We start from the raw sequence: 219061 nt of genomic DNA on the forward strand, positions 1-219061 counted from the left end.
TCGCCGGCGAAGACCGGCTTCGACCATTTCAGATTCCTGAAGCCGGGTGAGGGGCCGAGACGCGGTGCGCGTCCCGGCCCGAAGGCCACGAGCTGGCGCCGGCGATGCGTCACCATGGTCGCCATCCAGACGGCGGCGGTATGCCAGCCGGAGGCTGCGAGCCGGCCGAAGGAACTCGCCCGCGCCGCGTCCTCGTCCATGTGGAATGGCTGCGGATCGAAGGCGCGGGCGAAGGCGACGATCTCGTCGGCGGTGAAGACGCTGCTGCCGAGCTCGAAGCTCTGGCCGATCTCAATGTCTTCGAAGAAGCGGGCGGCCTCGGTCGGTTTCAGGGGCGGCTCGATCGGCGAGGCGAAGACAGGCGCGACATAGCGGGGCGGATGGCTGAGCCAGTCGCCCGCCGGCTGTGCGGCATCGGAGCCGCGCCGGCCGAACATGATCCAGTTCGCTTGTTCGAGGACCGGCTCGTCGCGCTGGTTGACGAGTTCGAGCCGGAAGCGGACCAGGCCCATGTCCAGGCGCGAGCGCGAGGGCCTGATCTCTGTCACGGTGCGGCGGCCATGCAGCAGGTCGCCGGGCTGGACCGGGCGCAGCCATTTGACCTCCTCGATACCGGGCGCGCCCATGCCGGAGGAGTTCAGGAGGAAGCTCTCCGCCATCAGGCGCATCAGCAGCGAGCAGCTATGCCAGCCCGAGGCGATCAGCGTGCCGGCGAAGCTCGCCTTTGCCGCTTCCGGATCGACATGGAAGTCCTGCGCGTCGAAGCGCGAGGCGAAGGCGACGATGTCGTCCTGCGAAACCGCGATGCTGCCGGTCGATACCGTCTCGCCGACGATGAAGTCCTCGAAATACTGCATCGCGCCGGTGGCCTCAGCTCAGTTGGCGAAGCGGAAATGCAGCACGTCGCCATCGGCGACGACGTATTCCTTACCCTCGAGGCGGAACTTGCCGGCTTCGCGCGCGCCCGACTCACCCTTGTTGGCGATGTAGTCGTCATAGGCGATGGTCTCGGCGCGGATATAGCCCTTCTCGAAATCGCTATGGATGACGCCGGCGGCGGCGGGGCCCTTGGTGCCCTTCTCGATCGTCCAGGCGCGGGCCTCCTTCGGGCCGACGGTGAAGTAGGTCACGAGATGGAGCAGCGCGTAGCCGGCGCGGATGACGCGGTTCAGGCCAGGCTCTTCCAAGCCGACAGCCTCGAGGAAGTCCTTCTGGTCCTCCAGGGGCATCACCGCGATCTCGCTCTCGATCTTGGCGGAGACGACGACGGCGACCGCGTTCTCTTCCGCCGCACGGGCTTTCACAGCCTCGGAAAAGGCATTGCCCTTGTCGGCGCTAGCTTCCTCGACATTGCAGACATAGAGCACGGGCTTGGAGGAGAGCAGGCCGAGCATGTCGAAGGCCTTGCGCTCCTCGGGCGCGACCTGGACGACGCGAGCGGGCTTGCCGTCGCGCAGCAGGACGAGGCAGCGGTTCATCAGCTCGGCCAGTTCCTTGGCGTCCTTGTCGCCGGTCTTGGCCTTCTTCTCCAGCGGCAGCACGCGCTTCTCGAGGCTTTCGAGATCGGCCAGCATCAGCTCGGTCTCGATGATCTCGATGTCGTTGATCGGGGCGACCTTGCCCTCGACATGGGTGATGTCACCATCCTCGAAGCAGCGCACGACATGGGCGATGGCGTCGCATTCACGGATATTGGCGAGGAACTGGTTGCCGAGGCCCTCACCCTTGGAAGCGCCGCGCACGAGGCCGGCGATGTCGACGAAGGTCAGCCGCGTCGGGATGATCTCCTTGGATCCGGCGATCGCCGCGAGCTTCTCCAGCCGGTCATCCGGCACGGCGACGTCGCCGACATTCGGCTCGATCGTGCAGAAGGGATAGTTCGCCGCCTGGGCGGCCGCCGTCTGCGTCAGCGCGTTGAAGAGGGTCGACTTGCCGACATTCGGCAGGCCGACGATACCGCATTTGAAGCCCATGATCGCCTGTTCCGTTGTTAGGCCGCGCTGCGCGCGCCGGCGCGGCAGCCCAAGAAATCGTTCGAGCCTTATTGGCGGCCAGCGCTGTTAAAGACAAGATCGCTGCCGACAGGGCAGCGTTGCTCACTCGCCGATCTTCTCGCCGAGCCGCTTCACCGCGCCATGACCGCGCGCGTCCATGAAGAGGTGCACCTTGTTCTGGAAGCCGGCATCGTCGTGCCTGGCGAGCAACTCGGCATTGTCGGCGCAGGCCGTGCAGAGATCCTCGACCCAGGGCAGCTCGGCCTTGCCGAAATCGTTCAGCACATAGGCGTGGACGAGTTCCTTCAGGCCTGGATGGCCGATGCCCATGCGGACGCGGCGATAGTCGTTGCCGATCGCCGCCGTGGTCGAGCGCAGGCCGTTATGGCCGGCATTGCCGCCGCCGAGTTTGATCCTGAGCTTGGCCGGGGCGAGGTCGAGTTCGTCATGGAAGACGATCACGTCGGCGGGCTCGACCTTGAAGAAGCGCGCGGCCTCGCCGATCGAGCGGCCGGATTCGTTCATGTAAGTCTGGGGCTTGAGCAGGACGACCTTCTCGGTGCCGATCGTCGCCTCGCTGGCCTGCGCCTGGAAGCGCGCGCGCCAGGGCGAGGCCCGGTGCCTGCGCGCGATCTCGTCGAGCGCCATGAAGCCGATATTGTGGCGGTTCCCGGCATAGCGGGAGCCCGGATTGCCCAGGCCTGCGAAGATCAGCATGACGAGCGCTTGTGAATCGGGACGTTGCTGCAGATAGCAAAACGGCCGGGATGACCCGGCCGTCTGTGGTTCGATGCGGGCCGAGGCCGATCAGGCCTTGGCCTCGGCCTCCGGAGCGGCAGCCGCATCGCCGGCCTCTTCCGCCATCGGCGGAACGATGGTCACGATGGTGGCGTCCGAGCCCACCGTCAGCTTGGCGCCCTTCGGCAGCTTGATCACGCTGGCTTCGAGCGAGCCACCGATCTGGAGACCGGCGACGGAAACCTCGAAGAACTCCGGGATCAGTTCCGGCTCGACGACGATCTCGAGCGAATGCTCGACGAGCTGGACCGCGCCACCGTTCTTGATGCCGGGGCTGGCGTCCTGGCCGATGACGTGGATCGGAACCTCGACCGTCACCGTCTGGCCCGCGGCGACGCGCAGGAAGTCGACATGGATCGGGAAGTCCTTGACCGGGTCGAGCTGGTAGTCGCGCGGGATGACCCGCTGCTTCTTGCCGGCGACGCTGATCTCGAAGATCGTGGTCAGGAAGTGGCCGCCATAGATCATCAGGCGGGTCTTGTTGGCGTCGAGCGCGATCGCTTCGGGAGCGGCGCCCCCACCATAGATCACGGCGGGTGTCAGGCCTTGACGACGAACTGCACGGGCGGCCCCCTTGCCGACCTGTGCGCGCGCCGAAGCCTCGATTTGCTTCACGGCGGTCATGGTATGTCCTTGCTTCAAATGAGAAGGCCGCCTGGCGGCGGCCGTTTCGTTTCGCGCCCGTGCCTCCAAGGGTGTCAGTCGGGCGCTGGCAGCCTCATAAGCGAAAAGCGTTGCGATCTCAAGCCCGCCGGCATTTGGTAGGGAGCTAGCTTGATTCCACGTCCGACCCTTAGCGGAACTCGCTCCATCCGCTATCGTGGTTCTGGCTGGCATGAAGGAACCACTGTGACAAAGATCGCAAAAGACGCCGCCGTTGAGTTCGACAAGAGGGTCAATCTCGCTCTCAGGTACCTCTTCGCGGCCGCTACGGAACTGAAAGACTGCATCGATCCAGAGCATTTTCAAATCTACGCCAGAGCGCTCGCCCACGCTTCCCGCGAGCTCGATATGGGCGTTCTCGAACCGATCTACCGCGCTCACCCCGACTTGAGGCCGGATCATTTACCCCGCACTCGCACGATGCAAGAGTTCGAGCATGGCGATTAACCGGTGGCCTGCGACACATTGCCGAAGCTGCTGGACAAGGTCATCGTCTGTGAATGAACCTCGTTTTTGTGCTCCACCATGGCGAGGCAGAAGACGCGAAGCTGATAGGCGTGTATCGGTCGCGCGAGCGGGCGGAGCCGGCCGTAGCCCGACTTCGGGAGCAGCCCGGCTTTCGCGATGATCCGGCCGCCTTCGTGATCGACGAATATCCTTTAGACAGGGATCACTGGACCGAAGGGTTCTTGTCCGGGCCGAGATGATGTGTTGTGCGTTTCCGACCCTAATACTTCATCGACTTCACGCGCGGGCCTCGTTCACCTCGCCGCCTTCCTTTCGAGCCATTTGGTTGCGAGCGTGCGATAGGTCATGCCGTACTGCACACGCACTCATCGCCTGGCGCAGATCAGCCTCCTGCTGGTGAGCTTTGCGCTTGCCAGCACCTCTTACGGCCAGACGCGGAGCACGCAGGCCAACGCAGTCTATGCCCTTATTCCGCGCTACGACGAGTTCGGCCGGGACCAGATCTCGATGTTCCTCGCCTGGAACCCTGACCCGGTCGGCAACCATCAAGCCAACCTGCGGTCTCTCGCCCCGGTTCTCGCCAGGATCGTCCTCGACGCTCAGGCCGCGATGCCGGACCTGCGCTTTGTCATCGGATCGGGTCGGCGCGACCGAAACCAGCAACGCCAGGCCGTAGCCTGGGGGTGGTCGCGGACGCGAGGCACCGCGCATAGCTCGGGGCGAGCTGTCGACCTATGGCCGCTCGACCCGGACGGCCGTGTCGTCTTCGATCCCACCCTGCAGAGCCGGATTGCCGCAGCGATGAAGACGGCCGCCTCCCGCGCTGGTGTCCGGATCCGATGGGGCGGGAACTTTCGCGGCTACAAGCACCGGGATCGCTCGCATTTCGAACTGGCATCGTGGCGCCGGGAACGAGGCCGTCCACTCCATCTCGGCGACACAGCCGCGGACGTTGCTCCCAAGTTCACGCGATAGCCTGGCCGCGAACCCAATATCGGCAAACAACACCGAGCAAAAACCCGGACCGACGCACGACTGGAAGCTCGTTGCTCAGGCGGCGGTAGCGGTGATGCCGGAGCGGATTCGGACGTCCCCGTCGGGTTTCTGGCCGAAACGCTGCAGCAACTCGGTGACGATCCCCGCCGGCGTGGCCTGCGCATAGAGGAAGCCCTGCCCGAGATGGCAGCCGATCGCTTGCAGCCACTCGGCCTGCGACTGCGTCTCGATGCCCTCGGCGATGACCTTCATGCCGAGTCGCTTGGCGAGGCCGACCATGGCCTCGACGATGACGCTGCTCCTCGAGCCCTTCTGGGCGGCTGCGATGAAGGAGCGATCGATCTTGATGATGTCGACGGGGAAGTCGAGCAGATGGGTCAGCGAGGCGAAGCCGGTGCCGAAATCATCCAGGGCGACGGAGATGCCGATCTCGCGCATCTGTTCGATGGTGCGGGCGACGCCGTCTTTGCGGCTCCCCATGAAGACCTGCTCCGTGATCTCGACGACGAGATGTTCGGGCGAGACCCGAGCCCGTTCGAGCGTCCTCAGAATGCGCTGGACGAGGTCGCCCTTGCGGAAATCGGCCGAGGTCACGTTCAGGCCGACATGCTGGAAATTGACGCCGGCGCGTTGCCAGGCCGCCATGTCGGCGGCAATCGCACCGAGCATCTGTCCGGTGATGCGGTGCGCGACCTTGGGATCGAGCATGGCTTCCTGGAACTCGCCGGCCGAGGCGACCCGTCCATCCGGCATGAGCATGCGGGCCAGCGCCTCGACGCCGACGATCTCGTCGGTGTCGAGGCGGATGACCGGCTGGTAATAGGTGGCGATGCGCCCGTCCGTGAGCGCCCCGTCGACGCTGCGCCGGTTCTGCAGGCGCTGCATCATCGAGGTGCGCAGCCCGTCCCTGAAGCGGACATAGCCGCCGCGCCTGGTTTCCTTGGCATGATACAGGGCGAAATCGGCATTCTGCCGTAAGGTTACGCTGTCCTCGCCGTCCTCGCCCGCCAGGGCCGCCCCGATCGTGACGCTCGGGATGATGCCGTGTCCGTCGTGATCGAGCGGAGGCGCCATCGCCGCGAGGATCGTGCTGGCCAGAGTGCGCATCTGGATCGCCTGCGTGCAGCCAGGCAACAGCACGGCGAATTCGTCGCCGCCGATACGGCAGGCCGTGGCGTCGCCGACCGCGCTCTGCAGTCGAGCGCCGACGGCTGCGATCAGCGCGTCGCCCGCGGCGTGTCCCAGAGTGTCGTTGACCGCCTTGAGATGATCGATGTCGATCAACATGAGCCCGAAGTCGAGGGGTTGGCCTTGCGTAAGCCGCGTGATCGCGTCGTTGAACGTCGCGCGGTTGGGCAGGCCGGTCAGTGTGTCGAAATAGGCGAGCCGGTGGTTGCGGGAGCGCACCTCCTCATGCTCGATCGCGATAGCGCAGAGATGGACGCAGGTGACGACGATCCGGCGTTCGAGGTCGTCGGGGCCGCGGGAACGATCGTAGTAGAAGGCGAAGCTGCCGACCACGCGCCCGTCGCCGGCCTTGATCGGGCTCGACCAGCAGGCCCGCAGGCCGAGCGGCAGGACGAGATCCTCGAAACCCCGCCAGAGCGGATCGGTCGCGATGTCGGTGACGCAGACGGGTTCGCCGCGATAGATCGCCGTGCCGCAAGAGCCGACGCGCGGTCCGACCGGTATGCCGCTGATCGCCGCCGAGTACTCCGCGGGCAGGCTGGGCGCAGCGAGCGCAAAGAGCCGGTTCTCCTCGTCGACGGTCACGACCGAACAGATCGAACCCGGAGAGATCGCCTCGGCCCGTCGGCAGAGGCGGTCCATGATCGAGCTCAGGATTTCCCCCCGCGCGACCGCCTCCAGTATCTCGTTCTGTAGGGCTTGCAGCCGTGCGGACGAACCGCTTCCGTGCATCTCAGGGCTCATGCTGACCATGCGGAACGCTATGCCAGCAGGGCGTGAAATCGTGGTTTCAGCGATGGCTCAAATTGTCCGAAACGCGTTTCGAGGGCGATGGAAGGGGATCCTGCCGGTGTGTCAGGCCGCTGCCAGTCCGAGTTTCTCGTCGCGGCGGCGCAGCAGATGCATCAGCGGTAGGGCCAGCAGCACCATCCAGGCCTTGCCGATGATCTGGCCGCTCAGGAAGTCGAGGCTGCCGAAGGCAAGCTGCAGGAACACGATGCTGTCGACGACGAGCCCGACGAGGCTGGAGGCGATGACGGCGGTGACGAAGCGGCGCTTCTGCAGCGGAGTATAGACCGCGAAATCGGCGAGTTCCGAGAGCAGGAACGCGGCGACCGAGGCGACGACGATCGCCGGCGGCGCCAGGAAGGCGGAGATCAGCGCGCCGATACCAATGGCGCCGAGCGCGGCAAGGGCGCCCAGACGGCGCTGGACGATGTCGCGCAGCACGAGCGCGAGGCCGATCATCAGCACACCGCTCGGCGCCTTGATGCCGGGCCAGACCGGCACGAGGCATGGTCCGTTCGGCACGCAGACCGTGCCGGCATTGCCGATCAGCCAGTTCGCGACGGGAATGGTCAGGGCGAAGAGGACGAGGGCGACCAGCCCTTCGGTCCGGCGCTGACGGTCAAGTGTCATGGGAAGGTCCGCTGTCTTCGGGGGAGATCAGATAGGCGGCGTAGCCGTTCGCGCGCAGTTCGCAGGCGGGGCAGCGGCCGCAGCCATAGCCCCAAGCGTGATGCGTGGAGCGGTCGCCGAGATAGCAGCTATGGCTGTCCTCGACCACCAGTTCGAGCAAGGGCTCGCCGCCCAGCGCCCTGGCGAGCGCAAAGGTCTGCGCCTTGTCGCGCCACATCAGCGGGGTGTGCAGCACCAAGCGCCGGTCGAGACCGAGGCCGAGCGCCACCTGCATCGCCTTGATCGTGTCGTCGCGGCAGTCCGGATAGCCGGAATAGTCGGTCTCGCAGACGCCCAGGACGAGGTGCTTGATGCCGCGGCGATAGGCCAGGGCGGCGGCGAAAGTCAGGAAGATCAGGTTGCGGCCCGGGACGAAGGTGGTCGGCAGCCCGGTTTCCGCGAAGGCAATCTCGGTGTCGCGGGTCAGCGCGGTCTCCGAGATCGCACCCAGTGCCGCGAGATCGACGAGGTGGTCGGCGCCCAGCCGCTGTGCATAGGCGGGTGAGAGGCCCGGCAGCCTGTCGCGGATCGCCTGGCGGCATTCCAGTTCGACGCGATGGCGCTGGCCATAGTCGAAGCCGACGGTCTCGACCGCGTCGAAGCGATCCAGCGCCCAGGCGAGCGCGACGGTCGAATCCTGGCCGCCCGAGAACAGGACGAGGGCGCGGGAGGTCATGACGCGCGCATCCCCGCCGCTCAGTCGAACAGGCTGGATACGCTGGTTTCCTGCGCCGTGCGCTCGATCGCCTCGCCCATCAGCCCGGCGATCGAGATGACGCGGATGTTGCGCGCCACCTTCACCGCCTCAGTCGGCATGATCGAATCGGTGATCACCAGTTCCTTGAGCTTGGAGTTGGCGATGCGCGCCACGGCGCCGCCCGAGAGCACGCCATGGGTGATGTAGGCGTAGACCTCGCGCGCGCCCTGTTCGAGCAGGGCCTCGGCCGCGTTGACGAGCGTACCGCCGGAATCGACGATGTCGTCGAGCAGGATGCAGGAGCGGCCCTCGACCGAGCCGATGATGTTCATCACCTCGGACTCGCCCGGCCGGTCGCGGCGCTTGTCGACGATGGCGAGCGGGGCGTCGATGCGCTTGGCGAGCGCGCGGGCGCGGACCACGCCGCCGACGTCGGGCGAGACGACCATGGCGTTCTTCCAGTCGAGCCGCTCCTTGATGTCGCGCGACATCAGCGGGGCGCCGAACAGGTTGTCGGTGGGGATGTCGAAGAAGCCCTGGATCTGGCCGGCATGGAGATCGAGCGTCAGGACACGATCGACGCCGGCATGGGTGATCACGTTGGCGACGAGCTTGGCCGAGATAGGGGTGCGGCCCGAGGCGCGCCGATCCTGCCTCGCATAGCCGAAATAGGGGATCACCGCCGTGATGCGGCGCGCCGAGGAGCGGCGCAGCGCATCGGTGATGATCAGCAGTTCCATCAGGTGGTCGTTGGTCGGGAACGAGGTCGACTGGATGATGAAGACATCCTGGCCGCGCACATTCTCCTGGATCTCGACGAAGACCTCCATGTCGGCGAAGCGCCGGACCGAGGCCTTGGCGAGGGGGATACCGAGATGGGCGCAGATCGCTTCGGCGAGCGGCCGATTGGAGTTGCCGGCGACGACTTTGAAGGATGAAGGCATGCCGGCGAGCACCGTTTGATCTGGCTGGGCAAGAACCGCTCTAAGCTGGCTCAGTTCGCAGGGCTCTTAACAGCGGTGTGACGGCGAGTCGACTGTTGCACTGCAAAAGCGGACTGCAAAACCTCGCGAGTGACGCAGTGCCCGTTTGCGTGCAGCGCGGGCCGGCCGACTCCGGAGGCCAGCCACCCTTGTTCAGGACGCGTTGTGGCGGGCTCGCCCGGCTTGAAGTCAGAGCTTCTTGCCGCTTGACGCAGCTGCCGTCTTGGCCGCGGTCCTGGCGTCCTTGGCGCTGTCGGCCGTCTGTTTGCCAGAGGCCTTTGCCTTGTCGCCGGGCAGGACGCTGTCCACGGCAGGGGTCGTCACCAGGAAGCTCGCGATCGCATCCATCGAATCGGCTGCGGCCTTGGCGACGATCGTCTGGTCGACGCCCGACCACGGGTCCGAAGTGCCACCGCGTCGGCCGAGGCTCTCGCCCTGAACGCGCTGGGCGCGCTTCTTGGTCTCGTCATAGACGTCCCAGACGAAAGCGAGCGAGGTCTGGCCGTCTTCGGTCGGCTGGGCCGTGAGGTAGCCGCGAACCCGGAAGCGGGCCGGCTTGTCGCCCGGCACGATCTCCATGCGCCGCTCGGCGGCAGCCTCGCCCAGCAGCCCCGCAAAACGGGTCGTCACGGCATCGGGCGCGCCGGAAATGCTCTGAACCGAGACCGGTACGCCCGGCGCATCGACGCGCGGACGCGCGGCCGTCGTGGTCTCCTGGCAACCGGCGAGCGCAAGCGCGACGGCCGGCCCCAGGACGAGGCCGCTGAAACGATCGATCATGACGCCTCCCGCTTGTCTTTTAGCGTACGGGTTGGAGTTCTCTGGTAGTCCCTGCTTCGGTCTTTCTAGGCGTAACGGATCGTCAGGTCCAGATCGTGCGGGTTGCGCGCCGTCGAGGCGGGATCTAGCGCCGCGATTGCGGGTTCTGCCATCCTCGCCCATATATCCTGGCATGCGGGCCTAGAGAGGCCTGCTCCGGAGAGCCCCATGGTCACGACCAGCAGCCGCATCCTCGACGATATCGCCCGCCTCGCCACCGATGCCGCAGGTGCGGCGCAGGGCGTTCGCCGCGAGGTCGAGACCGTCGTGAAGACCCAGATCGAGCGCCTGCTGCGCGATCTCGACGTGGTCACGCGCGAGGAATTCGAGGCCGTGCGCGAGATGGCGCTGCTGGCGCGCGAGGAGAACGACAAGCTCGCGGCGCGCCTGGCGGCGCTCGAAGCGGGGCAGAACAAGCCCTGATCGGGTAGCGCTGCCCTGCGGGCGGGGGCTCTCAATTTGCGCCGGCAAGGCTGGGGCAAGCATCCACAGGCCTATGCTGTGGACAGGGTGTTGCGGGGATTGAGCCACGGCCCCGAATCCGTCGAGCGTCACATCGTGTTGGGAGTGTCATACGCCCTGCGCTAACGTCGATGGAGAAATTGATTCGTCGGCCCAACCTCTTAGGGGTGGGCCGCCGGAGTGCGGGGCCCACTATTCCGCCGGGCGCCGCGCCTGTGGAGTTGCGTGTCCCCAGTCTTCCCGTCGCCGTGTTCCCGTTCTCGAACGCGCCGGGCCGCGCTTTTGCGGCTACCGGCAGTTGGACCCAAGGGCATGATGGATCTCGAACTGGATGCCGAACTCGAACGGCCTTCAAACCCTCTCGACCTGATCGAACGACTGGCCGCCCTCAACAACTGGACCTTCGACCGCGACAGCGACGATGAACTCTCGGTCGCCGTCACCGGCGGCTGGTCGGATTATCACGTCGCCATCACCTGGCTGGCCGAGGTGGAGGCGATCCATATCGCCTGCGCCTTCGACCTGAAGGTGCCGGAACGCCGCCGCGGCGAGGTCCTGCAACTCGTCAGCCTCGTCAACGAACAGCTCTGGCTCGGCCATTTCGACCTGTGGAGCTCGGAAAGCGTGGTGATGTATCGCCATGCGCTCCTGCTGTCGGGCGGTGCTGAGCCGACCGACGAACAGTGTGCCGCCCTGATCAAGGCCGCGATCGAGGCCTGCGAGCGCTATTTCCAGGCTTTCCAGTTCGTCGTCTGGGCCGGCAAGACCGCCAAGGAAGGTCTCGAAGGCGCTATGCTGGAGACGGTCGGCGAGGCGTGAGGCCGGCCGATTTCGTCATGCCCGGGCTTGACCCGGGCATGGTAGCGCGCGTCATGGTCGGGCTTGACCCGACCATCTCTACCCGGAGATTCTCTGGTCATGAGATTCTCGGGGGAGCCCGAGAATGACGCCTTGTCCAGAGAGCCGCGAGAGTTCTGCCCATGTCCAGCCCCCTGCCGCAAACGCTCGTCCTTCTCGGCGCGGGCAAGATGGGCGGAGCCATGCTGGAAGGCTGGCTGCGCATCGGCATGAACCCCAAGGGCATCAGCCTGATCGATCCCAAGCCGTCCGACGAGATGGCAGCGCTGGCAAGCGAGAAGGGCATGACGATCAACCCCGACCCGCAATCGCTCGGTTCCGTCGACGTCCTGGTGCTGGCGACCAAGCCGCAGACGCTCGATACCGCAGCGCCGGCCGTGCAGGCCCTGATCCGTCCGCAGACGTTGCTGATCTCGATCCTGGCCGGCAAGACGCTGGGCGATCTGTCGGCGCGCCTGCCCAACGCCACCGCTATGATCCGGGCGATGCCGAACCTGCCGGCTTCGGTGCAGCGTGGCGCCACGGCGGCTGCGGCCGGGCCTGGCGTCACCTCTGCGCAGCGCGCGATGGCGGATGCGCTGCTTGGCAGCATCGGTACGGTCGAGTGGCTGGAGAGCGAGAAGCTGATCGACGCGGTCACAGCTGTTTCGGGCTCTGGGCCGGCCTATGTCTTTCATCTCGTCGAATGCCTGGCTGCGGCTGGCAAGGCGGCGGGGCTGCCCGAGGACATCGCCGAGCGGCTGGCGCGGGCGACGATCGAGGGCGCTGGCGAGATGCTTCACCAGTCACCGCTCTCGCCTGCGACGCTGCGCCAGAACGTGACTTCGCCGGCCGGTACGACCGCTGCGGGGCTGGAGGTGCTGATGGCGGAAGACGGGCTGAAGCCGCTGATGATCAAGACGGTGGCTGCCGCCAAACGTCGCGCCGGCGAGCTTTCGGGCTGAACGGCCTTTCATAGGCCGCGATCGAGGCCTAGATTCATGGGACTGCGTCGTGAAGGAGACGTCCCATGGCCCGCAAACCTGTTTCTCCTGAAGCCAATCCCGCTCCCGGCCCGGCAGCGCCGGCTGCCAATCCGCGCAAGCAGGTCATCGAGGCGCTGATGCGTCTTGCGGCGACGCGTCCCTGGGACGAGATCGAACTCCCCGACATCGCCAGCGAGGCCGGGCTGCCGCTGGCGAAGCTGCGTGATCTGTTCCCATCGAAGCTTGCCATGCTGGGCGGGCTGACCCGCCTCGTGGATGAGGCGGTGATGGCTGAGACCTCCGACGATCTCGCCGGCGAGCCGGTGCGCGAGCGCATGTTCGACCTGGTGATGCGCCGCCTCGATGCGCTTGCGCCCTATAAGGACGCGCTACGCAGGATCGCGCCGGTAGTCCGCCGCGATCCGCTGACGATGGCGCAGCTGAACCGCGGCGCGGTCAATTCCTGGCGTTACATGCTGGCATCGGCCGGAATTCCCACCGAAGATGCGCTCGGCTCCGTGCGGGTGCAGGGCGCCGTCCTGCTGATGGCACGCGTCTCCGAGACCTGGCTTGACGATGACGAACCCGAACTCTCGAAGACGATGGCCCGTCTCGACCGTGAACTGAAGACGGCCGGATGGGTCATGTCGCGGGTGGAGGACATGCATCGGCTGACGGCGCCGCTGCGCTGCCTGGCACGGGCGCTCTGCTCCGGCCGGCGTCCGCATGTGCGTCGGCGCGAGCGGGGCGAAGCGGCGAGGGGGAGGCGCGGAGGCGAGAACGAGGACTTCGCGCCTGCAATTTGAGCAAGCCGTGCCCAATAATGGCCGAAATGCGACATCGTTAAGCGACTCTTAGCCATTTCGCGCGACTCTGAGGAATCTCCATCTCTCAGGGGCTCCGCATGTCGTTGACGAAGAAGCTCGCCACCCTGTCGATCAGCCGCTCCTTCGCGCTGATTGCAGCTCTCGCGATTGTCATCTCGGTCGGGAGCGTCGGGTTGACGCTCTACACTGCGCGTGGCGACATGATCGAGCTGAAGCGCGCCGAGATGAAGAATGCGGTCGAGGCTGCGTCCTCGACAGTCAACAGCTTCCTGGCGCGCGTGGAGAAGGGCGAACTGAAGGAGGCCGAAGCCAAGAAGATGGCGATCGACGCCATCTCCAATGCGCGCTTCGACAACGGCAACTACTACTTCGTCATCGACTACAACGGCATCAGCGTTTCGCATGCCAACAAGAAGATCGAAACGACGGACATGACGCCGCTGAAGGACGCGACGGGCAAGTTCTTCGTTCAGGACATGATCAAGCTCGCCAAGGGACCTGGAGCGGGCTTCGTCGACTATGGCTGGGTCAAGCCGGGCGACAAGGAGCCTTCGCTGAAGATCTCCTACGTCGCTGCCATTCCGAAGTGGCAATGGACGATCGGCTCCGGCCTGCATGTCCACGACGTCGATGCCGCCTTCCTGCGCATGATCGGCGAAGTCGCAGCGGTTCTGGTGCCGCTCGGACTCGTCATGTTCGGGCTCGTCCTCTTCCTGAGCCGCCGCGCCTCCGGCATGCTGGCCTCGCTCGCAGGCACGATGAACGGGCTCGCGGCCGGCGATCTGAAGGCCGAGATCAAGTATCAGGACCGACCTGACGATATCGGTTCGATGGCGCGCGCGCTGGTCGTGTTCCGCGATGCGGCGCTGGCGAAGGACGCGATGGAGGCCGACAAGGCCCGCATGGAGCAGGAGGCTGCCGGCCATCGCGATGCCGCCGACGGCCAGCGCCGGCGCAGCGAGGCGGAGCGGGCCGAGCAGGCGCGGGTGCAGGAAGGCGTCGTCCTTGCGCTCGGCACCGGGCTCGAGCGTCTGGCCGAGGGCGACCTGACCTACCGCATCACCGACAGCTTCGGCTCCGATTACGCCAAGCTCCGCGACGACTTCAACACCGCGATCGCCAAGCTGCAGGAGACGATGCGGCAGATCGCCACCAACACCGAGAGCATGAAGGCCGGATCGGTCGAGATCAGCCAGGCAGCGGACGATCTCGCCGGTCGCACCGAGCAGCAGGCGGCCTCCGTCGAGGAAACCGCGACCGCGCTCGACGAATTGACCGCGACGGTGCGCCAGACGGCGGAGAGCGCGCGGCTCGCCAGCCAGGCGACGACACAGGTCAAGTCCGAGGCCGAACAATCGACCTCGATCGTGCGCGACGCCGTGCTGGCCATGGGCGGCATCGAGAAATCTGCCGACGAGATCTCGCAGATCGTCGGCGTCATCGACGAGATCGCCTTCCAGACCAATCTGCTCGCGCTCAACGCCAGCGTCGAGGCGGCGCGCGCCGGCGACGCCGGCAAGGGCTTCGCGGTGGTCGCGTCCGAGGTGCGGGCGCTCGCCCAGCGCTCGGCCTCTGCGGCCAAGGAGATCAAGGAACTGATCGCCGCCTCGAACAGCGAGGTCGAGAAGGGCGTCACGCTCGTCGGCCAGACCGGCAGCGCGCTCCAGCGGATGGCGGAGGAGATCACACGAGCGACGTCGCTTGTCGCCGAGATCGCCGGTGCGGCCCAGGAACAGGCCTCGGGCCTTCAGGAGGTCAATACCGCGGTCGGAGAAATGGACCAGTCGACCCAGCAGAACGCCGCCATGGCCGAGCAATCGACGGCGGCCGCGCATTCGCTGTCGCAGGAGGCCGACCGGCTCTCGGCGCTGGTCGCGCGCTTCCAGCTCGGCGGCGACGTCGCCGGGCTGAAGGCGATGGCCAGGACGATGCAGGCCGCCGTCGCGCCGGCGCCCGCGCCGCGTGCGGCCGCTCCGCGCGCCGCGCAGCCTATGGCCTACTCCAGTGGCGCGGCAACGGCCCGCAAGATCGACCCCAGCGCCCATGACAAGGATTGGGAAGAGTTTTGAGCACGTCGCCCACCGCCGCCGAGCCGGCCGCCACGATCGGCTTCGATGATTTCCTGAAGGTCGACATCCGCGTCGGCACCATCGTCGAGGCCGCTCCCTATCCTGAAGCCCGCAAGCCTTCGATCAAGCTGGTGATCGATTTCGGCGGTGCCATCGGCCTGAAGAAGTCCTCGGCGCAGATCACGAAGCACTACAAGCCCGAGGACCTGCCGGGGCGGCAGGTCCTGGCGGTGGTGAATTTCCCGCCGCGCCAGATCGGCAAGTTCATGTCCGAGGTGCTGACGCTCGGCGTGCCCGATGCCGAGGGCGAGGTGGTGCTGATCGGCCCCGGGCACGACGTGCCGAAGGGTGGGCGGCTTTTCTAAGCGAGCTCGCCTTGGTCGATACTTTCCCTTCGATCTCGACCTCTCGCTGCGCGGCGATCATGCCCGCTCGTTGCAAGGCTGATCGGGCCGGCTTGTTGGTTCCCGGATAGGGCAGCGAGGATAAGCGGCCAGGTTTTGGGTCCCACGATCCCGTCGGCGACGAGATCGCCGTTGTTCCTCTGAAAGATACGGACTGCCGATTCGGTTGCCGGCCCGAATTTGCCATCGCCCTCGACCCCGACGACATCCTGGACGATGCGGACATCCTCGCCCCGCGACCCGCGTCGCAGCGTCGGTTTGCCCGAGCTCGGATCCTCGGCCGGAATCAGGGGACGAACGATTCCGACGCCGCGCATGATGTCGCCGACCTCCATCCGGAACCGATCCATGTCGAAGCGTGGGTCGGGCTTCCGGGGGCCGGCATATTCCCTGTGCCCGCAGCACATTTCGGGTCCGGCTCCGATGTGTTTGAGGATCGCCGCGACACCCCGGCGATAGGCGTCCATCTGGACGTCCGGCCAGGCATCCTCCAGTCGGCCGCGATTTTCTCCCTCGATCCCGATGAAGCTCGAATTGCCGGTCGAGATCCCCATGTGGGTTCCGGCGCCAGCATGATTGGCCCGTCCCGCAGCGATGACATAGTAGGTGCCGTCGCGGGCGAGACCCAATTGAGACAACGGTCCCGGCAGATCAGATCGGCCGACCTTGAGTGTGTTCAGCGACGGCATGTTCCCGGCCCCGGACGAGGCGGTGTGATGACACATCACGCCCCGCACGCGCCCCATATCCCCCCGGCCGCGACTGGCCCAGCCATCGGCTTCGGCGACTTTCAGTCCCGCCTGACGAAGCACTTCAGGCAACCAGATCAACGCAAACGCCATCGACGCGCCCTCCAGAGTTCGGCCGGGTCAGGCCGCTTGCTTTTCCACGCCCCCCGACGCCTCCGGAAGTTCCACGTCGTCGGTCAACTCGGCTTCGGTGAGCTCGATGCCGCAGAGGCAGCCATCGACATGTTCATGCACGCCGTCGACCATCTGCCGATACCCGTCGGGCTGTTCGCCAGCCGACTCCGCGACGGCGGAACGGAGGCCACGCGGATTCTGCTCGTTGGCGGCCGATTTCGCTTCGGCGGCAACCGCCACCGGCGCGGCCTCTCCAGGAGTTGCTTTCGTCCCATTCAGGGCGACGCTGCCGAGAAAGTCGCCGACCATCCGTTCGGAGAATCCGGCCAGAATCGCGATCACCAGCACGGCGTCGAAATTGGTCAGATCGACCGGCTGCTTTCCAAGCCCGACCGTCACGAATTCTGCCTTCAGCAGGGAGAGCAGGATGATTGCCGAGATCGCGCCGATTGCGATCCGCAGCGTTGCATCGATGACGTTGTCGCGGCGTTGCAGGTCGGTGCGGATATTCCTGCTGCGAATTCCCAAGGCGATCGAGAACAGAGCGCCCACTGCGCCCACTCCGATGGCAAACCGGAGATCCGGCGGTCCGAAGGCATTGCCGGCGATCAGCGCGAGCAGGCTGACCAGCGTGGCGACGATCATGTATTCGACCCGGCCGATCGAGGTTCTTTCCTTGAGAATGTCGTCCTTGACTGCTGCCAGAAGCAGGGCTGCGTGGGACTGGTCACCCTGCAAGGCAACGGTCAGGGCGTCGGCGGTTCTCCGGTCGAACCAGCGCGCCTTGGCTTGGTTCCTGCCGGTATTGTACCATTTGATACTGCGCCAACCGTCGATGAGCCCATTGATCTCGCCGCGGATCGGGTTCAGGGGCGCCAATGCCAGGCGCTGCTCGCGGCCCAGTTCCGGGTCATCGGCAAACTGGACCATGACGCGCTCCGCGGTGCGGTACACAGCATATGTCCCGCTGACCTTGCTGTAGACCGTCTCGATCTGCGCGCCCGTGAAATCAGGCTGATCAGCGACAATATCCGCGACGGCCGTCCCGTTCATCTCTGCCCCCCCGATTTAGAGGTCAGTGTGGAATATAATCGTATAAGTTGCAATATACCATCTGCGTCTCCTTTGGTTGTAATTCTGTCGGGCCGGAACAATGCCCGGGTTTGTCCTCGCGCTGCCGGGGGCGGGGCGCCCGGCCTCATCGTCCTCTGACGATCAGAGAGCGGCGCGTATCATGGATTGCACCAAATCCGGCTCCGACCAGCGGAGCGGCAAGGCGTTCTCGCGACGCCAGCCGTGCTCGACATGGAAGCGCCAGAGCCGCTCGGCGCCGTCCAGACGGGAGACTTCGTCGCCGCTCCAGACGATCTCGGTGACGCCCTGCAACTGCAGTGTCGTGCCTGCTGCGAAATCGACGAAGAGCAGGGCGGCGCGGGGCTCCAGCAACAGGTTTCCGAAGGTGTTGAAATAGCGGTTGCCGGCGAAGTCCGGGATCGTCAGGGTTTCGCCTTCCAGCCGCAGGAAGCCCGGCCTGCCGCCGCGATGCGACATGTCCAACCCGCCGCCGACATGGCCGGGCGGGGTGGTGCTGGCGACGAAGAAGGTGTCGGCTGCGGCGATCAGGGCGTGGGCCGCGTCGTCTAGCCTGGCCAGCGGCGCGCTCACTCCCGGCGCTACGGGTTGCCTCCGGAGGCGATGACGGATCTGGATGTATTTCGCGCAGTTGCCGAAGCTCTGATCGACCGCGACGTCGAAGCCGCTCGCATCCCGCGCAGCGACGATCCCGTTGGCGCGGTTGCGACGCCTGGTTTCGAACTCGATCCCGAGAAGGCCGATCGGCGATCCGGGCTGAAGGGCCGCACGGGCAGGGTCGTCTTCCATAGGCAAAGCGCGCAGGGAGAGCGTTGTCGCCATCGGGCTGGAGGCGAAACCGGGTTCGCCGGTCAGGACCGTCGCCAGCGGCCAGCCTTCCGCATCGAGCAGCCCCGCGAACAGCCAGGGCAGCCCGGCGAAGAAATTGCGGTGTTGATCCGGCATGAAGAGCCTGATGCCGGCGCCATGCGACGAGACGCCGGCAAAAGCCTGCGCCGCACGCTCGCCGTCGTGGAACGGGTTGTCAGCCATGGGAGGCCTCGGGCGTGGGCAAGGGCGAAGCCGGCATCGCGCTGAAGAACGGCAGGGCCTCGATGCGCCCGATCCAGTCTCTGACCGCCTTGTACGGCTGAAGCGGAATGCCGCCTTCCGGCGCATGGGCCACATAGGAATAGCAGGCGAGGTCGGCGAGCGTCGGATGGGCGGCGGCGAGGAAGGCACGACCGGCGAGATGCTCGTCCATCCAGGCGAGGACGCGCCGCGCGACGCGTTCGGCGCGGCCGATATCGTCGCTGACGCCGAACTGGCGGATGAGGCGGGCCGTGGCGGGGCCGTGCATCACCTCGCCCGCGGCGACCGACAGCCAGCGCTGCACGGCGGCAGCGGTCACGGGATCGTCCGGGAGCCAGTCGCTGTCGGGGGCGTAGCGCTTCACCAGATAGACCATGATCGCGTTGCTGTCGCAGAGCACGGTCGATCCGTCCTCCAGCACGGGAATCTGCTGGAACGGATTGAGCCGGCGGAAGGCATCGCCGCGGCGGATTTCGGCCGGGGCGGGCTCCAGCCTGTAGGGCAGGCCGAGCGCGCGCAGCAGAAGTTCGACGCGATGGGCGTGGCCCGAGAGCGGCGTGCCGTGAAGGGTGAGCGGTGTCCGGGTCATGCGTCTCGATCTCCAAAAGGGCTTACGCAGCATGATCGTTGCGCATTTCGGCCAAAATCCGTTATCTCTGAAACTTAGAATTCCACTTTTTGGAACAGTCATGGATCGGCTCGACGAACTCGCGATCTTTGTCGCCATCGTGGAGGCCGGCAGCCTCGCCGGCGCGGCGCGGCGTCTCAATCGATCACGGCCGGCGGTGACGCGGGCGCTGGCGTCGTTGGAGGAGCGGACCGGGACGCGCTTGATCGCCCGCAGCACGCGCCGCCTGGCGCCGAGCGATGCGGGCCGCGAACTCTCCGTGACGGCGCGGCGCCTGCTCGCGGATTACGAGGCGTCGCTCGGCGATGCGGCAGCCGCGCCGGTGCGTGGCCTGCTGCGGATCACCGCGCCGCTCGCCTTCGGCCGCCGCCATGTCACGCCTGTCGTCACGGAGTTCCTGGACCGTCATCCCGAGGTCCAGATCGAGCTCGTGCTGGCGGATCGCAATCTCGACCTGATCGACGAGGATCTGCACCTTGCCGTTCGCATCGGCCCGCTGGCGAATTCGCGCTTCGTAGCCCGTAAGATCGGCGAGATCCGGCGGTTGCTCGTCGCCTCCCCCGATTATCTGCGACGAAGAGGTGCGCCGGCGACGCCGGCCGATATCGCGGGGCACGACACGATCGCGAGCGCCGCTGTCGGCCCGGGGCTGACCTGGCGCTTCGGCGGTCCGGGCGGCGAGGCGCGCGTCGTGGTGGCGCCGCGCTTCATCGTCAACGAGATCGAGGCCATTTTGATCGCAGCGCGGGCGGGGAGGGGGCTCGCCAGGCCGCTGTCCTATCAGGTTGCGGAAGATCTGGAATCGGGTGCGCTGCTGCGACTGCTTCCGGACTACGAGCCGCCGCCCTTGCCGGTCCAGCTCGTCGTGCCGGGCGGGCGGCATCCCGCCCCGAAGGTTCGAGCCTTCTTCGACTATGCCGCCGAACGCTTGCCGAAGCTCGCGCCCATCGCCGGCGGTGAGGTCAGACCGGCAGCCTGACCGTTGCGCGCAGGCCGCCCAGCGGCGAATCCGAGAGGATGATGTCGCCGCCATGGGCGCGGGCGATGTCGCGGGCGATGGCGAGGCCGAGACCCGTGCCGCCGGAGTCGACATTGCGGGCCTCGTCGAGTCGGAAGAAGGGCCGGAAGACGTCCTCGCGCTGCTCGGGCGCGATGCCGGGGCCATCGTCATCGACCATGACGATCAGATAGCGCGCGTCATGGGTCGCGCGAATGGCGATGCGGTCGCCGAAGCGGGCGGCATTCGAGACGAGATTGGTCATCAGCCTGCGGAAGGCATCCGGCCTGATCACCACCAGCGGATCGCCGACGACCGTCAGTTCGGTCTGGTGGCCCTGCCGCTCGGCATCGGATTTCAGCTCCTCCATCAAAGCGCGGATGTCGGTCTCGACGGCCGCTTCGCCGGCATCGCCGCGGGCGAAGGCGAGATAGTCCTCGAGCATCCGGCTCATCTCGTCGACGTCCTTTTCGAGCGCGTCGATTTCCGATGAGCGCTCCAGCAGGGCAAGCGAGAGCTTGAAGCGCGTCAGGATGGTGCGCAAATCGTGGCTGACGCCGTTCAGCATGGTCGTGCGCTCGCCGACGGCGCGCTCGACGCGGCGCTTCATTTCGATGAAGGCGTTGCCGGCGCGGCGGACCTCGCGGGCGCCGCGCGGCCGGAACTCCGCGTCGCGGCCCTTGCCGAAGGCCTCGGCCGCATCGGCGAGACGGAGGATCGGGCGGATCTGGTTGCGCAGGAACAGCACCGCGATCGTCAGCAGGATCAGCGAGGTGCCGAGCATCCAGACCAGGAAGATGTGGCTGTTGCTGGCATAGGCCGAATTCCGCCGCGTCAGGATGCGCATGACGTTCCTGCCGAGCTTGATCCTGATTTCGATCAAGCTGGAGCGGCCGACCGTATCGAGCCAGAACGGGCGTGCGACCTGCTGGGCCAGTTCGGCCGAGAGCGCGCTGTCGAGCAGCGAGAAGAATGGCCGGGGGCCTGGCGGCGGCAGGTCGGAATCGGGGATGATGTCGAGGTCCATGCCGAGCCTGTCCGCCGCGATCCGCGCGAGCACGCTGGCGTCGGCATCCTGCGGATAGCTTTCATAGACGTCGATCATCGTGGCGATGTCGGCCGATACGGCCGATGACAGGCGCTGCGTCACGGTCTGCCAGTGTCGTTCCATGAAGACATAGGCGATGACCGATTGCAGCAGCACGACCGGCGCGATGACGATCACCAGCGCACGCGGATAGAGGCCCTTGGGCATGAAGCGGGCGATCGAACGAAGTGGCCTGCCTGCGAACCGCAGCCAGGGCTTCAGCCTGTTGTTGAGGCTCGCCTTCCAGGAGGCCCCGGCCGAGGCGATGCGCGACAAGCGGGCGCCGAGCGCCTGCGTCACGCCCCTGCGACGCCTGCCGGGCTGGAGCGGCGTCACGTCCGATCCGTCAGGAGGCGATAGCCGACGCCGCGGACGGTCTGGAGATAGAGCGGATCGGCCGGATCGCGCTCGATCTTGCGGCGCAAGCGGTTCATCTGGACATCGACGGTGCGGTCGTTTGCGGCGCTGCCCTGCGCCGCCAGCTCCTCGCGCGGTACCACTTCGCCGGCGCGCTCGGCCAGGGCGGTCAGGATCTCGCGTTCGCGCTCCGTAAGGCGGATCGGCTCCTCGCCCTTTCGCAATTCACCGCGCGAGAGCCCGTAGAGGAATGGGCCGAAGCGGACGAAATCGGGCCGCGGGCCGGACTGCGCGGTATCGACGACGATGGTCCGCTTCAGGATGTTGCCGAGTCGCAGCAGCAGTTCGCGCGGCTCGAAAGGCTTGGCGAGATAGTCGTCGACGCCGATCTCCAGCCCGTTGATCCGGTCCTTGCCGTCGGCGCGGGCGGTGAGCATCAGGATCGGCACGGCGGAATCGGTGCGCAGGCGGCGGGCGAAGTCGAAGCCGTTCTCGCCGGGCATCATGATGTCGAGCACCATGGCATCGAAGACGAGGCGCGCGAGCCGCAGATCCGCATCTGCCGCATTGGCGGCCGTGGTCACCCGGTACCCATTGTCGCCGAGGAAGCGCGCCAGCAGGTCGCGCAGACGGCGGTCGTCGTCGACCACAAGGATGTGGGGTGCTTCGTCGGGCAGCGGCTTGCGTGCCGGCTGTGCGGCCATGTGTCTTTCGTCCTTGCGGGCCTGCGCCCTCGCGTTCCTGAGCGGTCGTCGTCTTGCGCAGCCTTGGTCCTGCGCTGGCTCCTCATCGCGGCGCGGCGAGGAAGCTCTGCACCTTGTGGCGTTCGGTCGGATCGATCAACCCCGCGAGATAGAGCGCGACCGTCTCGGCCGCCTCCGGCGCGAGGTCGCCGAGCGCGGCGTTGATCCGTTTCGCCTGTAGCTGGACGAGGCGCAAGGCGAGATCCTGCCCTGCCTGAGTGGTGTGCAGATGGCGCTGGCGCTTGTCCTGGATGCCGGTACGCTGCTCAACGAAGCCGGTCTCGACCAGTTCCTTCAGGACGCGGTTCAGGCTCTGCTTGGTGATCTTCAGGATGTCGAGCAATTCTGCGATGGTCAGTCCCGGACGGCGCAGGACGAAATGCAGGACGCGGTGGTGGGCGCGGCCGAAGCCGTATTCGGCGAGGATACGGTCGGGGCCGCCGACGAAGTCGCGGTAGGCAAAGAACAGGAGCTCGATCAGGTCATACGGCACGGCCTCGCCCGGGGAGACGCGTCCGCCGGCGTCGATCGGTCCGGGTTGCGTCTCGGGCATCGCAGGCGTCCTGAAATTTATGTCAGTGATGTTGACATATCTCAGACGGAAGATTACCCGTCAAGCGCGCTGAACGACGGAATATGTCGCAAGACGATGTTGCGGCGCAGTATCATTCCGGCCTTTCGCCTCTGCCGCCATGGTGACGGTGTATGAGGCGCAACGGATAGCAGGGCCGGACGTGCCAAGAGGAGCACCCCCATGTCAGTCATTCCTTTCGACCAGCGCGACGGCGTCATCTGGTTCGACGGCAAGCTCGTGCCGTGGAAGGACGCGAAGATTCACGTACTGACCCATGGGCTCCACTACGGCTCCTGCGTGTTCGAGGGCGAGCGCTCCTATGACGGTGTGATCTACAAGTGCACCGAGCACTCGCAGCGCTTCCAGAAGTCGGCCGAGATCATGGATTTCACGATCCCCTATTCGGTCGCCGAGCTCGACGAGGCGAAGTATCTCTGCCTCAAGGAGAACGGGCTGAAGGACGCCTATGTCCGCCCGGTCGCCTGGCGCGGCTCCGAGATGATGGCGGTTTCCGGCATCAACAACACGATCCACACCGCCATCGCGGTCTGGGAATGGCCGAGCATGTTCGACATGGCGCAGAAGCTGAAGGGCGTGCGCCTCGACGTCGCGAGCTATCGCCGGCCGGACCCGGCCTGCGCGCCGGTCCATGCCAAGGCGGCGGGGCTCTACATGATCTGCTCGCTGTCCAAGCACAAGGCGGAGCGCGCCGGCTATGCCGATGCGATGATGCTCGACTGGGAAGGCAATGTCGCCGAATGCACCGGCGCCAACATCTTCTTCATCAAGGACGGCGTGATCCACACCCCGCTCGCCGATCGCTTCCTGAACGGCATCACCCGCCAGTCGGTGATCGAGCTGTGCAAGCAGCGCGGCTTCGAGGTGATCGAGCGCCGCATCCGCCCGGAGGAGCTGGAAGGCTTCAGCGAGTGCTTCATCACCGGTTCGGCTGCCGAGGTGACGCTGGTCTCCGAGATCGGCCCCTACTCCTTCATCACCGGCAATATGGGCAAGGTGATCATGGAGGACTATTCCGACGCGGTGCGGCCGAAGTCGAAGGCGGCGTGAGGATGCTAGCCTCTCGCTAGAACAACCGTCATGCTCGCCCTTGTGGCGAGCATCCACGTCTTGAACACCGGCTTCGCCGAAGGAAGGCGTGGATGGTCGGGACAAGCCCGACCATGACGGCACTGCGTCAATTTCCCGCCTTCTCCGCGCTCCGGAACAGCGTAATCCAGTCGTCGCCGGGGATCAGGCGGCAGGTGTCCATCGCGCTGATCTGCAGCACTGCGAAACGCATGCTGTTCCAGCCATAGGAGCCCGAGGTGCCGCAATCGCCGATGCCGCGGCCCTTTGCGTAGAACATCACGCGGCCGGATTTCGGATCGAAATCGGCATTCACCAGCTCGTTGCCTGGCTTGTCGCGGTTGCCTTCGAACTCCGCCGGCCTCGCTTTGGCGACATCGCGGCCGGGAACCAGCCAGAACTGGCTGGAGACATTGTAGGCGCCACGAGAGCAGGCGACGACGACCAGCCGGGTCGTATCGTCCAGCGCAAAGGCTCCGTCCGAGCCATCGGATAGATCCTCGCAGGAATCGCGTTCGCGTCGGTTCAACTCAGCGCGCATGGCTTTGACCAGCGCCACCGCCTGATCCTTCGTGAGAGGCTTGCCGCTGGCCGGCTTGCTGATGATGACGGGCAGCGCCGGTGCGGCCGGCACGGTGCCGACCGTTCCCTTGCGGATCAGGGCGGTCGGCGTGTTGAGCCGGCCCTGCCTTTCGTCGATCCAGAGCATGGCCGCGACCGAACCGGCGAGCGAAAGCTTGAAGTTGCGCTGTTCGATCCTAGCCGTCAGCACTGTCGCCTTGCGCGCGGCTGCGATCAGCGCTTCGGCCTCGGCCGGCGCGATTGCGATCTCTGCGGTCTCGCCGTCGATACTCCCGCCTTGGAGGCGACGTCCGGCTGCCGGAAAGGGTGCGCCGTCCAACGCCAGCTCGACCGCAAACTGCCTCGGCAGCTTCGAGGAGCGCAGCTTCAGGGCGAGGGAGGGGCCGCCATTCGGGCCGGCGGGACGGTCGAGGCGCAGGAAGGCGACCTCGTCGTCGGTCTCGTTCGGCAGCGAGAGCGCCGTGCAGGTCTTGGTGTTGTCGCAGCCGGCGATCCAGTCGCGGAAGGTCTTCATCTCGCCGATCTGCGCCAGCGCGGGCGCCGCGAAGGTCAGCGAGAGCAGCAGGGCGCCAAACGCGGCTTCAATTCCAGCGGAGCGCCGCATCGTCGTCCTCCCGCTTCGCCTCGACCCAGCCGCCGACGCTGCCGTCGGCGAGATGCTCGCGCTTCCAGAAGGGCGCGCGGGTCTTGAGGTAGTCCATCATGAAGTCGGCCGCCTCAAAGGCGGCGCTGCGATGGGCGGAAGCCGCGATGACCAGGACGATCTGCTCGCCCGGGCTGACGAGTCCGTAGCGATGGATCGCCGTGAGCCCGAGCAGCGGCCAGCGTGCGATTGCTTGCCCGGCGACACGGGCGATCTCCGCCTCGGCCATGCCGGGATAGTGTTCCAGTTCGAGCGCAGCCAACATGCCGCCCTCGTCGCGGCAGAGCCCGGTGAAGCTGACCACGGCGCCGATGTCGCGCCGCCCGGCCGAGAGCGCGGCGAGTTCGACGGCGAGGTCGAAATCCTCGCGCTGGATGCGGATGGCAGGAGTGATCATTTCTGTTCCCACCGCGCCGTCATCCCGGGCGACCAAAGGGAGACCCGGGATCCATGCCGGAACCTCACCTGTGCGTGCTCCGGCATGGATCCCGGATCTCCGCTTCGCTGCGTCCGGGATGACCCGCGTTTCTCGACGTGGGCCATCGCCCAACTACCCGCCGGTCATGGGCGGGAAGAAGGCGATCTCGCTCGCGCCCTCGAGGCTCGCGCCGGGTTTGACATGCGTCTGGTTGATCGCGGCGCGGACCAGCGTTTCGTCGGCGAAGGCGGCGGCGTAGCCCTCGTCGCGGCCTTTCAGCCAGCGCACGAGGTCGAGCACGGTCTGCATGCCCTGCGGCAGCGCGACCTGCTCCTCGGCCAGCCCGACGCGCTCGCGCACCCAGGCGAAATAGACCAGCTTGACCGTGCGGGTGGCGGAAACCGGCGCAGATGTCGCGAGAGCCTGCGTCATGGTTCGCGCGTGTCCTCCTCGACCAGATGGCGGATGCCGGCGTTGAAATAGTCCCAGCCCGTATAGATGGTCAGGGCGGCCGCGACCCACAACATGACGATGCCGATCTGGGTGTTGTACGGCAGCACCTTGTCGCCGGCGGGGCCCGCGACGAGGAAGCCCAGTGCGAGCAGTTGCGCGGTGGTCTTCCATTTCGCGATCCTGCTGACCGGCACGCTGACCTTCAGCTCCGCCAGGAACTCGCGCAGGCCCGAGACCAGGATCTCGCGGCAGAGAATGACGATGGCCGCCCAGAGCGACCAGCCATGGATCGTGCCGTCGGCGACGAGCATCAGCAGCAGCGCGCAGACCAGCAGCTTGTCGGCGATCGGATCGAGCATGCGGCCGATCGCGGATTGCTGGCTCCAGGCCCGCGCGATGTAGCCGTCGAGATAGTCCGTGATGGCGGCGAGCGCATAGATTCCGAGCGCCAGCCAGCGCATCCAGTCGTCGCGCGGCCAGAACAGAATCGCCACCAGCGCCGGAATCGCCAGGATCCGGCCGTAGGTGAGCAGGTTCGGCAGCGACCACGGGCCGCGCCGCCTGATGGCGTCTGGAAGAATCGTCACGGGAATCACCAAAGCAGCCGGTCGGTGACAGCGTCAACACGCAAAGGCGAGATCACGTCATGCGCGGCGCAAAGCCGCGACGGAATTCGGGCAAGCGCAGCGACGGTTTGGCGGCGTCGGCCATCGCCGCCTTACGCGTCATGGAAATAATCATGCACCGCCTTGGCCGTGGCAGCATTGACGCCAGGCGTCCGCATCAGGTCGTCGAGCTTGGCGCGCTGGATCGCCTTGACCGTGCCGAAATGCAGCAGCAGCGCCCGTTTCCGCGAGGGGCCGATGCCGGGAATCTCGTCGAGCGGGTTCTTCATCGTGTCCTTCTTGCGCCTGGCGCGATGCGTGCCGATCGCGAAGCGGTGCGCCTCGTCGCGCAGGCGCTGGATGAAGTAGAGCGCCGGATCGCGCGGGGGCAGCTTGAAGGGCTCGCGGCCGGCCATGTGGAAGGTTTCGCGCATGGCGTTGCGGTCGGCGCCCTTGGCGATCGCGACGAGCGGGATGTCGCCGGCACCGAGTTCGGCCATGATCCTGCGGGCCGCCTCGAACTGCCCCTTGCCGCCGTCGACGATGACGAGGTCGGGACGCGAGGGGAAAGCGTCGTCGTCTTCCTCCGTGGACGCAGGCCCGCCGATCCCACGTGAGCCCTCATCCTGAGGAGCGCCGTCAGGCGCGTCTCGAAGGATGCCCGCAGAGACTCCGTCACCCTCTGGAGCATCCTTCGAGACGCCGCTACGCGGCTCCTCAGGATGAAGGCTGGAGGGTAGCGTGCCAGCCTCCTTCGCCAGCCTTGCAAACCTGCGTTGCAGCACCTCGCGCATCATGCCGAAATCATCGCCGGCGATGGTGTCGGCCGAGATGTTGAAGGTGCGGTAGTGGCTCTTCATGAAGCCGTCCCGCCCCGCGACGACCATGCCGCCGACGGCGTTCGTGCCCATGATGTGGGAGTTGTCGTAGACCTCGACCCGGCGTGGCGGCCTCTCCATGCCGAAGGCGGCGCCCAGCGCCGCCAGCAGCGAACTCTGGCCGGCATTGTCGGCGAGCTTGCGCGAGAGCGCCTCGCGGGCGTTCTTGCGGGCGTGCTCCACGAGATCGACGCGCTCGCCGCGCTTCGGGTGGGTGACCTCGACCTTGCGGCCGGCGCGCGCCGAGAGCGCCTGCGCGATCAGTTCGATGTCCTCGACCGGATGCGAGAGCAGGACGAGGCGCGGTGGCGGCTTGTCGTCGTAGAATTGCGTAACGACCGAGGCCAGCACCTCGGCCGGGGTCAGGCTGCGGTCCGCACGGGGAAAGAGCGCGCGGTTGCCCCAGTTCTGCTTGTTGCGGAAGAAGAAGAGCTGGACGCAGAACTGCCCGGCCTGCTCGTCGATGGCGAAGACATCGGCCTCCTCGACGCCTTGCGTGTTGATGTCCTGTCCGGCCTGCACGGCCGAGAGCGCGGCCAGCCGGTCGCGGTAGCGCGCCGCCTTCTCGAATTCGAGGTTTTCGGCTGCGTCCTGCATGCGTGCCGAAAGCAATTGCTTCACGCTGGAGGAGCGCCCGGAGAGGAAGTCGCGGGCCTGGCCGGCGAGCGCCTGATAGTCGGGAATCGAGATCTCGCCGGTGCAGGGGCCGGCGCAGCGCTTGATCTGGAAGAGCAGGCAGGGGCGCGTGCGGTTCTCGTAGAAGCTATCAGTGCAGGAGCGCAGCAGGAACGCCTTTTGCAGCGCGTCGATGGTGCGCTCCACGGCCCAGACCGAGGCGAAGGGGCCGAAATAATCGCCCTTGCGATGGCGCGAGCCGCGGTGCTTGGCGATCTGCGGCGCCTCGTGGTCGCCGGTCAGTAGGATATAGGGGAAGCTTTTGTCGTCGCGCAGCAGCACGTTGTAGCGCGGCCGTAGCTGCTTGATCAGGTTGGATTCGAGCAGCAGCGCTTCGGTTTCCGTCCCCGTGGTGACGAATTCCATGTTTGCCGTCTCGGCGATCATCCGCGCGACGGCGTTGGTGTGCGCCATGCCGCGGGCATAGGCCGTCACCCGGTTCTTCAGGCTCTTGGCCTTGCCGACATAGAGCACCTCGCCGGCGCGATCGAACATGCGGTAGACGCCGGGCTTGTTGGGCAGATGCTTCGCGAAGCCGGCGATGACCTCGATGCCGGCCTTGAGCGCGCCGGGTGCGGCTTCCGAGAGGACAAGCGTGGGTTCGGCGGGAAGCGGGGCCTCCTCGGCCTCGATCTCGTTCTCTGGCAGATCGTCCTGGCGTTCGCGATTCATGGCTTGCATGTAGGATGCCGGAACAGCTTCGTCATGTCAGGAATGTAAGAAGCGAGGTGAGGCTCCATTCACTCCAATCCGTTCCCCCAAGGACATTCGCGTGTCTGATATCGCGCAGCCTGTTCCCGGCCGCATCATTCTACTCAACGGCGCGTCGAGCAGCGGCAAGTCCTCACTGGCCCGTGCCATCCAAAGCCGGATCGATACGCCGTTCTGGCATATCTCGATCGATCATCTGCGTGACTCCGGCGTGTTGCCCACGACTCGGATCAGGAGCGGTGAGTTCGACTGGCGGATGATGCGGGAGGCCTTCTTTCTCGGATTCGAACGCTCGCTGCTCGCCTATGTCGAGGCCGGCAACGACCTTATCGTCGAACACATCATGGAGAGCGCGCCCTGGCTACTGCGCCTCGCGGAGACCCTTTCGGGCCATGACGTGTTCTTCGTCGGCGTTCACTGCGACCTCGACGAACTCGAGCGGCGGGAGGGATCGCGGGGCGACCGGCCTCTCGGCGACGCCCGGCGCGACTACCATCGCATCCATTCCTATTGCCTCTACGATGTCGAGGTGGATGGAATGCACCATCCCGACATCAATGCCGATGCCGTGATCGCGGCGTGGAAAGCGCGGTCCGCGCGATCGGCGTTCCGGAAACTCGTCCCCATCTTGAGAACTGCGCTCGCGTCATCTTGACAACGGCGTCGGATGGCGGCGCGTCGTCATTTCACTTGACCTCGCGGCTTTGGCGTCCCCATCACCGTGCGCCCGCCACCGGACGCCTCGCCCATGCCAACCTTCGCCATCGCCTTTCCGATGATCGACCCCGTCGCTGTCCAGATCGGGCCGCTCGCGGTCAAATGGTATGGGCTAGCCTATGTCGTCGGGCTGCTCGGCGGCTGGTGGTATGCGCGCCGGCTGGTTTCGGCCGAGGGTCTCTGGGGCGGGCGCGCCCGGCCCAAGGCGGAAGAACTCGACGACATGCTGCTCTTCGTCGCGCTCGGCGTCGTGCTTGGCGGGCGCCTCGGCTTCGTGCTGTTCTACGATCTGCCGCGTTATCTCGAGCGGCCACAGGACATCATCGCGATCTGGCAGGGCGGCATGTCCTTCCACGGCGGGTTGATCGGCGCGGCGACGGGGCTGTGGCTGTTCGCACGCCGGCGCGGCTATCCGGCGCTGTCGGTGTTCGACCTCGCCGCCGCCGTGGTGCCGATCGGGCTCTTCCTCGGGCGCATCGCCAATTTCATCAATGCCGAATTGTGGGGGCGGCCGGCGCCGGACGTGCCCTGGGCCATGGTCTTCCCGAATGCGGGGCCGCTGCCGCGCCATCCGAGCCAGCTCTACGAGGCGCTGGGCGAAGGCATCCTGCTGTTCATCCTGCTGGCGCTGCTGGTGCGAGCGGGCGGCTTCAAGCGGCCCGGTCTGGTCGCCGGCGTGTTCGGGATGGGCTATGCCGTGGCGCGCATCGTCTGCGAGTTCTTCCGCGAGCCGGATCCACAGCTCGGCTTCCTGTTCGGCCGCTCGGTCGATGCGCTTGGCGGTGGCATCACCATGGGCATGCTGTTGTCGCTGCCGCTCTTCCTGGCAGGGCTGGTGCTGGCGCTGCGCGCAAGGCGTGTGGCCGCGTGAACGCGCTCGCGGCGGAACTCGTCCGCCTGATCGCCGATGAGGGGCCGATGCCGGTCTCGCGCTATATGGCGCTCTGCCTCGGCCATCCGCGCCACGGCTACTACATGACGCGCGATCCCTTTGGGGCGGCGGGTGATTTCACCACCGCGCCCGAGATCAGCCAGATGTTCGGCGAGATGCTCGGGCTCTGGGCCGCGCATCTCTGGCAGGCGATGGGCGCGCCGTCGCGCTTCGCGCTGGTCGAGATCGGCCCCGGGCGCGGCACGTTGATGGCGGACATGCTGCGGGCGACTCGGGTCATGCCCGGCTTCCATGGCGCGGCATCGGTGCATCTGGTCGAGACCAGCCCGGTGCTGCGCGAGATCCAGGCGGCGACGCTCGCCGGCAAGGCCGAGCCGGCCTGGCACGACAGGGTCGAGGCGGCGCTGGACGGGCCCGTCATCGTTGTCGCCAATGAATTGCTGGATGCGCTGCCGCTCGACCAGTTCGTGATGACGCGGCAGGGCTGGCGCGAGCGGCTGGTCGGTCTCGATGGCCAGGGCAAGCTGGCGTTCGGGCTCGGCGGCGAGGCGCTTTCCGGCGAGGCTTTCGCGGCGATGGCGGCGCAAGAGGGCGCTGTGCTCGAACATCCGGCGGCAGCGCTTCGCCTCGTCTCGGAGGTCGCGGGCCATGTCGCGCGCTGCGGCGGCGGGGCTCTGTTCATCGACTACGGCTCCCTGGGTTCGGGGCTCGGCGACACGCTGCAGGCGATGCGGCGGCACCAGTTCGTCGATCCGCTGGCCGAGCCGGGCGAGGCGGATATCACCGTGCATGTCGATTTCGCGCGCATGGCGCAGGCGGCCTTGCGCGGCGGGGCCGCCGTGCATGGGCCAGCTCGCCAGGGCGACTTCCTGCTGGCGCTGGGGCTTGCCGAGCGGGCGCAGGCGCTCTCGCGCAAGGCGACGCCCGAGCAGGCGCAGGCGATCGGGGCCGCCTTGGACCGCCTGACCGAACGCGGCGAGACCGGCATGGGCGATTTGTTCAAGGTTCTCGGGCTATCGCATCCTGCCTTGCCGCCGCTGCCCGGATTTGACCTTCATCGACTGCCAGAGCAGGGCTGATATCGCTCCCGCCGCCCGAATGGACGACATGATGTTCATCACCTCCCCCGACCTCGCCGCCGAGCCCGGCATCCGGCACGCCTTCTTCACGCGCGAGGGCGGGGTGTCGACGGGGATCTATGCCTCGCTCAATGGCGGCCTCGGTTCCGCCGATGCTCCCGAGGCAATCACCGAGAATCGCAAGCGCATGGCGGCGCAGCTCGAGGTCGCGCCGACGCATCTCATCAGTCTCTATCAGGTGCATTCTGCCGATGTGGAGGTCGTCACCGGCCCGTGGCCGGGAGAGCGGCCGAAGGCGGATGCGATGGTCAGCATCGCGCATGGCGTCGCGCTGTGTGCTTCCAGTGCCGATTGCGGGCCGATCCTGTTCGCCGACAATGAGGCGCGCGTCATCGGGGCCGCGCATTGCGGCTGGAAGGGCGCCTTCACCGGCGTCGTCGCCGCGACCGTCACCGCGATGGAGAAGCTCGGCGCGCGGCGCGAGCGCATCCTTGCCGTGCTCGGGCCGACGATCAGCGCCAAGGCCTATGAGGTCGGGCCGGAGTTTGTCGAGCGCTTCAAGTCGGAAAACCGGACCTATGCGCGCTTCTTCACGGCTTCGGAGCGCCCGGCCCATGCGATGTTCGACCTGCCGGCTTTCATCGCACTCAAGGCGCAGGAGGCGGGGATCGGCCGCTTCGTCGATCTTGCGCTGTGCACCTATGGCGACGAGCAGCGCTTCTTCAGCTATCGCCGCGCGACCCACCGTTCCGAGCCGGATTATGGCCGGCTGATTTCGGCGATCGCACTGGCCTGATCTGCGAGGTCTGACCTGCAAGTTGCGAACGCCCGCCGCGTTTCCAGCGGGAGTTGCATCGACTCCACGCCGGAGTCATCGTCCCATGGCCACATCACGTGGCTTTCGGGGGTAGCATGGAACAGATTTTGATGAATCTCGTTGCCGGTGCGATCGGCGGCAATGCGGCGGGCAAGGCCTCTCCAACCTTCGATCTGGGAACCCTGGGCAACACGATCTCCGGCCTCGTCGGCGGTGGCGTGCTCGGCCAGATCATCCCCCTCGTCCTGCCGGCGATCAGCGCGGCAGCTCAGGGCGGCAATCTCAGCATCGGCGGCATCCTGACCCATTTGATCGGCGGTGGCGCCGGGGGCGCCATCCTGACCGCCATCATCGGGGCGCTGAAGAACAAGGCAGCCGCCTGAGCCGATCATCGGCGGCACCGGGGTGGGCGGGCTATGGCTCGCGCTACCCACAGCGCCCGCCGCGAGCTATGAGACAGGGGCGCATCCGCCATGGCTGCGCCCCTGCATGTCGAATTGCGGGATCGTCGTCTCTCCAGCCGCTGCCGAGCCATCCCAGCATGTCCCGTTCCATCGACTATTATTTCTCGCTGCATTCACCCTGGACCTATCTCGGCCATGCGATCTTTCTCGACATCGCCAAGCGGCATGGCTGCGACATCGTCTACCGCCCGGTGCCGCTGCGCGCCGTCTTCGACGAGACCGGGGGCGTGCCGCTGCCCAAGCGCCATCCGGTGCGCCAGCGCTACCGGCTGATGGATCTGCAGCGCTGGCGCGAGCGTCGCAACCAGCCGCTCAACCTCCAGCCCAAATTTTTCCCGTTCGATCCCTCCCTCGCCGATCGTTTCCTGATCGCGATCGTGCAGGCGGGCGGCGATCCCGGCCGCTTCATGGCGGAGGTCATGGCGGGCGTCTGGGCGCGCGACGACGACATGACCCAACCGGAAGCGATCGCCGCCGTGGCGCGGGCGACCGGCTTCGATGCGCCGGCGCTCGCGGCCGCGGCCGAGACCGAGGAGGTGCGGCAGCGCTACGAGGCCACCATCTGCGCAGCGGTCGAGGCCGGGGTGTTCGGTGCGCCGAGCTATGTGCTGGGCGGCGAGGTGTTCTGGGGGCAGGACCGCCTCGAACTGCTCGACAGCGCGCTGGCCAGCGGCCGCGCGCCCTATCGTCCCGATACGGGCGCGTGAAGCCATTTGGGCCTGAGCGCCGCTCAGTCGATGATGTCGGGGGTGCGCCAGCCGAGATGCTGGCCGGCGTCGACGGCGATCATCTGGCCGGTCACCGAGCGTGCCTGGGCCAGATAGAGCACGGCATCCGCGATCTCGCGCGCGTCGATCCTGCGTCCGAGCAGAGTTGCGGCGGCCTCGTACTCCATCGCCTCGGCGCCATCATGCGGATTGGGCAATGTCGGGCCGGGGCCGACCGCGTTGACGCGGATGCGCGGCGCCAGCGCCTGTGCCATGGTCTTGGTTGCCGTCAGCAGGGCGGCCTTGGTCAGGGTGTAGGAGTAGTATTGCGGCGTCAGCTTCCAGACGCGCTGGTCGATGATGTTGACGATGGCGCCGTGACGGCCATCCGGCAGCCGGTTCGCCAGGGCTCCTGCCAGAACCGACGGCGCCCGCAGGTTGATCGAGAACTGCCGGTTCCAGGTCGGCACGTCGATCGCGGTGACGTCGTCGACGAGGAAGCTGGAGGCGTTGTTGACCAGCAGCGTCACTGGGCCGAGCGCGGCCTCGGCCGCCGGGAGCAGCGCGTCGACACCAGCGGGATCCGCGAGATCGGCGTTGACCACCGCAGCGCGGCCGCCCTGGCGTTCGATGTTCGCAGCCAGCGCTTCGGCCTCCGCGCGCGCGCTGCCGCAATGGATCGCAACGGCGTAGCCGGCTTCCGCCAACCGCTCGACGATGGCGCGCCCTATGCGCCGCGCCCCGCCGGAGACGAGCGCGACCTCAGACATCGCGCGGCGTCCGACCAGACGTCGCAGAATCGGGCGAGCGGCGCTGGAGCCGCCTTTCCCAATGCTTGGCGACCCTGAGATAGCGGTAGAAGGCATAATTCATTGCGGTCATGAAGCCATAGACGCCGCGCAGTGCATGCCGCCGGCCGATATAGGCCTTGATGAAATTCGCGGGGAATTCGACCACGAGGCGGAAGACCGAGAGCGTCATGCCCCGCTTGTCGAGATCATCCGCCTGGGCATCGCTGTAGCCGTTGAGTTTGGCCATCTGCTCGCCCAGCGAGCGCACGGAATAATGGTGGACCGTGCCCTTGAGGCGGGCGACGCGGGCATCCGCGGCGAGATCGACGCGGTCGTGCACCGGCGACGGCGAATAGCGACCCTTGCTCTTGCGATAGAGGCGCACGGGCGAGAGTACATAAGCGAAGCGATGGGGCGCGGGCTCGCCGGGGAAGATTTCGGCGATACGCAACTCATAGGCATCCGCCGCGGGCTCGCCATGTGCGAAGAGGCTTCCGATCTCCGCAGCGAGGTCTTCGGGCACGACCTCGTCGGCATCGAGATTCAAGAGCCAGTCATGCCGGCACTGGTCTTCGGCAAAACGCTTCTGCGGCCCGTAACCCGGCCAGGGGTTGAAGATGACGCGGGCTCCGAGCTGCTCGGCGACCGCCTGGGTGCCGTCCGTCGAGCCGGAATCGATCACGACGATGTCATTGCTGAGCGTGCGAACCGCCTGAATCGTCCGGCCGATACGGTCTGCCTCGTCGCGCGCGATAATGAAAATCGAAAGGAGCGGCACCCTCGGGTCTCGTTTTCTGCCTGATCGGTCAAGGCTTAAGCATGCGTCGGAAGGGGCCGCAAGCGGAGCCTGCGAAAATGTGGCGAGAGTGGGAACCTTGGGTGACGTGACGCGTTATTGGTTAGGGCTGATGCGGGCTGGGTTAAGTCTATTAGTATTCGATTTACCATTTACAGTGCTTTAGCAATCATTAATCTGATTTTACGCCTTTGCCCTAGTCATCCCATTCGTGCCGCATTTCTGCCGCGGTTCGCAGGGCAGATGTGCTTCCGACGCAACAGACAAAACCGAGTTCTGGTCTTATAACCGTCTCATCGAATTCACCCGCCGGTCCAACCGGCAAAGCGACGACCTAGGAGTACCACCATGAAGAAGTTTCTGCTTTCGAGCGTCGCCGCGCTCGGCATCGTTGCCGCCGGCGCTGCCTCCGCTGCGGACCTGCCGTCCCGCAAGGGCCCGGTCGTCGCGCCGGTTTACGTTCCCGCCTTCACCTGGACCGGCTTCTACGTCGGTGCCAACGCCGGCTATGCTTGGGGCAATGTGAATGCCGGTACGGTGTTCAACAACCGCACCGTCAACATCGGCGACCTCGACGGCTTCACCGGCGGCGGCCAGATCGGCTACAACTACCAGATCAACCAGTTCGTTCTCGGCGTCGAGACGGACATCCAGGGCGCTGACCTGAACACCGGCAGCAACGCTTTCGGCGACCGCGTCCGCACCGAGTACTTCGGCACCGTGCGTGCTCGCGTCGGCGTCGCCTTCGACCGGTTCCTGCCCTACATCACCGGTGGTTGGGCCTACGGCAACGTGAAGACCTCGATCGGCGGCCTCGGTTCGACCGACAAGTCGCACACCGGCGGCTACGCCATCGGTGGCGGTCTCGAATACGCGTTCACCAACAACTGGACCGCCAAGGTCGAGTATCTCTACGTCGATCTCGGCGAGAAGAGCGTGTTCAATTCCGGCGTCAAGGTCGGCACCGACTTCTCGGTCGTCCGCGCCGGCGTGAACTACAAGTTCTAGTCTGCCTCCCCTCCCGGGGACCTCTTGAACCCGGTGGCTTCGGCCACCGGGTTTTTTGTTGCGCGGGGCTGGTCGAGACTTTGGGGTCCTGGAACCACGCCGTCATTCCGGGGCAGGCCGCAGGCTTGAGCCCGGAACCCAGAGCCGATGCGCGTTGACCAAGAAGCACTGGCGTCCCGGCGCTTTCCTGAATCCCGCATCGGCTCTGGGTTCCGGGCTCTCCGCTTTCGCGAAGCCCCGGAATGACGGCGCGGTTCCGTCGGACGCCGTAGGCGTTAGCCCTTGACGCGCGTCGCCTCGAATGAGGGGACCTTGGCGGCGAAGGCGTCGAGCCAGGCCACGAGACGCGGATGTCCGGCGCGCCAGGTACCGGCGAAGCGCAGGTCGAGATAACCGAGCGCGGCGGCGAGAGCGATTTCCCCGATGCGCGGCTTGTCGCCGAAGGCGGGCGGGGCGGCTTCGAGCGCGGCCAGCGCCCGCTCGACCTTGCCGGCTTGATTGGCGACCCAGGCGGCGTTGCGGCCTTCCTCCGGGCGGAAGCGCGTCTCGTAAACCTGCAACAGGGCGGCGTCGCAGAGCCCGTCCGCCAGCGCCTGTAGCCGCAGTTGGGCGAAGCGTTCGTTCCCCGCCGGGAAGATGCCGCCGCCGGCGAGATCGTCGAGATACTCCACGATGACGCGCGAATCGAACAGGGTCGTTCCGTCCTCCAGCAGGAGCGTCGGAATCTTTCCGAGCGGGTTCTGCCGGCGCAGCGGCTCGGCCGGGTCGTTGGTGTCGGCGGGGACGATCTCGATGCGATCCTGGAGACCGAGGACGGACGCCGCCATCTTGACCTTGCGGCCGAACGGGGAGGCGGGGGAGGAGCGCAGGACAAGCATGGATGAGACCCTAGATGGAAGAGCAGGCGGTTCAGCCGTCCGGGCGGAGCGGCTCGCATAGATAGCGCGGGCGCGGCCCCTGGGCGAGGCGCTCCGTCAGTGCCGGCAGCAGGATTCGCGCCTCGTCGGCCAGCGTCCAGGGTGGGTTGACGACCAGCATGCCGGTGGCGCTGAGCCCGCCTGCGGCTTCGGGGCGGTCGACATCGATTTCGAGCCGCAGCAGGCGCCCGATTCCAGCGAGCGTAACGGCGTCGAGCAAGCGTTCGATCGCGCGCCGATCCTTGAGCGGATACCAGAGCGCATAGATGCCGGTCGGCCATTTGCGATGGGCGGCGATGAATTCCGCCGCCAGCGTCTCGAATTCGTCCTTGTCCTCGAAGGGCGGGTCGATCAGCACCAGGCCGCGCCGTTCCTTGGGCGGGACATTGCCGCGCAGCGCATTCCAGCCGTCGATCCCCAACGCCTTGCAGCGCTCGTCGCGGCCGATGACCTGGACGAGCTTCTTGTGGGTTTGCGGGTGCAATTCCGCCGCGATCAGGCGGTCGTCGGGACGCATCGCCTGCCGGCACAGCCAGGGCGAGCCGGGATAGGCATCCGCGCCATAGAGCGTGCGGGCGCCGGAGACCGCATCGCGCCACGGCTTGAGCAGGGCCTCGACGGCAGGCGCGAGCGGCGAACGGTCGAGCCGCGCGACGCCGTCCTTCCACTCGTGTGTCCGCAGCGCCTCGTCCGAGCCGAGATCGTAGCGGCCTGCACCCGCATGAGTATCGACGATGCGATAGGGCGTGGCCTTGGCGTTGAGATGGGTCAGGATACGCATCAGCACGACGTGCTTGAGGACATCCGCGAAGTTGCCGGCGTGGAAGCCGTGGCGATAATTCATCCCGCGCTCTTACGCGGGTTTGCCGTCGCTGTCAGCGCGGCGCGACGACGGTGATGTCGCGCGTGCGGCAGCCCGAACGATCGACCTCCTGGCACATCCGGAAATCGCGCAGGTCCTTGCTGAAGCAGATGCGGACCTCCTGCAGAACGCCGCGCTTGCAGGCAACCGACATCATGTCGGTGCGCAGGCCGGGATTGGCGGCGACGAAGGCGCGTTCGAGATCGATCGCGGTCCAGCTCTGGTTGCGTTCGGCTTTCGCGAGGGCCGGGGGAATCACGACCTTGTCGCGGGCGCGCCTGACATCGGCGAAGTAGTCGCTCGGGCTCGAACCCGAGCAGGTTCCGTGCTTGCGCCATTCATGGCGCGCCAGGCCTTCGCTCGGGAACAGGCCCTTTGCCTGCTCGAGCGCGATGCGCGAGGGCGTGCGCCCGGCCGGGCCGCATTCGCTCGGATAGCCGCGCTCGTTCTGCGGCCAGAGACCGTGAACGACGAAGCGCAGGCCGGCGCCTTCAGCGCATTGCTCGCGGTTGCGGTCGCGCTCGCCGTCGAGCTCGCAGAAGCCCGGCGACCAGGACAGGGCAAGGACATAGAAGTCGAAATCGCCAGGCTGACCGCTGCGCTGATGGGAACCCTGCGCCTGGGCTGCACTGGCCATAAGGCCGAGCAGCCCCAGTAGGCCGAAGCAGAACCGCGCGAGGGTCACGGGCCGGCGCTATTTCTCGGGGCCGGGCCGGGCCATCTGGCAGTCGGGCGCATAGCTGCGATGGCGGTCAAGACCGCTGACGCACCAGTTGACGTTCCAGGTCCAGCCGAAGAGGCCGAGATTCTCGCGCACGGAATAATCGACGCGATGCCAGGTGCCGTCGTTGAGCGCGATTCGGCCGGTGCAGAAGCGGCGCGGAATGAAATCGTCGCCCCAGGGCCGGAAGCCGATCGGCCTGATCTTGTCATAGCCGACAGCCTGGAGCGGGCCCCAGAACTTGGCCTCGCGCGAATTGAACCAGCTTGTGATCTCGCCCAGCACGGCGGGATCCTCGCAGGCCGGCAGGTTGCCGTACATCGGGATGATGCGGTTCTCGGCCATGTCGGCCGGATGCACCTGGCGGCGCCCGGAGGCCTCGGCCGAAATGGCCGCCGTCAGGACAGCGAGAGAGGCGAGGGCGGTTCGCAGCAATGTGCGGCGCATGGGCAGGGCCTCGTGCAGAGGGGCGTTCGAGATAGCGCACGATGGCGGCGGAGTGGTCGAGGGTCAAGCTGGATGGGCCGGATCGGCGCTCGTCAGCGGGCGTTGTGGCAATTCGACCCGGCGATGTGCCTTTTGCATGACGGTTTGGCTGGCGCGGCGCAGTGGGATCGCAGACACTCGCGGCGATTTTCGAAGAGGGCGCTATGACGACGAAAACGGATGATTCTGCCACGTCGATCGGGGATGCAGCCGATCTGCGTGCCCATGTCGGCGCGGTAAACCCGCTCGCCGAGCGTAAGGTGCTGGACCGGCTCGACGGCTTCTGCCGCGACTTCATCGCGCTCTCGCCCTTCCTGGTGCTGGCGACCGCGGATGCGGATGGGCGGGCCGATGCCAGCCCGCGCGGCGATGCGCCGGGCTTCGTGCAAGTGCTGGACGAGCGCAGGCTGCTGATTCCAGACAGGCGCGGCAACAACCGCGTCGACAGCTACGCCAATGTGCTGGCCGCGCCCGGCGTCGGGCTGATCTTCATGGTGCCGGGCATCGCCGAGACGCTCCGGGTCAATGGGCGGGCGCGCCTGACCCGCGATGCGGCATTGCTCGAACCGGCGACGGTGCAGGAGCGGACCCCGACGCTCGGCCTGCTGGTCGAGGTCGACGAGGCCTTCTTCCACTGCGGCAAGGCGCTGATCCGCTCGAAACTCTGGGATCCCGCCTCGCAGGTCGAGCGCGGCAGCTTCCCGTCGCTCGGCCGGATCGTCGCCGAGCAGACCAAGGCGATCGGCGTTGCCGAGGCCGAGGCGAATATGGAGGAAGGCTACCGGACGCGGCTCTATTGAGCCGGTTGCCGACGCGAGGCGATCTCCGGGCGCGGCTATCGCGACCCGGAGGCCTGTCCAAGTCTGTCAGCGCCGGCTGCGCGAGCGGATCTGATAGGCGTCGTAGTTGAACTCGGCGACCTGCTGCCAGAGCAATTGTTCGTTGCGATAGGCCATCATGTGGTCGTGCAGCTTCTTGAACATCGGGTTCTTGGCGCCGATCTCCTCGTAGAGTTCGTTGGCCGCCTTGGCGCAGGCATCCATGATCTCGGGCGAGAAGGCGCGCAACTGCGTCCCCGAAGCGATCAGGCGCTTGATCGCAGCCGGATTGGCGTCGTCATATCTGGCGATGGTCAGCGAATGGGCCTGATGGGCGGCGCCGACGAAGATCGCCTTGTCGGAGGCGCTGAGTTCGTTCCACTTCGCGCGGTTGATCATTAGCAGGATGGCGGAAGCGCCCTCCCACCAGCCCGGGTAGTAATAATAGGGCGCGACACGGCTGAAGCCGAGCTTCTCGTCGTCATAGGGCCCGACCCATTCGGCCGCATCGATGGTGCCGCGTTCGAGCGCCGGGTAGATGTCGCCTGCGGCGATCTGTTGGGGCACGGCGCCAAGCTTGGCGACGACCTGTCCGGCGAGGCCGCCGATCCGGATCTTGAGGCCCTTGAGATCGTCGACCGTCTTGATTTCCTTGCGAAACCAGCCGGCCATCTGGGCGTTGGTGTTGCCGATCGGCAGGCCGACGACGTTGTATTGCGCGAGCAGTTCGTTGAACAGCGCGAGCCCGCCGCCCTGGAAGAACCAGGCATTCTGCTGGCGGGTGTTGAGGCCGAAGGGCACCGCCGCGCCGAAGGCGAAGGACGGGTCCTTGCCGACATAATAGAAGGAGGCCGTGTCGCAGCACTCGACCGTGCCGTTCTGGACGGCGTCGAGCGCCTGCAGACCGGGCACGAGTTCGCCGGATGCGAAGTGCTGGAGCTGGATGCGGCCGCCCGACATGTCGGACACCGCCTTGATGAAGATGTCGCCGGCGCCGAAGACGGCGTCGAGCGCCTTCGGATAGCTCGACGTCATGCGCCAGGTGATGGCTGCCGCCTGAGAGGTCTGCGCCGAAGCGGCGGTCGTGGCGAGAGCGGCGCCAGCCAGCCCGCCTTTCAGCATGTTACGTCTGTTCGTCATCTGCGTCTCTCCCTGGTTGGCCCGTGATTTTTGCTTGGGTCATTTTTTGAGATGCGCCGCCCGACCGGCCGGCGCGGGTACCCGTGTGTCAGTCGAATGAAGCCTCCAGCATGGCGGCATAGTCGGCGGCGCTCGCGGCGCGCGGGTTGGTCGCGCTCGAATGGTCCTTGGTCGCAGCCTCCGCGATCGACGCGATCACACCGCGCGGCAGGCCCATCGCCGAAAGGCTGCCGGGCATGCCGAGCCGCGCGACCAAGTCAGCGATCCAGGCCGCGAGATCGGTCTCGGGGGCCAGCCCGAGGGCCTTGCGGATTTCGGCATATTTGGCGCCGGCTTCCGGCTCGTTGAAGCGCAGCACGGCGGGCAGCAGCACGGCGTTGAGCGTGCCGTGATGCAGCGAGACCTCCTTGAGGCCGCCGAGCGGGTGCGAGAGCGCATGCACGGCGCCTAGCCCCTTCTGGAAGGTCAGGCCGCCCTGCAGGGCCGCCATCATCATTTCCTTGCGGGCCTCGCGGTCGGAGCCATCCTTGACCGCGCGCTCGATGAAGGCGACCGCGCGCTTCAGGCCGTCGAGCGCGATCGCCTCCGCGGGCGGGTTCTCGCGCGGGCTGAGATAGGTCTCGATGCAATGGGTGACGGCGTCCATGCCGGTCGCAGCGGTCAGCCAGCCGGGCAGGCCCAATGTCAGCTCCGGGTCGCAGATCGCGAGGCGAGGGATCAGATGCGGTGAGATGAAGCCGAGCTTGCGGCCATCCTTCAGCGTGATCAGCGCAGCGCGGCCGACCTCGCTGCCGGTGCCCGAGGTCGTCGGCACGGCGATCACGGGGGCGACGGCGGCGGTCACCTTCGGGATGCCGCCGAGAATGGCGGCGTAGGTTTCGAGGGAGCCGGGATGGGTCGCGAGCAGCGCCACGCCCTTGGCGAGATCGATCGGCGAGCCGCCCCCGATCGCGACGAGGCCATCGCAGCCATGCTGGCGATAGAGGGTCAATGCGGCCTCGACGGCTTCCTCGGTCGGATTCGTCGGCGTGCCGTCGAAGACCGGGGCGGCCGCCAGAACCGGCGACAGCGCCTGCACCTTGGCGACGAGGCCGGCCGCGACGATGCCCTTGTCGGCGATGATCAGCGGCTTGGCGACGCCGAGGCCGGCGAGATCGGCCTCTATGCCGGCAATCTCGCCGAAGCCGAACTTCACGGTGGTCAGATAGGTGATCAGAGCCATGATGTTCCTCGCCTGCTGCCGAGGGGCATGCGGGTCATCCACGCTGCCCTTCTGGATCTTGGTCTTACCGGTATGGCCACGAGTTGACACGAGCGGCCGGAGCCGTCAACGGCTATGATGGAACGGTGAGGGTCTAGGTTCATGCACGTCGAGAAGGACAGGCGGCCGGTCACGACGCAGCTGGTCCAGCAGATCCGGCGCCTGATGACCGAAACCGGGCTGAAACCGGGGGACCGCGTGCCGCCGCAGCGCGAGCTGGCGCAGCGGCTCGGGGCGAGCCGGCCGACCGTGCGCGAGGCCGTGCTGCAACTGGAAGGGATGGGGCTGATCCGGATCGAGCCAGCCCGTGGCGCCTTCGTCGCGGAGGGCTTCGACCGTCCCGAGGCCGACCTGACGGGCTGGACATTCGAGCAGCGCTTTTCCGAGGTGGAGGTCTACCAGCTTCGCTTCGCGCTGGAGGGTTTCACTGTCCAGCTCGCAGCGCGGCACGCCTCGCAGGACGATATCGCCCGCCTGTCCGATTTGAACGAAGCGATGCGGACGGCGATCGAGCAGGCCCGCTTCCGGGACGCCATGGAAGCTGATTTCGCGCTGCACATGGCCATCGCGGAGATCGCGGGGAACCGGGCCATCCGCGACATCATCGGCCTCTATCGGCCGATCATCACCCGCAGCCAGCGGCCGCCGGTGCAGGAGCCCGCCCGGTTGCAGGAGGCGTTCGTCGAACATGGCGCGATCCTGCGCGCCCTGAGCCGGCGCGACGGCGAGACCGCGGCTGTCGCGATGCGGCATCACATCGTCCAGTCCTCGGACCGTATGAAGGTGCCCTTCATCGCCAGCTGAGCTCAGGGCGAGGCGGAGCGAGCGTCGACGCCCCCTGCGACCGGCCGGTCCGTGGCCCGGCGTTCGAGCAGAAGCAGAGCGATGCCGGCCGCGACGATCAGGGCGGCGCCCGCCAGCATCGTCGGCGTCGGCCAGTCGCCGAAGACGAGCCAGCCGAAGACCAGGGCCCAGACGATCAGCGTGTACTGGTAGGGCACGACGACCGAGGCTTCCGCCAGCTTGAGCGAGCGGGTGACGCAGAGATGGGCGACCATCGCGACGATCCCGAGCAGGCCGAGCAGGGCCGTATCGGCCCAGGACGGCGTCACCCAGCCGAAGGGCAGCAGCACGAGCCCCATCACGAGCGCGCCCAGCGTCTGCCAGGCGACGAGCGTCACGTCGGGCGTTCCGCGCAATTGCCGGCCGGCGATCATCATTCCGGCGAAGAGGATGCTGCCGAGCAGGGCGAGAAGCGCCGGCATCGACAGGCTCGCACCCGTCGGATTGAGCGCGATCGCGACGCCGGCGAAGCCCGCGGCGATCGCAAGCCAGCGACCGGCGTCGACGCGCTCCCCCAGCAGCAGCGCGGCCAGAACCGCCGACCAGACCGGCGCCGCGAGCCAGATCGTCATGGTGTCGGCGAGCGGCAGATAGGACACGGCGGCATAGAACAGCGCCACCTCGCCGGAGCCGAGCGCGACGCGCAGCACCTGCAGGCCCGGGCGCTCCGGCCGCAGCGTACGCCTGATCCCCTGCTTGACGACGAAGGGGGCGAGCACCGCCAGCCCCGCCGCGCTGCGCAGCAGCAGCACCTGGCCGACCGTGTAGGTCGCCACCAGCCATTTCCCCATCACGTCGTTGAGGGAGAACATCAGGATGCCGAGCAGCATCATGCCGATGCCGGCCAGTGTCGCGTTTCGGGAGGGCATGCGTCGCGGGAACCGTCGAGGGCGGAACGAGGGCGGGGAGTTGGCAATGGCCGAGACTTAGGCCCCGATCAAGCGCGCAGGATGCGCAGGGGGCAGGCGCAAAGCGCCGCACAATAATTTATGATTGACTTAATTAAGTGAATGACTAATTATTTGCCTATGGACGCCTTCACCGCTCTCGCCGACCCGACCCGCCGCCGCATCGTCGAGATGCTGGCGCAAGGCGCGCTCTCGGCCGGCGAGATCGGGGAGCGGTTCACCGTGTCGGCGCCGGCGATCTCGCAGCATCTGAAGACGTTGCGGGAGGCCGGCCTGGTGCGGGTCACGGTCGCCGGGCAAAGGCGCATCTATGCGCTCGACCCCGACGGCATCGACACCTTCGACCAATGGGTCCGGCGCGTGCGCGCCTTCTGGCCCGATCGTCTGGCGGCTCTCGAGGCCGCGTTATCGAAGCCCGATCCGGGCGAGGAGGCGTGATGCAGACTGACACGAACAAGGATTACGGGACGGTTCTGGAGAGTGGCGCGGTGCGCTTCGAGCGGCTGCTGCCGGGCCCGATCGAGCGGGTCTGGGCGTATCTGACGGAGGGCGACAAGCGCGCGACCTGGTTCTGCGGCGGCGACACCGAGCCGCGCACGGGCGGCAAGATCGACCTGTTCTTCAAGCATTCGCAGATCACCGACGAGCCGCCGCCGGAAAGCGCCCGCAAGATGAACGACGAGGGTGCGCTGATGAGCGGCACCGTCACGGCGTTCGAGCCGCCACATCGGCTGGTCTTCAACTGGGTCGGCATGGGCGACCCGGATTCCGATGTCGAATTCCTGCTGTCGCAGGCCGGCGACAAGGTGAAGCTCGTGCTGATCCATCGCAGGCTGGCGACGAAGCACCGTATGGCGATGGTCTCCAGCGGGTGGCACCTGCATCTCGGCCTGCTCGAGGACCAGTTGCTCGGCCAAAAGCCGCGCGGCTTCTGGTCGGTGCACGAGGAACTGATGGCGGAGTATGCCGAGCGCCAGCGGGACGTGGCGATCTGAGGCGAGCGCTGCGATCAAGAAAGCCCTGGCCAGCGCCGGGGCTTTCGACGTGGCGGCGCTGGCACATCCGGGCTTATCCCCTCGCCATTCGCGATGCTGCCTGCTGTCGCCATCGGGTCGGCGTCATCCCGCTCCAACGGCAGAAGGTTTCGGCGAAGACGCCGGGCGAGGCGAGGGCGACCGCCTGGCTGATGTCGCCGATCCGCAGATCCGTCATTTCCAGCAATTCGCGGGCGATGGTAAAGCGCATCTGGTCACGGATGTCCTCGAAGGTTAGTCCCTCCTCGCTCAGCCGGCGCCGCAGCGTCCGGGGGTGGAGCCCGAGCCGCGAAGCCGCCGTTACCATCGAGATGTCGCCGGCTGACAGCATAGGCCGCAAGGTATGGCGGAGCCGTTGGGCGGTTGCCCCGAGCCGCGGCCGTATCACGCGTTCGATGGCCTCCAGCGTTTGCCGATGCAGATCGGCATCGGCGGAGGCGAGCCTCGTGCCCGTGGATGCGCCATCCAGGATCAGGCAGGTCTGTGGCTGGTTGAAGCGGACCGGAATTTTCAGCAGACGGCTATAGGACGCCGCATTGGCGGGCTGAGACCGGGAGAGATGCGCCTCGACCGGCGCAACGCGGCCGCCGGTCAACTGCTGTACCATCCCGATTCCGACGGCGACCACGGCATCATAGAGCTGGGTGGTTCCCGATGAGACCTGATCGAGCGCGCCGTAGCCGAAGGCCAGATCCTCGTCCACGCGGTTGAGATAGACGATCGCGCCGCTGGAATAGCCGGGCTGCCAGGCGACGAAGTCGAGCAGGGCCTGATGCAGCGTCGGCGCCCGGGTCATCAGCGCCCCGATGATACCGTGATGCTGCAGGGTGAAACGCTGCCCCAGCAGCAGTCCGAGATGGGGGCAGCCCGTAGCAAGAGCCGCCCTGTGCAGGATCGAGACCAGTACGCGGAACGGCAATCGGGTCTCCGGCGTCAGCTTATCGGGTTCGAGGCCGCTGCCTTCGAACACGGCGGCCGTGTCGCCACCCAAATCCCGAACCAGCCCCGGTAGCTCGGCCAGCACCCCGGCCCGCTGCATCAATGGTGGGGACGTGCCGTTCGTCGTCACTTTGTCCTCCAAACCGAAGACCGGGGGCTTTGCCTACCCTAAAGTCACGGTAGTCGTAACATAGGGGGGAGCAATGAATCCGACACGACGCAGTGCAACATTCGGCGGCCTTTCGCTTGCTGCCGGCGCGGGTCTAGCTACCGCAGCCTCCGGCTGGGACGGCTTGATCGTCGATGCCGTCGACAATGTCGAAGCTTTCAAGATCGCGTCGGACGCCTATGTCTTCGGCTATCCTCTCATCACCATGGAGATGACGCGGCGTGTCATCTCCAATGTCGCCGCGCCCCAGGGCACGCGCGCGCCGATGGGGCAGTTGATCAAGCTTCGGCATTATCCGGACTCGTCGTTCCGCGACGTCACGGCGCCCAATGCGGATACGCTCTACACCACCGCCTTCCTCGATGTCGGCGGCGAACCCTGGGTTCTCGAAGCGCCCGACATGCAAGGGCGCTATTTCCTGCTTCCGCTGCTGGATGGCTGGACCGAGGTCTTCGAGGTCCCCGGCAAGCGCACCAGCGGGACCGATGCCCAGACTTATCTGATAACGGGCCCCGGCTGGACGGGCGCCGTTCCGGCCGGAATGAAGCAGCTCAAATCCCAGACCAGCATCGTCTGGCTGCTCGGGCGGATCTATTGCACCGGCACGCCCGAAGACTATGCGGCGGTCCATGCTCTCCAGGACAAGTTCAAGCTTTATCCGCTGAGCGCCCGGGGCAAGTCCTGGACCCCGCCCGGCGGCAAGGTCGATACGGCGATCGACATGAAGAAGCCCGTTCGCGACCAGGTCAACGAGCTGACGGCGACGCAGTATTTCACCCTGCTGGCCGATCTGATGAAGCGCAATCCGCCTACGCAGAAGGACGCACCGGCTCTGGCGAGGTTCGCCAAGATCGGCCTCGTGCCGGGCAAGCCGTTCGATGCCAGCGCCATCGACAGCCGCTGGGAGACGCGGCTGCCGAAGCTGTCCTTCGATCGCATCATGATGCATTTCAAGTTCAGCGGCGGCGACATCCGCGACGTCAATGGCTGGGGCTATACCGTCAAGGCGGGGAATTACGGCACCAACTATATTCAGCGGGCGCTCGTGACGGCCATCGGCCTCGGAGCCAACCGCCCGCAGGACGCGGTCTATCCGACTTCGCTGAAGCCTTCCGCGTTCCACTCCTATGACGGAGCGAACAAATACGTCATCCGCTTCCCGCGGGGGCAGTTGCCGCCGGCGAAGGGGTTCTGGTCGCTGACCATGTATGACGAGAACTACTTCTTCGTCGACAACAAGCTCAACCGCTACTCGATGAGCATGCGGACCAACCCCGTCATAGAGAAGGACGGATCATTGGTCATCTACATCCAGAACGAGTCCCCGGGCGCGGGCAAGGAAGCCAATTGGCTGCCCGCTCCCAAGGGCAAGTTCCTGCTGATGATGCGCCTCTACTGGCCTGACGAAAAGAAACCGTCGATCGTGGACGGATCCTGGGTGATTCCCCCGGTGACCAAGGCGGGTTGACGGATTGCGCCCGGCGGTCAAGCTTGGCTTGTGCCGCCCGCGGCGTTCGCGAGACGAGGTGGAAGATGGCGATCAAGACTTGCCTGCTCGGGTTGTCGGTGGTCGCGTGCTGGCACGGGGCCGCGCATTCGGCAGACATCGTGGCGCCGCCGAGAATGGTACAGGCTTCACCCTCGGACTGGAGCGTCGCCATCACCGGCTATGGCTGGATGGCGGGGCTGAACGGTGACGAGGCGCTGTTCGGGCTGCCTCCGGTCAATGTCGACCTGAAATTCCGCGATGTCCTGCCCGCCCTCGACTTTGCTGCGGCCGGCGTCGTCGAGATCAGGAAGGGGAACTGGGGCTTCGTCGGCGAACTGAACTACGTCAAGCTCTCTGCGCGGCAATCCGGACCGGCTGGATTCCTGACCCTGAAACTCGATGCGTCATCGCTCTTCGGGCTCGCTGCAGCGACTTATCGGCTCGCCGAGGGGGATTGGGGCAGTCTCGACGCGATCGGGGGCGCCAAGTTCTTCAGTATGTCGAACACGGTGACACTAACCGCACCCTCGCCCCTGCCTGGTCGCCGGGGCGACGACAGCGCGACCTGGGTCGATGCGACGGCCGGCCTCAAGATGCGGCTCAATCTGAGCCCGAGCTGGTTCGCCACGGCCTGGCTTATGGGCGGCGCCGGCGGATCCAATTTTCACTGGGATGCGTTGGCGACGATCGGCTACCAGATCGACCCGCGCTGGTCCGTGTCTGCAGGATATCGCGCGATCGGGGTGGACTACCAGAGCGCGCGCTTCAGCTATGACATGATCCAGCATGGGCCGATCGTCGGTGTGACGGCTCGCTTCTGAGGGGGCGCCCGCGCGGTCGCCATCCCCGCGCGCTCGACCCGCGGCATGATCGACTGCCCCGCGCGACCAAGAGGCTTTCGCGCTGCACGACTCGCGCCGGGCGCGCCATCCACTTGCCGCCATGCATGATTGCGTGAGCTCCACCATGTCATTTGACCTTGCGGGCCGGCGCGTGAACGGTCATCGAAGGCTTTCTGCCTTCCGGACCCTTCATGCCGATCTCCCAAGCCTTCTTTCGGCGAACCAATCTGCTGCTGCTGGCGGCGGGCATCGCCGCCCTCATCGCGATCGTCGCGAGTTCGCTCTGGCTGACGCTGGCGACCGAGCGCAACTTCGACGAGGTGGTGGCCGCCCGTGCCGTGCGCAGCGCCTCGGCCGACCTGATGTCGCTCGTGCAGGATGCGGAGACCGGGCAGCGGGGCTATCTGCTGACGCGCGATCCTGCCTATCTCGCACCCTACACCGAAGCGCTGGCCGGCTATGACGAGCGCCTCCAGCGCTTGTCCGCCGCCGTTGCGGGCCTGCCGGATATGGCGCCGTATCTGGATCGTCTCCAGAAGGCGCTGACGGCCAAGCTCGCCGAATTGGAAGCCACGGTGAAGATCGCGCAGTCCGGCGATTTCGACCGGGCGCTGGCGACGGTGCGCGATGGGCGAGGCAAATCCCTGATGGACGAGGCTCGGGCCGGCTTCGCCGCCATCCTCGAGCGCTCGGAGAGGCTGCTGGTCGCCGCCATCGCCGAGCAGGAGGGGACCTCGTTCTGGCTGCGCTGGGTCACGATCATCGGCGCGATGGTCATCCTCGGCCTCGCCGGAGCCGCTGCCTGGACCATCATCGGCTATACCGGCGAGATCATCGCGGCGCGGCGCGAACTGGAAGGGCTGAATGCGGGCCTCGAGGAGCGGGTGCGCGAGCGCACCGATGCGCTGGTCAAGGCGAATGAGGAGATCCAGCGCTTCGCTTACATCGTGACGCATGACCTGCGGGCGCCGCTGGTCAACATCATGGGCTTCACCAGCGAGCTGGAAGCCACCTTCAAGCCGATCGAGGCCTATGTCGATGCGGAGCCTGCGCAGCTATCCGAACTCAAGCCCGAGGCCGAGCAGGCGCTGAAGACCGACGTGCCAGAGGCGCTCGAATTCATCCGTTCCTCGACCCGCAAGATGGACGGGCTGATCAACGCCATCCTGAAGATTTCGCGCGAGGGCAGCCGGACCTTGAAGCCGGAGCGGCTCAAGCTCGGCGCGCAGCTCGAGGCGGCCGCGGCCGCCGTGCATCATCAGGCCAGCGAGACGGGCGGCGGCATCACCGTCGACACCAAGGTCGACAGCATCGTCAGCGACCGGCTCTCGCTCGACCAGATCATCGGCAATCTGCTCGACAACGCGATCAAGTATCGTGCTCCTGACCGCCCGCTCCAGGTCGTTGCGCGCGCGCGCAACGGCCGCACAGGCTGGGTCGCGATCGAGATCGAGGACAATGGCCGCGGCATCGCCGCCGGCGATCATGAACGCATCTTCGAGCTTTTCCGCCGCTCGGGAACGCAAAATACACCGGGAGAGGGCATCGGTCTGGCGCATGTGCGCACGCTGGTGCGCAATCTCGGCGGGGACATCACCGTGAAGTCGGAATTCGGCGTGGGAACGACCTTTACGATCCAGCTGCCGGCCGACCTGAGGACAGTGAAACGGAGCAACCAGTCATGACCAGTGCCAAACCCGTCTCGATCGTGATGATCGAGGACGACGAGGGCCATGCCCGGCTTATCGAGAAGAACATCCGGCGCGCCGGGGTGAACAACGAGATCATTCCCTTCGCCAACGGAACGGATGCGCTGGCCTATCTCTTCGGCGCCGACGGCTCGGGAACCGTCAGCTCGGGCCGCCATCTCCTGATCCTGCTCGACCTCAATCTGCCCGACATGGGCGGCGTCGACATCCTCGAGAAGGTCAAGGCCAATGTGCACACCAAGCGCTCGCCGGTCGTGGTTCTGACGACGACCGACGACAGCCGCGAGATCCAGCGCTGCTACGATCTCGGGGCCAATGTCTACATCACCAAGCCGGTCAACTATGACGGGTTCGCCAATGCGATCCGCCAGCTCGGCCTGTTCTTCTCGGTCATGCAAGTGCCCGAAACACCCTGACGACGGCACGCAACGACCTTCAGATGCCCCATCGCACCATCACCGTTCTCTACATCGACGACGATGCCGCACTCGGCCATCTCGTGCAGAGGATACTCGGCCGCCGCGGCTATGCCGTCGAGCATGTGCTCGATGCGCAGTCGGGCCTTGCCCGCATCGAGCAGGGCGGCGTCGACGTTGTCATCCTCGACCATGATCTCGGGACGAGTTCCGGGCTGGACATGCTGGCGGAGCTTCGCTCCATCGAGGGCGCGCCGCCCGTCGTCTATGTCACGGCGTCCCAGGATCTCTCGATCGCCGTCCAGGCGCTGAAGGCCGGCGCGGTCGACTATGTCGTCAAGACGATCGGGGAGGATTTCGAGATCCTGCTCGTGTCCGGGCTGGAGCATTCGGTCGAGCAGACGCGGCTGAGGCGGGCGAAGGAGGCGGCCGAGCGCGAGGTGCGTGCGGCGCGCGACCGCGCGATGGTGCTGTTGGCCGAGGTCAACCACCGCGTCGCCAACTCTCTCGCACTGGTCAGCTCGCTGGTGCGGATGCAGGCCTCTGCCGTGAAGGATGCCGGCGCGCGGGCGGCGCTGGCCGAAACCCAGGCCCGCATTACCGCCATCGGGAACCTGCATCGCAGCCTCTACACCTCCGACGACGTCAGGACGGTCGATCTCGCGGCCTATCTGGAGTCGCTCGTCGGCGAACTGGGGCAGTCGATGTCGGCGGCGGGGCGGACGCCGACGATCCGCTTCGAGGCGGCGCCGATCCTGACCAAGACCGACAAGGCGGTCTCGATCGGGATGATCGTCACCGAACTCGTGACCAACGCGATCAAATACGCCTATCCCGACGGGGGCGGCGAGATCCGGGTTTCGCTGTCGCAGGAGGAGGATGGCGCGACGGTCCTCGTCGTCGCGGATGACGGCGTGGGCTGGACGGGGCAGGGGCCGATTTCGGGGACGGGCCTCGGAGCCAAGATCATCAGAGCGATGGCGAAGAGCCTCGCGACGACGATCGAATACGCGCAGCAGCCCCGGGGAACGCGCGCCGTCGTCAGGATCGGGCGCGAGAGCGAGCCGAGTGCGGCCTCTGACTGAAACTTGCGCTCTGCCGTGAGTCCCCGCAGCCTCAGAGGCTCGCGGCCGCCCGTGCGGCCTGGTCGTACTGGCCCGAGAGCGAGCGCATCGCAGCGGCGATTTCGGAAAGGCGCTTGGGGTCGAGGCCGGTGGCGAGCACCGATTTGACCAGCAACTGCTCGCGGATCTGGGCATAGCGCCGGCAGGCATCCTCGCCTGCGGGCGTGATGGCGACGGTCTTCTCCTTGCCCTTGCGGCCGGACTTCAGGAGCTTGAGCTTCTCCAGCTTCTTAAGCGCATAGTTCACCAGATGCGTGTCCTCGATGTTGAGGACGAGGCAGATGTCGGCGAGGCGTTTGGGCTTGCCGCGGTGATTGACGTTGTGCAGCACGAGGACGTCGAGCGGCGAGAGATCGGGCACGCCGGATGCGGTCATGCAGCGCAGCATCCAGCGCTGGAAGGCATGCACCGTCATGTTCATCGCGAATTCGAATTCCGACAGGGCGGGCATCGCTCCCGCGGCGAGATGGCCGGAGGAGACGATGGGGCCGAGTTCGTCGGGGAAGGGCTTGGGTTCTGGCATGGTTGTGGCGCCCGTCATTCTCGGGCGGCGCGGCTGCGCCGACCCGAGAATCTCCTGAAAGAGATGGTCGGCTCGAGGCCGACCATGACGCTGCTCCTCACATCTTCTTGTAGGCGTCGACGATCGCCTGGCCGTCGGCGCCGGCCTTCTTCAGCCAGTCGGCGGTCAGCGTGTCGCCGGCCTTCTTGAAGCCGGCCGCGAGTTCGGCGCTCGGGGCCTGGACCTTCATGCCCTTGGCCTTGAGCTGGTCGAGATACCAGCCGGCCTTCTCCTGCCACATCTTCCAGCCGCGCTCCTCGGCCGTCGCGGCCGACTTCAGGATCGCGTCCTGGGTCGCCTTGTCGAGCGCGGCGAAGGCGGCCTTGTTGACGAAGGTCGCATCCTTCGGGATCCAGGCCTGGACGTCGTAGAAGTGCGTCAGCGACTCCCAGACCTTGGAATCATAGCCCGTGCCGCCGGACGACATGAAGGAGTTGACGACGCCGGTCGCCAGAGCCTGCGGCAGCTCCGCCGCCTGGATCGTGACCGACTGCATGCCGAGCAGTTCGCCGAGGCGCGTCGTGCCGACATTGTAGGAGCGCCACTTCAGCCCCTTCATGTCCTCGACGGTGTTGATGTCCTTCTTGGCGTAGACGCCCTGCGGCGCCCAGGGGACCATGAACAGCAGCTTGATGCCCTGGCTGTCGAGCTTCTTCTCCACGGCGGCCTTTGAGGCGGCGTAGAGCTTCTTGGAGTCGGCGAAGGAGGTCGCCAGGAACGGCACGACGTCGATGCCGAAGATCGGGTCCTCGTTCTCGTGGATCGACATCAGCACTTCGCCCATCTGGGCCTGGCCGGTCTGGACGGCGCGCTTGATCTCCGGCGCCTTGAACAGCGACGCGTTGGGATGGACGGTGATCGAGAGCTTGCCGCCAGTCGCCGCCTCGACGTCCTTGGCGAAGAGGACGAGGTTCTCGCTGTGCGGATTGTCGGCCGGGTAGGCGGCGGGCAGATTCCACTTCGTCTGCGCCATAGCGCCGGCCGTTGCCAGCGTCAGCGTGCCGGCGGCGACACCGACGGCGAGCAAGCCCTTGATGAAGTCGTTACGCGTCATGTCGTTTTTCTCCGTTCCCTGTTGTTGATCTCGTTCACTGCGGCGGAAAGGCCATCTGCGGCAGCACCATCACGATCCATGGGAAGATCGTAATGATCGCGACGGCGGCGACCAGTAGAAAAAAGAAGGGCAGGGCCGCGAGCGCGACGGTGTTGGAATCCTTGCCCGACATCGTCTGCAACACGAAGAGGTTGAAACCGACGGGCGGCGAGACTTCCGCCATCTCGACGATCAGCACGAGGAAGATGCCGAACCAGACGAGGTCGAAGCCGGCCGTCTTGATCATCGGGATGACGATCGCCGTCGTCAGCACGATCATCGAAATGCCGTCGAGCGCGGTACCGAGGATGATGTACATCACCGTCAGCGCCGCGATCAGCGCGTAGGGTGAGAGGTGCAGCGAATCCACCCAGGCGGCCAGGGCCAGCGGAATGCCGGTATAGGCCATCGAGGTCGACATGAAGGAGGCGCCGGCGAGGATCAACATGATCATGCCGGTGATCCGCGTCGTGCCCATGACGCTCTGCCAGAAGGCTTCCTTGGTCAGAGAGCCCGACCACCAGGCGATGCCGAACGAGCCGAGAACGCCCCAGGCGGCGCATTCCGTCGCCGTCGCCCAGCCCAGAAGCAGGCAGAGGAAGACGAGTGCGATCAGCAGCATGCAGGGGATGAGCTGGGCCGATTCCCTGATCTTCTCGCGGAGCGGCATCTTGGGTTCCGGAGGCGGGGCCTTGTCCGGGTTCAAGAGGTGCCAGACCGCGATGTAGCCGGAGTAGAGCGCCATCACGAGCAGGCCGGGCAGGAAGCCGGCGAGGAAGATCTGGATGATCGAGACGTTCGCCGCCACCGCATAGACCACCATGGTGATCGAGGGCGGGATCAGGATGCCGAGCGTTCCGGCGCCGGCGAGCGAACCCAGCGCCACCTTCTCGTCATAGCCGCGCTTCTTGAGCTCCGGCAGCGCGATCTTGGCGACGGTGGCGCAGGTCGCCGCCGAGGAGCCGGAGACCGAGCCGAAGATGCCGCAGGCGAGGACGTTGACATGCATCAGCCGGCCGGGAAGCCAGTTGAGCCAGGGGGCGAGGCCGCGGAACATCTCCTCGGAGAGCTTCGTCCGGTAGAGGATCTCGCCCATCCAGATGAAGAGCGGCAGCGCGGCCAGCGTCCAGGAGGCGCTGTTGCCCCAGATCGTGGTCGCGAGCACGGCCCCGGCGGGGATGCCGCCTGCGACGAACTGCATCGCGACCCAGCCGCAGGCCATCAGCGAGATCGCGATCCAGACGCCGCCGGCGAGGAAGACGATCAGCAGCAGGAGCAGAAGCCCCGAGATTTCGATCATTGCCATCGTGTCAGACCCCGCTCGCCATGGCGCGCTCGACGATTTCCTCGTCGGATTGGGCGGGCGGCTTCTCGTAGCGCGGGTCCTGCCGGCGCAGGACCACATGGACGAATTCGTCGACGAAGGCGATGAACAGGATGACAAGGCCGCCCGAGTAGCCGAGCTGAGGGATCCACATCGGCATCGCGACGACGCCGCCGGCGACATCGTTGAACTCGTAGGACTGCCAGGTCATCACCACGGCGTGCCAGGCGAAGAAGCCGACGAATCCGAGGCCGAGCACCAGCGAGAAGACCTCGAAGCACCAGCGCGCCTTGCCCTGGAACCTGTCGATGAGCAGGCCGACGCGGATCATGTCGCCGGATTTGAAGGTGTGGGCGAGGCCGAGGAAGGCCATCGCCGCCATGCACCAGGAGGCGAAGTCATCGCCGGCGGGGATGTTGAGGCCGATCTCGCGCCCCAGCGAGAGGCTCATCATCAGCAGGAAGATGATCACCAGGAAAAGGCCTGCGGCGTAGCCGGCCCAGAGATAAAGGCCATCGAGCGCGCGGCGGATCATCGACGCGGCCCCTTTGAGGCGGCGCGCCAAGCGCCTGTATTTGCCAGGGCTCTACCTGTCATTGCATCCTCCGTCGCGAGACCGCCCGGCCCCTCAGCCATGTTCCGATCACAATTGCGATCGTATCGCCCGAATCCGTCTTGTCAACAACACATCGACAATTTATCGATGAAACGTCAGCGTTGGTTTGGCTGACGCGGAACGAGAGGATGTTGGGGATGTCGTCGTCGCGTTGGGACTTCTGGATCGACCGGGGCGGGACCTTCACCGATGTGATCGGCCGGGACCCTGCAGGCAAACTTCACGCCAGAAAGCTGCTCTCCGAGAATCCGGGCGCCTATCGCGATGCCGCCGTGCAGGGAATCCGTGACCATCTCGGGCTCGCGGCGGGCGAGCCGATCCCGGCCGGGCAGGTCGGCGAGGTCCGCATGGGCACGACCGTTGCGACCAACGCGCTGCTTGAGCGCAAGGGCGACCGCACGCTGCTGGTGACGACGAAGGGGTTCCGGGACGCGCTGCGCATCGGCTACCAGGCGCGGCCCGACATCTTCGCCAAGGAGATCATCAAGCCGGACCAGCTCTATGATGCGGTCGTCGAGGTCGATGAGCGTGTGCTGGCGGACGGCGTGGTCCAACAGGCGCCGGACGAGACTGCGATCCGCACTGCGTTGCAGGCGCAGTTCGACGCCGGTTTCCGGGCCGTCGCCATCGCCTTCATGCATGCCTATCGCTATCCGGCCCATGAGCAGGCGGCGGCCCGCATCGCCCGCGAGATCGGTTTCCCGCAGGTTTCCGTCAGCCATGAGGTCTCGCCGCTGATCAAGCTGGTCGGGCGCGGCGACACCACGGTGGTCGACGCCTATCTTTCGCCGATCCTCGGCCGCTATGTCGCGCAGGTCTCGGAAGAACTCGACATCGCCCGCACCGGCGCGCGGCTGATGTTCATGATGTCCTCGGGCGGGCTGACCGCCGCCGAGCTGTTCCAGGGTAAGGATGCGATCCTGTCCGGCCCGGCCGGCGGCGTCGTCGGATTGGCCGAGACCGGACGCTCGGCCGGCTTCGACCGGGTGATCGGCTTCGACATGGGCGGCACCTCCACCGACGTCGCCCATTTCGACGGCGAATATGAGCGCGCCTTCGAGACCGAGGTCGCCGGCGTGCGGATGCGCGCGCCGATGATGCTGATCCATACGGTCGCGGCTGGCGGCGGCTCGATCCTGCACTACGATGGCTCTCGCTTCCGCGTCGGGCCGGATTCGGCCGGCGCCAATCCGGGCCCGGCCGCCTATCGCCGCGGTGGGCCGCTCGCCGTGACCGACGCCAACGTCATGGTCGGCAAGCTGATCCCGGCCTATTTCCCGTCGATCTTCGGCGAGAAGCGCGACGAGCCCCTCGATGTCGCGGCGGTGAGGGCGAAGTTCGCGACGCTCGCCGCCGAGGTCGGGGACGGGCGCAGCGCAGAAGAAGTCGCCGACGGCTTCATCCAGATCGCCGTCGCCAACATGGCCGAGGCGATCAAGAAGATCTCGGTTCAGCGCGGCTACGACATCACGCGCTATGCGCTGAACTCGTTTGGCGGCGCCGGCGGGCAGCATGCCTGCCTCGTGGCGGATGCGCTCGGCATCAAGACGGTGCTGCTGCATCCGTTCTCAGGGCTGCTCTCGGCCTATGGCATGGGGCTCGCCGAGATCCGCTCGACGCGGACGGCGGCGCTCGATGTTCCGCTCGATGCCGGGGCGCCGGGGGCGGTCGAGGCCGTAGCTGCGGGGCTGGCCGCGGAGACGCTGGCCGAGGTTTCGGGGCAGGGCGTGCCGGAGGCGGATATCGAGATCCTGACCCGCGCCCATGTCCGCTATGCCGGCACGGATACCGCGATAGCGGTTCCGGCCGGCCCGGTCGAGGCGATGAAGGCTGCCTTCCAGACCGCCCACAAGGCGCGCTTCGGCTTCATGGACGAGGCCAAGCCGCTGGTGATCGAGGCCGTCGAGGTCGAGGCGGTGGGCGGCGGCGCCAAGTTCGAGGAGGCCTCCGCGCCAGAGACGGCGGGAGAGCCCATCGCTGCCGAGACGACGCGTGTCTTCTCGAAAGGCCAGTGGCACGAGGCGGCGATCGTGCGCCGCGAGGCGATGAGGCCCGGCCAGGGCGTCGCGGGTCCTGCGATCATCATCGAGCCGAACCAGACCGTGGTGGTCGAGGAGGGCTGGAACGCGAAGCTGACCGCGAAGGATCACCTCGTGCTGGTGCGCTCCAAGGCACTGGTCCAGAACGCGGCGATCGGCACCAAGGCCGATCCGGTGATGCTCGAGATTTTCAACAACCTGTTCATGTCGATCGCCGAGCAGATGGGCGTGACGCTGCAGAACACCGCCTATTCGGTGAACATCAAGGAGCGGCTCGACTTCTCCTGCGCGGTCTTCGACCAGACGGCGGCGCTGGTGGCGAATGCGCCGCATATGCCGGTGCATCTCGGCTCGATGGACAAATCGGTCGAGACGGTCATCAGGAACAATCCGGTGATCAGGCCCGGCGATGTCTACTGCCTGAACGCACCCTATAATGGCGGTACGCACCTGCCCGACATCACCGTCTGCACGCCGGTCTTCGACGAGGCGGAAAGGGAGATCCTGTTCTGGGTCGCGAGCCGCGGCCATCATGCCGATGTCGGCGGCACGGCGCCGGGCTCGATGTCGCCGCTGGCGACCGTGATCGAGGAGGAGGGCGTCTATATCGACAACTTCAAGATCGTCGATCAGGGCCGCTTCTGCGAGGACGAACTGGTCGCGATCCTGACCGGGGCGCGCTATCCCGTCCGCAACGTCGTCCAGAACGTCAACGACCTGAAGGCGCAGATCGCGGCCAACGCCAAGGGCGTCGCCGAACTGAAGAAGATGATCGGCTCCTTCGGTCTCGACGTCGTGCAGGCCTATATGGGCCATGTCCAGGACAATGCGGCCGAAAGTGTTGCAAGGCTTCTCGCCAAACTTCACGACTGCGAGTTCACCTATCCGATGGACCAGGGCTGCGCGATCAAGGTGAAGATCACCATCGACCGCGAGAAGCGCGAGGCGACGGTCGACTTCACCGGAACCTCCGAGCAGCGGCCGGACAATTTCAACGCGCCGGCCCCGGTGACGCGGGCCGCGGTGCTCTATGTCTTCCGGGTGATGGTCGACGACCACATCCCGATGAATGCCGGATGCCTCAGGCCGATCCGGATCATCGTGCCGGAGGGCTCGATGCTGTCTCCGCGCTATCCGGCCGCGGTGGTCGCGGGCAATGTCGAGGTCAGTCAGGCGGTGACGAACACGCTGTTCGGTGCGCTGGAGGCGATGTCGTCCTCGCAGGGGACGATGAACAACCTGACCTTCGGCAACGACCAGTACCAGTATTACGAGACGATCTGCTCCGGCTCGCCGGCGGGGCCGGGCTTCAACGGCACGTCGGGCGTGCATGTCCACATGACCAATTCGCGCCTGACCGATCCGGAGATCCTGGAGACGCGCTTCCCGGTCGTGCTGGAGGATTTCCACATCCGCCCCGGCTCGGGCGGGCGCGGCGAGTGGAATGCCGGGGACGGCACCAGCCGCACCATCCGCTTCCGGACGGGCATGGACTGCGCGATCCTCGCCTCGCACCGCAAGGTGCGCCCCTTCGGCGTCAAGGGCGGCGAGGCCGGGCAGGTCGGCAAGACGCTCGTCCGCAGGCTTTCCGGCGCGGTCGAGGAGCTCAAGCCCTCGGACCAGACCTGGCTCGAAGCCGGCGAAGCGGTGACGGTGATCACGCCGACGGCAGGCGGATACGGCAGGCCGAAGGGATAAGGCCTTCCCGAGTCAGTCATGCGCCGGCGTCGTGCCTTTCACGGCGTTGGCGCGCGCGACGTAGGAAATGCGGCCAGCGCGGGCGGCCTTCATGCGTTCTCTGACCTTCTCCTTGAGGAGCGCGACATCGTCGAGCGCCATGCTGGCGATCGCCGGTCCGATGGTCGCTCCCAACAGGCCTGTTCGCCAGAAGTCGTCGAAATCGGCGAAGTCGCGTCGCACCGCGATTTCCCGCGTCTCGACGTCGCTCAGACCGGCGTCCGTCCAAAGCTGCGCGAGGGCTTCGATCCGCGAGATGTCGGCACTGGGCGGACGCGACGGTTCGATGCCAAAGGCCTTCATTTCCAGCTGGATCGGCTCGAGCGGAAATCCGCCGCCGGGAATGTCCCAGGCATAAGCCGCGACCAGCCCTCCCGCGCGCACGACCCGGACCATTTCGGCCACACCCTTGGTGGGATCGGGAACGAAGAAGATGACCAGGGCCATGAGGGCCACATCGAATTCCGCGGCCGCAAACGGCAGCGCGGTCGCGTTGCCAAGCTCGAATTCCGCGAGCTGGGCTGATGGCCGCTTCCGCGCAAACTCCAGTTGCGCCGGCGACGGATCGATTCCCTTCAGAACGGAGGGGGCACAGCGATCGTAGATCATCTGGGTCGAGGCCCCATTGCCGCAACCGACATCCAACCAGCGCAGGCCTTGTCGTGGAGCGAGCCAATCGAGGAAGATGTCGCCGGCGAGGCGGCTCCATTTGCCCATCATCTGCTCGTAGGCGGCTCCGTCGTTGAAAACGATCGGCTGTTCAGTCATCTCGGCAATCCTCCGAGGACGGGAGCAGCAAACCATCCGGCTGGAAAGACGCAGGCGCAAGGTCTAACTGCAGTACTCACCATGGAGACGACGATGCCGCAGACCTGGATGATCACCGGCGCCAATCGCGGCATCGGCCTTGCCCTGACGATGGAACTGGTGCGGCGGGGCGACCATGTCATCGCCGCCGCGCGCGATCCCTGGGGTGGGGCGCTGGCCGAACTCGCCACCGAGCATGTCGCGGCGCTGACGCTGGTCGAACTCGACGTCACCTCAGACGCGAGCGTCGCCGCCGCCAAGGCCTCGCTCGGAGGCCGGCCGATCGACGTGCTCCTGAACAATGCCGGTGTTTACGGGCCGCGTGACCGGCAGAGCGCTTTCGAGATGGATTTCGACGCCTGGCGCGAGGTCTTCGAGGTCAATGTCTACGCGCCCCTGCGGATCGCGCAGGCATTCCTGCCGAATGTCGAGGCGGGCTCCGGCCGCAAGATCGTGACGATCTCCAGCCGCATGGGCTCGATCGGCGGCAACCCTTCCAACAACATCGTCTATCGCTCATCCAAGGCGGCGGTGAACATGACGATGGTGGCCTTCGGCAATGCGGTGCGCGAGCGCGGCATCACGCAGTTGCTGTTCCATCCCGGCTGGGTGCGCACCGATATGGGCGGCGGCGGCGCCGATATCGCGCCGTCCGAGAGCGCGGCGGGCCTGATCGCGACGATCGATGCGTCCGGCATCGCCCAGACCAACAGCTTCCGCACCTGGCAGGGCGAGACGATCCCCTGGTAAGCGGCCGGTCTCCCGGCGGGAGGCTGCACCCCGGCATGCATGATCCAGGGCTGGACCAAGCGCGCACGCCTGCAGCACTCTGTGCCGGCACGCGCCCGAGCAGTGGCGCGATCGAAGCCGATGGGCTCGGGAGGGAACGGCATGTCGGACGCAGCGGATATTTTCGATCTGGAGACGCTCAGGACCAAGCTCTATTCGGCGGTGCTCTCCGATGTGCTGGACCAACTCGGCTCGCCCCGCCAGGCGCTGAAGCCTTTCGTCAGGCCGCTCGACGAGGCCTCGATCCTGTGCGGCTTCGCCCGGACCGGCCTTTACATGAAGCGCTATCACTTTCCGGAGGGCCATAATCCCTACGCGCTCGAGATGGACCTGATCGACAGTCTTAAGCCGGGCGAGGTCGCGGTGCTCGGCTGCGACGGCCCGACCGACCGGATCGCGCCCTGGGGCGAATTGCTGACCACGGCCTCGATGGTGCGCGGTGCGGCGGGTTGCCTGACGGACGGGCTGGTGCGCGACATTCGCCGCATCAAGGAGCTCAAGTTTCCGCTGTTCCATGGCGGCATCGGCCCGCTCGACACCAAGGGCCGCGCCGAGATGATGGCGATGGACGAGCTGATCGAGGTCGCCGGCGCGCGGGTCGAGCCGGGCGATTTCATCTTCGGCGATGCAGATGGCGTCGTCGTCGTGCCAAAGCGCTTGTTCCGCGAGGCGGTGACGCTGGCGCTGTCCAAGATCGAAGCCGAGGACACGACGCGCGACGAATTGCTGGCAGGCGCGAGCCTGCGATCCGTCTTCGCGCGCCACGGCGTTCTCTAGCGCGCGCCGCTCAGGGATGACGCGGGGAGGGGCGCTCAGCTCGCGCGCGAGGAGGCGAGCCAGAGGCCGCCGCCGATCAGGAAGCCGCCGCTGAACTTCGAGAGCAGACGCACGCGCCGCTGCGACAGGAAGCGGCCAGCCCGGCCGGAGAGCACCGCATAGGCGCTGTCGCTGACCGCGGCGAACGCCATCGCGGTCGCGCCCATGATCGCGATCTGGGTGGCGTGGTCGCGGGTCGGGTCGAGGAATTGCGGGAAGAAGGCTCCGAAGAAGAGCAGCGTTTTGGGATTGCTCAGCGCGACCAGCACCCCTTGCAGGAAGAACCCGCCGCGCGGCGTCCTTTCCGGCGCCGCGCCTTCCCCGCCGGTGCCGGCGGCGCGGAACATCTTCCAGCCGAGCCAGATCAGATAGCCCGCGCCGGCGAGCCGCACCCAGTCGAACCAGTGGCCCAGCGCCGCGATGACCGAGCTCAACCCGATGCCGGCAACAAGGATCATGATCGCCAGCCCGACCTGTGTTCCTGCCACGTTCAGGAAACCGGCGCGGGTACCGTGCTTCAGGCTGTTGGCAATGATCAGGGTCACAGTCGGACCCGGCACGATGACGATCACGAAGCAGGCGACGAGATAGGCAGCGAAGAGTTCGATGGACATGGGAGAGGTCTCCGGCTCGATCCTCAATTAGTCTCCTCTCGCAGGCTGCGAGTCGAGCCCCCCGCAGATCGTTTTCGCGAAAGGAAGGCGGCGATGGCGAAGACCGTTTTCGATGTTGTGCCCCTGACGCCCGAACGCTGGCGCGACCTTGAAAACCTCTTCGGCCCGCAGGGGCCCTGCTATGGCTGCTGGTGCAATCATTTTCGCATGCCGCAGAAACAGCGCATGCCCCTGCTAGGCGAAGGCGCGCGCAGGCTTTTCGAGGCGCGTGTCAAGAAGGGGCCGCCGCCCGGCGTGCTGGCCTATGACCAGGATGCGCCGGTCGGCTGGCTCCAGGTGGGTCCGCGCGCCGATATCCCCGAATGGAACAACCCGCGCCGGGCCTCGACGCCGCTGGCCGATGCGCCTGCCGAGGACGAGCGCAACTGGGCGGCGTCCTGCTTCTTCGTGCGCAAGGCCTATCGCGGCAAGGGAGTGACGGCGGCACTGCTCGATGGAGCGATCAGCTTCGCACGTGAGAGCGGTGCGAGGCTGCTCGAGGCAGCCTCGATGGATCATGAGTTCAAGCGCAGCAGCGAGGGGCTCTATGTCGGGCCCGAACGGGTGTTCCTGCGGGCGGGCTTCGTCGAGGTGGCGCGCCGGAAGCCGGGGCGGCCCTTGATGCGGCTGATGCTGTGATAGTCGTGGCGGAAGCCATTACCGAGCGCGCCGCCGCACGGGTTCGTAACTGGCTAATATACTGAATTGTATCGAAATTCCTGCCTCCGTTAACCTGTCGTTCGTTCGCGTCTGCGAAACAGCCGCAGGTTTTGACGATGGCGGCCGAGGCGATGCGCAGACTGGGACTGACGGGGAAGATCATCCTGCTCTTCGCCCTCCTGAGTCTGGCGGCGGGTGCCGGCCTGGTCAGCGCGGTGCGGGGCCTAGACGACGTTCACCGCATCGACGAGGAGGCCATCGACGCTCTCGATCTGGCCAATCGCGCGGCCGTGCTCACGAGCCGCGTGGCCTATACCTCGCTCCTCAGCCGCTTCGACGACGATGCGAGCGCGCGCGATGTTGCGATCGCTCTCGACCAACTGGATGGTGCGGTGAATCTGGCAGATGCGGCCCGCGCGAACTTGATGTCGTTCCTGCCGCGCGAGATGCTGCAGGCTAACCCGACGCTCGATCCTGCGATCAGGACCTTCATCGATTTCCAGCGTGGCATCGTCGACATCGGCCGGCGTGTCTCACCCAAGGCGGCGCTGCTAGAAGCCGGAGCCGACGAGGCCCGTCAGAACGTCAGCCAGATCATCGTAACGACGACGGCCATCCGCGATCAGCTCGCACGCATGGCAGAGAATGCGAAAACGCGAGGCGCCGACCTCACCGCAAGCGTGCGCCAGCGAACCATCGCGATCGCGCTGCTGCTGCCTCTCGCCGGCGGCGTGCTGGCCTTCATCCTGCTCCGGCTGCACCTGACCCGCCCGCTGCGCGATCTGATGGCGGCGATCGCCCGCGCGACCTCGTCCAATACGCTGATCGAAGTGCCCCATCAGGGGCGGGCGGACGAGATCGGCCAACTTGCGCGGACGGTGCGGGCTCTGAGCGAGGTGCGCGCGACACTGGTGACGCGCGATGCCGAGGCCGATCTCGCGCAGCGGAACCGCCAGGAGCGGACGCAGGAACTGCAGCGGATCGCCGACGAGTTCGAGCAGCGCCTGGGCACGCTTCTCGGCGAGATCGCGGGTTCCAGCGAGGTCTTGCGCGGCGCCTTGCAGGACTCGGCCGTGCGAGTCCATCAGGTTTCGCGGAGCGCCGAGACCGCGGCCTCCTCCGTCGCCGGAGCCGGCGAGGACGCGCAGCGCAGCACCGAGGCGGCGCTGCGGCTGGAGGCCGTGATCGGACAGATCAACGCCGAGGTCCGCAGGGTTTCCGTCATGGCGACGGCTGCGACGCGGGATGCGGCGGGCACCACGGCGCTCGTCCATCGCCTGACCGACAATGCCTCGCAGATCCGCGAGGTCGTCGGCATCATCGAGGCGATCGCACGCCAGACCAACCTGCTCGCCCTCAACGCCACGATCGAGGCGGCGCGCGCCGGCGTTCACGGCCGCGGCTTCGCCGTCGTCGCGAGCGAGGTCAAGGAACTGGCGGGGCAGACGGGCGAGGCGACGGCCCGGATCGTTGCCCGCATCGCGCAGGTGAACGAAGCGCTGTCGCATGCTGCGGAGGCGGTCTCGGCGATCGCCACCAGCGTCGGCGCCGTCGAGCAGACCAGCACCGAGATTTCGACCATGGTCGGCTCGCATGCGGAGCTGCTCGGCTCACTCGGGGAGACCGTTTCGCGCATCTCCGCCGTCACGGGGACAGCCGCCGGCGCCATGTCGGAGATCGCCATCGCCAATGCCCAGACCGTCGCTCAGGCCGACATGGGGGCTGCGAGCGCGCGGGCACTCGACGAACGTATCGGTGCGCTGCAACGCGAGGCCTTCGATTTCGCCAGGCGCCTGCGGGCGGCCTGAGCGGCACCGGAATTCGTTCTTCTTCCGTGCCGCTCTTGCCATCGGCGCGCGACTCGGCCCCATCTGCGGCATGATCCCGCTTCGTTCAAATCCGATATGAGCTGGTCGCCGCAACAGGATGCCGCGCTGAGCGCGGTCGCGCGCTGGCTGCAGGCCGGCGAGCCGCAGCTTTTCCGCATGTTCGGCTATGCCGGCACCGGCAAGACCACGCTGGCGCGCCATATCGCCGAGGCCGTAGATGGCGATGTCGCCTTCGCGGCCTATACCGGGAAGGCTGCGCTCGTGCTGCGCAACAAGGGCTGCGTCGGCGCTCAGACCATCCATTCGCTGATCTATCGCTCGCGCGGCGTGGACGAGGAAAGCCCGACCTTCGTGCTCAACCGCGAAAGCACGGCCGCCAAGGCCAAGCTGATCATCATCGACGAATGCTCGATGGTCGACGAGGAGCTCGGCCGGGACCTGCTCTCCTTCGGCACGCCGGTGCTGGTGCTCGGCGACCCCGCGCAATTGCCGCCGGTCAAGGGCGGCGGCTTCTTCACCGAGCAGGAGCCCGATGTGATGCTGACGGAGGTCCACCGGCAGGCGGCGGACAATCCGATCGTGCGAATGTCGATGACGGTACGCGAGGGCGGGCGGCTCGATGTCGGGGACTACGGCAAGAGCCGCGTCATCCGCCGCAGCGAGGTCGATCCCGAGCTGGTGATGAGCGCCGACCAGGTGCTGGTCGGCATGAACAAGACGCGGCGCAACTACAATGCTCGCATGCGCCAGATCATGGGCCGCACGGACACCGTTCCCGTCGCCGGCGAGAAGCTGGTCTGCCTGCGCAACGACAAGAGCAAGGGCCTGCTCAATGGCGGTTCATGGATTGTGCAGGAGCTGAAGACCTCGAAGAAGGGCCTCGTCACCATGCGGGTGACGCCGGAGGACGACCCAAACGCGAAGCCGGTCAAGGTCTCGGTTCTCCCGAACTTCTTCGACGGCACCGAGGACGAAATTCCCTGGGAGCTGCGCAAGCACACGGACGAATTCACCTTCGGCTACGCCCTGACGGTTCACAAGGCGCAGGGCTCGCAGTGGAACGACATCGTGCTGTTCGACGAGAGCTTCGCCTTCCGCGAGCACCGGGCGCGGTGGCTCTATACGGGGCTGACGCGGGCGGCGGAGACGATCACGGTGGTGGTGTAGGCGACGGTCGCGCGTCGTCGTTCTGGGCGTAGCGAAGCGGCGCCGATCCCGAATGACCGGGTGTTACGCGCCCGAGCCTCACAACGCCTGCGACGTCGTACCCTTCGCCACGATCGGTCCCGTCGGCCGTCCTGTCGGCGAGCCGGTCGCGTTTTCGATCGTGATCTCGAAAAGCTGGTTGGTGCCGAGGGGCATCTGGTCGAGCCTGAGCGGCGTCGTGCGGGCGCGGTCGATCAGGCCGACCGAGCGAGGCCCGACGCCCCGGTCCCAGAGCGTCCAGATTTCCAGCGCCTTGCCTTCGGGCACGGCAATGTTCTGCAGCGGCACCATTTCGACGCGACCATCCGCAAACGTGTTCACCACCGCGGCCGCCACATTGGCATCAGTCAGCAGCACGGCGACCATCAAGGGCTGACGCTTCGCGCGGTCGAGCGCGCCGTTCAGGCCGATGGCAAGCAGCAGGGCGGCGACTGCGCCGGCGAAGGCCGCGCCGCGCCAGACGAAGAGGCTGTTCCACCAGTTCGCCAGCGTGTTGCCGGCCTTCGTCGCCTTGGCGCGCCCGCGTTCGGCGGCGGGCAGGATCGCGGCGATCTCGGCTTCGATCCGGGCCCAGAGGCCGGGTGAGGGTGGAATCTGAGGTGCGGTCGCATCGATCGCGGCGAGATGGCCCCGCCAGCTTTCGACGGAAGCCGCGAGCGCCGGCTCGCGCTCGATGCGCTGCTCCAGCAGCATCCGGTCAGCGCCCTCGACGAGACCGAGCACATATTCGCCCGCCAGCGCGTCACGGTCCTGCGGCGTCTCGTTGGAATCCGCGGCCGGGCTCATCCGAGGCACTCCTTCAGCGAGATCAGCGAGCGTCGGATCCAGGATTTGACGGTGCCGATCGGCATTTTTAGCCGGCCGGCGATCTCGCCATGGGTCAGGCCCTGGACGAAGGCGAGCAGCACGAGGCTGCGCCGCTGCGGCGGCAGCGTCTCCAGGCAGGCGTGCAGCGCCTTGGCGTCCGACAGCTTCGACATCACGGTCTCGGGATCGTCCTCTTCACTCGCCGCCTCCGCCGCGATGGGAGCATCGCTGGTTTCGGTCCGCTTCTCGTCGCGCAGGATCGAGAGCGAGCGGTTGCGCAGGATCGCGTAGATCCAGGTCAGGCCGGCGCCGCGTTGCGGGTCGAACCGCGCGGCATGCCGCCAGATCAGGACGAAGGCATCCTGCACCGCTTCCTCCGCGAGAGCCCGGCGCTTCAGCAGACGCTGCGCCACTCCGATCATACGCGGCGACTCGGCATCGTAGATGCGCCGGAGCGCCGATTTATCTCCCGAGGCGCAGGCCAGCAGCGCCGCCTCGATCTCCCCTGGCTTTTCCGTCAACGCGACGCCCCCCCACCATCCTCGCCCTCCTCCGGCTGTCGCCAGAGAGCGAATGCCAACCGCGGTCTACGCGCCGGGTTCCGCTTCGGATGCGCTTTCCCGGTTTATTTTTCGTCCTGCATCCGGTCTTTCCAGCCGAGCTTATCCGATCCGAGTGCCGCGGCGACAGGCCGCCCGAGCGGCACCGATACGATGCAATCGGAGGACAACGACATGACCAGGACCACACGCCTCGCGCTGATCACCTCGACCATCCTCGGCGCCTCCTTCACCGCCTCGCTGTCCGCCCAGGCCGGGACGCTGGCCGCGCTGACCGGAGACGACACCCTCACCATGATCGACACCGCGACCCAGAAGGCCGGCAAGTCGATGAAGGTCACCGGGATTTCCGGCAAGATCGCCGGCATCGATGTCCGCCCGGCCGACGGCATGCTCTACGCCCTGACCACGGACGGCACGATCTACACGGTCGATTCCGCCGGCAAGGCGACGATGAAGTCCAAGATGGACACGGTGCTCGCCACCAGCGCCATGGCGACGGTCGATTTCAACCCGGCGGCCGACCGCCTGCGCGTGATCGGCTCGGACGGCACCAATCTCCGCGTCAATGTCGAGGACGGCAAGACCACCGTCGACGGCAAGCTGAAATTCGCCGAGACCGACATGCACAAGGGCGAGGTGCCGATGATCGTCGCCGGCGCCTACAGCAATTCGGTGAAGGGCACCAAGGAAACGGCGCTCTACGATATCGACGGCAAGATCGGTGGGCTGCTCAAGCAGGCGCCGCCGAATGACGGCGTGCTCGGCGCCATCGGCAAGCTCGGCGTGTCGCCGAAGGCGATCGCCTTCGACATCGAGACCGCAGGGAATGGAACGAATACCGGCTGGCTTCTCGCGGACGGCGCCCTGCACAAGGTCGACCTCGCCACCGGCAAGGCCTCGATGGTCGGAAAGGTGACTGGGCTCAGCGCGTCGGTGCGTGACGTCGCAGCGCTGCCGGCGATGTGAACGGCTCGAGCCTGAGCGATCATTCGGGAGCCGCCGCCTCGCAGGAGGCGGCGGTTTTCTTTCATTTCGGGGGTGTTTCGGCTGCGGCGCGCATTATAGGTCCAGAAAAGCCTCGCATTCTCGCGTTTTGCTTCTGGTTTTTGCCACAGTTCTGCGGCCACTCTGCGTCATCCGACGAATATGAGCGGAGGCGACCGCATGGCGAGCCCGTCCGATTTGCGCAGCGAGAGCGTGGGGTTGCAGCGTTTCGGCCTCGGCTTCGGGCTGGGGCAGAGCCCGGAGATCCGGGCTGGCGCGCGCGACCGGCTGTTGGCCGAGATCGACCGGCACATGCTGCCGCAGCCTGCGGGCCTGCCATTCTCCGGCGCCGCCGAGATCGGTGCCGCGCTCTACGCCTTCGAGGATCGTGAGCGGATCGAGCGCGAGGCGCGCAGATCGACCCAGAACATGGCGACGCAGAATGCAGGCACGCAGGTCGCCGCCGCCCAGCCTGTTCCGACCACGAACCAGAACCAGATGGCGCAGCCACGGCCGGCGAATGAGCCGGCGCTGCCCTACCGGACCTATCGCGACGAGGTTTCGGCGCGGGTGCGCCTCGCGCTCGAGGCCGAGACGGGCCTCAGTGAGCGGCTTGTGCAGTTCTGGTCGAACCATTTCTGCATCGGGGCGACCAAGAGCAACATGACGCGGATCATGGCCGGGGCCTATGAGCGCGAGGCGATCCGGCCGCATGTCTTCGGCCGCTTCGAGGAGATGCTGGTCGCGGCCGAGAGCCACCCGGCGATGCTCGACTTCCTCGACAACCGGCTTTCGATCGGCCCGGCCTCGCCGGTCGGCAAAAGGCGCGGGCGCGGGCTCAACGAGAACCTCGCCCGCGAAATCCTCGAACTGCACACGCTCGGCGTCTCGGGCGGCTATGCGCAGGTCGACGTCACCAATCTCGCCCGTATCATCACGGGTTGGACGGTGGTCGGCCGCGAGGCGGTGCTCGGCTTTCCGGGCTCGTTCGCCTTCAATGCCGGGCTGCACGAGCCCGGCGAGCCGCCGCTGCTCGGCAAGCCCTATGGCCAACCCGGCAAGGAAAAGGGGCTGGCCGCCTTCGGCGATCTCGCACGCCATCCGGCCACGGCCGATTTCATCGCGATCAAGCTCGTCCGGCATTTCGTCGCGGATGAGCCGCCGTCCGCGCTGGTGCGTGATCTCGCAGCCGTGTTCCGTCGGACCGAGGGCGATCTGGCGGCGGTGTCGCGCACACTAATCGAGTCGAACGCGGCCTGGGCGGCCGAACCGATCAAGATCCGCTCGCCGCAGGAATTCATGCTCGCGGCCTTCCGGGCGCTCGGGCGGAAACCCGATTTCGGCCAGATCATCGGGCCGCTCAACGCGATGGGGCAGCCCTTCTGGCAGCCTTCGGGCCCGAACGGCTATCCCGATACGAACGACGCCTGGGCCTCGCCTGAGGGCATCAAGACGCGCATCGACGTTGCCTCGGGCTGGGGCCGGCAGGCGGCGGGCAATGTGCCCGATCCGCGCGTGCTGGCCGAGGACATCCTCGGGCCGCTGCTCTCGCCCGAGACGCGGCAGGCGGTGGCGCGGGCGGAGAGCAAGCCGCAGGCGCTGGCGCTGATGCTGATGTCGCCCGAATTCCAGCGGAGGTGAGGCCCATGCTCGATGACGACGACGATTGCGAGAAGATGACGCCGTCGCGCCGTGCCATGCTGGGGGCGGCCGGCGCCCTGTTCGCCTGGTCCTTCGTGCCGAAATTCGCCTATGCGGCGGCGGGCAGCCGCGATCCGCGCTTCCTCTTGGTGGTGCTGCGCGGGGCGCTCGACGGGCTGTCGGCCGTGCCGCCGATCGGCGATCCCGATTACGCCGCGCTGCGCGACGACATCGCGCTGACGCGCGACGGGCCGGATGCGGCGCTGCCGCTCGACGGCTTCTTCTATCTCCATCCGGCCATGCCGAACCTGGCGCGCCTTTACGCGGCGGGACAAGCCTCGATCGTCCATGCGACGGCGACCGGCTATCGCGAGCGCTCGCATTTCGATGGGCAGGATGTGCTGGAGAGCGGCCAGCAGGGACCCGGCAAGACCGATAGCGGCTGGCTCAACCGGCTGATTGCCAGCCTGCCGCCGGGGGAGGGCATTTCCCAGCGTGGGGTGCTCGGCGTCGGCGTGGTGCCGCCTCTGGTCGTGCGTGGCGAGGCGCCGATCCTCGGCTGGGCGCCGCCGCGCATGGCGCGAGCGGGCTCGGATCTGATCCAGCGGCTCGGTGATCTCTATGGCCAGCGCGATCCGGCTCTGGCGCGGGCGCTCGCCCAGGCGAACCTGACCGAGGGTATCGCGCGGCGGCGCGGCATGAGCGGCGAGGCCAAGGGCGGCGGCGGGCCCGACAGCGCCGAGGGCATGAAGCGCATTGCCGAGGGCGCAGCGGCTCTGGTGGGTGCCGATGACGGGCCGCGCATCGCCGCGCTCGCCTTCGAGGGCTGGGACACGCATGCGAATGAGGGCGGAGCGAAGGGCCGGCTGGCGCAGTTGCTCGGCGGCCTCGACGGCGCGCTGGCGAGCTTCGAGACGGGGTTGAGCCCGGTCTGGAAGGACACGGTCGTGATGGTGGTGACCGAATTCGGCCGCACCGCGAAGGTCAACGGCACGGTCGGCACAGATCATGGCACCGGCACGGTCGCCTTCCTGGTCGGCGGCGCGGTCAAGGGCGGACGGATGATCGTCGACTGGCCTGGTCTGAAGCCTGAGCAGTTGTATGAGAAGCGCGACCTCAAGCCGACAACGGACATCCGCGGCGTGGCGAAGGGGGTGGTGTCCGAACTGTTCGGGCTCTCGGGGCCGGTGCTGGCGGAGAAGGTCTTTCCGGGCAGCGGCGGCATCGGGCCGATGGCGGGGTTGGTGGGGTAGATCACCTCGTCATGCTCGGGCGAAGACCCGAGCATCTACGTCTTGAACACCGCCCTCGACGAAGGAAGGCGTGGATGGTCGGGACAAGCCCGACCATGACGGTGAAGGCATCACGCCCAGGCGCGCTGCTTCAGCTTTTCTTCGAAGGCCTCGATCTTGGTGGCCTTCTCCATGGTCAGGCCGATGTCGTCGAGGCCGTTCATCAGGCAGTGCTTGCGGAACGGGTCGATGTCGAACTTCACCGTTCCGCCGTCGGGGCCTTTGATCTCCTGCTTGTCGAGATCGACCGTCAGCGTCGCGTTCGAGCCGCGGTCGGCATCGTCGAACAGCTTCTCGAGGTCTTCGGGCGAGACCACGATCGGCAAAATGCCGTTCTTGAAGCAGTTGTTGTAGAAGATGTCGGCGAAGCTCGTGGAGATCACGCATCGGATGCCGAAATCGAGCAGGGCCCAGGGGGCATGCTCGCGCGAGGAGCCGCAGCCGAAATTATCGCCGGCGACCAGAATCTCCGACTTGCGATAGGCCGGCTGGTTCAGCACGAAATCGGGGTTCTCCGAGCCGTCTTCCTTGTAGCGCATCTCCGCGAAGAGCGCCGTGCCGAGCCCTGTGCGCTTGATCGTCTTGAGATACTGCTTGGGGATGATCATGTCGGTGTCGACATTGATCACCTTCAAGGGCGCGGGCGTCGAGGTCAGCGTGGTGAAGGGCTGCATAGCTAGGCTTTCAAACTTCTCGGCCAGGAAGGTCGCATAAGAGGATCGGCCTGGTGCGGAGGGAACCCATCGGGCAAGTTCTTTATCTCGTCCGAACTGAGGCGAGAGGCATGCTCCAGAATTTTGGCTTCAAGCTGACGCTCAATTGGATCGATAACGACTTCCAAGAGGTACTGAAAATGCGTGATGGCGTCCAGTCTCGTCGCCTCCGACATTAACGAGGCAAACACACCGCCGCCGAATATGCCTCTGACTGACGCGCCGCCCGTCTGTTGGTCGATCGCTACGGAAATTGCCGGCGACAGCAACTCGTGTCCACTTGCGAAATGCGCAATTTGCTTGCTTGCTAGGTCGATAAGCCGTTGGTGGAGCCTAGATCGATCAGAGTGAGCGCCTTCGAGGTCCAATTCTATCTTGTATTTTCGTGTTCCGGTATTGAACGCTCTCCGATAGTGAACCAATCCGGCGGTTGCATACGCATAATTCTTGTAGTCATCGGGCCGAAAATCTAATTTAAACAGATTGTTGCAGTTGAAATTTTCAAAGCAAAATTTCGCAAACTTAATATCTGTCTTGATTGTTTGAATGTCATTCAGGTGGAATGCTTCGTCTATTGCTAATATTTTTGGGATTATCGTCACATTCGCCATTATTTTGTTTCCAATATTGCTTAAATATAGGCGATGTAGCGCCCGGCCGCGGCGACGCCGAGCCAGATGATCAGCGAGAGCGCGGCCGGTACCCGCGCGGCGCGGGCGGTCATGCCGGGATAGCCGCGTTTCAGTGCCCGCTCCATCCAGATCACGTTCAAGAGCCCGATCGCGATCAGCGCGAGCTTGATCTGGAAGGAGGGGTTGCGGATGGTCGCGCTCGCCTCGGGCGTGAACAGGATGACGCCGCTGGCGAACAGCACGCAGAAGGCGCCGATCGCGACGGGCCGGAAGCGGCGAATGACAGCCTCCGTTGCGTCCTCGCGCAGTGCGTCGAGAATGCGCAGATCCATGATCGCCACGCTGGCGAAGAAAACCAGCACCGCCAGGACATGGACGACATTGGCGATCGGATAGATCAGCACGGCGTCACGGATGGCGAAGCCGAAGGCCGAGCGCTCGAGCGTCTGCAGAATGGCGATGCCGGCATGCTCCACGCGGGCTCACCTCAGCTCGAAGCGCTTGCCGGCGACCTCGATCCATTCCGCCCGCATCTCGCCCGGCTTGACGCGACTGGGATAGCCATAGGCGGTGATCGTCGTGCCGACCTTGATCAGGTCCTGCACGGCGCCGCGTGCCTGCATGCGCGAAGGCGGGGCGAGGGTCAGTTCCCACTCCTTGCCGTCGGCGGCGATGTCGGCATGGACATGCGGGTTGACGTATTCGAGCGTCTTGATCGGCCCGGTCAGCGTCACCGGGTTCTGGGCGTCATAGGAGCCCCAGCCGTGATGGGCGAGGGCGGCCGCGGGCAGGGCTGCGGCCAGGGCGGCGAAAGCGAGGCGGCGCATGGGCGATCTCCGCGTTCGTATGCGGAGGCAGAGGTTAGAGCCGTTCGAAGCGGCGTCAATGCGACGCCGTTCACAGTTGCGCGGTCAGGAGCTTGAAGCTGGCGAAGGCGAAGAAGGCGGCGAGGACGGCTTCCGCCCGGCGCCGGATCCGGCGATAGCCCGCGATCATCGGGGCGCTGGAGAACAGGACGGCATAGCCCTGGTTGATCGCGAGCGAGATCAGCCCGCAGCCGATGACGATGGCATAGGCGAGCAGCGCCGGTGCATCGGGACGCAGGCCGAGCGCGATGATCGCGGTCCAGCTCAGGATCGCCTTGGGATTGGTGATGTGCATGAGATAGCCGCGGATGAAGGTGCGGCGCCCCGAGACGGCGGCCTTGGGCGCCGGCATGTCCGCCTGCATGGCCGAGCGAGCCGAGCGCCAGGCCAGGAAGAGCAGATAGAGCCCGCCGACGATCTTGATGGTGTAGAGCGCGCCGGGATGGCCGGCGATCAGGGTCGAGACGCCGATTGCGGCGAGGACGCCCCATGTCAGGGAGCCGGCGGTGACGCCGAGCGCCAGCGTCATGCCGGCGCGGCGGCCACGCTCCATCGAGGTCGCCATGACCGCGAGATTGCTCGGGCCGGGACTGGCGACCGCCAGGATGAAGGCGGAATAGACCAGCGTCAGGGCCGGCAGGTGGCGGATCAGTTCGTCGAGCATTGTCTAGCGTTCCGGCTCTGTATCGACACTCGCTTCGATGGCTTCCATGTCCTCGTCCGAGAAGCCGAAATGGTGGCCGATCTCGTGGACCAGAACATGGGTAACGACGCCGCCGAGCGTCTCGTCGTTCTCCGACCAGTAATCGAGGATCGGGCGGCGATAGAGATGGATCGTGTTGGGCATCTGGCCGGTCTGCGGGGCATAGCCCTGCTGCGGCAGACCGATGCCGGTGAACAGGCCGAGGATGTCGAAGGGGCTCTCGGCCCCCAGTTCCTTGCAGACGTCGTCCTCGGGAAATTCGGTGACGTTGAAGATCACGTCGGCGCAGAGCGCGCGGAATTCCTCGGGCAGGCGGTCGAAGGCGGCCTGGGCGAGTTCCTCGAAATCTGCGAGGGAAGGGGCCTTCGTACCGTCCCAGCCGGAGTTGGGAGAGCCTGCTGACACTGCCTTGATGGCCGGAACGCTGCCCATCACCAGACCTTGAGCTGGTGCCCGAGCCACCAGGCCAGCACGATCACGCCGATCAGCGACAGGAAGCGGCCGATGCGCCGGCCCCAGAGTTCGATCCTGTCGCCTTCCGGCGCGTCCCGGCCGCTGAAGTGATCAGCCGCCCGGCCCATCGAGGAGCCGAGCAGGCTTTCGCTGTCGCGCTTGACGCGCTCGAGCGCCGCCTTCGCTTCGGCGGCACGGGCGGCTTCGCGGGGATCGGTGCTCATTGCAAGGCTCCTGAAATCGCTCTGCACCGAACCACACCCTCATCCCGGGCTTGACCCGGGATCCATCATAGGGCGCCGGAGCTGTACAATGGATCCCGGAGCTGCGCGGCTTCGCCGCTTGTCCGGGATGACGTGCGGACCAATATCGAGCCACTCGCCATTGCTCAGCCCAACTGCCTCACATCGACGAAGTGGCCAGCGAGCGCTGCGGCTGCGGCCATCTGCGGCGAGACCAGGTGAGTCCGGCCGCGATAGCCCTGGCGGCCCTCGAAATTGCGGTTCGAGGTCGAGGCGGCGCGCTGGCCAGGCTTGAGCTGGTCGGGATTCATCGCCAGGCACATCGAGCAGCCGGGCTCGCGCCATTCGAAGCCGGCCGCGAGGAAGATCTTGTCCAGCCCCTCGGCCTCGGCCTGCTGCTTCACCAGGCCGGAGCCCGGCACGATCATCGCATAGTCGAGCGAGCCCGCGATCTTCTTGCCCTCGACGATCTTGGCGACGGCGCGCAGATCCTCGATGCGGCCATTGGTGCAGGAGCCGATCCAGATCACGTCGAGCGGGATATCGGTCATCTTCGTGCCGGCGGTCAGGCCCATATAGTCGAGCGCGCGCTGCTTCGAGATGCGCTTGGTCTCGTCCTCGATCAAGGCGGGGTCGGGCACGCTGCCCGCGACCGAGATCACGTCCTCCGGCGACGTGCCCCAGGAGACGATCGGCGGCAGGTTATTGGCGTCGAGCCGGACGATGCGGTCGAAATGGGCGCCTTCGTCGCTGTAGAGCGTCTCCCAATAGCGCAGGGCCTCGTCCCAGGCCGCCCCCTGTGGCGCCTTCGGCCTGCCCTTGAGATAGGCATAGGCCTTCTCGTCGGGCGCGACCATGCCCGCGCGGGCACCGCCCTCGATCGACATGTTGCACAGCGTCATGCGGCCTTCCATCGAGAGAGCGCGGATGGCCTCGCCGGCATATTCGATGACCGAGCCGGTGCCGCCGGCCGTGCCGGTCTCGCCGATGATCGCGAGCGTGATGTCCTTGGCGGTGACGCCCTTGGCGAGCGTGCCGTCCACCTGGACGCGCATGTTTTTCGCCTTCTTCTGGATCAGCGTCTGGGTCGCGAGCACATGCTCGACTTCCGAGGTGCCGATGCCATGCGCCAGCGCGCCGAAAGCACCATGCGTCGAGGTGTGGCTGTCGCCGCAGACGATCGTGGTGCCGGGCAGGGTGAAGCCCTGCTCGGGTCCGACGATGTGGACGATGCCCTGGCGGATATCGAGCTCGTTGAAGTATTCGACGCCGAAGTCTTTCGCGTTCTTCGCGAGAGCCTCGACCTGGATCCGGCTCTCCTCCTCGGTGATGCCCTTGGAGCGGTCGGTCGTCGGGATGTTGTGGTCGACGACGGCGAGCGTCTTCTCAGGCGAGCGGACCTTGCGGCCGGTCATGCGCAGGCCCTCGAAGGCCTGCGGGCTCGTGACCTCATGGACGAGGTGGCGGTCGATATAGAGCAGGCAGGTGCCGTCCTCCTGCCGGTCGACGACATGGTCGTCGAAGATCTTGTCGTAGAGCGTGCGGGGTGCGGAAGTCGCGGTCATGGCGATAAGCCTCGATGTCTTGAAATCGGTCTGAAATTCGGAAGGCCGGCTGCCGGAGCCGGCGCGCGCGTCGCATTCGCCTGTCGCCGGCCCATCGGCCGGTCTCAGGCGGGGCTAAGGCCCGCGGCGATCGAGGCGGTGAAGCGCCCGAAGAAGCGCCAGGGCAGCCGGGCATGGTCATGCAGCGCGGCGAAACCTTGCGTCGTGGGAATGCGTCGCATGTTCGCTTCACGGCGAACAACGCAGAGCCTGCCATCCTCGACTGCACGGAGCGCGATCATGGGCCTGTCTCTATCAGTTCCAGACTGGCCGGGCAATGTATCGCCAGGGCATGGCAGCCTGCCCGCGGCCGCCATCAAAGCTGCCCGCGCAGCTCCCAGAGTTCGGGGAAGAAGCTGCGTTCGAGGGCCGTCCTGAGAAACTGCACGCCGGAGGAGCCGCCGGTGCCGGTCTTGAAACCGATGATGCGTTCGACCGTCTTCATGTGGCGGAAGCGCCATTGCTGGAACTGGTCCTCGATATCGACCAGTTCCTCGGCCAGTTCGTAGAGATCGAAATGGCTGCGGTTGTCGCGATAGATTCCGAGCCAGACATCGCGCAGCGCCGCGTCGAAGACGTGAGGCTCGCGCCAGTCGCGCTCGCGGCATTCCGCCGGCACGGGCAGGCCACGCCGCGCCAGAAGCAGGATCGCCTCGTCATAGAGGCTGGGCTCGCGATAGGCCTTTTCCAGCATGGCATGAGCGGCTTCGTGATGCTTGTGGACCGCGAGCATGCGCGGATCCTTGGCGCCGAGGCGGAATTCGAGTGCGCGGTACTGCCATGACTGGAAGCCGGAGGATTGGCCGAGCGAGGGGCGGAAGGCGAGATAGTCCGCCGGTGTCATGGTCGAGAGCACATCCCATGCCGAGACGAGCTGCGACTGGATGCGCGAGACGCGCGCCAGCGACTTGAAGGCGGGCGGTAACTCGTCGTTGCGGATCGAGGCTATGGCGCCCTCGATCTCGTGGACGCAGAGTTTCAGCCAGAGTTCCTGGACCTGATGGATGGTGATGAAGAGCGGCTCGTCCGGCGCGTCGCTCAGCGGCTTCTGGGCCGACAGCAGCAGGTCGAGCCCGAGATAGTCGCCATAGCTCATCTTCTCGCGGAAATCGGTGGTCATGCCGGCTTCGATCCGGCTCTCGGAACTTCCACCCTGCTGGGTCATGGCACGTTCTCCCCGGTGCAGGCTCGACAATCGATATTTTAAACTTAAAGTATTTGCCGTATCGCACAAGGTGGGAGCTTCGTCACGCATGACCGAACCGGCGTTTCCGCTCGATCTTACGCGCCACTTCTCCCGTTTCCGCGAGGCGGCCCTGGGGCGGCTGCATTTCGCGGCCCACAGCCATCATTTCTGGCCGGACGTGACGCGCGACGCCCAATTGCGGTGCTGGGACGACGCCGCCCGCCTCGTCGACGACAAATGGGAGGAGGTGCTGGGGCCGGTCTGGGGCCGGGTCTCGGCGGGGATCGCCCGGCATCTGAACTTGCCGTCGCCGGACTCGCTGGCGCTGGCGCCGAACACGCATGAATTCGTCAACCGCCTGCTGTCCTGCTGCGAGCCCGGCCGCACTGTGCGCATCCTGACGAGCGACGGCGAGTTCCACTCCTTCCGGCGCCAGACGCAGCGGCTCGCCGAGGAGGGGCTGGTCGAGCTCGTCGTCGTTCCGGCCGAACCGTTCGAAAGCTTCGCCGCGCGGCTGGTCGCCGCTGGGCGAGAGGCCGGCCGGATCGACCTCGTCTTCGTCAGCCAGGTGCTGTTCAACTCGGGCTTTGCCCTGACGGATCTCGCCGGGCTGGTCGATGCGCTCGCCGCGCCGGAGCGGCTCGTCGTGATCGACGGCTATCACGGCTTCATGGCGCGCCCGACCGACCTGTCGGCCATCGCCGATCGCGCCTTCTATCTCGCCGGAGGCTATAAATACGCGATGGGCGGAGAGGGGATCTGCTTCCTGCACAGCCCGCCGGGGATCGCCCCGCGACCGCGCGATACCGGCTGGTATGCGGCGTTCGGCGCGCTGGCGGGGCCGCAGGACGAGGTCGCCTATGCGCAGGGCGGCTGGCGTTTCATGGGCGCGACCTTCGATCCGTCGGGCCTCTATCGCTTGGACGCGGTGCTCGCCTGGATGGTGGAGCACGGGATCGATGCCGGTGTGGCGCAGGCCCATTCCCGAGCGTTGCAGGAGATGTTCGTCGCGGGCCTGCGCGAACTGCGCCATCCCGTGCTCGATCCCGCCAATCTCGTCGTACGGAGCGAGCAGCACGCGCGCGGAAACTTCCTCACCTTCCGGCACGAGCAGGCCGGGGACTGCTATCGCGCCCTGCACCGGGACGGCATCGTCACCGACATCCGCGGCGACCGGCTGCGCGTCGGTTTCGGGCTCTATCACAAGGCGGCCGATATCGCCGAACTTCTGACGCGGTTACGCGGCTGAGCGTCGCAACTCTCCACAACCCGGCCGAATCTCGCCGGAAAACAAAAACGCGGCCCCGAAGGACCGCGTCTGAAAGCTCTCGTGCTGGCGCCAGCCTTACTTGGCGGCGGCCTTGTCGCCCTTGGCCGGACGGGCCTCGACGCGCTCGGCGATGCGGGCCGACTTGCCGCGGCGATCGCGCAGGTAATAGAGCTTGGCGCGGCGCACCTTGCCCTTGCGGACGACCTTGATCGAATCGAGGTTCGGCGAGAACAGCGGGAAGACGCGCTCGACGCCCTCGCCATAGGAAATCTTGCGGACGGTGAAGCTCTGGTTGAGGCCGCCGCCGTTGCGGGCGATGCAGACGCCTTCATAGGCCTGGACGCGGCTGCGCTCGCCTTCCTTGACCTTGACGTTGACCTGGACGGTGTCGCCGGGCTGGAAGTGCGGGATCTCGCGGCCTTCGCTGAGCTTGGCGATCTGCTCTTTGTCGAGCTGTTCGATGATGTTCACGGGTCTCTCCAATTGCCGTTGTCGCGCTTGGCTGCGCGGGCGTTCGGCACGCTGTTTTCAGTTGAGTGCGCGGGCCATACAGGAGATGGCGGCGTTTGTCGAGCGGCTGTCGTGGCTGACGGCCGCCCGCCCGCCGGCTTGGCCGGTGGGCTGCGTCCGTGCATAGGCTTTACCCAACAAGAATGACAGCCACCGGGTCGGAAAACATGCCTCAGGACACCAGCAAAGTCGCCCTCGTCACCGGCGCCGCGCGCGGCATCGGGCTCGCCACAGCCAAGCGCTTCCTCGCGGAGGGCTGGCAGGTCGCGCTGCTCGACATCGACTGGCCGGCGCTGGAGGCCGCCGTTGCGGCACTCGCGCTGCCCGAGGATACGCTGGCGCTGGCCTGCGACGTTGCCGAGCCCGGCCAGGTCGAAACCGCTTTCGCCACGCTCATCGCCCGCTTCGGGCGGCTCGACGCGCTCGTCAACAATGCCGGCACCGCCGTGTTCAAGCCGGTGCTGGAGACGAGCCTTTCCGAATGGAACCGCGTGCTGGCGGTGAACCTCACCGGTCCGTTCCTGATGAGCCAGCTCGCTGCGCCCCTGATGGCCGATACCGGCGGCGGCGCCATCGTCAACATCACCTCGATCTCGGGCCTGCGCGCCTCGACGCTACGGGTCGCCTATGGCACCTCGAAGGCGGCGCTCGGCCATCTCACCAAGCAGCAGGCGGCGGAGTTCGCAGGCTTGGGCATCCGCGTCAATGCGGTCGCGCCGGGGCCGGTCGAGACGGCCATGGCCAAGGCGGTCCACTCACCCGAGATCCGCGCCGACTACCGCGACGCCATACCGCTCGCCCGCTACGGGCTGGAGGAGGAACTGGCGGCGGCGATCTTCTTCCTGTGCAGCGAACAGGCGAGCTACATCACCGGCCAGACGCTGGCCGTCGATGGCGGCTTCGACGCGGTCGGCATCGGGCTTGCGACGCTGCGGGGGGAGCGGCGGAATCTGTGAGGCGAGGGGCGGTTGCGACCCTTTGCAGGCCTTACGTTCCGCTGAACCGGCGATGGTCAGCGATGACCTCCGCTGCGGTCTTGCGAGCTTTTTCGATCGCGACATGGTCGCTAGCGGCATCCGTGAGGGTGATGAGAGCCTTCCAAAGCGCCCATCCGCGAGCGCGTCGCCAAGTATCGTGATCAAACGGAAGTTCGGCGCGAAACACGGCGCGGCTGTCGTCGGAAAACTCTGTCCACGCCATCACCAGATCGCAGGCGGGGTCACCGACTGCCGAACTTCCGAAATCAATGACCGCGTAGAGGTGGCCATTCTTTACCAGCAGATTGCCCGAAGCCACATCGCCGTGAACCCATAACGGCCGGTGGCGCCATTCCGATGAGAGCGCCGCAGCCCACACTTCGGCAGCGGATGTGGTATCCATGCTTGCCGAGAGAGCGGACAGGGCGGCTCGGGTTTCCGCATCATAGACGGCAAGACGCCCGCCACGGTGAAAGTTGTGGTTTCCTGCTGGCGGACCGCCGGTCGCATCGACGCGGTGGAGCGCAGCCAGAAACAAGGCCAGCGAGCGAGCAAAAGCAGGAAGATCAGCAATCAAACCCGTCGTCGCGGGGCGCCCCTCGAGCCATCGATAGATCGACCAAGACCAGGGATATCCTTCGGCCGGTGCACCCATCACCACAGGAACCGGCACCGGAAGAGGCAAGAGCGGGGCTAGCCGAGGCAGCCAGTGATGTTCTTTTTCGACTTGCGCGACGTAGCGTTGTGCGCTCGGCAATCGTACGGATAGTTCCTGGCCGAGCCGAAAGGTTCGATTGTCCCAACCCCCGGGGTGGACGGCTTCTATCGGCATCCCTGCATAGTGGGGGAACTGCGCTTCGATCAGCCGACTGACCAGTTCGACATCGATGATCAAGGCCGGCTATCCGTCTGAGTTGGACATCGCTTCTGCTATCGCCACCGACTTCGGCATCCGCCTCCAGCGGCTCGCGCCGCCATACTTATCACCGCTCCGTTTCGCGCGCCTATCCTTCACGCACCTCATCCCCGAGGGGCAGCCATCCGGAGGCACGCCGTTGGTCGGGATGGGGGCGGCGCCTGCGGCCGGGTTTGCACCCCGGACTCGGGAGGCTTTGGGGCAACCGCCCTGGGGGTACTAAGGCCCCTGTGCGAGGAGCTCGCTGGAACGGTCGATGGCATCAGGCCTTCGCCCCATGCCGGAGTAGACGCGACAAGGCGATGAGCCGAACTGGCGTCGAAACGGCTCGCGGTGGAGGATGGCTTTCGACCGGATAAGCGCGGCCCGAGGTCACAAATCGCCGACGAGCGGAGCGCCACGGGGCGTGCGGATGGTGGCTCAATCCATCCGCGCCGCATCCTGGCTCAATGGATGCGGCCCGATACCCTTGCGCCTCGCGGCGCTCCGCTGCCCCTCACCAACCGACGCGGAGACGCGGGCGGGGATTTGGCGTGCGCGGAGCCGCGACGCGAACCCCTCCCCCTCGTGGGGAGGGGAAGGGGTGGGGGGCGCAAGGCAGGGCTCGTTCCTGAAGGGAGACTCTGCCTCGATGCCGCTCCTTGATCCGGGCACTCCTCACCAAGCGGCACGCCCCCCACCCCTGCCCCTCCCCACAAGGGGGAGGGGTGCCCGCGCCCTGGCGGCCAGGCGAGTGCCTCTCCGGCTCGCTGCATCGCAGCGGAACTTTGTCTTGCCCCCGCCACCAAACGGCGCGAACCTGACGCCACGATCCCTCTTCGACGGCCGCCCGGCCTCGTCGGGCCGGTGCGACCGCCGCCCGTCCGGCGTGGGAGCATCGTCCGTCCCCGCCGGCTTCACGCCGCGCCCGAGCGTCGAGGCCTCGCCTCGCGCCCCTTCGCGGCCAGACCCGAAGGAGGACACCATGCCCGCAGCATCCTCGAACGGAGGCGCCGCCAATGGCGTGAGACGGCCGGGGCCGCGATGCATCGCCATCGTCGGCCCCTTCCAGAGCGGGAAGACCACCCTGCTCGAAAGCATCCTCGAACGCTGCGGCGCGCTTTCGCGGGCCGGTTCCGTCAAGACCGGCAACAGCGTCGGCGACGCCTCGCCCGAGGCGCGCTCCCATCAGATGAGCACGGATCCCAACGTCGCCAGCGTCGAATTCCTCGGCGAGCGCTTCCATTTCATCGATTGCCCCGGCTCGGTCGAGTTCCTGCACGAGATGCGCCATGTGCTGCCGGTGGTCGACGCCGCGATCGTCGTCTGCGAGGCGGATGACCGCAAGGCGCCGGCGCTCGAACTCGTGCTGCGCGAGCTGGAAGAAGCCGACATTCCGCGCTTCCTCTTCCTGAACAAGATCGACGCGGCGACGCGGCGCGTGCGCGAGACGATACCGATCCTGCAGCGCGCGTCGCGGACTCCGCTGCTGCTGCGCCAGATCCCGATCTGGCAGAAGGGCATTGCGATCGGCTTCATCGACCTCGCTCTGGAGCGCGCCTTCATCTACCGCGAGCATGCGCCGAGCGAGATCGTGCCGCTGGCTGCCGAAGAGGCCGGGCGGGAAAAGGAAGCGCGCTTCTCGATGCTGGAGCGGCTGGCCGATCATGACGACGCGCTGATGGAAGAGCTGCTCGGCGACATGGAGCCGCCGCAGGACCGCATCTTCGACGATCTCGCCCGCGACCTGCAGGATCGCCATGTCGTGCCAGTGCTGATCGGTTCGGCCGAGCGCGGCAACGGCGTGACACGGCTGCTCAAGGCGCTGCGGCACGAGGCTCCCAGGCTGGACGAGACGCGCGGGCGGATCGGCGTCGTCGCCGAAGGCGTGCCGCTGGCCCAGATCATGAAGACCTGGCATTCCGCGCATGGCGGCAAGCTTTCGCTCGCCCGTGTCCTGCGGGGGCGGCTGGCGGAAGGCGATGTCGTGACCTCGTCGGGCGGAGTCGAAGCCCGCATCGCCGGCGTCGTCGAGTTGAAGGGGCAGGAGCAGACGCGCCGTCCGGCTGCCGAAGAGGGCGATGTCGCGGCCTTCGCTCGGCTCGAAGGCGTCGCGACCGGCGAGGCGATCGCGCTCGGCAAGCTCAGGGCGCCGCTCGTCAGTACGATCGCCCCGCCCGAGGCCGTGCATGGGCTCGCGGTGGCGGCCAAGGACCGCAAGGACGACGTCAAGCTGACATCGTCACTGGCGCGGATCGCCGACGAAGACACGGCGCTGGCGATCGAGCAGTTGCCGGAACTCGGCGAACTCAGGCTGTCCGGCCAGGGCGAGATGCATCTGCGCGTCACGCTGGAGCGGCTGTCGAACCGCTATGGCGTGGCGGTGGAAAGCCGGCCGCCGCAGATCGGCTATCGCGAGACGATTCGCGGCCGTGGCAGTGCGCGCGGGCGGCATCGCAAGCAGAGCGGCGGCCATGGCCAGTATGGCGACGTGGTTCTGGAGGTCGCTGCCTTGCCGCGAGGGGAGGGCATCCGCTTCGTCGACCGCATCGTCGGCGGCGCAGTGCCGCGGCAATACATCGCCTCCGTCGAGGCGGGCATCCGCGACTTCTGCCGCAGCGGGCCGCTCGGCTTTCCGCTCGTCGATCTCGAGGCAACGCTGACCGACGGCTCCTATCACACCGTCGATTCCTCCGACATGGCGTTCCGCCAGGCGGCGCGAATCGCGATGGCCGAGGCGGTGCCCCAGGCCAAATCCGTGCTGCTGGAGCCGATTCTCGCCGTGGAGGTGGTCATACCCTCCGAGGCGATGTCGCGGGCCTCGGCCATCGTCTCGGCTCGCCGGGGACAGATCCTGGGTTACGACGCGCGGCCGGGCTGGCGCGGCTGGGACCAGATCAACGCGTTGATGCCGGAGGCGGAGATGGCGGGTCTGATCGTCGAACTGCGTTCGGCGACCTCGGGCGTCGGTTCGTTCAGTGCGCGCTTCGATCATCTCGCCGAACTCGCCGGCAAACCGGCGGATGCGATCGTCTCCGCCCATGCCCTGGCGCAGGCGCGCTAGGGCGGGGCGTCAAATCAGTTTACATATAAACCTTTAAACAGGTAAGAATTCGGCGGGCGCTTGCGCCCGCCGAAGCTGTTCCGCAGTGTAGGATCACCAAAAAGCACCGGCACGCCCGTTTGACGGGCGCAATGCGGGGCGACAGGGGAGGATGACGATGAATGCGACCAGTGCCGCACAGGCGAAGCCCGATCCGCGGCCCTGGCTGGCTCATTATCCGGCGGCGGTGCCGCCGCAGATCGGCGATCCCGGCACGCTCGCCGATCTGATCGCCCGCGCCTGCGAGAAATATGCCGAGCGGCCCGGCTTCGAGAGCTTCGGCAAGACGATCTCTTTCGCCGAGACGGGGGCTGCGGCGCGCGCCTTTGCTGGCTGGCTGCAATCCAGGGGCTTCCGAAAGGGCGACCGCATCGCGCTGATGATGCCCAATATCCTGGCCTATCCGGCGACGATCTTCGGCGCCCTGATCGGCGGCTATACCGTCGTCAACGTCAATCCGCTGTACACGGCCCGCGAGCTTGCGCACCAGATCAACGATTCCGGCGCCCGCGTGCTGGTCGTGATCGAAAATTTCGCCCATGTCGTCGAGGAGGCGAAGCCGCTCCTGAAACTCGATACCATCGTCGTCGCCACGGCTGGCGACCTGATGGGCTTCAAGGGGCATATCGTCAATTTCGTCGCCCGCCGGATCAAGAAGGTGGTCAAGCCGTTCAACCTGCCGGATTACGTCCCGCTGAAAACGATCCTGGCCGGAACGGAAGAGATGTCGCCGGTGACGGTGACGCCGGAGGACGTCGCCTTCCTGCAATATACGGGCGGCACGACCGGGGTCGCCAAGGGCGCGACGCTGACGCATCGCAACGTCGCCTCCAATGTCGAGCAATGCGGGCTCTGGCTCGGCTGGGCACTGGAGCCGCCGTTCGGGCGCAGCGACTACCAGCACGTCATGGTCACGGCGCTGCCGCTCTACCACATCTTCGCCCTGACATGCTGCTGCCTGTTCATGCTGCGGATCGGCGCCAAGGGGCTGCTGATTGCGAATCCGCGCGACATTTCCGGCTTCGTCAAGACGTTGAAGGCGAGCCGCTTCACGCTGATTTCCGGCGTCAACACGCTCTACAACGCGCTCTCCAACCATCCCGAATTCGCGAAGGTGAGCTTCGCTGAACTGCGCTTCGCCGTCTCGGGCGGGATGGCGACACAGGCCGCCGTCGCCAAGCACTGGAAGCATGTCACCGGCCGGCCGATCATCGAAGGCTACGGCTTGTCGGAGACCTCGCCGGTCGCCTCGATCAACCGGCCCGACATCTCCGAATTCACCGGGACGGTCGGGTTTCCGCTGCCTTCGACGGACATGGCGATCCGCGACGCCGAGGGCAACGACCTGCCGATCGGCGAGGCCGGGGAAATTTGCATCCGCGGCCCGCAGGTGATGGCCGGCTACTGGAAGCGGCCGGACGAAACCGCGAAAGTGATGACGGCGGACGGCTTTTTCCGCAGCGGCGATATCGGCGTGATGCAGCCGGACGGGCAGATCCGCATCGTCGACCGGATGAAGGATATGGTGCTGGTTTCCGGCTTCAACGTCTATCCGAACGAGGTCGAAGACGTCATCGCGATGCATCCCGGCGTGCTGGAATCGGCGGTGATCGGGCTGCCCGACGAGCATTCCGGCGAGGCGGTGACCGCCTTCGTGGTGCGCAGGGACGACACGCTGACGGCAGACGAACTGCGCGCCTTCTGCAAGGAGAGCCTGACCGGCTACAAGGTGCCCAAGCAGATCTTCTTCCGCGAGAGCCTGCCGAAAACCAATGTCGGCAAGGTGCTGCGGCGGGCGCTGCGCGAGGAGGTCGCGACCAAGGCGTGAGGGAAGTCGAAGATGCGCGTTCGGCGCGCCATCGCCTTCGAGGGAGGGCTGGTCTAAGCTCAGCGGGACGACATCGCGCTCTGGCCTTTCGGGCCTGCTCCACCGCGCCAAACGGAGAGTGGCTGTTTGCCTCGTGCCCTGCTCGAACTGCCGCTCCTGCGCCGCCTCAAGCCAGGCCTCTATGTTCACGACGACGACGCGCTGAATGCGGAACCGGCGCTCGACCTGCTCCGTGATCCGATCACGCCGATCGACGCCTTCTTCATTCGCAACAATGGCGACGTGCCGCAGATCGAGGCGGGCCGCGACTGGACGCTGACGATCGACGGGGAGGTCGAGCGGCCGGCCGTCTGGACGGTCGCGGGTTTGCGCGAGAGCTTCGAGATGGTGACCGTCACCGCCGTGCTCGAATGCGCGGGCAATGGCCGCTCGCAATTCTCGCCGGAGACGGACGGTCTGCCATGGCGGCTCGGAGCCGTCGGCTGCGCGCGCTGGACCGGCGTGCGGCTGAAGGATGTGCTGGAGCATGCCGGTGTCCTGCGATCGGCGGTCTATACCGGACATTATGCGCCCGACCGGCTGATCACGGACCCTTCCCGGCCGGCCTTGTCACGCGGTTTGCCGATCGCCAAGGCGCTGAGCCCGGAAACGCTGATCGCCTTCGCCATGAACGGCGAGCCGCTGCCGCCTCTGCATGGCGGGCCGTTGCGGATCGTGGCGCCGGGCTTTCCCGGCTCGGCCTGGCAGAAATGGCTCGACCGGATCGCGCTGCGCGCCAGCGAGCATGACGGTGCGAAGATGCGCGGCACCGATTACCGCATGCCGATCCGGCCGGTGCGTCCCGGCGAGCCGCTCGACGAAAGCCAGTTCGCGGTCATTACCGACATGCCGGTGAAGTCGCTGGTGACTGCGCCCGTACATGGCTTCACCGTTCCCGTCGGTGGTGAACTGCGCGTCTCCGGTTTCGCCTGGAGCGGCGCGATCGCGCTCGCGGGCGTGCGCGTCTCCTGCGATGGCGGCGCGAACTGGTGCGAGGCCATGCTGGAGGACGGCGAAGGGCCTTTCGCCTGGCGGCGTTTCAGTGCCGAATTCGGGGTTGAACGCGCGGGGCCGCTCGCCGTGCTGGCGCAGGCGCGCGACGTCGCTGGCAATGTCCAGCCGTCGGAAATCGCATGGAATCCGCGCGGCTATTGCAACAATCAGGTCCAGCGCGTCGGCGGCGCGGCGCGGGAGGGCTGAGCGCCTACGCCGCCAGCAAGGCGCGCTCGTCCGCCCGGCCTGCCGAGACGGGCACGATTTCCCCGGCGGTTACGTCACGAGCGAAGCGGACCAGCGTGAAATCCTCGGCGCGGCCGGTGTTGCCGCGCTCGGTCAGGACGCTGAGCTTCCGGCCGAGGCGCGCGTCGAGATGGGCGGCATGGGCGGTGGCGGCGGCAGCGCGCAGGCGGGCGGCCCGCTCGGAGACGACCTCACCCTGGAGCTGCGGCATGCGCGCGGCCGGCGTGCCCGGGCGGGCCGAATAGGGGAAAACGTGGACGAAGCTCAGCCCGCATTCAGCGATCAGGTCGAGCGAGCGGGAAAACATCGCTTCGTCCTCGGTCGGGAAGCCCGCGATCAGATCGGCGCCGAAGGCGATGTCGGGCCGCAATTCGCGCATCTGCGTGCAGAAGCGGATCGCATCGTCGCGGCCATGGCGGCGCTTCATCCGCTTCAGGATGAGGTCGTCGCCCGCCTGGAGCGAGAGATGCAGATGCGGCATCAATCGGCTTTCGGTGGCGATCGCATCGCGCAGGTCGTCATCGACCTCGACGGCGTCGATAGAGGACAGCCGCAGGCGCGGCAGTTCGGGAAGGGCCCGCAGGATCGCGCGGACGAGCCGGCCGAGTGTCGGCGCGGCTCGGTTGTCAGAGCTTGCGAGGTCGCGGCCATAGCTCGTCAGGTCGACCCCGGTCAGGACGAGCTCGCGGGCTCCGGTCTCCACCAGCCTGCGGCATTGCGCGACCACGGCATCGAGCGCGAGCGAGCGCGAATTGCCGCGGCCGAAGGGGATGACGCAGAAGGTGCAGCGGTGGTCGCAGCCATTCTGCACCTGTACGAAACCGCGTGTCTGCCTCGCCGAGCGACCGCCATCGACCGCGCCGAGCATGGTCTGCGCCATGATGTCGCCGACGGCGATCTTGTCGCTTGGATCGCCTTCGGCCGCGGTCGCCAGGCTGTTCGAGCGGGCGAGGCCGGCCCAGGTCGCGGACTGCATCTTCTCGGCATTGCCGATGACGCGCGCGGTCTCCGGCATCTGCGCGAAGCGCTCCGGTTCGATCTGCGCGGCGCAGCCGGTGACGACGACCGGCCGGTCGGGCCTCTCGCGCCTGAGACGGCGGATGGCCTGGCGGGCCTGCCGCGTCGCCTCGGCGGTCACGGCGCAGGAATTGACGATGGCGAGGTCGGCAATGCCGGCAGCCTCGGCCTGGCGCCGGATCGCCTCGCCTTCGACGATGTTGAGGCGGCAGCCGAAGGTGACGACCTCGAGGGTCATCAGGCCGCGGCCTCGAACAGTTCGGGCGCGAGCGTGCCTTCCCATTCGAACTCGACCGGACCGGTCATCAGGACATGGCCGTCGCTCTCGCGCCATTCGATGGTGAGATCGCCGCCCGGCAGGCTGACCACGGCCTTGCGCGCCGAAAGCTCGCGGCGCACCGCTGCGACGAGGGCCGCGCAGGCGCCCGAGCCGCAGGCCTGAGTGATGCCGGCGCCGCGCTCCCAGACGCGCAGGACGATGTGATCGGGCGCCGTCACGGCGGCGAGTTCGATATTGGCGCGATCGGGGAAGATCGGGTGGTTCTCGAGCAGAGGGCCGATCTGCTCCAGATTGAAGCGCCAGGGATCGTCGACGAAGAACACGGCGTGCGGATTGCCCATGTTGACGGCACAGGGCGTGTGCAGGATCGGGTCGTCGATCGGCCCGATCTGGAGCTCGAAATGAGCGGTATCGTGGAACGGCTCGGCCAGCGGGATCTCGTCCCAACTCAGGCGAGGGGTGCCCATGTCGACCGTGAAGACGAGCTCGCTCTCGCGCCGCGCCGGCAGCAGGCCGGCCTTGGTCTGCAAGGTCAGTGTTCTCTTCGAGGCATCGCCCATGGCGGGGTCGGCGAGCATCGCCCAGGCGACGCAGCGCGTGCCGTTGCCGCAGGCGCCGGCCTCCGAACCGTCGGTGTTGTAGATCCGGATGAAAGCGTCGGTGCCTGGCGTCTGCGCGTCGTGCAGGACCATGAGCTGGTCGAAGCGGGCGCGGGGCTCGGATGCGATGGCGCGCGCGTCGCTTTCGCTGACTCGCAGCTTCGTTCCGCGCAGGTCCAGCACGGTGATCTGGTTGCCGAGACCGTTCATCTTGAGGAACCGGCGATGGGCCAGGGCGTTCATCGTGTCACACATCCCATGAAGTGCGGTTCTATGATGGAGGCGACGCGAAAAAGCCACCCTCCAGATCATTTCTTGGCGTAAGTGGACATTCTATGTTGCGCTGCAAGAGCGCGAATCGCTTTCCAGATCGTTTGCAGTGAGCAGGACCATCACGATGCGGCATTCCCGGATTGCTGTTGTGGCGCTGAGCGTTCTGCTGTGCGCGCCAATGGCTGCTTTCGCCCAGACGCGCATCGCGCCGCCGACGGCGGTCGAATCGGCGCCGCTGGCGCCTCCGCCCGGCGCTGCCGTTCCGGCGCAGGCGCAGCCAGTTCCCAATCCCCCTGCCGCCGTGCCGGAACCGGTACCGGGGCCGCAGCCGGTCCAGCCGGCGCCGGCGCCGCAACGTCCGGTGACGCCGGAGCCGGTGCAACCCGCCCCGACTCCCCAGATGCCGCTCGAGCCGCAGCCCGTGCAGCCGCCGCCGACTTTGCCGCCTCCGGGGCCGGTGCAGCCTGTCCAGCCGCCGACCCAGCAGCAGACGGGTGTTCCCGATCCGAACGCCACGCTCGCCGGCAAGCGCGGCGATCCGAGCGATGTCGATCCGGTGCTGCTGGTCGCCAAGCCCGTCCTGATGCTGTCGGGCTCATCGACCTGGGACGAGGGCTTCAAGCGCCTGACCGAGAGCTTCCGCATCCTGCGCCAGGAGGCGGCGCGGGCGCAGCTTCCGATCGCGGGGCGGCCGTTGACGCTGTTCGTCGAAACCGACGACAACGGCTTCCGCTATGAGGCGATGCTGCCTGTCGGCCAGGGGCCGGCCGGCGATCGTTCCTCTGCTTTCGGGAACGGCGTTCGCCCTGGTCTGTCGCCCGCGGGGCCGTCGCTGCGCTTCGTCCATATCGCGCCCTATGACGACATCGACTCGACCTATGAGACGATCACCGCCTATCTCGAGGCCAAGAGCATCACCGTGAAGGATGCCTTCCTCGAGGAATATGTCGGCGAACTCACCGATCCGGCCGACCCCAATCTCGAAATCAACGTCTACGTCCAGCCGCGATAGCGGCTGGTCAGGCCGTCCAGCTCAGGCACTCCAGCTAAGGCCCGGCCGCATCGGCCTGAAGCGCTCCTCGGGCAATCCGGCCTCCACCAGCGCCGCCGCCAGCGCGGCCGGCGGGCGCTCGATGCCCTCGTCGGTGAGCTGGAAGGTGCCCCAGTGATGGCCGAGCGCCTGCTCGGCCCGAAGCGCCAGCATGACCTTCACCGCTTCGTCCGGGTTCATGTGGTTGTCCGACATGAACCAGCGCGGCTCATAGGCGCCGATCGGCAGCACCGCGAGCCGGAACGGGCCGTGCTCGGCGCCCAGGCGCTGATAGAGCGAGCCGTCGTGATAGCCGGTGTCGCCGACATGGAAAATCTTCGTCTCGGCTGCCTCGACGACAAAGGAGCACCACAGCGCCATGCGACGGTCGAAGGCGCCGCGCGCCGACCAATGATAGGTCGGCACCAGCGTCACCGAAACCGTTTCCGACAGCGCGAGACGGGCCGACCAGTCATGCGCCTCGGCGCGGGCATCGGGAATGCGGGCGCGGACGATCGTATCGTTGCCGAGCGGCATGATCATGCGCGGCCGGTCGCGCTCTTGCAGCCGGGCCAGAGTCTCGATGTCGAGATGGTCGTAGTGGTTATGCGTGATCAGGACCACGTCGATGCGCGGCAGGTCCGAAAAGGCGACGCCGGGTTCGTTGACGCGGCGCGGGCCGATGAAGGAGAGCGGGCTCGCCCGCTGCGAATAGACCGGGTCGATCAGCAGGTTCAGCCCCGCGACCTGATAGAGGAACGAGGCATGGCCGAGATGGACGATCCGGACCCCGTCGACGCTGGCCGGGGGCTTGTCCTGCGGCGGGGTGGGATAGCGCTCGGGAAAAACCTCGCGCTCGCGCTTCGAGGTCTGCCATTTCAGCACGTCGGCGAGACCCTTGGTGACCGGCCTGCCGTCGGTGAAGACGACGCCGTCGAAGTTCTCCGTCACCGGCCCCTGGTAATAGGGGTTGCGGGAGCGGGAGATCGCGGCCCAGGCGGCACCGGTCGTGCCGAGGATCGCGGGGATGCCGAGGAGGGAGAGCAGCTTGCGACGGTTCATGGCGAAGAAGGTGGGGCTCCGCGGCATCGGGTCAAGCCCCCACGCTTTCACGCTCGCTTGACGGCGGTCGCGTGCAGCCAGCGCGTCGGCTCGCCATCATAGCCGCCGCCGAGGTTTTCGGCGAGGTCGAGCGTCTGCCAGCGACCTGCGCCATAAGCGCCTTTCAGCCAGTCGGGTGAGGGATAGTTGTAGTAGCGGCCGAAGCGGTCGCGCCCCTCCTCGGTGCCTGCCTTGAAGCTGGCATAGAACACGCCGCCCGGCTTCAGCGCGGCATGGATGCGCTCGATGATGCCGGGCAGGGCGCTGCGTGGCACATGCAGCAGGCAGGCATTGGCCCAGACACCGTCGAAGACCTCCCGCGCGTCGATATCCTCGAAGAGCAGCACCGTGACCGGCCGCCCGAGGCGCTGGCTCGCCTGCTCCGCAAGCTCGGGCGAACCGTCCGTCGCCACCAGGTCAAGCCCGCGCGCCAGCAGTTCGACGCTGTCATGGCCGCCGCCGCAGCCGAGTTCGAGCACGCGGGCGCCGGAGGGGACGGCGGCTGCGAAGGCCGCGATACGGGCATGCTCGGCCTCGCGCGAGCGCCCGGCATAGGCCCGCGCTTCGGCGGCGTAGAAATCCAGGGTGGCGGCGTCGCGGGCGGTCATGCTCATTCGTCCTGTCGTCAGCGCGCGCTGGTTCGCATCGCGACGGTGGCGATGCCGGCTCCGATCAGCAGGGCGCCGCCGGTCCGGTTGATGGCGCGGATCGCGCGTGGGCTCTTCACCACGGCGCGGGCGCGGGAGGCGACCAGGGCGTAGCCGAAGGCGTTGGCGGCGGCGAGCGTCACGAAGGTCGCCTCGAAGACCAGCATCTGCGTCCAGAAATCCGCCTTCGGATCGAGGAACTGCGGCAGGAAGGCGACGAAGAAGGTGATGCTCTTAGGGTTCAACGCCGTCACCAGCCAGGCGTGGCCGAGCATCTTCAGCGACGAGACGGCATCCTCGCGCGGCTTGGCGTCTAGCGTGCCGCCGGCGCGGAACAGCTTGATGCCGAGCCAAATCAGATAGGCGGCACCCACCCATTTCAGCGCGGTGAACACGGTCGCGGAGGTCGCCAGCAGCGCGCCGACGCCGAGCATCGAGAGCGTCATCGCCGTGAAGTCGCCCAGCGCCACGCCGGCCGCCGTCGGCAGCGCCGTGCGCCAGCCTTGGCCGAGCGCATAGGAGACGACGAGCAGGATCGTCGGGCCGGGAATCACCAGCAGGACGGCGGTCGCGGCAGCGAAAGCGGCCCAGGTTTCGAAGGTCATGGCAGGCTCCGGGGTGGTGGCTGTGGCGAGCCATCCTGAGTTCGACCGATTTGTAAAGCGACGGGACTGAGCGCTGGTGGGCTGGGAGCGACCACCGCCTATTCGGGCCAGCGGCCGGAAAAGACGAAGGACCTCGCCGGATTCCGCATGCGCGCGGCCAGTTCGCGGTCCCGAAGCTGCTGGGGCAGGTTCGACGGGTCGCCGAGATGGCCGATCGCGATGGCCGAGACCGGCTCGCATTCCGCTGGAATGCCGAACTCGATACGAGCCCGGCCCTGGTCGAATCCGGCCATCTGGTGAAGATGCAGACCGAGCGCGGTCGCCTGAAAGGTCAGATGGGCGACCGCTTGGCCAAGGTCGTAGCGCGCATAGGCGTTGACGCTGCCGTCCGCCTTGGTGGTGCGTGCGATGCTGATCACGAGCAGGGCTGCATTGCCGGCCCAACTCGCATTGGCTTCATTCAGGCAGCCCAGCAGCCGGTCGAAATCCGCTGTGCCACGCGTCGCATGGATGAAGGCCCAGGGCTGGAGATTGTTCGCCGAAGGGGACCAGCGCGCAGCCTCGAACAGCGAAGCGACGGTGGCATCGTCGATCATGTCGGCTGCGAAGGCCCGGGGGCTCCATCGGCCGGCCAGGGTGGGCTCGATCGGATGGTCCGTGACGGCGGTCTTGTCGGTCATGTGATGCCTCATTGTGATGGCTTCCTCTGCCACGCTTGCGCCGGCGGCCGAACTGAGCAATTTTCGGAAGCATGTGCGGAAAACTCACAGGTTCGTGCGATTGTCCCGGAAACTGCCATCACTCAACGCGGTGAAGACATTCGAGGCGGCGGTCCGGCACGGCACGACAACTGGCGCCGCGGCTGAGTTGGCGGTCACGCATGGTGCGGTGAGCCGTCAAATCCAGCAGCTTGAACAATGGATCGGCCGGCCACTGTTCAAGCGGGAGGGCGGCAGGCTGGCCGTGACGGAGGCCGGCGCCGCTTATGCCGGGATCGCGGGGCGAGCGCTGGACCTCCTCCACGATGGAACGCGGGAACTGCTGGAGGTGAGCGATCATGTCGTGCGCATCAGCACGACCTCCTCCTTCGCCTCCGAATGGCTGATGCCACGCTTGCCGGCCTTTCAATCGCAGCATCCACAGATCGAAATCTGGCTGGAGGAAGCAAAGGACATCGTGACGCCGCGCTCTGGTGGCTGCGACCTTGCCATTCGCATGGGGACCGGCCCATGGCCGGGCGTGACCGCCGAACCTTTCATGAACGACAGGCTGGTTCCCGTCTGCACGCCCGAGATGGCCGCGACGCTGAAATGTCCCGACCATCTCGGCCTGGTGCCGCTGCTGCATGATGGCGATGCGCAGGCGGGATGGGGCCGTTGGCTTCGGGAGACCGGTGTCGAGGTCGGGCAGGCCACGGCAAAGCGCTTCGGGATGGGGCCGCGCTTCGCCAGTTCGTCTTTGCTCTTGCGGGCCGCGGCGGCGGGGCAGGGCGTCGCGCTGGCCCATGAGCGCCTCGCCGAAACATGGCTGGCAAGCGGAAAGCTGGTTCGCCCCTTTGCGGAAGCGGTCGAACTCGGGCCGGCCTACTGGCTTGTCACACGGCAGACAGTCGAACCACGCCGTCCGCTCCGGATATTCCTGGCATGGTTGGAGACGCAGGTAGCTCCAGCGGGGTCGGAGCACGGCAAGCCGGCTTCCGTTGTTCAGCGCGTCCGGTTCGAGCCGAAATAGGCGACAGGGCCGACCGGCATCTCGACGCGGCGTGCGGGGTCGCCGGCGACGACGAGCGCCCACCAGGCGCGGTATTGCGTCTGCGGGTTCTTGGCCAGGGCGATGCCGAAGCGCGTGGCTTCCGCCATGCGCAGATTGACGTCGTGACCGCCGGAGGCGCGCCAGCCGGCGAAGGCATCCGCGGTTGAATAGTAGCCGCCGCCGACGTTTTCGGCGACGCGCGCTCCGCCGAGGCCGGCGGCCTGAACGCGGGTGGTGAAGTTGCCGGCGGCATCATGGGAGAGCGAGTTGGAGGCTGCCATCGCATTGGCCTGGCGCTGGGCCATCGCGGTCAGGGTCGGGTCGAGCCTGACCGGGCCGAGCCCCTGGCTGGCGCGATAGGCATTGAAGATGCGCGTGGCTTCGGCGGGATCGAGCCGGACCGTGGCGAGGCGGTCGGTCGCGCCCTGGCTGAGCGAGGTCGTGCGCTGGGGCTCGCCGGCGCAGCCGGCGGCGATCAGGGCGATGGCAAGCAAGGCGAAGCGCGAAGGCAGCAGTTTCATGGTCAGCTCTCAGGTGAGGGGCGGAAGCATCAGGTCCGGGAGGAACTGGCGCAGCGTGCTGGAATCAGCCACGTCCGCCGGCGATGACGCGGCAGAGCGCGTCGCGCACGTAACCCTCGGGAGCGACCTGCCCGGCCTGCACGACGAAGGCGGCGTCGACGCGGGTGGCCGGGCCGCTCTGGCGGGCGGTGACGCGCAGGTGCTGCGGCCGGCCCGAGCCGGTGGTTTCCTGGATCGCGACGACGGAACTGGTGGCATGGTCGACGCGGATGCCGGCGAAGCCCTCGGCTGAGACGGCCGCGGCGAGGTTCTTAAGGACGGCTGCCGGTGCCTTGCCCTTGATGAGGTCCCAACTGCGATAGGTGATACCGGTGACCATCGGCACGCCATCGGCCTTGAAATTGCCCGGGCAGGCCTGCGCGAGCGCCTGCGAGGCGCCCAGCACCATTGCGGCAACGCCGAACAAGCAGGTCTTGATGGCTCTGGCGGTCATCTTCGGTCTCCACGGGACAGGGGCAACGTGTATAGACGAGCAGCGGGAGCGCTCAAAGCCGGGGCGATGGATCGTCGGTTGATGAGGCTCCCGCGCCCGCAACCTTGACTTTCGCCACATTCTCCGGCTTTAACGCCTCCATCCGTTTCGCCGACATCGTCGAGACCGCATCCGCCGACCGGGCCGCGTCATTGCTTCATGAGCCCGGAGGTCAACGCCCGACAGCGCGTCTGCGCCCTCGGGCGCGAAACCGTTTGGCGGTACGGTCGAGGCTGTGACGGTGAGTTTTTTGAGCATGAAGTGGTCCGAAAACCGGTATCCACTTTTCGGCTTCATGCTCGTGAGGCAGGCAGGTCCGCATGTTCGGCACTCTGAGCGACAAGCTGTCAGGCATCCTCTCGGGCCTCACCCGCAGGGGTTCGCTGACCGAGGAGGACGTCAACGCCGCGCTGCGCGAGGTGCGCAAGGCGTTGCTCGAGGCCGACGTCGCACTCGAGGTCGTGCGCTCCTTCACCGACAAGGTCCGCGAGCGGGCTGTCGGCGCCGAGGTCCTGAAGTCGATCACCCCCGGCCAGCAGGTCATCAAGATCGTCAACGACGCGCTGATCGACATGCTCGGCGGTGAGGGCGAGGGCATCAGCTTCGACGCCGTGCCCCCGGTGCCGATCCTGATGGTGGGTTTGCAGGGGTCGGGTAAAACGACCTCCACGGCCAAAATCGCCAAGCGCCTGACCGACCGCAACAAGAAGCGTGTCCTGATGGCCTCGCTCGACACGCGCCGTCCGGCCGCGATGGAGCAGCTCGCCATCCTCGGCACGCAGGTCGGCGTGGCGACGCTGCCGATCGTCGCCGGCCAGTCGGCGGTGCAGATCGCCCGCCGCGCGATGGAGGCGGGCAGGCTCGGCGGCTACGACGTCGTGATGCTCGACACTGCCGGCCGCGTCACGCTCGACGAGGCGCTGATGGCGGAGGTGGTCGAGGTCAAGGCCGCGACCAACCCGCACGAAGTGCTGCTCGTCGCCGACGCGCTGACCGGCCAGGATGCCGTCAACACGGCACGCGCCTTCGACGGCCGCGTCGGTTTGACCGGCATCGTGCTGACCCGCATGGACGGCGACGGCCGCGGTGGCGCGGCGCTGTCGATGCGTGCCGTCACCGGCAAGCCGATCAAGCTCGTCGGCACGGGCGAGAAGGTCGATGCACTCGACGATTTCCATCCGTCCCGCGTCGCCAATCTCATCCTCGGCATGGGCGACATCGTCGGCCTCGTCGAGAAGGCGGCCCAGACGGTCGATGCCGACAAGGCCCAGGCGCTGGCGCAGCGCCTCGCCAAGGGCAATTTCGACCTCTCCGACATGCGCATGCAGTTCGAGCAGATGGGCAAGATGGGCGGCCTCGGCGGCGTGATGGGCATGCTGCCCGGCATGAAGCAGATGCAAGGCCAGCTCGCCTCGGGCATGGGCGACAAGCTGTTCAAACAATCGATCGCGATCATCGACTCGATGACGCCGGCCGAGCGCAAGAACCCCGACATCCTCAAGAACAGCCGCAAGAAGCGCATCGCCGCTGGCTCCGGCACCTCGCCGGAGGCGATCAACAAGCTGCTCAAGATGCATCGCGGCATGGCCGACATGATGAAGCAGATGCAGAAGCAGAAGGGCGGCATGCTCGGCAAGCTCGGCTCGATGTTTGGCATCGGAGGCGGGATGGGCGGTCTGCCTGCCGGCATGCCCGACCCGTCGAAGATGGACCCGGCGCAACTCGCCGAACTGCAGAAGCAGCTCGGCGCGGGCGGCGGCATGCCGAGCCTGCCTCCGGGAGGCTTTCCCGGATTGCCGAAGGGCGTCACGCCGCCTGCCGGCATGATGCCGAAACTGCCGGGGCTCGGTGGCATGCCGGGCCGGGGATTGCCGGGGCTGGGGGGATCCAACCCCTTCGGAGGCAAGAAGAAGTGACCAAGCCCACCGAAATGCGCGTCGGCATGTTCGACGTGTTCAAGCAGGTCAAGGCGCGTCTCGACGACGCCAACCTGTCCTATGAGACGTCGTCCTATCGCGACGACGCCTTCTCCTTCCTCGTGCATGCGCCGGGTGAATATTGGGAGATCGATGTCCTCGAAGACGGCTCGATCGACCTGGAGATCTTCACCTCGACCGGCATGAAGGACGATCCCTGGGCCGCGATCGACCAGCTGGTCGAAGACAACAAGCCCTGATTTCACCGCAACCAACCAAAACCAAAACCAAGGAAGAACGAGAATGTCTCTCAAGATCCGCCTGACCCGTGGCGGCGCCAAGAAGCGCCCGTACTACCGCATCGTCGTCGCCGACGCCCGCTCGCCGCGCGATGGCCGCTTCATCGAGAAGATCGGTTCCTATGACCCGATGAAGGCCAAGGATTCGGCCGAGCGCGTCGTTCTCGACCTCGAGAAGGCCAAGGACTGGCTCGCCAAGGGCGCCCAGCCGACCGACCGCGTGCTGCGCTTCCTCGACGCCGCCGGCCTGACCAAGCGCCCGGCCCGCAACAACCCGAACAAGGGCACGCCGGGCGAGAAGGCCAAGGAGCGCGCCGAGAAGAAGGCCGCCAAGAGCGCTGCCCCGGCCGAAGCCGAGGCGTGATGCTGCCTCAGGCTCGCGATGCAATTCGTCATGGTCGGGCTTGTCCCGGCCATCCACGTCTTCGCCTGGCGAGACCTGAGTTCAAGACGTGGATGCTCGCCACAAGGGCGAGCATGACGGTGGGCCCGTCTTTGCGCGATGGTGCACGCCATGGCCGCTGACGACACGCTCGTCCTGCTCGGCGTCATCGGCGCCGCGCATGGGATCAAGGGTGAAGTCCGCATCAAGACCTTCACCGGCGATCCCCTTGCGATCGCGGATTACGGCCCCTTGTCCGATGACAAGGGACGCCGCTTCGAGATCGCCGATATCCGCCCCGCCAAGGAGGTGGTGGTCGCCCGGCTGAAGGGTGTTACCAGCCGCGAAGCTGCGGAAGGCCTCAACGGCGTCCAGCTCTTCGTGGCGCGCGACCAGATTCCCGCTCCCGATGACGAGGACGAGTTCCTGCAGGCCGATCTGATCGGCTGTGCCGTTATCGGCCCGGATGGCGCGACGCTGGGCACCGTCACCACGGTCGAGAATTACGGTGCGGGTGACCTGCTCGACATCGCGCTGCCGGACGGCCGTTCGGTGCTGATGCCTTTCACCAAGGCTTTCGCGCCGCGCATCGACATCGCCGCCCGGCAGATCGAGGTCGTTCCGCCCGAGGGGCTGTTCGAGGCCGACAATGACGATTGATACGCCTGTCGGCGCGCTGATCTTCGACATGGACGGCACCATCGTCGACAATATGCGCTTCCATGACGACGCCTGGGAAAGCTGGCATCTCGGCCACGGCCTGCCCTTCGATCGCGCGAGCTTTTTCACCAATACGGCCGGGATGGCGGTCGGCGAGATCGTCGGCCCACATTTTCCCGATGCGGATGCCGAGGAGGTCGCCCGCCTCGGCGAGGCCAAGGAAGCGCTCTATCGCGAGAGCTACCGCCCGCATGTCGCGCCGCTCGCCGGCCTGTTCGCGCTGATGGATCGGGCGGATGCCGCCGGCATCCCGATGGCGGTGGCGTCTGCCGCGCCGCCGGCCAATATCGACGTCGTGCTGGATACACTCGGCCTTCGCCAGCGCTTCGCCACGATCATCGCTCCGAGCCAGGGCTTTCGCGGCAAGCCGCATCCCGATCTCTTCCTCGGCGCTGCCGAGCGCATGAAGGTCGCGCCGGAAACCTGCCTCGTCTTCGAGGACGCGCCGCTCGGCGTCGAGGCGGCGCGCCGCGCTGGCATGCGCGCTGTCGCGATGCTGACCATGCTGGGGGTCGAGGCCTTCGACGCCTATGGCAACGTCATCGCGAGCGTGAAGGATTTCGCGGCGCTGGACGCACTTCCGGCGCTGCGCTTCTCTGCGGCATGAGCTTCCGCGCTTCCGTCCTCACCCTCTATCCGGAGATGTTTCCCGGCCCGCTCGGCGTCTCGCTGGCGGGCGAGGGCCTGCGCAAGGGGCTGTGGTCGCTGGAGACGCACCAGATCCGCGATCATGGCATCGGCCGGCATCGCAATGTCGACGACAACCCAGCCGGGGGCGGTGCCGGCATGGTACTGCGCTGCGACGTTCTGGCGGCGGCCATCGATACGGCCGTTCCGGCCGACGACACGCGCCCGCGTTTGCTGATGTCGCCGCGCGGGCGTCCGCTCAGCCAGCGCCAAGTGCGCGATTGGGTGGCGGGCGAGGGCGTCGTCATCGTCTGCGGCCGCTTCGAGGGCGTCGACGAGCGCGTGATCGAGGGACGCGGGCTGACCGAGGTCTCGATCGGCGACTATATTCTGTCCGGCGGAGAGATGGCGGCGATGGTCGTGCTCGACGCCTGCGTGCGCCTGATCCCTGGCGTGATGGGCAAGGAGCTTTCCGGTCAGGACGAGAGCTTCGAGAACGGCCTGCTCGAGTATCCACACTATACGCGGCCGCGCGAATGGGAGGGCAGGGGCCTGCCGGAAGCGCTGCTCTCCGGCGACCATGCCCGCATCGCGAAGTGGCGGCGGGCCGAGGCCGAGCGGATCACACGGGAGCGAAGGCCGGATCTGCTGAAGCCTCAGGGATAAGGCGTCACGGGCAGTCTCTCGGCGAGCCAACCGCCCGGCCCGAGCATGCCGCCGCGCACGGCGGCGATCTCGCGCCAGCCGCGTCCGGCGAGCTTCTGCACGGTCGCAGCCGCCTGCGCGCCGGTGCGGTCGATCAGGGCGATGCGCTTGCCGGGATTGTCGAGGCGAAGTCCCGCGATCCGAACCTCGAAGGCCGGTCCGTCGACGGAGAGCGGCAGCGCACCTCGTGGCAGGCCGGTGTCGCGCCACTCGTCCACCGTGCGGATATCTATGAGGACGACATGCTTCGCCTGCTCCGCCTCATGCGCCTCGCGGGCGGATAGCGAGGCCGAGCCCTGCCCGTAAACGAAAGAGGCCGGGAGCATGAAGCTCCCGGCCAGAACGAGCCGTCGCGGCAGGCCGCGCGGGGTCATGATCCGATCAGCGCAGTTCGGCGCAGAAGCGCTGGATGCGGCGGCAGGCTTCTTCCAGCTTCTCGTCGGAGGTGGCGTAGGAGATGCGGAAGTTGGGGCCGAGGCCGAAGGACGAGCCGTGGACGGCGGCGACGGCTTCGGTCTCCAGGATGCCCATGACCAGATCCTCGTCGGTCTCGATCTTCTTGCCGTTCGGCATCGTCTTGCCGATCAGGGCCGAGCAGTCGGGATAGACGTAGAAGGCGCCTTCCGGCTTCGGGCAAACGAGGCCGCGGGTCTGGTTGAGCATGGAGACGACGAGGTCGCGGCGGCGCTCGAAGGCCTTCTTGAAGACCGGCAGATGGTCCTGCGAGCCGTCCAGCGCCTCCACGGCCGCCCATTGCGAGATCGCCGAGGTTCCCGAGGTCTGCTGGCCCTGGACGAGGTCCATGGCGTTCATCAGATGCTGCGGACCCGCCGCGTAGCCGATGCGCCAGCCGGTCATGGCGTAGGATTTCGAGACGCCGTTCATGGTCAGCGTGCGGTCATAGAGGCCGGGCTCGACCTGAGCCGGCGTCACGAACTCGAAGTCGCCATAGACCAGGTGCTCGTACATGTCGTCGGTGAGGACCCAGACATGCGGGTGGCGCATCAGCACATCGGTGAGCTTCTTCATCTCGGCGCGGCTATAGGCGGCGCCCGACGGGTTCGACGGCGAGTTCAGGATCACCCACTTGGTCTTGGGCGTGATCGCGCGCTCGAGCTCTTCCGGCTGGAGCTTGAACTCGTTCTCGATCTTCGTCTCGGCGAAGGTCGGGGTGCCGCCGCAGAGCGCCACCATTTCGGGGTAGGAGACCCAGTAGGGCGAGACGCAGATGACCTCGTCGCCGGGGTTCAGCGTGGCGAGGAGCGCGTTGTAGATGACATGCTTGCCGCCGGTCGAGACGATGACCTGGCTCGGCTTGTAGTCGAGGCCGTTCTCGCGCTTGAACTTGCGGGTGATCGCCTCGCGCAGCTGCGGGATGCCGGAGACCGGCGTGTACTTCGTCTCGCCGCGGCGGATGGCGGCGATCGCCGCTTCCTTGATGTTGTCCGGCGTGTCGAAATCGGGCTCGCCGACGGAGAGCGAGATCACGTCCTTGCCCTGCGCTTTCAGGTCGCGCGCCTTCTGCGTGATGGTGATGGTCGCAGACGGCTTCACGCGCTTCAGGGCGTCGGCAAGAAAGGCCATGGGACTGTTCTCCGGGGGGCGGAACGGGGCGCGCCTGGCTGGCGCGCGCGTGGTTTAGGCGTCATGGCGGCCCATCGCAAGCCAGAGTGATTGATCGATCCCAGAAGCGTCACGAATTCGAGCCGGCTCATAGGCCGCTCATATCGGCTCTGGCCGAAAACATGCATAGTGCAGAGCAGGCTGAGGGGCCTTTCTCCAGGGCGCGGTCTTCCGCGCAGAAGGCACCGCGTGAAACTCAGGATCGGCTACGAGCTCGACTACGATTTCCCGCAACCGACGCCGCTGATCCTGGTGCTGAATGTGCATTTCAGCCGGTTCTCGGACCTTGTAACCCCCGACTACATGTGTCTGCGGCCCTCCGTGCCGATGACCGCCTATCGCGACGGCTTCGGCAACTGGTGTACGAGGCTGCTGGCGCCGCAGGGCGCCATGCGGATCACCGCCGATGCCATCATTTCCGACAGCGGCCTGCCGGAGAGCTTCGACCGGAGCGCGGCGCAGGTGCCCGTGGAGAACCTGCCGGAGGAGTGCATCGTCTTCCTGCTGGCGAGCCGGTTCTGCGACTCAGACCGATTGCTCGACCTCGCCTGGCAACTCTTCGGGCATACGCAGCCCGGCGCACCGCGCGTCCAGGCGATCTGCGACTTCGTCAACCAGCGCATCGCCTTCGACTACAACGATGCCAGCGTGACGCGCACCGCGTCCGATGCCTATCGCGAGGGCCGCGGTGTCTGCCGCGACTATGCCCATCTCGCCATCGCCTTCTGCCGGGCGATGAACATCCCGGCGCGCTACTGCACCTGCTATCTCGGCGATGTCGGCACGCCGCCGCCCTGGCCGCCGGGCGATTTCGCTGCGTCCTTCGAAGCCTATCTCAAGGGCGGCTGGCAGATGTTCGATCCGCGCAACAACGTGCCCCGCATCGGCCGCGTGCTGATCGCGCGCGGGCGCGACGCCGCCGACGTCGCGATCGCCACGACCTTCGGGCCGAACACGCTGACGGGGTTCAGGGTCTGGACCGACGAGGTGGCTGAAGCGACCTAGAGAAATTGCGACGCCCTGGAGGGCCTTCTGCTCAGTCGCGGAACGGCCGTGTGGCAGCCGGCTTCTTCGCCCGCAGCGGTGTTTTGCGGGTCAGGCCCTTGCGGGCAGCCGTCGAGGCCTCGTCCTCGGCGGTTTCCGGCGTCGCCGGCTTCACGACAGCCGGCGCGACGGGCTTCTCAGCCTGCTTGCCCTGCTCGGCTGGGTCGATCGTCCTGAAACGGATCATTTCTTCTTTGGTCCCGCCGCCTTGGCGACGACGGCCGCGAAGGTCGCCGGCGCGGCGGCCGTGGCCTTCGGCTTGTCCTTCTTGGGCTTCTTGGCTTCGCGGTTTCCGCGTTGTTCGCCTTTTGCCATCGTCCTGCTCCTTGGCTCGAGCGGCGCGGGGATCGCGTCCTCGGTGATCGTGAAGCGTTCGTCAGGCGCGGCCCGGAACACTGTCGGCAATGTCGCGAGAATCGATCATGGGGCGGCTTTCGCCTGCCGCGGCCGGCCCGGCGGAAGCCGGGCCTCGTCATGTCGAAGCAGGCCTTGAGTCTAGGACAGAGCCAACGTCCACGCACCTGCTTTCTTGCGTGCGGGTGCACTCACCCACATCATCCACACAGGCTCGGCGGCGCAGCACAGCCTTGACGGCGCCGGCGGTCCAGCGGTTGCGGCCGAAACAGGGGAAGCCGCGGCGGTTGAGCCGGCGCGCGATGTCGGCGGGATCGCCGATGCCGACCGAATGGAACTGGTCGATCAGGGCGCCGGCGGCCGAGAGCAGGATGGCGGAGAGGTCCCTGTGCAGCCGCCGCGCGTGCCTCTCAGCCACCCTGTCCCGGGATGCTTCAGCGCGGAGCCTGGCCAAAGCTCGGCTCGACGCCACCCGGCGAAAGCATCACGGCATTGGCATGGCCGCCCTCGAAGAGGGCAAAGCGGATGGCCGCCTTCTTGTCGCGGAAGATGCCTTCCGCCTGGCCCTCGAGGTCGCGCGCGACCCAGAAGCCGGATTGCGAGCGGCCGACAAGGAAGAGATGGCTCGCGCTGTCGAGCCGCGTCCGAAGCGGGCTATGCTGACCCATATCGTGCCGAGTTCTCAGAGCTGCGGCACATGCAGCCAGGCGCGCAACGCGATCACGCCCGCCACGAACGCCAGGAAGACGGCGAGCATCGCCAACTCGCCGAGCAGGGAGCGGGCGCTGTCCCTGCCGCTGCTGCGCGAGGCCGGCAGCGTGTCGTAGATGGCGCGGGCGCGCCGGGCATGGCGGCTGGGGGTGGGGGCGGCAAGCATGGTCATGAGAACCTCCATCTGTCCCGGGGATGTAGGTTCGCTCGCCGTAAGGGCGCGATGCCGAAGACGCGATCCAGGCGTAAAGCGGCCATAAAGGCCGGGCTTGCCTCGACCCGGCGCGCCTGTCATGGCTCCCTGGAAATGGAAACGCCCGGCATCGAGACCCGCAAAGCGATCGCGATCTATGTCGATGCCGATGCCTGCCCGGTGAAGGCTGAGGTCTTCAAGGTCGCCGAGCGTCATCGCCTGCGGGTCTACGTCGTCGCCAACAGCTTCATGCTGCTGCCGCGCGAGCCCTGGATCGAACGCGTGGTCGTCTCCGGCAGCTTCGATGCAGCCGATGACTGGATCGCGGAGCGGGTGGCGCGCGGCGCGATCGTCGTCACCTCGGACGTTCCGCTGGCCGACCGCTGCATCAAGGCCGGCGCCGAGGCCATCGGCCCGACCGGCAAGGCCTTCACCGAGGCCTCGATCGGGATGGCGCTGGCGACACGCGACATGATGGAGGATCTGCGGGCGATGGGGGCTGCGAGCGGCGGGCCGAAACCGTTTTCGCAGAAGGACCGCTCAGCTTTCCTGCAGGCGCTCGACCTGGCGATCCAGCGCTTGAAGCGGGCCGGATTCGTCGCTGCTTGAAGGGAGCGATATGCTTCTGCAAGCGCTTTACGCAGAACGCTTTTCTCCCTAATGCTCCCGCCAAGCCTGTCGCAGATCGGGCCGCCCGGGAGGAATTACATGTCGTTGACCCGCCGCACCACGCTCGGCCTGATGGCCGGCGCCGTTTTCGCGCCCTCGCTCGTTCGGGCTCAGAGCTTTCCGAGCAAGCCGATCACCATCGTCGTGCCCTATCCGGCGGGCGGGCCCACCGACGCGATCGCGCGCTTCGTGGCGCAGGACCTTTCCGGTTCGATCGGCCAGAACGTGCTGGTCGACAACCGGGCCGGGGCCTCGGGCGCCGTCGGCACACGTGCTGTCGCGCATGGCCCGGCCGATGGCCACACGATCATCTTCGGCAACAACCAGACGCATGGGAACAACATGTTCCTGCTGAAGGAGCCGGGCTACGACGCGGTCAAGGATTTCGCACCGCTCGCCGGCGTCGGCGCCTTCGAGCACGCCTTCGTCGTGCGCAAGGACCTGCCGGCCAAGGACATCAAGGAACTGATCACGCTGGCCAAGGCCGATCCCGAGAAGCTCAACTACGGCTCGACCGGCGTCGGCTCCGGCTCGCATCTGGCCATGGAACTGTTCATGCAGCGCACTGGCATCAAGATGACGCATGTGCCATTCCGCGGCGCGGCGCCGCTGGTGCAGGAGATCATCGGCGGGCGCATCGACATCGCCAATTCGACACTGCCGAGCGTGCTCGAACAGATCAATGCCGGTAATCTGCGCGCCTTGGCCATCGCCAGCCCCGAGCGCAATCCGCGCGCCAAGGACATCCCGACGCTGCGCGAGCAGGGCGTCAGCAACGCCGATGCCGATTCCTGGGCGGCCTTCTTTGCGCCCGCCGCCACGCCGGCGCCGGTGCTGGAGGTGCTGTCGAAGGCGATCCTGGGCTCGATTGCCAAGCCTGCGGTCACCGAGCAGATCCTGAAGCTGGGCTTCACGCTGAAGCTGCGCGATCCGGCCGCGTTCCGGCCCTATCACCTCCAGGAAATCGCGGTCTGGGAGAACATCATCAAGGCGGCCGGAGTGAAGCCGGAGTGAGGCGGGCGCCTCCGCTGTAGCGGGGGCGGGCCGGCTTCACTTCGACGTGACCTGCAGGCAACCGATTGGCGGGCGGCGCCGTTGTCTCCTATCAGAAGGCTGAAGCCTCGACAGGGAGCCAATGATGCGCCGGCATGCCTATGCGATCGCCCTCGTGGCCGTAACCACCGTTCCGGCCCTTGTTCCCGGCGTCCAGGCGCAGCAGCGCTTTCCCTCCAGTGCCGGCGATCTTGCCGTCGAGACCGTGGCGAGCGGGCTGGAGAATCCCTGGGGTCTCGCCTTCCTGCCCGATGGGCGCATGCTGGTCACCGAGCGGCCGGGCCGGCTGCGGCTGGTCGGGACGGACGGCAAGCTGTCGACGCCGATCGCGGGCGTACCCAATGTCGCCGCGCGCGGGCAGGGGGGGCTGCTCGACGTGATCATCGATCCGGTATTTGCGCAGAACCGGACGATCTACCTGTCCTTCTCGGAGCCACGCCCCGGCGGCAACGGCACCAGCGTCGCCCGCGCCCGGCTGAACGAGCGCGGCACGGCGCTGGAGGGCACGCAGGTGATCTTCCAGCAGATGCCGACGATCAACAGCACGATGCATTTCGGCTCGCGGCTGGTCTTCGACCGCAAGGGCGCGCTCTTCGTCACGGTCGGGGACCGCTACAGCCAGCGCGACCAGGCGCAGAATCCTGCCAATCATATCGGGAAGGTCATGCGCATCAGCCCCGGGGGCGGCGCGCCGGCTGACAACCCGAAGATCGCGGGCTGGCAGCCGGAGATCTGGTCGATCGGCCACCGCAACGTCCAGGGCGCCGCGCTGCATCCCGAAACGGGCCAGCTCTGGACGGCCGAGCACGGTGCGCGTGGCGGCGACGAGGTCAACACGCCCAAGGCCGGGAAGAACTATGGCTGGCCGGTGATCACCTATGGCATCGACTATTCCGGTGCGAAGATCGGCGAGGGTACCACCAAGGCTGGCATGGAGCAGCCGCTGTTCTACTGGGATCCCTCGATCGCGCCGTCGGGCGCGGCCTTCTATACGGGCCCGGTCTGGCCGGCGTGGAAGAACTCGCTCTTCGTCGGGGCGCTCGCCGGCCAGATGTTGGTCAGGCTCTCGACGCAAGGGGAGAGCGTCACCGGCGAAGAGCGGCTGCTGGAAGGGCTCGGCCTGCGCATCCGCGATGTCCGGCAGGGGCCGGATGGGTTCCTCTATCTGCTGAGCGACGCCAGCGACGGCAAGGTGCTGCGGGTCCGGCCGGGGCGGTAGAGCCTGTCAGACGATCTCCGCCAGCCGCGTGTCCTGCGACAGCACGAGACACCAATGCGGCTCGAAATCGGCGCCGAGGGGCCAGATGAAATCCTTGAAGATTTTCAGCGCCTGTGTCTGGTAGCGATCGAACCAGTTGCGCTGGCAGAGCACGAACTTGGTTGCTCCGACGATGGTCTCGCGGTCGATGACGCAGAGCGGGACGATGTCGGGGTTGGCTTCGAGATAGGCCTGGACCGCGACCATCAGCGTCGGATAGCCGGGGTGAAGCATGTCGTCGAGGACGATCAGGCCACCATCGGCGAGGCAGGCCGTGGCGAGCGCCAGATCCCTGGCGAGGGCGGCGCGCGAATGTTCGCCGTCGATATGGACGAGACGCAGCCTCGCGCCACCGGCATGGGCGAGGAGGTCGGCCGGCGGCATGGCTCCGGCATCGCCCTTGATCGTCCGGCGGCGCTCGGGACCGATGCCGTGCCGGGCGCAATTGGCCTCGAAGCGCTGCTCGACGCCCGGATCAGGCCATTCGAAGATATCGAGCGCCAGCGCGATTTCACCGGGCTCCAGCGCGTGCGCCAAGGCGATGAAGAAGCGGCCCTCGAAGGCGCCGATCTCGGCGATCGGGCCCTTCACCCCCTCTTCTGTCTGCAGGCGTAGCAGCCTCGCGCAAATCGCAGCGGCGAAGCGCGAGGACATCCCGACGACGCGGTCATAGCCATCGGCCAGATAGGCTGCGACCGCCGGATGGTCGGGCGAGGGGATGTGGGTCGTCCTGTCCATGCGTCCGCCTCGATCGCCGCTGTTTGCCCGATCCTCAGGCTTTCGCCTGGAAGATGAAGAAGGCGCCGGCGGCGATCAGCGCGAAGCCGATCGCGTGGTTCCAGGTCAGCGATTCCTTCAGCCAGAAGACCGAGAAGGCTGCGAAGACGGTCAGGGTGATGACCTCCTGCATGGTCTTCAGTTCCGCGGTCGAATAGACGGAAGCGCCGATCCGGTTGCCGGGCACGGCAAGCATGTATTCGGGGAGAGCGATCATCCAGCTCGCGAGAATGGCGAGCAGGATCGCGCTGCCCTTGTAGCTGAGATGCCCATACCAGGCGAAGGTCATGAAGACGTTCGAGCCGATCAGCATGACGACCGGCAGGATATGGGCAGTGGTGATCGAGGGCATGCCGGGGCTTTCCTGGAGTGACGGCGGGGAGGGGCGGCCCGGTGTCTCGTTCGGGCAAGGCATCGTCTCAGCCGAAGCGCAGCTTCATCATGACGATCAGCGATACCAGCAGCAGCGTCAGCGCATTGGCAAGGACGACCGGCCAGGAGCCGATCTGCAGCCCATAGGTTAGCCAGAGCGCGGTGCCGGCGGCGAAGAGAGACTGTGTCCAGAGCGAAATCGCGCGGGTGTCGCGGGTGCGGATCGTGCGCCAGGCCTGCGGCAGCCAGCACAGGCTGGTCAGTGTGGCGGCGACGAAGCCGAGGATCTCGATCGAGGCTGTCGACATGGGCGATTCCAATGTGCGGATAACCCTCATAATCGGATTCGCTGCGTTGCGCCGCAGTTCGCGATGGTTAACCTCCCTTAACGCTCACGCCCTAGTTTCGCGTCATTCCTGCGATTCGGTGGAGACCCATGCGCGTCATCACATTGGCCCTGCCTCTCGTCCTGCTAGCCTCCGCCGCATCGGCGCAGAGCGGCTTCCAGTCCTGCCTGTCTGGTCTTCGCGCCGAGGCCGCTGCGAAAGGCGTGTCGGGCGCAACCTTCGACCGCGCCATGGCCGGCGTCGAGCCGGACATGAAGGTGATCGAGGCGATGAACAACCAGCCGGAGTTCAAGACTCCGATCTGGGACTATCTCGGGACGCTGGTCGACGAGGAGAAGGTCGCGGAAGGCCGGGCCATGCTGCGCCAGCATGGTTCGACGCTGGCGGCGGCCGAGCAGCGCTTCGGCGTCGACCGGCACACGATCCTGGCGGTCTGGGGCGTCGAGAGCGATTTCGGCAAGGCGCGGGGCAAGATGCCGCTGGTGCAGGCGCTCTCGACCGGCGCCTGCCTCGCGCCGCGCCGCAACGCCTTCTTCAAGGGCGAGCTGATCGCGACGCTGCAGATCATCCAGCGCGGCGACGTTCGGCCCGAACGGTTGTTCGGCTCCTGGGCGGGCGCCTTCGGCCACACCCAGTTCATCCCCTCGACCTATCTCAGGCTCGCCGTCGATGGCGACGGCGATGGGCGGCGCGACCTCGTCGACTCGATCCCCGACGCGCTGCATTCGACCGCGAACTTCATGGACAAGGCCGGCTGGGTCACCGGCGCGACCTGGGGTTATGAGGTGCGCGTTCCGAATGGCTATTCCGGCCCGACCGGGCGCAATCCGAAGCAGCCGGTCTCGTCCTGGGCGGCGCGCGGGATCGTCAAGTTCGACGGCTCGGCGCTGACCGGCTCGGGCAATGCGGGCCTGCTGATGCCGGCCGGACGCAACGGGCCGGCCTTCCTCGTCTTCAAGAACTATGACGCCGCCTACAGCTACAACGGCGCCGATTCCTATGCGCTCGCCATCTCGCTCCTGTCCGACCGCCTACGCGGCCGGCCGGGTGTGCAGGGCGACTGGCCAACCGACGATCTGCCGCTATCGCGCGAGCAGCGCCGTGAACTCCAGCGCCTGCTGATCGCGCGTGGCTATAATGTCGGCGAGCCCGACGGCGCCGTCGGCTCGCTGACGCGGACGGCGATCAAGGAGATCGAGGCCAGGATCGGGATGCCGCAGACGGGGCGGCCGGGCGAGAAGGTGCTGCGGGCGCTGAAGAGCGGGCGGGTCTGATGGCGCATTCGGAGCGCCGCCTGATCTCTACCGGCTCACCCTTCGAGACCGCCTTCGGTTATTCGCGGGCGGTGATCGACGGCGACCTCGTCTTCGTTTCGGGCACGACCGGCTACGACTACGTCACCATGATGCTGCCGGAAGACGTCGCCGAGCAGGCGCGCAACATCTTCCGCACGCTCGATGCCGTGCTGACGGAAGCCGGCTCGTCGCTGACGCGGGTGGTCAGGGCGCAGTATTTCGTCACCGACCGGAGCTATTGCGAGCCGGTGCTGGGGGTCTGCGGCGAGGTCTTCCGCGAGATCCGCCCGGCAGCCGGAATCTATGTCGTAGCGGGACTGCTCAAGCCCGAGATGAAGGTCGAGATCGAGGTGACCGCGCGGCTGGCGCGGCCCTGACCTTCCCTCCGAGACGCTTGCGCGTCACCGTCCCGCGCCCTAATCAGCCGCCACGACAGTCCAAGAAACGGCGAGGCGACGACCATGGCGACCCACAAGCTCCTGATGCTTCCCGGCGACGGCATCGGCCCCGAGGTGATGGGCCAGGTCGAGACGATCGTCTCCTGGTTCGGCAAGCAAGGGCTGGCCTCCTTCGAAATCGAGAAGGGGCTCGTCGGCGGCGCCGCCTATGACGCGCACAAGCAGGCGATCTCGGAAGGCGACATGAAGCTCGCCCAGCAGGCGGATGCGGTGCTGTTCGGCGCAGTCGGCGGGCCGAAATGGGCGGATGTGCCCTATCAACATCGTCCGGAAGCCGGACTGCTGCGCCTGCGCAAGGATCTCGGCCTGTTCGCAAACCTACGCCCGGCGATCTGCTATCCGGCGCTGGCCTCGGCCTCGTCGCTGAAGCAGGAGGTCGTCGAGGGGCTCGACATCCTGATCGTGCGCGAATTGACGGGCGGCGTCTATTTCGGCGAGCCGAAGGAGATCGTGACGCTGGAGGACGGCTCCAAGCGTGGCGTCGACACGCAGCTCTACACCACGCCGGAGATCGAGCGGATCTGCCGCGTCGCCTTCGAGCTGGCGCGCACCCGCCGCAACAAGGTTTCCTCGTCCGAGAAGCACAACGTCATGAAGACCGGCGTCCTCTGGAAGCAGACGGTCACGGCGCTGCATGCCAAGGAGTATGCGGATGTCGAGCTCGAGCACGTGCTCGCCGACAACTGCGCCATGCAGCTCGTGCGCTGGCCGAAGCAGTATGACGTCATCGTCACCGACAATCTGTTCGGCGACATCCTGTCCGACATCGCGGCGATGCTGACCGGCTCGCTCGGCATGCTGCCCTCGGCCTCGCTCGGCGCCGAGGACCCGGCCACCGGCAAGCGCAAGGCGCTCTACGAGCCCGTCCACGGCTCGGCTCCCGACATCGCCGGCAAGGGCCTCGCCAACCCGATCGCGATGATCGGCTCGTTTGCGATGGCGCTGCGCTACTCCTTCGGCGCCGGCGAGGCGGCCGACCGGCTGGAGGGCGCGATCGCCGATGTGCTCGGCTCCGGCACGCGCACCAAGGACATCGCGGCTCCCGGCACGAATGCCGTCTCGACCAGCGAGATGGGCCAGGCGATCGTCAAGGCTCTCGAAGCGCGCGGGTGAGGCCGTTGCGTCATGCTCGGGCTTGACCCGAGCAGCTCCCGACGACAGCGCGCAATGAGATGGTCGGCTCAAGGTCGGCCACGATGGTTCGCCACCTCTCCCCCTCGTGACTTGCGAGTGAGGGGTGGCGGGCGCAGTGTCGCGGCATCCGAAACGGAGCCAAGTCCGTCGATGCTGATCAAACGCCGTGCCGGCTGGGAAATGCCCGAGAGCCAGGCCACGCCTGAATCCGCTTTTCTGAACCGCCGCAGCTTTATGGCGGGGGGCGTCGGGCTGATCGCTGGTTCCGCCCTGCCGCAAAGCGCTTTCGCCCAAGGGCCCGATCCGACCCAGGATCTCTACCCTGCGAAGAGGAACGCCGCCTACACGCTCGACCGGCCGCTGACGGCGGAAGACGACGCGGCGAGCTACAACAACTTCTACGAGTTCGGCACCTCCAAGGACATCGTCGCCGCCTCAAAACGGCTGGCGACCCGGCCCTGGACGATCACGATCGATGGCATGGTCGAGAAGCCATTCGAGATCGGCTTCGACGATCTCGTCCGCAAGCTGCCGCTCGAAGAGCGGCTCTATCGCTTTCGCTGCGTCGAAGCCTGGTCGATGGCGGTGCCGTGGACGGGCATCCCGCTGAAGGCCTTCGTCGATTTCGCCAGGCCGCTCGCTTCGGCGAAATACATCCGCTTCGAGACCTTCCTCAATCCTCGGGTGGCGCCCGGCCAGTCGCAGCGCTGGTATCCCTGGCCCTACACCGAGGGTCTGACCATCGCCGAGGCTGCGAACGAGCTGCCGCTGCTGGTGACGGGCATCTACGGCAAGCCGATCCCGACCCAGCACGGCGCGCCGGTCCGGCTGATCGTGCCGTGGAAATACGGCTTCAAATCGGCCAAGTCGATCACCAAGATCAGCTTCGTTGCCGAGCGCCCGAAGACCTTCTGGGAGGGGCTGCAGGGCGGGGAATACGGCTTCTGGGCCAATGTGAATCCGCAAGTGCCGCATCCGCGCTGGAGCCAGGCGAGCGAGCAGGTGCTGGGCACGCGCGACCGCAAGCCGACGCTGCTGTTCAACGGATATGGCGAGCAGGTTGCAGGCCTCTATAAAGGGCTGGAGGGCGAGAAGCTCTATATGTGAGCTGCCGTCAATCGTCAGGCCCGGGCTTGACCCGGGCCTCTCTGGCAAGGGATTCTCCGATCTGCGTTTCGCCTCGCCGGGGAATGGCATGATGTCCCAGCACTTCACTCTCTTCGACACTGCGATCGGCGCCTGCGCGCTGGTCTGGCAGGGCGGGCGCATCATCGGCGCGCAACTTCCCGAGAGCGACGAGGCGGTGGCGCGGCAGCGTCTGGCGCGGCGGTTTCCGCAGGCGAGCGAGGCTATGCCGCCCGATTTTGCGCAGGCCGCCATCTCCGACATCACGGCGCTTCTCGACGGCGAGCCGCGCGATCTTTCGCATCTGCCGATCGACCTCGCCAGCGTGCCGGCGTTCAACCGTAGGGTCTATGAGGTGGCGCTCGCCATTCCGCCCGGCGAGACGCTGACCTATGGCGAGGTCGCGGCGCGGATCGGCGAGCCGGGTGCCGCGCGGGCGGTCGGTGTGGCGCTGGGCCAGAACCCGTTCGCGCCGATCGTGCCCTGCCATCGCGTGCTCGCAGCCGGCGGCAAGACAGGTGGCTTTTCGGCTGATGGCGGCGTCGAGACCAAGCTCAGGATGCTGACGATCGAGAAGGCCAGGACCAGCCCGCTTCCCGGGTTGTTCGGCGCCCTGCCGCTGGCTGCGCGGCCGCGCTGAGCGCCTTCGGCGGACCCATCGGCGATGCCGATGGGTTTCCTCCACCTGTTCCCATTTCACCCCCCTGCAATCGAGGTTCCGGTTTCATGGCTCCGTTCAAACTCGCCATCATTGTCGGCAGCAACCGCAAAGCGTCGATCAACCTCCGCTTGGCGCGGGCGCTGGCCAAGCTCGGCACGGCGTCCTTTGTCGCGCATTTCGTCCAGATCGACGATCTGCCGATGTTCAACCAGGATCTCGAGGCAACCGCCTGGCCCGAGAGCGCCACCCGGTTGAAAGGCGAGATCGAAGGCGCACAGGCACTATTGGTCGTCACGCCCGAGCACAACCGCTCGATTCCAGCCGCGCTGAAGAACGCGATCGATTGGGCATCGCGCCCATCGGGCAAGGGCGTCTGGCGGGGCAAGCCTGTCGCGATCATCGGCGCGAGTCCCGGCAACATCGGCACGGCCTGTGCCCAGCAGCATCTGCGCGTCATTCTCGGCAATCTCGGCGCGCAGATGATGGGTGGCGAGATGTTCATCACCTACAAGGAGGGCCTCGTCGACGACGCCGATGCCGTCACCGTGGAGGCGACACGTGAATTCCTGCAGAAGTTCATGGACAGGTTCGCCGGCTTTACCGGGAAGCTCGCAACGTAAGGGCAGGTCGCTACTTCGACTGAAAAGCCAAAAAAAGGGCCGGCGTCCCGTAAGGGAGCCGGCCTTGAAAGTTTGAAACATCCGGCTCAAACGCCAAACATCTCAGAGGGGAACGGCTGAAACGAACTCGATGCCGGGAGGAGATAGCAGAGCCCGTTCCGAACAACCGTGATTGCTATATCGGGCAGCACCTGCCTTTTTGCAATGCAGCATAGCTTGGGTCCGCCATGCGCAGATTGCATGAACTGCGATCAATTGGCGCGATTTAAGTCTAAATCATTGATAAATATGCGCGCAACGCATCCGCGATCCTCGGACGCGAAGCGATATCGCTAAGGTTTGCCCCGTTCCGGTGCAGTCTCGCACCGAGACTGCCGTCACATCATGCAAGTGGAGGACGCGCCCGGCAGCAAAAGCTGCCAGGCGCCATGATCTGGATCAAAACGAGTCGGGATTTCGGCGCGCCCGGCTGCCGGTCAGTAGGTCCAGCGTTGCGCCTTCTGAATCAGGAAGTCGCGGAAGACCTGCACGCGCGCGACCGACTTCATCTCTTCCGGATAGACCAGATAGCTCTCCAGCTGCGGCATCTCGGTCTCGCGCATCAACTGCACGAGCGGGGAGCCGGTCTCGATGAGGTAGTCGGGCAGGACGGCGATGCCGGCGCCCGAATCGACCGCCCGCTTCATCGCCGTGATGTTGTTCACGGTCAGATGGATCGGCCGGGGGTTGCGCTGGTCGCGGCCGAGCGAGCCGAGCCAGTGCACCGCCGTGAGATAAGAGGGCGAGGTGCCGCCGAAGGACAGGATCCGGTGGTTGTCGAGATCCTCATGGGTCTTGGGCTCGCCGAAGCGCTTCACGTAAGCGGGCGAACCGTAGACGTGGAAATGGACGGTGAAGAGCTTGCGCTGGATCAGGTCCGGCTGCTGCGGCTGGCGCAGACGGATGGCGATGTCGGCCTCGCGCATCGACAGGTCCAGCTCCTCGTCGGTGAGGATCAGGTCGACCTTGATGTCGGGGTAGAGATCGAGGAATTCGGCCAGGCGCGGCGTCAGCCAATGCCCGCCGAGGCCGCGCGTCGCGGTGACCTTGAGCTCGCCGGAGGGATGCTCCCGCGTCTCCGAGAGCTGCGAGCGCGTCCGCTCCAGGCGCTGCGTCATCTCGCGCGCGGCGCGCCACAGCAACTCACCCTGCTCGGTCAGGATCAGACCGCGCGTATGGCGATGAAACAGCGGCGCCCGCAATTCGCGCTCCAGCGCGCCGATCTGGCGGCTGACGGCGGATTGACTGAGGCCGAGAACATCGCCAGCTTTGGTGAAGCTGCCGGACTCGGCGACGGTATAAAAGATCCTGATGCGGTCCCAATCCACCGCGGTTCCCCCGTTATGCGTTTGATGCATGTTGGGGGCTAAAATCCTTGAACGTCAACGCCCGCATCGCATTACGGCGTCGTTTTCACACTGAATCTGGTTACGAAAGCAATCAATTTCTGTGATGAATTGCCGCTTTGTACGTTATTCAGCGGCCTTGAGTTGTTCCAGCTCATTGGCCTGCAACCAGCGCTCTGCATCGAGCGCGGCCATGCAGCCCATCCCGGCCGCGGTGACCGCCTGGCGATAGTGCTCGTCGGTAACGTCGCCGGCGGCGAAGACGCCTGGCACGTTGGTATTGCTCGTACCCGGCACGACATCGAGATAGCCTGAAGCGTTCATGTCGAGCTGGCCGACGAAGAGCTCGGTCGCCGGCTTGTGGCCGATCGCGATGAAAACGCCATCGGTCTTCAATTCGCTCTCGGCGCCGGTCTTGAGGTTGCGCAGGTGCAGATGGGTGACGTTGGGTGGCTGGGTGCCGCCGCAGATTTCGGCTATCTCGCTGTCCCAGACGACCTCGATCTTCGGGTGCTTGAACAGCCGGTCCTGCATCACCTTCTCGGCGCGCAGGCTGTCGCGGCGATGGACCAGCGTCACCTTGGCGGCGAGATTGGCAAGATAGAGCGCCTCCTCGACGGCGGTGTTGCCGCCGCCGACCACCACGACCTCCTTGTTGCGGAAGAAGAAGCCGTCGCAGGTCGCGCAGGCGGAGACGCCGAAGCCCTGGAAAGCCTGCTCGGAGGGCAGGCCCAGCCATTTGGCCTGGGCACCGGTCGCAATGATCAGCGCATCGCAGGAATAGGTCTCGCCGCCATCACCCCAGAGCCGGAAAGGCCGCTGCGAGAGATCGACGCGGGCGATGTGGTCGGAGACCATGCGCGTGCCCATGTGCTCGGCCTGGGCGCGCATCTGCTCCATCAGCCACGGGCCCTGGATGACGTCGGCGAAGCCGGGATAGTTCTCGACATCGGTCGTGATCATGAGCTGGCCGCCGGCCTGCATGCCGGAGATCAGCACCGGCTCCAGCATGGCGCGGGCGGCGTAGATCGCGGCGGTGTAGCCGGCCGGGCCCGAACCGACGATCATCACGCGGGCATGGGTGTGGGCCATGGTCTGGTTCCTGTTCCTGCGGCTTTCGTCACATACGATGCCCTGTCGCCGATGCAAGCTCACAACCGCTCAAGATCGGGCGATGCCGAGCTGCTGCCTGTGCATAAGCCAGCCGCGGCGCACCGCATCGGCGATCGCCTGTGTCGAGTCGACCGGCTCGTAGCGCGCGCCCTCGAGCCGCCCCTCGAAGTGATGGACGGAGCCTTCGCGTTTCAGCGCCTCCAGGAATTTCGCCAGCTTGCCATGGCCGCCATGCGGCTCGAAGACGAGGATCGGCGCACCGGTTGCGGTGGCCTCGCCGATCATGTTGGTCGAATCGGCGGTGGTGACGATGGCGTCGGCATTGGCGAGCAGTGCGACATAGGGGTTCTCGCCCGCGCCATCCCACCACCAGCCGCCATGGCGGGCGAAGACGGCGCCGACGGCCTTGTCGAGATCAGGCGTGGTGCGTCGCGAGCGCGAGCCCATCAGCGCGACGCCGGAACGGGCCAGCGCGTCGAGCCCATCCGTGAAGCGGGCGATATCATCCGGGCGGAAACGGTGATGGCGGCTGTCACCGCCGACCAGCACCGCCGCGCGGGGCGAGGGCAGGGCCGCAATGGCTGCCGGCGGGGCTTGGCGCGCCTGCGCAAGCCGCTCCGGCGCGAGCCGATGCGGGGAGGTGGTGGTGACCAGCACGTTGTCACCGCGCAGGCGGTCATGACCGGAGACCCAGATCAGGTCGGCGCTTCCTGCGCCTGTGCGCGGATCCTTCAGGAACACCGTGAAGGTTGCGCCGTTCGAAGCCTTCCTGACGGCACGCACGTAAGGCACGGCGCGCCGGCCCGACGCGATCAGGATGTCGGGGAAGGGAGGGCGGATCGGGCTGCCGGGGCGGTCCGGGCTCTCGCGCGGGTCGATCGGGCCGCGCGGCATCAGCCAGGCGAAGGGCTTTCGGGGCGCGATGCGCCGGACATCGGGGGTGATGCCCAGCCGCTCGGCGACGCCGAGGCATTGCACTTCGTCGCCGGCCTTGCCGTCGGTCAGGACCCAGATGCTGGGAGAAGGTTCGGCGGACACCTGCAGGCTCCTCGATGGTGACGCCGGCTGGTGGCGTCTCCTGTGGCACGGACAATGCCTTGTATCGCCCCGACGCTGCGTCTACACCAGCGCGACCTTTCTCCGGGGCCCCTTGTGCGATCCAAACTCGACGATATCGACGTGCGCATCCTGCGCGAACTGCAGGCCGATGGGCGCATGACAAATGTCGAGTTGGCGAGCCGCGTCGGCATCTCGCCGCCGCCCTGCCTGCGGCGGGTGCGGGCGCTCGAGGAAGCCGGGCTGATCACCGGTTATCGGGCCCAGCTCGACGAAGGCAAGCTCGGGCTCGACGTGGTCTGCTTCGCCTTCGTGCATCTGGCCAGCCAGGCCGAGGCTGATCTCGAGGCGTTCCAGGCACGCATCCGCGCCTGGGCCGCGGTGCGCGAATGCTGGAAGCTCTCCGGCGACATCGATTTCGTCCTGAAATGCGTCGCGCCGGACCTCAAGGCCTTCCAGGATTTCGTCGGCGAGCTGACGGCCCTGCCCAATGTCCGCAATGTCCGCACCGCACTTGCACTCGACCGGGTGAAGGACGAGCCGATCGTGCCGTTCGGCTGAAGGCATGAGCCCCGTTCGCCAAGCATGTGTCGAGGACTTGCCCGCGATCCTGGCGCTCTATGCCCAGTTGAGCCCCGGCGACCTGCTTCCAGATGCGGCGGCGGCCGACGAAACCTGGCGCCGCATTCTCGCCAGTGAGATGATGAGCGTGCACGTCGTTGAATTCGATGGTGTCGTGGCCGCGACCTGCGTGCTGATCGTCGTGCCCAATCTGACGCGTAGCCAGCGTCCGTTCGCGCTGATCGAGAACGTGGTCAGCGATGCGGCGCTGCGCGGACGCGGTCTCGGCAAGAGCGTCGTCCAGGCGGCGGTTGCGCATGCCTTTGCGCAAGGCTGCTACAAGGTCATGCTGATGACCGGGCGCAGCGACCCGGCCGTGCTCGGCTTCTACGGGGCCTGCGGCTTCGAGCGCGGCAAGACGGCTTTTCAGATCAGGCAGTCGCCTCAGCCACCGAGATAGCGCCTGATCCAGAGGGCGTTGTTCTCGATCAGGGCCGCGACGCGGCGCTGGTCGACATCGGGCCGGTACCAGGCTCCGCCCGAGCCCGAATCGAGCACTGAGAGGATCGGGAAGGTCTGCAGCACCTCGCCGCGCGGGCCGAGCAGGAAGATCTCGCTGTCGAAATTGTCGTTGCTGCCGCCGCCGTCTGTCGGCCTGCCGCCGCCGCTGCCGCCGGCGAAGCTCGCCAGCCAAACGCCCTTGACCGTGACGTGCAAGGTCGGGCCGGCGCCGGGGCGGTAGATCGCCCCCAGCGTCGCGGCGAGCTGGCGCTCCATGGCGATGCGGATGCGCTCGGCGTTCGGGCCCCAGCCCTGGCCAGCGATGCGGGAGGTGTCGACACGGATCTTGCCGATCGTGCGCGCCTGCGCGCTGGCGACGGACAGCGGAGCGAGGGCAAAGGCTGCGCCCATCAATCCGAGCGAGAGGAGGTTTCGACGCGTCGTCATCGGCTTGCTCCAGCGACCATGCCGAAAGATGTAGTCCTCGTCCGGGCTTTGTCCAAGGGAGGGCATCCGTCGCTTTGGCGGCCGTCGCGGCCATGCTTAATGGGGGGCCAGCGGAGGCGAATCATGTTCACCGAGATCGTCAAGCTGTGGGTCGTGATTGATCCGATCGGCACGCTGCCCGTCTTCCTCGCGGTGACGGCCGGGCTGAGCGCCGCGGCGGCCCGCGCGGTGGCGATCCGGGGGACGCTGGTCGCCTTCGGCGTGCTGGTGTTCTTCGTCGTCGGCGGGCAGGTGTTGCTGACCGCGATGGAAATCGCGCTGACCTCCTTCGAGATCGCCGGGAACATCGTGCTCTTCCTGTTCGCGCTGACGATGATCTTCGGCGAATCGAAGCTGGAGGAGGACGAGAAGCTGATGCGGACCTCCGATCTGGAGCGTGCCGTCTATCCTTTGGCGATCCCGAGCATCGCGAGCCCCGGCGCGATGCTAACCGTGATGACGGTGACGGACAATTCGCGCTTCAGCATTCCCGAACAGGCCGAGACGGTGATGCAGATCGCGGGAATCCTCGCGGTGACTCTGGTCCTGATGCTCGGAGCGTCCCGCATCATCGCGCTGATCGGCAATGCTGGCGCCAGTGTCATCAGCCGGGTGATGGGGCTGATCCTGGCGAGCGTCGCGGTCGACGGCATCGTCAAGGCGATGCGGGCGGTGATCGCCGGATGAGGAGGGTGGTTGGCGAGGGGCGTCATTCTCGGGCGGAGCCAAGCTCCGACCCGAGAACCTCGTGACGGGAAGGCACTGGTTTCTGGGATGGTCGGGTCAGGCCCGACCATGACGTTGTGCGATCAGCGGAAGACGACGCTGACGACCTCGTAGGACTTGCCGCCGCCGGGCGTGTTGACCTGCACGGAATCGCCGACCTTCTTGCCGATCAGCGCGCGCGCGATCGGGGAACCGATCGAGACCTTGCCGGACTTCACGTCCGATTCCGGCTCGCCGACGATCTGGTAGGACTTCTCCTCCTCGGTGTCGTCGTCGATCAGCTTGACGGTCGCGCCGAACTTGATCGTGTCGCCGCCGGCCAGCTTGGCGACGTCGATGATGTCGGCACGGCCGATCAGCGATTCCAGCTCCTGGATGCGGCCTTCATTGAGGGCCTGCGCTTCCTTGGCGGCGTGATACTCGGCGTTCTCCGAGAGATCGCCATGGGCGCGGGCCTCCGAGATCGCCAGGATGATGCGCTGGCGCTGCACCTGCTGGCGATCCTTCAGCTCGGCCTCCAGAGCGGCGAAGCCGCCGGCGGTCATCGGAACCTTTTCCATCGTCTCGTCCCATCATCCGAAAGCGGGAGCCCGCCGGCGGCTGCTTTTGCCGCCCGCGCCCCGCTTCCTGTCGTTCATATAAACTTCGCCGGCCTGCCGTTTTCAGGCTGCGCGCACGAAGTAGGATTGCAGCGACCGTACTTCGAGATCGCCGCTGCAATAGGCCTTGATGCCTTCCGCCGCCGCGATCGCTCCGGCCAAGGTGGTATAATAGGGAACCTTGTGCAAGAGGGCCGTCCGGCGCAACGAACGGGAATCTGCGAGCGCCTGCGGGCCGTCGGTGGTATTGAAGACGAGCTGGATTTCGCCGTTCTTGATCGCGTCGACGACGTGCGGGCGGCCTTCCAGCACCTTGTTGATCTTCGTCGCGGCGATGCCTTCGTCCTGGAGCAGGCGCAAGGTTCCGCCCGTCGCAAGCACCCGGAAGCCGAGATCGGCCAGCATCCTGACGGTCGCGACAATGCGCGGCTTGTCCTCGTCGCGGACCGAGACGAAGACCGTGCCCTTGACCGGGACCTTGGATCCCGCTCCGAGCTGGCTCTTGGCGAAGGCGATGTCGAAGGAGCGGTCGAGGCCGATGACTTCGCCGGTCGAGCGCATTTCGGGGCCGAGCAGCACGTCGACGCCAGGGAAGCGCGCGAAGGGGAATACCGCCTCCTTGACGCCGACATGGCCGAGGCTCGGGGGCTTCAGGCCGAAGCTCGCCAGGCTCTCGCCGGCCATGATCCGGGCGGCGATCTTGGCGACCGGGATGCCGATGACCTTGGCGACGAAAGGCACGGTGCGCGAGGCGCGCGGGTTCACCTCCAGGACATAGATCTCACCGTCCTTGATCGCGTACTGGACGTTCATCAGCCCGCCGACATCGAGCGCCAGCGCCATCGCCTTGGTCTGGCGCTCCAGTTCGGCGATGGTCGCGAGCGAGAGCGAGCGCGGCGGCAGCGAGCAGGCCGAGTCGCCGGAATGGATGCCGGCCTCCTCGATATGCTCCATGATGCCGGCGATGAAGGCCTCCTTGCCGTCGGCGAGGCAGTCGACATCGACCTCGATGGCGTCCGACAGGTAGCGGTCGAACAGCAGCGGGTTCTTGCCGAGCACCGTGTTGATCTGGCCGGTCTTGTCGTTCGGGTACTTGGCCTTGACCTCGGAGGGGATCAGCGAGGGCAGGGTGCCGAGCAGATAGTCCTCGAACATCGCCTCGTCGCGGATGATCGCCATGGCGCGTCCGCCGAGCACGTAGGAGGGCCGCACGACGAAGGGCAGGCCGAGCTCGGCCGCGATCATGCGGGCCTGCTCGACCGAATAGGCGATGCCGTTCTTGGGCTGCTTGAGCTGCAGCTTGTCGAGCAGGCGCTTGAAGCGGTCGCGGTCCTCGGCGAGGTCGATCGCATCAGGCGAGGTGCCGAGGATCGGGATGCCGGCCTGCTCCAGCGCATGGGCCAGCTTCAGCGGGGTCTGGCCGCCGAACTGGACAATGACGCCGTGCAGCGTGCCGTTCTGCTTCTCGGTCTCCAGGATCTCGAGCACGTCCTCGGCCGTCAGCGGCTCGAAATAGAGCCGGTCAGAGGTGTCGTAGTCGGTCGAGACGGTCTCGGGGTTGCAGTTGACCATGATGGTCTCGTAGCCCGCATCCCTGAGCGCGTAGCAGGCATGGCAGCAGCAATAGTCGAATTCGATGCCCTGGCCGATGCGGTTCGGACCGCCGCCGAGGATGACCACTTTCTTGCGATCGGACGGGTTGGCTTCATCGGCCGCCTTGCCGGCGAAGGGCATGGCATAGGTCGAGTACATATAGGCCGTCGGCGAGGCGAATTCGGCGGCACAGGTGTCGATGCGCTTGTAGACCGGGCGGACGTCGAGCGAGCGCCGGAGCGCCTTGACCTCGGCCTCGGTCTTGCCCGCGACGGCCGCGAGGCGCTTGTCGGAGAAGCCCATCGCCTTGACCTGCCGGAAGGCGCCCGGCGTCTGTGGCAGGCCGAACTTGCGCACCTTCTCCTCGGTGTCGACGATTCCGCGCATCTGCTCGAGGAACCAGGGGTCGATCTTGCAGCTCTCATGGATCTGCGCGTCGGTGAAGCCTAAGCGCATCGCCTGTGCGACCTGGAGGATGCGGTCGGGCGTCGGCGTCGAGAGCGCGGCCTTGATCGCGTTCTTGTCGTCGCCCTTGCCGAGCCCATCGACCTCGATCTCGTCGAGCCCGTCGAGGCCGGTCTCCAGCGAGCGCAGCGCCTTCTGCAGCGATTCCTGGAAGGTCCGGCCGATCGCCATGGCTTCGCCGACCGACTTCATCGCGGTGGTCAGCGTCGGTTCGGCGCCGGGGAACTTTTCGAAGGCGAAGCGCGGGATCTTGGTGACGACATAGTCGATCGTCGGCTCGAAGGAGGCCGGCGTCGCGCCGCCGGTGATGTCGTTCTCGATTTCGTCGAGCGTGTAGCCGATGGCGAGGCGCGCCGCGACCTTGGCGATCGGGAAGCCCGTGGCTTTCGACGCCAGCGCGGAAGACCTCGATACACGCGGGTTCATCTCGATGACGATCATCCGGCCCGTGGCGGGATCGACCGCGAACTGAACGTTCGAGCCGCCGGTCTCGACGCCGATCTCGCGCAGCACCGCCAGGGAGGCGTCGCGCATGATCTGGTATTCCTTGTCGGTCAGCGTCAGCGCCGGAGCCACCGTGATCGAATCGCCGGTATGGACGCCCATCGGGTCGATGTTCTCGATCGAGCAGACGATGATGCAGTTGTCCTTTTTGTCGCGGACCACCTCCATCTCGTATTCCTTCCAACCCAGCACGCTCTCCTCGATCAGGATCTCGCTGGTGGGGGAGGCATCGAAGCCGCGTTCGCAGATCTCGATGAACTCGCCCTTGTTGTAGGCGATGCCGCCGCCGGTGCCGCCCATGGTGAAGGACGGGCGGATGATCGCCGGCAGGCCGATATCGTCCAGCGCGGTCAGCGCCTGGCCGAGATTCTTGACGTGGTGCGAACGCGGCGTGGAGAGGCCGATCTTGGTCATCGCCTCGCGGAAGAGTTCGCGGTCCTCGGCCTTGTCGATCGCCTCGGCGGTCGCGCCGATCATCTCGACATCGAACTTCTCGAGCACGCTGATCTTGTTGCCGTTCGCGTCGACCAGGTTCTTCTGGTTGAGCGAGAGCGCGCAGTTCAGCGCGGTCTGGCCGCCCATGGTCGGCAGCAGGGCAAAGCCGCCGGGCAGGACGTTGCGCTCCTTCTCGATGATCTTGGCGACGATCTCCGGAGTGATGGGCTCGACATAGGTCGCGTCTGCCAGGTCCGGATCGGTCATGATCGTGGCCGGGTTCGAGTTCACCAGCACGATGCGGTAGCCCTCGGCCTTCAGCGTCTTGCAGGCCTGGGTGCCGGAATAGTCGAACTCGCAGGCCTGGCCGATGATGATGGGGCCCGCGCCGATGATCAGGATGGTCTTGATGTCTGTGCGCTTGGGCATGGGGCTCGGCTTTTGTCTCTGGCAAGGGCGCGCGCCACCTGCCGTCCGATCATGCGAGCGGGCCGGTGCGAGCGCCTGAAATGAATGCTAGGCGCTCGCTATAGAGGGGAGGAGCGGCGGGGGGAAGCTAAAACCGCGTACGACCAATCTCAGCGCACAGGCTGTGCAGCCTGCTCCAGCGGTTCGATCTCCAGCGCGCGGCGGGCCGGCTGCCGCCGTCGCATGGCGATGATCAGCACGGCGAGCGCGATCACCTCGCAGGCCGCGCCGACGAAGCCCAATGGCCAGGTGCCGCCGTTGCGCAAGGTCTGCTGGCCCAGCGCCGCGCCGGCGGCGATGCCGAGATAGAGCGCCGAGGCGTTGAGCGAGAGCGCGACGACCGTCGCGTCGGGGGCCATCGCGGCAAGCCGCGACATCTGCGAGGGGTGGCCGGCCCAGCCCGCCCCGCTCCAGACCAGCATGATGACGGGGATGACGAAGATCGCGGTAGCTGGGGGGAGCGCCACGGCTGTCAGCGAGGCGCCGAACAGGGCGAGCGCCAGCACGCTCAGCACGACGACGAGGGTCCGCTCCGGGCCGAAGCGGTCGCTGGCGATGCCGCCGATCTGGTTGCCGAGCGCCGAGCCGACGCCTGAGACGACGAGCGCAGCCCCAAGCCAGGGGCCGGCGATGCCGGCATGGGCGGCGAGGAAGGGCGCGATATAGGTGTAGAGCGTGAAGGCGCCGGTGGTCCACAGCATGGTCGTGGCGAGCGCCAGCAGGACGTCGCCGCGGCGTGCGACCGCCAGACGCTCGCGCAGCGAATTGGCGCCGCGCGGCAGGCCGGAAGGCAGCTTCGCCATCAGGCCGGCCAGCGACAAGGCGCTGAACAGGGCGACCAGCAGGAAGGCGAGGTGCCAGCCGCCGAAGCCGACCACCGCCGTGCCGAAGGGTACGCCGAGAATGAGTGATACCGTCATGCCGCCGGTGACCAGCGCGATGGCCCGGCCGCGGCGCTCGGGCGGCACCAGCGCGACGGCGACCGCGTTGGCGGCCGGCATGTAGACGCCCGCCGCCAGCGCCATGACGACGCGCGCCGCCATGACCAGCGTGAAGTCGCTCGCCAGCGCCGCGCCGAGATTGGCGAGGCCGAAGACCGCCATCGCGCCGGCCAGCACGGCCTTGCGGTCGATGTTGCCGAAGATGGTCGAGAGCACGGGCGAGCCGATTGCATAGGCCAGCGCGAAGATCGTGATCAGTAGACCCGCCGTGTCGACCGAGACGCGCAGTCCGGCCGAGAGGTCAGGCAGGATGCCGGTGATGATCAGCGTGCCCGTGCCGATGGCGAAGGCGCCGCCGGCAAGCCAGAGGAGACGGGTATCCATGGCAGCGTCCTTGCGTCCCGGAGGCGCGGCATGAAGCGGCTCCTCGGTGAATTTCAATGATCATTGAATTTAGGTCGGGTCGGCTTCGCGTCAAGGCTAATTTCAACGAATGTTGAATATTGTCAGGAGCGCGGCGATCTCCTATCTGGAGACGCATGAAACCGGTCTTCCACCCCGATATGGATGCCGTCGAGCCGGCCGCGGTGTTTGCCGCGCTGGCCGATCCGATCAGGCTCGGCATCCTGGTGGCGCTGGCCGATGGCGCCGAGGTCGAGGCGCGCTGCGGCAGCTTCAACGATCTCGCCTCGCCGTCCCTGCTGACCTACCACTTCACCAAGCTGCGCGAGGCCGGCGTGACCCGGGTGCGGGTGGAGGGAACCCTGCGCCTGATCAGCCTGCGTCGCGACGAGTTCGACCGCCGCTTTCCCGGGTTGCTCGACAGCGTGATCGAAGCGGCGCGACGCGACCCCAACCTCCCGCGGATACCCGAAGGCCAACTCTGCCGCGCCTGAAAAGGCTTCTCGGCCACCGGCCCCGGGTCCGACTTCGCTGCGTTGACTCGCTTCGCGCCGGGTATACCTTTTTGTTTTTCGCGATGGCGCCATGCCGGTTCGCGTCAGGCCCGGCCGCGCCCCGAACCCGAGGAGCAAGGCCATGCGCGCTGCCGACCCTCAGAAACTCGATGCACTGGTCGGGCGTCTCGTCGGAGACGTCGGTGTTTCCATCACGGGCGCCCTGGTCGTCCTGGGAGACCAACTCGGCCTCTACAAGGCGATGGCGGACGGCAAGCCGGTAACGTCGCAGGAACTCGCTGCCAAGACGGGTTTCAAGGAGCGCTATATCCGGGAGTGGCTCTCGGGCCAGGCTGCAGCCGAGTATATCGACTATGACGCCGAGACCGACCGTTTCAGCCTCTCGCCCGAGCAAGCGCTGGCCTTCGCCGAGGAGGACAGCCCGGCGTTCTTCGCCGGCGCCTTCGAGATCATCCAGTCGATGTGGGTCGACGAGCCGAAGGTCGAGACCGCGTTCCGCAGCGGTGAGGGTCTCGGCTGGCACGAACACAGCAAATGCCTGTTCCGCGGCACGGAGCGCTTCTTCCGGCCCGGCTACAACGCCAATCTGACGGAGAGCTGGATTCCGGCTCTCGAGGGGGTGGAAGCCAAGCTCAATCGGGGCGCGACCGTCGCCGATGTCGGCTGCGGGCATGGCGCCTCGACCATCCTGATGGCAAAGGCCTATCCGAATGCCCGCTTCTTCGGCTTCGACTATCACGGCCCCTCGATCGAACGGGCGCGCGCGGAGGCCCAGAAGGCAGGCGTCGGAGACCGCATCGTCTTCGAGCGTGCGTCGGCCAAGGACTTTCCGGCCAAGCAATACGACCTCGTCGCGATGTTCGATTGTCTGCACGACATGGGCGACCCCGTCGGCGCCGGCCGCCATGTGCGGGAGACGCTCGGCAAGGACGGCACCTGGATGATCGTCGAGCCCTTCGCGAATGACAGCCTGAAGGACAATCTCAACCCGGTCGGGCGGATCTTCTACGGAGCGTCGACGATGATCTGCACGCCGGCCTCGCAGTCGCAGGAGGTTGGCCTCTGTCTCGGCGCCCAGGCCGGTGAAATGCGGCTGCGCAAGGTCGTGCTCGATGCCGGCTTCTCGCATTTCCGCCGCGCGACCGAGACGCCGTTCAACATGGTGTTCGAGGCGCGGGCCTGAACGCGGCGGGTAGACAAGGCTTGGGCATTCGGGGTTAGAAGCCCGGATGCCCATCCGCCGCTATCCCCGCCAGGCCCGCCAACTCGTGGCTTACGTCTTCTCCGGCGGGCTGACGGCCGTCGCGCATTACGGCGTTCTGATCGGGCTGGTCGAGCTTGCCAAGGTCGATCCGGTGCCGGCAACGCTCGCCGGCTTCATCGTCGGCGCCATCGTCTCCTACACGCTCAACCGCTGGCTGACCTTCGACGCCACGCACAGCCATGCCCAGGCGACCTGGCGCTTCGCCCTGATCGCCGCCGGCGGCTTCGTGCTGACCGGCATCCTGATGCATCTGTTCGTGGCGCGGCTGGCTCTGCCCTATCTGCCGATGCAGCTTGTCACGACCGGCATCGTGATGGTGTTCTCGTTCCTGGGGCACAAGTTTTTCAGCTTCGCCGACCGGGTGGCCTGAGAGGCCAGTGCCAGCGATGCTATGATGGCACCTTGCCCAGGGATTTGAGACCCGCAGCCAGATCCGCAAGCAGATCGACATGTACATTCAGTGCGTCGATCACCCGGTAGCCCGGGTTCTGGCCGTCGAAGGCGAGATTGAGGTCGGTGCCCGCAAGGACGATCGCGTCGGCCCCCGCCGCGGTCATGCGCCGGCCTGCATCGAGGAAGAGTGCCCGCTGCTGCGGCGAGCAGATTCCGGCGACGGCGATGTCCTGATAGGTTTGGCCGAGAAGCTCGATCTCGTCGTCCAGCGCCATCGCCTTGGTGTGGACGAGTTGGCCGTAAAGGCGCGTGCGCATCACCACACGGGTTCCCAGTAACCCGATCTTGCCGATGCCCTGTTCGACGAAATAGGCGTCGAGAGGTGCGACCGCGGAAACGATCGGCAAGGGCGACAGCGCCACCAGCTCGTCCAGGCAGAAATGCGCGCCGAGCGATGACAGGGCGGCGCAATCGCAACCTGCCGCTTTCAGGCGCTCGACCAGGGGGAGGAAGGCCTGCGCCTGCTCGGTCCTGCGATCGGCGAGATTGTTGCGGATCAGCTCCTGAATCTCGCCATGGACGATGGTGAGTTCGAGCTTGGAGACACCGCGCGCCGCTGCCGCTGCCGTCAGCCTCTGATAGTAGACGACCGTCGCGGCAACGCCGATGCCCCCGATCAAGCCGATATGCATTGGGTCATTTCCTCATGGAAGCCGAGTTGGCGGACGGCGGTCAGGCCGGCCTCGTGCCCGCGAAGGTCATGCGATGCGGGTTGTGCCCGAAATTCGCCGCGCGGGTCACCGCTGCGTAGCCGGCTGCGCTCATCAGTGTCGTGATCTCGTCGGCGCGATAGGTCGAGAGCCCATACTGAGCGCGGAGCTTGCGGTAGTCGGAGAAGGCGGTGCGGACGAGACCGGCCAGCGCCGCGCCGAGGAAGCCGCCGCGCCAGGCGAAGGCGAGCAATTGCGATGCATCCGTCAGCGGGCTGACATCGGGGGGGATGACGTCGGCGACGACGAGCTTGCCGCCGGGCTTGAGCTTGCGAAGCCAGAGCGCGAGCAGCGCCTCCAGCTCGGCCCTGGAGAGATACTGGATCAGCGAGTTGGCGACGACGAGATCAACGCTTGCCTCTGGAAGCGCCTCGACCTCTTCCGGCGAGACGACTGCGACATTGGCCTTGGCCCCGAGCATCGCGCGCAGCTTCTCGCGCACGTTTGGCGCTGCCTCGCAAAGATAGAGCTTGCCGCAGGCTCCTGCGACACGACCGGCATCGAGGGCCTCCCCGCAGCCATGGTCGAGGACGACGGCGTCCGGCGCCGGGATGTGAGCGATCAGGTCGGAGGCGATGCCGCGGTAATGCAGGGCCTTGTGGCGCTGCGAGACATAGATCGCATGCTCGCCGTTCCAGAAATCGCGCCAGGACATCGTCTCGTCGTTCCGCAGGATCGCGCCGGAAACGTCGGCGCAGGGCCGAGCACTATGCCGGCTGCGCGCCCCTTAGCAAGCCGCGAGGCGCCTCAGAGCGGCGACACGATCCGTTCGTCATGGCTGTGGATGAAGGTCAGAGCGGCGCCGCGGAACATCGTCCAGGCTGGCACCGCGTCGTCGGCATACTTGGCCTTTTCGGCGTGTCGTGTGGGCTCCGGATCGAGGTCGCGCGTGGTCAGGATGCTGTCGGGATCGATCCTGGCGGAGCGGCAGAGGGCGCGGGCAATACGGGTGATTCGATCGTCTTCCATTTCAGGCTCCGGCATGGTGCAGCGCCTCAACGCCGAACCCCGGCGACGGTTCCCTGTCGTTCCCGTTTGTCTGCCTGAGGTCTGACGGTGCTGGACGGCCTCCGGGACGGCTTTCATTCCCGTCACGACGTCGCATCCGGCTTCGGCGCGAAGCGAACGCCGATTTCGCCATTGGCGATCCAGACGATCGTGGCCGGTGAAGAGAAATCCATGTCCTCGTCGTGGAAATACAGATCGAGCGGGAGGGGGCGATCGGTCTGCGGCTTCAGCTTCGCCCCGGTCACGGACAGGTCGAGGATGCGGCACTCGACGAGGAAGCGCTTCGAACGGTCGAGCAGCTTCGCCGTCCGCAGATGCGATTTCCACCGCTTCGATGCTCGCTTGTCCATCCCGCCGTGCTCTCGCCATGCCTTCTGACCGGCACCTTAGGCTGCGAAGGTGGTGCGAGGCTGGCGGCGGTTCCCAGCGAGACTAAACATGCTCTAAGGTAAGCCCGGACTCAGAGGGCTGTGATGTTCCTGCTACCGCGTTTGCTCAAGAATTTCGTCAGGCAGGGGCGCCTGACCGTGATCACTCCCGACGACAAGCGCCATGTCTTCGGCCCCGGGCCGGGCGAGTTGCTCTTCGCGGGCGTCCGCAAGACTGCGCCGGCTGTCACCGTGCGTTTTCATGACGACAGGATCGAGCGCGAACTCTTCCTCAATCCGGAGCTGGCGCTGGCCGAAGGCTATATGGATGGGAGGATCGATTTCGAGGAAGGCTCGATCCACGACCTGCTGACCCTGTTCTGGCTGCAGCGCAAGGAGCTGCGCAAGCACCCGCTGCAGAAGGTCATCCGCAATGTCCGCTTCAGGATCAGGCGCTTCCGGATGCACAACCCGCTCGGCATCGCCGGCAAGAAGGTCAAGCACCACTACGACATCCCGACGGAGTTCTACAAACTCTGGCTAGACGAGACGATGACCTATTCATGCGCGTACTGGCATTCTCCGGATGTCGGATTGGAGAACGCGCAGCAGGCGAAGCTCAGGCACATCGCCGCCAAGCTGAAGATCGAGCCGGGGATGACGGTGCTCGACATCGGCTCCGGCTGGGGGCAACTGGCGATCTATCTGGCCAAGGCCTGCGGCGCGAAGGTGACCGGCCTCAACGTCTCGCCGGACCAGATGGCGGCTGCGCAAAGCCGGGCCGAAGCGGCTGGTGTCGGCGATGCCGTCACCTTCATCAACAAGGATTATCGGGAGCTGACCGGGCGGTTCGACCGAGTCGTCTCGGTCGGCATGATGGAGCATGTCGGCGTCGCGCATTACCTCGAATATTTCGAGAAGATCCGCGACCTGCTGACCCCTGATGGCATCGCACTCGTCCACTGCATCGGCCGCGTCGGCCCGCCGGGCTTCACCGGGCCGTTCTTCGACAAGTACATCTTCCCCGGCGGCTATGCCCCGGCGCTGTCGGAGGTGTTCGCGGCTGTCGAGCAGACTGGGCTGTGGTCGTCCGACTGCGAGTTCTGGCGCCGGCACTATCACTGGACGCTGGAGGCCTGGCGCGAGCGCTTCATGGCGCATCGCCCCGAGGTCGTCGCCATGATGGGCGAGCGTTTCGCGCGGATGTGGGAGTTCTATCTCGGCGCCTGCTCGATCTCCTTCGACATCGGCGGCGACATGGTGTTCCAGCTCCTGCTCGGCCCGCACAAGAGCGCCGTGCCGGTGATCCGCGATTATATCAGCGATGCCGAGAAGGAGTTGCAGACGCGGGGCTTCTGAGGTCGTTCAGGCGGTGAAATGCAGCGCCAGAAGCGCCTCGTCGACATAGGCGCCGTCGACCAGCAGCGCCTTCCGCTCCAGCCCGTATTCGCGAAAGCCGAGATCGTCATAAACGCGCCGCGCGCTGGCGTTGTCGAGACCGACTGCGGCTTGAAGCAGGACGACGTGGTTGCGGGCATGGTCGATCACCCTTTGGACGAGGCCACGCCCGATCGCGCGACCGCGGCAGGCTTGGCTGACGTAGACGCCGACGAGCAGGCCTTTGTGCCGCGACTTGGCTGAGACATTGGGGATGACGAAGCCGGCGGTGCCGACAATTTCCGAGCCCATGAACGCGCCGAATACACAGTTGGTCGGGCCGGCTTCGAGACGTCGCGCGATGACCTCCAGGCTTCGCGCCGCCTCGTCCTCGTAGCTCGCGCCAAAAGCGCGCGGGGCTTCGGCCAGCGCGCTCAGGCGTAGCGCGCGATAGGCCGGCGCATCCGCGACGGTGAGCAGCCGGATCGTGGCGGAGGGCTCTTCAGTCACGCGCAGCGATCTCGCCAGCCAGCGATGCGAGCTTCGTCACCGTGTTCCAGTTGCGGGCAGTGCCCTTCACGCCGAGGCGGCGCTCGATCAGCGCATTGGTCAGCTTCGAACGGCCGACGCCTTCGCCATAGTAGACGAACAGGTCCGGGCCGCGCAGCGCGATCGTCTCCGGACCGGCATAGTTCGAGGTGAGGCGTTCGAGCGCGGCGGGCCCGGGCATTCCGGCGAGCGCTACATACTGCAGGAATTTCGGATCCTGTCCGGCCGATAGCGGCAGCGGATTCCCGGCTATGGCTTCGTCGAGTTCGCTGCTGCTGCGCGTGATCACGACCGGTGCGTAAGCGAAGTCCTTCGCCAGTGCAGTCTCCAGCCGGGCGGCAGCCTCAAGAGCGTTGCCGTCATGGGCGGCAACGAGATTGCCGCTCTGCAGCAGCGTCGTGGAATGGCGGAAGCCCAGCGCTCCGGCAATGCCGCGCAGGGCCTCCATCTTGATCGTTGTCGCTCCGCCGACATTGACGGCGCGCAGCAGGAAGATCGTCACCGGCATGGCGGCGACTATCGCAGCCTCTCCTCAGCTTTGGGAAGGCCGCGCCTCAACGTTTCAGGTTGACGATCACGACGCCGCCGAGCGCCATCGCGCCGCCGATGATGCCGAACAGCGTCGGGATTTCGCCGAGCCAGAGGAAGCCCATCAGCGTTGCCATCGGCGGCACGCAATACTGGAAGTTGGCGGCCCGGGCGGCGGGCAGGCGCGAGAGTGTGATCGCCCAGGTGCCATAGGCGATCAGGCTCGGCACCACCGCTAAATAGACCACCGACCAGAAGGAGACGCTCGGCGCGACCTGCGCCTGCGCAATGGCGGCGGGCAGGAACGGCAGCAACACGAAGCCGCCGATCGCCTGGTTCCAGGCTGCGACCGAAAGCGGCTTGTAGCGGGCGAAGAGAGGTTTCTGCACGACCGTGGTGATGGCGTTGCAGAAGGCGGCGCCGAGGATCAGCAGCACGGATAGCCCAATCTCGACATCGAGGCCCTTTCCAAGCGCGATCAGCCCGATGCCTGCGAAGGAGATCGCCGTGCCGAGCCACGCGACCGGGCTGAAGCGTTCACCCAGCAGTATCATGGCGAGCACGGCGGTCATGATCGGGTTGGTGTTGATGATGAAGCTTGCGGGTCCTGCCGGGACGATGCGCTGGCCGAAATTCAGGAGCACGGCATAGGCCGCGATGAAGACGACGCCGCCGACGAGGAAGCGCCAGATATCGGCGCGCTCCGGCAGCTTGGCGCGCGTCGCGACGAGGAAGAGCGCGGCGACGCCTCCCGCCAGGGCAAAACGCAGCGAGGCCATCTCGGCCGGACCGAAGCCGGCGAGCCCGGCGCGGATCGCCGGGAAGGACGAGGCCCAGGCCGTGACCGTGAAGGTGATCGTGAAGAGCAGCGTGCCGTCGAGCCGGGCGGCTGGTGCGGGGGCAGGGCAGGTGGTGGCGGTCGACATGGTGAGGCTCCGTCGAAGCTTGCGACCGTATCGATAGATACCCCGTCGAGCTGATTGACAAACGACCAATTCGCGCATGAGCTGTGAATATGGATCACAGCTCGACATTGCCTCCGCTGGAATCGCTGCGGGCTTTCGAGGCGGCTGCCCGTACCGGCAGCTTCTCGGCCGCCGCCGCCTCGCTGAACCTCACCCATGGTGCGGTCAGCCGGCAGGTGGCGCGGCTGGAGCACTGGCTGGGCCTGCGCGTCTTCCAGCGCCAAGCGCGCGGCGTCGCGCTGACCTCGGAGGGGCAGCATCTGCTCCAGCGCACGCAGGAGGCCTTCGCGCTGATCGCCGACACGTCGGATCGCTGGCGCGAGCAACGCGGCGCGGCGGTGGTGCGCGTCAGCGCGCCGCCCTCGATCTGTTCTCTGTGGCTGATGCCGCGGCTGGCGGCACTGGAAGGGCAGGAGCCGGTGCTGCGCCTGGTGCTGCAGGCGGAGCATCGCAGGGTCGATTTTGAGGAGGAGGGCGTCGATCTCGGCATTCGCTGCGGACGCGGCGGCGCACCGGGCCGGATATCGCTGAAGCTGTTCGAGGAGTGGTGCTTCCCGATCGCCTCACAGAGGCTGGCGGTCGTGATCGGGGAGGGGGAGCCGCAGCGCCTTCTGTCGCATCCGCTGATCCATGATTCCGATGCCGCAGGCTGGCGGGCCTGGTTTGCGGCATGCGGGCTCGACTATCGCCCTCGCCCGCAGGATCGCCGCTTCGACGACTACAACATCGTGCTCGATGCGGCCGCGCATGGGCTCGGTATCGCGCTGGCCCGGCCGCCGCTGGCGCAGGAGCAGGTCGCGAACGGCCGGCTGGTCCGGGTCGATGTGCGCACGGCGCTCAATCCGGTCGCGTATTGGCTCGACCGGCCGCTCGGCGCGCCGCGCCCTGCGGCGGCGACGCTGGCAAAGCGGATTGCGGCGGAAGCGGGCACTGCTCCCGATGCGCTCGCGACCTTCCTCGACCCGCAGGCTCAGGCGAGCTGAAGCTTAGAGCTGATGATCAGCCTTGGCTGTGCCGCGGGCGGGCGATCTCGCCGCGCTGGCTGGCGCGCGCCATCTCGAAGCTGTCGGCGATGCGCCGCGCGCGGACAGTGAAGGCCTGCGCGATGTCGGGCGCGCCGCAGATTTCGGCCGCCGTCTCCTCGAAAAGGCTAAGCTAGCGGTCGAAATGCCGGGGTTCCAGCGGCAGGATCAGATGCGGGCGCATCGGCCGGCCCTGATAGCGCCCAGTGCGCAGCATCACCGAACTCCAGAAATCGGTGATGTTGGCGATGTGCTCGTCCCAGTCATGCACCGCACCCATGAAGATCGGCCCGATCAGGGCATCCTCGCGCGCCCGCTCGTAGAAGCGGCGTACCAGCGTTGCGATCATCGCATCGGTGATCGCGGGGTGGGCGGCGCCGGACTGGGTGAGCGGGTTGTCGGTCATGGGCAGCTGGCTCGCGGTTCGGTCCAGGGTCGGCGTCCTATCGGGGCATAGGGGCCGCGACATTGCGCTATGTCAGATATCCGGCCCAGCTTTGCCAATCGCCGCAGTTCCGGGGCGCCCGCAGGGCGAGCCCGGAACCCATAACCGCAGGTGGTTCAGAAGAAGACGCGGCGCTCGCTCGCTTCATTCTGCCAGATTAGCGGTTATGGGTTCCGGGCTCAGGCCTTCGGCCTGCCCCGGAAAGACGGCGAGGTTCCGCAGACGCTAGCTCCGCAGACCCGGCGCTTCCTGGCCCGTGCGGGCGACATATTCCGTGTAGCCGCCGCCATAGGCATGGACGCCCTCGGGCGTCAGCTCCAGCGTGCGGTTCGACAGAGCCGCCAGGAAATGGCGGTCATGGCTGACGAAGAGCATCGTGCCCTCGTATTGCGCGAGCGCATTGATCAGCATCTCCTTGGTGGCGATGTCGAGATGGTTGGTCGGCTCGTCCAGCACGAGGAAGTTCGGCGGATCATAGAGCATTGTCGCCATGACGAGGCGAGCCTTCTCGCCGCCGGAGAGGACACGGCAGCGCTTCTCTACATCGTCGCCGGAGAAGCCGAAGCAGCCGGCGAGTGCACGCAGCGAGCCCTGGCCGGCTTGCGGGAAGCGGTCTTCCAGCGCCTGGAAGACGGTGCGGTCGCCGTCGAGCACCTCCATGGCGTGCTGGGCAAAGTAGCCGAGCTTGATGCTGCCGCCGAGAGCGACGGTGCCGTCGTCGGGTTCGGTCGTTCCGGTGACGAGCTTGAGCAGCGTCGACTTGCCGGCGCCGTTGATGCCCATGACGCACCAGCGTTCCTTGCGGCGGACCTGGAAATCCAGCCCCTCATAGATCGAGCGGCTGCCATAGCGCTTGTACACGCCCTTGAGCGTGACGACGTCCTCGCCGGAGCGCGGCGCGGGCGGGAAATCGAAGGCGATGGTCTGGCGACGTTTGGGCGGCTCGACCTTCTCGATCTTATCGAGCTTCTTCACCCGGCTCTGCACTTGCGCGGCGTGGGAGGCGCGCGCCTTGAAGCGCTCGATGAAGGCGATCTCCTTGGCGAGCATCGCCTGCTGGCGCTCGAACTGTGCCTGCTGCTGTTTCTCGGAGAGAGCGCGCTGCTGCTGGTAGAACTCGTAATTGCCGGAATAGCTGGTCAGCGCGCCGGCATCGATCTCGACGATCTTGCCGACGATCCGGTTCATGAACTCGCGGTCATGCGAAGTCATCAGCAGGGCGCCGTCATAGCCCTTGAGGAAGGATTCCAGCCAGATCAGGCTCTCGAGGTCGAGATGGTTCGAGGGCTCGTCGAGCAGCATGGCGTCGGGGCGCATCAGCAGGATGCGGGCGAGCGCGACGCGCATCTTCCAGCCGCCGGACAGCGCGCCGACATCGCCGTCCATCATCTCCGCGCTGAAGCCGAGACCGGCCAGGACCTCGCGGGCGCGCCCGTCGAGCGCATAGCCGTCGAGCTCCTCGAAGCGGCCCTGGACCTCGCCGTAACGCGCGATGATCTCGTCCATGTCGTCGGCGCGGTCGGGGTCGCCCATCGCGGCTTCCAGCTCGCGCAGTTCGGCGGCGACGCTGCTGACCGGACCGGCGCCATCCATCACGGCCGAGACCGCGCTGACGCCCGCCATGTCGCCGACATCCTGGCTGAAATAGCCTATGGTGACGCCGCGATCGACCTGGACCTGGCCCTCGTCGGGCTGCTCCTCGCCGGTGATCATGCGGAACAGCGTTGTCTTGCCGGCGCCGTTAGGGCCGACGAGGCCGACCTTCTCGCCGCGCTGGATCGCGGCCGAGGCTTCGATGAAGACAATCTGCTGGCCGTTCTGCTTGCCGATATTTTCGAGACGGATCATGGTTCTGCGCGGGCTTCCTGCGTGATGCTGCGCTGCAATAGGGCAGGAATGCCCGGCGTGGAAGGGCTGGCAGCGCCGGCTGCGGCAGCGGGCCGCGGCCCGTCATGCGCCGAATCCAGTGCAACCGTGATCTCGCGGGCATGGGCGAAGAAGCGCTCGCGTACCGCCCGTGCATGGGGATTGGCGCGCTCGATGGCGTGGAAGACGGACGGTGCGTCGTGGCGGACCATCTCGGTCGCCTGCATCAGCAATTCGAAGCTGCGGGTCGTCATCCGGCGCGGCAGGGGCCCCATGCCGACGAGGATCTTGGCGACGAGATGGGTCAGGCCCTGGACCATCGCCATGTCGCGGTCATGCGCGTCCGGCGTCGTCAGGATGACGTCGAGCTTCAGACGACTGCGCAGGAAGGCCGCGATCCGCCCGGCGCTGCTGCTTCTGATCGGGCAGAGCGCGAGCTTCAGTCCGGCGATGCCGTTGCGGGCGCTCTGCGGCCCGAACAGCGGATGGGTTCCGATGATCTCGACGTGATCGGACAGACCGGCGAGCAGCTGGCGGGCGGGCTCGATCTTCACCGAGCCGACATCGAGTACGATCGTACCGGCGCGCAGATGCGGTGCGAGCCTTGCGATAGCGCCGCTCATCGCGTCGACCGGCACGGCCAGGATGACGATGTCGCAGGCTGCAACCTCGGCGATGCCGCCCGGCACGCGGCCGCGGCCGGCAGGGTCGGGCAATACGGGGTGCTGCGGATCGAACACCACCAGCGGCAGATGCGGCTGGAGATGGCGCGCCATCAGCTTGCCGAAGGCACCGAAGCCTATCAGCCCTATGGAATGGAAGGATTTCCTGGTGGTCGGCATCGTCTGGTTCCCTGAGAGGGCCGCGATGCCGGGTGACTGCCTGAATTCAACCGCCAGCGCGGCGGTTGAAGCATGAGAATGCGACCCGCCTTATGAAGACGGGGCGTAATAGTTCCGGGCGAGGCAGGTAGCCGGGTTCATGGGGTGCTTCAAGCGCAGGTAGGGAGCGCTGTCAATGCGGCAGCGCCAGAACGAGGCTGCTTGGCTCAAGCGGCCTTCGCCGCCTTCTCCTTGTCCATCAACTCGACGAAGCGCTTGAAGAGATAATGGCTGTCCTGCGGGCCGGGCGAGGCCTCGGGGTGGTGCTGCACGCTGAAGGCCGGGCGGTCGGTGAGCGCGATGCCACTGTTGCTGCCATCGAAGAGCGAGACATGGGTCTCGACCGCATGCGCCGGCAGCGATGCCGGATCGACCGCGAAGCCGTGGTTCATCGAGACGATCTCGACCTTGCCGGTGGTCTTGTCCTGGACCGGATGATTGGCGCCGTGATGGCCCTGCTTCATCTTCATGGTCTGGCCGCCGATGGCGAGCGCCATCATCTGATGGCCGAGACAGATGCCGAAGGTCGGGACCTTCCTGTCGAGCAGTTCCTTGATGACCGGCACGGCGTATTCGCCGGTCGCGGCTGGGTCGCCCGGGCCGTTGGACAGAAAGATGCCGTCGGGCTTCAGCGCCATGATGTCGTCGGCGCTGGCGGTCGAGGGCACGACGGTGACGTCGCAGCCGGCCTTGGCAAGCAGGCGCAGGATGTTGCGCTTCACGCCGTAGTCGATGGCGACGACCTTGTGGACGACACTCTCGCGCTTGCCGTAACCGACCGGCCACTGCCAGGGCGTCTCGGCCCAGTCGTAGCGCTGGGCCGAGGTGACCAGCGGCACGAGGTCGAGGCCCGCCATGTCCGGCAGTTCCGCCGCCAGCTTCTTCAGCCGTGCGATGTCGAAGACGCCGTCCGGCGAGTGCGCCAGGATCGCGTTCGGCATGCCGTTGTCGCGGATCAGCGCGGTCAGCGCGCGGGTGTCGACACCGCAGATGCCGACGATGTTGCGCGCCTTCAGCCAGGCGTCGAAATGACGGTTCGCGCGCCAGTTCGAGGGTTCGGTGATGGCGGCGTGGAGGACGACGCCGCGCACGCCGGAGGAGGAGGCGGCGTTGACCGTCTCGGTGTCCTCCTCGTTCACGCCGACATTGCCGACATGGGGGAAGGTGAAGGTGATGATCTGCCCGGCATAGGACGGGTCGGTCAGGATTTCCTGATAGCCCGTCATCGCCGTATTGAAGCAGACCTCGCCGGGCGCCTCGCCGGTCGCGCCCAGGCCGAAGCCCTCCAGCACCGTGCCGTCGGCCAGCACCAGGAGCGCGGTCGCGCGCGGTTCGCTCCAGCCGGCCTCGGCGGGGTTTCCTTCGTGTGCGGTCATGTCTATGTCTCGGTCCAGGCCGCGCTAGCTGCGGCAATGCATGGGCGGCAGCGGATTTCGCTCGCCGTCGTCTGGAGCGCGAGCCTTAAAGACGCGCTTCCATGCCGTCAATCGATGTGGGCGCAGAGTCTTGGGAGGAATCCTTGGGACGATGCCCCGCGACACAAGAAGGGAATGCCCACAATGACCAGCCTGCGCGAGCGCTTCATGCCCGATATGAAGGAGGCGATGAAGGCCGGCCAGAAGGAGAAGGTCGCCGCGATCCGCCTGATCATCGCCGCGCTGAAGGAGAAGGACATCGAGGCGCGCGGCGCCGGCAAGGGCGAGGCTACGACGGAGGAAGTCCTCGCCTTGCTCCAGAAGATGATCAAGCAGCGCCAGGAATCGATCACGATCTACGAGGCCAATGGCCGCCCCGAACTCGCCGCAGGCGAAAAGACCGAGGTCGAGGTGATCTCGTCCTACCTGCCGAAGCAGATGTCCGACGACGAGGTGAAGGCCGCGATCGCTGCCGCCGTCACCGAAAGCGGCGCGGCTTCGGTCAAGGACATGGGCAAGGTCATCGCGATCCTGCGCGCCAACTACGCCGGCCAGATGGATTTCGGGAAGGCGAGCGGGCTGGTGAAGGCTGCGCTGGCGGGGTGATGCGATGGATCGGGCGGGCTTAGGCCCGCTCGATATCCGTCTGTGAGAAGTCCTCGCCCTTGTAGAGCAGCGGCCAGCCGCGGGCTTTCGCCAACGCATAGGCGGCGCAGTCGCCCATATTAAGCTTTGCGGGATGGCGGCCCCTGCCGAAGCGGCCGTAGGCCTCGAAGGCGAGATCGCAGAGGGCTTCGTCGAAGGAGACGATGTCGACTTGCCAACGGGCGATAAGCTCAGCGAGATGCGCAGCCGGCACACCACGGCCGAGTTCGAGCACCACGCGCGCTTCCAAAAGGTTGGTTGCTGACAGGCATCTCTCGGAGGCTGCGGCGATGCGGCCGAGGATGTCTGGCGCGTCCACTTCACCGGTCAAGATCGCGACGAGGGCCGAGCTGTCGAGCACGATCTTCACCACATTCCGTTCTCGTCATAACCGATGATGTCGTCCATTTCCTGCTTGGTCATCGGCTTCTCGGCCGGCTTGATACTGTGCCGCTCGTAGAACTCGGCCAGCCAGCGGTGGCTCTCCGCCACGCGGCGCGCCTTCTCGTCCTCTGACAATTCATCCTTGTCCAACTCGGTCCTGACGGCCTGGCGCACGGCTGCGGTCAAGCTGAGGCCACGGCGACGTGCGAGCAGGCGCACGGCCTCCTCGGTTTCGCGATCCTTGATGTTGAGCGCCATGGCCTTCTTCCTTTTGCGCAATTTTCTTTATCACGCTGCTGTGGATAGCGCCAACAACCCGGCCTCTCGCGATATCCGCGATTGGCTTTGGGCCCGCCCGCGCCCACATAGAAGACAATGAAGTTCCCACCCTCCATCCTTGAGGAGATCAAGGCGCGGTTGCCGGTCTCGGCGGTCGTGGGCAAGCGCGTGCGCCTCGCCAAGGCCGGGCGCGAATGGAAGGGGCTTTCGCCCTTCAACGCCGAGAAGACGCCTTCCTTCTTCGTCAACGACCAGAAGGGCTCGTTCTTCGATTTCTCATCGGGCAAGAACGGCGACATCTTCAAATTCGTGATGGAGACGGAGGGGCTGTCCTTCCCCGAGGCCGTCGAGAAGCTCGCTTCCGAGGCCGGCGTCACGCTGCCGAGGATCACGCATGAGGCGCAGGTCCAGGAGGAGCGGCGCAAGGGGCTGCACGAGGTGGTGGAGCTGGCGGCCCGCTTCTTCGAGGCTGAGCTGATGGGCGAGCGCGGCGGCTCGGCGCGGCGCTATCTCGCCTCGCGCGGGCTCGACGGCGAGGCGCGGACGCGCTTCCGGCTGGGCTATGGCCCGGCCGACCGCTTTGCGTTGCGCGACCATCTCGCGGGCAAGGGCGTCGGGGCCGAACTGATGATGGAGGCGGGGCTGCTGGTGCATGGCGAGGAGATCGCCGTGCCTTACGACCGCTTCCGCGACCGCATCATGTTCCCGATCCATGATTCGCGCGGGCGGCCGATCGCGTTCGGCGGGCGGGCGATGAGCGCCGAGGTCTCGGCCAAATACCTGAACTCGCCGGAGACGCCGCTCTTCCATAAGGGCTCGCTGCTGTTCAACCACCATAATGCCCGCAAGGCCGCGCACGACACCGGGCAGGCGATCGTCGTCGAGGGCTATGTCGACGTCATCGCCATGTCGCTGGCGGGCTTTCCGCAGACGGTGGCGCCGCTCGGCACGGCGCTGACCGAGGACCAGTTGACGCTGCTCTGGCGCATGGCCGACGAGCCGGTGATCTGCCTCGACGGCGACAAGGCCGGTCGCAAGGCGGCGAGCCGCGCGATCGACATCGCCCTCCCGCTGCTGGAGCCCGGCAAGTCGCTCTCCTTCGCGCTGCTGCCGGACGGGCAGGACCCCGACGATCTGGCGCGGTCCGGTGGCAAGGCCGCAATCGCGGAGGTGCTGGGCGCGGCGCGTCCGCTGGTCGACATGCTGTGGACGCGCGAGGTCGAGGCCGGTCCGCTCGATACGCCGGAGCGCCGCGCCGCCTTCGAGCGCCGGCTGAAGGAGCCGCTCGGCCAGATCCGCGACGAGACGACCCGCAGGCATTATCGCCATGAGATCGACCAGCGGCTGGCCCAGCTCTTCACCAGCGCCGCCCCGGCCCGTGCCGAGCGTGGCCGCGACAGCGCTTTCGCACGCGGACATGGGCAGGGCAGTGGCGGTGGCCGCGGCGGCTTCCGGCAGAACATCCCGCCCTGGGCGGTGGGGCCGTTGAAGGCGTCGAGCCAACTCGCCCGCAGCCGGATTCTGGCGCGGGGGCGCGGCGAGGATGTGCGCGAGGCCTTCATTCTGCTGGCGCTCGCCAGCCACCCCGGCCTGATCCTGCGCTGTGCCGACGAGATCGCTGAGCTCTCGCTCGACGGCGCTGCGGCCGAGCGCTTCCGGCAGGCGCTACTCGATGCGGCGGATGAGGGCGTTCTCGACCAGGAAGCGCTGGCAAGCCGGCTGGAACAGCCGCGCGTTCGCGAGGCGCAGGGGCATCTGATGGCGGTCACCGGGCCGGCCGAGCGCCTGAAACTCGCGCAAGCGGCTGATCCTGAATCGGTTTTCGACTCAATTCGGCAGGCTATTGTCTTGCATCATCGCGCGCGGACGCTACATAGCGAGTTGAAGGCAGCCGAGCGCGCATTGGCTGACGAAGCGACCGAAGCCAATTTCGCCTGGATCAAGGACGTCAAGGCTCGCCTCGAGACGATCGAGGGGACAGAGGCAATGTCCGGTGATTGAAGGCAGAGTGCCCGGTGCTCCGCGTCTTGGCATGCGCGCCGGTTTGAGGATGGTTTACGGTTCATCAACGATGAGCGGTGCCATCTGCCGAACGTGAATTGGGTGGGGTGAGCGCGCCGGGCCTGCGGCCGCGCCGCCCTTTTATGCGTCTGCGTATGGCTTCTTTCGAGCCGTGGCAGCGCGAGAGTGCGGAGCGCTGATTGATGGCGACGAAAGTGAGCGAACGGGACAAGACCGATCAGGTCGCGCCGGAAGCCCCCCCGACCTCCGATGGACCGTTGCTCGATCTGACCGATCAGGCCGTAAGGCGCATGATCAAGCTCGCGAAGAAGCGCGGCTACGTCACCTATGACGAACTGAACGAGGTCCTGCCGTCGGAGGAATTCACCTCCGAGCAGATCGAGGACGTGCTCGGCCAGCTCAGCGAGCAGGGCATCAACGTCGTCGACAACGAGGACCCGGAAGCCTCCGGCGAGGAGCGCGCGGCGGCGCGCACCGGCACCAATGGCGCCGACGAGGAAGAGGCCGAGGGCGGCGATCTCGTCGATGCCTCGCGCTCGGCCCTGCCCGTCGAGGTCAAGCGCAATCTCGAGCCGACCGAGCGCACCGACGATCCCGTGCGCATGTATCTGCGGGAGATGGGCTCGGTCGAACTGCTCTCGCGCGAGGGCGAAATCGCGATCGCCAAGCGCATCGAGGCCGGCCGCGAGGCGATGATAGCGGGTCTCTGCGAGAGCCCGCTGACCTTCCAGGCGATCATCATCTGGCGCGACGAGCTCAACGAAGCCAAGGTCCTGCTGCGCGACATCATCGATCTCGAAGCGACCTATGCCGGCCCGGACGGCAAGAACCCGACGCAATTGCCGGGTGAGGGCGGCGAAGGCGGAGAGCCGGCGGAAGGCGCTGCCGAGGGCGAGACGCCCGAAGGCGAGCTGCCGCCCGATCTCGACGACGACGACATCGAGAACAACGTGTCGCTCTCGGCCATGGAGGCCGAACTCAAGCCGCGCGTTCTCGAAACCTTCGACTCGATCGCCTCGAACTACACCAAGCTGCGCCGCCTGCAGGACCAGGACATCGCCAACCGGCTGGAGAACACCAAGCTCTCGCCGTCGCAGGACCGCAAATACAAGAAGCTCAAGGACGACATCATCACCGCGGTGAAGTCGCTCTCGCTGAACAACAATCGCATCGAGGCGCTGGTCGAGCAGCTCTACGACATCAACAAGCGCCTGATCGGGCACGAGACGCGCCTGCTGCGCCTCGCCGAGAGCTATGGCGTCGGCCGCGAGGACTTCCTCAAGCAGCATGTCGGCGGCGAGCTCGATCCGAAATGGGTCCTGCGCGTCTCCAAGCTCGGCTCGCGCGGCTGGAAGGACTTCGTCGCGGCGGAGTTGGAGCGGATCAAGGGCCTGCGTGACGAGATCCATACGCTGGCGACCGAAACCGGCCTGGAAATCCAGGAGTTCCGCAAGATCGTGCTGATGGTCCAGAAGGGCGAGCGCGAGGCGCGGCAGGCGAAGAAGGAGATGATCGAGGCCAACTTACGCCTCGTGATCTCGATCGCCAAGAAGTACACGAACCGCGGCCTGCAGTTCCTCGACCTGATCCAGGAAGGGAACATCGGCCTGATGAAGGCGGTCGACAAGTTCGAGTATCGCCGGGGTTATAAGTTCTCGACCTACGCGACCTGGTGGATCCGGCAGGCTATCACCCGCTCGATCGCCGACCAGGCCCGCACGATCCGCATTCCGGTCCACATGATCGAGACGATCAACAAGATCGTGCGGACCTCGCGCCAGATGCTGCACGAGATCGGCCGCGAGCCGACCCCGGAGGAACTGGCCGAGAAGCTCGCCATGCCGCTGGAGAAGGTGCGCAAGGTCCTGAAGATCGCCAAGGAGCCGATCTCGCTGGAAACGCCGATCGGCGACGAGGAAGACAGCCATCTCGGCGACTTCATCGAGGACAAGAACGCGATCCTGCCGATCGACGCGGCTATTCAGTCGAATCTGCGTGAGACCACCACCAGGGTGCTGGCCTCGCTCACCCCGCGTGAGGAGCGCGTGCTGCGCATGCGCTTCGGCATCGGCATGAACACCGACCACACCCTCGAAGAGGTCGGCCAGCAGTTCAGCGTCACCCGCGAGCGCATCCGCCAGATCGAGGCGAAGGCGCTGAGGAAGCTGAAGCATCCGAGCCGGTCGCGGAAGCTCAGGAGCTTCCTGGATAACTGAGGGGGACACTGTGCTCGATACGCCAGAGGTTTTCGGGCGCAGTATACAGCTCTTTTTGGTCGACGGTTCACCGAATGGATTGATGATTGCTTCAATCCATGGGTGGACGGGCTCAATCCTGTTATCGAACCAATCGACTTTCGGGCGTTTGCTAGCGCGCCCGGAGGTCGATCGCACCGGCATCTACATCCTCTACGGCCCGGATCCGGAAAACCCGTTGAAGATGCGGAGCTATATCGGCGAGGCCGATAGCGTCAGAGAACGCATCGCACAGAGCGCCGGAGCGCGCGCCTTCTGGGAGCACGCGGTTGTTGTTACGACTTCTGACGAGGCGCTGACCAAGGGACATGTTCGCTATCTCGAAGCGAGGCTGATCGAGATGGCCAAGGCGGCAGGCCGCGTCCAACTGGACAATGGTCAGGCACCGGATGCGGAACGGCGACGTCTTCCTGAGGCAGATCGCGCCAACATGGAGGCATTTCTTGCCAACCTTCGGGTCATTTTGCCCACGTTAGGGCTAGATTTGCTGAAGCCGCGGCCTCAAATCAGCAGCAGCGTTGCCGATATCGGTGCTTCAGATGTCCCAAGCCCGACGGTTGTTTTCGAGATCAGCCATAGGAGCGGTGTAAAGGCGTCGGCGATCGAAGTCGATGACGAGTTTATTGTACGTAAGGGCTCGGAAGCCCGAAAAGATACGCAGAATGTGGGTCGCGGTTATCAAGGCTTGAAGGACGAGTTGATCCTCCAAGGCGTCCTTGCAAGCGTCCCCGATGGCAGGAAGTTCGTATTTACTCGCGACTATGGTTTCTCAAGCCCGTCCGCTGCAGCAGCGGTCGTTCTTGACCGCAACGCCAATGGACGCATCGAGTGGAAGACGACCGACGGCCATTGGACTTATCATCAATGGCAAGAGCGTCGCGCCGGAGTGGATGCCGAATGATGTTTCGGTGCCAGCGAGAGTTCACGTTCGCCGGCACCACCTCCAGGTTTCAGCTTGGCACCGAAATGCCCCGTCATCCCGGACAAGCGGCGCAGCCGTGCCGATCCGGGATCCATTCCGGAACGGTTCAGGCATGGATCCCGGATCTCCGCTTCGCTGCGTCCGGGATGACGATGCGGTGGCAATGTTTTTGTTAGGGGGGCTGCCTCAGAGCCCCTTCGCCAACGCCACCAACTGGTCCAGCGCCGTGCTCCAGCCCTGGTGGAAGCCCATCTCCTCGTGCTGCTTTCGGGTGGCGTCATCCTTGTGGAAGGCGCGCGCGATGTAGCGCGTTCCTGTGCCCTGCGGCTGGAACTCGACGGCCGCGGTCATGAAGGCCGAGCCGGTCGGGCGCCAGCCGGCGCCGAGCGCATCCGTGGTGACCAAAAGCCTTTCCGGCACCACGGCGAGGAAGCAGCCCATGTTGTCGTGGCGCTCGCCATTGGGACCTTCCATCACCGTACGGAACTTTCCGCCGGGCCTGAGGTCGATCTCGCACTCCGTTGTCTTCCATGGCAGCGGGCAGAACCACTGCATCAGCAATTTGGGCTCGGTCCAGGCGCGCCAGAGCAGGCGTGGCGAGACATCGACGACGCGGTCGAGTTCGAGGTCGAGTGCTGGGTCGAAGTTGAAGGCCGGCAGGTCGGTCATGAGGCGTCTTCCTGGTTCTTGAGTTGGAGAACGAAGGCGTCGAGCTGGTCGAGGCGCCTGGTCCAGAGCGAGCGCTGCGCCTCCAGCCAATGCTCGGCGGCGGCGAGCGGTTCCGTCCGCAAGGTGCAGGTGCGCACCCGGCCGGTCTTGGCCGTGGTGACGAGCCCCGAATCCTCCAGAACCTTGAGGTGCTGCAGGAAGCTCGGCAGGGCCATCTCGAAGGGCCTGGCCAACTCGCTGACCGAGGCCGGCCCGCGACCGAGTGCCTGCACCACGGCGCGGCGCGTCGGATCGGCCAAAGCGCGGAAGGTCTCGTCGAGGGCGGGCTGGGTTGCGAGCATGGGACCAACAAACAGGAAAAAATTAGTTAGGTCAATACCTAAGTGTTTGATCGCATCCACCACCGGGTTTGATGTGGCCGGGCCTTGATCTCGCCGTTGGCTTGAGCCCTTCTGGGGGCCTGACCGCGCGGAGGCCGACCATGTCCCCGGAATTCCTGCTGACCTCGCTCATCGTTGTGGCCTCGCCCGGCACCGGCGCGCTCTACACTATCGCAGCCGGCCTCACGCGCGGCTCGCGGGCGAGCGTGCTTGCGGCCTTGGCCTGCACGCTCGGGATCGTGCCGCATCTGCTCGCCGCCATGCTGGGGCTCGCGGCGCTGCTGCATGCGAGCGCGCTCGCCTTCGCGATCGTGAAATATGCCGGTGTGGCCTATCTGCTGTTCATGGCCTGGCAGACGCTGCAGGAGCATGGCGCGCTGAAGGTCGAGGCCAAGGCGGATCGGCGTTCGGCCTGGCGCGTGCTGCGCGACGGCGTCGCGATCAATGTGCTCAACCCGAAGCTCTCGATCTTCTTCGTCGCCTTCCTGCCGCAGTTCATCGCGGCGGGAGAGGAGTCGCCGCTGGCCCGGATGCTGGAGCTTTCAGCCGTCTTCATGGCGATGACCTTGATCGTCTTCGCTCTTTACGGACTGTTCGCGGCGGCGATGCGCGACAAGGTGGTGAGCCGTCCGCTGGTGATGGCCTGGCTGCGCCGGGGTTTCGCGGCGGCTTTCGTCGCGCTGGGGGCGAAGCTCGCGGCGACCGAGCGGTAGAGCGCGGGCGGCGTGATCAACCAGGCCGTCCTGTCGATCGAGACGAAGGGTCCCGGGCTCTACGAGTTCACGCGGGAGGTCCAAGGCTTCGTCGCGAGGGCCGGCATCGCGGCCGGGCTGCTGACGCTGTTCGTGCGCCACACCTCCTGCTCGCTGCTGATCCAAGAGAATGCCGATCCGGATGTGCGCCGCGATCTCGACGCCTTTTTCCGCAGGCTCGTGCCGGACGCGGATGATCCGGCGATGGCCTATCTCGTCCACCGCGACGAGGGACCCGACGATATGCCGGCCCATATCAAGGCGGCACTGACGCCGGTGTCGCTATCGGTGCCGGTGATGGAGAGGCGCCTCGTGCTCGGCACCTGGCAGGGCATCTACCTCTTCGAGCACCGGGCGAGGCCGCATCGGCGCGAGGTCGTGCTGCATCTGGCCGGTTGAGCCGCGCCATCGTCCGGATTCAACGCCCCGCGAAGATGTCGGGCGCCGGCATCGGCTCCCAGGCCTGGCCCGAAGCGACGAAGCAGCTCAGGCCTTGCGGCGTGGTCGCGAAGACGGTCCAGGAGCCCCTCGGGCTGGCGAAGAGTTCGAGGACGAAACCGCCATCGGCGAGGCCGCTGCCGATCAGCCTCTCGCCAAAGACCATGTTCAGTTGCGCGATCACTTGCGTGCGATTGGTGCAGGGCGGGCCACGCGGCGCCTGACTCTGCACGGCGCAGGACCACCCGACCGCGATCAGTGCCAGCCATGCCATCGAAAGAAGCTTGATGAGTCTCATGACGACCTCCCTGTCGAGGGCGGCCGCGAGAGGCGAACATGGCGTCGAGGGGCCGTGCGGTCGCCCTGGACAGATTGAATCTGGGGATTTGGCGGACTTCTTTCAAGCCGGGCGCCGGGTAGGAGGCAAGCCGGAAGCCGGCTCCCCTTGGCGGCGATCCTGGCCTATAAGAAGGCATCGTGACTTCGGAGGTTCCATGTCGTTCCTGAAGACCCTGTTCGGCGGCCGCAAGGCGGCGGAGGACAAGCCGGCCGGCCCCCAGAAGAGCATCGAGCACAATGGCTTCACCATCCATGCGACGCCCTATCAGGAGGGCGGCCAGTGGCAGCTTTGCGGTGTCGTGGAGAAGACGATCGATGGCGAACTGAAGAGCCACCGCTTCGTCCGGGCCGACCGCTTCCCCGGCGTAGCCGAGGCGACCGACTTCACCCTGGTCAAGGGCCAGCAGCTGGTCGACCAGCAGGGCGAGAGCATCTTCCGCTAGGATCTGCAATCAATTGACGCGAGGCGTCTGGTTTGGTTCACGTTTCGTGGGGGGCTTGGATCATGGCGGACAGTTTTGGCTGAGCGATGCGCAATGGACGGCGGCTCCGGAGGCTCGCTGCGGCTGCCGTTCGTGCGGCTGCAGGCCGGCCTCGAGACCGTCGATGCCCCCTTTTGAGGGGGCATCGGTAGGCTTCTCAATCAACCCTGCTGACGGCTAAGTTCCTTGTCGGCCTGAGCTGCGGCGCTTCCATGCTGTTGCGCCTTTGCCTCGCAGCTCTGGGCCATTTGAGCTTGCTCAGCACCCCTTTTGGCATCGCCGCTCTCAAACATCCGAGCAGCCTCACGATGACACTGGGCTGCTTTTTCAAGCTGCTCTGCCGCCGCGATGTGGTCACGCGCACCTTTATAGGTTGAGCTTGCCATTGTCGGAGCCTCCGGTTCTGCCCCCAGCAAGGAAAAGCTTGGTCCCGTTCCAAGGCCAAAGTGCGGCGTTTCATGAGGCGGCCGTTGCGGGTTGCCGTCATGGAGGGAGCGCCGGCCTCGTTCGCCCCAGGCAAGCGCTGCACGCCGGCGGAACCGGAAGAGAACCGCGCGCGGGGTCGGAAGACGGCCCGTCAGTGCCGCTGCGACATCGACACTTCGACACTCGACATCGGCACGCGGCAAGGACCGCGCCTTCAGGCCTCGCGTCCCCTTTCCGCGCATTCTCATGCAGGATACGCCCATTGCAGAGAACCCGCGACGCCACCCGGGCGGGGCTTTTGGCGCATGGCCCTCTCACATCGACGCTGCCCCGCCCCGCTGCGGATGCGCTTGCCGGGGCGAGGCGCACTGCCTAATCCTCGCGCAGAGAACGCCGATCCCCGAACCGGCGCCTGAGGAAACATGACGCCTGAGGATCAGCGCTACGCGCCCGATTCATCCTATGCCTGGCTGCGGCTCGCGATTGCGCTGGTCGTCGGGACCGCGGCCTGCGTCGGAACCTGGTCGGTCGTCGTCGTGCTGCCCTCGGTGCAGGCCGAGTTCGGGACGCTGCGGGCCGTCGCGGCTCTGCCCTATACCTGCGTCATGCTCGGCTTCGGCTTCGGCAACATCGCCATGGGCCGGATCGCCGATCGCTACGGCATCATCGTGCCGATTGTTCTCGGCGCGCTGCTGCTCGGCTTTGGCTACATGCTCGCCGGCGTGGCGCAGACGCTCTGGCAGTTCGCGCTGATCCATCTGGTCATCGGCATCGGCGGAGGCGCGGGCTTTTCACCGCTGATCGCCGATCTCTCGCACTGGTTCCGCCGGCATCGCGGGCTCGCCGTCGTGTTCGGCGCTTCGGGCAGCTATCTGGCGGGCGTGATCTGGCCTCAGGTCATCACCTGGGGGCTCGCCCATCATGGCTGGCGGGCGACGCATGTCGGCATCGGCATCGCCGTGCTCGCGATCATGCTGCCCTTCGCCGGCTTCTTCCGCCGCCGGCCCTCGGCTGCGAGCATCGCTGCCGATGAGGCGGCGAGCGCTGGCGCGCGCGGCGATCTCGGCCTCTCGGCCAATCAACTGCAATGGTTGTTGGCGATCGCCGGCTTCTGCTGCTGCGTCGCGATGGCGATGCCGCAGGTCCATATCGTCGCCTATTGCGGCGATCTCGGCTATGGCGTGGCGCGCGGCGCCGAGATGCTCTCGCTGATGCTGGCGCTCGGCATCATCAGCCGCATCGGCTCGGGCTTCGTCGCCGACCGCATCGGCGGCGCGGCGACGCTGGCGCTGGGCTCGCTGATGCAGGGGCTGGCGCTCTTCCTCTATCTCTGGTTCGACGGGCTGACCTCGCTGTTCATCGTCACCGGCATCTTCGGCCTGTTCCAGGGCGGCATCGTGCCGATGTATGCGGTGATCATCCGCGAATACCTGCCGGCGCGCGAGGCGGGCATGCGTATCGGCAACGTGATGTCGGCGACGATCCTCGGCATGGCCTTTGGCGGCTATGTCTCAGGCGCGATCTTTGACGCCTTCGCCTCCTACCGCGCCGCCTTCCTCAACGGGCTGGCCTGGAACCTGGTCAATCTCGCTGTTGTCTGTTGGCTGATGATGCGGGCGCGGCGGAAGCTGGTAACGGCGTAGGCGGATTTCTTGGCAACGCGCCGTCATTCCGGGCGCAACGCAGCGGAGGCCCGGAATCCATCGTAAAGCGAGCCGCCCTCCGATGGATTCCGGATCTGCGCGGCTTGCGCCGCTTGTCCGGAATGACGGTGAGACTGCCAGGAGGCGTCGAGACCTCTCAGGCAACAATCTGCCCCGGCCGATACGTCCCGAAGCACCAGACATGCCCTTCCGGGTCCCTGGCGATGAAGTCGCGGCTGCCATAGGGCTGGTCAGTCGGCTCCATGCAGATTTCGGCGCCGGATGCCCGAGCGCGTTCGCAGCGGGCGTCGATGTCGTCGGTCGCGATATAGGGCGAGGCGGTGGTGCCGCCGAGCTCGGCCGGGCGGGAGACGAGCTTGCCGAATTCATTGCCTTCGGACGAGCCCAGCATGACGAAGCTTGTGCCCATGCGCAGCTCGCCATGCAGGAGCGTCCGGCCGTCCTCCGAATAATAGGCGGCGTGCTTCTCGAAGCCGAAGGCCTCGATCAGCCAGTTATACATTTTGACCGCATCGGCATAGCGCAGCGAGATGCAGATCATCGCGTTCGTCGGCGGCATCGGCGTCTCCTCCTCCGGCCGGGGTTGACGCCAGCCTGCGGCACGTCAGAAGTCGATGCAATCAAGAGATTCCAGAGGACACGCCATGCTCCTGACCACCATCGCCGGCAGCCTGCCGAAGCCGAGCTGGCTCGCTGAACAGGAGCGGCTCTGGGCGCCGTGGAAGCTGGAGGGCGTCGCCCTGCAGGAAGGCCGGCGCGATGCGACGATCCTCTCCGTCAAGCTGCAGGAGGATGCCGGGATCGACATCGTCGGCGATGGCGAGCAGGCGCGGATGCATTTCGTCCATGGCTTCTTGGCCAACCTCGCCGGGATCGATTTCGACAAGAAGACGATCATGGGCATCCGCAACAACCGCTACGAGGCGGAGGTGCCGACCGTGACGGGGGCGATCCGCCGCAAGGGACCGGTCCACGCCATGGAGGCGCAGGCCGCGCGCGCCCACACCACCCATAAGCTCAAGTTCACGCTGCCCGGGCCGATGACGATCGTCGATACGATCGCCGACGAGCATTACGGGCGCCGCGAGGACCTCGCCATGGCGTTTGCGGCCGTGCTGAACGAGGAAGCGCTTGAGCTGCAGGCGCTCGGCGTCGACGTCATCCAGTTCGATGAGCCGGCCTTCAACGTCTATATGAAGGAGGTGCCGGATTGGGGCATCGCCTGCCTCGAGCGGGCGGCGCAGGGGCTCACCGTCAAGACCGCCGTCCACATCTGCTACGGCTATGGCATCAAGGCCAATATCGACTGGAAGGCGACGCTCGGCGAGGAGTGGCGCCATTACGAGCAGACCTTCCCGGCGATCGCCAAGAGCTCGATCGACCAGGTCTCGCTGGAATGCCGCAATTCCAAGGTGCCGCTCGACCTGATCAGGCTGCTCGACGGCAAGGACGTACTGGCGGGCGCGATCGACGTCGCCAGCAATGCGATCGAGACCCCGGAGGAGGTCGCCGCCACGATCCGCGCTGCGCTAGCCTTCGTCGCGCCGGAAAAGCTCTATCCCTGCACCAATTGCGGGCTGGCGCCGATGACCTCCGAGGTCGCCTACGGCAAGCTCGCGGCTCTCGCGGCAGGGGCCGCCCTGGTGCGCAAGGAACTGCGCGCGGCCTGAGGCACGCGTGATCGACGAAATGGCGGGAAGGAGACCTGCATGACCGAAGCGGGAGTTGCCCAGGATGAGGCGCCACGCGGCAATCTGACTGTTCGCATCAATGCGATGCCGGCCGACACCAATGCCAATGGCGACATCTTCGGCGGCTGGGTGATGTCGCGCATGGATGCGGCCGGCGGCATCGCCGGCGTCGACCGGGCGCAGGGCCGCGTCGTCACCATCGCGGTCGATGCGATGACCTTCATTCGGCCGGTGAAGGTCGGCGACGTGCTCAGCGTCTATACCGAGGTCGAGGCCGTCGGGCGGACCTCGATGAAGATTCATGTCGAGGCTTGGGCCAGGCGCTTCCGCACCTCGATCCATGAGAAGGTGACAGACGCGACCTTCACCTTCGTCGCGATCGACGAGGAGGGGCGGCCGAGGCCCGTCCCGAAGCCGCCGGAGGGCTGAGGATTGAGGCTGTCCGGCGCCTCAATTCCAAACCGGATATGAAGCTGCCTTGGCGGGCAGTGATTCAGAAGAATCCACTCGCTTAAGCGTTCTTTAAGCGCATTTGATCGATCTTGAGTCCGAACGAGCATTTCGCCCGCCGACAAGGTCGCGGAGCGGGCCGGTTCGGGGGCTTGCTTGTCGGTTTCCGCATCCCGCGGGGACGATGGCCGGCCGTGCTGCGGTCGGCCCAGAAAGGTCGATGTGCAGGCCTCGCACCAGCTTCGCCCTCCACCATGTCGCGTTGCATTCGGAGAGCGATCGATGACGAAGGTCAGCAAGCCCGCCCGCCAGCGCAAGGCTACGCGCATCGGCATCGCTGCACGAATCTACGCGGCGCTGGGGCTGATGACGGTCCTGACCATCGTGGCCTCGACGGTGGCGTGGCTCTCCTATGGCCGGATCGGCTCGACGGTCCAGGAACTCGCCGGGCAGAAGATGCCGATGGTCGAGCTAGCGCTCGAACTCTCCCAGGCGGCGACGCAGTCGACGGCGCTCGCCCCGCGCTTCATGGATGTCGAGAACGTCCAGCAGCGCGCGGCGCTGACCAATGAACTCGACCGGATCGAGGCCCGCCAGTTCGACCTGATCCGCCGGATCTCGGCCCTGAGCGGCATCGACATGAAGCCGACCCAGACGGCGGTGGACGAGCTCTCGCGGACGATCAACGAGATCAATGACCTGACCGGCGCCCGCATGCGCAACGCGGCCGCGATGGCGGCTTCGCTTGAGAACCTGACCAAGGTCGGCCGGGTCTTCAGCGGCGTGGTCGGCTCGGAAGCCGACGAGGCTCGCTTCAACGTCACGATGGGGATCGAGAGCATCAAGGGGCTCTCTGGCGATCAGCTCGACGCCGCGATGAAGACCCTGAACGACAAGGATTTCCCGGTCTTCGATTTCGCGCGCAAGCTGGAGGCGCAGGTCAACGAACTCATGGGAATGCTGCGCGAGACCGCGCAGGCGCCCGACAAGGCCCGTCTCGACCTGGCGCGGGACCGCTTCAACGCGACCGTCATGCGCATCCGCATGGAACTGACCGCTGCCGAGAGCGCCTCGCCGAACCAGTTCCGCAAGGATGTCGTCGAAGCGGTCATCGCCGTCGGTGAAGGCCGCAGCGGCGTCGTCGAAATGCGCCAGCGTGATCTGGCGACGCTCGCTCAGATTACGACGACGCTGAAGGAGGTCGATCGTGCCGCCACGACGCTGCGCGGACAGGTCGAAAAGCTCGTCGAAGGCGCGCGCGGCGCGGCTGTGGTCGCCAGCGGCTCGACCGCGGCCCTGATCGAGCAGAGCAAGATGTGGCTCGGCGCCGTCGGTGTCGGCTCGCTTGTCGTCGCGCTCCTGCTGTCCCTGGCTTATGTCCGCCCGATGATCATCGGCCGCCTGAACCGGCTCTGGACCGCGACCCGCGCCATCGCCGACGGTGCGCTGGAAACCGTGGTCGACACCAAGGGCAATGACGAGATCTCGGATATCTCGAAGAGCGTCCTGCTGTTCCGCGACAATGCCGTGGCGCTGCGCGCCGCCGAATCCGCCAAGATCGAGGACGATGCGCGCGCTCAGGAGCAGCGCCGCGAGATGATGCAGGAGCTGGGAGCGGCCTTCGGCGAGGTCGTCGCCGCTGCGGCCGCGGGCGACTTCAGCCGCCGCGTCCAGGCGAATTTCGCCGACGCCGAGCTGAACGCGCTCGCTGGCTCGGTCAACGAACTGCTGGAGACGGTGCAGGGCGGTCTGTCCGAGACCTGCGACGTGCTGGCGGAGCTCTCCGCCGGCCATCTCTCGGCCCGTATCGAAGGCCTCTACCAGGGCGCCTTCGCCGAACTCAAGAACGGCACCAACGCGCTCGCCGACGAGTTCGAGAGCACGCTCGCCAAGCTCTCCGAGACGGTCGCCGCCGTGCGCAGCGCAACCACGGAAATCCTCGACGGCGTCACCGACCTCGCCGAGCGCACGAGCGAGGAGAGCAACGCCGTCTCGATGGCGACGAACCAGCTCGGCGCCTTCGCCGGCACGGTCAAGAAGACCGCCTCCGAAGCCGCCCAGGCGACCGGCATGGCCGAGGGGGCCGAGAGCCAGGCGCAGCAGGGCGAGAAGGTCGTCGCATCCGCGCTCGAGGCGATGCAGCGCATCCGTACCTCCTCGAACAAGATTTCCGAGGTCATCGCGATGATCGACGAGATCGCCTTCCAGACCAATCTGCTGGCGTTGAACGCGGCCGTCGAGGCGGCGCGCGCCGGCGACAGCGGCCGTGGCTTCGCGGTCGTCGCGACCGAGGTGCGCAGCCTGGCCAAGCGCTCGGCCGATGCCTCGAACGACGTCAAGAAGCTGGTCGAGGCGGCGCATGGCGACGTCAAGGTGGGTGTCGGCCTGGTCGAGGAGACGGCGCAGATGTTCGAGGCCATCGTCGCCTCGGTCAACGACCTGACCGGGCTGATGAACGGCATCTCGCAGACCGCCAAGAGCCAGGCCAGCGACGTCTCGGCGATCAACAACGAGATCGACGGCATCGGCACCATGGCGCATCAGAACGCCGCGCTGGTCGAGGAGACCAACGCCGCGCTCGCGCTAACCGACGAACAGACCCGCGCGCTCAGCGAGCACATCGCCCGCTTCCGCTTCCGCGAGGGGCACGGCTCAGAGCAGCATGTGGCGAAGGCCGCCTGAGGCAAGGACGCCACGTTCGCTCCGGACACCAGCCGGTCTGAATTGAGACCCCGCCGTAACGTAACGGCGGGGTCTTCCATTTCGGCCACCGCGAGCCTTGCCCGATCCATGGCGACGATGCTAGGCGAGGGGTGGGCCGGTAGCTCAATGGTTAGAGCTCGCTGCTCATAACAGCGCCGGTGCCGGTTCGAGTCCGGCCCGGCCCACCACCCGCCTTGGTTCGTAGCTCCGAAACCGGAATGTCCGGCTCTGTCGCTGTCGGTTTCATGCGGTGGCGACCGGGTTTCAGCGGCTCATCAGCGCGACCAGGACCGGCCCCCAGGCCGTCAGGAGGATGTTCCCGATCGCGTAGGGGACGGTGTATCCGAGCGCCGGGATGCTGCTTTGCGCCTCGTCCTGGACGGCGCGCAGGGCGGCCGTGATCGTGCCGGCTCCGGCGCAGGCTCCCAGCACGATCAGCGGATCCATTCTCAGCACGTAGCGGCCGAACAGAATGCCGACAAAGTGCGGAAACAGGGCCGAGAACAGACCGACTGCGACCAGGCTGATCCCCGTCGCCTTCAGGCCGGCGACGAAGCTCGGGCCGGCGCTGAGCCCGACGATGCCGATGAACATGCACAATCCGACCGTGTCGAAGATCCAGATCGCAGGCTCAGGGATCCGGCCGAAGAAGGGATAGGCCGAGCGCAGCCATCCGAAGATCAGCCCCATGAACAGGGCGCCGCCGCTGGCGGTGAGTGTGAGCGGAACCCCCCATACTGCGACCGAGAGCAGGCCGAAGAGCCCGCCCAGGAAGATGCCCAATCCAACGAAGATCATGTCGGTCGCCGAGGTGCGCCTGTCCGGATAGCCGATCACGGCCGCGGCGCGCTCAACCTCCGCCATCGGCCCCAGCAGGGACATGACGTCGCCCCGGTTGAGACGCGTCGTCGGCATCACCGGCATGGTGATGCCCGAACGTGTCAGCCTGGAGAGAAAGACCCCACGCGCGAACTGTTCCTGGGCCAGTTCAGCCAGAGATTTTCCATCCATCTCGCGGCTCGTCACGATCACGTCCAGCGCTGCGATCGGGATGTCCAGCAACTCGGGGTCGCTGACCTCGGGGCCTATCAGATCGCCGCGCGCGGCATGGACCTCGAAGCGCGCCATCACGGCGATGACGTCGCCGGCCCGGACCCGATGATCCGAGGCCTGATCGAACAGGACGTCGCCACTGCGCCCGCGCAGAACGAACACCCGGGACTGCTTTGGCAGCGCCTCGAGCTCGGCGATCGTCTTGCCGAGGAGTTGCGGGTTCTCGACCCGGTAGGCGCGCACGTCGAAGAGGCGCGCGGCAGAGGTGACGCCCTCGGTCTCGGCGACCGATCCGGCCGTCTCGCTGCGCCGCGCGGCCGCGAGCTCGCGCAGGTTGATGCCCATCAGCTTCGGGCCGATCTTCGGCAGGAACCAGACCAGGGCGGCCGTGCCGACCAGATAGGTGACGGCATAGGCCACGGGGATGTTGTTGACGAGGGCCGTGCGCTCCGCCTGCGGCAGATCGAGCCGCTGGATCGCCTCGCCCGCCGTGCCGATGACGGTCGACTCCGAGAAGGCGCCCGCAAGCAGGCCCGCGGCGGTGCCGATGTCGAAGTTCAGCAGCTTTGCGAAGGCCAACGCCGTGAGCAGGCAGGTCACGCAGAGCACCACCGTGAGCGCCACCTGCGGCAAGGCGTCCTGCTTGAGCGCGCGGAAGAACTGCGGGCCCACCTTGTAGCCGGTCGTGAACAGGAAGAGGTCGAAGAACACCGCCTTGACGATCGATGGAACCTTGATGTCCAGCTGGCCGACAAGGACGCCGGCCAGCAGGCAGCCCACGACGACGCCGAGGCTGAAGCTGCCGAATTTCAGTCGGCCGATCAGGAAGCCCAGTGCCACCGTCAGGAAGACGGCCAGTTCCGGGTTGTTGCGCAGGGCTTCGACGACGAATGTCATGGCTCGCCTCGCTGGCTGTCCTGGAACATCCCACCCGGCCGGCACGCCGTGCCGACGATGCGGCGAGGCGAGCAACAGGGTTTTTGCGGCACGTCGGCGGCGCGGTCTATTCGCCCACGGTCGCCTTCGGGCGGGCTTTCTCCGCCAGCGCCATGTTGTAGGCGTCGAAGGCCTGGCGGTAGCCGCGCGCCACGGCGCGCGTCGCCCGGCCGATCTGGCTGTAGACCTCGTCGTCGAGATTGGCGAAGGAAACGCGCACCGACCAGTCCGGGGCGTGGAAGCCGCCGCCGTTCAGCAGGACGATGCCGTGATCCTCGGCGAGGCGGAAGACGATGTCGAGCGGGTGGACATGCTCTTTCATGTATTTGACCACCTCCGGCCCGACATATTTGTTGGCCCAGAACTCGAAATCGACGAGGCCGTAGTAGCGGTCGTGCAGCACGTTTTCCGGCACTTCGATGCCGAGCCCCTCGATCATCCGCTCGGCTCTGGCCCGGACGATGCCCATGCAGGTCTTCTGGTAGAGCTTGGCCTCGTCCATCAGCTCGGACAGCGAGAACATCGACATCATCACCTGCTGCGGCAGGGAGAGCCCGGCGGTGTGGTTGAGGGCGATGTCGCGGCTGTCGGCGACGATGCGGTCGATCAGCTTCATCTCGCGCGGCTTCAGCGTCAGCGGCCCGTAGCGCTTATCGAGCAGCGCCTGGGTTTTCTCCGGGTGGTTGGCGATGGCCTTGTCGAAGATGTTCTCGCGATGGATGGCGATGACGCCGAGCCGCCAGCCGGTGCAGCCGAAATATTTCGAGTAGGAGTAGACGCCGATCGTGTTGCGGGGCAGGGCGCCGAGCAGGCCGCGGAAGCCCGTGACGAAGGTTCCGTAGACGTCGTCGGTCAGCAGCAGCAGATCGGGGCGCTTCGTCTCGACCAGCCTGACGATCTTGGCGATCGTTTCCTCGCTCAGGGCGACCGCGTAGGGATTGCCCGGGTTCACCACGAAGAAGGCTTTGACGTTCGGGTCCTCGAGCTTCTTCAACTCCTCGTCGGTGAACTGGAAGCGGTTCTCCTGCGGCGCTGCAACCGTGACGACATTGAGCCCGTAATCCTCGAGATGGGGCATTTCGAGGTAGGGGGTGAAGATCGGCGTCGCCAGCGCGATCGTGTCGCCGGCGTTGAGCAGGCGGTTGGCCTTCAGCGACTTGAAGATGTAGCACATCGCCGCCGTGCCCCCCTCGACGGCGTAGAGGTCGAACTGGCCGGAGGGGTGCGGCTCGCCGCACATCGCCCACATCAGGTATTCGTGCACGATGCGCTCGTTATGGACGAGCATGCGGTCGGGCACCGGGTAATTGTCGCCGATGATCGAGTCGACCAGCTCGTGGACGAAGGCGTCGGGCTTGAAGCCGAACTTGTTGACCGCGAAGACGACCATGTCCTTCAGAAAGCCGGCGCCGGGCGCGTCCTTATGGGCTGCGAGCCAGTCGTCGAGCCGCGCGGCGATGCCGTCGGCCTTGGGCATGCCGCCGATGCCGGCCGGCTTGTTCATCACGCGCCGGCTTTCCGTGATCGCGAACTGGCCGAGCAGGAAGAAGCCTTCGCGTGGCGTCATCGCCACCCAGTTGGGATTGCCGCGGCCGGCATTGAGCATCGCGATCGACGAACTCTGCGCCGTCAGCTTGGCGAGGCGGATGAGTTCGTCCTTGATTTCGAAGGGGCTGAGTTTCTCGAAAGTCCGCAGGGTGACAGGATCCATGACGCTCTCCCGACCAGAAGGTAATCGAACGAAGGCTCCGCGCCGCGCTAGGTCAGCAGCATGATGATCACCATGCCCCAGATGGTGAGGAGCGTGTTTCCAACGGCATAGGTCACGGTGTAGCCGAGCGCCGGCACCTGGCTGCCGGCCGTCTCGCAGATCATGCCCAGCGCGGCCGTCGTGGTACGAGCGCCGGCGCAGGCCCCGAGCAGGATCGCCGGATCGAAGCGGAAAATGTACTTGCCGGCGAACATGGCGAGGATCAGCGGGATCGACGTCGCCAGGGCGCCCCAGAGGAACAGGCCGACGCCCTGGGTCTGCAATCCCTTGACGAAGCCCGGGCCTGCCGAGATGCCGACGACGGCGATGAAGATGTTCAGGCCGACGGAATTCATGAACCAGACGGTCGAACTGGGAATGCGGCCGAAGACGGGGCGCACGGAGCGAAGCCAGCCGAAGACGAGGCCGGAAATCAATGCGCCGCCCGCGGTCGACAGCGTAAGCGGGACGCCCCCGACCTTGAAGACGAGCGCGCCGATCAACGCACCGAGCGTGATGGCAGCGCCAATGAAGGCGACATCGGCGACGTCGCTCGGGCGGTCGGCATGGCCGACGACCTTGGTGACAGCGGCAATGTCCTGCGTCCGGCCGACAATGGTGAGAATGTCGCCGCGATGGATCACCGTGTCGCGCAGGATGGGGATGTTGACGGCGGTGGCGCCGCGAACGATCTTTCGAAGGAAAACGCCGCGCGCGGCCGGCATCTGGGAGAGCTCGGCAAGCGTCTTGCCGTCGGCCTCCTTGCTGGTGACGTAAACGTCGACACCTTCCGCCTTCACATCGAGAAGTTCCGGATCCTCGACCTCATCGGCGTTCTGGCCGATCAGGTTGACGAGCACCTCGCGCGGACCTGCGATGGCGACGATGTCGCCCTCCTGCAGGATCGTGTCGCTCGTGGCGTCCTCGATCACGCCGTTGCGGCGGATGCGCTCGACGAAGACGCGTGCATTCGGTATCAGCGCTTCGGCTTCCACCGCGCGCATGCCGGCCACCTTCGCGCCCTCCCGCAAGCGAAACGCGCGCAACTCGAAGCGCCGCCACACGGAGCCGGGGCCGCCCAGTTCCTTGCCGCCGCCAAGCCTTGCTTCGTAGTCCTTGCAGGCCTGGGCAAGATCGATGTTGAGGAGTTTCGGTCCCAGCAGCGCCAGGACCATCGCAGAGCCGACGGTGCCGAAGATATAGGTCACCGCATAAGCGACCGGCATCGCGTCGAGATACTCCTTGGTCTGTTCGGGAGGGAGCCCCAGGCGGTTGATCGCGTCGGTCGCTAGACCCATCGAGGCCGAAATCGTCTGCGTGCCGGCATAGAGGCCGGCGGCATAGCCCGGATGGTATCCGGCAATCTTGGCGATGATGACGGGAACTGCGAGGCAGAACACGGTCACGAGGACCGCAAAGATCGCTTGCGGGGCGCCGTCCTTGGCGATGCCGCGAACGAACTGGGGGCCGACGCCGTAGCCGACCGCGAACAGGAACATCAGAAAGAACGTCGACTTCACATGGGGCGAGATCGTGATGCCGAGTTGCCCGATCACGACCGCGGCGATGAGCGTCGAGGTCACCGCGCCGAGGCTGAAGCCCTTATAGGCGAAGCTGCCGACATAATAGCCGATCGCCAGCGAGAGAAAGAGTGCGATCTCCGGGTAGCTGCGTAGGGTGGTGACGAACCAGTCGAACATTCCGACCCCCTGTCTCTGGAGTTCGGGGCCTGCCGGTTTGCCGGCCGCCCGTCAGATCTTGGGCATTGCTGGCATTCTCACTTCTTCTTGCGGGCAAGGGCGTCCGGCCTCAGCAACTTCAGGCCTTTTGCTTTCTCGTAGCCGTGGATTTCCTTGACATCGAGCTTGCGCATGAAGGTGATCGTCTCATGCGTGACGACCTGTCCGGGAACCAGGATGGGGAAGCCGGGCGGGTAGGGGATGACGAAATTGGCGGAGATCAGCGCCGGCCCCTTGTCGAGGCGGCGGGCGCATTCCGCGCTGTCGATGGGCAGGTACTCGCATTTCTCCGCGGCATAGGCCGTGAAGAAGGCCGTGCGCATGTCGCCTTCCGGCGTCGTCTTGCCGGCGTCCATGCGAAACGCGTCATCGAAGCGGCTGAAGTCCGGCAGATCGGGCAGGTCGTTCATCAGGCTGTGCACGCGCGCCTCGAAGGCCTTGCGCTCGCTTTCGCCGCCGTGGCGCAGGCCCGTCTCGATCTCGTTGCTGATCTTGAGCAGGACGCCGATCAGGAGGGCGACGTCGCTGCGGGTGTTGTTGATATTGGATTGCAGCAGCACCGAGTTGCGCGAGGTCTTGTTGACCTGGATGTTGTATTGCGACGCGAGCAGGCCCTTGAACGAGGTGCCGTCGAAGCCGGCCGTGCCGCAGACGAGCGTCATCCGGGTCGGATCGAGGCAGAACTCGTCCTCCCGCATGCTGCGCAGCTGGTCGTCCCAGCGCGTATCGGGTGCAAGGAAATCGACGAAGCCGCTGCTGCGGTACTTCTGCGGCACCATCCCGTCTGCACCGACGACCTTGAAGTATTTCGAGATGATCGGATGCGTCGCGACCTCGCTCCTGATGTCGAGCGCGACCTCGATGGCGTTCATCACCAGCCCATAGCCCTCGAGCTCCATCTGCCGGCGGGCGACGTCGAGGCTGGCGATGAGCTGCTGGTTCGGGCTGGTGGAGGCATGGGTGAACACCGCCTCGTGGAACTGTGCCTCGACCTTTTGGAAGTCGACATCCCGGACCAGCACCATCGAGCCCTGCCGGATCGCGGACATCGACTTGTGGGTCGAGTTCGTCTGGTAGACGCGCAGCCGGACCGCGCGCGGATCGGGCAGGAGGCGCGTGTTCAGCACCTTGTCGACCGAAGGCGAGGGGCCGAGTTCCTTTTGCTGCCGCTCGTACTGCGCCACTGCTTCCGCCCCCTCCATCCAGGCTTCGATATCGGCCGCCGCGCCCATCGCGGTGCGTGGCCGGAGGAAGGGGGACCAGCGCGCGAAACCGAACCAGGCCTCGTCCCAGAGGAAGATCAGGTCCGGCTTGATCGCGAGGCATTCCTCCATCACGCGCCGGGTGTTGTAGATGTGGCCGTCGAAGGTGCAGTTAGTCAGGTCGACCATCTTGACGCGGTCGAGCCGGCCCTCGGCCTTCAGGTCGAGCAGGGCCTTCTTGATGGTGCGCAGCGGCACCGCCCCGTACATCGAGAATTCGACCATCGGGAAGGCTTCGACATAGAAGGGCTGCGCGCCGCTGAGCACAAGGCCGTAATGGTGCGACTTGTGGCAGTTGCGGTCGAGGATGACGATGTCGCCCGGTGCGATCAGCGCCTGCAGCACCATCTTGTTCGAGGTGCTGGTGCCGTTGGTCACGAAGAACACATGATCGGCGCCAAAGGCGCGCGCGGCCATCTCCTGTGCCCGCTTGATGTTGCCCGTGGGCTCCAGAAGGCTGTCGAGGCCGCCGGTCGTCGCGCTGCTCTCCGCCAGGAACAGGTTGATGCCGTAGAACTGCCCCATGTCGCGGATCCAGGGCGAGCGGAAGATCGACTTGCCGCGCGCGATCGGCAGCGCGTGGAAGGTGGCGACGGGTCGTTGCGCATAGAGCTTGAGATTGTCGAAGAACGGCGTCTCGAAGCGCGTCTTGATACCCTCCTGCACCGAGAGATGGAGTTCGAGCGGCTCCTCGATCTGGTACATGACGCGCCGGATCATGGCCGCCCGCGGATCACCCGCGAGCTTCTCGACGCGTCGGTCGGACAGCAGGTAGATGTCGAGTTCGGGCCGGATCGCCTTCAGCCCGGCCGCCAGGCGCAGCGCCAGATCAGCCTCGTCCGCCTTGTCGAGAAGCGGCTGCTGCGCGGCCAGCACGCTGCGCAGGATCGGGGCATCGTGCCGGGACTTCAGCGCGAAGCCCTCATAGATGACGACGGCGGCGATATCCGGGTTGATCACGGCCGCGCAGACCGCATCCTCCAGGCTGCCGACCATGATCGTCTCGTAGACGAAGGCGTCCTCGGGGCGCCGCAGCCGGCGGAATTCGGCGGCCATATGCGGCCAGCGGCCGGCCGGTGCCGGCGTCACAGCCAGCATCTCGAAATAGGGCCGATGCGCAAGCGTGTCCCCCAGCGCGGAGGGCAGCACATCGACCGGTTCCGTCAGCGACAGATCGACCGACTGCCATTCCTTGGCGTCGTGCTTGTAGTTGCCCGTGATGATCGCCAGCGAGATCCGCTTGGCGAGGGCGAGGAAGCCGTTGGCATCGCCGTTCTGCAGCCGCTCGCGCAGCGCACCGATCAGCTCATGGCCGGGGAAGGCATGAAACTCCTCGATCGCGCCGAGCTCGTCGAGCGCCGTCTCGACCTTGCCGCGGGTCTCAGCGCCCTTGGCCCATGACCGGGCGACCGCGTGAAGTTCCCGCCAGCGATCGGTGCGGCCGGAAGGGGCCGAGAAGAAGTGATCGATGGAGCGCGATTCCTGGACCGTCGTAGCCATCTCGGATCCTTCCCTGCAGGCCGTGTCCTGTGGGCGCGACCCCACTTCGCCCGATCCGGGACGCACGGCTTTATGGAAGGGAAGTTCATCACAAGCCGGGCCGGCAACGTATTGTCCCTGAGGACAGGTTCCCGCGTGGCTCTTTCGTCTAAAATTAAGGGGCGCCGGACGGCGGCAGGCGGGCCGATCATGCATAGGGCACGATCAGCCGGCATGTCCGCCACGTCGGGCGGGAGTTCAGACCATGGTCAAGAAAATCGTCCTGGCAACCCTCCTGGCGATGGCCGGGCTTTTGGGCTTCTTCGGTCGGCAGGATGCTCTCGCCTGCAATCGAACAGCCGGCTGCGTCATGGATTCTCTCGAAGAGGATTACGGCATGATGCGTGACGGGCGGATGGACAAGGCGATGAAGGCCGGCCGCGACAACGTCGAGGCCTTTCGCGCCCTGCAAGCGAAGCAGAAGGCGAGTTCGGCCAAGAAATGAACGGCCTGTCCGCCACGGCACGACGCTTCGGCGCAGGCCGAGGGCGCAACGGGGCAACCGGCGCCGGCAGCTCCGGTTCTTCCCGAACGCATTTTTGGGAGAACGCCATGTATGCGCGGATCGTGCTGGCCTGTGTCGTCGCGGGTGGTCTCAACTCCCAGTCCTTTGGCCAGACGCCGGCTCCGCCGCTCCAGCCGCCGGCAGGCGCCCCTGCGGCACAGGCTGACCAGCTTCTGAGCAGCGCGGAGTTGGACGCGCTCGTTGCGCCGATCGCGCTTTATCCCGATACGCTGCTGGCACAGGTCCTGATGGCCTCGACCTATCCGCTCGAAGTGGTCCAGGCGGACCGCTGGGTTACGGCCAACAAGAAGCTCAAGGGCGATGCGCTGAAGGCAGCGGCTGAGCAGCAACCCTGGGACGTCAGCGTGAAGTCTCTGGTCGCCACGCCCTCCGTGCTCGAGATGATGAGCAAGAACCTCGATTGGACGCAGAAGTTGGGCGATGCGGTCCTTGCCCAGCAGCCCGATGTGATGGATGGCGTCCAGCGCATGAGGACGCGAGCCTATGACAACAAGAAGCTGACCACTGGTTCCCAGCAGACGGTTTCGGTCCGGCAAGAGAGCGGCCGGCAGACGATCGTGATCGAACCGACCGTGGCCGACACCGTCTATGTGCCCTACTACGATCCCGGTGTGGTCTATGGTTCCTGGCCCTATCCCGCCTATCCGCCCTACTACTTCCCGGCATCGGGCTACATCGCCACCGGTGTCATCGCCACGGGCCTCGCCTTTGGCGCGGCCTATGCGCTCGGGCGCTGGAACAACGGCAATTACTGGGGCGGTAACGTCAACTGGAACAACAACAACATCAATATCGACCGCAACCGGGTGACGAACTGGCAGCACAACCCCCAGCATCGCCATGGCGTCCAGTATCGCAACAGCAACGTGCAGCAGCGCTTCGCGGGCAACAACAACGTCCGGGCCGGAGCGGGCGAGCGGATGGATTTCCGGGGGCGCAGCGGCGAGCAGGTGCTACGCCCCGACGGCGGGCGCGGCGATCTCGGGGCCGGTGGGGCACGGCCGGAGCAAAGGCCTGGCGACCGCCCCAATGTGGGCGACCGGCCCGATCGCGGACCGGGCGACCGCCCCGGTGCCGGAGGCCGGCCGGAGCGTCCCGGCGGTGCAGACCGTCCGGGCGGGGATCGCGCGCGTCCCGGCGGTGATGGCGGGCGCGGAGGTGCGCCTCGGGCCGCTACCCAGCCGAGCCGCCCGAATGCTGGCGCCAACCGGCCCAGCCCGTCGCGCGATGGCGCCTTCAACACGCAGGCGGGTCGCGCCGCGAACCTGCAGTCGCAGCGCGGGCATGCGAGCATGGGCGCCCGTCCGGGCGGCGGCGCGCGCGCCATGCCTACGGGCGGCCCGGCGATGCGCGGTGGCGGGCCCGCCATGAGCCGCGGAGGCTATGGCGGCGGAGGAGGGCGAGTCGGCGGGGGAGGCGGCGGCGGCCGGGTCGGCGGCGGCGGAGGCCGTGGTGGAGGCGGCGGTGGTCGCCGTTCCGACATCGGGCTCAAGCACGATGTCATGCTGCTCGGGCGGCTGGACAACGGGCTCGGCTTCTACCGCTTCGCCTATAGCGGCTCGCAACGAAGCTATGTCGGTGTGATCGCGCAGGAGGTCCAGGGCGTCGCGCCCTGGGCGGTGCGTCGCGGCACGGACGGCTATCTGCGGGTCGATTATCGCCAGATCGGCGTGCCCTTCCAGACCTTCGAGCAGTGGAAGGCGTCGGGCGCGCGGCTGCCTGCCGCAGGCCAGGCAGCCCGGCAGGGGTCACCGATCCCGGCTCCTGTCTCGCATGTCGAGGATGCACGGCCATGATCATCGCATCGCCCATGGCGCGAAGGGTTTTTCGCCTGATCTGCGTGGTCGCGTTCGGCGTCGTCGCGGCGGCGACGGCCGCGAGAGCGCAGGAGGCCTTCAAGACGCCGGCGGCGGCCGCGACGGCGCTGATCGAGGCGGCGCGCGGCAACGATGAAAAGCGCCTGCGTGCGATCCTCGGAATTGTCGGGCGCGATAGCCTGCATTCCGGCGACGACGTCGCCGATGCCGCCGACCGCAAGCGCTTCCTGGAAGCCTATGACAGCCGGCACTCGATCAACGAGCAGGGCGACAAGGCGACGCTCATCGTCGGCCCGGATGATTTTCCCTTCCCGATCCCGATGATGCGCCGGGGCGACGGCTGGACGTTCGATGGCGTATCCGGCCGCGACGAGATCCTAGCCCGGCGCATCGGCCGCAATGAACTCGCCGCCATCCAGGCGAGCCTCGCCTTCTTCGACGCGCAGCAGGAATACGCCGCCAAGGACCGCACCGGCCAGGGCGCGGGGGTCTATGCGCAGAGGATCGTCAGCCGGGCCGGCGCCAGGGACGGCCTGTACTGGCCCAGCGCCGCCGGCGAGGAGCCGAGCCCGCTGGGAGAACTCGCCGCCGAAGCCGCGGCGGAAGGCTACAAGGCCGGTGAGACGCGCCGGCCCTTCCACGGCTATTACTACAAGGTCCTGAAGCGGCAGGGACGCTCGGCGCCGGGCGGCGCCATCGACTATGTCGCAGGCGGCAAGATGATCGGAGGATTTGCGCTTCTCGCCTATCCGGCCGAATATGGCCGTTCCGGCGTGATGAGCTTCATGCTCAATCACGATGGCACGGTGTACCAGAAGGATCTCGGCCCCGGTACGAGCCGCATCGCCCAGCGCATGCAAAGCTTCAACCCGGACAAGGGCTGGGAGAAGGTGGCGCCGCAGAACTAGGGTGGCCCGAATCCGGGCGTTGGCAGCGATGAATCACTCCCTGGCACTCCTCCCTGCGCAGACCCGGGCTGCCGGCCGGGGGGCGGGGATACTCTGGCTCTGCTGCGCCGAGGAAGACCAGGTTCGGCTGCTCAAGCGCCTTCGAGCCGCCGGGGCGATCCAGGCAGGGCGCGCGAAGGCGGTGGGGTCGGTCTACTACGACACCAGCCGCCGCAAGCTGCTGCGCGCCGGCTATCGCCTTTCCATTCGCGCGCAGGCCGGCAAGCGCTTCCAGGATGTCGAGCGGGCGAGTGCCGCTGCGCTCGCTCCCGTGCCGTGCTGGACGACCGCAATCGACGACGATGCCCCGGGCGATGCCTCTCTCGCGGGTACACCGCTCGCAGACATCCTCGGCGACGGGGGGGCGCGCAAACTGAAGCCTGTCTTCGCCGTCGATCTCCGGCGCCGCTCCGCCACGATCGAGCGCGCCGGCTCCACCATTGCGGCGAGCTTCGACACGGGAACGATCGAGGCGGAAGGTGCGCTCGAGCGCATCTGCGCGCTGCGGCTGGAGCTGGTTTCCGGAGCGCCGGATGCGCTGTTCGACCTTGCCCGCGAACTCGGCTCGGCCGTGCCGCTGACCCTGATCCTGCGCCCGCCCGGCGAAAGGGGCTTCCACCTTCTGCCCGCGCAGTCTGACCGCCCGGTGGGCGATCCGCCCATCGACCTTCTCCCTGCGATGACGACGCATGCTGCTGTCGACGGGATCTGCCGGGGGTGCGCCGCGGCGCTGCTCGACAGTCTAGCGCAACTGTCGTCGGTCGGGGGGCAGGATGCGTTGCACCGGACGCGCATCGGGCTCAGGCGGCTGCGGGCCTTGCTGTGGTTCCTGAAGCCCGTCCTCGGAGTCGAAGCGACGATCCTGGCAGGCCGCCTGCGTTCCTTTGCCCAATTCCTCGGGGCCGCCCGCGAGCTCGACGTCTTCTGCGACCGCGTGCTCGCGCCGCTGCAGCGGGCCAACCCGGATGCTCCGGGCGCCGACGCCCTTTTTGAAAGCTTCGATCGCCGGCGGCAGGACGAGCACGAGAAGGTCCTGGCCTTCGTGCGGTCTTCGGCAATGCTGGAATTCGGCCTGGGCCTCGTCGACGGCCTCGCCTCATTGTCGGTCTCGGAACCTGCCGCGCTCAAGAATGCGGAACTGCGGGAGCGCCCGGTCGTGGATTTCGTGCGAGCGCGCTTGGGCAAGCGCCTGAAGGCTTTTCTGAAGGAGAGCCGCGATCTGCTGCACTGCGCCCCGGAGCGTCAGCACGACATCCGGGTGAAGGCCAAGAAGCTGCGCTATGCCGTCGAGGCGTTCCATCCGGTGATCGGTGCAAAGCAAAGCCGCAAGCTCACGGCCGCTCTCGTGCGTCTGCAGGATCTGTTGGGCGAACTCAACGACGCCCGCACCGGCCGTGCGATCGCGCTGGCCTATGCCCAGGAGAGGGCAGGGGGAGGCGGCGGCGAGCCGACGCTTTTTGCTGCAGGCCTGGCTGCGGCAGCCTGCACCCTCGATCCGACGGCCGCGCTCTCCCGCGCGGCCGAGGCACGCGAGGAACTGGCCGCGCATGCGTGATCGTGACCCGACGCATCGGCGGAGGCTTCCGGGAGACAGCCCATGATCGAGCGATTGCCGATCCCGAGCGGTATGAGAGGCTACAGGCCGCAATGGCTGCGCAGCGACGTGACGGCGGGGCTGGCCGTCGCGGCCGTCGCCATTCCCAGCGCCATCGCCTACCCCGCCATCGCCGGGTTGCCGGCCGAAGTCGGGCTCTATGCGAGCATCTTGCCGCTGGTCGGCTACGCTCTGTTCGGCCCCTCGCACAAGCTGATGGTCGGGCCGGACGCAGCGACCATGACGGTGTTGGCCGCAGCGCTCGCCAACCTGCCGGTCGGCGATCCGGCGGATCGCGTCGCGGCCGCCGCCGCGCTGGCCCTGATGGTCGGCGTCATGTGCGTTCTGGCCGGCAGACTCGGTCTCGGCGTGGTCGCTTCCTTCCTGTCCCGGCCGATCCTGATCGGCTTCATTTCCGGAATATCGATATCGATCCTGATCGGCCAGATCGGCCGCTTCACCGGGCTGCGCATCGAGTCGGACGGGCTGGTGCAGCCGGTGCTGGAACTCATCGGCAAAGCCGATCAGATTCACTGGCCGTCGGTCCTGTTCGGCGGCGCTATGTTCGCGCTGCTCGTCGTGCTGGCGCGGCTGCGCTCGCCGATCCCAGGGCCGCTGGTCGTGGTGGTGCTCGCCGGCATAGCCTCGGCCCTGTTCGACTTTCAGGGCAGCGGCATGAAGGTGATCGGCAGCCTGCCGAGCGGCATGCCGGAGTTGGCACTGCCCGATTTCTCACGCTTGCCGATGACGGACCTCCTGCTCGACGCCAGCGCGATCTGGCTCGTGGCCGTGAGTTCGGGGCTCGTCGCGGCCCGCAGCTTCGGTGCCAGGGACCACTTCGAGATCGATGCCGACCGGGAACTCACCGGGCTCGGCGCCGCCAACGTCTTCTCCGGTCTGTTCAGCGGCTTTCCCATCACGGTTTCGGATTCACGGACCGCGATCAACATCTCGGCCGGCGGCCGCTCGCAGGTCGCGGGATTGGTCGCCGCCCTGGCGCTGACCAGCCTCCTGCTCTTTCTGAACGACGCGCTTCGCCTGCTGCCCAACCCGGCGCTCGGCGCGATCCTGGCCTTCGCCGCGCTGAACCTGATCGATATCCAGGGCTTTCGCGAGATCTGGCGTGTCAGCCGCCTCGAGTTCGCCTTCGCGCTGATCAGCATGTGGGGCGCGATCAGCCTCGGCGTCCTCAGCGGCGTGGTCATCGCCATCGCCGGAACGCTGCTGCATGTCCTGCTCAAGGAAATGCGCCCGCGCGACGCGCAACTCGGGCGCGTCCCCGGCCGGCCCGGATTCTACAAGCTGCACAGGACGGAGAACGCCGCACCCTTGCCGGGGATGGTGCTCTTCATGGTCCAGGGCAGCATCCTGTTCTTCAACGCCGATTATGTCCGCGAGCGTTTCGAGAGCGTTGCCGCCGAGGCGCCTGCGGGCACGGCCTGGCTCGTGCTCGACGCCAGTGCCGTGGCGCAGGTCGACTCCACTGCCGCCGCGATGCTGCGGCAGTTGCGGTCGGAGCTGGCCGAGACCGGCGTTACCCTCGCGCTGGCGGAACTCCACAAGGAGCCCAGGGAAATCCTGCGGCTCGCCGGTCTCTTCGACGGCCCGGATGCGACGATTGCCTTCGAGGATCTCGAAGATGCGGTGCGCGCGCTTTCCGGGCGGCGTTCGTGACGGCGAAAGGGCGACGCTCAGGGCGATGACCCGGCGTGCCCGTATTCGCGCAGCAGGATGTCCCCGCTGACGAGGAGAACCCAGAGCGGGAAGACCAGGAATGTCCAGTCGACGGCATGGCTGCCGAGCAGGATGAAGGCTGCGGCGGCATAGCCGACGATGGCCGTCCAGCGCGCGGTGATGCCCGTCTTCAGCACGATGGTCGAGGCTGTCAGCAGGAAGACGCTCGCGACCTTCAGCGCGTAGATGCTCGTCAGGTTGTAGGCGAAGGCCCGCGCCAGGGTGAAGGTCTCGGAGCCCGAGAACTCGCGAGGCTGCGCCGCATGGGTGATCAGAATCGCCCCGATGGCAGCTGCGGCGGTGAACAGCATTCCGACGAAGAGCAGGCCGCTGCCGAGAAACACCGTCGCGAACAGCTTGTGTTCCTTCTCTCCCATCCGGTCACGCAGCACGCCCATGAACCAGAGGAAGGCGATCCCGGCAAAGGGGATCAGGTTCATCGCCAGGGCGACCTTCCACGATTGCGCGCCGAGCCAATCTCCTGGATCGCGCGGATTCAAGCGCAGGGTCTGCAGGACCAGCAGGATCGCAAGCAGCAGCAGGACCGAGAACAGGATGCCGGCGACCGCCGCGGCCCGCGGCGTCTTCAAACCGTCGGGAGTGGGGCGATCGACCGACACGGTGCGGACCCTCGCTAGGCGGGGGCCGTGCTGAGGCCGAGCCGCTCGACGCAGGACACGAGTTCGACCAACGAGCGAACCTGCATCTTCTCCATGACCTTGCGCCGGTGGGCCTTGACCGTGCGCTCGGTCGTGCCGAGCTCAAAGGCGACCTGCTTGTTCATCCGGCCACGCACGACGAGCTCGAAGACCTGCCGTTCGCGCCGGGTCAAGCGCTGCAATCGCTCCGTCACCCGGCGCGTCCAGGTTTCGCGCTCGTTGGCGAGGCGGTGGCGTGCGATCGCGCGGTCGATCGCCCCGATGAACTCCTCGCGCTCTACCGGCTTCGTGAAGAAATCCTCCGCCCCCGCCTTGATCGCCCGGACGCCGGCCCGCACGTCACTGTATCCGGCCAGGAAGATGACGGGCAGGTTGGAGCCCGCCTTGGTCAGCCGGTCGAACAGGTCTGGCGCCGTCGCATCGCGGGTTGGCATGTCGATGACGATGCAGCCCGGGCACTCGTGGTCCGGCATCTTGCTGAGAATCTCGTCTGCGCTGCCATAGGCCTTCGTCTGATAGCCGCAGTCCTGAAGCAGGCAGTCGATCTCGGCTTGCGAGGCCGTATCGGCTTCAACGACATATACGAGAGCTGACATGGTCGATCCCCCGATTTCCATGTTGGCGACCTCGGTGACCAGCGGCTTCAGGGAGCTTTCGCGGCATCCCGGTTGCAGCGCCGGTATTTCGTCGCGATGCCGCCTTCCACGGATTGGTAGCGGTAGATTCCGCCGTCTTCGGCCGGTGCCAGCACCGCGCGGGCGGTGTCCGACGCGACCGATGTCGTGCAGCTCAGCCGGAGGACCTGTCTCGGGCCGTTCGGGCTGATGCCGGTGAGCCGACAGGTGGCCAGCGGCGTCGAGAGTCGCCGGCCGGAGACGATGAAGGCCGGCGCGAAGGCATTGGCCGGCCGCTTGAAGGCGACGGCATTCGGCGTCGTCACGAAGACGCTGTCGCAGGGCGATCCTTCTTCGATCCACGCTCCCTGGAGGCGCCCCGCCTGAGCCAGCGCCTCCTGCGGAGGCGCCGTCGCCACCGCTAGGCTGAGAAGGAACAGGCACCGGTTCACGACGATCATCGAGCGCCTCCGCCTCTGGCTGCCTCCCGTGGGGCACGTCCTCTCGGCGCGGCAATCAAAGCTGCAATCGCATTCACAGGTAGTAGGTTACGGTTTGCTACAGGCAGGGCGCACTCGCGGCCTGGGCGGCACAGAGCCGGTGGCTAGTCCGTCTCGGTAGCGAAGCGCGGCGGCACGGGGAAGCCGGCCTGGATGGCACCGCGAATGATGATGGCGCGGTCTCTGGCGTTGAAGTTGCGCTTGTCGAGCTCGCCGTCGAAATCGTTGAAGAAGCCTGGCCGCAGCTTCAGGAACTCGGTACGGCTTTGCGCGGCCTCCTCCGCCAGCCCAAGGCGGGCGAAGATGAGGGCGGCGACGAAGTGATAGATCGAGAACCGGCGAAGATTGGCGCGGCGGATGAGATCGGCCGCGCGCGCGTCCTCCCCCTGCATATAGGCCGCGAGCGCCAGGAGCCCGACATAGTAATCGGAATGCCCGGGGTTTCTGGCCATCGCCTCCTCCAGCAGCGCCGCTCCACGCGGCCAGTCTCCGGCCTGGGCGACGCGGCTGCCGAACTCGCCCAGCAGTTCGGTATCGTTCGGGTTGAGGGCCAGCGCCTGCGAACCGATCCGGAGCGCCTCGGCCGGTTCCTTGCTGAAGTAGAGTACGGTCATCAGCGCCTGCAGGCCCCGGACATTCTCCGGGTCGATGCGCACCGCGCGCTCGGCCGCAGCTCGTGCGCGTTCGAGCGGCGACGGTGAACCGGGGCGCCGGTTCAGATGGAAACGATCCTCGTCGAGATAAAGATAGGACAGCATCGCCCAGCTGGTCGCGTGGTCGGGGTAGCGTTCCGTGATCTGCTCGAGGCATTCGCGCGTCGGCGCATGACCGACCGGATCCAGTTCGGTCCGGTAGCGATAGAAGCGATAGGAGCATCGATAGGCTTCCAGGCTTTGGGAGCCCAGGGCCGGTGCCGTTCGCGGCGGCGCGCTGAAGATGATCCCGTAAGGCTGGGCGATCGCGGTCGCGACCTTGGAGGCGATGGTCGTTTCGATCTCGACGATGTTGCCGGCCCGCGGGTCGGCGTCATAGCTGCCGGACCAGACGATGGCGGATGTTTCGCCGTCGAGAACCCGGATGGTGACGCGCAGCTTGCCTTCAGACAGGCGGACCCCGCCTTCCAAGACGTAGCGGTTGCCGAAGCGGCGTCGAATCTCGGACGCGGAGGCGTCTGGCGGCAGTGCGCCGGAGGTCTCGCGGCCAAACACCGTCAGTTCCTTGAACCGCGCGAGCTGGGCTAGCAGTTCTTCGCCGAGGCCGGCGGCGTAGAACTCCGCCTCGGGGGCTTGCGACAGGTTGACGAAGGGCTTGACGACGAGAGACGGGCCGTCGGGTTGGGTTGGCCCCTTCGGGGACGCCGGCGGCGGATACGCGGATGCGAACCAGCCGAACGCAACAGCAGCAGCCATTGCGGCGGCGCCGGCAGAGGCGACGAGCCAGGGGAGGGGCAGGGCGCGCGCGCTGGCCTTGACGAAGCTGTGCCAGGGGAGCGCTTCCTGCCCAGATGTCGCTGGTGCATCTTCGGTGGCAGCTTGCCGCCAGTGGAAACGCGGTACATAGCCGCCTTTCGGGATTTCGATCAGGACGGGCTCGGAGCTTCCCCCGAGCAGATAGTAGCGCTCCAGGGCGCGTCTGAGCCGCCCCGCCTCGATGCGAACGACGGGGTCGTTCTGGATGTCGAAATTGGCGTCGCGACCGAAGACCTCGATGGCCACGGTATAGGCCTTGATACGATCCGCCTGGCCCGAGAGCGTCTGGTTGACGACATAGATCAGGAACTGGCGCACCCGCTCCGGTACGCTGAACTCGGCACTGGCCAGAATGCGGTTAAGCTGCGCGCGAACATCGTCTTCCTGGGGTTCCGGCACGGCACGCGTGCAGGAACCGTCGCCACTGGACTCCGTTCGATGCCGTTCCATGGAGCGCCCCCCCAGAGGCAGGAATCCACGTTAGAGCAGAGAAGCAGCGGCCTGAGCCGCCCTGTAGCATCCCGTTAGTTACTCCCATTCTGTGCGCCCCGCCACCAAGTTGTGGCCATTCGCGGGGGCTCGCTCCGATGGACCCGGGCGTTCTGGCTGCCATTCGGCTCCTGCCGAAACACAGGCGAACGATCGAGGAGATGGTCCTCGACAGCGAGAGTTTCCGCGCCTTGTGCGGCGATCTCGCCGAGGCGGAGCAGGCGCTCCGGCGCTGGGAGGGGTCTGAGGCCGCCGGGCACGCCGCGCGCCGTGTCGAATACAGGCATCTGATCGACGGGCTCGAGGCCGAGATACGGAGCGCGATCAGCGAGCGGGAGAACCGATCCGGAAGGCGGGATCGGGTTTGACGCGACATGTCCGGAGTTCGTCGGTCCAGCAGTCCTTGTTTGCGAGAGTGGAGAGTTACGATGTCGAAGCATATGGGTTGGATGTTCGCTGTCGCCCTGGCGGCAGGCATCGCGGGCTGCGCGGGGCCGACGGTGACCACGAGCACCGTGGTCGTCGCCGGCCTCGGGCCGGTGGACATCGAGCAGATGAATGTCGAGGTCGTCGATGTGCAGCCGGCGGAGCGCATCGTGGTCGTGCGGCAGGGCGTCCGCTCCTGGCATGTCGCCGTGCCGGCCGTGTTCGGCAATCTCCAGAACATCCAGCCCGGTGACAAGCTCGAGATCCGGCGCGCCGAGGGCGTCATCCTCGGAGCCAGGCGCGCCAAGAAGGGCGCCAAGCCCGCCATCGTCTATACCGAAGCGGTCAGCGGCCCGCCCTTCCACAACCTGCCGGACAAGTTCGTCGTGCGGACGCTGACGCTGACGGCGCAGTTCCAGGCCTTCGACCCTTCGACCGGTGTCGTCAGCTTCGTCGGCCCGCTTGGGCAGCGCTCCCTGACGGTCGTCGATCCCGTCATCAAGCAGGACCTGACGCGTATCAGGCGCGGCGACATGATCGAGCTGACCTTCGCCGAAGCCTTCCACTTCCAGAAGATCTGAGCCTAGCGGCGGCCCTGCATATCGGCCGCAGGGGCGGTCGGCATGCGGTGGCAGCCAGCAATCCAGGAGACGCGAGCGATGGCGACAGCAACCCAGAATCCCGCCGCGGGCACGCTGGCCGACGAGAGTTTCATGTCGGCAGATGATCTGCGCGCCTACATGACCGAACTCGAAATGGCCAAGGCCTCCAAAATGCTGGGCGCGATGGACAAGGCCGAGGAGGCGCGCAAGAAGCTCGTCGCCACCCTGCGCCAGGAGATCGACGTCACGCCCGAGAAGATCGCCGAGATCAAGCAGAGCCTGGCGAACAAGACCCGGGCGGCGGCCGGGCGCGGCGAGAGCGAAGTCCTGGTCATGCGCTTTCCGAGCGCGCTTTGCACCGACAGAGGCCGCGCGATCAACAATGCGGAAGCGGACTGGCCGGCGACGCTCACCGGGCGCCCGCGGCAGGCCTTCGAGTTCTGGAAGGAGCATCTCCAGCCGGCCAAGTACAAGCTTCGCGCCATGATCATCGACTGGCCGGGTGGCCTGCCAGGCGACGTCGCCTTCTTCCTGAGCTGGTCCTAGAGGCTGTTATGAACCATGGGGTCGATACACGTTTCGCCACGGAGCAAGAGGAGGCCGGCGATGAAGGCCGATGCCAGCGAGCCCCTCGACAGAAAGACCTATGAGCGGAAGCTGCGCGACCTGCACGGGGAGCTGGTCAAGCTGCAGGAATGGGCGAAGCATGACGGCGGCAAGGTCTGCATCGTCTTCGAGGGGCGGGACGGCGCCGGCAAGGGCGGCGTCATCAAGGCGATCACCGAGCGCGTCAGCCCCCGGGTCTTCCGGGTCGTCGCCCTGCCGCCCCCGACCGAGCGCGAGCGCTCGCAGATGTATGTGCAGCGCTACCTGCCGCATCTGCCGGCGGGCGGAGAAATCGTGATCTTCGACCGCAGTTGGTACAACCGCGCCGGCGTCGAGCGGGTGATGGGCTACTGCACCGAGGAGCAGGCCAGAGGCTTTCTCCAGGTGGTGTCCGGCGTGGAGAAGGCGATCGTCGATTCAGGCACGATCCTGCTGAAGTACTGGCTCGAAGTCGGCCAGGAAGAGCAGACGCGCCGGATGGAGGAGCGCATCAACGATCCCAGAAAGATCTGGAAGCTCTCGCCGATGGATCTGAAATCCTATTCGCGCTGGTACGACTACTCGCGCGCCCGCGACGAGATGTTCCGCGCCAGCGATTCCGTCTGGGCGCCGTGGCACGCGGTTCACTCCGACGACAAGCGCAAAGCGCGGCTCGCGGTCATCGAGCACATCCTCGCCAGCGTCCCCTACAAGGCGCCTCCCCGGGCCAAGATCAAGCTGCCGAAGCGGCAGAAGCCCGAAGGGTACGAGGAAGGCGATTTCGCGCGCAACTGGATCGGCTAGATCATCGGACCGAATATCGTATTCGGTCCGATGATCTAGGCTCAGGACCTATTAGGCCGATGCCTTAGGGACCCCGATGACGAAGGTCCTGCATCAGGCCCGCTCCTCCTTGGGCCTTGTCGAGGGCCGCAGGCGTTCACGCATCGATTGGAAGACGACGTAGAGCGCCGGGATCACGAAGATGCCGATAAGGGCCGCGGCGAGCATGCCGCCGAAGACCGGCGTGCCGACATTCCGCCGCGCCAGCTTCGACGGCCCTTCGGCGATGACCAGCGGTAGCAGGCCGAGGATGAAGGCGAAGGAGGTCATCATCACCGGGCGGAAGCGCAGGCGGGCGCCCTCGGTCGCGGCATGCAGCAGGGGATGGCCCTTCTCGCGCAGTTCCTTGGCGAATTCGACGATCAGGATGCCGTTCTTGGCGGCGAGGCCGATCAGCACGACGATGCCGATCTGGGCGTAGAGATCGAGCGTCAGCCCGGCGATGACGATCGCCACGAAGGCGCCGAGGATCCCCACCGCCACCGAGAGCAGCACCGGCACGGGGATCGTCCAGCTCTCATAGAGCGCGACGAGGAAGAGATAGGCGAAGAGCAGGGCGAAGGCGAGGATCATGCCGGTCTGGCCTTCGGCCCGCTTCTCCTGGAAGGAGACGTCTGTCCATTCGCCGCGATAGCCTGAGGGCAGTGTCCTGGCCGAGACGGCCTCCATGGCAGCCAGAGCCTGGCCGGAGGACACGCCTGGCGCGGGAGAGCCCTGTACCGTCGCCGCGAGGCGGTTGTTGTAGCGGATGAGCGCCTGGGGACCGACCACGACGCGGGCCTCGACGAAGGAGCGCAGCGGAACCATTTCACCGGCGCGGCTGCGGACATGGATGCGGTAGATGTCGTCGATCGAGGCGCGGTCGGTGCTCTCGGCCTGGACCTGGACCTGCCAGGTCCGGCCGAACAGGTTCATGTCGTTGACGTAGTAGCCGCCGAGCGAAGCCTGCAGCGCCTGGAAGACGCCGCTCAGATCGACGCCGAGGATCTGGACCTTGTCGCGGTCGATGTCGAGATAGATCGAGGGCGTCGAATCCGAGAAGGTTGTGAAGACGCGGCGCAATTGCGGGTCCTGATTGGCGGCGATGACGAGGCCGCGCAAGACGCGCCCCAGCGCCTTGGGGTCGGAGCCGCCCATGTCCATCACGACATGGGTGAAGCCGCCGCCGCTGCCGAGACCGATGATCGGCGGCGGGGCGATCGGAACGACGGTTCCCTCCCGGATCGCGCGGAACTTCTGTGCCAGCCGCGCGATGATGGCGGGCGCGCTGTCCTCTCGGTTCGTGCGCTCCTCGAAGGGCTTCAGCGAGATCAGGAAGAAGCCTGAATTCGGCTGGGAGTAATTGTCGATGAAGTTGAGGCCGATGATCGTGGAGTAGTCGGCGACGGCGCTCTCGGTCTTGATGATGTCCTCGACCTGCTTCATCACGGCGGAGGTCCGTCCGATCGATGCTCCGTCGGGCAATTGCGTGACCACGAAGAAGGCGCCCTGGTCGTCCTCGGGCAGGAAGCCGGTCGGCGTGATCCGACCCATGGCGTAGATGCCGGCGCCGAAGGCCGCCGTCAGCGCGAGGCTGACGAAGGCGACGCGCACGAGCCGCGCCACGGCCGAGCCATAGCGATCCCGTGTCCAGTCGATGCCGGCCATGACGCGGCCGATCAGCCCGCGCCGCGGCCCATGATGCGGCTTCAGCAGCACGGCGCAGAGCGCCGGCGAGAGCGTCAGCGCGTTGATGGCCGAGAGGACCATCGCGACCGCGACGGTGACGGCGAACTGCCGGAACAGCTCGCCCGAGATGCCGGGGATGAAGGCGACGGGCACGAAGACCGAGAGCAGGACCAGCGTGATCGCGACGATCGGCGCGACGATCTCGCCCATCGCCTTCTTGGTCGCCTCGGCCGGAGTCAGTTCCGGATGCTCCTCCATCACGCGCTCGACGTTCTCGATGACGACGATCGCGTCGTCGACGACGATGCCGATCGCGAGGACGACCGCGAGCAGCGACACCGTGTTGGCGGAGTAGCCGATGGCGTTGAGGACGATGAAGGCGCCGACCAGGCTGACCGGCACGGCGACGGTGGGGATCAGCGTGGCGCGGAAGTTGCCGAGGAAGAGGAACACGACCAGGACGACGAGGATGAAGGCCTCGATCAGGGTCTTCTGGACCTCGTGGATGGTGGCGGTGACGAACGAGGTCGGATCGTAGGTGACCTTCCAGGCGAGGCCCTCGGGGAAGGACTTGGCGAGGTCGCCGACCGTCTTCTTGACGGCGTCGAGCGCGGCGATCGCATTGGCGCCGGGCGACTGGTAGATGCCGATCAATATCGCTGGCCCGCCGTTCAGCCTAGTGTCGCGATCGAGATTGGCGGCGCCGAGTTCGAGGCGCGCGACATCCGAGAGCCGCAGCACCGAGCCGTCCGGATTGGTGCGCAGCACGATCCTGCCGAATTCCTCCGGCGTGCTGAGGCGGCCCTTGGTCTGGATGTTGAGCTGCAATTGCTGGTCGTCGGAAATCGGCCTTGCGCCGATGCGCCCCACCGCGGCCTGGGCATTCTGAGCCTGGATGGCGTTGATGATGTCGCCGGTGGTGAGGTTCAGGCCGGTCAGGCTGTCGGTCTGCACCCAGGCCCGCATCGAATAGTCCTGAGCGCCGAACAGGGCGGCGTCGCCGACGCCGGGCGTCGAGCGGATCGCGTCGAGCAGGTTGATCGTGGCGTAATTCGAGACGAACAGCGTGTCATAGGCGTTGGTCGGCGCGTAGACGGCGATGACGCCGAGCAGCGCCGAGGACTTCTTCTTGACGGTGACGCCCTGGCGCTGCGCCTCCTGCGGCAGCTTCGACAGCGCGATCTGCACGCGGTTGTTGACGTTGACGCTGTTGATGTCGGGGTTGGTGCCGAGCTCGAACGAAACCAGCAGCGAATAGCTGCCGTCATTGCCACTGACGCTCTTCATGTAGATCATCTTGTCGGTGCCGACGATCTGCGCCTCGATCGGCTGCGCCACCGTCTGCTCGACCACCGCCGCCGAGGCGCCGGGGTAGGATGTCGTCACCGAGACCTGCGGCGGCACGATGTCAGGGTATTGCGCGACTGGAATCGCGAAGAGCGACAGAAGCCCGGCGATCGTGGTGACGAGCGCGATGACGATGGCCAGCCGCGGCCGATCGACGAAGACGGAGCTGATCATGAGACTCAGCTCCGGCTAGCCGGCGGCGTCACGGGGGAGGCCAGCACCGGAATGCCGGGTCTGAGATTCTGCAGCCCTTCGATGACGATCTGCTCATTGCCGGCGAGCCCCTGGTCGATCGTGACATAGGCGCCGAGTTCGCTGCCGATCTTGACGCGCTTGACCACCGCCTTGCCGTCCTCGACGGCGAAGACATAACCGCCCTGCTGGTCGGCGATCAGCGCCGATTGCGGGATCACGACCTTCTCCTCGGTCTGTTCGCTCTGCACGAGGACGCGGACGAGCGCGCCGTCGATCAGCTTGCCGGCCGGGTTGGGCAACGTCGCACGCACCAGCACCGTGTCGGTCGAGCGCTCGACCGAGACATCGACGAAATCGACGCGGCCCTTCTGGTCATAGGTCGAGCCATCCGCGAATTTCAGGCTGACGAGCGGGGCGCTGCCATCGGCCGGTACGGCGCCGGCCTTGATCGTCAGGAACTCGCGCTGGCTGACCGGAAAGGAGACATACATCGGATCGCTGCTGACGATCTGGGCCAGCACGCCGCTGTCCGGGCCGGCGACATTGCCCTTCGTCACCCGCGTGCGGCCGATCCGGCCGGTGATCGGCGCCTTGATCTCGGTGTAGCCGAGATTGATCTGCGCGGTCTTCAGATTGGCCTCGGCGGTGGTCTGGTCGCCCTCGGCCCCTTTTTCCTCGGCGATGCGCTGGTCGCGGACCGCGACCGAGCCGGCGGAGGTCTTCAGCAGTTCCTCGGCGCGCTGCAACTGCACCTTGGCGTTCTGGAGGGTGCCCTGGGCGCGCTCGAGCGCACCTCGCGCCTGTTCGACGGCGGCCTCGAACGGTGCCCGCTCGATGCGGAAGAGCGGCGTGCCTTCCTTGACGTTCTCGCCGTCGCGGAACAGCACGGCCTCGAGATAGCCGGTGACGCGAGCCCGGACCTCGACGCGGTTGACCGCCTCGATGCGCCCGACGAAATCGGCCGACCTGCCGATGGCGCGCTTCTCGGCCATCACGGTGCCGACCGGGATCGCGGCGGGCGCCTGCTGCTGGGCGAAAGCCAGGGAGGGCTGGAGCGACAGAAGGCCGGCCAGGACGAGGAGGCGCAGGCCTGACGGGGCGGGGAGCGGTTCTTGGCTCTTCTGCCGGCAAAGCTCAGGCATCGCATATCCCCTGCATGGTTCCGCTGCGACGGCCTGCTGAAGCGCGCGGCGGCGTCCGCCGATACTGTGCGTTTTCGCTCGTGAACGCTACGGCATTGTTACGCACGAGGGCCGTTCCTCTCGGGGAGACGGGTCGGGCGCGAAGGCGCGTCGCCACGACTTGTTCTGGCTCAAAGACAGGATCGGGCTGCCGCCTATGTTCCTGCGGATGCCGGATTCCGGCGGCGAGGAGAAGCGGACGTGGAAGCAGGGAAGACGCCTTATCTCGACGAACGCCTGCCGCGCTACACGAGCTATCCGACGGCTCCGCATTTCCAGGCGGATGTCGGTGCCTCCTGCTATGGCCGCTGGCTCGGCGAACTCGCTCCCGGAACGAAGGCCTCGCTCTATCTCCACATCCCGTTCTGCCGGTCGATGTGCTGGTATTGCGGCTGCCATACGACCGTCGCGCTGCGTGACGGGCCGATCATGGACTACCTCGGCGTGCTCCGCCGCGAGATCGACATGGTCGCGGGGCATCTGCGTGCGCCGCTCGATGTGCGCTATGTCCATTTCGGCGGCGGCACGCCGACGATACTGGAGCCGGATGATTTCGTCGCGCTGGTCAGACTGCTGAGGCAGTGCTTTGCCATCCACAAGGATGCGGAGATCGCCGTCGAAGTCGACCCGCGCCGGCTGCCTTCGGCTATGATCGGAGCGCTCGGCGAAGCCGGCGTCACCCGGGCCAGCCTCGGCGTGCAGAGCTTCGATCCGCTCGTGCAGCAGGCGATCAACCGCGTCCAGAGCGTCGAGCAGACGGCGGCTGTCGTAGCCGGCCTGCGCGCGGCCGGGGTCGGGGGCGTGAATTTCGACCTGATCTACGGCCTGCCGAAACAGACCACGGCGTCCTGCATCGACACGGTCGAACGCTGCCTGGAGATGCGGCCGGAGCGCTTCTCGATCTTCGGCTATGCGCATGTGCCGGATTTCAAGAAGCATCAGCGTCGCATCGCCGAAGCCGAGCTGCCCGATGGCCGAGCGCGGCATGAGCAGGCCGAGGCGATGGCGCAGCGGCTCGTCGAGGCCGGCTATGTCCGGATCGGGCTCGATCATTTCGCGCGCCCGGAGGACGAGATGGCGCGCGCGCTCGGCAGCGGCAGCTTGCGGCGCAATTTCCAGGGCTACACCACCGATGGCTGCGAGGCGCTCATCGCCTTCGGCGCCTCGGCGATCGGGCGGTTGCCGCAGGGCTATGCCCAGAACGAGGTCGTGATCGGGCGGTATGGCGAGCGCGTCGGGCAGGGCGAACTGCCGATCGCGAAGGGCTACCGGCTGAGCGTCGACGACCGGCTGCGAGCTGAACTGATCGAACGGCTGATGTGCGATCTCGCTGTCGATGTCGGGGCCGTCTGCGCCCGGCATGGCGCGGATCCGCGCTCGCTCGAGCCGTCGTTCGCCAAGCTCGAGCGGTTGTCGCAGGACGGCGTGATCGCCTTCGACGGCACCCGCATCCTGATGCCGGAGCAGGCGCGCCTGCTGGTGCGCAAGGTCGCCTCGGCCTTCGACGCCCATATCGACCAGCCGGTGCGGCGCTACAGCCGGGCGGTCTGACCCGTTCCATCCGCCTGGCCGAAAAGATAGTCCAATCAAACGGGCCGGGTTTGCCTTAGCGGCGTAGCGTTCCGAAACGATAGCGACGGACTGCCTCGCCCCATGACTGCCCAGCCCAAGACCGCCCAGCCGATGCCTGCGTCCCGCGTGACCTCTCCAGCGATCGTGATGCTCCATCGCGCCTCGGGCGCGCTGCTGCCTGCATCCCCGTCGGGAGATGGGCTGGGGAGTTTGGATCCCTTCGCGTCCGGGCGTGAACTGGCCTGGTCGATTTCCACCGCGGCAGCCGGCCGTGTCGAATTCGCGGGCGCTGTCGACGTCGAAGCCTTTCCGCATACCGAGACGATGATCGTGCTGGCGGGGGGGCTGACGCTTTCGGTGGATGGGGCGGAAGCGCTGACCGTCTCGCCCGGCCATGGCGCGGTCGTTGCGCGCGGTACGCGGCTGGGTATCGAAGCGGCGCCAGGGACGCGCTGGGCCTATTACGCGGCAACGGCAGGCGCTGCAGCCGCACCGGGCGTGACCTCGCTGCGCGCGGATGCCGCACTTTCACCGTCGGCAGCCCCGCCGGCCGAGGTTCTGATCGGGCCGGCTCCGCAATGCCGCAGCTTCAATCCCTTCACTGAGGAGGCTTCGAAACTGCGTGCCGGCACCTGGGACTCGACGCCCTATGCCCGTGTCTCGCGGCCGCACAAACTGAGCGAGCTGATGCATATCCTGGAAGGCTCGGTCGATCTGACGGGTGAAGACGGGACCGTCTTCACCGTTGGTCAGGGCGATACCGTGCTGGTTCCGCAGGGCGCGCCCTGCGCCTGGGACAGCCGCGTCCATGTTGCGAAGTTCTATGTGGTGCAGGAGGCGCTCGGCTGATGTCCGACAGCCAGACCCAGGAAGCTGCTGTTCTCCGCGACATCGTGCCTGGCGATGCGCCGGCTTGTGCGGTGCTGTCGCGCGTCGTCGGCTGGCCGCACCGCGTCGAGGACTGGGAGATGGCGATCGAGCTCGGCCGTGGCGTCGTCATCTGCATCGGGTCGGAGATCGTCGCGACCGCGCTGTGGTGGCCCTATGGCGATAGCCATGCGACGCTCGGCCTGATCGTGGTCTCGCCCGAACATCAGGGCGCGGGCCTCGGGCGGCGCCTGATGCAGGGGCTGTTCGCGCAGACGAAGGGCCGTTCGCTGCTGCTCAACGCGACGGTTGCCGGCAAGCCTCTCTATGAACGTTCGGGTTTCGCGAGCTATGGCGCCATCTGTCAGTATCAGGGCGAGGTTCTGGCCGTGGCGACGCTTTCGCTCGGCGAGGGGGCCACGCTGCGGGCCGCGGATGTCTCCGACCTGCCGGCGCTGGAGCGGCTCGATCATGCCGCGACGGGGCTCGTACGCGGGGCCTTGCTGCGCGCCGTCATGGAGCGCGGCGAATGTATCGTCGTCGAGCGCGCCGGGAAGGTGGCCGGTTTCAGCATGCTGCGCCGTTTCGGCCGGGGGCTCGTCATCGGCCCCGTCGTTGCCGAGGGTGATGCGGATGCCAGGGTGCTGGTGGCGCATTGGCTGCGCGGGCAGCAGGGACAGTTCGTGCGCATCGACGTTCACGAGGGCTCGCCGCTTTCCGACTGGCTTGCTTCTTGCGGCCTGAAATCTGTGGACTGGGGGACGAGCATGGTGCGCGGCACGTTGCCGCTCGCGCAGGGCCCGGTCCAGTTGCATGCGCTTGCCAGCCAGGCATTCGGCTGAGCGACAGGGGTAAACATGGCACTGCTCTATAAATCCGATCCGGCGCGCGGCGCCGAATGGAGGAAGATCCTGGCCGAGAAGGCGCCGGACCTGTCCTTCCGGATCTGGCCCGAGATCGGCGACCCCGCCGAGATTCGCTACTTCGTCGCCTGGATGCCGCCGGACGATCTGATGGAGCAGTTTCCCAATCTGGAACTGCTGATCTCGTCCGGAGCCGGCGTCGATCATCTCGATCTGTCGAAGCTGCCGCCCGGCCTGCCGGTGGCGCGGATGGTCGAGACCGGCATCGTCGACGGCATGGTGGAGTACGTCTCCATGGCGGTGCTGGGCCTGCATCGCGACCTGATCGACTATGCTGCGCAGCAGCGCGACGAGGTCTGGAAGCAGATCCGGGTCCGCCCGGCCTCGACGCGGCGCGTCGGCGTGCTCGGTCTCGGCATGCTCGGCGAAGCCTCCTGCCGGATGCTCAAGAGTTTCGGCTTCCAGGTCGCGGGCTGGAGCCGTTCGCGCCGGGAGATCGACGGGGTGACCTGCTTTGCGGGCGCCGATGAACTGCCGGATTTCCTGGCGCGCACCGACATCCTGGTTTGCCTCTTGCCGCTGACGGACGAGACGCGCGGCATGCTCGGCACTGAGCTCTTCGCGCAACTGCCGAAGGGGGCGAGGCTGGTCAACACCGGCCGCGGCGGACATCTCGATCAGGATGCGCTGCTGGCGGCGCTCGACAGTGGGCAGATCTCGGCCGCGTGGCTCGATGTGACGACGCCGGAACCGCTGACCAAGGGCCATCCGCTCTGGAGCCATCCACGCGTGCTGGTGACGCCGCATATCGCCAGCATGACGCAGCCGGAGACGGCGGTGGAGGTCGTGCTGGAAAACCTGCGCCGCCATCATGCGGGCGAGCCTCTGATCGGCCTCGTCGATCGCAAGCGGGGCTACTGATGCAGCCTGCTTTGTCCGGAGGAGTGCAGCCGGACAAAGCACGATCTGCTGCCGGGCCGGGTCAATAGGGCAGGGGATGTCGTTGCGGGTGGCCAAGGCCGCGCCGACCACCATGCGTGCCGTTCTAACCTTCGCGGCGAGGCGGGAGTCCCGTCGGTGGAGGTCGAAGCGGTCCATGTACGAGCCGGCGTTGCACGAGCCCGGGTCCGAACACCCCGAGTCCGAGAACCACAGATCCGAAGGCGATATCGCGCTGTCTTCCGGACGGACGAGCGATGGCATCCGGCGCGCGCTGGGCCATATCGAGCGCAACTTCACCGACGCGATCTATCTGGAAGATCTCGCGGCGCTGGCGGGGCTGAGCGTCTGCCGCTTCGTCACGGTGTTCCGGCGGCAGGTCGGGCTGACGCCGCATCGCTTCATCTGCCATCGCCGCATCGGCTATGCGAAGCGGCTGCTGCGCGACGGCGTGCCGATGGCGCTCGCGGCGTCCGAGGCCGGCTTCTTCGACCAGAGCCATTTCTCGCGCCATTTCAAGAATATCTGCGGGATCACGCCCGGCCGCTATCTGCGCGAATGCGAGCAGATCCCGAAGCGGCGCGCCGAGCCAGCCGCCTGCCTGCAGCCCGCCGCCTGAACGCAAGCCATCCGAACGCCACCAAGCCGACACTCTCCAGCAGGAGCCCTCCATGACCGTCAATTCGCTCGAAGCCCTCGACCGCCTCCACTGGGTCCACCCGGTCGCCAACTGGGCCGGCCACGAGAAGCGCGGCGTCACCATCATGAAGTCGGCCAAGGGCGCCTTCATCATCGATTCCGAAGGTCATGAGCTGATCGACGGCTTCGCCGGGCTGTGGTGCGTCAATGTCGGCTACGGCCATGAGAGCATCGTCGAGGCCGCCGCCGCGCAGATGCGCGAGCTGCCCTATGCCACCGGCTATTTCTCATTCGGCAGCGAGCCGGCGATCCGGCTCGCTGCGAAGCTCGCCGAATTGACGCCCGGCGACCTCAATCACATCTATTTCTCGCTCGGGGGCTCGGATGCGATCGACGGCGCGCTGCGGCTGATCCAGTTCTACTACAACGTCACCGGCCGGCCGACGAAGAAGGCGATCATCTCGCTGGAGCGCGGCTACCACGGCTCGAGCTCGACGGGCGCCGGCGTCACCGCCCTGCCGGCCTTCCACGCCAATTTCGACTTCCCCGGCCATGTCCGCCACTACGTCGCCCCGCCTTACGCCTATCGCAATCCGACCGGCTCGGACGATGCGGCGGTGATCGCGGCGAGCGTCGCCTCGCTGCGTGCCAAGGTCGAGGAGCTCGGGGCCGACAATGTCGCCGCTTTCTTCTGCGAGCCGGTGGTGGGTTCTGGCGGCGTCATCGTGCCGCCGAAGGGCTGGCTCAAGGCGATGCGCGACACCGCCGCCGAACTCGACATCCTCTTCCTCGCCGACGAGGTCATCACCGGCTTCGGCCGCACCGGCCCGATGTTCGCCTGCGAAGCGGAGGGCGTGGTGCCGGACATGATGACGATGGCGAAGGGGTTGACCTCCGGCTATGCGCCGATGGGTGCGCTTGCGATCGGCGAGAAGGTCTATCGCGGCATCGCCGACAACGCGCCCGAGGGCGGCCCCGTGGGCCACGGCCAGACCTATTCCGGCCATCCGGTTTCGGCCGCCGTCGCGCTGGAAGTGCTCCGGCTCTATGACGAGGGTGGCATTCTCGCCAATGGCCAGCGCGTCGGCGCCTATTTCGAGAAGAAGCTGGCGACGCTGGCCGATCATCCGCTCGTCGGCGAGGTGCGCGCGCGCGGCCTGCTCGCCGGCGTCGAGCTCGTTGCCGACAAGGCGAGCCGCGAGAAGCTCCCGCGCAGCGTCAAGCTGGCCGACCACCTCTTCGCCCGCGGCTATGCCAATGGCGTGATCTTCCGCGCCTTCGCCGACGACATCATCGGGCTCGCGCCGCCTTTGTGCTGCAGCGAGAGCGAGATCGACCTGATCGTGTCGCGGCTGCGCCAGACGCTCGACGATATGCTGGCCCTGCCCGAGGTCGCAGCGGCGCTCGCGACCGCCAAGGCGGCGTGATCGCCTGCTTTGCCTGGAGCGGCGAACCGTCTAGGTTCGTCGTCTCGCTGCGGCGCGACTCCGCGTCGCGCGAGGGGCGTGGGTGAGGCTTTCGTCGTGACACCGGGCGTGCGGCTCGACCGCATCGACATGAAGATTCTGATCGAGCTGCAGAACAACGGCAGGATGACGAACGTCACCCTGGCGGATGCGGTAGGCCTGTCGCCGAGTCCCTGCCTGCTCCGGGTCAAGCGCCTCGAGCAGGCGGGTTTCATCTCGGGCTATGCCGCCACGATCAACCTGCCGAAGCTCGGGGAGACGATCACCGTCTTCACCGAGGTCACGCTGGCCGACCACACCAAGGAGTATTTCATCCGCTTCGAGACGGCGCTGCGCCGGGTCGACGAAGTGGTTGAATGCCATATGGTCAGCGGCGGCTACGATTACCTAGTCAAGTTCGTGACGCGCGGCCTGACCCATTATCAATCGCTGATCGAGACGCTGCTCGACCGCAACATCGGCATCTCCAAATATTTCAGCTATGTCGTGATCAAATCGCCGATCCAGAAGCCGGGCTATCCGCTGCCGGTGCTTTTCGACGTCTGACACCAGAGCGGCCTGCTCCGCCCGCGGCCCTTGAGCGCCCTCGCGGCTATGCCGCCGAGATAATTGCGATCGACATATCTGCGAGCCAGAAAGATCAATAAAGCTTCTGTAAAAATCGTAACCGGAACTCCATCCAAATAATTATGATGACCCATGTGATCCATGGTTGACAGAAAATCGTTTCGCGAATAAGTTTGAGTTCTCGATATTGCTTGGACGGCCCTAGTTATTTTCGCGCTTCGGCGCGCTTCTGATCAGATCCCCCTTTCGAAATCGTTCTGAATTCGCCGTGCATTCGCCGGCGGACGACAGTTTATTGCCAAAAGGAGGGTTCTACATGGCCACCGGCACAGTGAAATGGTTCAATTCCACCAAGGGCTTCGGCTTCATTCAGCCGGACGACGGCAGCCAGGATGTGTTCGTACACATCTCCGCCGTCGAGCGCGCCGGAATGCGTGATCTGCAGGAGGGTCAAAAGCTCGGCTTTGAAGTCGCTCGCGACAACAGGTCGGGCAAGATGGCCGCGGAGCAGCTTCTCGCTGTCTGAAGAGATCTCATCTGCGACGGTGACCACGGATGTACTGGCACTGACACGCTGATCGGGTTTCAATGGAAGGCCAAGCGAAAGCTTGGCCTTTTTTGTCTTCTGAGACGGCGACCGACAAGACGGGAGACCGGGATGGCTGGACCTTCAAAGCAGCGCCTCGATGCCGACAACGCCTTTCTGAGAACCCAGACGCAATCGCTGGCGCGCAACAGGATCTCGTCGGAAGCCGACGGCATCGCTCAGGCACGCGACGCCAACACCGCCAGGCTCAGGCAGCAACGCCTCGAGAAAGAGGCGGAGGATCGCGAAATCGCAGCCGCCGCGCCTCCGGCGACTCCGAAACGAAAAACCAGGGCCAAGCAAGACAAGGCCGGCTGAGGCAGGCGTTTCCCAGCGATGGTCGGGCCCATGCGGCTGCCGTGAAGCTGTTCAACCCAGCGCCTGCGTCGCCAGGCCGAAGGTGCGGGCCGCGCCGCTGGGGGGATGATGGCGCCCGCGGATCATCGGCGTGACCGAATCGAAGATCGTCATGCCGCAGGATTCCAGGAAGGCGCCGAAGCGGCCCTGTTCCTGCGCGGTGTCGACGCGCAGGAAGCTGCCCCGATGCGTCTCCACATGGGGCGCGACGAGCGCGACCGCCATGTCGTCGTTTTCCGCCACGATCGGGCCGACGACATGGCCGCGTCCGAAGGGGCGGCAGAGCGCGAAGCCACGGATCGCGCCTTCCCGCTCGACGACCGTGCCGACCGATGGCTGCATGAGCGCGGCGATGACGCGGTCGCGATCGGCGCCATAGGCCTCGGCGTCGAGGCGCGTGATCGCGGCGAGATCGGCCGCGACAGCACGTCTCAGCCCTGGGACCGTCGGCGTGGGGCCGGGTAACGCGACCGTTCGCCCCTGATGCTGGAAGATCCGGCCGATCGGCTCGAAGCCGAGCGAGCGATAGAGGCGATAGCCGGCCTTGGTCGCGCTGAGACGCAGATCGCGATCGCCGGATTGCTCGAAGATCCTCTCCATCAGTTCGCGTCCGGCTCCCTGTGCCTGCAGGCGGGGCGAGGTGATGACCATGCCGACCGTCGCAAAGCTTTCGCCGAAGGGCCACCACATCGCGGAGCCGAGTGCGCGGCCGATCGTATCGCAGGCGACGAAGCCTTCGCCGACGCTCATCACGAGCCGCCAGTCCTCTGGCCGATGCGGCCAGCCGACGCCGATCGACAATTGATGCATCTGGCCGACATCGGCTTCGGTCATTGGCCGGATGTCGATCTCGTAGCCGAGCCGGCGCTTTGCCGTTCTGTAAGCCAAGGCGTCGGGCCTCACGCGGGATCAGCCTCGACTATAGGGCTGCCCGGGCCGTTCGAGAATAGCATAATTCATACAATACATGAGGTTAGGAACCTGCAAGCTGCATGGTCGAGCCCCTGCGATGCTTCGGTTTTCCTTGGCCGGCGGAGGTGAAACGAGCCTGTCCCCTGATCCATCGACGCCGAGGCCAACACGCGATGAAGCTCGAACCCTATTGGCTGGCCTCCGCGCCGCGCTTCAGCTCCGCTTCCTCGGCTCCGATCGCGGGCAAGGTCGATGTCGCGATTGTCGGCGGTGGTTTCACCGGCCTCTCCGCGGCGTTGGCGTTGGCGAAGGCCGGTGCGAGCGTTGCCGTGCTGGAGGCCGGGCGCGTCGTCGGCGAGGCCTCCGGCCGTAATGGCGGGCACTGCAACAACGGGCTCGCGCATGACCTCGGCGGGCTCGCGGCCAGCCTCGGCATCGAGCGCGCCAGCGCGCTCTATCGCGCCTTCGATGCCGGTGTCGACACCGTCGAGGCGCTGGTCGCGCGCGAGGGGATCGATTGCGATTTCACCCGCACCGGCAAGATCAAGCTCGCGGCCAAGCCCAGCCATTTCGCCAAGCTGGAGAAGAGCGCGGAACTGCTGCAAGCGACGGTCGAGCCCGACCTGATCGTGGTGAAGCCCGGCGAGACACGCCGCGAGATCGGCTCTGACGGGTTCCATGGCGGGCTCGTCTTTCCGCGCAGCGCCCATATGCATATGGGCCGCTTCGGCGTCGGGCTGGCCGAGGCGGCGGCACGGGCCGGCGCGGCGATCCATGAGAACGCCGCCGTGACCGGGCTCGAGCGGCTGAACGGGCGGGCGTGTCGTGTCGCCACGGCGCGCGGGACGCTGGAGGCCAAGCAAGTGCTGCTCGCGACGGGTGCGTCGCGGCAGGGGCCCTTCGCCTGGCTGCGCCGGCGGATCGTGCCGGTCGGCAGCTTCATCATCGCGACCGAGCCGCTGTCGGCGGAACTGGCGGCCTCGATCATGCCGACGCGCCGCACCGCGACGACCACGATGAATATCGGGAACTATTTCCGGCTGACGCCCGACAACCGGCTGATCTTCGGCGGGCGCGCGCGCTTTGCCCTGTCGAGCCCGACCTCGGACGCCAAGAGCGGCGCGATCCTGAAGGCGCGGATGCTCGAACTGTTCCCGCAACTGGCGGGCGTGGGCATCGACTATTGCTGGGGCGGGCTGGTCGACATGACCGCCGACCGGCTGCCGCGTGCCGGCGAGCGTGACGGCGTCTTCTACGCGCTGGGCTATAGCGGCCACGGCACGCAGATGTCGGTGCATATGGGGCAGATCATGGCGCGCGTGATGGGCGGCGAGGTCGACGCGAACCCGCTCGCCGGGCTCGACTGGCCGGTGGTGCCCGGCCATTTCGGCCCGCCTTGGTTCCTGCCCTTCGTGGGGGCCTATTACAAGTTTCAGGACTGGCGGAGCTGAGACCGCGTCGTCATTCTCGGGCGTAACGCAGCGGAGACCCGAGAATCTCGTGACGAGAACGCGCTGACTAGCACCTCATCCGGCCTGAGATGCTCGGGTCAAGCCCGAGCATGACGCGCTCATTGTGCCGCGCGCTTCTGTCCGCTGGTCGCCAGCAGGACGAGGATGAAGGATGCGGCGGTCAGCAAGGTCGAGATCGCGGCGATGGTCGGGTCGATCTCGTCGCGCAGGGCAGTGAACATGCGCTTGGTCAGGGTCTGGTACTGCCCGCCGGAGACGAAGAGCGCGATGATGGTCTCGTCGATCGCCGAGATGAAGGCGAAGATGCCGCCGGCGAAGACGCTGGCCTTGATCTGCGGCAGTGTCACCGTGAGGAAGGCGCGGAAGCGGTTCATGCCGAGGCTGCGGGCCACCATCTCCTGCGTCTTGTCGAAGCTCTGCAGGCCGGCGACGACCGAGGTGATGACATAGGGCAGGCCTAGCATGACGTTGGCGAGGACGAGCCCGGTCAGCGTCTGGATCAGGCCGATCTTGGCGTAGATGAAGAAGATGCCGATCGCGATGATGATGATCGGCACGATCAGCGGCAGCATCAGCATCATGTGCAGCGAGCGCATCAGTTTCGTCTGTGAATTGCTGATGGCGTAGGCGGCGGCGGTGCCGAGCGGGGTCGCGACGATCACGGTGAGGACGCCGATCAGCAGGCTCATCCGCGTCGCCTGCATCCAGTTGGGATTGCCGAAATATTCGGCGTACCAGCGCAGGGAGAAGGCCGGCGGCGGGAAGGTCAGGAAGCGCGTCGACGAGAACGACATCGGCACGATGATCAGCAGCGGCAGGATCAGATAGATCAGCACGAGGCCGACGAACGCGCCGAAGAGCAGGCGGGGGAGAAGCGGCTGTTTCATTTCTGGCCCAGCATCTTGTCGAGCGGGATGATGCGGCCCACCGCCATGAAGATCGCGAGCACCGCGACCAGCAGCACGACGCCGACGGCGCTGGCCGCGCCCCACTGGTTGTAGAGTTCGACATTCCGGCTCACGACCATCGAGATCATGATGGTGCGGCCACCGCCGAGCAGCTCCGGCGTGATGTAGAAGCCGAGCGTCAATACGAAGACCAGCGTAAGCCCCGCGACGACGCCCGGCAGCGAGAGCGGCAGGAAGACGCGCAGGAAGGTATGCAGTGGCCCGCCGCCGAGGCTGGCGCCGGCCAGCATCAGCTCGCGCGGAATCTTCTGCATCGTCGAATAGAGCGGCAGCACCATGAAGGGCAGCAGGATGTGGACGGTCGCGATGACCGTGCCGAGTTCGTTATGGACGAGCGCCAGCGGCTCGCTGATCAGCCCGAAGCGTTCGAGCATCTGGTTGGTAACGCCGGTGCGCTGCAGCAGGACGAGCCAAGCATAGGCGCGCACCAGTACGCTGGTCCAGAAGGGCAGGATGACGAAGGAGAGGATCAGCACGTCCCAGGGCCGCTTCACATGGGCGGCGGCATAGGCGACCGGGTAGCCGAGGATCAGCGTCAGCACCGTGACCATCAGCGCGATGCGGAAGGTCAGGCCGAAGCTGCGCCAGTAGATGTCCTCGCTGAAGATGCGGCGGTAGTTCTCCAGCGTGAAGCCGTTGTCGTAGAAGGACTGAGTCATCAGCCAGCCGACCGGGATCACCACAAGGGCGAGGATCACGATCACCGCGGGCGAGGCGAGCAGGAGCATGAGCCCCTGCTCGCGGCGCTGGTAGCGGAGAGATGGGTCGATGGCGGTCATCTAGCTCTTCCTGCCGATCGCGTTTCACCTTGCCGGGGTCATCCCGAGCGACCGAAGTGAGACTCGGGATCCATTCCGGAACAGCTCAGGCATGGATCCCGGATCTACGCTGCGCTCCGTCCGGGGTGACGGCGCGGGATAGCTCAGCGACTCACTTCTGCGCGAAGGAGAGCCAGCGCTTCTCGGCGGCCTCGCCGGCGGCCGAGGTCCACCAGGCATAGGACATCAGGGCCTGGACCTTGGCGTTGTTCGGCGCGCTCGGCAGCTCGCCGACGCGGGCGGCCGGGATGACGCCGGTGTCATAGGCCTTGGGGTTGGCCGGGCCGTAGTCGATATGCAGCGGCAGGTTGGCCTGATGCACCGGATCGACGGCTTCGTTCAGGAACTTGATCGCGGTCGGCAGGTTCGGAGCGCCCTTGAGCACACAGAGCGAGGTGCTCTGCAAGATGCCCTGATTGTAGGTGTAGGCGACCTTGGCGCCTTCCTTGGTCAGAGCGCTGATGCGGCCGTTCCAAGCCATCACCATGTCGACCTCGCCGTCGTTGAGGAGCTGCGCCGACTGGGCGCCGGAGGTCCACCAGACCGTGATGTGCGGCTTGATCTCCTCGAGCTTCTTGAAGGCGCGGTCGACGTCGAGCGGGTAGAGCTTGTCGGGCGCGACGCCGTCGGCCATCAGCGCGGCTTCGAGCGTGGCGAGCGGATGGTTGCGGAGCGCCCGCCGGCCGGGGAACTTCTTCACGTCCCAGAAATCGGCCCAGGTCTTTGGGGCGGTCGCCGCGTCGGGGAATTTCTTCAGGCTGTAGCCGAGCACGCTGGAATAGAACTCGTAGGCGACGGAGTAGTCGCTGCGATATTCGGCCGGCATCGCGGCGGCGTTCGGAATCTTGCTGAAGTCGAGCTTCTCGACGATGCCCTGCTCACCGCCCCGCAGGCAGAAATTGGTGGCGACGTCGACGACGTCCCAGGTCGGCTTACCCGTGGCGACCTGCGAGCGCATGATCGGCCAAGCGTCGGGCACGCTGTCCTGGTTGATGGTGATGCCGAGCTTCTTGGCGCTCGGATCGAGGATCGCGATGGTCTGCGCCTTCTGATAGGCGCCGCCCTGAGAGACGAACAGGATCTGTTCGGCCGCTTGGGCGGAGAGCGGGCTCAGCAGAGCCAGGGACAGGCCCGCGGCGGCGTAGGCGCTACGAATGGTCAGGCTTCGTTCCGTCATGTGCTCATCCCCTGTTGTTGGATCGGATCTTCGAAAACTACCGTCCGATCGCGTCTAGAAACTGGTACCAGCCGGCGACCATGCGGACGGCCGGCTCTCGAAGCGGATAAAATGGAACGCTGCGCATGCGGGCGGCATCGAGCAGGCCGACATCGGGGCGCTCGCCCCGGGCGAAGGCGGCGAGATAGCGCCCCATCAAGCTGGACATCGCGACGCCGGCGCCATTGTAGCCCATGGCGAGCAGGACGCGGTCGTCGACACGTCCGACATGGGGAACCGAGTCGAGCGTCATCGCGACGAGGCCGGACCAGCGATAGGCGAGGGGCACGTCGGCGACCTGCGGGAAGATGCCGACCATCGCCTTGTGAAGGGCGCGGAAGGCGGCGGGAGAGTCGGTCTTGCCGAAGGCGCCGCGCCCGCCGAAGACGACGCGGTCGTCGACCATGCGGAACCAGCGCATCATCCGCTTGGTCTCGGTATAGGTCCGCCGCGTCGGCATCACGCTCGCCGCGAGATTGGGCGACAGCTTTTCCGTCGCGATGATCGCGCTGCGGAAGGGGATCAACGTGCGCTGGTAGGCTTTCGTTGCCGGGGTCAGGTCGGAATAGCTGTTGGTGGCGATGATCGCCTGCTTCGCCCGGACGACGCCGTCGGGCGTTTCGACGAGAACGCCGTCGCGCTCGCGGTGCAGGCTCAAGGCCGGCGTCCCGGCATGGATGGGAATGCCGCGCTTCGTCACGCCCTCGGCGAGGCCGTGCAGATAGTTCAACGGGTGGATGCCGCCCGAGCCCGCATTGAGCACGCCGCCGACGAAGCCGGCCGAGCCGGTTTCCTCGCGAACCTGCCCGGCATCGAGAACGGACATGGTGGTGTCGCCCAGTTCGCTGCGAAGCCATTCGGCTTCCTTCACGGCATAGGCCAGCGTCTCGTGATTATGCGCCGCCTTCACCTGGCCCGAGCGCGTGAGATTGGCGGCTTCGATGCCGTAGGTCGCGACCAGTTCCGAGACGATATCGGTGGCTTCCAGTGCGATATCGTACATTCTTTTCGCCATCGGCTTGCCATGGGCGGCAGCGATGGCGGGGAAGGAAATGCGGAACTTGGCGGTGATGACGCCGCCATTGCGGCCGCTCGCGCCCCAGCCGGGGCGGTTGGCCTCCAGCACGATGGACGAGAGGCCGCTCTGCGCGAGGTGATGCGCCGCCGACAGGCCGGTATAGCCGGCGCCGATGATGACGACGTCGGCCTGCGCGTCGCCTTGCAGTGGCGGCAGCTCGCGCAACGGCGTGGCCGTCGCGCCCCAGAGCGAGGGCGCTGCCTCCAGCGACTGCCAGGCGGGCGCGGCGTTCAACGGTTCAGGCCCCGGCCTCGACCGCGTCGGCGAGCGCCTTCAGGGTCGGGAAATGATAGTCCGGCTTGGTCAGCTCCGGCACCGCTGGCGTGCCGCCGAAGCCCTTCTGGCCCTGACGCCGCTCGATCCAGCAGGTGGTGTAGCCGAGCGATTTGGCGACGCCGATGTCGTGATACTGGCTCTGGGCGACGTGCAGGATCTCCTCCTGCTTGTAGCCGAAGGCCGATTGCCGGCCGCGGTTGAAGGCGAAGAACAGCGGATCGGGCTTGGGATGGATAGCCTCGTCGGCGGTGACGCTGTCGTGGAAGGGGTTTCCGAGCGTCTGCGAATAGAAGGCAAAGGTCGGGCGGTCGGCATTGGTCATCGCGACGAGCCGGAAATGCTTGCGCAGCCGGGCCAGCGCCTCACCTGAATCCGGGAAGGCCGGATGCTGCAGGATGGCGTACTGGAAGGAGTCGGCCGAGGCCTCGTCGGCGGGCAGGCCGAGTTCCTTGGCGAGATGGATATAGACCAGCTTCATCGCCTCGCTGGAGCGCTCGTAATGCTTGGCGCGGCCGTCGAGATAGGGCGCGAAGATCTCGTCGTCGCTGAGCGCGGCCGCCTTCGGCCCGCCGATGCGGCGCACCGCGTTGAGAACGCCGGTTTCGAAGTCGATCAGCGTGCCGACGACGTCGAATGTGAGAACCTTGAAGTCTTTCAGAGCCATGATGCGAATTCTCTTCTGGCTGTACGGGTCTGGTGTCCGATGGGTTGCAGTCAGCCGCCCGCCTTCGACACGACGATCGTGTCCTGCGGGTGGATGCTGATCTCGACGCGCTCGCCGATCGGCGGGATGCGGCGGGCGGCCTCAAAGTGGCTGGGCTGGCGCAGGCTGAGCGGTGTGCCGTCATCCAGCGCGAGGAAAACGCGCAGGCTCTCGCCCTGGAAGACGATGTCGGTGACGCGGGCCGAGAAGCGGTTGCGCTCGGGCGCGCCGGCGCCGTCCTCGATCAGGAGCTTCTCGGTCTGCACCGCCAGCACCAGCTCGCCGCTGGCGGGTAGCGGCCGGGCCGTCCGGATCGCCGCTCCGGCGAGCGAGACGCTGTCGGAACCGACGCGCGCGACCGGCAGCAGCGTCGCCTCGCCGATGAAGCTCGCGACGAAGGCGTTGGCGGGATGGTCGTGCAGGCGCTCGGGCTTGTCGATCTGGACGAGCTTGCCATCCTTCAGGATGGCGACGCGGTCGCTCATCGTCAGCGCCTCGCGCTGGTCGTGCGTGACGTAGATGATCGTCGCGCCGAGCCGCTTGTGGAGCTGGCGCAGCTCGATCTGCATGGTTTCGCGGAGCTGCTTGTCGAGAGCCGAGAGCGGCTCGTCCATCAGGATCAGCCGCGGCTCGAAGATCATGGCGCGAGCAAGCGCGACGCGTTGACGCTGGCCGCCGGAGAGCTGGCCGATGCCGCGCTCCTCGTAGCCGGCGAGATCGACCATCGTGAGCGCGGCGCGGACCTTCTCGGCATAGGTCGATTTCGGCAGGCGGCGGGCGCGGAGCGGGAAGGCGACGTTCTCGCCGACGCTCATATGCGGGAAGAGCGCGTAGTTCTGGAAGACGATGCCGATGTCGCGCTTGTGCGGCGGGGTGAAGGTGACGTCGCGGCCGCCGAACAGGATCTGGCCGGCGGAGGGCTGGACGAAGCCGCCGAGGATGCCGAGCAGCGTCGTCTTGCCGGAGCCGGAGGGGCCGAGCAGCGAGACGAACTCCTGCGGGGCGATGTCGAGCGACACGTCATCGAGTGCCCGCACCGATCCGTAGATCTTGCTGGCCGATCTGATCTCGACGCGCTCGCCGCCACTTTTCGCCATTGCATGCTCCCTTTGCGATACAGCGACACCGCGCGAGCGCGTGGGCAAAGACCGATGTCGGGCCTGACCATAAGTCGCTCTTATGGGGCTCGGCCGTTCGCGGTTCGCCGCCCGGCAGCGCGGACCTCTATGGGTCCGTCGCCGCAGCTGCATTCGACAGGGTCATCAAACGGGATTTTCGCCGGCTACGGCAATTGCCAAATAATCAGGCGAAGCATAACCTGATGTAATGTCCGATCTGCGCCGTATGGTATCTTCCAGCAATGCGCTCTTCGTCTTCGAGGCGGCCGCGCGCAGCGGCAGTTTCACGCGCGCGGCGGACGAGCTGAACGTCACCCAACCCGCGGTGAGCCGGATGCTGTCGCGCTTCGAGGGCTATCTTGGCCTGCGCCTGTTCGAGCGGGGCGGGAAGGGCGCCGTTCTGACGCCGGAGGGAGAAATCCTCTACCGGCGCGTCGCGGACGGCTTCCGGAGCATCGAGGCGGGCTTGCGCGAGGTGGAACAGCTTCGCGGCGGCAAGGAGACCGTGACGATCTCGGTGTCTTCCGCCTTCACCACGCACTGGCTGATGCCGCGCATGGACCGGTTCCAGCAGCGCTTCCCGAGCGTCGATCTGCGCTTCCAGATGATCGCGGGCTCGTTGCGTGGGGTGGTCGAAAGTGTCGATCTCGGCATGCGCTTCGTGGCGGCCGACGAGCCCGTGCCGGACGAGGCGCTGGTGGTCCATGAAGTCATGTTGCCGGTATGCAGCCCGGGCTATCGCTGCGAGCCGGGCTCGGCGGAGCAGGCGGCCAGCGGCAACACGGTGATCCAGTTGACGGACTCGCCTTCGGACTGGGCGAGCCAGTACACGCCCTTCGCCACGGGACGCACGGGGCCGATCAAGGCGCTGACCTTCTCGGATTACGCGGTGGTGGTGCAGGCGGCGCTGCTGGGGCAGGGCATCGCCTTCGGCTGGATCACCGTCGTCGCCCATGCCCTGATGTCGGGCGCGTTGGTTCCGGCTGCCGACCGGCTGACGGTCGGCGAGCGGATCTGCGTGCTGCTGACGCCGCGCAACCGGCCGGCGCGGCCGATCGTGCGCGAGATCCGCGACTGGATGATCGCGGAATTGCGAGCGGAGATCGCAGCGATCGACAGGCTGCACCCGGCGCTGGGACTGAGGACGGCGGTGGTCTGAGCGGCTCACAGGCAGCCAAGATTGCCCTCGCCGTCATTCCGGGGCGGGCCGAAGACCTGAGCCCGGAACCTCTGAACACCGTCGTATCAGGATATCGCGCTGTGCCCGGTCGGCTTTTCCGGCTTGCGCAGCGGTTATGGGTTCCGGGCTCGCCCTGCTGGCGCCCCGGAGTGACGGAGTGGTTCCAGGACAATCAGCATGCGCCAAGGGCGCCCGCTCAGCCGCCGATGTCGATGAGCACCGTCTTATGCCGCAGGTTCTGCTCCACCGCCTGGCGGCCGAGGTCCTTGCCGATGCCCGAGCTCTTGTAGCCGCCGGTCGGCAGGATGAAGTCGAGCGTGCGGCTGTAACGGTTGATCCAGACCGTGCCGGCCTTGAGTGCACGCATCGCCCGCAGGCCCCGGCCGAGATCGGCAGTGTAGACGCCGGCGGCGAGTCCGTATTCGGGGTGGTCGGCCAACGCCAGGCCTTCCTCCTCCTCGTCGAAGCCCTGGATCGTCAGCACCGGGCCGAAAACCTCTTCGCGGACGGCCGCCGTTTGGGCGGTGACGTTGGAGAGCAGCGTCGGCTGGTAGAAGGCGCCGCCATGCCCTTCGATGCGCCTGCCGCCGAGCAGGCATTCGGCGCCCTGACGGGCGCTCTCGGCGAGGATGCGGTCGATACGCTGCGCCTGAACCTCGGAGATGATCGGAGCATAGCCGGTTTCGGCCTGCCAGGTCGGGCCTGGCTTGACGATGGCGAGCTTGGCTTTCAGCCTGTCGATCAGTTCGGCCATGACCGTGCGCTGCACGATCAGGCGCGAGCCGGCGACGCAGGCCTGCCCGGCATTGGCGAGCAGCGAGTCCGCGATGCAGGCGGCGGCCTTGTCGAGATCGGCATCGGCGAAGACGAGCTGCGGGCTCTTGCCGCCGAGTTCGAGCGTCACCGGCTTGATGCCGCTTTCGGCTGCGGCCTTCATCACCGCGACGCCGGTGCGGGTCGAGCCGGTGAAGGAGAGCTTGGCGATGCCGGGATGGCGCGAGAGCGCATCGCCCGTAACGCTGCCATTGCCCTGAACGACGTTGAAGATGCCGGCGGGAATGCCGGCCTCGACCGCGAGTTCAGCCAGCCGCACAGTCGAGAACGGCGTCAGCTCCGAAGGCTTCAGGACGATCGCATTGCCGGCGGCGAGAGCGGGCCCGACCTTCCAGGAAGCCATGCTGAGCGGAAAGTTCCAGGGCGTGATCGCGCCGACCACGCCATAGGGCTCGGAGACGATCATGCCGAGATGATCGGCGCGGGTGGCGGCGACGTCGCCGCCGAGCTTGTCGGCCCATTCCGAGAAGAAGCGGATGCCTTCGGCGACGCTGGCAACGTCGCCGGTGACGGCCTGTGCGATCGGTCGGGTCGAGCCCAGCGCCTCGAGGCGGCCGAGTTCGACCGCGCGCTCCTCGATCAGTTCCGCCCAGCGGCGCATGGCGCGAGCGCGTTCGCGCGGCGGCTGCTTCGCCCAGCCGCTGCGCGCCACCGCTTTCCCCGCGTCGGTGACGGCCCGGTCGACCGTCTCGGCGGTGGCGACCGGCAGATCGGCATAGTCGACGAGGTCGGAGGGCCGCGCGACCGGGAGTCGTTCCCCGGTCGTGACGGCCTCGCCGCCGATGTAGTGGCCGGTCGAGAAGGCGATCGAATCCGGAGCGAAATCGTTCATCGCCTCAGAGCCCGACGAGGGCCGGCAGGCCGCCGATGTCCTTGATCTCGGTGTAGCCGTAATAGGGGGTTGCCGGCTCGTGGCCACGGTTCACCCAGACGCGCTTGCCGATCTTCATGTCATGCGCCGTCATCAGGTCGTAGCGGAAGCTGGACGAGCAGTGCATCACATCCTGCGGCCCGCAGCCGAGCTGGTCGAACATGTATTCGAAGGCCTGCATGCGGGGCTTGTAGGCCTGCGCTTCCTCCGCCGTATAGGCCGCGTGGAAGGGCGCGCCGAGCTTGGCGACGGAATGCGGGATCAGCGCCGTCATCGAGTTCGAGAGCACGACGAGCGGGATTTCCTTCGCGACCTTGGCGAGGCCGGCGGGAACGTCCGGATGAGGGCCCCAACTCGTGATCTCATCGACGATGCGCTGGGAGTCGGCCCGGTCGTAAGCGACGCCCTGAAGCTTGCAGGTGCGCTCCACCGCATTGTGAACGACCTCCTGATACGGCTTCCAGGGTCCGAGAACCTCGTCGAGCCGGTAGGAGCTGAAATCATCGACGAAAGCGTCCATCTGCTCCGGCGAGAGGCGCGAGCCATAGACGCGGCGGGCGGCCGGCCCCATCTCGAAGTAGATCAGCGTGCCGTAGCAGTCGAAGGTGATGAATTTCGGCCGCCAGGTGCTCATGGGTCTGCTCGCTTGGTTGAGGGGCGGACGCTGCCGCCGACGAGGAAAGCCTAGCGGGGCGGCGCGGCGGTGGGCGTGGATTTGCTGCCGAGCCGCCCAAGATTATGCCGATCGCACCGGGGTCGGCAGCATGGATTGCCGCGCCTCTCGTCTGCGTTCAGAACTCGCCGACTTCGCCCTGCGAGCCATCGAGCAACCGGGAATGGCGGAAGGGGCGGGGATCGACGATCGGTGTGTCGCCCGCGGCGAGGTCGGCCGCGAGATGGCCGGCGCCGGGGCCGAGCCCGAAGCCGTGGCCGCTGAGACCGGCTGCCAGGACCAGGCCCTTCAGCCCGACCGTCGGCGAGATCACCGGAACGGCATCGGGGGTGGAATCGATATAGGCGCCCCAGCTTTCGCGCACCGCGACGTTGCGTAGCCCTGGCACGAGGGCATGGGCCCGCTCCAACAGCATCGCCATCGCCTTGCGGTTCGGCGCGGGATCGAGCACGCGGATGCGCTCGAAGGGCGTCTGCTTGTCAAGGCTCCAGCCGCCGAGCGCCTCGGGGCCGTTGAAGAAGGACGAGCCGATGCCGAACTCGACCGCCTTCAGGCGCTTGACGAACATCGGCATGAACTGGCGGGCGTAGCGGATGCCCTGCGGCGTCAGTTCGAGCGTGCCCTTGCCACTGATCGCGATGGTGTAGCTGCCGTCGAGGCGGCGCGTCAGTGCGATCTCGGGCGTGTAGAAGGCGTCGAGCCAGGCCGGCGCGATCTCGGTGCGCAGGCTGGTGGCGCGGATGCTGGCCTGCGGAAAGGAAATGCCGTGATGGCGCAGGAAGCCGGACGCCCAGGCGCCGCCGGACAGAATGACGGCGCTGGTGCGGATGAGGCCCCGTTCGGTCATGACGCCGGTGACAGCGCCGTTGGTGATATCGAGCCCTCGCGCGGCGCAGCCCTGGTGGATCGTCGCGCCGTGCTTGCGGGCGCCCAGCGCCAGGACCGGCGCGGCCAATGCGGGCTCCGCCGTGCCGTCCGTGAAGGAATGGACGCCGCCGAGCCATTCGCGACCGCTCCCGGCCGTCATCGCGGCGGCTTCCTTGCCGGTGAGCATGCGCGTCTCGACGCCGAACTGCTTCGCCAACTCGCGCCAGCGCTCCCATTGGGCGATCTGCGCGGCGTCGTTGCTGGTGTAGACGAGGCCGCAACGACGGAATCCGAGATCCTCGCCGATCTCGCCCGCAAGCGCGTCCCACATCTCCATCGAGCGGATTGCCAGCGGCAACTCGCGGGCGTCGCGGTTCTGTTGTCGGCACCAGCCCCAATTGCGGCTCGACTGCTCGCCGCCGACCACGCCCTTCTCGACGAGCGCCACCGAGCGGCCGCGCTTGGCCAGGAAATAGGCGGCCGCAGCGCCGACGATGCCGCCGCCGATGACGACGACTTCGGCTTCGGCCGGCAGGTGCGCATCGCTCTCGATGCGCTTGAGGGTCGGGCTCATGCGTGTTCTCCGGCAGATCGATCCTGAAGCTCTACCGAGCTTCCGGCTGTCTGCCTTGGATCATTTTCGCATCACGCGACCAAAGCGCCCTCGATTGCCGCTGCGACCGAAAAGAGCACGCGGTCGCCGCCCGTCTCGCCCGTCAGCATGAGGCCGACCGGCGCCTCGCCCGGCCGGTGGCAGGGCAGGCTGATCGAGCAGCGATCGAGGAAATTGCCGATGCTGGGATTGCGCAGCATCAGCCCGTTGAGCCGGAAGTATTCGGCATCCTCCGCGAGTTCGGCGATGCGCGGCGCGATGATCGGCACGGTCGGCATGACCAGCGCGTCGTAGCCGCCGGTCAGCGCGTTCATCGCCGCAATGATGCGGGCGCGCGCCTTTGCCAGGGCGACATAGTCGTGGGCCGGCATCTGGGTGCCCGTCTCGATCCGGCTGCGCACGCGCGGGTCGTAGAACGCGCCCTTCGTGGCGAGCAGGTCGCGATGCCATTCATAGGATTCCGGCGCGGTGAAATTGCCTTTCGCCGTCGCCCTGGCGATCTCGAGCAGTGGCGCGAAGCCGACCTCGACGATCACCGCCCCGAGCGAGGCGAGCCGGGCCAGAGCGTTCTCGAATGTCGCGGCGACGGTCGCATCCATACCGTCGCGCACGATCTCGCGGGGGATGGCAAGGCGCAGGCCGGCGAGCGGCCGTGGTGCCGGCACGGCAGGGCTCTCGCCGGCCAGGATCGCGTCGACGATCGCGCAGCAGGAGACGCTGGCGCCGAGCGGGCCGAGCGAATCGAGGCTGCCGGACAGTGGTACGACCCCGTCGAGCGAGATGCGGCTGGCGGTCGGCTTGTAGCCGACGATGCCGCAAAGCGCGGCGGGGATGCGGCAGGAGCCGCCGGTGTCGCTGCCGAGCGCGACGACCGCCATCCCGTCCGCGACCGCCACGCCCGATCCCGAGGAGGAGCCGCCGGGAATGCGGGCCGAGGCGCGATCCCAGGGGCTGAGCGGCGTGCCGTAATGCGGATTGGCGCCGATGCCGGAGTAGGCGAACTCGGTCATGTTGGTGCGCCCGACCGGGATGAAGCCGGCCGCGAGCATGCGCGCGATCGTCGGCGCATGGGCTTTGGCCGGGGCGGTATCGGAAAGCGCGCGCGAGCCCGCCATGCTGCGCTCGCCGGCGACGTCGTAAAGATCCTTCACCGCGAAGGGGATGCCGGCATAAGGGGAAGCCGCGCGGCCGGCCCGGCGCAGGGCGTCATGGGCATCGGCCGAGGCGCGGGCGGCCTCCGCCGCGACCGAGATGAAGGCGCGGGCGCCTTCGCCTGCGGGGTCGGCGATCCGGCCGAGGCATTCCTCGACCAGATCGCGCGAGGTCACGGCCCCCGTCGCGAGGTCCTCGGCACAGCCTTGCACGGTCCGCAGCATGATCGTCTCTCCGCTTTCGCTCAGGCTTCCGGCTTATCGCCGCGGCCCCGCGAAATCCATGCGTTCCGACGCATGCGCCACCGGCCCGTTTACATCAGGCCGGGTTCGCCAAGGTCGGTGCCGTCGACGAGGCGGCTGTAGCGATAGGGGTGGGGATCGACGATCGGAGCGTCGCCCGCGACGATGTCGGCGGCGAGACGCCCCGCGGCCGGGCCGACGCCGAAGCCGTGGCCCGAGAAGCCTGCTGAAACATGGAGGCCCGGCAGCTTGTCGATTGCCGAAATCACCGGCACCCAATCCGGTGTGAAGTCGATCAGCCCGCCATATTTGTGCATGATCTTCACATTCGCGAGCTGCGGGTAGATCTCGCCGATGCGCTTGAGTGCGAATTTGATCAGCTTCTCCTGCGGCGGCGGATCGAAGGTGCGCATGCGCTCGAAGGGCGAGACGCTGTCGTTGCTCCAGCGCATCAGGGCCTCGGGGCCGGCGAAGAAGGTCTTGTCGGCACGAATGGTCAGGAGTCTGTGGCGCTTCTTGAAGGTGCGCCAGAACGGCTTGGCATACATCATCCCCTGCGGGCTGAGCCGGAGCAGGCCGCGCCCGCTGATGCCGATCGTGTAGCCGCCGTCGAGGCGGCGCCTGAAGGTCACGTCCGGCGTGGAGATGCCGCCCGTGGTGACTTCGGGCGCGGGCGCCGTGAAGAACGATGTCGATTGCACGCCGGCGAGCGGCATGTCGATGCCGTGATGGCGGCAGAACATCGAGGTCCAGACGCCGCCGGCGACGAGCACGGTGCTGGTCTTGATCGTGCCCTTCTCGGTGACGACGGCGGAGACTCTGCCTGCCGAGGTCTCGAGACCGCGCGCTGCGCAATCCTGATGGATGCTGACGCCGAGCCTGCGGGCCGCTTCCGCGAAGGCCGGGACAGCGAGTGCGGGCTCCGCCTTGCCATCGGTCGGCGAGTGCACGCCGCCGATCCAGTTTTCCGTCGAGCCCGGCGACATCGCCTTGGCCTCGGCGGCCGAAAGCACTCGGCTGTGCATCTGCATCTCGCGGGCCTTGTCGACCCAGTTCGACCAGGCGTTGAGATCGGATTGTTTGGTGGTGACGTAGACCAGCCCGGTGCGGCGGAAGCCGGTATCGGCACCAAGCTCCTCGTTCAGTCCGTTCCACATCTCGACAGCGCGCTGGGCCAGCGGCAATTCGCGCAGGTCGCGGTTCTGCTGGCGACACCAGCCCCAGTTGCGGCTCGACTGCTCGCCCGCGACATAGCCCTTCTCGACGACGGCCACGGAATGGCCCTTCTTGGCGAGATGGTAGGCGGCGGTGATGCCGGCGACGCCGCCGCCGATCACGACGACATCGGCGGAGGAAGGCAGCGTCTCGTCGCTGTGGACGCGGGTGACCGGGGGAGACATCGGGGTTCGGAATCCTTCGGGACGAGAAGGCGGCGGGACCCCGATACCATCGCATCTCGACAGAAGCCTATGCCAAAGGCGCCGGTTGAATCGGCATATTCTATGCACCTGCCACAGACGATCGGTGTTCGATACCGCCGGTGCCCCCTAGCCTGAGAAGAAGGCCGATAAGCGGTCGACCGCGATCACCTGCCGCAGAAGCAGGCTCATCGCTCACAACGAGGGGTTTCCGATGACGAAGAATTCCGACCGCAACTCTCGCGGCACATCGAGCCTGGCCTTGCCGATGCCCGCCATCCACCGCCGCGACCTGCTCGCGCTCGGTGCGGGCGGCCTGCTCGCCGCTTCCGGCTTCCGTGCTGCCCGCGCCCAGACCAAGGCCGCGCCGCCGCCGCCCTCCAAGCCCACGGGGCAGGTCGTCGTCGGCCTTTCGCAGGAGCCGACCGCCTTCAACCCGCTGATGCCGGGCATCGAGGTCGACGAGACCGTCTGGATGCAGATCTTCAACACGATGTGGCTGGCGCAGCCCGACGGCTCGCTGGTGCCGGACCTAGCGGTCGAGGTGCCGACCGAGGCCAATGGCGGGATCTCCGAGGGCGGCCTCGCCTGGAAGGTGAAGCTGCGCGAGGGCGTGACCTGGCATGACGGCACACCCTTCACCGCCGAGGACGTGAAATACACGCTCGAGCTGATCAATGCGCCCGGCTTCAAGGCACGCACGCGCGTCGGCCACTCGCTGGTCAAGGACATCAAGGTCACCGGCCCGCTGGAGATCTCCTGGCGCATGGAGAAGGCCTATGCGCCGTATCTCGCGCTGCTCTCCAACACCTTCATCGTGCCCAAGCACCTGCTCGAGAAGGCTGCGGATCCGAACACTGCGCCCTATAACGCCGCTCCCGTCGGCACCGGCCCGTTCAAATGGGGCACGCGTACACCCGGCGACAACATCCAGCTCGTCGCCAACGAGAAGTATCACGGCAAGGGCCCCTATCTGGAGCGCGCCGTCCTGAAATACGTGCCCGACCAGACGGCGCTCTACGCCCAGTTCCGGACGGGGCAGGTCGACCTGATCATCGGCACCGGCATCCCCGCGAATTTCTATGCCGAGGCGGTGAAGCTGCCGGGCCGCAAGGTCGTGAAGATCCCGAGCGCTTCGCTCGAAATCCTGATGCCGAACCTCGAGAACCCGGTTCTGAAGGACAAGGCCGTCCGCAAGGCGCTCTACGCCTCGATCAACAAGCAGGCGATCATCGACATCATCTATTACGGCCTGCACACGCCGACCGAATCCTTCGCGCCGCAGGAATCCTGGGCCTATAATCCCGGCCTGCCGAAGCAGAGCTACGATCTCGCGCTGGCCAACAAGATCCTCGACGATGCCGGCTGGAAGCGTTCGGGTTCGGGCACGCGCATGAAGGACGGCGTGCCGCTGACCTTTGCCGTCTCGACCACGACGGGCGCGGCGCTGCGCGAGCAGGCCCAGCAGCTGATGATGCAGGACTGGCAGCAGATCGGCGTCAAGATGACGATCAACAACATGCCGGCCGCGGTGATCTGGGGCGATTTCTACACCCGCTCGAAATTCGACTCGCTGCTCGTCGGCACCGCCTTCCGCACCGTGATCGACCCCGATCCGGCGCATCGCTTCGGTTCGGACGCCATCCCCGCCAAGTCCGGCAATGGCGCCAACCAGATGCAGTGGCAGAACGCCGAGGCCGATGCGCTGATGAAGGAAGGCCAGGTCACCTTCGACCAGGCGAAGCGCAAGGCGATCTACTTCAAGCTCCAGGAACTCGTCCGGGAAGAACTGCCGATCCTGCCGATCTACCAGTACGCTCCGGTCGAGGGCTACAAGGAAGGTCTCATCGGCTACGAGCCGAACATCAACGCTCGCCAGAACACCTGGAACATGGGCTCCTGGTATTGGGCGCGCTGAGGCGATGACGCGCTCAGCCCGGGTGACCGCATCATGAGCTCATTCCTTCTGCAGAGGCTGATGCAGGCCCTGCTGTTGCTGCTCATCGTCTCGATGATCGGCTTCGCGATCCTGCATCTCGCTCCGGGCGGGCCGATGTCGCAATTCGCGGCGGGCGGCGACATGACCCAGGCCGATCTGGACCGCATCGCGGAGCAGCTCGGCCTGAACCGGCCGCTGCCGATCCAATATGCCGAATGGCTCTGGCGCATGCTGACCGGCGACTGGGGCAATTCCTATCGCGACCAGCAGCCGGTGTTGCACATCATCGCCAGCCATCTCGGCGCGACGCTGGAACTGATGCTGACCTCGACGCTGCTCGCCATGCTGATCGGCGCCTGGATCGGCATCATCGGTGCAGTCAAGCGCTACTCCCTGTTCGACAGCATCGCGACGATCGGCACCATGATCGCGTTGTCGATCCCGACCTTCTGGTTCGGGCTCGTGGTGATCTACGTCTTCTCCGTCGGGCTCGGCTGGCTGCCCTCGGGCAACCGTTTCACGATCGGCGACGGTTCCTTCCTGAACCGTCTCCACCACCTGATCGGGCCGTGCATCGTGCTGGCGCTGGTCTCGACCGCGGTGTGGAGCCGCTATATGCGCTCCTCGATGCTCGACGTGATCAACCAGGATTTCGTCCGCACCGCTCGCGCCAAGGGTGTGCCGGAGCGGCGCATCCTGCTGACGCATGTGCTGCGCAACGCACTCCTGCCGATGATCACCATCACCGGCCTGCACGTGCCCTCGCTGCTCTCGGGTGCGCTGGTCACGGAGACGGTCTTCACCTGGCCAGGCATGGGCCGGCTCTTCCTCGATTCGATCAGCTATCGCGACTACCCCGTCGTGATGGGCATCCTGATGTTCACGGCGGTGATGGTGCTGCTCGGCAGCCTGCTCGCCGACCTGCTCTACGGCGTCGCCGATCCCCGCATCGCCAGGAGCGGCCGATGAGCCTGGAACCGACTGTCGACATCCTTCCGATCCGCGAGGAGGGCTTCTGGAACGGGCGCGCCATGCGCCGCTTCCGCCGGCACAAGCTCGCGGTCTTCGGCGCGATCACGATCGTGCTGATGACGCTCGCCTGCGTCTTCGGGCCGATGCTGCTGCCCTACACCGACACCTTCATCGACATCCGCTCGCGCTTCGCGCCGCCCTTCTCGGGGCCGCATATCCTGGGAACCGACCCGCTCGGGCGCGACATCCTCGCGCGGCTGCTGATGGCGGGGCGGATTTCGCTCTCCGTCGGCTTCTGCGCGATGGTTCTGGCGATGGGCATCGGCATCATGGTTGGGGTTGCGGCGGGCTTCTACGAGGGCGTCATCGGTGCGGCGCTGATGCGCTTCGTCGATGCGATGCTGTGCTTCCCCTCGATCTTCCTGCTGCTGGCGATCTCGGCGCTGATCTCGCCTTCGGTACCCTCGATCGTGCTCCTGATCGCGATGACATCCTGGATGGAGGTGGCCCGCGTCGTCGAGGCGCAGATCCGCTCGCTCCGGACGCGCGAATTCGCCCAGGCAGCGGTCGCGATGGGCTCGAGCAATCTGCGCATCATGTTCCGCGAGTTGCTGCCCAATGCGATCGCGCCGATCGTCGTCGCCGCGACACTCAACGTCGCTCATGCGATCCTGGCCGAGAGCTATATCTCCTTCCTCGGCTACGGCATCCAGCCGCCGACGCCGAGCTGGGGCAACATGCTGGAGAACGCGCAAAGCTACCTCACCAGCGCGCCCTGGCTGGCGATCATCCCGGGCGCCGCGATCACGCTGGCGGTGACGAGCTTCAACTTCGTCGGCGACGGCCTGCGCGATGCGCTCGACCCGCGCATGGACCTGCCGTGAGGCAAGCAGGCGTCGCGGGCACGGTCGCTTCGCTCTGGCGCTACCCGGTCAGCTCGATGGGCGGCGAGCGGCTGCAGGCCGCGCCGGTCACGGGCTCCGGCGTCGAGGGCGACCGGATCTGGGGCCTGCTCGACGCCTCGAACGAGCGCATTGCATCGCCGGGCCGGGAGAAGCACTTCACCCAGGTGCCCAGGGGGCATGCGAGGTTCACTGGGGACGGTGTCGCCGTCTCGTCCGATGGTGAGGATTGGGCGGGGCCGGACGATCCGGGGGTGCTGCGACAGCTTTCGGACGTCTTCGGCTTCACGCCGGTGCTCAGACCCTTCGTGCCGTTCGGCGGCGAGGGTTTCCGGCCGCGCTACGAACATGCGCCGATCCATCTGATCACCACGGCCGGCATGCGCAGCCTCGAGCGCGATAGGCCGAGCAGCGTGATCGACGAGCGCCGCTTCCGCCCCAATGTGGTGGTCGACTGGCCGGACGGGTCCGAGGCGATGCCGGAGCAGGGCTGGATCGGGCGCGAGATCCGGATCGGGAATGTCCTGTTGAGGGGCCGCGAGCCCTGCGGCCGCTGCGGCTTCATCACGATCGAGCAGGATGGCATTCCGCTCGACGTCGAGCTGCTGCGGAACGTGGTGAGACGCTACGCGCGCAATTTCGGCATCTATTGTGATGTGATGACGTCGGGCGAGATCAGGCCCGGCGACGCCGTCAGCGTCGGGGTCTGAGACGGCGTCTCACTCTGCCGCCTGGAGAACCTCCGGCACCTGCGGATAGTCGCGTCGGACCGATGCGAAGGCGCTCGGCACGTCGTTGGCGTTGGCGGCGTCGCGGATCGCGGCGAAGACCTTCGTCTTGACGAAGAAGCGCCAATGTACCGGCAGGGCCGAGAGCAGGCGTGTGAGCGCGTTGTAATTGCGGGCATGCCAGACGCTTTCGAACGTGTCGCGCTCTGGGCCGAAGTGGAAATGCGTGCTGTGGGCGTCTTTGCGCATCGTTGCGCGCAGAGCCGTCGTCGCCTCGGCATCGACGGCGCCATCCGTGATGACCACGCCGTAGCGGGCCTTCGCCGCAGCCTCGCTGACATAGCCGCGCTCGACATCGAGCCGCACGCGCTCGGGCTCGCGATCGAGCGCCGAGCCGCGTCCGCCGCCGCCGGGCGAATGGATGTGGATGACGTCGCCGGGCTCGGCGATGGCGATGTCGGTGTTGCCGAGGATACGTTCGCCGGCTGTGCCGGGATTGATGATGAAGTTCGAAGTCTCGGCCGAGAGCCCGCCGAGCGTGCCCCAGGGGCGGAAGATCGAGCGATCGCGGTTGCGCACCGTGATGCGCGAGTTCGGCGCGAAGACCTTGAACTCCATCACGGTCGCAAGCCCGCCGCGCCAGCGCCCGGCGCCGCCGGAATCCGGCAGCAGCCCGTAGCGCACGAACTGGATCGGCACCTCGGTCTCGGTGATCTCGATCGGCGTGTTCTTGAGATAGGCGGCGTCCGCCCCGGAGCCGTTGGGGCCATCGCGATGGGGCATGCCGCCGCCACCACCGACCACCGGGTTGATCGCCGCGATGACGCTGCGATGGGTGCGCTCGTCGGTCGTCATGACGTTCACGATCGAGCTGGAGCCCGCGGGCGCGGCCGGCATGCGCTCGGGGACGGCGAGGCTGAAGGCGCCGAAGATCAGGCTGCGCAGGCGCGCGCAGGTCAGGCTGCGCATGCCCACAGCCGCCGGGAAGGACGGGTTCAGCACCGTCCCCTCAGGCGCGATGCAGGTGAAGGGCCGGGTCAGGCCGGAGTTTAGCAGGAGCTGTGGGTTCAGCGTGTAGAGCACGTAGTAGACGCCGACGAGCAGGAGGGTGTGGCGTGGGTCCGAGCCGGTCGGGACGTTGAGCGAAGAGCCGAGCTGCGGGTCCGAGCCGGTGAAGTCGAGGATCGCCTCGTCGCCCTTGATCGTGAGCCTCAGCGCCAGCCGGCAGGGATTGCCGTCGACGCCGTCCTCGTCGGCATAGTCCGAGAAGAAGTATTCGCCATCCGGCATCGAGCGCAGGATCTCGCGGGCCTGATGCTCGGCATAGTCCATCAGGCCGTCGAGCCCGTCCATGAAGCCCTTGGCGCCGAACTTCCTGACCATCGCCAGGATCTTGCGCTCGCCCGTGTTGAGGGCGCCGGCGAGCGCCTTCAGGTCGCCCATATTGAGATGCGGCTTGCGGACATTCATCGTCATGATCCGCAGGATCTTCTCGTCGAAGACGCCGTCGCGCATCAACGTCATCGGCGGGAAGCGGATGCCCTCCTGATGGATTTCCGTCAGCGAGCGCGAGAGTGAGGCGGGTACCGCGCCGCCCATATCGGTGTTGTGGACATGGCCGCCGACGAAGCAGACGATCTCGCCCTCGTGGAAGATCGGCTTCCACAGATGCGTGTCGGGGGCGTGCGTCGCGAGATAACCGCTATAGGGGTCGTTGGTGAAGGCGATGTCGCCCGGCCTGTACTCGTCGACGAGGTCGATGGCGCGGTTGTAGTTCATGCCCGGATACCAGGTCGCACCGAGATCCATCGGCACGGCGACGACGCGGCCGGTACGGTCCATCACCATCACGGTGAAGTCCTCGGTCTCCTTGACGAAGGTCGAGTGGGCCGTGCGGTAGAGCGTATAGGCCATGTTCTCGGCCGCCGCCCGGCAATGGTTCGCGAGAACCTGCAAAGTGACCTTGTCGACCATGGTCATGCCTCCGGACGCAGGATGAGGTGAAGGTTGAGCCAGGCATCGACCTCGGCGTCGAAGCCCTCGGGGATGCAGACGGTGGTATCCTGCTGCGCGACCACGGCCGGACCTTCGAAGCGATGGCCGTTGCGCAGGTCGTCACGATGATAGAGCGGGACTTCACGCTTTGCGCCGTCGAGCCAGACCTCGATCATGCGCACCGGCTTTGCCGTTGCGGACTGCGTCTCGGCAGCGGGCGTGAGGTTCGGGCGCGGGGTCGCGCCGCTGACGACGAGGCGCAGGTTGACGATCTGGACCTCGGCCGCGACGTCGTTGAAATCGTAGATCGCCAGATGCTGGCGATGGAAGGCCTCGGCGATCGTGGCGAGGTCTCCCTCCGCCAGCCAGCCTTCCGAAAGCGGCACTTCGATCTCGAAGGACTGCCCATGATAGCGCATATCGGCCGTCAGGGTTTCGACCACGGGGCCGGCGAACTTCTGATCGGTCCTGATCCAGGACAGGCCGTCCGCCTTTAGCCGAGCCAGTGCGTCGCGCAGGACGGGCAAGGAATCCGGAATGGCGGCGGCGAAGACCGTCTGGATGAAGTCGCCCTTCAGATCGGCGATCAGCCCGCCGAGCGCGCTGACGACGCCCGGCCGGTGCGGCACCAGCACGCGGGGAATGCCGAGTTCGCGGGCGAGGAAGCAGCCCAGCATCGGGCCGGCGCCGCCGAAGGGCATCAGGGCGAAGTCGCGCAGGTCGACGCCGTAGCGCGCGACGAGCTTGTTGACCTCGACGAACATCTCGGAAACCGCAACCGCGATGATCGCCTCGGCTGTCGCCTGCGGCGTCTGGTCGAGCTTGGCGGCGAGTTCGCCGATGACGGCGTCGGCGCGGGCGCGGTCCATGCCGATCTGGTTGTAGGCGAGGGGCGTGTGGCCGAGGAAACCGCTCGCCGCCATCGCGTCGGTGACGGTGGCGCGGGTGCCACCTCGTCCGTAGCAGGCGGGGCCGGGCGTCGAGCCCGCACTTTCGGGGCCGACTTTCAGCACACCGAAATCATCGGCCCAGGCGATCGAGCCGCCGCCGCTGCCGATCGAGGTCACGGAGACGCTGGGGAGGAAGAGCGGGAAATCGCCGACGACCTCGCCGGTGCCGAATTGCGGCTTGCCGTCGATGATCAAGGCGAGGTCGGCGCTGGTGCCGCCGATGTCCAGCGTGAGGATACTGTCGATGCCGGCCTGCTCGGCGAGCCAGGATGCGCCGATGACGCCCGAGGCCGTGCCCGACAGCAGCATGTTGACGCAGGCGCGCTTGCCGGTCTGCGCATTCATGACGCCGCCATTCGACTTGGTCAGCATCGGCCCGGCCGGAACGCCGCGCGAGGCGAGCGCCTTTTCCAGCGCCGTCAGATAGCCGGCGACGCGCGGATGCACATAGCCGTTGAGGATCGCGGTGGTGGTGCGCTCGTATTCGCGGATGACCGGCCAGACCTCGCTGGTCGTGAAGACGAACAGCTCCGGCGCCAGTTCTGCGATCAGCGCCCGGGCCTGGGCTTCATGCGTGCCATTGCGATAGGCGTGCAGGAAGGAGACGATGACGCCGTCGACGTCCTTGGCTTTGATCGCCTGGACGATGGCGGCCAGCCCATCCGTGTCGAGCGGCTCGGCGACCTCGCCGCTGGCAAGCTGGCGCTGCCGTACGCCGTAGATGAGGTCGCGTGGGATCAGTTGCTCGGGCCTGGCGCAGAACAGCGAATACATGTCGGGCATGCGCAGCCGCGCCAACTCGATGACGTCCTCGAAGCCGGCCGTCGTGATCAGCGCGAGCCGGCTACCCTTGCGCTGGATGATCGTGTTGATGCCGACCGTCGTGCCGTGGACGAAGGAGGCGACCTCCTCGGGAGCGACGCCGTGGCGCTCATGCAAGAGGCCGAGCCCGTCGAGCAGTTCCTTGCCCGGCTCGTCCGGCGTCGTCAGGACCTTGATGGTCTCGAAGCGGTTGCTCCCGGTTTCTAGGGCACAGAAGTCGATGAAGGTGCCGCCGATGTCGACGCCGATACGCCAGCTCATGATCCGCCCGTGTGCGTGAGGTCGGCTCAGTGTTGGGCCCGGGAGCGGCCGGCGTCAAAGAGCAAGGTGCCGTGATTGTATAAGTCGGGCTTATGAATTGGCTTCGATCAACTCACTCGGAACCGCCTCGTCATCCCGGGCAGGCCGCATAGCGGCGCAGTTCCGGGATCCATCGTAGAGCACCGTTCCCCACAATGGATGCCGGACTCCGCTGCGCTCCATCCGGGATGACGCGGAGGCTATTGCGAACCGATCAGGCCTCGGGGTTATCCAAGCCGAGCTGCCGGCAGGCCGTGCGCAGATGGGCGCGCAGCAGCTCGTGGCTGCGCGAGAGCGGCCGGCGCGCGCTGGTGAGCAGGCAGAGCGGCAAGGAGACGTCCGGCAGGAACGGCCGCGTCACCAGCCCGGGAAAGCTGTGCCAGGGCAGCAGGCCATCGACCACGGCGATGCCGAGTCCCTGCTGCACGAAGGCGAGCGCGATGATCGAGACGTCGATCTCCATTTCGGGCTGGAAGGCGGCGCCCTCGCGCTCGAGCGCGCCCCGCAGCAGCTGGCCGGGCAGGGAACTGGTGCGATAGGAGATCAGCGTCTCGCCCGCCAGATCGGCGGCGGCGATGGCGTCCCGGCCGGCGAGGTGATGGGCGGCTGGCAGCACGCAGACGATGCGGGTGCGGCCGATGATCTCGGTGTCGATCCCGGGTACGCTCTCATCGGTCATGGCGATGCCGAGGCCGGCCTGGCCATCGTCGAGCATGCGCATGACGATCTCGGCCGGCACGACATGCGACAGGATGCGCATGTCCGGGTGTGCGCTCCGGAAATGGCGCAGCGCCTCCGGTACCAATGACAGAGAGGGCGGCGCCGAGGCGGCGAGGCGCACGATGCCGGCCTTGCCGTGGCGCAGGTCACCCGCCCGGCGGCGCAACGCCTCGAGGTCGCCGAACAGGCGCTCGACCTCGGGATAGAGGTCCTCGGCCTCGGGCGTCGGGATCAGCCGGCCCTTGACCCGCAGGAACAGCTTGAAGCCGAGTTCGTCCTCGGTGTGGAGCAGGATCTGGCTCAGTGCCGGCTGCGACACGTTCAGAGCCTCGGCCGCGCTCGTCAGCGTGCCCAGGCGCATCACCATCCTGAAGACTTCGATCTGCCTTGCGCGCATCGCTTTTCCGTGTCGGCCCGCGGCTGCAGCGGGCATCCGGCATCTCGACAGCCGGATTCGCGGTGATGCAAGGGGTGAGCCTTTCGCCACGATGCTTCGGACCTTAAGAATGCGTTACGCATCCTAGGCGCGCGATTTCGATGTTGATTAATTTTTGATCGATTTGTGGGCGCATGCATACATGTTGCATGCGTATTTTTCAGCCGCCGATCGTATCTCCTGAAAATTATCAAGCCGAAACAACGTCTTAGAATTTGGCATGCTCCCTGCTAGCGAAATGACGTCGCCCACGTGACGCCGGAGGCATGGGATGCATCGCTGCGCGGTTTACGGTTCGTTTTCGCCGGCCCTGATCGCAGCGCACGCAGGCTCCCCGTGCAGCCGGCTCATCATCGGCGGCACGGCCCATGCTTCACGCTCGGGCAGATGATGCCCCTCCTGTCTGCCGGATCAGCCGGCTCCCGCTTTCTCCAACCCTGCGAAAACAAGGACCGTCTTCGATGATCACGCGCCGCACAGCCATCGCCGCAGGCCTCGCTGCTCCCTTCGTGGCGAAGGGGAGCGCACAGGCCCAGGCGCCGAGCCGCAACGAGACGCTGCTGCTCGTGCAGGAGTACGGCCCCAACAGCCTGGACATGCAGGGCATCGGCTCCTCGCAGCCGGTGAATGGCGTGGCGCTGAACTGCTATGACCGGCTGCTGCGCTTCAAGCCGGTGCCGATTCCGAGCGGTGGCGGCAACATGGTCTCGATGGGTGAACTGGAAGGCGAACTGGCGGAAAGCTGGCAGGTCGCCTCCGACGGCATGAGCTGCACTTTCAAGCTGCGCGACGCCAAGTTCCATTCCGGCCGCCAGGTCACGGCCAAGGACGTGAAGTGGTCGCTCGACCGCGCCTGCACGATCGGCGGCTTCGCGACGACGCAGATGAATGCCGGCTCGCTGGAGAAGCCCGAGCAGTTCGTCGTCGTCGACGACAAGACCTTCCGCGTCGACTTCGTCCGCAAGGACAAGATGACGCTGCCGAACCTGGCCGTCACGATCCCCTTCGTGTTCGATTCCGAGCTGGCCATCGCGAACGCGGCCGGCGATCCGCATGCCAAGGAATATCTCAAGAACAACATCGCCGGCTCCGGCGCCTTCAAGGTCGAGAGCTGGAAGCCGGGCGTCGAGACGATCTATGTCCGCAATGACGCCTGGGCCTGCGGAAAGCTGCCGCAACTGCGCCGCGTCATCGCGCGCGACATTGCCTCGCCCTCGACCCGCCGCGCGCTGATCGAGCGCGGGGATGCCGACGTGTCATACGGGCTGCCGCCGAAGGACTTCAAGGACCTGCTCGACGCCGGCAAGATCAACGTCGTCGGCGTGCCGATTCCGAACGGCGTCTGGGGCTGCTATCTCAACACGCAGGTCGGGCCGTTCAAGGATGTCCGCCTGCGCCAGGCGGTCGCCTGGGTGATGCCCTACGAGAAGATCCTGCAGGCCTCGCTGTTCGGCCGCGGCGTCTCCATGGCCGGCGGCACCACGCCCAAGGTCGCCTGGCCGCAGCCCTTCCCCTACACCTCCGACGTCGCCAAGGCGAAGGCGCTGGTCGATGCGGCCGGCGGCCCGTTCTCGACGACGCTCTATTTCGACGCCGGCAATGCAACCGTCGCCGAGCCGATGGCGGTGCTGATCAAGGAAGCGCTGGCCACGATCGGGATTACCGTCGAGATCAACAAGGTGCCGGGCGCCAATTTCCGCACCGAGATCGCCAAGAAGACCAATCCGATGGTCCTCAACCGCTTCGCCGGCTGGCTCGACTATCCCGATTACTACCTATTCTGGACGATGCACGGCAACAATTCGATCTTCAACATCGCCGCCTATCAGAACCCGGCGCTGGACAAGCTCGTCGACGCCGCCCGCTTCGCGCCCGACAAGGCCTCCTACGACGCCAACGTCATCGAGTTCATCAAGCTGGTGAACGCCGAGGTGCCGATGGTGCCGATCAACCAGCCGACCCATGACGTCGCGCTGCAGAAGTCGATCGGCGGCTACCAATTCCAGCCCTGCCGCGAGCCGGACTTCCGCTATCTCAGCAAGGGGATGGTGTGAGGCATTCCTGACGTGCTCCGCCCCGTCATCCCGGGCGGAGCGTAGCGAAGACCCGGGATCCATGCCGGAACGGTTCAGGCATGGATCCCGGATCGGCGCCGCCCTCCGGGCGGCTTGTCCGGGATGACGTCGAGTGGTGAGAAGGAGGCCCAGCCATGCTGCGCATGATCGGTCAGCGTCTGATGACGACGATCCCGTCCGTCATCGGTGTGATCATCGTCACCTTCCTGCTGACCCGGGTGCTGCCGGGCGATACGGCGGCCTATTTCGCCGGTCCGGCCGCCTCCAACGAGGCGATCGCCGAGATCCGCGGCAAGCTCGGGCTCGACCAGCCGCTGCCGGTGCAGTTCGTCTCCTATGTCGGGGCGCTGCTGCGCGGCGATCTCGGGACCTCGCTGACCACGGGCCAGCCTGTGACGACCGATCTCGCGGCGCGGCTGCCGGCCTCGGGCGAACTCACACTGGCGGGCCTGCTGCTCGCGATGGCGGTGGCGCTGCCGCTCGGCGTGCTCGCCGCGGTGAGGCAGGGTTCGTGGATCGACCATCTCTGCCGCGTCGTGGCGACGGCGGGCGTTTCGCTGCCGGTGTTCTTCACCGGCCTGCTCCTCGTCTACGTCTTCTATTTCCAGCTTGGCTGGGCGCCGGCGCCGCTCGGCCGGCTCGACGTGTTCGCCTCCGAGCCGGCTCGGGTGACGGGATTCTACCTGGTCGACTCGTTGCTGGCGCGCGATGGCGAGACCTTCCGCGCCGCCTTCGCGCAGATCATTCTGCCGGCGGTGACGCTCGCGATCTTCTCGCTGGCGCCGATCACGCGCATGACGCGCGCCTCGATGCTCGCCGTGCTCGGCGCCGATTTCGTCCGTACCGCGCGGGCGAGCGGGCTTTCCAGTCGCAAGGTCATCGGCACCTACGCTTTCCGTAACGCGATGCTGCCCGTCGTGACCACGCTCGGCATGGTGTTCTCCTTCCTGCTCGGGGCGAATGTGCTGGTCGAGAAGGTCTTTGCCTGGCCGGGTGTCGGCTCCTATGCGGTCGAGGCGCTGATCGCCTCCGACTATGCGCCGATCCAGGGTTTCGTGCTGACCATGGCGATCATGTACGTCGTGCTGAACCTGATGATCGACGTGCTCTACGGCGTCATCGATCCCCGCGTCAGGCTGGAGGGCTGAGGATCATGAACGACATGTCCAAGGTCGACCCCTCCGTGCCCGCCCTGCGCTTCGAGGCGCCGCCCTCGACCAGCATCTGGGCCCACGCCCGCCATATCGTCTCGGAGAACCCCGTCACGGGCCTCGCCTTCGGCCTGTTCGCGCTGATCGTGCTGGCAGCGGTCCTCGGCCCCTCGCTCGTGCCCTACGACCCTCTGGCGAGCAACACCAATTCGGCCCTGCAGGGGCCGAGCGCGCGGCACTGGTTCGGCACGGACCAACTCGGGCGCGACATCTTCAGCCGCGTCATCGTGGCGACGCGGCTCGATTTCGCCATCGCCGTATGCTCGGTCGCGCTCGTCTTCGCGATGGGCGGGCTCGCCGGGGTGATGGCCGGCTTTTATGGCGGCTGGGTCGACAAGCTGGTCGGGCGCATCGCCGACACGATCATGGCGTTTCCGCTCTTCGTGTTGGCGATGGGCATCGTGGCGGCGCTCGGCAACAGCGTCACCAACATCGTCATCGCCACCGCCATCATCAATTTCCCGCTGTACGCGCGTGTTGCGCGAGCGGAAGCGAATGTGCGGCGGGAGGCCGGCTTCGTGCAGGCGGCCAGGCTTTCGGGCAATTCCGACTGGCGGCTGCTGCTGACGCAGATCGTGCCCAACATCATGCCGATCATGGCGGTGCAGATGTCGCTGACCATGGGCTACGCCATTCTGAACGCGGCGGGGCTCTCCTTCATCGGGCTCGGCGTGCGCCCGCCGACACCGGAATGGGGCATCATGGTCGCGGAGGGAGCGAGCTTCATC

Annotated in this window: 221 protein-coding genes, 1 tRNA gene and 1 pseudogene (2 of these 223 running past the window's edge); 106 read left to right on the forward strand and 117 right to left on the reverse strand. The window is 66.6% G+C overall.

Annotated elements, in window-relative coordinates:
* From AC1RMY_RS05040 to AC1RMY_RS05055, 4 genes are all read right to left on the reverse strand, one after another.
* A protein-coding gene (locus AC1RMY_RS05040) for a MaoC family dehydratase (RefSeq protein ID WP_492862852.1) crosses the window boundary here: on the reverse strand, positions 1 to 857 show its 5' portion. Its footprint begins 157 nt before the window's first position; only the first 857 of its 1014 coding nucleotides appear in the window; the start codon lies at positions 855 to 857; the stop codon falls past the left edge of the window.
* 18 nt (positions 858 to 875) lie between these two features.
* On the reverse strand, positions 876 to 1973 hold the full coding sequence (gene ychF, locus AC1RMY_RS05045) for a redox-regulated ATPase YchF (protein WP_492862853.1): 1098 nt from the start codon (positions 1971 to 1973) through the stop codon (positions 876 to 878).
* Positions 1974 to 2096: 123 nt separating this feature from the next.
* Positions 2097 to 2711, reverse strand: coding sequence for an aminoacyl-tRNA hydrolase (pth, locus tag AC1RMY_RS05050; protein WP_492862854.1), 615 nt, complete (start codon positions 2709 to 2711; stop codon positions 2097 to 2099).
* A gap of 90 nt (positions 2712 to 2801) precedes the next feature.
* Complete coding sequence (locus AC1RMY_RS05055; protein ID WP_492862855.1) at positions 2802 to 3416, reverse strand: 50S ribosomal protein L25/general stress protein Ctc; 615 nt, start codon at positions 3414 to 3416, stop codon at positions 2802 to 2804.
* Positions 3417 to 3641: 225 nt separating this feature from the next.
* Here AC1RMY_RS05055 and AC1RMY_RS05060 point away from each other — a divergent pair, with 225 nt between their 5' ends.
* From AC1RMY_RS05060 to AC1RMY_RS05070, 3 genes are all read left to right on the forward strand, one after another.
* The gene (locus AC1RMY_RS05060) at positions 3642 to 3902 is read left to right on the forward strand and encodes a hypothetical protein (protein WP_492862856.1); all 261 of its coding nucleotides are present in this window, start codon (positions 3642 to 3644) and stop codon (positions 3900 to 3902) included.
* 53 nt (positions 3903 to 3955) lie between these two features.
* Positions 3956 to 4162, forward strand: coding sequence for a DUF7336 domain-containing protein (locus AC1RMY_RS05065; protein ID WP_492862857.1), 207 nt, complete (start codon positions 3956 to 3958; stop codon positions 4160 to 4162).
* Between the two features lie 157 nt (positions 4163 to 4319).
* The gene (locus AC1RMY_RS05070) at positions 4320 to 4898 is read left to right on the forward strand and encodes a M15 family metallopeptidase (RefSeq protein ID WP_492862859.1); all 579 of its coding nucleotides are present in this window, start codon (positions 4320 to 4322) and stop codon (positions 4896 to 4898) included.
* Between the two features lie 75 nt (positions 4899 to 4973).
* Here AC1RMY_RS05070 and AC1RMY_RS05075 read toward each other — a convergent pair whose 3' ends face one another.
* From AC1RMY_RS05075 to AC1RMY_RS05095, 5 genes are all read right to left on the reverse strand, one after another.
* Positions 4974 to 6749 carry a putative bifunctional diguanylate cyclase/phosphodiesterase gene (locus AC1RMY_RS05075; RefSeq protein ID WP_492862860.1) on the reverse strand — a complete coding sequence of 592 codons (1776 nt, stop codon included), beginning with the start codon at positions 6747 to 6749 and terminating at the stop codon, positions 4974 to 4976.
* A gap of 213 nt (positions 6750 to 6962) precedes the next feature.
* The gene (locus AC1RMY_RS05080) at positions 6963 to 7526 is read right to left on the reverse strand and encodes a VUT family protein (RefSeq protein ID WP_492862861.1); all 564 of its coding nucleotides are present in this window, start codon (positions 7524 to 7526) and stop codon (positions 6963 to 6965) included.
* The gene (gene queC, locus AC1RMY_RS05085) at positions 7516 to 8241 is read right to left on the reverse strand and encodes a 7-cyano-7-deazaguanine synthase QueC (protein ID WP_492862862.1); all 726 of its coding nucleotides are present in this window, start codon (positions 8239 to 8241) and stop codon (positions 7516 to 7518) included. Before queC ends, AC1RMY_RS05080 begins: the two co-directional genes overlap by 11 nt.
* Before the next feature lie 20 nt (positions 8242 to 8261).
* Positions 8262 to 9206, reverse strand: a complete 945-nt coding sequence (locus AC1RMY_RS05090) for a ribose-phosphate pyrophosphokinase (protein ID WP_492862863.1) — start codon at positions 9204 to 9206, stop codon at positions 8262 to 8264.
* Positions 9207 to 9434: 228 nt separating this feature from the next.
* On the reverse strand, positions 9435 to 10025 hold the full coding sequence (locus AC1RMY_RS05095) for a hypothetical protein (RefSeq protein WP_492862864.1): 591 nt from the start codon (positions 10023 to 10025) through the stop codon (positions 9435 to 9437).
* A 207-nt stretch (positions 10026 to 10232) separates the two neighbouring features.
* Here AC1RMY_RS05095 and AC1RMY_RS05100 point away from each other — a divergent pair, with 207 nt between their 5' ends.
* From AC1RMY_RS05100 to AC1RMY_RS05125, 6 genes are all read left to right on the forward strand, one after another.
* Positions 10233 to 10487, forward strand: coding sequence for an accessory factor UbiK family protein (locus tag AC1RMY_RS05100; protein ID WP_492862865.1), 255 nt, complete (start codon positions 10233 to 10235; stop codon positions 10485 to 10487).
* Positions 10488 to 10838: 351 nt separating this feature from the next.
* Positions 10839 to 11345: a type III secretion system chaperone family protein gene (locus AC1RMY_RS05105; protein WP_492862867.1), complete on the forward strand. Its 507-nt coding sequence runs from the start codon at positions 10839 to 10841 to the stop codon at positions 11343 to 11345.
* 161 nt (positions 11346 to 11506) lie between these two features.
* Positions 11507 to 12328 (forward strand): pyrroline-5-carboxylate reductase, encoded by an 822-nt coding sequence (proC, locus tag AC1RMY_RS05110; RefSeq protein ID WP_492862868.1) that lies wholly within the window; start codon positions 11507 to 11509, stop codon positions 12326 to 12328.
* 65 nt (positions 12329 to 12393) lie between these two features.
* Positions 12394 to 13155, forward strand: coding sequence for a TetR/AcrR family transcriptional regulator (locus AC1RMY_RS05115; RefSeq protein WP_492862869.1), 762 nt, complete (start codon positions 12394 to 12396; stop codon positions 13153 to 13155).
* A 98-nt stretch (positions 13156 to 13253) separates the two neighbouring features.
* Complete coding sequence (locus AC1RMY_RS05120) at positions 13254 to 15245, forward strand: methyl-accepting chemotaxis protein (RefSeq protein WP_492862870.1); 1992 nt, start codon at positions 13254 to 13256, stop codon at positions 15243 to 15245.
* Positions 15242 to 15610, forward strand: coding sequence for a tRNA-binding protein (locus tag AC1RMY_RS05125; RefSeq protein ID WP_492862871.1), 369 nt, complete (start codon positions 15242 to 15244; stop codon positions 15608 to 15610). Before AC1RMY_RS05120 ends, AC1RMY_RS05125 begins: the two co-directional genes overlap by 4 nt.
* Here the strand turns inward: AC1RMY_RS05125 and AC1RMY_RS05130 are convergent.
* The 4 genes from AC1RMY_RS05130 to AC1RMY_RS05145 form a co-directional block, all read right to left on the reverse strand.
* Entirely contained in the window at positions 15607 to 16491 is an 885-nt protein-coding gene (locus tag AC1RMY_RS05130; protein WP_492862872.1) for a peptidoglycan recognition protein family protein, read from the reverse strand. The genes AC1RMY_RS05125 and AC1RMY_RS05130 overlap by 4 nt on opposite strands.
* 27 nt (positions 16492 to 16518) lie before the next feature.
* A complete protein-coding gene (locus AC1RMY_RS05135) occupies positions 16519 to 17565 on the reverse strand; it encodes a hypothetical protein (protein WP_492862873.1) in 1047 nt (348 codons plus the stop codon).
* A gap of 162 nt (positions 17566 to 17727) precedes the next feature.
* Positions 17728 to 18636 carry a pyridoxamine 5'-phosphate oxidase family protein gene (locus AC1RMY_RS05140; protein WP_492862874.1) on the reverse strand — a complete coding sequence of 303 codons (909 nt, stop codon included), beginning with the start codon at positions 18634 to 18636 and terminating at the stop codon, positions 17728 to 17730.
* Positions 18629 to 19264 carry a glutathione S-transferase gene (locus tag AC1RMY_RS05145; protein ID WP_492862875.1) on the reverse strand — a complete coding sequence of 212 codons (636 nt, stop codon included), beginning with the start codon at positions 19262 to 19264 and terminating at the stop codon, positions 18629 to 18631. Before AC1RMY_RS05145 ends, AC1RMY_RS05140 begins: the two co-directional genes overlap by 8 nt.
* Before the next feature lie 100 nt (positions 19265 to 19364).
* Between AC1RMY_RS05145 and AC1RMY_RS05150 the strand changes: the two genes are divergently transcribed.
* A complete protein-coding gene (locus AC1RMY_RS05150) occupies positions 19365 to 20282 on the forward strand; it encodes a LysR family transcriptional regulator (RefSeq protein ID WP_492862877.1) in 918 nt (305 codons plus the stop codon).
* Here AC1RMY_RS05150 and AC1RMY_RS05155 read toward each other — a convergent pair.
* From AC1RMY_RS05155 to AC1RMY_RS05165, 3 genes are all read right to left on the reverse strand, one after another.
* Positions 20266 to 21723 carry an ATP-binding protein gene (locus AC1RMY_RS05155; RefSeq protein ID WP_492862878.1) on the reverse strand — a complete coding sequence of 486 codons (1458 nt, stop codon included), beginning with the start codon at positions 21721 to 21723 and terminating at the stop codon, positions 20266 to 20268. The two genes, AC1RMY_RS05150 and AC1RMY_RS05155, sit on opposite strands and share 17 nt — an antisense overlap.
* On the reverse strand, positions 21720 to 22448 hold the full coding sequence (locus AC1RMY_RS05160; protein ID WP_492862879.1) for a response regulator: 729 nt from the start codon (positions 22446 to 22448) through the stop codon (positions 21720 to 21722). Before AC1RMY_RS05160 ends, AC1RMY_RS05155 begins: the two co-directional genes overlap by 4 nt.
* Before the next feature lie 82 nt (positions 22449 to 22530).
* A complete protein-coding gene (locus tag AC1RMY_RS05165; RefSeq protein WP_492862880.1) occupies positions 22531 to 23040 on the reverse strand; it encodes a MarR family winged helix-turn-helix transcriptional regulator in 510 nt (169 codons plus the stop codon).
* A gap of 201 nt (positions 23041 to 23241) precedes the next feature.
* On the opposite strand from AC1RMY_RS05165, the gene AC1RMY_RS05170 reads away from it, so the two are divergent.
* Entirely contained in the window at positions 23242 to 24129 is an 888-nt protein-coding gene (locus AC1RMY_RS05170) for a branched-chain amino acid aminotransferase (protein ID WP_492862881.1), read from the forward strand.
* A 127-nt stretch (positions 24130 to 24256) separates the two neighbouring features.
* Here the strand turns inward: AC1RMY_RS05170 and AC1RMY_RS05175 are convergent, their stop codons facing one another.
* From AC1RMY_RS05175 to uvrC, 5 genes are all read right to left on the reverse strand, one after another.
* On the reverse strand, positions 24257 to 25333 hold the full coding sequence (locus AC1RMY_RS05175; RefSeq protein WP_492862882.1) for a DUF1176 domain-containing protein: 1077 nt from the start codon (positions 25331 to 25333) through the stop codon (positions 24257 to 24259).
* On the reverse strand, positions 25311 to 25769 hold the full coding sequence (locus tag AC1RMY_RS05180) for a molybdenum cofactor biosynthesis protein MoaE (protein WP_492862883.1): 459 nt from the start codon (positions 25767 to 25769) through the stop codon (positions 25311 to 25313). Before AC1RMY_RS05180 ends, AC1RMY_RS05175 begins: the two co-directional genes overlap by 23 nt.
* A gap of 153 nt (positions 25770 to 25922) precedes the next feature.
* Entirely contained in the window at positions 25923 to 26222 is a 300-nt protein-coding gene (gene moaD, locus AC1RMY_RS05185; protein ID WP_492862884.1) for a molybdopterin converting factor subunit 1, read from the reverse strand.
* The gene (gene pgsA, locus AC1RMY_RS05190; protein ID WP_492862885.1) at positions 26219 to 26830 is read right to left on the reverse strand and encodes a CDP-diacylglycerol--glycerol-3-phosphate 3-phosphatidyltransferase; all 612 of its coding nucleotides are present in this window, start codon (positions 26828 to 26830) and stop codon (positions 26219 to 26221) included. The genes moaD and pgsA overlap by 4 nt, the downstream gene beginning before the upstream one ends.
* A 131-nt stretch (positions 26831 to 26961) precedes the next feature.
* The gene (gene uvrC, locus AC1RMY_RS05195) at positions 26962 to 29073 is read right to left on the reverse strand and encodes an excinuclease ABC subunit UvrC (RefSeq protein ID WP_492862886.1); all 2112 of its coding nucleotides are present in this window, start codon (positions 29071 to 29073) and stop codon (positions 26962 to 26964) included.
* Between the two features lie 100 nt (positions 29074 to 29173).
* On the opposite strand from uvrC, the gene AC1RMY_RS05200 reads away from it, so the two are divergent.
* From AC1RMY_RS05200 to AC1RMY_RS05225, 6 genes are all read left to right on the forward strand, one after another.
* Positions 29174 to 29767 (forward strand): chloramphenicol phosphotransferase CPT family protein, encoded by a 594-nt coding sequence (locus AC1RMY_RS05200; protein WP_492862887.1) that lies wholly within the window; start codon positions 29174 to 29176, stop codon positions 29765 to 29767.
* A gap of 93 nt (positions 29768 to 29860) precedes the next feature.
* Positions 29861 to 30700 (forward strand): prolipoprotein diacylglyceryl transferase, encoded by an 840-nt coding sequence (gene lgt / locus AC1RMY_RS05205; protein ID WP_492862888.1) that lies wholly within the window; start codon positions 29861 to 29863, stop codon positions 30698 to 30700.
* A complete protein-coding gene (locus AC1RMY_RS05210) occupies positions 30697 to 31800 on the forward strand; it encodes a class I SAM-dependent methyltransferase (protein ID WP_492862889.1) in 1104 nt (367 codons plus the stop codon). The genes lgt and AC1RMY_RS05210 overlap by 4 nt, the downstream gene beginning before the upstream one ends.
* 31 nt (positions 31801 to 31831) lie before the next feature.
* Complete coding sequence (gene pgeF / locus AC1RMY_RS05215; protein ID WP_492863562.1) at positions 31832 to 32596, forward strand: peptidoglycan editing factor PgeF; 765 nt, start codon at positions 31832 to 31834, stop codon at positions 32594 to 32596.
* 131 nt (positions 32597 to 32727) lie between these two features.
* Positions 32728 to 33000: a hypothetical protein gene (locus AC1RMY_RS05220; RefSeq protein WP_492862890.1), complete on the forward strand. Its 273-nt coding sequence runs from the start codon at positions 32728 to 32730 to the stop codon at positions 32998 to 33000.
* A gap of 158 nt (positions 33001 to 33158) precedes the next feature.
* Positions 33159 to 33788, forward strand: a complete 630-nt coding sequence (locus AC1RMY_RS05225; protein ID WP_492862891.1) for a 2-hydroxychromene-2-carboxylate isomerase — start codon at positions 33159 to 33161, stop codon at positions 33786 to 33788.
* A gap of 23 nt (positions 33789 to 33811) precedes the next feature.
* On the opposite strand, the gene AC1RMY_RS05230 is transcribed toward AC1RMY_RS05225, so the two are convergent.
* Both AC1RMY_RS05230 and AC1RMY_RS05235 read right to left on the reverse strand, forming a co-directional pair.
* Complete coding sequence (locus AC1RMY_RS05230) at positions 33812 to 34558, reverse strand: SDR family oxidoreductase (protein ID WP_492862892.1); 747 nt, start codon at positions 34556 to 34558, stop codon at positions 33812 to 33814.
* Complete coding sequence (locus AC1RMY_RS05235; protein ID WP_492862893.1) at positions 34551 to 35357, reverse strand: glycosyltransferase family 2 protein; 807 nt, start codon at positions 35355 to 35357, stop codon at positions 34551 to 34553. Before AC1RMY_RS05235 ends, AC1RMY_RS05230 begins: the two co-directional genes overlap by 8 nt.
* A 366-nt stretch (positions 35358 to 35723) precedes the next feature.
* On the opposite strand from AC1RMY_RS05235, the gene AC1RMY_RS05240 reads away from it, so the two are divergent.
* On the forward strand, positions 35724 to 36383 hold the full coding sequence (locus AC1RMY_RS05240) for an outer membrane protein (protein ID WP_492862894.1): 660 nt from the start codon (positions 35724 to 35726) through the stop codon (positions 36381 to 36383).
* A 275-nt stretch (positions 36384 to 36658) separates the two neighbouring features.
* Here the strand turns inward: AC1RMY_RS05240 and AC1RMY_RS05245 are convergent, their stop codons facing one another.
* The 4 genes from AC1RMY_RS05245 to AC1RMY_RS05260 are packed head-to-tail and all read right to left on the reverse strand — an operon-like array spanning position 36659 to position 39330.
* Positions 36659 to 37261 carry a glutathione S-transferase gene (locus tag AC1RMY_RS05245; protein ID WP_492862895.1) on the reverse strand — a complete coding sequence of 201 codons (603 nt, stop codon included), beginning with the start codon at positions 37259 to 37261 and terminating at the stop codon, positions 36659 to 36661.
* A gap of 31 nt (positions 37262 to 37292) precedes the next feature.
* A complete protein-coding gene (locus AC1RMY_RS05250; protein ID WP_492862896.1) occupies positions 37293 to 38144 on the reverse strand; it encodes a 23S rRNA (adenine(2030)-N(6))-methyltransferase RlmJ in 852 nt (283 codons plus the stop codon).
* 31 nt (positions 38145 to 38175) lie between these two features.
* The gene (locus AC1RMY_RS05255) at positions 38176 to 38799 is read right to left on the reverse strand and encodes a ribonuclease T2 family protein (RefSeq protein ID WP_492863563.1); all 624 of its coding nucleotides are present in this window, start codon (positions 38797 to 38799) and stop codon (positions 38176 to 38178) included.
* Positions 38800 to 38856: 57 nt separating this feature from the next.
* Positions 38857 to 39330, reverse strand: coding sequence for a hypothetical protein (locus AC1RMY_RS05260; RefSeq protein ID WP_492862897.1), 474 nt, complete (start codon positions 39328 to 39330; stop codon positions 38857 to 38859).
* Between the two features lie 203 nt (positions 39331 to 39533).
* Between AC1RMY_RS05260 and AC1RMY_RS05265 the strand changes: the two genes are divergently transcribed.
* Positions 39534 to 40169 (forward strand): pyridoxamine 5'-phosphate oxidase family protein, encoded by a 636-nt coding sequence (locus tag AC1RMY_RS05265; RefSeq protein ID WP_492862898.1) that lies wholly within the window; start codon positions 39534 to 39536, stop codon positions 40167 to 40169.
* 66 nt (positions 40170 to 40235) lie between these two features.
* On the opposite strand, the gene AC1RMY_RS05270 is transcribed toward AC1RMY_RS05265, so the two are convergent.
* Together AC1RMY_RS05270 and gbd are read right to left on the reverse strand one after the other, a co-directional pair.
* Positions 40236 to 41327: a TRAP transporter substrate-binding protein gene (locus tag AC1RMY_RS05270; protein WP_492862899.1), complete on the reverse strand. Its 1092-nt coding sequence runs from the start codon at positions 41325 to 41327 to the stop codon at positions 40236 to 40238.
* Positions 41328 to 41415: 88 nt separating this feature from the next.
* Positions 41416 to 42549 (reverse strand): 4-hydroxybutyrate dehydrogenase, encoded by a 1134-nt coding sequence (gbd, locus tag AC1RMY_RS05275; RefSeq protein ID WP_492862900.1) that lies wholly within the window; start codon positions 42547 to 42549, stop codon positions 41416 to 41418.
* A 141-nt stretch (positions 42550 to 42690) separates the two neighbouring features.
* Between gbd and AC1RMY_RS05280 the strand changes: the two genes are divergently transcribed.
* Complete coding sequence (locus AC1RMY_RS05280; protein ID WP_492862901.1) at positions 42691 to 43392, forward strand: FadR/GntR family transcriptional regulator; 702 nt, start codon at positions 42691 to 42693, stop codon at positions 43390 to 43392.
* Between the two features lie 2 nt (positions 43393 to 43394).
* Here AC1RMY_RS05280 and AC1RMY_RS05285 read toward each other — a convergent pair whose 3' ends face one another.
* Positions 43395 to 44300, reverse strand: coding sequence for a DMT family transporter (locus tag AC1RMY_RS05285; RefSeq protein ID WP_492862902.1), 906 nt, complete (start codon positions 44298 to 44300; stop codon positions 43395 to 43397).
* 141 nt (positions 44301 to 44441) lie between these two features.
* Between AC1RMY_RS05285 and AC1RMY_RS05290 the strand changes: the two genes are divergently transcribed.
* Positions 44442 to 44777, forward strand: a complete 336-nt coding sequence (locus AC1RMY_RS05290) for an ArsR/SmtB family transcription factor (protein ID WP_492862903.1) — start codon at positions 44442 to 44444, stop codon at positions 44775 to 44777.
* The gene (locus AC1RMY_RS05295; protein WP_492862904.1) at positions 44777 to 45334 is read left to right on the forward strand and encodes an SRPBCC family protein; all 558 of its coding nucleotides are present in this window, start codon (positions 44777 to 44779) and stop codon (positions 45332 to 45334) included. Before AC1RMY_RS05290 ends, AC1RMY_RS05295 begins: the two co-directional genes overlap by 1 nt.
* A 73-nt stretch (positions 45335 to 45407) precedes the next feature.
* Here the strand turns inward: AC1RMY_RS05295 and AC1RMY_RS05300 are convergent, their stop codons facing one another.
* The gene (locus AC1RMY_RS05300; RefSeq protein WP_492862905.1) at positions 45408 to 46442 is read right to left on the reverse strand and encodes an AraC family transcriptional regulator; all 1035 of its coding nucleotides are present in this window, start codon (positions 46440 to 46442) and stop codon (positions 45408 to 45410) included.
* Positions 46443 to 46515: 73 nt separating this feature from the next.
* Here AC1RMY_RS05300 and AC1RMY_RS05305 point away from each other — a divergent pair, with 73 nt between their 5' ends.
* From AC1RMY_RS05305 to AC1RMY_RS05325, 5 genes are all read left to right on the forward strand, one after another.
* Positions 46516 to 47949, forward strand: a complete 1434-nt coding sequence (locus tag AC1RMY_RS05305; RefSeq protein WP_492862906.1) for a DUF1254 domain-containing protein — start codon at positions 46516 to 46518, stop codon at positions 47947 to 47949.
* Between the two features lie 65 nt (positions 47950 to 48014).
* Positions 48015 to 48791 carry a hypothetical protein gene (locus AC1RMY_RS05310; protein WP_492862907.1) on the forward strand — a complete coding sequence of 259 codons (777 nt, stop codon included), beginning with the start codon at positions 48015 to 48017 and terminating at the stop codon, positions 48789 to 48791.
* A 212-nt stretch (positions 48792 to 49003) separates the two neighbouring features.
* On the forward strand, positions 49004 to 50497 hold the full coding sequence (locus AC1RMY_RS05315) for a sensor histidine kinase (protein WP_492862908.1): 1494 nt from the start codon (positions 49004 to 49006) through the stop codon (positions 50495 to 50497).
* Complete coding sequence (locus AC1RMY_RS05320; protein ID WP_492862909.1) at positions 50494 to 50937, forward strand: response regulator; 444 nt, start codon at positions 50494 to 50496, stop codon at positions 50935 to 50937. The genes AC1RMY_RS05315 and AC1RMY_RS05320 overlap by 4 nt, the downstream gene beginning before the upstream one ends.
* A gap of 23 nt (positions 50938 to 50960) precedes the next feature.
* On the forward strand, positions 50961 to 52022 hold the full coding sequence (locus AC1RMY_RS05325) for a sensor histidine kinase (RefSeq protein ID WP_492862910.1): 1062 nt from the start codon (positions 50961 to 50963) through the stop codon (positions 52020 to 52022).
* Between the two features lie 31 nt (positions 52023 to 52053).
* Here the strand turns inward: AC1RMY_RS05325 and AC1RMY_RS05330 are convergent, their stop codons facing one another.
* The 4 genes from AC1RMY_RS05330 to AC1RMY_RS05345 all read right to left on the reverse strand — a co-directional run bounded on the left by AC1RMY_RS05330 (position 52054) and on the right by AC1RMY_RS05345 (position 55575).
* Entirely contained in the window at positions 52054 to 52584 is a 531-nt protein-coding gene (locus AC1RMY_RS05330) for a winged helix DNA-binding protein (RefSeq protein ID WP_492862911.1), read from the reverse strand.
* A gap of 97 nt (positions 52585 to 52681) precedes the next feature.
* Positions 52682 to 53596 carry a TRAP transporter substrate-binding protein gene (locus AC1RMY_RS05335; RefSeq protein ID WP_492863564.1) on the reverse strand — a complete coding sequence of 305 codons (915 nt, stop codon included), beginning with the start codon at positions 53594 to 53596 and terminating at the stop codon, positions 52682 to 52684.
* A 115-nt stretch (positions 53597 to 53711) separates the two neighbouring features.
* Complete coding sequence (locus tag AC1RMY_RS05340) at positions 53712 to 55022, reverse strand: TRAP transporter large permease (RefSeq protein ID WP_492862912.1); 1311 nt, start codon at positions 55020 to 55022, stop codon at positions 53712 to 53714.
* Between the two features lie 4 nt (positions 55023 to 55026).
* Positions 55027 to 55575 carry a TRAP transporter small permease gene (locus tag AC1RMY_RS05345; RefSeq protein WP_492862913.1) on the reverse strand — a complete coding sequence of 183 codons (549 nt, stop codon included), beginning with the start codon at positions 55573 to 55575 and terminating at the stop codon, positions 55027 to 55029.
* Between the two features lie 218 nt (positions 55576 to 55793).
* Between AC1RMY_RS05345 and AC1RMY_RS05350 the strand changes: the two genes are divergently transcribed.
* Positions 55794 to 59393: a hydantoinase B/oxoprolinase family protein gene (locus tag AC1RMY_RS05350; RefSeq protein ID WP_492862914.1), complete on the forward strand. Its 3600-nt coding sequence runs from the start codon at positions 55794 to 55796 to the stop codon at positions 59391 to 59393.
* Between the two features lie 12 nt (positions 59394 to 59405).
* Here AC1RMY_RS05350 and AC1RMY_RS05355 read toward each other — a convergent pair whose 3' ends face one another.
* Positions 59406 to 60200 (reverse strand): class I SAM-dependent methyltransferase, encoded by a 795-nt coding sequence (locus tag AC1RMY_RS05355; protein ID WP_492862915.1) that lies wholly within the window; start codon positions 60198 to 60200, stop codon positions 59406 to 59408.
* Between the two features lie 93 nt (positions 60201 to 60293).
* Between AC1RMY_RS05355 and AC1RMY_RS05360 the strand changes: the two genes are divergently transcribed.
* Both AC1RMY_RS05360 and AC1RMY_RS05365 read left to right on the forward strand, forming a co-directional pair.
* The gene (locus AC1RMY_RS05360; RefSeq protein WP_492862916.1) at positions 60294 to 60989 is read left to right on the forward strand and encodes an SDR family oxidoreductase; all 696 of its coding nucleotides are present in this window, start codon (positions 60294 to 60296) and stop codon (positions 60987 to 60989) included.
* Positions 60990 to 61130: 141 nt separating this feature from the next.
* Positions 61131 to 61805 (forward strand): RraA family protein, encoded by a 675-nt coding sequence (locus AC1RMY_RS05365; protein WP_492862917.1) that lies wholly within the window; start codon positions 61131 to 61133, stop codon positions 61803 to 61805.
* A 35-nt stretch (positions 61806 to 61840) separates the two neighbouring features.
* Here the strand turns inward: AC1RMY_RS05365 and AC1RMY_RS05370 are convergent, their stop codons facing one another.
* On the reverse strand, positions 61841 to 62458 hold the full coding sequence (locus AC1RMY_RS05370; RefSeq protein ID WP_492862918.1) for a LysE family translocator: 618 nt from the start codon (positions 62456 to 62458) through the stop codon (positions 61841 to 61843).
* Positions 62459 to 62551: 93 nt separating this feature from the next.
* Here AC1RMY_RS05370 and AC1RMY_RS05375 point away from each other — a divergent pair, with 93 nt between their 5' ends.
* The 3 genes from AC1RMY_RS05375 to AC1RMY_RS05385 all read left to right on the forward strand — a co-directional run bounded on the left by AC1RMY_RS05375 (position 62552) and on the right by AC1RMY_RS05385 (position 66153).
* A complete protein-coding gene (locus AC1RMY_RS05375; RefSeq protein ID WP_492862919.1) occupies positions 62552 to 63136 on the forward strand; it encodes a GNAT family N-acetyltransferase in 585 nt (194 codons plus the stop codon).
* A gap of 152 nt (positions 63137 to 63288) precedes the next feature.
* Positions 63289 to 64965 (forward strand): methyl-accepting chemotaxis protein, encoded by a 1677-nt coding sequence (locus AC1RMY_RS05380; RefSeq protein ID WP_492862920.1) that lies wholly within the window; start codon positions 63289 to 63291, stop codon positions 64963 to 64965.
* 96 nt (positions 64966 to 65061) lie between these two features.
* The gene (locus AC1RMY_RS05385; protein ID WP_492862921.1) at positions 65062 to 66153 is read left to right on the forward strand and encodes an ATP-dependent DNA helicase; all 1092 of its coding nucleotides are present in this window, start codon (positions 65062 to 65064) and stop codon (positions 66151 to 66153) included.
* A 78-nt stretch (positions 66154 to 66231) separates the two neighbouring features.
* Here AC1RMY_RS05385 and AC1RMY_RS05390 read toward each other — a convergent pair whose 3' ends face one another.
* Together AC1RMY_RS05390 and AC1RMY_RS05395 are read right to left on the reverse strand one after the other, a co-directional pair.
* A complete protein-coding gene (locus AC1RMY_RS05390) occupies positions 66232 to 66978 on the reverse strand; it encodes an anti-sigma factor (protein ID WP_492862922.1) in 747 nt (248 codons plus the stop codon).
* The gene (locus AC1RMY_RS05395) at positions 66975 to 67520 is read right to left on the reverse strand and encodes a sigma-70 family RNA polymerase sigma factor (RefSeq protein ID WP_492862923.1); all 546 of its coding nucleotides are present in this window, start codon (positions 67518 to 67520) and stop codon (positions 66975 to 66977) included. The genes AC1RMY_RS05390 and AC1RMY_RS05395 overlap by 4 nt, the downstream gene beginning before the upstream one ends.
* Before the next feature lie 213 nt (positions 67521 to 67733).
* On the opposite strand from AC1RMY_RS05395, the gene AC1RMY_RS05400 reads away from it, so the two are divergent.
* The 3 genes from AC1RMY_RS05400 (at position 67734) to AC1RMY_RS05410 (ending at position 71440) form a co-directional block, all read left to right on the forward strand.
* Entirely contained in the window at positions 67734 to 68528 is a 795-nt protein-coding gene (locus AC1RMY_RS05400; RefSeq protein WP_492862924.1) for a DUF4394 domain-containing protein, read from the forward strand.
* Positions 68529 to 68726: 198 nt separating this feature from the next.
* Entirely contained in the window at positions 68727 to 70187 is a 1461-nt protein-coding gene (locus tag AC1RMY_RS05405; RefSeq protein WP_492862925.1) for a DUF1800 domain-containing protein, read from the forward strand.
* Positions 70188 to 70192: 5 nt separating this feature from the next.
* Positions 70193 to 71440: a DUF1501 domain-containing protein gene (locus AC1RMY_RS05410; RefSeq protein WP_492862926.1), complete on the forward strand. Its 1248-nt coding sequence runs from the start codon at positions 70193 to 70195 to the stop codon at positions 71438 to 71440.
* Between the two features lie 110 nt (positions 71441 to 71550).
* On the opposite strand, the gene leuD is transcribed toward AC1RMY_RS05410, so the two are convergent.
* The 9 genes from leuD to kynA form a co-directional block, all read right to left on the reverse strand.
* The gene (leuD, locus tag AC1RMY_RS05415; protein ID WP_492862927.1) at positions 71551 to 72153 is read right to left on the reverse strand and encodes a 3-isopropylmalate dehydratase small subunit; all 603 of its coding nucleotides are present in this window, start codon (positions 72151 to 72153) and stop codon (positions 71551 to 71553) included.
* 2 nt (positions 72154 to 72155) lie between these two features.
* Positions 72156 to 72803, reverse strand: coding sequence for a hypothetical protein (locus AC1RMY_RS05420; protein ID WP_492862928.1), 648 nt, complete (start codon positions 72801 to 72803; stop codon positions 72156 to 72158).
* A 20-nt stretch (positions 72804 to 72823) separates the two neighbouring features.
* Positions 72824 to 73300 (reverse strand): DUF6644 family protein, encoded by a 477-nt coding sequence (locus AC1RMY_RS05425; RefSeq protein WP_492862929.1) that lies wholly within the window; start codon positions 73298 to 73300, stop codon positions 72824 to 72826.
* 6 nt (positions 73301 to 73306) lie between these two features.
* Positions 73307 to 73651 (reverse strand): DUF6152 family protein, encoded by a 345-nt coding sequence (locus AC1RMY_RS05430; RefSeq protein ID WP_492862930.1) that lies wholly within the window; start codon positions 73649 to 73651, stop codon positions 73307 to 73309.
* A 70-nt stretch (positions 73652 to 73721) separates the two neighbouring features.
* Positions 73722 to 74354, reverse strand: coding sequence for a LysE family translocator (locus tag AC1RMY_RS05435; protein ID WP_492862931.1), 633 nt, complete (start codon positions 74352 to 74354; stop codon positions 73722 to 73724).
* 3 nt (positions 74355 to 74357) lie between these two features.
* Positions 74358 to 74825, reverse strand: a complete 468-nt coding sequence (locus AC1RMY_RS05440) for a metallopeptidase family protein (protein WP_492862932.1) — start codon at positions 74823 to 74825, stop codon at positions 74358 to 74360.
* A complete protein-coding gene (locus AC1RMY_RS05445) occupies positions 74825 to 75070 on the reverse strand; it encodes a hypothetical protein (RefSeq protein WP_492862933.1) in 246 nt (81 codons plus the stop codon). The genes AC1RMY_RS05440 and AC1RMY_RS05445 overlap by 1 nt, the downstream gene beginning before the upstream one ends.
* 164 nt (positions 75071 to 75234) lie before the next feature.
* Positions 75235 to 76653 (reverse strand): 3-isopropylmalate dehydratase large subunit, encoded by a 1419-nt coding sequence (gene leuC / locus AC1RMY_RS05450; RefSeq protein ID WP_492862934.1) that lies wholly within the window; start codon positions 76651 to 76653, stop codon positions 75235 to 75237.
* A 355-nt stretch (positions 76654 to 77008) separates the two neighbouring features.
* A complete protein-coding gene (gene kynA / locus AC1RMY_RS05455) occupies positions 77009 to 77857 on the reverse strand; it encodes a tryptophan 2,3-dioxygenase (protein WP_492862935.1) in 849 nt (282 codons plus the stop codon).
* 88 nt (positions 77858 to 77945) lie between these two features.
* On the opposite strand from kynA, the gene AC1RMY_RS05460 reads away from it, so the two are divergent.
* The gene (locus AC1RMY_RS05460) at positions 77946 to 79127 is read left to right on the forward strand and encodes an aminotransferase class V-fold PLP-dependent enzyme (RefSeq protein ID WP_492862936.1); all 1182 of its coding nucleotides are present in this window, start codon (positions 77946 to 77948) and stop codon (positions 79125 to 79127) included.
* A 96-nt stretch (positions 79128 to 79223) separates the two neighbouring features.
* On the opposite strand, the gene rplS is transcribed toward AC1RMY_RS05460, so the two are convergent.
* On the reverse strand, positions 79224 to 79619 hold the full coding sequence (rplS, locus tag AC1RMY_RS05465) for a 50S ribosomal protein L19 (RefSeq protein ID WP_492862937.1): 396 nt from the start codon (positions 79617 to 79619) through the stop codon (positions 79224 to 79226).
* 206 nt (positions 79620 to 79825) lie between these two features.
* Between rplS and AC1RMY_RS05470 the strand changes: the two genes are divergently transcribed.
* Positions 79826 to 80614 (forward strand): SDR family NAD(P)-dependent oxidoreductase, encoded by a 789-nt coding sequence (locus AC1RMY_RS05470; RefSeq protein WP_492862938.1) that lies wholly within the window; start codon positions 79826 to 79828, stop codon positions 80612 to 80614.
* 31 nt (positions 80615 to 80645) lie between these two features.
* Here AC1RMY_RS05470 and AC1RMY_RS05475 read toward each other — a convergent pair whose 3' ends face one another.
* A complete protein-coding gene (locus AC1RMY_RS05475; RefSeq protein WP_492862939.1) occupies positions 80646 to 81530 on the reverse strand; it encodes an aminoglycoside phosphotransferase family protein in 885 nt (294 codons plus the stop codon).
* A 985-nt stretch (positions 81531 to 82515) separates the two neighbouring features.
* Here AC1RMY_RS05475 and AC1RMY_RS05480 point away from each other — a divergent pair.
* The 3 genes from AC1RMY_RS05480 to AC1RMY_RS05490 all read left to right on the forward strand — a co-directional run bounded on the left by AC1RMY_RS05480 (position 82516) and on the right by AC1RMY_RS05490 (position 87700).
* Positions 82516 to 84594, forward strand: coding sequence for an elongation factor G (locus AC1RMY_RS05480; RefSeq protein WP_492862940.1), 2079 nt, complete (start codon positions 82516 to 82518; stop codon positions 84592 to 84594).
* A gap of 157 nt (positions 84595 to 84751) precedes the next feature.
* Positions 84752 to 86461, forward strand: a complete 1710-nt coding sequence (locus AC1RMY_RS05485) for an AMP-binding protein (RefSeq protein ID WP_492862941.1) — start codon at positions 84752 to 84754, stop codon at positions 86459 to 86461.
* Positions 86462 to 86587: 126 nt separating this feature from the next.
* The gene (locus AC1RMY_RS05490) at positions 86588 to 87700 is read left to right on the forward strand and encodes a sulfite oxidase (RefSeq protein ID WP_492862942.1); all 1113 of its coding nucleotides are present in this window, start codon (positions 86588 to 86590) and stop codon (positions 87698 to 87700) included.
* 4 nt (positions 87701 to 87704) lie between these two features.
* Here the strand turns inward: AC1RMY_RS05490 and mtaB are convergent, their stop codons facing one another.
* Positions 87705 to 88994, reverse strand: a complete 1290-nt coding sequence (gene mtaB / locus AC1RMY_RS05495; protein WP_492862943.1) for a tRNA (N(6)-L-threonylcarbamoyladenosine(37)-C(2))-methylthiotransferase MtaB — start codon at positions 88992 to 88994, stop codon at positions 87705 to 87707.
* On the reverse strand, positions 88994 to 89878 hold the full coding sequence (gene dapF / locus AC1RMY_RS05500; RefSeq protein WP_492862944.1) for a diaminopimelate epimerase: 885 nt from the start codon (positions 89876 to 89878) through the stop codon (positions 88994 to 88996). Before dapF ends, mtaB begins: the two co-directional genes overlap by 1 nt.
* Positions 89879 to 90086: 208 nt before the next feature.
* Between dapF and AC1RMY_RS05505 the strand changes: the two genes are divergently transcribed.
* Entirely contained in the window at positions 90087 to 90920 is an 834-nt protein-coding gene (locus AC1RMY_RS05505) for a GyrI-like domain-containing protein (RefSeq protein WP_492862945.1), read from the forward strand.
* A gap of 21 nt (positions 90921 to 90941) precedes the next feature.
* On the opposite strand, the gene AC1RMY_RS05510 is transcribed toward AC1RMY_RS05505, so the two are convergent.
* From AC1RMY_RS05510 to AC1RMY_RS05525, 4 genes are all read right to left on the reverse strand, one after another.
* Positions 90942 to 92000 (reverse strand): MBL fold metallo-hydrolase, encoded by a 1059-nt coding sequence (locus tag AC1RMY_RS05510; protein WP_492863565.1) that lies wholly within the window; start codon positions 91998 to 92000, stop codon positions 90942 to 90944.
* Positions 92001 to 92047: 47 nt separating this feature from the next.
* Positions 92048 to 92647, reverse strand: a complete 600-nt coding sequence (locus tag AC1RMY_RS05515) for a class I SAM-dependent methyltransferase (RefSeq protein WP_492862946.1) — start codon at positions 92645 to 92647, stop codon at positions 92048 to 92050.
* Between the two features lie 17 nt (positions 92648 to 92664).
* The gene (locus AC1RMY_RS05520) at positions 92665 to 93291 is read right to left on the reverse strand and encodes a LysE family translocator (protein WP_492862947.1); all 627 of its coding nucleotides are present in this window, start codon (positions 93289 to 93291) and stop codon (positions 92665 to 92667) included.
* A gap of 98 nt (positions 93292 to 93389) precedes the next feature.
* Entirely contained in the window at positions 93390 to 93971 is a 582-nt protein-coding gene (locus tag AC1RMY_RS05525; protein WP_492862948.1) for a nitroreductase family protein, read from the reverse strand.
* 16 nt (positions 93972 to 93987) lie between these two features.
* On the opposite strand from AC1RMY_RS05525, the gene AC1RMY_RS05530 reads away from it, so the two are divergent.
* Entirely contained in the window at positions 93988 to 95022 is a 1035-nt protein-coding gene (locus AC1RMY_RS05530; RefSeq protein WP_492862949.1) for a LysR substrate-binding domain-containing protein, read from the forward strand.
* On the opposite strand, the gene AC1RMY_RS05535 is transcribed toward AC1RMY_RS05530, so the two are convergent.
* On the reverse strand, positions 94995 to 95564 hold the full coding sequence (locus AC1RMY_RS05535; protein WP_492862950.1) for a CAP domain-containing protein: 570 nt from the start codon (positions 95562 to 95564) through the stop codon (positions 94995 to 94997). The genes AC1RMY_RS05530 and AC1RMY_RS05535 overlap by 28 nt on opposite strands.
* A gap of 64 nt (positions 95565 to 95628) precedes the next feature.
* On the reverse strand, positions 95629 to 96057 hold the full coding sequence (locus AC1RMY_RS05540; protein WP_492862951.1) for a hypothetical protein: 429 nt from the start codon (positions 96055 to 96057) through the stop codon (positions 95629 to 95631).
* Between the two features lie 359 nt (positions 96058 to 96416).
* Between AC1RMY_RS05540 and ffh the strand changes: the two genes are divergently transcribed.
* From ffh to trmD, 6 genes are all read left to right on the forward strand, one after another.
* A complete protein-coding gene (gene ffh / locus AC1RMY_RS05545; RefSeq protein ID WP_492862952.1) occupies positions 96417 to 98012 on the forward strand; it encodes a signal recognition particle protein in 1596 nt (531 codons plus the stop codon).
* Entirely contained in the window at positions 98009 to 98272 is a 264-nt protein-coding gene (locus AC1RMY_RS05550; RefSeq protein WP_492862953.1) for a hypothetical protein, read from the forward strand. The genes ffh and AC1RMY_RS05550 overlap by 4 nt, the downstream gene beginning before the upstream one ends.
* Positions 98273 to 98315: 43 nt before the next feature.
* Positions 98316 to 98675, forward strand: a complete 360-nt coding sequence (gene rpsP / locus AC1RMY_RS05555; protein ID WP_492862954.1) for a 30S ribosomal protein S16 — start codon at positions 98316 to 98318, stop codon at positions 98673 to 98675.
* A gap of 150 nt (positions 98676 to 98825) precedes the next feature.
* Positions 98826 to 99353 (forward strand): ribosome maturation factor RimM, encoded by a 528-nt coding sequence (gene rimM / locus AC1RMY_RS05560; protein ID WP_492862955.1) that lies wholly within the window; start codon positions 98826 to 98828, stop codon positions 99351 to 99353.
* Positions 99343 to 100020, forward strand: a complete 678-nt coding sequence (locus AC1RMY_RS05565; RefSeq protein ID WP_492862956.1) for an HAD family hydrolase — start codon at positions 99343 to 99345, stop codon at positions 100018 to 100020. The genes rimM and AC1RMY_RS05565 overlap by 11 nt, the downstream gene beginning before the upstream one ends.
* Complete coding sequence (trmD, locus tag AC1RMY_RS05570; RefSeq protein WP_492862957.1) at positions 100017 to 100706, forward strand: tRNA (guanosine(37)-N1)-methyltransferase TrmD; 690 nt, start codon at positions 100017 to 100019, stop codon at positions 100704 to 100706. Before AC1RMY_RS05565 ends, trmD begins: the two co-directional genes overlap by 4 nt.
* Here the strand turns inward: trmD and AC1RMY_RS05575 are convergent.
* Positions 100697 to 101119: a rhodanese-like domain-containing protein gene (locus AC1RMY_RS05575; protein ID WP_492862958.1), complete on the reverse strand. Its 423-nt coding sequence runs from the start codon at positions 101117 to 101119 to the stop codon at positions 100697 to 100699. The two genes, trmD and AC1RMY_RS05575, sit on opposite strands and share 10 nt — an antisense overlap.
* A gap of 7 nt (positions 101120 to 101126) precedes the next feature.
* A complete protein-coding gene (locus tag AC1RMY_RS05580) occupies positions 101127 to 102329 on the reverse strand; it encodes a pyridoxal phosphate-dependent aminotransferase (RefSeq protein WP_492862959.1) in 1203 nt (400 codons plus the stop codon).
* Between the two features lie 228 nt (positions 102330 to 102557).
* On the opposite strand from AC1RMY_RS05580, the gene AC1RMY_RS05585 reads away from it, so the two are divergent.
* On the forward strand, positions 102558 to 103373 hold the full coding sequence (locus AC1RMY_RS05585; RefSeq protein WP_492862960.1) for a transglutaminase-like domain-containing protein: 816 nt from the start codon (positions 102558 to 102560) through the stop codon (positions 103371 to 103373).
* A gap of 31 nt (positions 103374 to 103404) precedes the next feature.
* On the opposite strand, the gene AC1RMY_RS05590 is transcribed toward AC1RMY_RS05585, so the two are convergent.
* The 4 genes from AC1RMY_RS05590 to AC1RMY_RS05605 form a co-directional block, all read right to left on the reverse strand.
* The gene (locus tag AC1RMY_RS05590; RefSeq protein ID WP_492862961.1) at positions 103405 to 103599 is read right to left on the reverse strand and encodes a hypothetical protein; all 195 of its coding nucleotides are present in this window, start codon (positions 103597 to 103599) and stop codon (positions 103405 to 103407) included.
* A complete protein-coding gene (locus AC1RMY_RS05595) occupies positions 103596 to 103808 on the reverse strand; it encodes a hypothetical protein (RefSeq protein ID WP_492862962.1) in 213 nt (70 codons plus the stop codon). The genes AC1RMY_RS05590 and AC1RMY_RS05595 overlap by 4 nt, the downstream gene beginning before the upstream one ends.
* A 392-nt stretch (positions 103809 to 104200) precedes the next feature.
* Positions 104201 to 104434, reverse strand: coding sequence for a hypothetical protein (locus tag AC1RMY_RS05600; protein ID WP_492862963.1), 234 nt, complete (start codon positions 104432 to 104434; stop codon positions 104201 to 104203).
* Between the two features lie 14 nt (positions 104435 to 104448).
* The gene (locus AC1RMY_RS05605; protein ID WP_492862964.1) at positions 104449 to 104649 is read right to left on the reverse strand and encodes a hypothetical protein; all 201 of its coding nucleotides are present in this window, start codon (positions 104647 to 104649) and stop codon (positions 104449 to 104451) included.
* A 135-nt stretch (positions 104650 to 104784) separates the two neighbouring features.
* Between AC1RMY_RS05605 and AC1RMY_RS05610 the strand changes: the two genes are divergently transcribed.
* The 3 genes from AC1RMY_RS05610 to AC1RMY_RS05620 all read left to right on the forward strand — a co-directional run bounded on the left by AC1RMY_RS05610 (position 104785) and on the right by AC1RMY_RS05620 (position 107611).
* On the forward strand, positions 104785 to 105279 hold the full coding sequence (locus AC1RMY_RS05610; RefSeq protein WP_492862965.1) for a YaiI/YqxD family protein: 495 nt from the start codon (positions 104785 to 104787) through the stop codon (positions 105277 to 105279).
* 99 nt (positions 105280 to 105378) lie between these two features.
* Positions 105379 to 106353, forward strand: a complete 975-nt coding sequence (locus AC1RMY_RS05615; RefSeq protein WP_492862966.1) for a Bug family tripartite tricarboxylate transporter substrate binding protein — start codon at positions 105379 to 105381, stop codon at positions 106351 to 106353.
* Between the two features lie 124 nt (positions 106354 to 106477).
* A complete protein-coding gene (locus AC1RMY_RS05620; RefSeq protein ID WP_492862967.1) occupies positions 106478 to 107611 on the forward strand; it encodes a PQQ-dependent sugar dehydrogenase in 1134 nt (377 codons plus the stop codon).
* A gap of 6 nt (positions 107612 to 107617) precedes the next feature.
* On the opposite strand, the gene AC1RMY_RS05625 is transcribed toward AC1RMY_RS05620, so the two are convergent.
* From AC1RMY_RS05625 to AC1RMY_RS05635, 3 genes are all read right to left on the reverse strand, one after another.
* Positions 107618 to 108388 carry a class I SAM-dependent methyltransferase gene (locus tag AC1RMY_RS05625; protein WP_492862968.1) on the reverse strand — a complete coding sequence of 257 codons (771 nt, stop codon included), beginning with the start codon at positions 108386 to 108388 and terminating at the stop codon, positions 107618 to 107620.
* A 34-nt stretch (positions 108389 to 108422) separates the two neighbouring features.
* Positions 108423 to 108779: a DMT family protein gene (locus AC1RMY_RS05630; protein WP_492862969.1), complete on the reverse strand. Its 357-nt coding sequence runs from the start codon at positions 108777 to 108779 to the stop codon at positions 108423 to 108425.
* Positions 108780 to 108846: 67 nt separating this feature from the next.
* A complete protein-coding gene (locus tag AC1RMY_RS05635; protein ID WP_492862970.1) occupies positions 108847 to 109107 on the reverse strand; it encodes a SemiSWEET family sugar transporter in 261 nt (86 codons plus the stop codon).
* Between the two features lie 128 nt (positions 109108 to 109235).
* On the opposite strand from AC1RMY_RS05635, the gene AC1RMY_RS05640 reads away from it, so the two are divergent.
* The 6 genes from AC1RMY_RS05640 (at position 109236) to AC1RMY_RS05665 (ending at position 114439) form a co-directional block, all read left to right on the forward strand.
* Complete coding sequence (locus AC1RMY_RS05640) at positions 109236 to 110420, forward strand: lytic murein transglycosylase (protein ID WP_492862971.1); 1185 nt, start codon at positions 109236 to 109238, stop codon at positions 110418 to 110420.
* On the forward strand, positions 110420 to 110818 hold the full coding sequence (locus AC1RMY_RS05645; RefSeq protein WP_492862972.1) for a RidA family protein: 399 nt from the start codon (positions 110420 to 110422) through the stop codon (positions 110816 to 110818). The genes AC1RMY_RS05640 and AC1RMY_RS05645 overlap by 1 nt, the downstream gene beginning before the upstream one ends.
* Before the next feature lie 84 nt (positions 110819 to 110902).
* On the forward strand, positions 110903 to 112012 hold the full coding sequence (gene leuB / locus AC1RMY_RS05650; protein WP_492862973.1) for a 3-isopropylmalate dehydrogenase: 1110 nt from the start codon (positions 110903 to 110905) through the stop codon (positions 112010 to 112012).
* A gap of 171 nt (positions 112013 to 112183) precedes the next feature.
* The gene (msrP, locus tag AC1RMY_RS05655) at positions 112184 to 113140 is read left to right on the forward strand and encodes a protein-methionine-sulfoxide reductase catalytic subunit MsrP (protein ID WP_492862974.1); all 957 of its coding nucleotides are present in this window, start codon (positions 112184 to 112186) and stop codon (positions 113138 to 113140) included.
* A gap of 88 nt (positions 113141 to 113228) precedes the next feature.
* On the forward strand, positions 113229 to 113798 hold the full coding sequence (locus AC1RMY_RS05660) for a methylated-DNA--[protein]-cysteine S-methyltransferase (protein ID WP_492862975.1): 570 nt from the start codon (positions 113229 to 113231) through the stop codon (positions 113796 to 113798).
* Positions 113799 to 113884: 86 nt separating this feature from the next.
* On the forward strand, positions 113885 to 114439 hold the full coding sequence (locus tag AC1RMY_RS05665) for an NADPH-dependent FMN reductase (RefSeq protein ID WP_492862976.1): 555 nt from the start codon (positions 113885 to 113887) through the stop codon (positions 114437 to 114439).
* A 476-nt stretch (positions 114440 to 114915) separates the two neighbouring features.
* On the opposite strand, the gene AC1RMY_RS05670 is transcribed toward AC1RMY_RS05665, so the two are convergent.
* The 3 genes from AC1RMY_RS05670 to AC1RMY_RS05680 all read right to left on the reverse strand — a co-directional run bounded on the left by AC1RMY_RS05670 (position 114916) and on the right by AC1RMY_RS05680 (position 117975).
* The gene (locus AC1RMY_RS05670; protein WP_327529462.1) at positions 114916 to 115806 is read right to left on the reverse strand and encodes a LysR family transcriptional regulator; all 891 of its coding nucleotides are present in this window, start codon (positions 115804 to 115806) and stop codon (positions 114916 to 114918) included.
* Between the two features lie 144 nt (positions 115807 to 115950).
* Complete coding sequence (gene trxB / locus AC1RMY_RS05675; RefSeq protein WP_492862977.1) at positions 115951 to 116916, reverse strand: thioredoxin-disulfide reductase; 966 nt, start codon at positions 116914 to 116916, stop codon at positions 115951 to 115953.
* Between the two features lie 69 nt (positions 116917 to 116985).
* Complete coding sequence (locus tag AC1RMY_RS05680) at positions 116986 to 117975, reverse strand: mitochondrial fission ELM1 family protein (protein ID WP_492862978.1); 990 nt, start codon at positions 117973 to 117975, stop codon at positions 116986 to 116988.
* Positions 117976 to 118089: 114 nt separating this feature from the next.
* Here AC1RMY_RS05680 and AC1RMY_RS05685 point away from each other — a divergent pair, with 114 nt between their 5' ends.
* Both AC1RMY_RS05685 and AC1RMY_RS05690 read left to right on the forward strand, forming a co-directional pair.
* Positions 118090 to 118554: an Lrp/AsnC family transcriptional regulator gene (locus tag AC1RMY_RS05685; RefSeq protein ID WP_492862979.1), complete on the forward strand. Its 465-nt coding sequence runs from the start codon at positions 118090 to 118092 to the stop codon at positions 118552 to 118554.
* A gap of 4 nt (positions 118555 to 118558) precedes the next feature.
* The gene (locus tag AC1RMY_RS05690; RefSeq protein ID WP_492862980.1) at positions 118559 to 119014 is read left to right on the forward strand and encodes a GNAT family N-acetyltransferase; all 456 of its coding nucleotides are present in this window, start codon (positions 118559 to 118561) and stop codon (positions 119012 to 119014) included.
* Here AC1RMY_RS05690 and AC1RMY_RS05695 read toward each other — a convergent pair.
* Complete coding sequence (locus tag AC1RMY_RS05695; RefSeq protein ID WP_492862981.1) at positions 118999 to 119502, reverse strand: hypothetical protein; 504 nt, start codon at positions 119500 to 119502, stop codon at positions 118999 to 119001. The two genes, AC1RMY_RS05690 and AC1RMY_RS05695, sit on opposite strands and share 16 nt — an antisense overlap.
* A gap of 123 nt (positions 119503 to 119625) precedes the next feature.
* Here AC1RMY_RS05695 and AC1RMY_RS05700 point away from each other — a divergent pair, with 123 nt between their 5' ends.
* Complete coding sequence (locus AC1RMY_RS05700; protein WP_492862982.1) at positions 119626 to 120228, forward strand: MarC family protein; 603 nt, start codon at positions 119626 to 119628, stop codon at positions 120226 to 120228.
* A 122-nt stretch (positions 120229 to 120350) separates the two neighbouring features.
* Here the strand turns inward: AC1RMY_RS05700 and greA are convergent, their stop codons facing one another.
* The 3 genes from greA to AC1RMY_RS05715 form a co-directional block, all read right to left on the reverse strand.
* On the reverse strand, positions 120351 to 120827 hold the full coding sequence (gene greA, locus AC1RMY_RS05705) for a transcription elongation factor GreA (protein ID WP_492862983.1): 477 nt from the start codon (positions 120825 to 120827) through the stop codon (positions 120351 to 120353).
* A 102-nt stretch (positions 120828 to 120929) separates the two neighbouring features.
* The gene (gene carB / locus AC1RMY_RS05710) at positions 120930 to 124292 is read right to left on the reverse strand and encodes a carbamoyl-phosphate synthase large subunit (RefSeq protein ID WP_492862984.1); all 3363 of its coding nucleotides are present in this window, start codon (positions 124290 to 124292) and stop codon (positions 120930 to 120932) included.
* Between the two features lie 149 nt (positions 124293 to 124441).
* Positions 124442 to 125656 carry an MFS transporter gene (locus tag AC1RMY_RS05715; protein ID WP_492862985.1) on the reverse strand — a complete coding sequence of 405 codons (1215 nt, stop codon included), beginning with the start codon at positions 125654 to 125656 and terminating at the stop codon, positions 124442 to 124444.
* A gap of 155 nt (positions 125657 to 125811) precedes the next feature.
* Here AC1RMY_RS05715 and AC1RMY_RS05720 point away from each other — a divergent pair, with 155 nt between their 5' ends.
* From AC1RMY_RS05720 to AC1RMY_RS05730, 3 genes are all read left to right on the forward strand, one after another.
* Positions 125812 to 126168, forward strand: a complete 357-nt coding sequence (locus tag AC1RMY_RS05720; protein ID WP_492862986.1) for an ArsR/SmtB family transcription factor — start codon at positions 125812 to 125814, stop codon at positions 126166 to 126168.
* A gap of 142 nt (positions 126169 to 126310) precedes the next feature.
* Entirely contained in the window at positions 126311 to 127372 is a 1062-nt protein-coding gene (locus AC1RMY_RS05725) for a class I SAM-dependent methyltransferase (RefSeq protein WP_492862987.1), read from the forward strand.
* A 46-nt stretch (positions 127373 to 127418) separates the two neighbouring features.
* Positions 127419 to 127823, forward strand: coding sequence for a GtrA family protein (locus AC1RMY_RS05730; protein ID WP_492862989.1), 405 nt, complete (start codon positions 127419 to 127421; stop codon positions 127821 to 127823).
* Positions 127824 to 127842: 19 nt separating this feature from the next.
* Here AC1RMY_RS05730 and AC1RMY_RS05735 read toward each other — a convergent pair whose 3' ends face one another.
* The 4 genes from AC1RMY_RS05735 to AC1RMY_RS05750 all read right to left on the reverse strand — a co-directional run bounded on the left by AC1RMY_RS05735 (position 127843) and on the right by AC1RMY_RS05750 (position 129974).
* Positions 127843 to 128538, reverse strand: coding sequence for an aspartate/glutamate racemase family protein (locus tag AC1RMY_RS05735; protein ID WP_492862990.1), 696 nt, complete (start codon positions 128536 to 128538; stop codon positions 127843 to 127845).
* Between the two features lie 40 nt (positions 128539 to 128578).
* Positions 128579 to 129271 carry a class I SAM-dependent methyltransferase gene (locus AC1RMY_RS05740; RefSeq protein ID WP_492862991.1) on the reverse strand — a complete coding sequence of 231 codons (693 nt, stop codon included), beginning with the start codon at positions 129269 to 129271 and terminating at the stop codon, positions 128579 to 128581.
* Between the two features lie 92 nt (positions 129272 to 129363).
* Positions 129364 to 129585, reverse strand: a complete 222-nt coding sequence (locus tag AC1RMY_RS05745; protein WP_492862992.1) for a hypothetical protein — start codon at positions 129583 to 129585, stop codon at positions 129364 to 129366.
* 122 nt (positions 129586 to 129707) lie between these two features.
* Positions 129708 to 129974, reverse strand: coding sequence for a PilZ domain-containing protein (locus AC1RMY_RS05750; protein WP_492862993.1), 267 nt, complete (start codon positions 129972 to 129974; stop codon positions 129708 to 129710).
* Positions 129975 to 130097: 123 nt separating this feature from the next.
* Here AC1RMY_RS05750 and AC1RMY_RS05755 point away from each other — a divergent pair, with 123 nt between their 5' ends.
* On the forward strand, positions 130098 to 131351 hold the full coding sequence (locus AC1RMY_RS05755; protein WP_492862994.1) for a class I SAM-dependent methyltransferase: 1254 nt from the start codon (positions 130098 to 130100) through the stop codon (positions 131349 to 131351).
* A 6-nt stretch (positions 131352 to 131357) separates the two neighbouring features.
* Here AC1RMY_RS05755 and AC1RMY_RS05760 read toward each other — a convergent pair whose 3' ends face one another.
* From AC1RMY_RS05760 to AC1RMY_RS05770, 3 genes are read right to left on the reverse strand one after another with little or no spacing between them, the layout of a single operon-like run.
* Entirely contained in the window at positions 131358 to 131879 is a 522-nt protein-coding gene (locus AC1RMY_RS05760; RefSeq protein WP_492862995.1) for a GNAT family N-acetyltransferase, read from the reverse strand.
* Positions 131872 to 132426 (reverse strand): DUF1697 domain-containing protein, encoded by a 555-nt coding sequence (locus tag AC1RMY_RS05765; protein ID WP_492862996.1) that lies wholly within the window; start codon positions 132424 to 132426, stop codon positions 131872 to 131874. Before AC1RMY_RS05765 ends, AC1RMY_RS05760 begins: the two co-directional genes overlap by 8 nt.
* 46 nt (positions 132427 to 132472) lie before the next feature.
* Positions 132473 to 133372: a DMT family transporter gene (locus tag AC1RMY_RS05770; protein WP_492862997.1), complete on the reverse strand. Its 900-nt coding sequence runs from the start codon at positions 133370 to 133372 to the stop codon at positions 132473 to 132475.
* A gap of 89 nt (positions 133373 to 133461) precedes the next feature.
* Between AC1RMY_RS05770 and AC1RMY_RS05775 the strand changes: the two genes are divergently transcribed.
* The gene (locus AC1RMY_RS05775; RefSeq protein WP_492862998.1) at positions 133462 to 134394 is read left to right on the forward strand and encodes a LysR substrate-binding domain-containing protein; all 933 of its coding nucleotides are present in this window, start codon (positions 133462 to 133464) and stop codon (positions 134392 to 134394) included.
* 16 nt (positions 134395 to 134410) lie between these two features.
* On the opposite strand, the pseudogene AC1RMY_RS05780 reads toward AC1RMY_RS05775, so the two are convergent.
* The 4 genes and pseudogenes from AC1RMY_RS05780 to carA all read right to left on the reverse strand — a co-directional run bounded on the left by AC1RMY_RS05780 (position 134411) and on the right by carA (position 139001).
* Positions 134411 to 134839 (reverse strand): annotated as a pseudogene (locus tag AC1RMY_RS05780) (group III truncated hemoglobin).
* 264 nt (positions 134840 to 135103) lie between these two features.
* Positions 135104 to 136726 (reverse strand): ABC-F family ATP-binding cassette domain-containing protein, encoded by a 1623-nt coding sequence (locus tag AC1RMY_RS05785; RefSeq protein ID WP_492862999.1) that lies wholly within the window; start codon positions 136724 to 136726, stop codon positions 135104 to 135106.
* Positions 136723 to 137586, reverse strand: coding sequence for a prephenate dehydrogenase/arogenate dehydrogenase family protein (locus tag AC1RMY_RS05790; RefSeq protein WP_492863000.1), 864 nt, complete (start codon positions 137584 to 137586; stop codon positions 136723 to 136725). The genes AC1RMY_RS05785 and AC1RMY_RS05790 overlap by 4 nt, the downstream gene beginning before the upstream one ends.
* A gap of 206 nt (positions 137587 to 137792) precedes the next feature.
* Entirely contained in the window at positions 137793 to 139001 is a 1209-nt protein-coding gene (carA, locus tag AC1RMY_RS05795) for a glutamine-hydrolyzing carbamoyl-phosphate synthase small subunit (protein ID WP_492863001.1), read from the reverse strand.
* Between the two features lie 174 nt (positions 139002 to 139175).
* Here carA and AC1RMY_RS05800 point away from each other — a divergent pair, with 174 nt between their 5' ends.
* The gene (locus AC1RMY_RS05800) at positions 139176 to 139646 is read left to right on the forward strand and encodes a GatB/YqeY domain-containing protein (protein ID WP_492863002.1); all 471 of its coding nucleotides are present in this window, start codon (positions 139176 to 139178) and stop codon (positions 139644 to 139646) included.
* Between the two features lie 19 nt (positions 139647 to 139665).
* On the opposite strand, the gene AC1RMY_RS05805 is transcribed toward AC1RMY_RS05800, so the two are convergent.
* Both AC1RMY_RS05805 and AC1RMY_RS05810 read right to left on the reverse strand, forming a co-directional pair.
* Positions 139666 to 140058: a type II toxin-antitoxin system VapC family toxin gene (locus AC1RMY_RS05805; protein WP_492863003.1), complete on the reverse strand. Its 393-nt coding sequence runs from the start codon at positions 140056 to 140058 to the stop codon at positions 139666 to 139668.
* Positions 140052 to 140327, reverse strand: coding sequence for a type II toxin-antitoxin system VapB family antitoxin (locus AC1RMY_RS05810; RefSeq protein ID WP_492863004.1), 276 nt, complete (start codon positions 140325 to 140327; stop codon positions 140052 to 140054). The genes AC1RMY_RS05805 and AC1RMY_RS05810 overlap by 7 nt, the downstream gene beginning before the upstream one ends.
* 117 nt (positions 140328 to 140444) lie before the next feature.
* On the opposite strand from AC1RMY_RS05810, the gene dnaG reads away from it, so the two are divergent.
* The 3 genes from dnaG (at position 140445) to AC1RMY_RS05825 (ending at position 145526) form a co-directional block, all read left to right on the forward strand.
* A complete protein-coding gene (dnaG, locus tag AC1RMY_RS05815; RefSeq protein WP_492863005.1) occupies positions 140445 to 142349 on the forward strand; it encodes a DNA primase in 1905 nt (634 codons plus the stop codon).
* Positions 142350 to 142552: 203 nt separating this feature from the next.
* Positions 142553 to 144586: an RNA polymerase sigma factor RpoD gene (gene rpoD, locus AC1RMY_RS05820; protein ID WP_492863006.1), complete on the forward strand. Its 2034-nt coding sequence runs from the start codon at positions 142553 to 142555 to the stop codon at positions 144584 to 144586.
* Positions 144587 to 144596: 10 nt separating this feature from the next.
* Entirely contained in the window at positions 144597 to 145526 is a 930-nt protein-coding gene (locus AC1RMY_RS05825) for a GIY-YIG nuclease family protein (protein WP_492863007.1), read from the forward strand.
* Positions 145527 to 145733: 207 nt separating this feature from the next.
* Here the strand turns inward: AC1RMY_RS05825 and AC1RMY_RS05830 are convergent, their stop codons facing one another.
* The gene (locus tag AC1RMY_RS05830; protein ID WP_492863008.1) at positions 145734 to 146216 is read right to left on the reverse strand and encodes an SRPBCC family protein; all 483 of its coding nucleotides are present in this window, start codon (positions 146214 to 146216) and stop codon (positions 145734 to 145736) included.
* Entirely contained in the window at positions 146213 to 146557 is a 345-nt protein-coding gene (locus AC1RMY_RS05835) for an ArsR/SmtB family transcription factor (RefSeq protein WP_492863009.1), read from the reverse strand. The genes AC1RMY_RS05830 and AC1RMY_RS05835 overlap by 4 nt, the downstream gene beginning before the upstream one ends.
* Before the next feature lie 140 nt (positions 146558 to 146697).
* Here AC1RMY_RS05835 and AC1RMY_RS05840 point away from each other — a divergent pair, with 140 nt between their 5' ends.
* Both AC1RMY_RS05840 and AC1RMY_RS05845 read left to right on the forward strand, forming a co-directional pair.
* Entirely contained in the window at positions 146698 to 147309 is a 612-nt protein-coding gene (locus tag AC1RMY_RS05840; RefSeq protein WP_492863010.1) for a LysE family translocator, read from the forward strand.
* A gap of 15 nt (positions 147310 to 147324) precedes the next feature.
* Positions 147325 to 147747: a secondary thiamine-phosphate synthase enzyme YjbQ gene (locus tag AC1RMY_RS05845; protein ID WP_492863566.1), complete on the forward strand. Its 423-nt coding sequence runs from the start codon at positions 147325 to 147327 to the stop codon at positions 147745 to 147747.
* 19 nt (positions 147748 to 147766) lie between these two features.
* Here the strand turns inward: AC1RMY_RS05845 and AC1RMY_RS05850 are convergent, their stop codons facing one another.
* Positions 147767 to 148084, reverse strand: coding sequence for a hypothetical protein (locus AC1RMY_RS05850; RefSeq protein WP_492863011.1), 318 nt, complete (start codon positions 148082 to 148084; stop codon positions 147767 to 147769).
* A 196-nt stretch (positions 148085 to 148280) separates the two neighbouring features.
* On the opposite strand from AC1RMY_RS05850, the gene AC1RMY_RS05855 reads away from it, so the two are divergent.
* Positions 148281 to 148568 carry an HlyU family transcriptional regulator gene (locus AC1RMY_RS05855; RefSeq protein WP_492863012.1) on the forward strand — a complete coding sequence of 96 codons (288 nt, stop codon included), beginning with the start codon at positions 148281 to 148283 and terminating at the stop codon, positions 148566 to 148568.
* Positions 148569 to 148768: 200 nt separating this feature from the next.
* Here AC1RMY_RS05855 and AC1RMY_RS05860 read toward each other — a convergent pair whose 3' ends face one another.
* The gene (locus tag AC1RMY_RS05860; protein ID WP_492863013.1) at positions 148769 to 148993 is read right to left on the reverse strand and encodes a hypothetical protein; all 225 of its coding nucleotides are present in this window, start codon (positions 148991 to 148993) and stop codon (positions 148769 to 148771) included.
* A gap of 462 nt (positions 148994 to 149455) precedes the next feature.
* Between AC1RMY_RS05860 and AC1RMY_RS05865 the strand changes: the two genes are divergently transcribed.
* Complete coding sequence (locus tag AC1RMY_RS05865; RefSeq protein ID WP_492863014.1) at positions 149456 to 150676, forward strand: MFS transporter; 1221 nt, start codon at positions 149456 to 149458, stop codon at positions 150674 to 150676.
* A gap of 157 nt (positions 150677 to 150833) precedes the next feature.
* On the opposite strand, the gene AC1RMY_RS05870 is transcribed toward AC1RMY_RS05865, so the two are convergent.
* The gene (locus AC1RMY_RS05870; protein ID WP_492863015.1) at positions 150834 to 151256 is read right to left on the reverse strand and encodes a VOC family protein; all 423 of its coding nucleotides are present in this window, start codon (positions 151254 to 151256) and stop codon (positions 150834 to 150836) included.
* Positions 151257 to 151341: 85 nt separating this feature from the next.
* On the opposite strand from AC1RMY_RS05870, the gene AC1RMY_RS05875 reads away from it, so the two are divergent.
* The 4 genes from AC1RMY_RS05875 (at position 151342) to AC1RMY_RS05890 (ending at position 155729) form a co-directional block, all read left to right on the forward strand.
* Positions 151342 to 152367 carry a methionine synthase gene (locus AC1RMY_RS05875; protein WP_492863016.1) on the forward strand — a complete coding sequence of 342 codons (1026 nt, stop codon included), beginning with the start codon at positions 151342 to 151344 and terminating at the stop codon, positions 152365 to 152367.
* 39 nt (positions 152368 to 152406) lie between these two features.
* Positions 152407 to 152817, forward strand: coding sequence for an acyl-CoA thioesterase (locus AC1RMY_RS05880; protein WP_492863017.1), 411 nt, complete (start codon positions 152407 to 152409; stop codon positions 152815 to 152817).
* A gap of 303 nt (positions 152818 to 153120) precedes the next feature.
* Positions 153121 to 155520, forward strand: coding sequence for a methyl-accepting chemotaxis protein (locus tag AC1RMY_RS05885; RefSeq protein ID WP_492863018.1), 2400 nt, complete (start codon positions 153121 to 153123; stop codon positions 155518 to 155520).
* Positions 155521 to 155653: 133 nt separating this feature from the next.
* Positions 155654 to 155729: transfer RNA gene (locus AC1RMY_RS05890), tRNA-Ile, on the forward strand.
* A gap of 76 nt (positions 155730 to 155805) precedes the next feature.
* On the opposite strand, the gene aspT (AC1RMY_RS05895) is transcribed toward AC1RMY_RS05890, so the two are convergent.
* The 4 genes from aspT (AC1RMY_RS05895) to AC1RMY_RS05910 form a co-directional block, all read right to left on the reverse strand.
* Positions 155806 to 157491 carry an aspartate-alanine antiporter gene (aspT, locus tag AC1RMY_RS05895; RefSeq protein WP_492863019.1) on the reverse strand — a complete coding sequence of 562 codons (1686 nt, stop codon included), beginning with the start codon at positions 157489 to 157491 and terminating at the stop codon, positions 155806 to 155808.
* A gap of 106 nt (positions 157492 to 157597) precedes the next feature.
* Entirely contained in the window at positions 157598 to 159241 is a 1644-nt protein-coding gene (locus tag AC1RMY_RS05900) for a bifunctional aspartate transaminase/aspartate 4-decarboxylase (RefSeq protein ID WP_492863020.1), read from the reverse strand.
* 47 nt (positions 159242 to 159288) lie between these two features.
* Positions 159289 to 160980, reverse strand: coding sequence for an aspartate-alanine antiporter (aspT, locus tag AC1RMY_RS05905; protein ID WP_492863021.1), 1692 nt, complete (start codon positions 160978 to 160980; stop codon positions 159289 to 159291).
* Between the two features lie 77 nt (positions 160981 to 161057).
* Positions 161058 to 163781 carry a decarboxylase gene (locus tag AC1RMY_RS05910; protein WP_492863022.1) on the reverse strand — a complete coding sequence of 908 codons (2724 nt, stop codon included), beginning with the start codon at positions 163779 to 163781 and terminating at the stop codon, positions 161058 to 161060.
* A gap of 244 nt (positions 163782 to 164025) precedes the next feature.
* On the opposite strand from AC1RMY_RS05910, the gene AC1RMY_RS05915 reads away from it, so the two are divergent.
* The 5 genes from AC1RMY_RS05915 (at position 164026) to AC1RMY_RS05935 (ending at position 170378) form a co-directional block, all read left to right on the forward strand.
* A complete protein-coding gene (locus tag AC1RMY_RS05915; protein WP_492863023.1) occupies positions 164026 to 164265 on the forward strand; it encodes a hypothetical protein in 240 nt (79 codons plus the stop codon).
* A 107-nt stretch (positions 164266 to 164372) separates the two neighbouring features.
* Complete coding sequence (locus AC1RMY_RS05920) at positions 164373 to 166142, forward strand: DUF3300 domain-containing protein (RefSeq protein WP_492863024.1); 1770 nt, start codon at positions 164373 to 164375, stop codon at positions 166140 to 166142.
* The gene (locus AC1RMY_RS05925) at positions 166139 to 167071 is read left to right on the forward strand and encodes a DUF2950 domain-containing protein (protein ID WP_492863025.1); all 933 of its coding nucleotides are present in this window, start codon (positions 166139 to 166141) and stop codon (positions 167069 to 167071) included. Before AC1RMY_RS05920 ends, AC1RMY_RS05925 begins: the two co-directional genes overlap by 4 nt.
* Positions 167072 to 167099: 28 nt before the next feature.
* Positions 167100 to 168665: a CYTH and CHAD domain-containing protein gene (locus tag AC1RMY_RS05930; RefSeq protein ID WP_492863026.1), complete on the forward strand. Its 1566-nt coding sequence runs from the start codon at positions 167100 to 167102 to the stop codon at positions 168663 to 168665.
* Positions 168666 to 168707: 42 nt separating this feature from the next.
* Entirely contained in the window at positions 168708 to 170378 is a 1671-nt protein-coding gene (locus tag AC1RMY_RS05935; RefSeq protein WP_492863027.1) for a SulP family inorganic anion transporter, read from the forward strand.
* Between the two features lie 17 nt (positions 170379 to 170395).
* On the opposite strand, the gene AC1RMY_RS05940 is transcribed toward AC1RMY_RS05935, so the two are convergent.
* From AC1RMY_RS05940 to AC1RMY_RS05955, 4 genes are all read right to left on the reverse strand, one after another.
* The gene (locus tag AC1RMY_RS05940) at positions 170396 to 171058 is read right to left on the reverse strand and encodes a hypothetical protein (RefSeq protein WP_492863028.1); all 663 of its coding nucleotides are present in this window, start codon (positions 171056 to 171058) and stop codon (positions 170396 to 170398) included.
* A gap of 14 nt (positions 171059 to 171072) precedes the next feature.
* Positions 171073 to 171693, reverse strand: a complete 621-nt coding sequence (locus tag AC1RMY_RS05945; protein ID WP_492863029.1) for a response regulator transcription factor — start codon at positions 171691 to 171693, stop codon at positions 171073 to 171075.
* Positions 171694 to 171740: 47 nt separating this feature from the next.
* A complete protein-coding gene (locus AC1RMY_RS05950; RefSeq protein WP_492863030.1) occupies positions 171741 to 172172 on the reverse strand; it encodes a hypothetical protein in 432 nt (143 codons plus the stop codon).
* 143 nt (positions 172173 to 172315) lie between these two features.
* On the reverse strand, positions 172316 to 174130 hold the full coding sequence (locus tag AC1RMY_RS05955; RefSeq protein WP_492863031.1) for an adenylate cyclase: 1815 nt from the start codon (positions 174128 to 174130) through the stop codon (positions 172316 to 172318).
* Between the two features lie 200 nt (positions 174131 to 174330).
* On the opposite strand from AC1RMY_RS05955, the gene AC1RMY_RS05960 reads away from it, so the two are divergent.
* From AC1RMY_RS05960 to ppk2, 4 genes are all read left to right on the forward strand, one after another.
* The gene (locus AC1RMY_RS05960; protein WP_492863032.1) at positions 174331 to 174537 is read left to right on the forward strand and encodes a hypothetical protein; all 207 of its coding nucleotides are present in this window, start codon (positions 174331 to 174333) and stop codon (positions 174535 to 174537) included.
* A gap of 60 nt (positions 174538 to 174597) precedes the next feature.
* Positions 174598 to 175176, forward strand: a complete 579-nt coding sequence (locus AC1RMY_RS05965; protein ID WP_492863033.1) for a hypothetical protein — start codon at positions 174598 to 174600, stop codon at positions 175174 to 175176.
* 78 nt (positions 175177 to 175254) lie between these two features.
* Complete coding sequence (locus AC1RMY_RS05970) at positions 175255 to 175743, forward strand: hypothetical protein (RefSeq protein WP_492863034.1); 489 nt, start codon at positions 175255 to 175257, stop codon at positions 175741 to 175743.
* A 60-nt stretch (positions 175744 to 175803) separates the two neighbouring features.
* Positions 175804 to 176586, forward strand: a complete 783-nt coding sequence (ppk2, locus tag AC1RMY_RS05975; RefSeq protein WP_492863035.1) for a polyphosphate kinase 2 — start codon at positions 175804 to 175806, stop codon at positions 176584 to 176586.
* Positions 176587 to 176679: 93 nt separating this feature from the next.
* On the opposite strand, the gene AC1RMY_RS05980 is transcribed toward ppk2, so the two are convergent.
* Positions 176680 to 179814 (reverse strand): efflux RND transporter permease subunit, encoded by a 3135-nt coding sequence (locus AC1RMY_RS05980; protein WP_492863036.1) that lies wholly within the window; start codon positions 179812 to 179814, stop codon positions 176680 to 176682.
* Between the two features lie 5 nt (positions 179815 to 179819).
* Positions 179820 to 180977: an efflux RND transporter periplasmic adaptor subunit gene (locus AC1RMY_RS05985; RefSeq protein WP_492863037.1), complete on the reverse strand. Its 1158-nt coding sequence runs from the start codon at positions 180975 to 180977 to the stop codon at positions 179820 to 179822.
* A 240-nt stretch (positions 180978 to 181217) separates the two neighbouring features.
* Here AC1RMY_RS05985 and hemN point away from each other — a divergent pair, with 240 nt between their 5' ends.
* The 9 genes from hemN to AC1RMY_RS06030 all read left to right on the forward strand — a co-directional run bounded on the left by hemN (position 181218) and on the right by AC1RMY_RS06030 (position 188833).
* Entirely contained in the window at positions 181218 to 182567 is a 1350-nt protein-coding gene (gene hemN, locus AC1RMY_RS05990) for an oxygen-independent coproporphyrinogen III oxidase (RefSeq protein ID WP_492863038.1), read from the forward strand.
* 102 nt (positions 182568 to 182669) lie between these two features.
* Positions 182670 to 183437, forward strand: a complete 768-nt coding sequence (locus AC1RMY_RS05995) for a cupin domain-containing protein (protein WP_492863039.1) — start codon at positions 182670 to 182672, stop codon at positions 183435 to 183437.
* Positions 183437 to 184297, forward strand: a complete 861-nt coding sequence (locus AC1RMY_RS06000; protein ID WP_492863040.1) for a GNAT family N-acetyltransferase — start codon at positions 183437 to 183439, stop codon at positions 184295 to 184297. Before AC1RMY_RS05995 ends, AC1RMY_RS06000 begins: the two co-directional genes overlap by 1 nt.
* A gap of 15 nt (positions 184298 to 184312) precedes the next feature.
* A complete protein-coding gene (locus AC1RMY_RS06005) occupies positions 184313 to 185239 on the forward strand; it encodes a 2-hydroxyacid dehydrogenase (RefSeq protein WP_492863041.1) in 927 nt (308 codons plus the stop codon).
* Between the two features lie 175 nt (positions 185240 to 185414).
* Positions 185415 to 185876 (forward strand): helix-turn-helix transcriptional regulator, encoded by a 462-nt coding sequence (locus tag AC1RMY_RS06010; protein ID WP_492863042.1) that lies wholly within the window; start codon positions 185415 to 185417, stop codon positions 185874 to 185876.
* Positions 185877 to 185928: 52 nt separating this feature from the next.
* Positions 185929 to 187323, forward strand: coding sequence for an aminotransferase class III-fold pyridoxal phosphate-dependent enzyme (locus AC1RMY_RS06015; RefSeq protein ID WP_492863043.1), 1395 nt, complete (start codon positions 185929 to 185931; stop codon positions 187321 to 187323).
* 108 nt (positions 187324 to 187431) lie between these two features.
* On the forward strand, positions 187432 to 187908 hold the full coding sequence (locus tag AC1RMY_RS06020) for an Lrp/AsnC family transcriptional regulator (RefSeq protein ID WP_492863567.1): 477 nt from the start codon (positions 187432 to 187434) through the stop codon (positions 187906 to 187908).
* Positions 187909 to 188245: 337 nt separating this feature from the next.
* Complete coding sequence (locus tag AC1RMY_RS06025; RefSeq protein ID WP_492863044.1) at positions 188246 to 188455, forward strand: cold-shock protein; 210 nt, start codon at positions 188246 to 188248, stop codon at positions 188453 to 188455.
* Positions 188456 to 188587: 132 nt separating this feature from the next.
* Positions 188588 to 188833 carry a hypothetical protein gene (locus AC1RMY_RS06030; protein WP_492863045.1) on the forward strand — a complete coding sequence of 82 codons (246 nt, stop codon included), beginning with the start codon at positions 188588 to 188590 and terminating at the stop codon, positions 188831 to 188833.
* 51 nt (positions 188834 to 188884) lie between these two features.
* On the opposite strand, the gene AC1RMY_RS06035 is transcribed toward AC1RMY_RS06030, so the two are convergent.
* Positions 188885 to 189760, reverse strand: a complete 876-nt coding sequence (locus tag AC1RMY_RS06035; protein WP_492863046.1) for a GNAT family N-acetyltransferase — start codon at positions 189758 to 189760, stop codon at positions 188885 to 188887.
* 197 nt (positions 189761 to 189957) lie between these two features.
* Here AC1RMY_RS06035 and AC1RMY_RS06040 point away from each other — a divergent pair, with 197 nt between their 5' ends.
* The gene (locus AC1RMY_RS06040) at positions 189958 to 191235 is read left to right on the forward strand and encodes an NAD(P)/FAD-dependent oxidoreductase (protein WP_492863047.1); all 1278 of its coding nucleotides are present in this window, start codon (positions 189958 to 189960) and stop codon (positions 191233 to 191235) included.
* Between the two features lie 119 nt (positions 191236 to 191354).
* Here AC1RMY_RS06040 and AC1RMY_RS06045 read toward each other — a convergent pair whose 3' ends face one another.
* From AC1RMY_RS06045 to AC1RMY_RS06070, 6 genes are all read right to left on the reverse strand, one after another.
* The gene (locus tag AC1RMY_RS06045) at positions 191355 to 192143 is read right to left on the reverse strand and encodes an ABC transporter permease (protein WP_492863048.1); all 789 of its coding nucleotides are present in this window, start codon (positions 192141 to 192143) and stop codon (positions 191355 to 191357) included.
* Positions 192140 to 193003: an ABC transporter permease gene (locus AC1RMY_RS06050; RefSeq protein ID WP_492863049.1), complete on the reverse strand. Its 864-nt coding sequence runs from the start codon at positions 193001 to 193003 to the stop codon at positions 192140 to 192142. Before AC1RMY_RS06050 ends, AC1RMY_RS06045 begins: the two co-directional genes overlap by 4 nt.
* A 151-nt stretch (positions 193004 to 193154) precedes the next feature.
* The gene (locus tag AC1RMY_RS06055; protein ID WP_492863050.1) at positions 193155 to 194219 is read right to left on the reverse strand and encodes an ABC transporter substrate-binding protein; all 1065 of its coding nucleotides are present in this window, start codon (positions 194217 to 194219) and stop codon (positions 193155 to 193157) included.
* Between the two features lie 37 nt (positions 194220 to 194256).
* A complete protein-coding gene (locus AC1RMY_RS06060) occupies positions 194257 to 195570 on the reverse strand; it encodes an NAD(P)/FAD-dependent oxidoreductase (protein WP_492863051.1) in 1314 nt (437 codons plus the stop codon).
* A gap of 4 nt (positions 195571 to 195574) precedes the next feature.
* On the reverse strand, positions 195575 to 196276 hold the full coding sequence (locus AC1RMY_RS06065; RefSeq protein ID WP_492863052.1) for an HAD-IA family hydrolase: 702 nt from the start codon (positions 196274 to 196276) through the stop codon (positions 195575 to 195577).
* Between the two features lie 50 nt (positions 196277 to 196326).
* Complete coding sequence (locus AC1RMY_RS06070) at positions 196327 to 197412, reverse strand: ABC transporter ATP-binding protein (RefSeq protein WP_492863053.1); 1086 nt, start codon at positions 197410 to 197412, stop codon at positions 196327 to 196329.
* Positions 197413 to 197641: 229 nt separating this feature from the next.
* On the opposite strand from AC1RMY_RS06070, the gene AC1RMY_RS06075 reads away from it, so the two are divergent.
* Positions 197642 to 198592, forward strand: a complete 951-nt coding sequence (locus AC1RMY_RS06075; protein ID WP_492863054.1) for a LysR family transcriptional regulator — start codon at positions 197642 to 197644, stop codon at positions 198590 to 198592.
* A gap of 217 nt (positions 198593 to 198809) precedes the next feature.
* Here the strand turns inward: AC1RMY_RS06075 and AC1RMY_RS06080 are convergent, their stop codons facing one another.
* From AC1RMY_RS06080 to AC1RMY_RS06100, 5 genes are all read right to left on the reverse strand, one after another.
* A complete protein-coding gene (locus AC1RMY_RS06080) occupies positions 198810 to 200279 on the reverse strand; it encodes an aldehyde dehydrogenase family protein (protein WP_492863055.1) in 1470 nt (489 codons plus the stop codon).
* A gap of 4 nt (positions 200280 to 200283) precedes the next feature.
* Positions 200284 to 200952, reverse strand: a complete 669-nt coding sequence (locus AC1RMY_RS06085) for a haloacid dehalogenase type II (RefSeq protein ID WP_492863056.1) — start codon at positions 200950 to 200952, stop codon at positions 200284 to 200286.
* 157 nt (positions 200953 to 201109) lie between these two features.
* Positions 201110 to 202432, reverse strand: a complete 1323-nt coding sequence (locus AC1RMY_RS06090) for an NAD(P)/FAD-dependent oxidoreductase (protein WP_492863057.1) — start codon at positions 202430 to 202432, stop codon at positions 201110 to 201112.
* 71 nt (positions 202433 to 202503) lie between these two features.
* Positions 202504 to 203847 (reverse strand): amidase, encoded by a 1344-nt coding sequence (locus AC1RMY_RS06095; protein ID WP_492863058.1) that lies wholly within the window; start codon positions 203845 to 203847, stop codon positions 202504 to 202506.
* 89 nt (positions 203848 to 203936) lie between these two features.
* Positions 203937 to 205265 carry an NAD(P)/FAD-dependent oxidoreductase gene (locus AC1RMY_RS06100; protein WP_492863059.1) on the reverse strand — a complete coding sequence of 443 codons (1329 nt, stop codon included), beginning with the start codon at positions 205263 to 205265 and terminating at the stop codon, positions 203937 to 203939.
* Positions 205266 to 205497: 232 nt separating this feature from the next.
* On the opposite strand from AC1RMY_RS06100, the gene AC1RMY_RS06105 reads away from it, so the two are divergent.
* Genes AC1RMY_RS06105 through AC1RMY_RS06120 form a run of 4 tightly spaced genes read left to right on the forward strand, consistent with a single transcriptional unit; the run spans position 205498 to position 209806 of the window.
* Complete coding sequence (locus AC1RMY_RS06105) at positions 205498 to 207201, forward strand: peptide ABC transporter substrate-binding protein (protein WP_492863060.1); 1704 nt, start codon at positions 205498 to 205500, stop codon at positions 207199 to 207201.
* 33 nt (positions 207202 to 207234) lie between these two features.
* Positions 207235 to 208191 carry an ABC transporter permease gene (locus AC1RMY_RS06110; protein WP_492863061.1) on the forward strand — a complete coding sequence of 319 codons (957 nt, stop codon included), beginning with the start codon at positions 207235 to 207237 and terminating at the stop codon, positions 208189 to 208191.
* Positions 208188 to 209078 carry an ABC transporter permease gene (locus AC1RMY_RS06115; RefSeq protein WP_492863062.1) on the forward strand — a complete coding sequence of 297 codons (891 nt, stop codon included), beginning with the start codon at positions 208188 to 208190 and terminating at the stop codon, positions 209076 to 209078. The genes AC1RMY_RS06110 and AC1RMY_RS06115 overlap by 4 nt, the downstream gene beginning before the upstream one ends.
* A complete protein-coding gene (locus AC1RMY_RS06120; protein ID WP_492863063.1) occupies positions 209075 to 209806 on the forward strand; it encodes an MOSC domain-containing protein in 732 nt (243 codons plus the stop codon). Before AC1RMY_RS06115 ends, AC1RMY_RS06120 begins: the two co-directional genes overlap by 4 nt.
* 9 nt (positions 209807 to 209815) lie before the next feature.
* Here AC1RMY_RS06120 and AC1RMY_RS06125 read toward each other — a convergent pair whose 3' ends face one another.
* From AC1RMY_RS06125 to AC1RMY_RS06135, 3 genes are all read right to left on the reverse strand, one after another.
* Positions 209816 to 211798 carry a hydantoinase B/oxoprolinase family protein gene (locus AC1RMY_RS06125; RefSeq protein WP_492863064.1) on the reverse strand — a complete coding sequence of 661 codons (1983 nt, stop codon included), beginning with the start codon at positions 211796 to 211798 and terminating at the stop codon, positions 209816 to 209818.
* A gap of 2 nt (positions 211799 to 211800) precedes the next feature.
* Positions 211801 to 213852: a hydantoinase/oxoprolinase family protein gene (locus AC1RMY_RS06130; protein ID WP_492863065.1), complete on the reverse strand. Its 2052-nt coding sequence runs from the start codon at positions 213850 to 213852 to the stop codon at positions 211801 to 211803.
* 253 nt (positions 213853 to 214105) lie between these two features.
* Positions 214106 to 215008, reverse strand: coding sequence for a LysR family transcriptional regulator (locus AC1RMY_RS06135; protein ID WP_492863066.1), 903 nt, complete (start codon positions 215006 to 215008; stop codon positions 214106 to 214108).
* Between the two features lie 500 nt (positions 215009 to 215508).
* Between AC1RMY_RS06135 and AC1RMY_RS06140 the strand changes: the two genes are divergently transcribed.
* From AC1RMY_RS06140 to AC1RMY_RS06150, 3 genes are all read left to right on the forward strand, one after another.
* The gene (locus tag AC1RMY_RS06140) at positions 215509 to 217101 is read left to right on the forward strand and encodes an ABC transporter substrate-binding protein (RefSeq protein WP_492863067.1); all 1593 of its coding nucleotides are present in this window, start codon (positions 215509 to 215511) and stop codon (positions 217099 to 217101) included.
* A gap of 155 nt (positions 217102 to 217256) precedes the next feature.
* Complete coding sequence (locus tag AC1RMY_RS06145; protein WP_492863068.1) at positions 217257 to 218270, forward strand: ABC transporter permease; 1014 nt, start codon at positions 217257 to 217259, stop codon at positions 218268 to 218270.
* 5 nt (positions 218271 to 218275) lie between these two features.
* Positions 218276 to 219061, forward strand: the 5' portion of a protein-coding gene (locus AC1RMY_RS06150) for an ABC transporter permease (protein ID WP_492863069.1). 120 nt of this gene lie beyond the right edge of the window; only the first 786 of its 906 coding nucleotides appear in the window; the start codon lies at positions 218276 to 218278; the stop codon falls past the right edge of the window.

This window comes from Allobosea sp. GW822-FHT03F07 (assembly GCF_058801345.1).

What these genes read in the sequence shown, in the direction of transcription:
- ychF (WP_492862853.1), bottom strand. Translation starts at nt 1,973, where the DNA reads ATGGGCTTCAAATGCGGTATCGTCGGCCTGCCGAATGTCGGCAAGTCG.
- pth (WP_492862854.1), bottom strand. Translation starts at nt 2,711, where the DNA reads ATGCTGATCTTCGCAGGCCTGGGCAATCCGGGCTCCCGCTATGCCGGG.
- AC1RMY_RS05055 (WP_492862855.1), bottom strand. Translation starts at nt 3,416, where the DNA reads ATGACCGCCGTGAAGCAAATCGAGGCTTCGGCGCGCGCACAGGTCGGC.
- AC1RMY_RS05065 (WP_492862857.1), top strand. Translation starts at nt 3,956, where the DNA reads ATGAACCTCGTTTTTGTGCTCCACCATGGCGAGGCAGAAGACGCGAAG.
- AC1RMY_RS05075 (WP_492862860.1), bottom strand. Translation starts at nt 6,749, where the DNA reads ATGGACCGCCTCTGCCGACGGGCCGAGGCGATCTCTCCGGGTTCGATC.
- AC1RMY_RS05080 (WP_492862861.1), bottom strand. Translation starts at nt 7,526, where the DNA reads ATGACACTTGACCGTCAGCGCCGGACCGAAGGGCTGGTCGCCCTCGTC.
- queC (WP_492862862.1), bottom strand. Translation starts at nt 8,241, where the DNA reads ATGACCTCCCGCGCCCTCGTCCTGTTCTCGGGCGGCCAGGATTCGACC.
- AC1RMY_RS05090 (WP_492862863.1), bottom strand. Translation starts at nt 9,206, where the DNA reads ATGCCTTCATCCTTCAAAGTCGTCGCCGGCAACTCCAATCGGCCGCTC.
- AC1RMY_RS05095 (WP_492862864.1), bottom strand. Translation starts at nt 10,025, where the DNA reads ATGATCGATCGTTTCAGCGGCCTCGTCCTGGGGCCGGCCGTCGCGCTT.
- AC1RMY_RS05100 (WP_492862865.1), top strand. Translation starts at nt 10,233, where the DNA reads ATGGTCACGACCAGCAGCCGCATCCTCGACGATATCGCCCGCCTCGCC.
- AC1RMY_RS05105 (WP_492862867.1), top strand. Translation starts at nt 10,839, where the DNA reads ATGATGGATCTCGAACTGGATGCCGAACTCGAACGGCCTTCAAACCCT.
- proC (WP_492862868.1), top strand. Translation starts at nt 11,507, where the DNA reads ATGTCCAGCCCCCTGCCGCAAACGCTCGTCCTTCTCGGCGCGGGCAAG.
- AC1RMY_RS05115 (WP_492862869.1), top strand. Translation starts at nt 12,394, where the DNA reads ATGGCCCGCAAACCTGTTTCTCCTGAAGCCAATCCCGCTCCCGGCCCG.
- AC1RMY_RS05120 (WP_492862870.1), top strand. Translation starts at nt 13,254, where the DNA reads ATGTCGTTGACGAAGAAGCTCGCCACCCTGTCGATCAGCCGCTCCTTC.
- AC1RMY_RS05130 (WP_492862872.1), bottom strand. Translation starts at nt 16,491, where the DNA reads ATGGCGTTTGCGTTGATCTGGTTGCCTGAAGTGCTTCGTCAGGCGGGA.
- AC1RMY_RS05135 (WP_492862873.1), bottom strand. Translation starts at nt 17,565, where the DNA reads ATGAACGGGACGGCCGTCGCGGATATTGTCGCTGATCAGCCTGATTTC.
- AC1RMY_RS05140 (WP_492862874.1), bottom strand. Translation starts at nt 18,636, where the DNA reads ATGGCTGACAACCCGTTCCACGACGGCGAGCGTGCGGCGCAGGCTTTT.
- AC1RMY_RS05145 (WP_492862875.1), bottom strand. Translation starts at nt 19,264, where the DNA reads ATGACCCGGACACCGCTCACCCTTCACGGCACGCCGCTCTCGGGCCAC.
- AC1RMY_RS05150 (WP_492862877.1), top strand. Translation starts at nt 19,365, where the DNA reads ATGGATCGGCTCGACGAACTCGCGATCTTTGTCGCCATCGTGGAGGCC.
- AC1RMY_RS05160 (WP_492862879.1), bottom strand. Translation starts at nt 22,448, where the DNA reads ATGGCCGCACAGCCGGCACGCAAGCCGCTGCCCGACGAAGCACCCCAC.
- AC1RMY_RS05165 (WP_492862880.1), bottom strand. Translation starts at nt 23,040, where the DNA reads ATGCCCGAGACGCAACCCGGACCGATCGACGCCGGCGGACGCGTCTCC.
- AC1RMY_RS05170 (WP_492862881.1), top strand. Translation starts at nt 23,242, where the DNA reads ATGTCAGTCATTCCTTTCGACCAGCGCGACGGCGTCATCTGGTTCGAC.
- AC1RMY_RS05175 (WP_492862882.1), bottom strand. Translation starts at nt 25,333, where the DNA reads ATGCGGCGCTCCGCTGGAATTGAAGCCGCGTTTGGCGCCCTGCTGCTC.
- AC1RMY_RS05180 (WP_492862883.1), bottom strand. Translation starts at nt 25,769, where the DNA reads ATGATCACTCCTGCCATCCGCATCCAGCGCGAGGATTTCGACCTCGCC.
- moaD (WP_492862884.1), bottom strand. Translation starts at nt 26,222, where the DNA reads ATGACGCAGGCTCTCGCGACATCTGCGCCGGTTTCCGCCACCCGCACG.
- uvrC (WP_492862886.1), bottom strand. Translation starts at nt 29,073, where the DNA reads ATGAATCGCGAACGCCAGGACGATCTGCCAGAGAACGAGATCGAGGCC.
- lgt (WP_492862888.1), top strand. Translation starts at nt 29,861, where the DNA reads ATGCCAACCTTCGCCATCGCCTTTCCGATGATCGACCCCGTCGCTGTC.
- pgeF (WP_492863562.1), top strand. Translation starts at nt 31,832, where the DNA reads ATGTTCATCACCTCCCCCGACCTCGCCGCCGAGCCCGGCATCCGGCAC.
- AC1RMY_RS05220 (WP_492862890.1), top strand. Translation starts at nt 32,728, where the DNA reads ATGAATCTCGTTGCCGGTGCGATCGGCGGCAATGCGGCGGGCAAGGCC.
- AC1RMY_RS05225 (WP_492862891.1), top strand. Translation starts at nt 33,159, where the DNA reads ATGTCCCGTTCCATCGACTATTATTTCTCGCTGCATTCACCCTGGACC.
- AC1RMY_RS05230 (WP_492862892.1), bottom strand. Translation starts at nt 34,558, where the DNA reads ATGTCTGAGGTCGCGCTCGTCTCCGGCGGGGCGCGGCGCATAGGGCGC.
- AC1RMY_RS05240 (WP_492862894.1), top strand. Translation starts at nt 35,724, where the DNA reads ATGAAGAAGTTTCTGCTTTCGAGCGTCGCCGCGCTCGGCATCGTTGCC.
- AC1RMY_RS05245 (WP_492862895.1), bottom strand. Translation starts at nt 37,261, where the DNA reads ATGCTTGTCCTGCGCTCCTCCCCCGCCTCCCCGTTCGGCCGCAAGGTC.
- AC1RMY_RS05250 (WP_492862896.1), bottom strand. Translation starts at nt 38,144, where the DNA reads ATGAATTATCGCCACGGCTTCCACGCCGGCAACTTCGCGGATGTCCTC.
- AC1RMY_RS05255 (WP_492863563.1), bottom strand. Translation starts at nt 38,799, where the DNA reads ATGGCCAGTGCAGCCCAGGCGCAGGGTTCCCATCAGCGCAGCGGTCAG.
- AC1RMY_RS05260 (WP_492862897.1), bottom strand. Translation starts at nt 39,330, where the DNA reads ATGCGCCGCACATTGCTGCGAACCGCCCTCGCCTCTCTCGCTGTCCTG.
- AC1RMY_RS05265 (WP_492862898.1), top strand. Translation starts at nt 39,534, where the DNA reads ATGACGACGAAAACGGATGATTCTGCCACGTCGATCGGGGATGCAGCC.
- AC1RMY_RS05270 (WP_492862899.1), bottom strand. Translation starts at nt 41,327, where the DNA reads ATGACGAACAGACGTAACATGCTGAAAGGCGGGCTGGCTGGCGCCGCT.
- gbd (WP_492862900.1), bottom strand. Translation starts at nt 42,549, where the DNA reads ATGGCTCTGATCACCTATCTGACCACCGTGAAGTTCGGCTTCGGCGAG.
- AC1RMY_RS05280 (WP_492862901.1), top strand. Translation starts at nt 42,691, where the DNA reads ATGCACGTCGAGAAGGACAGGCGGCCGGTCACGACGCAGCTGGTCCAG.
- AC1RMY_RS05285 (WP_492862902.1), bottom strand. Translation starts at nt 44,300, where the DNA reads ATGCCCTCCCGAAACGCGACACTGGCCGGCATCGGCATGATGCTGCTC.
- AC1RMY_RS05290 (WP_492862903.1), top strand. Translation starts at nt 44,442, where the DNA reads ATGACTAATTATTTGCCTATGGACGCCTTCACCGCTCTCGCCGACCCG.
- AC1RMY_RS05295 (WP_492862904.1), top strand. Translation starts at nt 44,777, where the DNA reads ATGCAGACTGACACGAACAAGGATTACGGGACGGTTCTGGAGAGTGGC.
- AC1RMY_RS05305 (WP_492862906.1), top strand. Translation starts at nt 46,516, where the DNA reads ATGAATCCGACACGACGCAGTGCAACATTCGGCGGCCTTTCGCTTGCT.
- AC1RMY_RS05310 (WP_492862907.1), top strand. Translation starts at nt 48,015, where the DNA reads ATGGCGATCAAGACTTGCCTGCTCGGGTTGTCGGTGGTCGCGTGCTGG.
- AC1RMY_RS05315 (WP_492862908.1), top strand. Translation starts at nt 49,004, where the DNA reads ATGCCGATCTCCCAAGCCTTCTTTCGGCGAACCAATCTGCTGCTGCTG.
- AC1RMY_RS05320 (WP_492862909.1), top strand. Translation starts at nt 50,494, where the DNA reads ATGACCAGTGCCAAACCCGTCTCGATCGTGATGATCGAGGACGACGAG.
- AC1RMY_RS05325 (WP_492862910.1), top strand. Translation starts at nt 50,961, where the DNA reads ATGCCCCATCGCACCATCACCGTTCTCTACATCGACGACGATGCCGCA.
- AC1RMY_RS05330 (WP_492862911.1), bottom strand. Translation starts at nt 52,584, where the DNA reads ATGCCAGAACCCAAGCCCTTCCCCGACGAACTCGGCCCCATCGTCTCC.
- AC1RMY_RS05335 (WP_492863564.1), bottom strand. Translation starts at nt 53,596, where the DNA reads ATGGCGCAGACGAAGTGGAATCTGCCCGCCGCCTACCCGGCCGACAAT.
- AC1RMY_RS05340 (WP_492862912.1), bottom strand. Translation starts at nt 55,022, where the DNA reads ATGGCAATGATCGAAATCTCGGGGCTTCTGCTCCTGCTGCTGATCGTC.
- AC1RMY_RS05345 (WP_492862913.1), bottom strand. Translation starts at nt 55,575, where the DNA reads ATGATCCGCCGCGCGCTCGATGGCCTTTATCTCTGGGCCGGCTACGCC.
- AC1RMY_RS05350 (WP_492862914.1), top strand. Translation starts at nt 55,794, where the DNA reads ATGTCGTCGTCGCGTTGGGACTTCTGGATCGACCGGGGCGGGACCTTC.
- AC1RMY_RS05355 (WP_492862915.1), bottom strand. Translation starts at nt 60,200, where the DNA reads ATGACTGAACAGCCGATCGTTTTCAACGACGGAGCCGCCTACGAGCAG.
- AC1RMY_RS05360 (WP_492862916.1), top strand. Translation starts at nt 60,294, where the DNA reads ATGCCGCAGACCTGGATGATCACCGGCGCCAATCGCGGCATCGGCCTT.
- AC1RMY_RS05365 (WP_492862917.1), top strand. Translation starts at nt 61,131, where the DNA reads ATGTCGGACGCAGCGGATATTTTCGATCTGGAGACGCTCAGGACCAAG.
- AC1RMY_RS05370 (WP_492862918.1), bottom strand. Translation starts at nt 62,458, where the DNA reads ATGTCCATCGAACTCTTCGCTGCCTATCTCGTCGCCTGCTTCGTGATC.
- AC1RMY_RS05375 (WP_492862919.1), top strand. Translation starts at nt 62,552, where the DNA reads ATGGCGAAGACCGTTTTCGATGTTGTGCCCCTGACGCCCGAACGCTGG.
- AC1RMY_RS05380 (WP_492862920.1), top strand. Translation starts at nt 63,289, where the DNA reads ATGCGCAGACTGGGACTGACGGGGAAGATCATCCTGCTCTTCGCCCTC.
- AC1RMY_RS05385 (WP_492862921.1), top strand. Translation starts at nt 65,062, where the DNA reads ATGAGCTGGTCGCCGCAACAGGATGCCGCGCTGAGCGCGGTCGCGCGC.
- AC1RMY_RS05390 (WP_492862922.1), bottom strand. Translation starts at nt 66,978, where the DNA reads ATGAGCCCGGCCGCGGATTCCAACGAGACGCCGCAGGACCGTGACGCG.
- AC1RMY_RS05400 (WP_492862924.1), top strand. Translation starts at nt 67,734, where the DNA reads ATGACCAGGACCACACGCCTCGCGCTGATCACCTCGACCATCCTCGGC.
- AC1RMY_RS05405 (WP_492862925.1), top strand. Translation starts at nt 68,727, where the DNA reads ATGGCGAGCCCGTCCGATTTGCGCAGCGAGAGCGTGGGGTTGCAGCGT.
- AC1RMY_RS05410 (WP_492862926.1), top strand. Translation starts at nt 70,193, where the DNA reads ATGCTCGATGACGACGACGATTGCGAGAAGATGACGCCGTCGCGCCGT.
- leuD (WP_492862927.1), bottom strand. Translation starts at nt 72,153, where the DNA reads ATGCAGCCCTTCACCACGCTGACCTCGACGCCCGCGCCCTTGAAGGTG.
- AC1RMY_RS05420 (WP_492862928.1), bottom strand. Translation starts at nt 72,803, where the DNA reads ATGGCGAATGTGACGATAATCCCAAAAATATTAGCAATAGACGAAGCA.
- AC1RMY_RS05430 (WP_492862930.1), bottom strand. Translation starts at nt 73,651, where the DNA reads ATGCGCCGCCTCGCTTTCGCCGCCCTGGCCGCAGCCCTGCCCGCGGCC.
- AC1RMY_RS05435 (WP_492862931.1), bottom strand. Translation starts at nt 74,354, where the DNA reads ATGCTCGACGAACTGATCCGCCACCTGCCGGCCCTGACGCTGGTCTAT.
- AC1RMY_RS05440 (WP_492862932.1), bottom strand. Translation starts at nt 74,825, where the DNA reads ATGGGCAGCGTTCCGGCCATCAAGGCAGTGTCAGCAGGCTCTCCCAAC.
- AC1RMY_RS05445 (WP_492862933.1), bottom strand. Translation starts at nt 75,070, where the DNA reads ATGAGCACCGATCCCCGCGAAGCCGCCCGTGCCGCCGAAGCGAAGGCG.
- leuC (WP_492862934.1), bottom strand. Translation starts at nt 76,653, where the DNA reads ATGACCGCGACTTCCGCACCCCGCACGCTCTACGACAAGATCTTCGAC.
- kynA (WP_492862935.1), bottom strand. Translation starts at nt 77,857, where the DNA reads ATGACCCAGCAGGGTGGAAGTTCCGAGAGCCGGATCGAAGCCGGCATG.
- AC1RMY_RS05460 (WP_492862936.1), top strand. Translation starts at nt 77,946, where the DNA reads ATGACCGAACCGGCGTTTCCGCTCGATCTTACGCGCCACTTCTCCCGT.
- AC1RMY_RS05470 (WP_492862938.1), top strand. Translation starts at nt 79,826, where the DNA reads ATGCCTCAGGACACCAGCAAAGTCGCCCTCGTCACCGGCGCCGCGCGC.
- AC1RMY_RS05480 (WP_492862940.1), top strand. Translation starts at nt 82,516, where the DNA reads ATGCCCGCAGCATCCTCGAACGGAGGCGCCGCCAATGGCGTGAGACGG.
- AC1RMY_RS05485 (WP_492862941.1), top strand. Translation starts at nt 84,752, where the DNA reads ATGAATGCGACCAGTGCCGCACAGGCGAAGCCCGATCCGCGGCCCTGG.
- mtaB (WP_492862943.1), bottom strand. Translation starts at nt 88,994, where the DNA reads ATGACCCTCGAGGTCGTCACCTTCGGCTGCCGCCTCAACATCGTCGAA.
- dapF (WP_492862944.1), bottom strand. Translation starts at nt 89,878, where the DNA reads ATGAACGCCCTGGCCCATCGCCGGTTCCTCAAGATGAACGGTCTCGGC.
- AC1RMY_RS05505 (WP_492862945.1), top strand. Translation starts at nt 90,087, where the DNA reads ATGGCTGCTTTCGCCCAGACGCGCATCGCGCCGCCGACGGCGGTCGAA.
- AC1RMY_RS05510 (WP_492863565.1), bottom strand. Translation starts at nt 92,000, where the DNA reads ATGAACCGTCGCAAGCTGCTCTCCCTCCTCGGCATCCCCGCGATCCTC.
- AC1RMY_RS05515 (WP_492862946.1), bottom strand. Translation starts at nt 92,647, where the DNA reads ATGACCGCCCGCGACGCCGCCACCCTGGATTTCTACGCCGCCGAAGCG.
- AC1RMY_RS05520 (WP_492862947.1), bottom strand. Translation starts at nt 93,291, where the DNA reads ATGACCTTCGAAACCTGGGCCGCTTTCGCTGCCGCGACCGCCGTCCTG.
- AC1RMY_RS05525 (WP_492862948.1), bottom strand. Translation starts at nt 93,971, where the DNA reads ATGACCGACAAGACCGCCGTCACGGACCATCCGATCGAGCCCACCCTG.
- AC1RMY_RS05530 (WP_492862949.1), top strand. Translation starts at nt 93,988, where the DNA reads ATGGCTTCCTCTGCCACGCTTGCGCCGGCGGCCGAACTGAGCAATTTT.
- AC1RMY_RS05535 (WP_492862950.1), bottom strand. Translation starts at nt 95,564, where the DNA reads ATGAAACTGCTGCCTTCGCGCTTCGCCTTGCTTGCCATCGCCCTGATC.
- AC1RMY_RS05540 (WP_492862951.1), bottom strand. Translation starts at nt 96,057, where the DNA reads ATGACCGCCAGAGCCATCAAGACCTGCTTGTTCGGCGTTGCCGCAATG.
- ffh (WP_492862952.1), top strand. Translation starts at nt 96,417, where the DNA reads ATGTTCGGCACTCTGAGCGACAAGCTGTCAGGCATCCTCTCGGGCCTC.
- rpsP (WP_492862954.1), top strand. Translation starts at nt 98,316, where the DNA reads ATGTCTCTCAAGATCCGCCTGACCCGTGGCGGCGCCAAGAAGCGCCCG.
- rimM (WP_492862955.1), top strand. Translation starts at nt 98,826, where the DNA reads ATGGCCGCTGACGACACGCTCGTCCTGCTCGGCGTCATCGGCGCCGCG.
- AC1RMY_RS05565 (WP_492862956.1), top strand. Translation starts at nt 99,343, where the DNA reads ATGACGATTGATACGCCTGTCGGCGCGCTGATCTTCGACATGGACGGC.
- trmD (WP_492862957.1), top strand. Translation starts at nt 100,017, where the DNA reads ATGAGCTTCCGCGCTTCCGTCCTCACCCTCTATCCGGAGATGTTTCCC.
- AC1RMY_RS05575 (WP_492862958.1), bottom strand. Translation starts at nt 101,119, where the DNA reads ATGACCCCGCGCGGCCTGCCGCGACGGCTCGTTCTGGCCGGGAGCTTC.
- AC1RMY_RS05580 (WP_492862959.1), bottom strand. Translation starts at nt 102,329, where the DNA reads ATGGCCTTTCTTGCCGACGCCCTGAAGCGCGTGAAGCCGTCTGCGACC.
- AC1RMY_RS05590 (WP_492862961.1), bottom strand. Translation starts at nt 103,599, where the DNA reads ATGATCCGTTTCAGGACGATCGACCCAGCCGAGCAGGGCAAGCAGGCT.
- AC1RMY_RS05600 (WP_492862963.1), bottom strand. Translation starts at nt 104,434, where the DNA reads ATGGGTCAGCATAGCCCGCTTCGGACGCGGCTCGACAGCGCGAGCCAT.
- AC1RMY_RS05605 (WP_492862964.1), bottom strand. Translation starts at nt 104,649, where the DNA reads ATGACCATGCTTGCCGCCCCCACCCCCAGCCGCCATGCCCGGCGCGCC.
- AC1RMY_RS05610 (WP_492862965.1), top strand. Translation starts at nt 104,785, where the DNA reads ATGGAAACGCCCGGCATCGAGACCCGCAAAGCGATCGCGATCTATGTC.
- AC1RMY_RS05615 (WP_492862966.1), top strand. Translation starts at nt 105,379, where the DNA reads ATGTCGTTGACCCGCCGCACCACGCTCGGCCTGATGGCCGGCGCCGTT.
- AC1RMY_RS05620 (WP_492862967.1), top strand. Translation starts at nt 106,478, where the DNA reads ATGCGCCGGCATGCCTATGCGATCGCCCTCGTGGCCGTAACCACCGTT.
- AC1RMY_RS05625 (WP_492862968.1), bottom strand. Translation starts at nt 108,388, where the DNA reads ATGGACAGGACGACCCACATCCCCTCGCCCGACCATCCGGCGGTCGCA.
- AC1RMY_RS05630 (WP_492862969.1), bottom strand. Translation starts at nt 108,779, where the DNA reads ATGCCCTCGATCACCACTGCCCATATCCTGCCGGTCGTCATGCTGATC.
- AC1RMY_RS05635 (WP_492862970.1), bottom strand. Translation starts at nt 109,107, where the DNA reads ATGTCGACAGCCTCGATCGAGATCCTCGGCTTCGTCGCCGCCACACTG.
- AC1RMY_RS05640 (WP_492862971.1), top strand. Translation starts at nt 109,236, where the DNA reads ATGCGCGTCATCACATTGGCCCTGCCTCTCGTCCTGCTAGCCTCCGCC.
- AC1RMY_RS05645 (WP_492862972.1), top strand. Translation starts at nt 110,420, where the DNA reads ATGGCGCATTCGGAGCGCCGCCTGATCTCTACCGGCTCACCCTTCGAG.
- leuB (WP_492862973.1), top strand. Translation starts at nt 110,903, where the DNA reads ATGGCGACCCACAAGCTCCTGATGCTTCCCGGCGACGGCATCGGCCCC.
- msrP (WP_492862974.1), top strand. Translation starts at nt 112,184, where the DNA reads ATGCTGATCAAACGCCGTGCCGGCTGGGAAATGCCCGAGAGCCAGGCC.
- AC1RMY_RS05660 (WP_492862975.1), top strand. Translation starts at nt 113,229, where the DNA reads ATGATGTCCCAGCACTTCACTCTCTTCGACACTGCGATCGGCGCCTGC.
- AC1RMY_RS05665 (WP_492862976.1), top strand. Translation starts at nt 113,885, where the DNA reads ATGGCTCCGTTCAAACTCGCCATCATTGTCGGCAGCAACCGCAAAGCG.
- trxB (WP_492862977.1), bottom strand. Translation starts at nt 116,916, where the DNA reads ATGGCCCACACCCATGCCCGCGTGATGATCGTCGGTTCGGGCCCGGCC.
- AC1RMY_RS05690 (WP_492862980.1), top strand. Translation starts at nt 118,559, where the DNA reads ATGAGCCCCGTTCGCCAAGCATGTGTCGAGGACTTGCCCGCGATCCTG.
- AC1RMY_RS05695 (WP_492862981.1), bottom strand. Translation starts at nt 119,502, where the DNA reads ATGACGACGCGTCGAAACCTCCTCTCGCTCGGATTGATGGGCGCAGCC.
- AC1RMY_RS05700 (WP_492862982.1), top strand. Translation starts at nt 119,626, where the DNA reads ATGTTCACCGAGATCGTCAAGCTGTGGGTCGTGATTGATCCGATCGGC.
- greA (WP_492862983.1), bottom strand. Translation starts at nt 120,827, where the DNA reads ATGGAAAAGGTTCCGATGACCGCCGGCGGCTTCGCCGCTCTGGAGGCC.
- carB (WP_492862984.1), bottom strand. Translation starts at nt 124,292, where the DNA reads ATGCCCAAGCGCACAGACATCAAGACCATCCTGATCATCGGCGCGGGC.
- AC1RMY_RS05715 (WP_492862985.1), bottom strand. Translation starts at nt 125,656, where the DNA reads ATGGATACCCGTCTCCTCTGGCTTGCCGGCGGCGCCTTCGCCATCGGC.
- AC1RMY_RS05720 (WP_492862986.1), top strand. Translation starts at nt 125,812, where the DNA reads ATGAAACCGGTCTTCCACCCCGATATGGATGCCGTCGAGCCGGCCGCG.
- AC1RMY_RS05725 (WP_492862987.1), top strand. Translation starts at nt 126,311, where the DNA reads ATGCGCGCTGCCGACCCTCAGAAACTCGATGCACTGGTCGGGCGTCTC.
- AC1RMY_RS05730 (WP_492862989.1), top strand. Translation starts at nt 127,419, where the DNA reads ATGCCCATCCGCCGCTATCCCCGCCAGGCCCGCCAACTCGTGGCTTAC.
- AC1RMY_RS05735 (WP_492862990.1), bottom strand. Translation starts at nt 128,538, where the DNA reads ATGCATATCGGCTTGATCGGGGGCATCGGCGTTGCCGCGACGGTCGTC.
- AC1RMY_RS05740 (WP_492862991.1), bottom strand. Translation starts at nt 129,271, where the DNA reads ATGTCCTGGCGCGATTTCTGGAACGGCGAGCATGCGATCTATGTCTCG.
- AC1RMY_RS05745 (WP_492862992.1), bottom strand. Translation starts at nt 129,585, where the DNA reads ATGGAAGACGATCGAATCACCCGTATTGCCCGCGCCCTCTGCCGCTCC.
- AC1RMY_RS05750 (WP_492862993.1), bottom strand. Translation starts at nt 129,974, where the DNA reads ATGGACAAGCGAGCATCGAAGCGGTGGAAATCGCATCTGCGGACGGCG.
- AC1RMY_RS05755 (WP_492862994.1), top strand. Translation starts at nt 130,098, where the DNA reads ATGTTCCTGCTACCGCGTTTGCTCAAGAATTTCGTCAGGCAGGGGCGC.
- AC1RMY_RS05765 (WP_492862996.1), bottom strand. Translation starts at nt 132,426, where the DNA reads ATGCCGGTGACGATCTTCCTGCTGCGCGCCGTCAATGTCGGCGGAGCG.
- AC1RMY_RS05770 (WP_492862997.1), bottom strand. Translation starts at nt 133,372, where the DNA reads ATGTCGACCGCCACCACCTGCCCTGCCCCCGCACCAGCCGCCCGGCTC.
- AC1RMY_RS05775 (WP_492862998.1), top strand. Translation starts at nt 133,462, where the DNA reads ATGGATCACAGCTCGACATTGCCTCCGCTGGAATCGCTGCGGGCTTTC.
- AC1RMY_RS05785 (WP_492862999.1), bottom strand. Translation starts at nt 136,726, where the DNA reads ATGATCCGTCTCGAAAATATCGGCAAGCAGAACGGCCAGCAGATTGTC.
- AC1RMY_RS05790 (WP_492863000.1), bottom strand. Translation starts at nt 137,586, where the DNA reads ATGCCGACCACCAGGAAATCCTTCCATTCCATAGGGCTGATAGGCTTC.
- carA (WP_492863001.1), bottom strand. Translation starts at nt 139,001, where the DNA reads ATGACCGCACACGAAGGAAACCCCGCCGAGGCCGGCTGGAGCGAACCG.
- AC1RMY_RS05800 (WP_492863002.1), top strand. Translation starts at nt 139,176, where the DNA reads ATGCCCACAATGACCAGCCTGCGCGAGCGCTTCATGCCCGATATGAAG.
- AC1RMY_RS05810 (WP_492863004.1), bottom strand. Translation starts at nt 140,327, where the DNA reads ATGGCGCTCAACATCAAGGATCGCGAAACCGAGGAGGCCGTGCGCCTG.
- dnaG (WP_492863005.1), top strand. Translation starts at nt 140,445, where the DNA reads ATGAAGTTCCCACCCTCCATCCTTGAGGAGATCAAGGCGCGGTTGCCG.
- rpoD (WP_492863006.1), top strand. Translation starts at nt 142,553, where the DNA reads ATGGCGACGAAAGTGAGCGAACGGGACAAGACCGATCAGGTCGCGCCG.
- AC1RMY_RS05830 (WP_492863008.1), bottom strand. Translation starts at nt 146,216, where the DNA reads ATGACCGACCTGCCGGCCTTCAACTTCGACCCAGCACTCGACCTCGAA.
- AC1RMY_RS05835 (WP_492863009.1), bottom strand. Translation starts at nt 146,557, where the DNA reads ATGCTCGCAACCCAGCCCGCCCTCGACGAGACCTTCCGCGCTTTGGCC.
- AC1RMY_RS05840 (WP_492863010.1), top strand. Translation starts at nt 146,698, where the DNA reads ATGTCCCCGGAATTCCTGCTGACCTCGCTCATCGTTGTGGCCTCGCCC.
- AC1RMY_RS05850 (WP_492863011.1), bottom strand. Translation starts at nt 148,084, where the DNA reads ATGAGACTCATCAAGCTTCTTTCGATGGCATGGCTGGCACTGATCGCG.
- AC1RMY_RS05855 (WP_492863012.1), top strand. Translation starts at nt 148,281, where the DNA reads ATGTCGTTCCTGAAGACCCTGTTCGGCGGCCGCAAGGCGGCGGAGGAC.
- AC1RMY_RS05860 (WP_492863013.1), bottom strand. Translation starts at nt 148,993, where the DNA reads ATGGCAAGCTCAACCTATAAAGGTGCGCGTGACCACATCGCGGCGGCA.
- AC1RMY_RS05865 (WP_492863014.1), top strand. Translation starts at nt 149,456, where the DNA reads ATGACGCCTGAGGATCAGCGCTACGCGCCCGATTCATCCTATGCCTGG.
- AC1RMY_RS05870 (WP_492863015.1), bottom strand. Translation starts at nt 151,256, where the DNA reads ATGCCGCCGACGAACGCGATGATCTGCATCTCGCTGCGCTATGCCGAT.
- AC1RMY_RS05875 (WP_492863016.1), top strand. Translation starts at nt 151,342, where the DNA reads ATGCTCCTGACCACCATCGCCGGCAGCCTGCCGAAGCCGAGCTGGCTC.
- AC1RMY_RS05880 (WP_492863017.1), top strand. Translation starts at nt 152,407, where the DNA reads ATGACCGAAGCGGGAGTTGCCCAGGATGAGGCGCCACGCGGCAATCTG.
- AC1RMY_RS05885 (WP_492863018.1), top strand. Translation starts at nt 153,121, where the DNA reads ATGACGAAGGTCAGCAAGCCCGCCCGCCAGCGCAAGGCTACGCGCATC.
- aspT (WP_492863019.1), bottom strand. Translation starts at nt 157,491, where the DNA reads ATGACATTCGTCGTCGAAGCCCTGCGCAACAACCCGGAACTGGCCGTC.
- AC1RMY_RS05900 (WP_492863020.1), bottom strand. Translation starts at nt 159,241, where the DNA reads ATGGATCCTGTCACCCTGCGGACTTTCGAGAAACTCAGCCCCTTCGAA.
- aspT (WP_492863021.1), bottom strand. Translation starts at nt 160,980, where the DNA reads ATGTTCGACTGGTTCGTCACCACCCTACGCAGCTACCCGGAGATCGCA.
- AC1RMY_RS05910 (WP_492863022.1), bottom strand. Translation starts at nt 163,781, where the DNA reads ATGGCTACGACGGTCCAGGAATCGCGCTCCATCGATCACTTCTTCTCG.
- AC1RMY_RS05915 (WP_492863023.1), top strand. Translation starts at nt 164,026, where the DNA reads ATGGTCAAGAAAATCGTCCTGGCAACCCTCCTGGCGATGGCCGGGCTT.
- AC1RMY_RS05920 (WP_492863024.1), top strand. Translation starts at nt 164,373, where the DNA reads ATGTATGCGCGGATCGTGCTGGCCTGTGTCGTCGCGGGTGGTCTCAAC.
- AC1RMY_RS05925 (WP_492863025.1), top strand. Translation starts at nt 166,139, where the DNA reads ATGATCATCGCATCGCCCATGGCGCGAAGGGTTTTTCGCCTGATCTGC.
- AC1RMY_RS05930 (WP_492863026.1), top strand. Translation starts at nt 167,100, where the DNA reads ATGAATCACTCCCTGGCACTCCTCCCTGCGCAGACCCGGGCTGCCGGC.
- AC1RMY_RS05935 (WP_492863027.1), top strand. Translation starts at nt 168,708, where the DNA reads ATGATCGAGCGATTGCCGATCCCGAGCGGTATGAGAGGCTACAGGCCG.
- AC1RMY_RS05945 (WP_492863029.1), bottom strand. Translation starts at nt 171,693, where the DNA reads ATGTCAGCTCTCGTATATGTCGTTGAAGCCGATACGGCCTCGCAAGCC.
- AC1RMY_RS05950 (WP_492863030.1), bottom strand. Translation starts at nt 172,172, where the DNA reads ATGATCGTCGTGAACCGGTGCCTGTTCCTTCTCAGCCTAGCGGTGGCG.
- AC1RMY_RS05955 (WP_492863031.1), bottom strand. Translation starts at nt 174,130, where the DNA reads ATGGAACGGCATCGAACGGAGTCCAGTGGCGACGGTTCCTGCACGCGT.
- AC1RMY_RS05960 (WP_492863032.1), top strand. Translation starts at nt 174,331, where the DNA reads ATGGTCCTCGACAGCGAGAGTTTCCGCGCCTTGTGCGGCGATCTCGCC.
- AC1RMY_RS05965 (WP_492863033.1), top strand. Translation starts at nt 174,598, where the DNA reads ATGTCGAAGCATATGGGTTGGATGTTCGCTGTCGCCCTGGCGGCAGGC.
- AC1RMY_RS05970 (WP_492863034.1), top strand. Translation starts at nt 175,255, where the DNA reads ATGGCGACAGCAACCCAGAATCCCGCCGCGGGCACGCTGGCCGACGAG.
- ppk2 (WP_492863035.1), top strand. Translation starts at nt 175,804, where the DNA reads ATGAAGGCCGATGCCAGCGAGCCCCTCGACAGAAAGACCTATGAGCGG.
- AC1RMY_RS05980 (WP_492863036.1), bottom strand. Translation starts at nt 179,814, where the DNA reads ATGATCAGCTCCGTCTTCGTCGATCGGCCGCGGCTGGCCATCGTCATC.
- AC1RMY_RS05985 (WP_492863037.1), bottom strand. Translation starts at nt 180,977, where the DNA reads ATGCCTGAGCTTTGCCGGCAGAAGAGCCAAGAACCGCTCCCCGCCCCG.
- AC1RMY_RS05995 (WP_492863039.1), top strand. Translation starts at nt 182,670, where the DNA reads ATGACTGCCCAGCCCAAGACCGCCCAGCCGATGCCTGCGTCCCGCGTG.
- AC1RMY_RS06000 (WP_492863040.1), top strand. Translation starts at nt 183,437, where the DNA reads ATGTCCGACAGCCAGACCCAGGAAGCTGCTGTTCTCCGCGACATCGTG.
- AC1RMY_RS06005 (WP_492863041.1), top strand. Translation starts at nt 184,313, where the DNA reads ATGGCACTGCTCTATAAATCCGATCCGGCGCGCGGCGCCGAATGGAGG.
- AC1RMY_RS06010 (WP_492863042.1), top strand. Translation starts at nt 185,415, where the DNA reads ATGTACGAGCCGGCGTTGCACGAGCCCGGGTCCGAACACCCCGAGTCC.
- AC1RMY_RS06015 (WP_492863043.1), top strand. Translation starts at nt 185,929, where the DNA reads ATGACCGTCAATTCGCTCGAAGCCCTCGACCGCCTCCACTGGGTCCAC.
- AC1RMY_RS06025 (WP_492863044.1), top strand. Translation starts at nt 188,246, where the DNA reads ATGGCCACCGGCACAGTGAAATGGTTCAATTCCACCAAGGGCTTCGGC.
- AC1RMY_RS06030 (WP_492863045.1), top strand. Translation starts at nt 188,588, where the DNA reads ATGGCTGGACCTTCAAAGCAGCGCCTCGATGCCGACAACGCCTTTCTG.
- AC1RMY_RS06040 (WP_492863047.1), top strand. Translation starts at nt 189,958, where the DNA reads ATGAAGCTCGAACCCTATTGGCTGGCCTCCGCGCCGCGCTTCAGCTCC.
- AC1RMY_RS06045 (WP_492863048.1), bottom strand. Translation starts at nt 192,143, where the DNA reads ATGAAACAGCCGCTTCTCCCCCGCCTGCTCTTCGGCGCGTTCGTCGGC.
- AC1RMY_RS06050 (WP_492863049.1), bottom strand. Translation starts at nt 193,003, where the DNA reads ATGACCGCCATCGACCCATCTCTCCGCTACCAGCGCCGCGAGCAGGGG.
- AC1RMY_RS06055 (WP_492863050.1), bottom strand. Translation starts at nt 194,219, where the DNA reads ATGACGGAACGAAGCCTGACCATTCGTAGCGCCTACGCCGCCGCGGGC.
- AC1RMY_RS06065 (WP_492863052.1), bottom strand. Translation starts at nt 196,276, where the DNA reads ATGGCTCTGAAAGACTTCAAGGTTCTCACATTCGACGTCGTCGGCACG.
- AC1RMY_RS06070 (WP_492863053.1), bottom strand. Translation starts at nt 197,412, where the DNA reads ATGGCGAAAAGTGGCGGCGAGCGCGTCGAGATCAGATCGGCCAGCAAG.
- AC1RMY_RS06075 (WP_492863054.1), top strand. Translation starts at nt 197,642, where the DNA reads ATGTCCGATCTGCGCCGTATGGTATCTTCCAGCAATGCGCTCTTCGTC.
- AC1RMY_RS06080 (WP_492863055.1), bottom strand. Translation starts at nt 200,279, where the DNA reads ATGAACGATTTCGCTCCGGATTCGATCGCCTTCTCGACCGGCCACTAC.
- AC1RMY_RS06085 (WP_492863056.1), bottom strand. Translation starts at nt 200,952, where the DNA reads ATGAGCACCTGGCGGCCGAAATTCATCACCTTCGACTGCTACGGCACG.
- AC1RMY_RS06090 (WP_492863057.1), bottom strand. Translation starts at nt 202,432, where the DNA reads ATGAGCCCGACCCTCAAGCGCATCGAGAGCGATGCGCACCTGCCGGCC.
- AC1RMY_RS06095 (WP_492863058.1), bottom strand. Translation starts at nt 203,847, where the DNA reads ATGCTGCGGACCGTGCAAGGCTGTGCCGAGGACCTCGCGACGGGGGCC.
- AC1RMY_RS06100 (WP_492863059.1), bottom strand. Translation starts at nt 205,265, where the DNA reads ATGTCTCCCCCGGTCACCCGCGTCCACAGCGACGAGACGCTGCCTTCC.
- AC1RMY_RS06105 (WP_492863060.1), top strand. Translation starts at nt 205,498, where the DNA reads ATGACGAAGAATTCCGACCGCAACTCTCGCGGCACATCGAGCCTGGCC.
- AC1RMY_RS06110 (WP_492863061.1), top strand. Translation starts at nt 207,235, where the DNA reads ATGAGCTCATTCCTTCTGCAGAGGCTGATGCAGGCCCTGCTGTTGCTG.
- AC1RMY_RS06115 (WP_492863062.1), top strand. Translation starts at nt 208,188, where the DNA reads ATGAGCCTGGAACCGACTGTCGACATCCTTCCGATCCGCGAGGAGGGC.
- AC1RMY_RS06125 (WP_492863064.1), bottom strand. Translation starts at nt 211,798, where the DNA reads ATGGTCGACAAGGTCACTTTGCAGGTTCTCGCGAACCATTGCCGGGCG.
- AC1RMY_RS06130 (WP_492863065.1), bottom strand. Translation starts at nt 213,852, where the DNA reads ATGAGCTGGCGTATCGGCGTCGACATCGGCGGCACCTTCATCGACTTC.
- AC1RMY_RS06135 (WP_492863066.1), bottom strand. Translation starts at nt 215,008, where the DNA reads ATGCGCGCAAGGCAGATCGAAGTCTTCAGGATGGTGATGCGCCTGGGC.
- AC1RMY_RS06140 (WP_492863067.1), top strand. Translation starts at nt 215,509, where the DNA reads ATGATCACGCGCCGCACAGCCATCGCCGCAGGCCTCGCTGCTCCCTTC.
- AC1RMY_RS06145 (WP_492863068.1), top strand. Translation starts at nt 217,257, where the DNA reads ATGCTGCGCATGATCGGTCAGCGTCTGATGACGACGATCCCGTCCGTC.